Source organism: Streptomyces sp. NPDC015125 (genome assembly GCF_043080045.1).
Classification (GTDB): domain Bacteria; phylum Actinomycetota; class Actinomycetes; order Streptomycetales; family Streptomycetaceae; genus Streptomyces.
Genome location: NZ_JBIBVF010000004.1, coordinates 171,594 through 402,279, shown reverse-complemented (window position 1 = coordinate 402,279; position 230,686 = coordinate 171,594). Strand labels below are relative to the sequence as shown.

The following is a 230,686-nucleotide window of genomic DNA, read 5'->3' as shown; positions in this document are numbered from 1 at the left end:
AAGAGCCGGCCGTGGTTCGAGAGCGGTCTGGACAGCGCGGCCGAGGATCCCCTGCTGATCCAGCGGTTCGGGGAACTGGCGGTCCGGGTGCGGGCCGCCGAGTCACTGCTGGCCTCGGCGGCACGGGCGGTGGACAGCGCGGCGCAAGCGCTCACCGACGACTCGGCGGCGGAGGCGTCGATCGCGGTGGCCGCGGCGAAGGTGGTGGCCGCAGAGGCGGCGGTGGAGACCGGCAGTGCGCTGTTCGAGGTGGCCGGGACCCGGGCCGCCCTGGACGGGCTCAACCTTCACCGGCACTGGCGGGACGCGCGCACCCACACCCTGCACGACCCGGTCCGCTGGAAGGTCCAGCACATCGGCCGCTACGTCCTCAACGGCACCCGCCCGCCCCGGCACGGTCTGCTCTGACGCCCGACCCCGAGCCCGAGGCCGGCGCCGGAGGCCCGACGCCCGGCCCCGACCCGTCCCCGCCCCCGCACTCCGTCTTCCCCTCTTCCTCACCTCCCTCCTCTCCCTCCTCTCCCTCCTCTCCCTCCCCTTCCTCCCCCTTCCTCCCCTTTCCGCCCTCTTCCCCTCCTTCGGAGCTCACATGTCCTCCCTCACCTTCCACTGGTTCCTGCCCACCTACGGCGACAGCCGTCATGTCGTCGGCGGCGGCCATGGTCTGCCCACCGGGTCCGCCGGCGGGGAGCGGCCCGCCACCCTCGGCTACCTCACACAGATCGCCCGTGCCGCCGAGGACCTGGGTTTCGAAGGGGCTCTCACCCCCACCGGGGCCTGGTGCGAGGACGCCTGGCTCACCACGGCCATGCTGGCCCGCGAGACCGAACGGCTGAAGTTCCTGGTGGCGTTCCGGCCGGGCATCATCGCGCCGACGCTGGCCGCCCAGATGGCCGCCACCTTCCAGCGGCACTCCGGCGGACGGCTGCTGCTGAATGTGGTCACCGGTGGCGAGAGCCATGAGCAGCGCGCGTACGGAGACTTCCTGGAGAAGGACGACCGTTACGCCCGGACCGGTGAATTCCTGGACATCGTCAGGGAGTTGTGGGCCGGGAAGACGGTGGATTTCACCGGGGAGCAGCTGCGGGTGGCGGGCGCCCGGCTGGCCCGGGTGCCCGATCCGGTGCCTGCGGTGTACTTCGGCGGGTCCTCCCCGGCCGCCGGAGAGGTGGCCGCGCGCGCCGCCGACGTCTATCTGACCTGGGGCGAGCCGCCGGCCGAGGTCGAGCGGAAGATCGCCTGGGTCCGGGAGCTGGCCGGCCGCGCGGGGCGCCGGGTGCGGTTCGGCATCCGGCTGCATGTGATCACCCGGGACACCGCGGAGGCGGCCTGGGCCGAGGCGCAGCGGCTGCTGGACGGCTTCAGCCCGGAGGCGATACGTGCCGTGCAGGCGGGGCTGGCCCGCAGCGAGTCGGAGGGGCAGCGCCGGATGCTGGCGCTGCACGGCGGCCGCACCGACGGGCTGGAGATCGCGCCGAATCTGTGGGCCGGTATCGGGCTCGTACGGGGCGGGGCGGGCACCGCTCTGGTGGGCAGCCATGCGGAGGTCGCGGAGCGGATCGTGGAGTATCAGCGGCTGGGCATCGAGGAGTTCATCCTCTCCGGGCACCCTCATGTCGAGGAGGCGTACTGGTTCGGGGAGGGGGTGCTGCCGGTGCTGCGGGACGCCGGGCTGTGGCGGCATCCGGCCGCGCGGGACGAGGGCTCCACGGCCACCGCCCAGATCCCGTTCGCCGCCGGGGTGGGCCGCTGATCCCCGGGCCGGGCGGCCGGCTCGGCAGCACCCCCGCGGCACCCCACGACACCCCCGCCCCATCCTCCTCATCCGGCTGCGCCGTGCCGCCGCACATGATTCGCTGAGCTGATCCCCCCACAGCCAGGCACGTCGCCCGCAGCAGGAGGACCAGTGACCGGCACCTCGCCGCACGCGCCGCACCACCCGCCGTACGGACCGCCACCCCGGACCGCCGACGGACCGCCGCCCCGGAACGCGGACGCACCACCACCCCGGACCGCCGACGCACCGCCACCCCGGAACGCTGCCGGGACGGACAGCACACCGCACCGCCCCGGCCACCACCGGCACTCCCCGTACTACGAGGACCGCTCACCGGGGAGCGGGGTCCTGCCGCCGCGCGCCTGGTACCCGAGGTCGGATACCGCCCGCCTCTCGCTGCACGGCCGCTGGCGGTTCCGGCTCTCGGCGAGCGCCACCACCGAGGACGACTCGTTCGCCCGCTCTGACTTCGACGATGCGCACTGGCCGGAGCTTCGGGTGCCCGGCCACTGGGTGCTCCAGGGACGCTTCCCTTCCGAAGGCTCCTACGAGGGCAGCGGCACCGCGCAGCCGATCGGGGCACCCGTATACACCAACACCGCCTACCCCTTCCCGGTCGATCCGCCGCGGGTGCCGGACGAGAACCCGACGGGCGATCACCGGCAGGTCTTCGATCTGCCCGAGGGGTGGGGTGAGGGCCCCGCGGTCCTGCACTTCGCCGGGGTGGAGTCCTGCGCCCGGGTCTGGCTCAACGGCCAGGAACTGGGCCACTTCAAGGGCAGCCGGCTGCCGCATGAATTCGAGGTCGGGCCGCTGCTGCTGCCGCGCGGCAATGTGCTGGCGGTACGCGTCCACCAGTGGTCATCGGGCAGCTATCTGGAGGACCAGGACCAGTGGTGGCTGCCCGGCATCTTCCGGGACGTCTCGCTCCACCGCCGTCCCGAGGGATCGGTCGCCGACCACTTCGTCCACGCCGGGTTCGATCACGTCACGGGCCACGGCACCCTGCGGGTGGAGTCCGAGCCGGAAGGCCGGGTGACGGTCCCGGCGCTCGGCCTCGATCTGGCGACCGGACAGAGCGCGACGGTGCCGGTACGCGCCTGGACGGCCGAAACGCCGCACCTCTACGACGGGGAACTGGTGACCTCCGGTGAACGGATCCCGCTCCGCATCGGATTCCGTACGGTCCGCGTCGAGGACGGGCTGCTGAAGGTCAACGGACGCCGGATCCTGCTGCGCGGCGTCAACCGCCACGAGTTCCATCCGCGCTACGGACGGGCCGTCGGCCCCGAGACGATGCGCCGCGATCTGCTGCTGATGAAGCAGCACCACGTCAACGCGGTGCGCACCAGCCACTATCCGCCGCACCCCGCCTTCCTCGATCTGTGTGACGAGTTGGGCCTGTGGGTCGTCGAGGAGTGCGATCTGGAGACCCACGGGTTCGGCGGGCAGGGCTGGCGGGACAATCCGGTGGATGACGAGCGCTGGGAGCCGGCCTTGCTCGACCGGGCCCGGCGGATGGTCGAGCGGGACAAGAACCACCCCTCCCTCGTGCTGTGGTCGCTGGGAAACGAGTGCGGTACGGGGCGCGGGCTGTCCGCCATGGCCGCCTGGATGCGCGAGCGCGATCCGTCCCGGCCCCTGCACTACGAGGGCGACCCCAGCTGTGCCGACACCGATGTCTACTCCCGGATGTATGCCGACCACGCCGAGGTGGAGCGCATCGGGCGGCGCGCCGAGGCGCCGCTGTCCGATGCGGATCTGGACGCCCGGCGGCGTCAACTCCCCTTCCTCCTCTGTGAGTACGCACATGCCATGGGAAACGGACCGGGCGGGCTGAGCGAGTACCAACGGCTGTTCGAGCGCTATGAACGCTGCCAGGGCGGTTTCGTCTGGGAGTGGATCGACCACGGGCTGCGGCAGCAGACGCCCGCCGGTGAGGTGTTCCACGCCTATGGCGGAGACTTCGGCGAGGAGCTGCACGACGGGAACTTCGTCTGCGACGGCCTGGTCTTCCCCGACCGGACACCCTCTCCGGGGCTGCTGGAGTTCAAGAAGGTCGTCGAACCGGTACGGATCGAGGCCGGGACCGACGCGACCGGGACCGGGACCGGGACTGGGACTGGGACCGACGAGGACGGCACGGCGGGCGCGGTCCGGATCACCAATCTGTACGACTTCACCGGCCTGGGCCACCTCGGCTTCCACTGGGGCTACGAAGTGGACGGTGAGCTGCGCGGTCACGGCCGGCTCACGGTGCCGCCGTTGGGGCCCGGCGAGTCGGCCGTGGTGAAGCTGCCGGCGCCGCCGGACGACGAGGGCGGCGAGGGCGGCGAGGGCGGCGAGGGCGAGGCACTCTGGATGGTCCGGGCCGTGCTGGACGAGGACTGCGCATGGGCCTCCGCCGGGCACGAGATCGCCTGGGGTCAGCTGCCGGCCGCCCCGCGCCCCGCCGCCACTCCCCCGGCGGCCACCGCCGCGCCGCGCCGCGGTGAGGGCAATGTGATCGTCCTCGGCCCGGGGACCTTCGACGCGGGCACGGGGGAGCTGGCCTATCTGGACGGCGTCCGGATCGGCGGCCCCCGGCTGGATGTCTGGCGGGCGCCGACCGACAACGACGAGGCCGCGCCCTGGCAGCCGGGGCCGCGGCCGGCCACCGAGTGGCGGCGGATCGGCCTGCACCGGATGCGGCACCGCGTCGATGCCGTCGAGACCGGCCCGGACACCGTGGTGGTACGGACCCGGGTCGCCCCGGCCGGGTCGCCGCTGGCGCTGCGCGCGGTCTACCGCTGGACGGCACAACGGGACCTGCTGCGGCTGGAGTTGAGCGTCGATCCCGAGGGTGACTGGCCGGTTCCGTTGCCGCGGCTCGGGGTGCGGATGCGGGTGTGCGGCAGCCTGGGCCTGGCGGAGTGGTTCGGCGGCGGGCCGGGCGAAGGCTATCCGGACACCCGGGCGGCCGCGCGGGTCGGCCGCTGGTCGATGCCGGTGGATGCCCTGCAGACGCCGTATGTGCGGCCGCAGGAGAACGGTGCGCGGCCCGGTGTGCGCTGGGCGGAGCTGACCCGGTCGGACGGCTCTGGCCTGCGGATCGAGGGCGATCCGGACTTCTTCCTCACCGCCCGCCGATGGTCGGCCGAGGAGCTGGCCGCGGCCCGCCACACCACGGATCTGCGGCCCGGCGAGGACCTGTGGCTCCATCTCGACCATGCGCAGCACGGCATCGGCAGCCGGTCGTGCGGGCCGGGGGTGCTGCCGCAGCACCGGTTGGAGGTGGCGCCGGCACGGTTCTCGTTCGTGTTCTCGTCGCTGCACTGACGCCCGCGCCGACCGTGCACCGGCCCCGCACCGGCCCTGCGCCGGCCGCCGTGCCACGGCGGCCGGCGCGCCGTGCCGCACGTCGTCGCACACCCGGCGCACCCCTGCGGCCAGGGGCGTTGTCACCGGTCGGCGTTACGATCCGGGGTGAGGCGTGAGCACCCGCGCGTCCCGCAGCACCGAGAGGCTTTGCACCATGGTCAGCACGTCCCCGCCGCTCACCGACGCCCTCACCGCGGGGCCGCTCGTCCTCGACGGCGGGCTGTCCAATCAACTGGAGGCCGCCGGTCACGACCTCGGCGACGCGCTGTGGTCGGCCCGGCTGCTGGCCGAGGAGCCGGAGGCGGTGGTACAGGCGCATCTGGCGTACTACGAAGCCGGGGCGCAGGTCGCGATCACCTCCAGCTATCAGGCGACGTTCGAGGGGTTCGCGCGGCGCGGTATCGGCGAGGAGCGGGCCGCGGCGCTGCTCGGCCGGAGTGTGGAGCTGGCCCGTGAGGCGGCCGGGCGGGCGCTGTCCGGCGGGGTTGCCGGGCCGCTGTATGTGGCCGCGTCGGCGGGCCCGTACGGGGCGATGCTGGCGGACGGCTCCGAGTACCGCGGCCGGTACGGCCTGTCGGTGGACGAGCTGGAGCGTTTCCACCGGCCGCGTCTTGAGGTGCTGGCCGCGGCGCGGCCCGATGTGCTGGCGCTGGAGACGGTGCCCGATGCCGAGGAGGCCCGGGCGCTGCTGCGGGCGGTGCGCGGGCTGGGTGTGCCGGCCTATCTGTCGTACAGCGTCGCGGGGGACCGTACCCGGGCCGGACAGCCGCTGACGGAGGCGTTCGCGGTGGCCGCCGAGGCCGACGAGGTGATCGCGGTGGGGGTGAACTGCTGCGCGCCGGAGGATGCGGACCGGGCGGTACGGCTGGCGGCGCAGGTCACCGGCAAGCCGGTGGTGGTCTACCCCAACAGCGGGGAGAGCTGGGATGCCGGGGCGCGGGCCTGGTACGGCGAGGCGGCGTTCAGCGCGGACCGGGTCGCCGCTTGGGCCGCGGACGGCGCCCGGCTCATCGGCGGCTGCTGCCGGGTGGGTCCGGACGCCATCGCCGAGCTGGCGGCCGGACTCGGCCGCTGAAGGACGGCCGGCCCGGGAGCGGCAGCACGGGCCCGTGAGCGGCGGCCGGGGGCGGGCCCGGCCGCCCGTTCACGGCCCCGGATGCGGGCCGAAGGCGTTACACAGACGCAACCGACGCAGCGGCGACAGAGCCCCGGCCCGGTGGCAGGATGCAGCCACATCGCAGCACGCACGGCTTGGTTGATGTTCATCCTGCCCCTGGAGGGCCTGTGTCCGCTCGCTCCGCGTTGCCTGTCATAGCCGTTGCCGCGGCCGTCGCCGTTCTGGCGGGGTGCAGCAGCACCAAGTCCGACGGGAAGAAGGGGTCCGGCGGTCTGGAACTGGTCTCCTCCGGGACCTTGAAAACCTGCACCCACCTTCCCTACGCGCCGTTCCAGGTGAAGAAGGATGGCAAGGTCGTCGGGTTCGATGTGGATCTGGTGGACCTGGTCGCCAAGGATCTGGGCGTCAAACAGGAGATCGTCAACACCCCCTTCGAAGGCATCGAGACCGGCCAGGACTTCACCATCCGCAAATGCGATCTGGCCGCCGCCGGCATGACGATCACCTCCGCGCGGGACAAGGTCATGGATTTCTCCGATCCGTATTTCAATGCCACGCAGGCGCTGCTGACGAAGAAGGGCAAGCCCGTCAAGAAGGTCGAGGACCTCAAGGGCAAGAAGCTCGGTTACCAGAAGGCCACCACCGGCGGGATCTACGCCAAGAAGCACGGCAAGGGCGTCGAACTGGTGGAGTTCGAGGATCTGGGACTGCTGCTGACCGCCGTGAAGTCCGGCCAGGTCGATGCCGGCATCAATGACAACGGTGTGCTCTTCGACTATGTGAAGCAGAACCCGGACACCAAGGTCACCGCGGAATTCAATACCGGAGAGCACTACGGCATCGGTGTGCGCACCGGAAATGACGCACTGCGGAAGAAGATCAACGCGGCGATCAAGAAGGCGAAATCGGACGGGACGTACGACCGGATCTACAAGAAGTGGTTCGGCACCACCCCGCAGAGCTGAGGCCAGCCGTCATGTCTTTGTCGAAACGACAGCGCGCCCGGGTGATCCGCGGTGTGCAGTACGGCGTCCTGGTCCTCGCCGTGGTGGTCTTCGCGCTCATCGCCGACTGGCATCAGCTGCGGATGGCGTTCTTCGACGTAGAGGTCGCAAAGGCGCTGTTCCCGGACATCATCACCACGGCGCTGGTGAATACCGTCCTCTACACCCTGCTCGGCTTCGGGTTCGGTCTGGCGCTGGGGCTGGTGCTCGCCCTGATGCGCCTCTCCTCGGTGCCGCCCTACCGCTGGATCGCGGTCACCTATATCGAGTTCTTCCGCGGGATCCCCTGTCTGCTGGTGTTCATCGCGCTCGGCTTCGGTGTGCCGCTGGCCTTCGAGGTCGCGCTCGATATGAACGTCACGGTCATGCTGTCGCTCGGGCTGGTGGGCGCGGCGTATATGGCGGAGACCATCCGGGCCGGTATTCAGGCGGTGCCCAAGGGGCAGACGGAGGCGGCGCGTTCCCTGGGGATGTCGCACGGCCGGGCGATGGTCTCGATCGTCATTCCGCAGGCGTTCCGCATCGTGCTGCCACCGCTGACCAATGAATTGATCCTGCTGACCAAGGATTCGTCGCTGGTGTACCTGCTGGGGCTCTCCCTCACCCAGTTCGAGCTGGCCAACTTCGGGCGCGATGCGCTCAATGAGCACAAGAGCCTGACCCCCATCCTGATCGCCGGACTGCTCTATCTCGTGATCACCCTCCCGCTCGGCCAACTGGTCCGTCGGCTGGAGGCCCGTACGGCGAAGGCCAGGTGAGCGGCGTGACGACCGACCAGGCGGCACCGGAGACGGCAGACACACAGGCCATCGATGTACAGGGCCTGCGCAAGGCGTTCGGTGAGCTGGAGGTGCTGCGCGGGATCGACTTCTCGGTGGCGCGCGGTGAGGTGGTGTGCGTCATCGGGCCCTCGGGGTCCGGGAAGTCGACCTTGCTGCGCTGTGTGAATCTGCTGGAGGAGCCGAGCGCCGGTCGGGTCGTGGTGGCCGGCACCGAGGTGACCGACCCGGACGTGGACATCGACCGGGTCCGGCAGCGGATCGGGATGGTCTTCCAGGCCTTCAACCTCTTTCCGCATCTGACCGCGCTGGAGAATCTGACGATTGCCCAGCGGCGGGTGCTGCGCCGCGACCGCACCGAGGCGGAGCGGATCGCCCGCGCCAACCTCGAACGGGTCGGGCTCAGTGACAAGGCGGCTGCCTATCCGGCGCAGTTGTCCGGCGGGCAGCAACAGCGGGTGGCCATCGCCCGGGCGCTGTCCATGGACCCGGAGCTGATGCTCTTCGACGAGCCGACCTCGGCGCTGGACCCGGAGCTGGTCGGCGATGTGCTGGCGGTGATGCGGGGACTGGCTCAGGAGGGCATGACGATGCTCGTCGTCACCCATGAGATGAGCTTTGCGCGGGAGGTCGCCGACCGGGTGGTGTTCATGGACGGCGGGGTGATCGTCGAGCAGGGCACTCCCGAGCAGGTGGTGGGCACCCCTCGGCACGAGCGGACCAGGACGTTCCTGGCGCGGGTGCTGGATCCGGCCGCCGCCGAGGTCGGCGAGGTCACGGACACCGGCGCGGCGGGCAAGCGCATCGATCGCTGAGCGGCCGCGGGGCACCACGCTCGTCAACGTCAATGTCGATGTCAACGACTCCGGCGACGGTTCCCGCTCCGGTTCCCGCTCCGGTTCCGGCTCCGGGATGACGGACGGCCCTGATGTGTTCGACGATCAGGGCCGCCCCGTGGACAAGCGGTCCGCCCCATGGGCGACAGGGAGCCGATGACTGCGGTTGCGCTGCCCGTCCGGCTCAGGAAAGCGGCTTGGTGAGCTTCTTCGTGGCGGTGCTGTTGCCCGCCAGGCTGCAGCTGACGGTTTTGATGCCGATCTTGTAGCCGTCGAGCGTGGGGTACTGGATGAAGGTGCCCTCGGCGGTCCCGGCGGGCTGCCGGGCCGCCTTGCGCTCCAGCTCGTTGCGGCACAGCGAGGACGCCTTGGCCCTGATGTCGGCTTCGGTCGTCAGGCCGGCTGCGAGGCGGTGGGTGGTGACGACCTCCGCGTCGTGCGGGCCGTTGCAGGAGGCCTTGTCGTTGTTGCCGCCACCGCCTGGTAGGCGGTCGTAGCAGTCGCCGACCGTCAGCAGATAGAACGGGATCTTGCCGTCGTCGGGCGTCGGCGTACTGCTCTCGAAGTCGCTGTCGGTGGGCGTCCCGGCGGGGGTGGGGTCGTAGGAGGGCGTCGCGGACGCGCTCTCGGACGGTGTGGCGCTGATGCTCGGACCGGGCGGCTGGGCACGGTTGTTGCTGCCACCGCCGTCGCTGTTGTTGACCACGATGACGGTGATGACGGCGGCCAGCACGACCGCACCACCGCCGATGATCGCCGCGATGGTCTTGCCGTTGCCGCCGCCGCCGGGCGGGCCGGGCGGCTGCTGCCAACCGCCGGGGCCCCCGGGGCCGCCCGGGCCCGGAGGGCCGTAGCCGCCCGCGGGCGGGCCGAAGCCGCCGGGGGGCTGGTTGCCGCCCGCGGGCGGGCCGTAACCGCCCGGGCCGTAACCGCCCTGGCCCTGACCGCCCGGGCCGTAGCCACCGGCCGGTGGGCCGTAGCCGCCCGGGTTGCCGTGGGGCGGCTGATTCGGCTGGTTCGGCGGCGGAGGCGGAGGAAAGGTCATGGTGGAAAGGATCGCTTCTTCACTCGGGATTCAGGGACTCGGTGACCAACCTGGAACATTCGGCGTCTGAATTATCCGGCTCGTGGGCACCGTTGGCGACAGGCAGCAAGCCACCCTACGGCTCGGAGGTTTCTCGTGTTCACCGACCTGCCCCTGGACGAGCTGCACAGCTACCGCCCGCCGCGCCCCGAGCCGGCCGGTTTTGAGACCTTCTGGCAGCGCACCCTCGACGAAGCCCGTGCCCATGACCTCGATGCACGCTTCACCGAGGTCGATGCGGGGCTTGCGCTGCTGCGCACCCATGACGTGACGTTCTCCGGCTTCGGCGGGCACCGGATCCGCGGCTGGTTCCTCTTCCCGCGCGCCGCCGACGGGCCGCTGCCGTGCATCGTGCAGTACCTCGGTTACGGCGGCGGCCGGGGGATGGTGCACGACTGGCTGCTGTGGCCTTCCGCGGGGTACGCCACGTTCGTCATGGACACCCGTGGGCAGAGCGGCCCCAACCGGCCGGGTGACACCCCCGATCCGGTCGGCTCCGGCAATCCGGGCGTGCCCGGCAAGATGACCCAGGGGCTGCTCGATCCCGAGGACTACTACTACCGGCGGCTGTTCACCGACGCGGTACGGGCCGTGGAGGCGGCGAGGGGACACGAGGCGGTGGACACCGACCGGATCGTGGTCGCCGGCGGCAGCCAGGGGGGTGCCGCCGCCCTGGCGGCGGCGGGGCTGGTCCCCGGTCTGGCGGGCGCGTTGATCGATGTGCCGTTCCTGACCCATATCCGCCGGGCCGTCGAGATCACGGATAGCGGACCGTACGGCGAGCTCACCCGCTACTTCGCGGGTGCCCGCGGCCACATCGACACCGCACTGCACACCCTGGACCACTTCGACGGCCTGAACTTCGCGGTCCGGGCCACCGCCCCGGCGCTCTTCGGCACGGCACTGCGTGACGACGTGGTGCCGCCGTCCACCGGCTTCGCCGCGTACCACCACTACGCGGGCGAGAAGGAGCTGAAGGTGTGGCGGTTCAATGCCCACGAGGGAGGCGGCGGCGAGCAGCGGGCGGCCGAAATCGCCTTTGTGCGCAAGCTGTTCGGCTGAGGCGCCGGCGCGTCGGGCCCGGCCGGACGGGCGGGGCCGGGTGCCTTCGACGTGCTTGGGCAGCGCCGGGAGATCGAGCGCCAGGCACAGGTCACGGGCGCGCAGCGGCCGTCGTTCCTGCTGGACGCCGGGCAGGTCGCCGACTGGGCCCCCGGGTCAGTCGATGCCTTCGATGATGCGGAAGTCGCGCTCGACACCGTCGGAGAGAGCGACCAGCGCCTCCTGGTAGGCCTCACTCTCGTGTGCCGCGAGGGCCTGTTCAAAGCTGTCGAACTCGATCAGGACAGTGCGCTCGGCGATTCCAGCGTCGTGTGCGACGACCCGACCGCCACGGACGAGGAGCCGCCCGCCCCCGGCCTGGACGGCCGGACCGGCCAACTTGTTGTAGGCAGCCAGCTTCTCAGGGTCTGAAATGGTGCGGTAGGCACTGACCCAGTAGCCCTTGGCCACGGAACCTCCAGCGTCCGGAAGAGCACACCTGACTTCGAATTCACAATTCAGATCGATCGTACCCAACGACTGATCACCGGGGTGATTCAGGGCACGCGCCGGTCAGCCCCGGTTCGGGCCCGGCGGTCGCCGCTGACGAACTTGCGGTCAGCATCCTGAGCGCCTATCGGTTCAGCGCTGAGGATGCTGCAGTGAACGTCAAGGGGTCCAGCTCGAAATCGGTGACCTCGGATCGGCCGAGCGCCCGGCCCTCTCGCGCACCATCATCCGCAGCACATCATTGATTCGCCTGTCCAGGCCGTCGCGCTTCCAGACATCGAAGGAGTAGCGCACCGCACCGGTCGGCGGCAGGTCGTACGGCAAAAGCTCCCACTGGCAGCCGGTCCGGTTCCGGTACCGCAGCGCATTGAGGATCTCGCGCAACTCGTAACGCCCCTGATGGCCGCTGACCGACGGATGCTGCGCCTTCCACGCGGCGATCTACGGCTCGATCACCGTCCCCCCGGCATCGGTCAGGTCGGTCCTGTACGGCTTGCGCCCACCCACCACACCAGCCCGCCACGGCCAACCCCGCCGACGAGCCAAACCCACCAACCCCACACGTTCTGACCAACCCATAACGATTCAAGACTCGCTTATTGCCCTCTCAGATGGTCCCCAGCAGGTGCTCCAGCGCCAGCTGGTCCAGATGCTCGAAGGCCATCCCGCGGGCGGCCGCTGCCTCGACATCGAAGGTCTCGTAGGCGGTGCCGTCGGCGAGCAGCCCGGCGAGGCCGTCCTCGGCGGTGGGCCGGCCCAACTGGTCGAGGCGCGCGGCGTGCAGCGCGTCCTGGACGGCCGGGTCGGCCCGGAAGGCCGCGGCGCGCTCCCTGAGGATCAGATAGTTGCGCATACAGCCGGCCGCCGAGGTCCAGACGCCGTCCAGGTCCTCGGTGCGCGGCGGCTTGAAGTCGAAGTGCCGCGGCCCGTCGTATCCGGCCGTCTCCAGCAGGTCGACCAGCCAGAACGCGGACCTCAGATCGCCCGCGCCGAAGCGCAGGTCCTGGTCGTACTTGATCCCGCTCTGGCCGTTGAGGTCGATGTGGAAGAGCTTGCCCGCCCATAGCGCCTGGGCAATGCCGTGCGGGAAGTTCAGCCCGGCCATCTGCTCGTGCCCCACCTCGGGGTTGACGCCGTAGAGCTCCGGGCGCTCCAGCCGCTCGATGAAGGCGAGGGCGTGGCCGACGGTGGGCAGCAGGATGTCGCCGCGCGGCTCGTTGGGCTTGGGTTCGATGGCGAACCGCAGGTCGTAGCCCTGCTCGACGACGTACTGGCCGAGGAGATCGAACGCCTCCTTCATCCGGTCCAGGGCGGCCCGTACGTCCTTGGCCGCGCCGGACTCCGCGCCCTCCCTTCCGCCCCAGGCGACATAGGTGCGGGCGCCCAGCTCGGCGGCGAGGTCGATGTTGCGGAGCGTCTTGCGCAAGGCGTAGCGGCGGACGTCGCGGTCGTTGGCGGTGAAGGCGCCGTCCTTGAAGACGGGGTGGGTGAAGAGGTTGGTGGTGGCCATCGGCACGACCAGGCCGGTGGCGTCCAGCGCCTGCCGGAAGCGTTCGACGGCCGTCCGGCGCTCGATGTCCCCGGCGCCGAACGGGATCAGATCGTCGTCGTGGAAGGTGACGCCCCACGCGCCGAGGCCGGCGAGACGGTGGACCGATTCGACGGGGTCCAGGGCGCGGCGGGTGGCGTCCCCGAACGGGTCGCGGCCCTGCCAGCCGACGGTCCACAGGCCGAAACTGAACTTGTCCTCGGGCACGGGCTGGTGGCTCATCGCGGCTCCCGTCATTTCGTCAACGCACTTTACAAATTACGCCGCGGCCAAACTAATATGCGGCAGCACGCCGGGGAACCCCCTGGCCCCAGGCCGTGGAGCAGAGCCGCCGAGGGAGAGAGTGCACGATGGGCGCACAGTCAGCGGGACCGCTGGTCGTCGGGGTGGACAGCTCGACACAGTCCACCAAGGCGCTGGTCGTGGATGCGGCGACCGGTGCGGTCGTCGCCCGGGGCCAGGCGCCGCACACGGTCGGCGGCGGCGACGGCAAGGAGAGCGATCCCGCACAGTGGTGGCGGGCGCTGGGCGAGGCGCTGGCGCAGTGCGGCGACGCGGCGCGGCAGGCCTCGGCGGTGTCCGTCGGCGGACAGCAGCACGGGCTGGTCACCCTGGACGCGGCCGGTGCGCCGGTGCGTCCCGCCATGCTGTGGAACGACGTCCGGCCGGCGCCGCAGAGCGAGCGGCTGATCGCGGAGCTGGGCGGCGCGCGGGCCTGGGCCGAGCGGGTGGGGAGCGTGCCGGGGCCGGCGTTCACGGTGGCCAAGTGGGCCTGGCTGCGGGAGCAAGAGCCGGCCGCGGCCGCCGCCACCGCCGCGGTACGGCTGCCGCACGACTACCTCACCCAGCGCCTGACCGGCGAGGCCGTCACCGACCGCGGCGATGCGTCCGGGACGGGCTGGTGGGCGTCGTCCACCGAGTCCTACGACCCGGAGATCCTGGAACGTGCCGGGCTGTCCCCCGAGATGCTGCCGCGGGTGGCGCTCCCGGGCGAGGCCGCCGGGACGGTGCACGCCGATGATCTGCCGCTGCCCCACGGCGCATTGGTGGCCGCCGGGACCGGAGACAACATGGCGGCCGCGCTCGGGCTGGGACTGCGTCCCGGGCAGCCGGTGCTGAGCCTGGGCACCTCGGGGACGGTCTATGCGGTCTCCACGCACCGGCCCGCCGATCCGACCGGCACCGTGGCGGGCTTCGCCGATGCCCGCGGCGACTGGCTTCCGCTGGCCTGCACCCTGAACTGCACCCTCGCCGTGGACCGGGTGGCGGCGCTGCTGGGGCGCGACCGGGAGGCCGTGGAAGGGGGCGGCGAGGTGGTGATGCTGCCGTTCCTCGACGGTGAGCGCACCCCGAACCTGCCGGGCGCCTCGGGCCTGGTCCACGGGCTGCGGCACGACACCACTGCCGGTCAACTGCTCCAGGCGGCCTACGACGGCGCGGTGTTCGCGCTGCTGCAGGCCCTGGACCGGGTGACGGACGCGGATGCCGCGCCCGATACGCCGCTGCTGCTGATCGGCGGCGGGGCGAAGGGCAGGGCCTGGCGGGAGACCGTCCGCCGGATGTCGGGCCGCCCGGTGATGGTGCCCCAGGCGCAGGAGCTGGTGGCGCTCGGCGCGGCGGCGCAGGCCGCCGGGCTGCTGCTGGAGGAGGACCCGGCGGCGGTGGCCCGGCGTTGGGGGACGGCACGCGGCGCGGAGTACGAGGCGCAGCCGCGGGACGGCGCCGCCTGGGACCGTCTGGCGGCGACGCTCGCCGACGGCGAGGCGCTGCTGCGAGGGTGACCGCACCACCGCAGTCGTACGCCGGGAGGGACCGCGCTCCCGGACCGCGCTCCGCCCGCGCCCCCGGCCTCACCCCGACCTCACCCCGACCTCACCCCGAGGAGACCCCGTGACCGCGCCCGGCGGCGACACCCAGCACGGCATCCGGCGGCGCAATCTTGCCCGGGTGCTGCAGACCGTGGCCGCGCAGGGGCCGCTCTCTCGGCCGGCGGTCGCGGCGCGGATCGGACTGACCCGGGCGGGAGTGGCTCCCCTGGTCGACGAGCTGCTGCGGGCGGGCCTGCTGGTGGAGGCGGGGCGGGCGGCCACCGGCAGCCGGGGCCGGCCGGGCGGTGAACTGGTGGTCAGCGACCGCGGCCCGGCCGGGATCGGTGCCGAGATAGGCGTCGATCATCTGGCGGTGTGCGCGGTCGATCTGCGCGGGCGGGTCCGGGCCCGGGTGGCGGCCGATGCGGCGAACCGGCACAGCACTCCCGGGCCGGTGCTGCGGCGGCTGTCCGCACTGCTCTCGGAGGTGACCGACTCCATCGCCGCCGAGGGGCTGCGGCCGGCCGGGCTCACGGTGGCCGTACCCGGGCTGGTGGCCCGTGGTGCGACGACCGTGGTGCACGCCCCCAACCTCGGCTGGCGGGCCGCCGATCTCGCACCGGGGCTCGCCGGGGCGACGGCCCCGTGGGACGCCTGTCCGGCCCTCCCGCTCACCGTCGAGAACGAGGCCAACCTCGGTGCGCTGGCCGAACTGCGGCTGGGCGGGGGCGACGGACGGCCGGGTCCGCCCCCGGACTTCGTGCATGTGTCGGCGGAGATCGGTATCGGTGCCGCGGTCGTCGTGGACGGGCAACTGCTGCGGGGGGCACGGGGGTTCGCGGGCGAGTTGGGGCATGTGCCGGTGTATCCGGACGGCCCGGTGTGCGGCTGCGGCGGCCGGGGCTGTCTGGAGCAGTACGCCGGGGAGGAGGCCGTGCTGCGCGCGGGCGGATTTGTCCCCGGGCGGGCGGCGGCCGCTCATCCGGGACCGGGTGCCCGTATCGGCCTGCTGGCGCGCCGTGCCGCCGACGGGGACCCGGCCGTCGTGCGGGCGCTGCACGAGGCGGGGACGGCGCTCGGTATCGCGCTCGCCGGGGCGGTGAATCTGCTCGATCCACGGGCGGTGGTCCTCGGGGGCGCGCTGGCCGGGCTGGCGCCCTGGATCCTGCCGTCCCTGGAGCGGGAGTTGGCGCTGCGGACGGCCGTCGCGACGGATCCCGGGCGGGCCGGCGGGCCGTTGGTGACGGTGTCCCGCCTGGGCGCGGACGGACCGCTGCTGGGGGCGGCGCATGCGGCGCTGCAGGCCGTGCTGGACGATCCACTCCCCTCCTGCACCCCGGCACACCCTCCCCGGAATTGAACCCGCTAAACCTATCCATGGAACGAGAATTCCATGCCACCCCATCGAGCGATTGTGCCGATAAAAACAGCACCACTACCTTCGGTTCGGCGGGCTGCCGCGGAACTCCCGTGAAAGGGGGTTTCGGAGGCGGTCCGCATCGCGCCCTCCGAAGAGACAGGTGGCATTGTGACGATTGCCGACGAATCGCTGCCCGGCAGTGTGGAAGAAGCCCAGAATTCCAGTCTGAGCACCACCGCCGCGCGGAATCTGGCGACCACCACCAAGACCGCGCCGCAGATGCAGGGCATCACTTCCCGCTGGCTGCTGCGGCTGCTGCCCTGGGTGCAGGTGTCCGGTGGCACCTACCGGGTGAACCGCCGACTGACGTACACCCTCGGCGACGGGCGCATCGATTTCGATATCAGCGGCAGTGACGTCGCGATCATCCCCGACGAGCTGCGCGAGCTGCCGGCGCTGCGGGAATTCACCGATACCGAGGTACTGGCCGCGCTCGGCGAGCGGTTCACCCAGCAGGACTACGCACCCGGTGAACTGATCGCCGAGGCCGGTTCGCCGGGCGACCGGCTGGTGCTGATCGCCCACGGCCGGGTGGACCGTATCGGTACCGGCAAATACGGCGAAGAGGCGGTGCTCGAAGCGCTGGCCGGCGGCGATCACCTCGGTGACGCGCCGCTCACCGACCCCGAGGGGACCTGGGAGTTCAGCTACCGCGCGGTGACCCGGGTGACCGTGATGGCGCTGCCCCGGCAGGCCGTGGCGGAGATCGTCGACCGCTCCCCCGGGCTGCGCGACCATCTGGCGGAGGCCGGGCAGGGCGCCGCACAGCCGACGAACGCCACGGGGGAATCGGCGGTCTCCGTCGCCTCGGGGCACCACGGCGAGCCGTCCCTCCCCGGCACCTTCGTCGACTACGACCTGACGCCGCGGGAGTACGAACTCAGCGTCGCGCAGACGGTGTTGCGCGCCCACAGCCGGGTCGGCGACCTCTACAGCGACCCGATGAACCAGGTCGAGGAGCAGCTGAAGCTGACCGTCCAGGCGCTGCGCGAGCGCCAGGAACACGAGATGATCAACAACCCCGGCTTCGGTCTGCTGCACAACGCCGACCTCAAGCAGCGCATCCACACCCGCACCGGCCCGCCCACCCCCGACGACCTCGACGACCTGCTGGCGACGGTGTGGAAGGACCCGGGCTTCCTGCTCGCCCATCCCCTCACCATCGCCGCGATCGGGCGGGAGTGCAGTGCCCGCGGCCTGTATCCGACCGCGGTCGATTTCATGGGGCATTCGCTGCCGTCCTGGCGCGGGGTGCCGATTTTCCCGTGCAACAAGATTCCGGTGACGAAGGAACGGACGAGTTCGATCCTGCTGCTGCGCACCGGCGAGGAAAAGCAGGGAGTTGTGGGCCTGCACCAGACCGGAATTCCTGATGAATACGAGCCGAGCCTCTCGGTGCGTTATATGGGCCTCGACGACCGGGCCGTTCTCAAGTATCTGGTCAGTGCCTACTACTCGGCGGCCATTCTCGTGCCGGATGCGCTGGGTGTGCTCGACGACGTACAGATCGGACACTGACCGGCCCGCGGAAGGTCACGGCGCGCCCGAGAGCGGCCCGATCCCCGCCCGGCCGCGCCGGCCGTACGCACGCGCAAGTACCGCACACACGCCTCGCACGCCCAGGCGGCGCCCACACCCCCGCACCGCCCGCACCGACAAGAACAGGTGAGCTTTCTTCATGACCACATCGGTGGATCCGACGTCCGGCCCGCAGCAGTCCCCGGTCGAGCCGAGCCAGAGCCGATCCAGCCTGGACACCGCGGCCGCCCGCAAGCTGGCGACCACGACCAAGACCGTGCCGCAGATGCAGGGGATCTCCTCCCGCTGGCTGCTGCGCATCCTGCCCTGGACGCAGGTCTCCGGCGGTACGTACCGCGTCAACCGCCGCCTTACCCACACCCTCGGTGACGGCCGGGTGGAGTTCACCTCGACCGGCTCCGAAGTCCGGGTGATCCCGGCGGAGTTGCGGGAGCTGGCGCCGCTGCGCGGGTACACCGACGCCGCGACGCTTCAGGCGCTGGCGGACCGCTTCGTCCAGCGGGAGTTCGCGCCCGGTGAGGTGCTGGCCCGGACGGGCGCGCCCACGGACCGGGTCATCCTGATCGCCCACGGCAAGCTCGACCGCATCGGGGCCGGCAAATACGGCGACGAGACGGTCCTGGGCGTGCTGGCCGACGGTGACGCCCTGGGCGCCGCGGCGCTGCTGACCCCGGACGCGGAGTGGGAGCACTCCGTGCGGGCGGTGACCCGGGTGACCGCGCTGACCCTCTACCGCAGCGACCTCGAAGAGGTGCTGGACCGGTCGGAGTCGCTGCGCAGCCACCTGGAGGAGTTCCGCGAGGCGCTGGTCCCCGCGCAGAACAAGCACGGTGAGGCGGCCATCGAACTGACCGCGGGCCATGTCGGCGAACCGGCCCTGCCGGGCACCTTCGTCGACTACGACCTGGCACCGCGGGAGTACGAGCTCAGCGTGGCCCAGACGGTGCTGAAGGTGCACTCGCGGGTGGCCGATCTCTACAACGACCCGATGAACCAGCTGGACCAGCAGCTGCGGCTGACCGTGGAGGCGCTGCGCGAGCGCCAGGAACACGAGATGATCAACAACCCCGGCTTCGGCCTGCTGCACAACGCCGACCTCAAGCAGCGCATCCACACCCGCACCGGCCCGCCCACCCCCGACGACCTCGACGACCTGATCTCCCGGCGCCGTAAGACCCAGTTCCTGCTGGCGCATCCGCGCACCATCGCGGCGATCGGCCGGGAGTGGAACGCCCGGGGGATCTACCCCACCACGGCGGAGTGCGAGGGCACGGCCGTCCGCGCCTGGCGGGGCATCCCGCTGCTGCCCTGCAACAAGATCCCCATCACCCCGGACCAGACCAGCTCGATCCTGGCGCTGCGGGTGGGCGAGGAGAACCAGGGCGTGGTGGGGCTGCACCAGACCGGCATCCCGGACGAGTACCGGCCCGGGTTGTCGGTGCGCTTCATGGGGATCAATGACCAGGCCGTCATCAATTACCTGGTCAGCGCCTACTATTCGGCGGCGGTGCTGGTGCCGGACGCACTGGGCATCCTGGAGGACGTAGAGATCGGTCACTGACCGGCAGGACCTCGGTCCGGGTGCCACGCCCGCGTTCGGCCGTCAGGGCCGGGGGCGCGGCACCCGGGTGACGTCCGATCAGGTATCTCCCTCTCCTGACCTGCGCCGTTCCTGCCTTTGGTCGAGCCATTGGCAAAGCGGCCATTCCCTTGGCAGGGCGTGCCCTGTTGCGCATCATGAACGCACCGCAGGTGTGTGACATGTACGCGACCATGCCCCCACGGTCCCTGTCAGGAGTTCACATGGAGCCCGACCACCGCCGCCCGGACCGCCGTCGCCTGCTCACCGGTGCGGCCGCGCTCGCCGCATCCGCCGCACTCGTTCCCCTCACCGCGGCCGGGGCCGGTGCCGCCGCGCACCGGCCGGCTCCGGGCGGCGGCGCCTACCCTCCGCACAAGTGGGTTCCGGCCAGCCCGTCCAACTTCACCGCCGCCGACCGCCCGGCGCAGTACCCGGTCGAGAGGGTCGTGGTGCATGTGACCCAGGAGACCTACGCGGACACCCTCAAGCTGTTCCAGGACCCCCGGCACAAAGCGGCCGCGCACTATCTCGTACGGTCCGCCGACGGCAAGCTCGCCCAGTGCGTCAGGGAACGGGATGTCGCCTGGCACGCCGGGAACTGGGACTACAACACCCGCAGCATCGGCATCGAGCACGAGGGCTGGATCGACGACCCGACGTGGTTCACCGACCCGCTCTACGAGCAGTCCGCCCGGCTCACCGCCGCCATCTGTGACCGCTACCGGATCCCCAAGGACCGCGAGCACATCATCGGCCATGTCGAGGTGCCCGGCACCGACCACACCGACCCGGGTGAGTTCTGGGACTGGGCGCGCTATCTGATGCTGGTCAACGAAGCCTCCTGGCGGGGCGTCGGATGACGCGGGCGGGCCGTGGCACGCCCTCCGGGGTGTCCGGGTCGGCGCGGTGCGGCCCGCGGCGGCGACGCCGCCCGGCGACACGACGGCCGTTTTGCGGGTGTACGGATTGATGACATCTCCGGGTCATGGTGAACGCCTCCGGCACCCGGCACAGTTGACACGACGTCAGGGGGGATCGTGAAACGGCGATTCGGTCGAGTGCACGCGGTGCTGACGGTGCTGGTGGCGTGGGGGGTGCTGGCCGGCGGAGGGATGGCGGGCGGGGCACGGGCCACCGCCGCGGACAGCGCTCTCCGCCGCTCTTCCGTCCGGCCGGTGGCACCCGGTGTGGCCTACGGCGAATTCCGGATGACGGTGCCGCGCGGCATCGTGCACGGGCATCTGCTGACGGTCGACCTGGCCGATCCGCGGGTGTCGGTCGATCTGCTGTACCCGGGGGCGGTCGGCGCGCGGGCGCCGGTGTCCCTGCTGGCGGCCGATCGCGGCGCGGTGGGGGCCGTCAACGGCGACTTCTTCAATATCACCGAAACCCAGCATCCGGGCGTGGCGGCGACCGGCGCCTCGGTCGGCCCGGCGGTGGCCTCGGGGCGGCAGCTGAAGGGCGCGGTGCCCGACGGCCAGCGGTTCGGGCCGGTCATGCCGCCGGGCGCGACAACCGAGGACGTCATCGGCGTCGGCTACGACCACCGGGCCCGGCTGGACCGGCTCACGCTGCGCGGCGCGGTGCTGACCGCCGAGGGAGCGCTGCCGCTGCGCGGGCTCAACCAGTACGCCCTGCCGGTCGGCGGTATCGGCGCCTACACCCCGCAGTGGGGGACGGTGTCCCGGATGCGCGCCACCTGCGGCACGGACACCGACCGGGCGGCGCCGTGCAGCAGGGACACCACGGAGGTGACCGTCCGGCACGGCCGGGTGGCGGCGGTGGAGGACGTCCCGGGCAGCGGCGGGGTGCCCGGGGGCAGCGTGGTGCTGGTGGGCCGGGAGGAAGGGGCGCGGCAGCTGCGCGCTCTGGAGCTCGGTGAGCCGGTGCATCTCGTCTCCCGCCTCGTCGGCCGCGGGCCCGTCCCCCTGCGGTTCGCGGTGGGCGGTTTCCCGATCGTGCGGGACGACGAGCCGGTGGCCGGTCTGGACACCGTCGCGGTGGCGGTGCGTACGTCAGCGGGGACCGGGGACGGCGGGCGGCTGCTGTATCTCATGGCGCTGGACGGGGCCCCCGGCCAGACCGGCCTGACGGTGCGCGAACTGGCGGACCTGATGGTGGAGTTGGGGGCGCGGGACGCGATGGATCTGGACGGTGGCGGGTCGTCGACGCTGGTCACCGGCGACAGGTACGGGGCCACGGTCCGCAACCATCCGTCGGGCGGGGCGGAGCGGCCGGTGGCCAATGCGATCGGGGTGTTCTCCGCAAGGTGAGCGCCCGGGCAGCCGCCGGCGGCGCCCGGTCGCAGGCCGCCACCGTCACGGACGCACACTGCTCACCACGTCCGCGGCGCCGGAGAGCCCCTGGTGGATGTCCGGCGCGAGGCTGCTGTTCGCCAGGTAGAAGCCGAGCAGCGCGCACACCAGGGCGTGCGAGATCTTGAGCTTGCCGCTGCGCAGGAAGATCACGGTCAGGATCACCAGCAGCAGTACGACCGAGATGGAAATGGCCATGGGACGCACACCTCCTCAACCGCCGCCCGAACGGGCAGCAAGGGGTGGCCAGTTTGGCGTATTTCGGGGTATGTCAGGTTCTCCTCCGGGTGCTCCGATCAGGTGATCACTGCGGGTCACCGCGGAGTCCCGGGCGGGCGCTTGCGGGGCACGGCGGACAGGGGGCCGCCCCGGGACCGGAAAGCCCGCCGCGGGCCGGACGGAGCGGACGCGTCCACCACCGACCGGTCGCCGCCGACCGCCCCTCGCCTGCCACCGACCGGCCCGTACGGAATCAATCGCCCATATCACCGCAAGCGCGGGGTACCGGTCCGCCACCCCCGCGCCACCACGCCCCGTCGGCCACTGTGCCGTGGATCACATCACTCCCTGCAACGAAGTGTGGCGATCCCTCGTCTTAGCGGCCGACGATGCCGCCCCGCCCCCGCACCACCGCCCCTCCCCGCACCGCCGCCCTCCCCGCACCACAGACGGAAGCACCCGACATGAGCCAGCCCCCCTCCCGCCGCCGGCGGGCCTCCCGGTCGCAGCGGGTCGCACTCGCGCTGGTCCCGGTGATCGGAATGGGCGCGCTCACCGGGTGCGGGGGCAACGGCGAGGCGGGCCCTCAGGGCGATCCGGTGCAGGTGGCGCTGGGCGCGGCGAGCGGGGCCAGGACCGTGCAGGCCGGCGACCGTCTCCAGGTGACCGCGGAAGGCGGCATCCTGACCGAGGTGTCCGTCACCGACCCCATGGGGCGGCCGGTACCCGGCGGGCTCGGCCGCGGCGGGACCAGTTGGACGTCCAGGGCGAAAACCGCACCGGGCACCAAGTACTCCGTCGTCGCCAGGACCAGGGACGCACAGGGCGGTGTCGGTGCGGCCAAGGAGTCGCTGACCACCGCGAACGCGGCCAAGCTCAACACGCTGATGCTCGATCCCCGCTCGCCGGGCGCGGTGGCCGGCGCCGACCGGCCCCTCACGATCTTCTTCAACTTCCCGGTGGCCGACCGGGCCGCGGTCGAGCGGCGGCTCAGCGTCACCACCGACAGCCGGATGGCCGGGTCGTGGGACTGGGGACGGGACCGCGGCGGCGGCGACCGGGTGGACTGGCGGCCCGCGCGGCCCTGGAAGCCGGGTACCGAGGTCACGCTGCGGGCGGATCTCGACGGCGTGGACTCCGGGGGCGGCCGCTACTTCGCCCACGACTATGCCCTGAAGTTCACCATCGGCCGGAGTTGCACCGACTCGGACATGGGGCCGGTTTGTGGCAAGGTCCACATGAGTGACCCCGTAGAGGTCACCGCACCCTCCCTACGGGGGGAAGACAACAGGGCCATCGGGATCGGAGACTGGAATGACGGCTGATCCCCGTGGCAGAGAACCAGCGCCGCGCGGCGAGCAGCTGAACCCTTTCCAAGCCTAATGTGACGGAATGAGCACCGTGCAGGACCAGGATCAACTCACGGGGTGGCAGCGCTTCCGGCGCCGCGTCCCCAATGGCTTCGCCATCATCTTCAGCGTGTTGGGGCTCTTCTGTGCCCTGATGGCGCTGATCGGGCCCCTCCGACGTGGATTCCACCCGGTGATCTACTGGCTGGACACGCTCACCATCCCGGTGGTGCCGAACTTCGCCTACGCGGTGTTCCTCTTCCTGCTGGCCGCGGCGATGACCGCCCGCAAGCAGGTGGCACTGTGGTTCGTGGTGACCTACATGGTGCTGGTCACCCTCGCGGATGCGCTGTTCCTGGTCGAGAGGTACTGGGAGTACACCTTCTCCCTGGTGCTGTGCGCCGGTGCGCTGGTGCTCCTGCTCGTCTCGCACCGCGAGTTCTATGCGATCACCCGGCGCGGTGCGTTCCTGCGCGCGATCCTGGTGCTGATCGGCGGGCTCGCCGCGGCGGTGCTGATCGGCTGGGGACTGGTCTCGCTGGCCCCCGGCACCCTGGAGCCCGGCGCCGCCAACCGGCTGCTGTGGGCCGCCAACCGCGTCTGCGGCGGCCTGGTCGGCGGCCGGCTGATCGAGGGCCATCCGCCGCACTGGACCAGCGCCGTTCTCGGCCTGCTCGGGGCGCTGGCGCTGCTGAACGCCGCGGCCACCCTGTTCCGTTCGCAGCGCATGGAAGCCGCGCTGCACGGCGACGAAGAGGCCCGCATCCGGGCGCTGCTGGACCGCTACGGCAGCCAGGACTCGCTGGGCTACTTCGCCTCCCGCCGCGACAAGGCCGTGGTCTTCTCCCGCACCGGCAAGGCCGCCGTCACCTACCGCGTCGAGGCCGGTGTCTGTCTGGCCAGTGGTGACCCGGTCGGTGACCGGGAGGCGTGGACGCAGGCCATCGAGGCCTGGCTGGAGGTCGCCGGACGGTACGGCTGGCAGCCCGCCGTCATGGGTGCCAGCGAGAGCGGCGCCAAGGCGTTCGCCCGCAGCGGCCTCGGGGCGCTGCAGCTCGGCGACGAGGCGATCTTGCATGTGAAGGACTTCGACCTCGACGGCCGGGAGATGCGGGTGACCCGCCAGGCCGTCAACCGCGTCGAGCGGACCGGCGCGACCTTCCGCGTACGGCGCCACTCCGCGCTGACCGACGAGGAGATGCAGGAGGTCATCCACCGGGCGGATGCCTGGCGGGACACCGAGACCGAGCGCGGATTCTCGATGGCGCTGGACCGGCTGGGCGACCCGGAGGACGGGGACTGCCTGCTGGCCGAGGCGTTCGACGGCGACGGCAACATGATCGCGCTGCTGTCCTTCGTGCCGTGGGGCAAGGACGGCATTTCGCTGGACGTCATGCGCCGTGACCGCACCGCGCCCAACGGCGTCATGGAGTTCATGGTGGCCCGGCTGTGCGCGCAGGCCGGTGCCATGGGCGTGCGCCGGATCTCGCTGAACTTCGCGGTGTTCCGGTCCGCCTTCGAGGAGGGCGGCCGGATCGGCGCCGGACCGGTGCTGAAGTTCTGGCGCCGGCTGCTGCTGTTCTTCTCCAAGTGGTGGCAGCTGGAGGCCCTCTACCGTTCCAACGCGAAGTACAACCCGGAGTGGTATCCACGGTTCCTGTGCTACGCGGACGCCGGTGCGCTGGCCCGGATCGGTCTGGCCTCCGGTATCGCCGAGGGCTTCGTGGCCGTGCCGAGCCTGGGCAAGCTGTGGGGCAAGGGCCACAAGAAGCGTCTGCTGGCCCCGGCGAGCACCGCGGGCCTGCCGTCGCTGGACGAACTCGGCCTGGTGCAGACCGGACCGGCCACCGAGGAGGAGCTGCGCGAGCGGGAACTGGCCGCGCTGCCCGAGCAGGTGCGGGTGCGCCACCGGAAGCTGGAGCGGCTGCGGGAGGCCGGCACCGACCCGTACCCGGTGGGCGTGGAGCGTACGCACACCCTGGGCCAGGTCCGCGACGAGCACCCGGACCTGGCGCCCGGCGCGCGGACCGGCAAGACCGTCAGCATCGCCGGGCGGGTGCTGCTCACCCGCGACCACGGTGGCGTGCTCTTCGCGGTGCTGCGGGACTGGTCGGGCGATCTGCAGATCGCGCTGACGCGGGAGGGCAGCGGCAAGGAGCTGCTGGAACGCTTCGGTGCGGACATCGACCTCGGTGACCATGTCGAGGCCGAGGGCGAGGTCGGCACCAGCGACCGCGGTGAGCTGACGGTGTTCGTGACGCAGTGGCGGCTGACGGCCAAGTGCCTGCGACCGCTGCCGGACAAGCGGCGCGGGCTGTCCGACCCGGAGGCCAAGGTCCGCCAGCGGTATGTGGACCTGGTCGTCTCGCCGGATTCCCGGGACAACGTACGGGCGCGCAGCACGGCCGTACAGGCGCTGCGCCAGGGTCTGATCGAGCGCGGCTATCTCGAAGTCGAGACGCCGATGCTGCAGCAGATCCACGGCGGCGCCAACGCCCGCCCGTTCCAGACCCATATCAACGCCTACGACCTCGATCTGTATCTGCGGATCGCGCCGGAGCTGTATCTCAAGCGGCTGTGCGTGGGCGGTATGGAGAAGGTCTTCGAGATGGGGCGGACCTTCCGCAACGAGGGCATCTCCTACAAGCACAACCCCGAGTTCACGATGCTGGAGGCGTACCAGGCGTTCGCCGACTACGACGTGATGCTCGATCTGACCCGGGAGCTGATCCAGGGTGCGGCGATCGCCGCGTTCGGCAGCGCCACCGCCCGTAAGGCGGACAAGAGCGGCCGGCTGGTCGAGCACGACATCTCGGGGATCTGGCCGGTGAAGACCGTCTACGGCGCGATCTCCGAGGCGCTCGGCGAGGAGGTCGACGCGGACACCGGACCGGAGGCGCTGCGCCGGCTGTGCGCTGCCTCGTCGGTGCCGGTGAAGCCGGAGATGGGCCGGGGCGACATCGTGCTGGAGATGTACGAGCGGCTGGTCGAGGAGCGGACCGAGCTCCCCACGTTCTACAAGGACTTCCCCACCGATGTCTCGCCGCTGACGCGTCAGCACCGGCGGGACCCGCGGCTCGCCGAGCGCTGGGACCTGGTCGCGTTCGGCACCGAACTGGGCACCGCCTACTCGGAGCTGACCGACCCGGTGGAGCAGCGGCGGCGGCTCACCGCCCAGTCGCTGCTGGCGGCCGGCGGTGACCCGGAGGCGATGGAGCTGGACGAGGACTTCCTGCAGGCCCTGGAGTACGCGATGCCGCCGACCGGCGGTCTGGGCATCGGCGTGGACCGGCTGGTCATGTTCCTCACGGGGCTGTCGATCCGCGAGACGCTGCCGTTCCCGCTGGTGCGGCGCCGCTGACGGCACCGTCCGGCCCGCTCGCTGCGGGCGGGACGGCGAAGGCCATCCCCACCGTGCGGTGGGGATGGCCTTCGCCGTTCGTGAGTGCTCGCCACGGTTGGCGCCCGGGATTCCGGCGGGGCCGAAGGGGCTTGCCCGCCCGCGGGGTCAGCCCGTTACGCGGCCGGGCACCCGGCCGGGGTCGTTGCCGCCTGCTGGGAGTACTTCCACTCCGGGTCGAGCAGTTCGGTCTTGAGCTGCTTCGCCGCGGCCGGGCTCTCGACGATGTAGCCGAAGTCCTGCAGCCAGGCCGGGTAGAGGTTCTTGGAACCGATGTAGAACGCCGAGTCGTCCACGGACACCAGCTTGTGGTGCAGCGCGTACGGCTTGCCGTCGGCCCAGTTACCACTGGCGGAGCTGCGGAACGGGGCGAGCTGCAGGTTGCCGCACATCGCCCGCGACGCCTTCTCGCTGTCGCCGGTGAGCGCCACGAGCCGCTTGCGGAGGGTGTCACTGATCTCGTCCAGGGACTTGATCTGCGAGTAGCCCCCGCTGCCGACGGCTCCGCGGTTGGCGGGATCGCTGACGACGATGCGTACCTTCACCCCGGCGGCCAGCTTGCCCGCGAGGGTGTCGTAGGTCCGGATGTCGTAGCGCGGCAACGGCGGGCAGGTGCCGTTGAGGTCCTGCTGCGAGATCTCGACGTGGCTGCGCGCGCTCGCGATGAGGGAACGCAGCGCGTTCTCCTCGGGGTTGACCGTGTCGTAGTCGCGGTCGGCGTTGGTGTGGTCGTGCAGCCCCACGGTGCACTTGGTGTCCGGGGCCGTGGGCAGGTCCGGGTGGTACCCCGAGGAGGGATCGGATTCCTTGATGCCCACGCCGAGCCCGCCGACCGCGATGACCGGGACCTCACCGGTGGGCTCGGCGGGGGCGGAGCCCGCCTCCTCCTTCTCCAGCGACGGCATGCAGGAGGAACCGTTCGACGTGGCGAGCCAGACCTTGGCCGGGTCGGCGGAATTCCGGCAGGTCCAGTCCCAGAGGGTGTCGAGGTACTTCCCCGCGGAGCGCGCGGCCGGCCCGCTGAGCGCCATGTCCACATCCGACACCGGGTGGGTGGTGTCGAGGTAGTCGTCCTTCCAGCCGTTGATCCCGCCCGTGATGGCCGTCTTCCCGTCGACCACAAGGAGCTTGGAGTGGTTCCAGGACAGCGACGTCTTGGAGGTGGTCATCGAGGCGACGTTGAGCGTGACCTTGCCGGCCGCCGCGCCGAGCTTGTCGATCAGGTCGTCCCGGTAGCGGGACGGCACCACATTGAGGTGGTAGACCGGTGCGGCACCGACCAGGATGCGCACCCGCGGGGAGTGTCCCTCCTTGACGGACGCCTTGAGACCGGCGACGACGGCGTCCTCGAACCCGCCGTTGGGGAAGGGGGCCAGCGAGGAGATGTCCACGGTGTGCCGGGCCTCGGCGATGTTCCGGGTCATCTTGTCGAGCAGTCGCCGGGTGCCCACGCGGTCCTTGCAGCCGGCGTCACCCCAGCAGCCGGGTGTCTGCAGGAGCCAGCCGGAGGGGTTGTCCGCCGGGGCGTCCAGGCGGTTGCCGTCGGTGCGCTGCCAGACCGACCCCTCAAGGCCGGGCGAGGTTTCGCGCAGCGACCGCTCGATGGAGTCCAGATGGGGGGTGGGCGGTGTGTCCGCCGCGTATGCCGAAGACGTCGGCAATGCCGCACAGACGGTCGTCAGGGCGACGGACGCCGGTATGAGCCGGTGGAGCCGGTGGTGCCGGTGAGGAGCCAAGAGCTTGCCTTCTTAGGGTGACGAGGCGAGCCGGGCGCTGATCACATGCCGCCGATCGCATGCCCGGCTCCGGTTGTTACCAGACGGTACCGGGCTACCTCCGGTTCACTTCGCGCTGAAGACGATCTCCGCTACAACTGCGGCTGCCGCCGCGGCGCTTGTGGCTCCTCTGTTCGCACATGCCGCGAAGGTGCGGATTTTCAGAACCAGTTGACGGTGAGCGGGAAGGCTGCGGTGGCCGTGGCGCCGCGGGAGTCGGTGACGGTGGCGGTGATCGGAAAGGTACCGGTCTGCCAGGGTCTGCCGCCGATCCGGCCGCCGGGGGCGTCGGCGCCCAGGCCCAGCGGCAGGCCGGTGGCGCGGTAGGTGAGCGGGGGTGTGCCGCCGGTGGCGGTCAGTTGGACGGTGCAGTCCTGGAGGAAGCGGCAGGTCTGCGGGCCGGGGGCGGTGAGCTTCAGGTCACCGCCGGGCGGCTCGGTGCCGCCGGTGTCGAACACGCCGCTGACGGGGGCGGCGGTGGCGGCATTGCCCGCGTGCCCGGTGCCGTACATGTCCTCGACCGTCCGCAGCAGGCTGTAGTGGTTGTAGGCGCCGCCGACGCTGCCCGGTGCGACATGGGCTCCGTGGAACACGGTCGCGATCCGGTTGGAGCCGAGGTAGTTGTCCTCGTCCCAGGTCACCATCAGCAGGCTGTTGTGTTCCTTGGCCCACCGGGCGTAGGAGGCGAGGTTGTTCTTGAGCCAGGTGTCGCCGCTGCCGACGCCGCAGTCGTGCATGTCGTTGCACATGTCCGGGATGACGAAGGAGACGGTCGGCAGCCGGGTGAAGTCGTCCTGGGGGAACTGGGCGAAGGTCTTGCCGGTGTTCACGGGCACGTTCTTGAAGGCGAACCAGGGGTTGTGCTTCTGGGCGTAGCGGCCGTCGGCGCAGGTCGTGGAGCCCTCGTTCGGCAGGCCCTCGTTGTAGCTCGCAAAGGTCTTGCCGGCAGCGAGCAGCTCCTGGCCGAGGTTGGGCGCGGTCATCGACTGCGCGGTGTAGCAGCCGTCGCCGGTGATCCCCTGGGTGGCGCCGGAGAAGAGGTTGAAGTAGTTCGGCTGGCTGGGGTGGGTCAGCGCCTGCATACCGGTCAGGTCGGCGCCCTCCCGGGCGAGTTGGTTGAGGTAGGGCGCGGCGGCGTTGCCGATGATCTCGCCGTACTGCTTGTTCTCGAAGACGACGATCACGACATGGTCGTAGGCCGGCAGGGCGGCGGCCCGGATGCCGCTGCCGCTCGCATGGACCGTCGTACCGTCCGGCGTGGTGCGGGCGTCGGCGGTGGCGGCGGCAAACGTCAGGCCGAGCGCGCCGAGCACCGCCACGAGCGCCCTGCGCAGCTGGACCGCTGTGCGCTTCATCAGGTCTCCCTCCGTGCCGTAGATGCCGTGGTCGAGGTCGTGATCGAGGTCGAAGTCGTGATCGTGATCGTGATCGAGGTGGTGATCGTGATCGAGGTGGTGATCGAGGTCGAAGTCGTGGTCGTGGTCGTGGTCGTCAGTCTTCGCGGCGGGCCGCGTCCACGACGGCGATCCGCAGGAGGCGGGGTACGGGCAGGTCGCAGCGCCGGAAGGCCTCGGCAGTGGCGGTCCGGACCGCCGCGCGCCGGTCCGGGGGCACCAGCAGCAGCACACTGCGGCCCGGGCGGGCGCCGGGCCACCAGGCGGACCAGGCACCGGCGCGCAGGGCCTCGCCTACCGCAGTGGCGAGGCCGGTGGCCGGGGAGGAGGCGGGGGCAGGAGTGATGGGAGTGATTGGAGTGATGGAGGTGATGGGGGTGATGGGGGTGATGGGGGTGATGGGGGTGGCGTCGCCGGTACCCGCGGCGCCGTCGGTGGTGGGACGGGCCGTCAGAAGGAGCAGGCAGGCATCCGTAGCGCCGTCAGGGGCGCGCAGCGGCTGATGGGTGTGGCCGTCGGCCGCGAGGAGGTGGCCGGCCCGGGCGAAGAGGACGGCCCGGCGGAGCCCGTCATCGCCGGGCACGGCGGAGCCGAGGAGGCGCGCCAGTTGCGGGCGGGTCGGCGGGTCCCCGCCCCGGTCGGCGTGCACACCCGAGACGGCCAGTGCGACCGCGCACTCCAGCGGTTCGGCGACGGGCAGCCCCACGGCCTCGGGCAAGGGGGCGTTCAGCTGCAGATCGGCGCCGCCCCGGCCGCAACCGGCGGCGGCGAGGCTGCGCAGCACGGCGTACGGGCGGACGGCCCAGTCGGGGGCGCGGGCAGCCGGTCCGGTGAGGGGGAGTTCGGCGGTCTCCGCCGGGTGGTTGAGCGAGCCGCAGCGCAGCATCCCGTCGGCACGCGGGGCGACGGCCACATCCACGTAGTGGCCGGCCGCCGCGAACCAGTCGGATCCTGGCGTCGTGCCGGTACCCGGCGGGCCGGGCGGGACGGCGCCGGGGACGGAGACCCGGAAGGCGGACGCGGAGACCCGGACGGCGTACGGGGCCCGCCACACCGCGCCGGGCGGCCGGTGGTACGCCATCGAGAAGCTGTGGGAGAGCAGGCGCAGCAGCGGGTCCGCCGTGGTACGGCGGGCCAGGTCCACCGCGCTCACCCCAGCTCCTTGCGGGCGAGCAGCCGGTAGGCGTTGCCGCCGTCGGTGGCCCGGGCCACCACGGTGCGCAGGCCGTCGAGGGCGAGCGCGGCGGCGTAACAGGGCACTGCCATGGCCTGTACGGCGCTTCGGGCGGCCCGGCGGGCCGGGGTCGGGGGAACGGTGGACCAGGGGGCGTGCGGGTCGGGGGCGAGCCCGTTCGCGGCGAGGGCGACGGCGCCGAGGAAGTCGCCGTTGGGCTGGTGGGCCGCGCCGTGCTGCTCGGCGAGCACGGTGAACCCCCGTGCGGCCAGGGCCTGTTTGAGGTTTCCTGCGGGCATGAGGTGCTGGTGCTGGGGCTGGAACCAGGGCAGCCAGTAGCGGCCGAGCAGTTGGCCGACACGGGACTCGGGATCGGGGAGTTCGATCAGCAGATGGCCGCCGGGGGCCAGGACCTTGACGGCGGCGTCGAGTTCGGCGAACGGATCCCGGGTGTGTTCGAGGTAGTGGTGCATGCTCACCGTGTCGTAGCGGCCGGCGAGCCGGTCGGCGAGGTCGGGGAACTGGCCCTGGTAGGCGGTGTCGATCCAGCCCCGGCGTTCGGCCTCGTGGACCCCTTCGCCCATGTCCAGCCCGTCGAAGCGGGTGTCGGGCCATACGGCGCGGGCGGCGTTGCAGAAGTGGGCGGCAGCGGTTCCGACATCGAGCCAGGCCCTGGGGGTGGTGAAGGGCCGGAGCAGTTCGGCACGGTCGCGGTAGGTGCCGCTCATCCGGCCCAGGACCAGGGCGGCGCCGTCACCGCCGAGGCCTTCGTAGAAGTCGCGGTAGTAGAAGTCGAGTCCGTCCGGGGTGAGCCGGGGATTCTGGAAGATGTGGCCGCACTGGCGGCACTCTTCCAGGGTGAACCGGCCGGGCTTGCCCTGGAGCAGGTCGGGCGTGCGCAGCCGCACCGCGGGTCCGGGTGCCGAGCACCAGGGGCAGTCCGGGCGGCGGGGCTCGAAGAACCGGTCCGTGCCGCCGGCGAGCGCGCCGGCGTACGCGGCTCGGCGCCCGGCGTCGCCGACGGCGCCGGGCTCTTCGGCGGCCGGTGTGGCGAGGGTCCGCAGTGCGGTCGACAGGGCGCGCAGCGGACGCAGGGCGGTGGCGCGGGCGAGACCTGCGGGGCGCGGTCCCCGGACCGGGCCCAGGACGGCGGCGGGCTGCAGCCAGTACAGAGCGGCCGCCGCGGCACCCCAACGCGGCGCGGAGTGCAGGCACTTCACCAGCAGGGCGAGACCCGCGAGCTGGGCGGTGGACAGCAGGGCGGGCGGCAGACCACGGGCGCGGAGCTCCTCGGCGTGCCGCGCGGGGTCGGGGGGCGGGCCGGTCAGTCCGGGGGCGAGCGCCCAGCCGGTGGCATCGGGAGCGTACTCCTTGAGGGTGCGGACGAGGCGGAGCAGATCGGCCGCCGAACGCGGCGGGGCCGCGGCGTCGAGTCCGGCCCGCCGGTGGACGTCATCGGCCACCAGCAGGGCGTGGCCCGCGCCGTGCCCCGGGGCGCACCGGTCGGTGCGGTGGGAGGTGGGGTCGAGCAGCCGGAGCAGACCGAGGGCGCTCTCGGCATCCAGGCGCGCCGGAATCAGGTCCACGACGCACAGACCTTCGCGTACGGCGTGGTCGGCGGCGGCGCGCAGGGTCGCCGCGTCGGCCGTGACGCCGGGGGCGGTGATCAGGTGCCAGCCGGGCAGCGGCGGCCGCGGGGCGTCCTGGGCCGGGGCGGGATCGAGCACGGGCAGCGCGGCGAGCCTGCGGCGGGCGCGCACGGTGCCCGCCCCCAGAGCCGTCACGGCGGCGGCCGCCACCCATCGCGTGCGGCCTCCCGAACGGTGCGCTCGCGTCATCGGGCTCACGGTCCCTTCTCGGTTTCGGTCTCGGTCTCGGTCTCGGTGGGGGCGGTGCCGGGTCCGGGCGGGCCGGGGCGCCGGACGGCGGACGGTGGACGGGCCGGGGTGCGGGCCGGGGTGCGGGCCGGCGGAGGCGCCGGGGTGCCGGGCGCCGGATGCGCCGGGTGCGTGGCGCCGGATGTCCCGGGGGGCACGGCGTCGGCCGGCAGCTTCTCCAGACGGTCGGCCGCGGCTCGGGCGCCGCCCGCTTCGGCGAACGACGCCTGGATACGGCGGGCCGCACGGCGGTGGGCCGGGTTGTCCAAAACGGCGGCCAGCGCCTGGTGCAGCTCGTCCGCACGGGCCCGGCCGAACCGCACCCGCACCCCCGCCCCGGCCCCGGTCACCTGACCGGCGACGATCGGCTGATCGTCGCGGACGGGCGCCACCACCAGCGGCAGTCCGTACGCGAGCGCCTCGCACACGGTGTTGTGGCCGCCGTGGCACAGCACCGCGTCGAGGTGCGGCAGCAGGGCGAGCTGGGGGACGTACTCCTGGTGCACCACATGGTGCGGGACGGTCCCGGCGAGGTCCGCGGGGGCCGCCAGGATCAGTTGCACCCGGTCCGCGAGGGCGTCCGCGGCGCGCAGTACCGCGGGGTAGAAGCGGGCGCCCGCCTCCCGGTTGAGGGTGCCGAGGGAGACGAGCACCCGCGCGCGCCCGGGGTCCAGCCGGTGCCACGGGAAGTCTCCGGGGGACGGTCGGGCGCCGAAGGCGGGCCCGACGAAGGCGTAGTGGGACGGATACCGCCCTCTTTCGGGACGGGGCACCGCCTCCGTTCCGCCGGCGGCCGGTGCCTGCGGGCGGGCCCCGTCGCCGGCCGGTCCGCCGTCCCCGATGAGCGCGGGGGTGGAGAAGACCAGGACGAGGTGCGGGGAGAAGCGTGGGTCCCAGCCACCGGGTGCGCCGCATTCGGCGAGCAGTGCGGCGATGCGCTGTGCCACCCACTCCCCCACCTTGGGGACCCCGTCGAAGGGCCGGGTGAATTCGGCCGTCGTGGTCGCCGAAGTTGCCCAGGGCAGACCGTGGCGCCGCGCCACCAGCGGCCCGGCCAGGGCCTGTTGGTCGGCCACCAGCACGTCGGGCGCAAAGGCTTCGACGGCCGCGTGCACCCCGGGCAGCATCGCGCGGGCGAGGGGGAGGAGGACGTCCGCCCACAGGAAGCGCAGGGCCGCGATGCCCCGCAGATCGCGCCACCGCCCGTGCAGGACGTCGATGCCGTCGCCCCCGCTCCGGTCGCCCGCCGGATACAGGAGGCAGCCCGCGGGGAGCAGGGGCGCCAGGGCCGCGGCGGGTCCGGCCCAGGCGACCCGGTGGCCGCGCGCGGTGAGTTCGGCGGCGACGGCGATCGTGGGGTTGACGTGTCCGGCGAGCGGCGGCACGACGAACAGCACTCTCATCGGGCCACCATCCCGGCCCCGTCGCCGAGTCGTTCCAGGACGGCGGCGCAGAGCCGTTCGGTGGCTTCGTTGAGCACGGTGTGTCCCACGCCCGGGAGCACACACAGGTCGCAGTCCGGTGCGCCGGCCGCGAGTTCCCGGGCTCCGGGGAGGAGTTCGGAGTGCTCTCCGTAGACGGCGAGGGCCGGGCACCTCAGCCGGGCGAAGTCGCGGGAGGTGAAGGCGGCGCCCGCCGCGATGTCCTCGATCAGGGAGGTGCGGTTGAGCAGGGCGTCGGCACCGGCGGTCAGCCGGGACTCCTTGCGCCGCCCGAGCGCGGCCAGCTGCTCGGGCAGGCGGCGGTGTTCCAGGCCGAGGGCCGCGACGGAGAGGGTGTCGGTCATGTTCTCCACCCAGTCGCCGGTCAGTTGGGCATCGATCAGCACCAGCGAGGCGACCAGCTCGGGCCGGACGAGCGCGGTGTGCAGGGCGAGCACTCCGCCGTAGCTGTTGCCGACCAGATGGACCGGGCGGCGGTCGAGGCCGAGGGAGCCGAGCAGGGCGGCGAGGTCGGCGACCGCGGTGTCCCTGTCGTAGCCGCCGGGCGGGCGGTCGCTGCGGCCGTGTCCGCGCTGGTCGTAGAGGAGCACCGGGTGACCGGCGCGGGATACGGGGCCCGCCAGGGTGCAGTAGAAGCTCGACAGGTTGTCCATCACGAGACCGTGGAGGAAGACGACCGTGGGGCCGTCGCCGCGGCCCGGGAGCCGCTGGGTGTGCAGGCGCAGCCCGCCCGCGGGGGTCAGGGACACGGCTGCGCTCAGCCCGCGCAGGCCTGGTCGGCGGCGGTGGCCTTGTCGATGTGGACGGCGAGTTCGCCGACCGTCATGGCCAGGATCTGGTCGATGTCCTTCGCCGCGAGGAGGCCGAGGAGGTCCACCGAGCTGCCGTAGCGCTGCTGCAGCAGCTCGGCGAGGGCGACGAACTCGATGCTCTCCAGCGCCAGATCGTCGTTGAAGGTGGTCGCGGGGGTGACCTCGCCCACGACGAGCAGTTCGTCGCCGACGACGCTCACCAGCATGTCGGTGATCTCGGCCAGGATCGTCCCGGTGCGCTCGGGGAGCGGGTCAGCTGCCATGGGTGGCCTCCGTGGAAGTGGGGGTGTCGGTGCCCGTACGGGGCACGGGCGGCGGCCCGGTCCAGGCGACGACATGGTGCGCGGACAGGTCGTGGACGGAGTCGAGGTGGACGAGGTGGGGCCGGCCGTCCGGGGAGTCCACCCGCAGCGCGCCGCCCGGCGCGGATGTCACGGCCCAGTCCAGCGGCCGGCCGCCGAGGCCGCTGCCCGCCGCCTTCGCCGCGGCCTCCTTGGCGCACCACAGGGCGGTGAGCCAGTAGGCGCGGCCCGTCCCTCCGGTTGCCTCGCGGGCCTGCAGGCCGTCCGCCAGGCGGCGTTCGGCCGGGGTGAGGGCGATCTGTTCGAGGGCCCGCGGATCGTCGGTGACGGGCTCGATGTCGATGCCGACGGGGCCCGACCGGTGGGCGAGGGCGACCGCGACGTGGTCCTTGTACGCCAGCGAGAGGTGGAGGCCGGCGGCGAGCGGGCCCTCGGCCCTGGGGCGGCCGTGGGGGTCGTTGCCGACCGAGACCTCGGCAGGAAAGACGGGACCTGCTCCCGACTCCCACAGCAGCTCTCGGACCGCATCCTTGGCGGCGATCCGGCCCAGCAGCCAGCCCGCGCGGGCGCGCGGCGCGCACCGTTCGTAGCGGGCGCGTTCGGCGGCGCCCAGATAGCGGCGCATCACCAGCTCCTGCGAGGCGGGGTCGGTCCAGCGGCGCCGGGCCAGGCACCAGCCGCCCGGCCGGGGTTCGCCGATGCCGCACACCTCCGGGGTGAACTTCATCGGCCACACCCGTTCGTCGGCACCGAAGCGCCGGTACGTCCAGCCCTCCAGGTCCGCCCATACGCCGCCGTCGGCGCCGCGCAGCTCCACATCGCCGCGTACCGAGCCGGGACCCACCTCACGGATCCGGGCGGTGGCCGCCAGCAGCGCGCCCTCGGGGGGCGGGGGCCCGTAGAGCCGAACCCGGTCCAGGGTCGCGGGGAAGACCAGCCGGTCACCGGTGAGTTTCAGCTGCATCCAGTGGCCGAGGAGCTGGCCCGCGGCGTCCAGGAGGGCGCCGGGGGCGGGCAGTGCGCGCAGCGTTCCGCGGATGCCGTCGGCGGCGAGCGTGCTGACCTCGTGGACCCCGGCGAACGCCGGGCCGTGGAACATCCACCGGTCCCGGTAGAGGGCCTCGGCGCTGACGGGCGCCGGCCCGCAGGACGTCAGGGCCGGGGGGCCGGGGGGTGGCGGAGACGGGTGATGTGCCGCGAGATGGACGGTGACGGTGGCGTGGTCGCCCAGGCTCACCCGTACCCGGCCGCCGTCGGCCGGGGTCGCGATGACGGTGAGGTCGACGGGCGGGGCGACCGGCAGCCAGCGCAGGGCCCGGACGTCGGAGTAGCCGGTGACGGTGAGCCCGGGCCGCGCCTCTTGGGCCGCCTCGGCGGCCAGTTCCAGCAGCGTGGTCATGGGGACGACGGGGAAGCGGTCGGCGGGCTCCGGCCAGTCGTCGGGCTGGAGGTAGACGCAGTGGTCGCGGACGTACGGGAGGGTGCCGAGGGAGAGGTGGCGGACGGTGCGGCGGGGGCCCGGTGCGGGGGCCGGACCGGCGGTGCCGCCAGGGACCGGTACGGGGGACGCACCGGCGGTGCCGCCAGGGACCGGTACGGGGGACGCACCGGCGCTGCCGCCAGGGACCGGTACGGGGGACGGACCGGCGGTGCGGCCGACGACGGGTGCCGGGGCGGGCCGGGCGGCCGCGGCGGCGACCGTGCGGGTGGCGGCCCGGGTTTCGGCGAGGACGGCGTCCAGGGCCTGCCGGACGGGGTCCGCGACGGACGACCGGGGGTGCGGAAGCGGTCCGCCGCCCCCTCCCCCTTGGTCCGGCCGCGCTCCGCCGCCCCCTCGCCCTCCCCCTCCTTCGCCCGGCAGCCCTCCTTCGTCCGGCAGCGCTCCCCCGCCCCCTCCCCCTCCTCCCCCTTCGGGGGAGGGGGCGGGGGGTGGGTTCGGGGGTCGGGGAGGGCTCGCGGACGCGAAGAGCCGGCCCCCCGGCGCCGCCCCGCCCAGGCGGACCAGCGGCGAGCCGAGATCGAGCCGGACCGATGCTCCGGCCCCCTCCGGGCCCGTGGCGCGGTCGGCGGCCGGGGCGGCGCCGACGGGCGGAGCCAGCCGCTCCCAGCGCGGATCGAGCCCCTCGGCCCACAACGCGGCGGCAGTTTTCAGGAGTTGCGCCCTTCCCTCGCCGCGGGTGCCGGCTGCCGCCACGGCGAGATGGCCCTCCCCGTGGAGGGTGTCGCCGATGAAGCCGGTAAGACTGCCGGCGCCGATCTGGACGAAGGCGCGTACGCCCGTCTCGTACAGCCGCCTGGTCAGATGCTGGAAGCGGACCGGTTCCAGGAGGTGCCGCAGCACCAACGCACGGACCTCCGAAGGATCTTCGGGGAAGGGCGCGACGGTCGTCGCCGACCATACGGGGACGTGCGGGTCCCGCAGCGGCAGGGCGTCGAAGGCGGCGCCGACCTGGTCGAGGTAGGGCGCCCACATCGGCGTGTGGAAACCGGAGCGGAAGGGCATCTCCTGGGCCCGTACGCCCTGTGCGGCAAGTCTGCGGACGGCCTCGGCCAGCTGCTGCGGAGCGCCGCAGATCACCGACTGGTGCGGGCAGTTGTCGTGGCTGACCGCCACCCGCTCCAGACCTTCCAGTGCCGCGGCCGCCTGTGCGGCACCGCAGCCCAGGGCCGCATAGACCAGATCGGGCACGGCGAGGGAGCCGGGCCGCAGCGAGCCGAGGAAGGTGTCCACGGCCTGCGGCGGGTACATTCCGGCGACCACCATGGCCGTCCATTCCCCGAGGCTGTGGCCGGTCAGCAGATCAGGGACGACGCCCAGTTCGGCCAGGGCGCGGGCGAGCAGCCGGCCGACGGCGAGGGAGTCGACGGCCCGCTCGACCAGGCTGCTGCCTCCGGAGACCGCCGGGCGCGGCAGGGACATCCGGTCGGCGATGTCGTCCACAAGCGGCGGCGGCTCGGCTTCCAGTCCCGGAAAGACGAAAGCGAGCCGCGCTCCCGCCTCCCGGGCGTACGGTCCGAAGAAGGGGCTCGGGGTGAACCACACCTCACCGCGCCCCCGCCAGGGCAGTCCACGGGCGAGGATCTTGGCGGCCAGGGCGCGGCGCTGCGGGGTGGGGCCGAGGAGCGCGAGACGGCAAGGGCCGTCCTCCGCGGGGACGCCGGTGCCCGTGTCCCTCTCCCCCGCCCTCTCCCTTGCGCCCGCTCCCTCCCCTTCTCCCACCTTCCGTAATTTCTCCGCCAGTTCGGCGGGAGAGTGCGCGGCGAGCAGTACGGTGCGCTCCGGCTCCGCCGTCCGCAGCGGGGAGGTGCGGGGCACGGGCGGCTCGGCGGCGGGCCGGCAACCCGGGGCTTCCTCCAGGATGACGTGGGCGTTGATCCCGCCGAAGCCGAAGGCGTTGACCCCGGCCCGTAAGGGTGCCCGTCCGGCGTCCCAGGGTTCGGCCTCGGTGACCGGACGCATCCGGGTCCGTGCCAGGCCCTCGTGCGGCTCGTCCAGGTGCAGGGTCGGCGGCAGGGTGCGGTCGTGCACGGCGAGGGCGGCCTTGATCAGTCCGGCGATCCCGGCGGCCTGCATGGTGTGGCCGAGCATCGACTTCACCGAGCCCAGACCGACTGGCGGCCGGCCCGCGCCAGGAGGCCCGAACACCCTGGCCAGGGTGTCCAGTTCGGCGCCGTCCCCGACCGGGGTCCCGGTGCCGTGGGCCTCCAGCAGGCCGAGTGCGGTGGGGTGTTCCGGATCGAGGCCGGCGCTGCCCCAGGCCTGCTGCAGCGCCCTGGTCTGCCCCTCCGTCCGGGGGTTCATCAGGCTCGACGCGCGCCCGTCCCCCGCCACTCCCGCCCCGCGGATGACCGCGTAGACCCGGTCCCCGTCGCGTTCGGCGTCGGCCAGGCGTTTGAGGAGGACGACGCCGGTGCCTTCGGACAGCAGGGTGCCGTCGGCCCGGCGGTCGAAGGGGCGGATGCACTGGGTGGGGCTCAGGGCCCGCAGCTGGGTGAAGACGCTCCACAGGGTGGCGATATGGCAGTGGTGCACGGCTCCGGCGACCACGCTGTCGCAGCGCCCGGCGGCCAGCAGATCGACGGCCTGGGCCACGGCCAGCAGCGAGGAGGCGCAGGCCGCGTCGAGGGTGTAGGCGGGCCCGCGGAAGTCCAGCCGGTTGGCGGTCCGGGCAGCGGTGAAGCTGGGCACCAGGCCGATGGACGCCTCCGGCCGTTCGGGGCCCAGGCTCTCCTGGAAGGCGTCGCGCAGCGCAGAGATCTTCGGCTCCCCCAGTTCCGGGGCCAGTTCGCGCAGGGTGACGGCGAGCTGGTGGGCCGTTCGGACCCGCTGGTCGAGCCGGGCGGTGGCCACGCCCATGAAGCCGCCGCGGCCGAGTATGACCCCGATACGGGAGCGGTCGGCGGGCAGCCGCTCCGGGCCGCCGGCGTCGGCGATGGCGTCGGCGATGACGCGCAGCGCGAGCAGTTGGTCGGGTTCGGCTCCCGGGACGGTGGCAGGCATGATGCCGAAGCGGGTGGGGTCGAAGGCGGCGAGCTCGTCCAGGAAGCCGCCCCGCCGGCAGTAGAAACGGTCGCTGCGGGCGGGGCCCTCGGCGCCGTGCGGGTCGTAGTAGATCTCGGGGTCCCAGCGGCCGGGTGGCACCTCCGTGATGCAGTCCGTGCCGGCCAGCAGGTTACGCCGGTAGGTGGCGAGATCACCGGCACCGGGGAAGAGCGCCCCCATGCCGACGATCGCGGCGTCCGTGGGGCGGGGCCCGGTCCGCCGGGCACCGGTGTCACTCATCGCCCGCCGCCTCCCCGCCGGCGTCCGCCATCAGGACGACCTGGGGCGAGGCGCCGTGGGCCAGCTCGGCCAGCAAGGCGTCGGCCGCGGCACCGGGGTCCAGGAGCGGGATGCCCCGGCGGGCGTAGGCCCGCTCCAGCTCCGGGGTGACCATGCCGCCCCCGTCGGCCGCCCAGGGCCCCCAGTCGACGGCGAGGACGCGCCCGGCCGTACGGGCCGACCAGGCCCGGGCGAGGGTGTCCAGGGCGTCGTTGGCGGCGGCGTAGTCGGCCTGGCCGCGGTTGCCGAAGACCCCGGCGACGCTGCCGAAGAGGACCAGGAAGCCGGTGTCCTCGCCGGCGGCCTCCAGGAGATGGCGTGCGCCGTCGACCTTGGCGGCGAAGACCCGCGCGAAGGAGGCCGGGTCCTTGTCCCGCAGCAGCTTGTCCTCCAGGGTGCCTGCGCCGTGCACGATCCCGTCGAGCCGGCCGTGCCGGTCCCGGATGTCTTGCACCACGGCGCGGACGGCGGCGGCGTCGGTGACATCGGCCGCGTGGTAGCGCACGGAAGCGGCGAGCGGTTCCAGGGCGGCGAGGGTGCCGGTGACCTCGCGGCGGGCCAGGACGCGGGTGGCCGCCGCCTCGATCCGGGCCGGTCTGCGCAGCCCTTGGGCGAGGAGGGCGGCGCGCAGCGCGATGCGGTCGTGGGCATGCGCGAGCGCCGGGTCCTCGGGGGTCTCGTTCAGGGGCGTACGCCCGAGGAGTTCGAGGTGGCAGCCGTGCGCGCGGGCCAGGGCGTGCGCCGTACGGGCGGTGATGCCGCGCGCGCCGCCGGTCAGCAGCACCACGGAGCCCGCGTCGAGCACCGGCCGGCCGGTGGCGGGCGGGTCGTGCGGCAGTGGCGCGGGAACGGTGCGCAACGTGGTGCGGGTGCCGTTGGTGCGGCCGACGACGACCGGTTGGCCGGGGGCGCAGAGTTCGGCGAGGAGGTGGGCCGCGATGCGTTCGGGGCGGTCCTTCGGGTCGATGTCCACGGCGCGGATCAGGACGCCGGGGTATTCGAGGGCCGCCGTACGGGCAAAGCCGCGCAGCCCGGCGCCGGGCAGGGGATCGGGAGCGTCCTCGGTGGCGTCCTGGCCGAAGGTGCCGCCGGCCGCGGTGGCCAGCAGCAGCCACCGGGCTCCGCCGGTCAGGGCGGTGCGCAGCCCCGCGTACTGTCCGGGCAGTACCGCACCGCGGCCCGCCCGCAGGGCGCTGAGGTCCACCAGTCCTCCCACCCCGTCGGCGGTGACCTCGGCCAGCCGCTCGGCGGGCACGGTGCGGACCCGTGCGCCATGGCTCTCCAGAAGGGCGGTGAGGGCGAGCGCCACGCCCTGGCCGTCCTCCACCACGGCGAAGTCGCTGCCCGCCACCACCTCGGCGGGTGGCCGGCTCGCCGGCGGGCCGAGGGGCGCTGCCTGGACCAGGTAGCGGGTGGGGCGCTGCGGCACGGGGGCGCTGTCGGCTCCGGCCCCGGACCCGGCCCTGGCGGGCGGGTGCACGGTGGTGCGCCGGTGCACGGTGGTGCGCGGGTGCACGGTGGTGCGCGGGTGCACCGTGGCGGGCGGGTGCACCGTGGCGGGCGGCGGGAACTCGGACAACTCGGACAGAGGATCGGATAGCTCGGGCAGGGAAGCGGCCGGTGCGGAGCCGCCCCCGGTGAGGGCCGCTGCCGGACCGGCTCCTGCGAGGCCCGCTGCGGGACCGGCTCCTGCGAGGCCCGCAGCGGGACCGGCCCCTGCGAGGGCCGCTGCCGGCTCGGGCGAGGCGGGTGTCTCCGGTGCGGCCTCGCTGCGGGCAGCAGCGATCCAGTCGACGATGCCGCTGATGGTCTTGACCCGGGAGAGCTGCTCCACCGCCGGCTCCATGGCCCCGTCGGCGTCCTGCGGCAGTCCGATCCGGGCGGCCAGCGCACCGATGATCTCCACGCGCTTGATGGAGTCCACCGAGAGGTCGGCCTCCAGGTCGAGCCCCGCTTCGAGCATCTCGTGCGGATATCCGGTCCGGGTGTGAATGACCTCCCGTACGGCATCGAGGAGTTCGGCGGGGCTCAGAGGCCGTGCCGCGGTGCCGCGCGCCGGCCCGACGGCGGCTTCGACCGCCCCGAACCCGCCATCGGCCCCTGCGTCGGCCCCTGCGTCGACTTCGCCCCCCGCGCCGGCCCCGACGGATGCGGCGTACGACGGGGCGAACTGCTCGGGCACGGTCCTCGGCGGTGCGGCCGCAGCGGCCTCCCCTGCATCCCCCGCCCCCTCTGTATCCCCCAAATACCGCAGCACCACGTCCCGTTGGGCCGCGATGAGCTCTCGCGAGGCCCGCAGATACTCCAGCACCGCACCCTGCCGGGCAAGGCCACCGGCAAGACCACCGGCAACGTCACCGGCAAGGCCACCGGCAACGACACCGGATGCGGTGCCGCCCCCGGACGCCGCACCCTCGCCGGCCCGCCCCGGGTCCACACGTCGCGCGGGGCGCAGCCCGCCCGGCAGACAGGCGCCGTCGGCGGTGCGCACCAGATGCCCGTCGACCAGCCACCCCGGGCGGCGCGGTGCGACCGCGGGCAGCGTCTCGGTACGCCCGTGGAACAGGGCCTCCGGGGCGATCGGGACCCCGGCCGCCGCGAGCCGGGCCAGTACGTGCGGCAGCCGGGCCAGCCCCGGCTCGCCCGGGACGTCCAGCGCCACAGCCGTATGCGGCCGGCCGTCCAGGATGCGCCCGACGAGACCGGTGAGCACCCGGCCGGGCCCGGCCTCCACAAAGGTGCGCACCCCGGCGGCGTACATGTCCTCGATCTGCTCCACGAAACGCACGGGTGCGGCGACCTGGTCTGCCAGCGTGGCACGGACCGCGGACGCCGCACGGCCGTACGGGCGGGCGGTGGCGCCGGACCAGACCGGGAAGGCGGGCACGGCCACCTGCGCCGCGGACAGTTCGGCGGCGAGCACGTCGCGCGCTGCGGCGAGTCGCGGGCTGTGGAAGGCGCAGGCCACCGGCAGCCGGCGCGCCTCTACACCGGCCGCGCGCAGTGCCGCCACCGCCGATTCCACGGCATCCGTGGGCCCGGAAATCACGCTCTGTTCGGGCGCGTTGTGATTGGCGACGACGACCCCGGCCGGGTGGAGCAGCTCCCTGACGCGCTCCGGAGCGGCCACGACGGCGGCCATCGCGCCGGGGTCGTCCCCGGCGGCCCCGAGGATGGCCTCGCCGCGGCGGGCGCTGAGCCGCAGCAGTGTCCCGGTGTCATAGGCGTCCGCGGCCCACAGTGCGGTCAGCTCGCCGTAGGAGTGCCCCGCCGTGCAGTCGGGCCGCACGCCGAGCGTGGTGAGCAGCCGGTGCGCGGCGGCCGAGGCGAGACCGAGCGCCGGCTGGGCGACACGGGTGTCGGTGAGGGCGGCCTGCTGGGCGGCCCGCCGCTCGGGGGTGAAGGCGGTGGGCGGGAACATGGCCGCGACCCACTCCGGTTCGGCCTCGTCCAGGAGGCCGCGCAGGGCGGGGAAGGCGAGGAACAACTCCCTCAGCATTCCCGGGCGTTGACTTCCCTGGCCGGGGAAGAGGAAGGAGACCAGACCGGGGTCGGCGTCCCGGCGGCGCGGATACACCCCCTCGGCGGCGTCGAACCGGCGGGCGGCTGCCAGTTTGGCGGCAAGATCGTCGAGGTCGTCGGCCACCACGCAGACCTGGACCGGCCCGTGCGCCGCGGCGGTCTCGGCGGCCAGGTCGCGCAGCGGCCACGGCCGCCCGGCGGCGTCGTTGTCCGCCAGCCGCGCGGCGAGCCGCTCCATGGCCCGTACGGCGGCGGGGCGGTCGGCCCCCCGGAAGCAGAAGAGTTCGGCGGGCCAGTGCGTCAGGGCGTGGGCGGGCTCGGGCGCACCGTCGTAACCGGCCAGCACGGCGTGGTAGTTGGTGCCGCCGAAACCGAAGGCGCTCACCCCGGCGAAGCGCCGTCCCACGGGGACCGGCCAGGGCCGGGCGCTCCCGGTGTCGAAGCGGAACGGTCCGGTGTCCGCGGCCGGCCGGGTCAGATGCAGGGTCGGCGGCCGTACGCCCGTGTGCACGGCGCGGGCGGCCTTGATGAGCCCGGCCAGGCCGGCCGCGCATTTGGTGTGCCCGATCTGCGATTTGACCGAGCCCAGCGTGCAGCTGCCCGGGGCAGCTCCCGCGGCGTCGAACACGTCGGTCAGGACACCGAGTTCGGCGGTGTCGCCGACGACGGTACCGGTGCCGTGGGCTTCGAGGAGCCCGACCTCGGCGGGGCTGATCCCGGCGCGCCGGTAGGCGCGTTCGAGGGCCCGCCGCTGGCCTTCGGGCCGCGGTGCGGTCAGCCCGAGGGACCGCCCGTCGCTGGAGGTGCCGACGGCCTTGACGACCGCGTAGATCCGGTCGCCGTCGCGTTCGGCGTCGGCGAGCCGCTTGAGGACCAGCGCGCCGACACCCTCGCCGAGCGCAATGCCGTCGGCCGCCGCGTCGAAGGGGCGGCAGCGGCCGGTGGGCGACAGGGCGCGTACGGAGGCGAACATCAGGTAGTCGTTGATGCCGTTGTGCACATCGGCGCCGCCGCACAGTGCCATATCGCTGTCGTGGTCGCGCAGTTGGCGGCAGGCCAGGTCGAGTGCGGCGAGCGAGGAGGCGCAGGCGGCGTCCACGGTGCAGTTGGCGCCGCCCAGGTCGAGACGGCTCGCGATGCGTCCGGCGATGACATTGGCGAGGACGCCGGGGAAGGAGTCCTCGGTCAGTCGGGGCAGTTCGGCGTCGAGTTCGGGCGGCAGGGCCCCCAGGTAGGCCGGGTGGAGTGCGCGCAGGCCGTAGGCGCCCGCCAGTTCGGTGCCCGCTTCGGCGCCGAAGACGACGCTGGTGCGGGCCCGGTCGAAGTCACGCTCGGCGTATCCGGCGTCCGCCAGCGCCTTGGCGGCCGCTTCCAGGGCGAGCAGTTGCACCGGCTCGATGGCGGCGAGGGAGGCCGGGGGGATGCCGTGGGCGAGGGCGTCGAAGGGGATGGCGGGGAGAAAGCCGCCCCAGCGCGACGGGGTGCGTTCGCCCGCCCGCGCGGGGTCCGGATCGTGGTACGTACCGGTGTCCCAGCGCTCGGCGGGTACCTCGGTGACGGAGTCGACGCCGGAGACGATGTTGGACCAGAAGCGGGCGGCGTCGGCCGCGCCCGGATAGCAGCACGCCATGCCGACGATGGCGATGTCCAGCGGTTCCGCCGCCTGCCCCCGGTGTCCGTCCGGTTGCCCGTCGGGGGTCGTGAGCTGCTCCGCCCGGGCCGTGAGCTGCGCGGTGGCCCCCTCGGTCACGGCGGTGTGCAGCGCGGCGACGGTGGTGGTGGCGCTGCGGGCGGTGGCGGCCTGGCCCAGCATGTACAGGCCCTCCCGGCGCTGTTCCCGCTCCCCCACCGGCGCGGGCCGCCCGCCGTCCGTATGGCGCAGGCCCTTGCTCGCCAGGCGCAGCCGTCCGAGGTTGCGCCGCTCCAGTTCCTCCCACCGGGCGCGCGGGTCCGTGCCCTGCGCGGCGAGGCGCCGTCCGGCGGCCGTGAACTCCTCGGCGTAGGCCGTCTCGGCGCAGCGTGTGGCATGGCCCGGTGCGGTCCGCAGCAGGACGGTCCGGTCGCAGGCCAGGGCGGTGTCCTGGAAGCCGGGCAGGACGGCTCCGGTGGCCACGGCCTCCTGGGTGAAGAGGTAAGCGGTGCCCATCAGGACGCCGATACGGGCGCCGAGCCCGGCGAGCGGGGCCGCGGCGGCGGCTGCCATGGCGGCGGAGCGGGCGTCGTGGATGCCGCCCGCGAAGAGCAGGTCCAGGTCCTCGGCCGTCCCACCGTGCGTCCGGGCGTGGACGGTCAGCCGCTCGATCTGCTCCTCCCACAGCGGGAAGCTGGCCCGGGGGCCGATGTGGCCGCCGCACTCCTGCCCTTCGAAGACGAATCTCCGGGCGCCTTCGGCGAGGTAGCGCTCCAGCAGGCCGGGGGCCGGAACGTGGAGGTAGGTCCGGGTACCGGCCGCTTCGAGCGGCGCGGCCTGGGCGGGCCGGCCACCGGCGATGAGCGCGTATGCGGGGGCGAACTCGGCCACGGCGGCGAGCTGTTCGCGGCGGAGTTCGGGAGGTGCGAAGCCCAGCAGGCCGACGCCCCAGGGCCGCTCGCCCAGCCGCCCGGCGGTCTCGGCCAGCAGCCGGCGCACCTGCTCCCCGTCCATGACGGCGAGGGCGAGAAAGGGCAGTCCGCCCTCGGCGGCGACCGCGGCGGCGAAGGCGGACACATCGCTGACCCGGGTCATCGGCCCCTGGGCCACGGGGAGATGGCGGGCACCGGGTCGCGGCGCGAGCGGCCGGGTGCGCGCCGCCGCGACGAGGTGCTCGGTGAGGGCGGTCCGTACCGCCTGTACGACGCCGCCGGTGGTGCGGTGCCGGGCGGCGAGCCGGCCGGCGAACGCCCCGTCCTGGCCGATGGGGAGTAGTTGGGCCTGCAGGTCCCGGGCACCGAGGAGGGCGGCGATGCGGGCGGGGTCGGGATCCGTCGCGGTGGCCCCGGCACGGTCTCCTCCGGCGCCCGCGGCCGCCGCGGGGGCGGTGAGGTCCGGGCGGGTGAGGACCCGGTGGCCCGCGACGAGCGTGGTCTCGCTGCCGTCCATGGCCCGGATGGCGTCGGCGACCGCGCGGGGCAGCCGGGCCGCTCCCTCGGTGGTGAGCGCGAGCTGGGAGTCGAGCAGCACCCCGGCCGCTCCGCCGGCGACGGCCGCGGCGGCGGTGTGCGGGCCGATCCCCCCGGCGGCGAGCACGGGGACCGTCACGGCCGGGTCGGCCAGTACGCGGGCGAGCAGGACGCAGGTGGTGAGTTCGCCGACCCGGCCGCCCGACTCGTGACCCCGGGCGACGAGCGCGGTGGCACCGGCAGCACACGCCGCCACGGCCTCCTCGGGGGTGGTGATCTCGGCCCATACGCGGCACCGCCCGCCGCGTGCCCAGTCGTCCGGTCCGAGGGGCGCTTCGTCCGGACCGAGGGGCGCTTCGTCCGGACCGAGGGGCGCTTCGTCCGGACCGGAGACCGCGTCGTCCGGAGCGGGGGCCGTGCCCGGGCCGGCGGCGTACGCCCGCGGGTCCGCCGCGTACGCCCGCGGGTCGGCGAGCAGCACGGTGTCGGTCCCGTCGGGCAGATCGGCGGGCGTGAGCGGACACCCCACCGGTACCCGCACACCGTGGCGTAATCGGCCGAGCCGGGCGAGCGCGTCGCGCGCGGCAGCGGCGTCCCTGCCGAGGTCCAGCAGTCCGAGTGCGCCGGCGCGTTCGGCAGCCACGACGATCCGCTCGCCCGGCTCCTCGAAGGGCGAGAGCACGATGACGAGGTCACGGCCGGAGAGCGGGGTGCCGGACAGCGGGGTGCCGGAGTGGGGGGTGCCGGGGAGAGGGGGCCAGGGGGCCACGGGCGCTCCTTCTGCTGGGGGCGGACACGCTTACCACTGCCACCTGCGGTGACCAGCGGTCAGATGCGAAAGGCAGGCCCTGACCCGCTGATACCGCGTTGCATGGTGGAGCCACTCCCATGCACTGTCAACGCACGTGCATCAGGCGGTAGTTGATTCCGCCAAGGTCACCCAGGTGCCGTGTCACCTCCGCCACCACCCCGCCACCTGGGCGAACACACACTCGAAGACCGGTTCCCCACCTCTCAACTGGCTTGAAATACACCATGGTTGGCGCAGTGCACCAGCGGCTCGCCGCGCAGATAGCGGCCGGCCTCCGCAGCGGCGATCCGTGCGGCCTTGTGCGCGACTTCCTGGCTGCCGCCCGCGATGTGCGGGGTGAGCACCACGCCGGGGGCGGTCAGCAGCCGGGAGCCGGCGGGCAGCGGCTCCTCGGGGAAGACGTCGAAGCCGGCGCCGGAGAGCTGTCCGGAGTCCAGGGCATCGCAGACCGCGTCGTAGTCGAGGAGCGCTCCGCGGGCACAGTTGACCAGGATCGCGCCGCGGGGCATCGCGGCGATCTCCGTGCGCCCGATCATGCCCGTGGTCTCCTCGGTCACCCGGGCGTGCAGGGAGACGATGCGGGAACGGGTCAGCAGTGCGTCGAGCGAGACCTGTTCGGCGAGGCCGGACAGCGCCTCGGGGCGGACGTAGGGGTCGTGGACGAGGACCTGGGCACCTATGGCGGCGAGCACCTTGGCGACCCGGCTGCCGATGGCGCCGAAGCCGATCAGCCCGACGGTGGCGCCCTCGATCTCGATGCCGCAGTTGTCGTAGTCGTAGTAGTCGCCGCGCCAGACGCCGCGGCGCAGATCGGTGTGGGTGTCGCCGACGCCGCGGGCGGCGGCCAGCATCAGGGTGAGGGTGTGCTCCGCGGTGGCGGTGGCGTTCCGGCCGGGGGCGTAGCAGACCGCGACACCGTGCCGGGTGGCGGCTTCGATGTTGACGTTGACCGGGCCGCCGCGGCTGGTGCAGAACAGCTTCAGATCGGGACAGTGGGCGAGAATCCGCTCGGTGAGCGGGCCGTGCTCGGTGACACAGATCTCGACGCCTTGCAGAGCCTCGATCATTTCGTCCTCAGTGCCGGAGGCCTCGATGACCTCGGCGACCGGGCCGAAGGGGGTGTGCGGCCAGTCGAATTGGATCTCGCGCACATCCAGCGGCGTGTCCCCGGCGGCCTCGTGCACGGCCCGGGTGAACAGGCCCGGGCGGATGAAGTGGTTGCCGGCGGCGAGGACGGTGGTGCTCATGAGGGCTTCTCCTGAAGGGCGGGGGCGGCGGTGACGGTGCGGTGGCGGCGGTGCGGGGGCGGCGGTGCGGGGGCCGGACGACGGTCAGTGGTGGGAGGGGACCCGGTTCAGGGCCGGGGAGTTGAAGCTGAGCAGCGCGGTGCGCCCGTTCTCGATGCGGATCTCGGTGAGGGCGCCGTTGTGCAGCACGGGGAAGACCCGGCGGTAATCGGCGAGCGGGATGCCCAGCAGGTGGCAGAGCAGGACCCGGACGAGGGTGGAGTGCGCCACGACCAGGATCCGGCCGTCCGGCTGCTCGCGGGCGAGGTCGGCGAGGCAGTCGGCGGCGCGCTCGGCGGCGCGGCGCGGGTGCTCCCCGTCGGGCAGATGGTTCTCCACCGGGTCGGCGAGGAACGCGGCCAGCCGTTCCGGGAAGCGCCCGCGCATCTCGTCCCTGGTCAGGCCCTCGCCCTGGCCGAAGTCGAGCTCGTAGAGCCGCTCGTCGGTGTGTGCGGCCAGGCCGCAGGCGGCGGCCGCGGGCGCGGCGGTGAGGCGGGCCCGGGAGAGCGGGGAACTGTGGACGGCGGTGAGGCCGGCGGTGGCGGCCCAGGTGGCGAGGGCGGCGGCCTGTTCGCGGCCGTGGTCGGTGAGCGGCACATCGGTGCGGCCGGCGTAGCGGTTCTCCGCATGCCAGACGGTCTCGCCATGGCGTACGAGGACGAAGTCGGTCACGGTGCTGCCCTCCTGCGGGCGTGGTCGGCCACGGCGGGGTCGAGCCAGCCGCGGCGGGTGAGTGCGTCGATGAAGCGGAGGTGGACGGGGGTGTAGCGGGCGGTGCGGGCAGGTGCGGGCGCGAGCTCCCGGTCGATGCGGACCATGGCGGCGGCGGCTTCCTGGAGGCCGGCGCCGGAGGAGGTGGCGGCGAGGACGGCCATGCCGAGGGCGCCCTCGGCCTGCTGCGGCAGCCGTACGGGGCGGCCGAGGACATCGGCGCGCAACTGGCACCAGTAGGCGTTGCGGGCGCCGCCGCCGGTGAGGGTGAGCGGCCCGTCGACGGGCGCGCCGAGGTGGTCGAGGTAGTCGAAGCAGAGCCGTTCGAGGCAGGCGACACCGAGCAGATAGGCATGGAACTCGGCGGCACGGGTGGGGACGTGACCGAGGAGGAAGGGTTCGGCGTCCGGGGCGCGGAAGGGGAAGCGTTCGCCGCCGCCGGCGACCAGGGGGTAGGCGACCGCGTCCGGATTGTCCAGGGCCGCGGCCTGCGCGGTGAGCGCATCCAGGTCCGCATCGCGGAAGTGCCGGGAGATGACCCCGGCGCCGCTGCTGGAGGCGCCGCCCGGCAGCCAGCTGTCGCCCGGTCCCCGGTGGCAGTAGACGACGCCCGCCGGGTCACGGATCAGCTGCGGGCTGCTTCCCTTGAGGACGAGGGTGGTGCCGAGCACCGAGTTCCAGGCGCCCGGCGCAAGCGCCCCGGCGCCCAGCTGCGCGGCGCAGCCGTCGGTCATCCCGGCGACGATGGTGGTTCCTTCGGGGATGCCGGTGACCTCGGCGGCAGCAGCGCATACGGAGCCGAGCACACTGCCGGGGCGTACGACATCGGGCAACACGCCCTCGGGTACGCCCAGTTCCGCCATCACCCGGTGCGGCCAGCGCTCCTCGACGAGGTGGTAGCCGGTCTTGAGGGCATGACTGGCGTCGGCGGCGACCTGATGGCCCGCCAGCCGCCAGGTCACCAGGTCGACCTGGTGCAGCAGCCGGACGCCCGACCGGAGGGCGGGGGCGTCCTCCAGCAGGCGGACGAGTTTGGGCAGCGCCCAGGACGGCTGCATGCTGCGGTAGCCCAGCTCCTGCCAGACCGCCTCCCCGGCGGAGTTGACGGCCGCGGCCTGCGCGGCGGCGCGCCCGTCGTCGTACATCACCCCGGGGGTGAGCGGGGTGCCGTGGGCGTCGGCAAAGAGGATCGTGCCGGAGGTCCCGTCGATCGCCAGCCCGCGGATCCGCCGGGTGTCGACCTCCCCCATGGCCTCCCGGCACGCCGCGGCCAGGGCGCTCCACCACTCCTCGGGGTCCTGCTCGTGCCGGTTGCCGTCGCGCCGGCCGGTGAGCGGGCGGGCGGCGGTGGCGAGGAGGTGTCCGGTGCCGTCGACGGCGACGCAGCGCGCGCTCTGGGTACCCAGGTCGAGGCCGAGCCAGATGCCGTCGAGGGCAGGGGGAGGGCTGTTGCGGCACGGGTCAGTCACGGGAGCCTCCAGGGGTGACGGGGTGGCCGGTGGTTTCGGTCGGCCGGCCGGGGGCCTCGGCCCGGCGGCGGGGGCTCCCCCGCCAGACCGCGCCGCCCCGCCAGCCGGCCTCCCGGGCGCGCGCCCGCCAGCCGAGGAAGTCCTCGTACAGCGCGGCATAGAATTCCGCGCGCTCCGGCTCGGGCTGCCAACTGCGCTGCATCCGCACGTACTTGGCGGCGGCGCTGTGCATGCTGGTCTCGGCGCCGGTGCGGACCAGTCCGGTGAGGAAGGCGCCCTTGGCGCCGAGCTCGGTGTCGCCGGAGCGGGCGGTGGGCACCCCCGTGGCATCGGCGATCAGCGCGCACCAGGCGTCGCTGTTGGCGCCGCCGCCGCACAGCCGCAGCTCGCTGACGTCCGTACGGGCGGCGGCCAGCGAGTCCCGCAGGACCAGCGAGAGCCCGTCGAAGACGGCGCGGGCCAGATCGGCGGGGGTGTGTTCCAGGGACAGGCCCCAGAAGGTGCCGCGGGCGCCGGGGTCGAGGAAGGGGGCCCGCTCACCGGCCGGGGAGAGGTAGGGCAGGAACATCAGCCCGCGGGCGCCCGGCTCCGACTCGAAGGCCAGCTGCGCCAGCTCCGGCGGCCCCGGCAGCTGCAGCAGCCGGGCCGCCCAGCCGAGCACCTCGGCGCCGTTGAGCGTGGGGAAGGCACGCAGCACCCGCTCGCGGCCCCGGTAGGCGATGTGGATACCGGACGGTTCGCCGCCGGTGTCGATATCGGTACGGACGATCTCGGTGCACAGCGTGGTCCCCAGGATGCTGCAGGCCTGGCCGGGGTTGACGACGCCGACGCCACGGGCGGTGGCGGCGATGTCGTAGGGGGACATCACGACCGGGAGCCCGGCCGGCAGCCCCAGTTCGTCCGCCGCCGCGCCGGTGATCTCGGCGATCCGCTGCGACTCCCCGAGGACGGTGGGCAGCAGCCGCTCGTACTCCCCGAGGCCGAACAGCTCCAGGAGGTACGGGTCGTAGTCCCCGGTGGCGTGGTCGAGGAACGGGGCGGAGGCATCGGATTCATCGCTGGCGCGCACACCGGTGAAGCGCAGGAAGAGCCAGCCGGCGGCGGTGAGCGAGGTGGCGGAGCGGGCCAGCCGGTCCGGGTCGTGTGCGGCGAGCCAGCCGAAGAGGGCATTGGGCATTCCTGCGCAGGTCAGCGAGCCGTTGCGGCGGAAGGCCGCTTCCAGGACGCCGCCCTGCTGCCAGCCGGTGAGCAGGTCCCCGGCCCGGCCGTCGGACCACAGGAGGGCGGGTCCGGTGGGCCGGCCGCGGTCGTCGACGAGCCAGGCGCCGTCGCCCTGGGCGGTGAAGGACACCAGCCGGACCGGGTCGGACAGCCCGTCGAGGACCGTGCGGACGGTGTGGACGACGGCGTCCCAGACGGCGTCCATGTCCTGTTCCGCCCAGCCGGGGTGCGGGCGCAGCACCTCGGTGGCCCGGCGGGCGACGGCGATCTCGGTGCCCTGGTCGTCGAAGACCACGGACTTGATCACCGTGGTGCCGACATCGATGGTCAGTACGGACATCAGTGGGGTCCTCTCACGCCGGGGACGGGGCGGCGCCGGCCGCGGTGTCCTCCGGGGCATCGCCGCGCTCGGCGGCGGCGCCGCGCGCATCCGCCGTACCCGGCTCGTCCGGCAGCTTCAGGAAGTGGGCCAGCACACTGCTCACCGCGTACATCCCCGCGAAGATCCAGACCACCCCTTCGACGCCGAGCGGTCCGACGAAGACCGCGACGACGGCCGGGCCGACAAAGGTGCTGGCTCCCGCGCCCAGGTTGAGGGCGGCCAGCGCCTGCCCCTGGTGCTTCGGCTCCAAGGTGGGCACCAGCGCCGATAGCGGTACATAACCTGCCAGCGTAGCGCCGTAGAAGGCGGCGACCAGGAGGGCGAGCGGGAAGTCGGGGCCGGCCGCATCCGGGACGTAGAAGAGCAGCAGGGTGCTGAGCGTGCAGCCGGCACCGCCGAACCAGGCGATGGTGCGGCGCCAGCCGAACCGGTCGCCGACCACGCCGAACAGCAGGTTGGCGAAGATGTTGGTGGCGAACATGGCGCTGAGCAGATGCAGCCACTGGGTGAGGCTGAACCCGACCGTCCGGGTGAAGTGGATCGGCATGATCACGAAGAAGCCGAACTGCGAGGCAGTATTGATCACCCGGACCACCGAGCCGGCCCCGACCCTGGGGTTGCGCCACAGAATCGTGACGCTGCCGAGCAGAGTCGCCACCGGCCCCTCCCCCGCGCTGCCGGGCCGCCGGGCACCGTGGTCGTCACGGACCAGCAGCAGCGCGATCAGCCCGCCCGCGGCCACGAGTACCAGCGCGGCCCACAGCGTGGCGTAGGCGCCGATATGCGGAATGAGCCCGCCGGCGACCAGCGAGCCGAGCGTGGGCAGGCCACCGGTGAAGGCGAACCAGAACCACCCCATCGCCGTACCGAGCCGGGCGCGCGGCGTCACTCCGGCGACCCAGACGAGGAACCCGTAGGCGAACAGCGGATACCCCAGTCCGCGCAGCCCGTAGGCGAGCATCATCATCGGGTAGCTGGTCAGCGGAATGGCGGCGAGCAGGAAAAGCAACTGGAAGGCGCCCCAGATGCCCAGGCCGGTCCACATGACGCGGCGCGGCCCCCACAGCTCGGACAGCACCCCGGAGAGCCAGGCGGCGATACCGGCGGCGACTCCGTAGACGGTGAACAGCAGCGCCGCCCGGGATTCGGAGATGCCCTGGTCGAGGAGGTAGGGCGAGAGGTAGCCGGACTCGACCCCGTCTCCGATCATGAAGAGGAGGAGTCCGAGGTATCCCCAGGCGAGGGTCGGCGGAATACCCAGGCGTGTGATCAGCGAACGCGGAGGAGAGTTCGTCATCGAATCTCCCTTTCTGCGGCGGCGGGGCAGGAGGGGTGAACGCAGCGATGGAACCGCCGGGCGGAAACGGGCGTCAATGGCCGCCGGAATCTTCGCATCGGGGCCGCGACCTGCCATGTTGTGTCGTACCGGAACCGCATGTGGACGCCGCTGGCACCGCGCGCGCCATGTGAAGTCCGTGCGAACATAACGCGGCGAATTCACGTGGCACATGCCTGCGGCGGAGCCCGTGCGGCGCGGTCACGGCACCCCGCCGTACGGCCGCACGCGAACCGGAAGGGAGCGGAGCGATGGACCGGGTCGAGGCCCAGGAGGAACGGCGCCGCCGGATGCGGGACACCGTCATCGCCCGCGGTTTCGTCCGCACCGCGGACCTCGCCGAGCAGTTCGGCATCAGCCTGATGACCGCACACCGCGATCTGGACGCCCTGCAGGCGCAGGGCTGGCTGCGCAAGGTGCGCGGCGGCGCGACGGGGCTGCCGTCGGCGCAGTTCCACGGCAGTGTCGCGGAGCGGATGGCCACCATGGCGCAGACCAAGCAGCAGCTGGCACGGGCCGCCGCCACCCTGCTGGTCCCCGGGCAGTCGGTGCTGCTCGACGACAGCACGACCTGCCTGCTGCTGGCCCACCAGGTGGCCGAGCACACCCCGCTGACGGTGCTCACCAACTCCCTGCCCGCCATCACCACCCTCGCCAAGGAGCCCGGCATCTCACTGATCACGCTGGGCGGCGCGTACTTCCCGGCGTATGACGCCTTCATGGGCCCGCACACCGCGGAGGCCGTACGGGCCTACCGCGCCGATGTGCTGTTCATGTCCACCACGGCCGTCACCAACGGCCGCTGCTACCACACCTCACCGGAGACCGTGCAGGTCAAGCGCGCCATGATGGAAAGCGCCGGCCGCCGCGTCCTGGTAGCCGACCACACCAAGTTCACCAAGGGCGGCCTCTACGCGCTGGCCCCACTGACCGACTTCGACCTGCTGATCGTCGACGACGGACTCCCGACGGAGCAGGTACGGAACGTACGGGCGGCCGGCACCGAGGTGTTGGTGGTACCGGCCCGGGGCTAAGGGCTTGCAGAACAACAACATGCGCACTGATGTCGCCCTGACCTGGGGGCAAGACCCAGAAACCACAAGTCAATTCCCTGCAAGCCCCTCCCCGCAGCGCAGATGTGCCAGCACCAGCAGCGCCTGGCGTCCTGTGGGGCAGTCGCCTCCACCGCGTGCCCTGTGCACGATGCTGCGCGGCCAGCTCGCGGGTGAGGGAGCGCAGGGTCGAGGTGGACAGATCGATCCCCGATGGGCAGACAAGCACGCGGAGGCTCCTGGCTGAACAGCTGATCTCGACAATCACCCGTCTACCAGGAGCTTCTGCACATGGACACCGCCTCCGACTCAACTGCCGCCGCATCAGTCAGGTTGAGATCACTGCCCTTTCCGAGGCCAGGAGTGGGCTCGATCTGCTGATCAGCCGTCTGTGGCGGGCGAGGCGGGGCCATGCTCGGCCTACGTGGCTCCGCGGGACGCGGCAACCGCGAGGTCGTCGCGGGTCGAACGCCGCACCCTCGCCGATCGCAGCCCCAGGAACACCAGTAACCCGAAGGGCGACAGCAGGATCGTGAAGACGAGCAGGGGCCCCATCAGCAGGGCCGGGATCCTGAGCCGTCTGGCCTCCCGGTACATCCACTGCCCGATGAGGAGATCCCAGGCAATGACCTGCGACCAGATGGCTCCCGCGCCGTCCGCGAGCGCCGTCAGCTCGCGGAAGGTGCCGAGGTCCGGGCTGCTGACAGCGGTCCAGAGTTCGGGGAACACCGGGACGGCGAGCGCGAGATAGACGAGCAGCACGGGCACCACGGTCAGCGGCGACCGGGCGATGCGGGCGGTCGGGCCCCACGCGGGGGCGAAGATCATGAGCAGCCAGACGGGTGCGGCCAGCCAGAAGGAGAGCTCGAAGAGGAATCCGGTCATGACACGAGTTCCTTCGAGGCACTGACGTCTTCAGCAGTTGTCTCGCCCGTAAGGGGAGTCGGAACCCGCAGGGATCCATACGTCCCGAGAATGACGGCCACCAGGATCAGGCCGGCCGCCCCCAGCGTCACGCCGTCCGGCCCGATCAGCGGCTGACCCCGCAGCGCCTGCCAGAGGACCAGAGCGAAAGCGGCGGCGTACACGCCCGAGGCGAGCAGCACCAGGCGCAACCGTACCCGGCCGTCGGCAAGGCGGGCGAAGCGCGGTGCGAGGGCGGTCAGCGCCATGACCAGCAGCGGCAGGAGCTGCAGTGCATGCATGCCGACGAAGTGCGGGATCCGCAGATCTCCACCGGTCGTCGACCAGCCGGTCAGCGGCATGGAGGGACCGCCGTCCGGCACGCCCACGCTGTGCGCGCCGACCACCTTGGAGACGCCGCGCCGCTGCCCCGGCGCGGGCTGTGTCATCAGGAATCCGACGGCAGCCCCGGCCAGCGCCAGGACGATGCCCGAGCGCATCGCCCAGGCCGACGCACGGTCGGCGATGCGGGCGCGGAGCAACAGCACGGCAACGGCGAGCGTGCCGAGCCACAGGATGACGACCGTGACGGCCATCGCATTGAACAGCGCCTCGTCGAAGGGCGTTTCGTGGTTGAAGTGGCTGCGCTTCCCGCGCATCGCCTGCCCGGCGATGATCACCATCTCGACGAGGCCGGCCAGCGCGACGACCGTCCCCGCCCACCAGCCCACGCGTCGACCTCGGGGGAGAAGCGAAAGCATCCAGGCCAGGGAGAGGCAGTACGCCACGAAGGAGACCGAGAACTTGAACGGCTTGAACCAGATCGGCGCGCCCACCAGCACGCGGTCGTCGGCGACGAGCCCCACGGCCGATGCGACCGCCATCACCGCCATTGCCGCCGAGAACAGCACCAGCGGCCGATGCCACGACCGCCATGGAGCCGAAGGCCACCACGACGGCACAGAGCACGAAGACGGAAGTAACGAAGACATGGACAACCCCCTAATGGATAGCAGCACTATCTGCTATCTGATAGCCCAACTATCTATGATGGAGGCGAAGCCGGCAAGGGCGGGCGCGGTGAGCAGGGCGAAGGTCAAGGAGTGAACCGGCAGTGCGAATCGCAGAGTTGAGCCGAACAACCGGAGTGTCGGTGCCAACGATCAAGTACTACGTCCGTGAAGGGCTGTTGCCTCCGGGTGAGCTGACCAGTCCGAATCAAGCGACCTACGGCGAGGCTCACGAGCGCCGGCTGCGGCTCATCCGCGCCCTGCTCGATGTGGGCGGCATGAAGGTGGCCGAAATCGCGGACGTACTGACCGCCATCGACGATCCGGCGCGTCCGCTGCACAAAGTGCTCGGTGCCGCCGCGGACCGCCTCGGCAAGGCAAGCAGTGAGTACGACGACACCGAGTCGGCGGCCGCGCATGCCGTCGTCACCGACCTCATCTCCCGACGTGGCTGGCGGACGCACGAGTCGGACCCCGCCGTGGCCGACCTGTCCAAGGCCCTTGCCTCCATGGCCCGGTTGGGGCACGGGGCATTCGTCGAGGTACTCGACGACTACGCCGACGCCGCCGAGCAGGTCGCCGGAGCCGACCTCGTGTACGTGGACCGGCGGGTGTCGGTCGAGGACATGGTGGAGAGTGTGGTGATCGGAACCGTACTGGGTGAGGCGGTGTTCAGCGCGCTGCGCAGGCTGGCCCATGTGGACGCCTCGGCGAAGCTGTACGGCACGGATGGGCCGCCGGAGCAGAAGACGAGCTGACCCAACGCACGTTGGAAATGGCTCATTGCGGCAACGAAGACTCGTGTCGTGTACCCGTGTGGGTACACAGACTGGCGCGGGGCACCTCTGCGAGTGCCCCACCGATCACGACCGGATGTGATGACAGGCCCACACCTGTCCCACCACATCGCTCAAACCGGCCGACCGGCCACCGGAGATCACTTACGGGACAGCCTTTGGTACGGCAACTGCGGTTGAGGTGACGAGACCGCAGCGCCGGACAGCAGCTCAGCCGTCACCCTGGACACGGGCGTGGAGGTGCATGTCGTGCCGGCTGTCCAGTTGCCGATGCGCGCCGCGTCGGGCGCCCTCGAGTACGAAGCCGGTCTTGGTGGCCACCCGGCAGGAGGCCTCGTTGCCGACCGAGTGCGCCAGTTCGAGACGGTGGAAGCCGGCCTCGTCCAGCGCCCAGGCGGCCAAGGTGGTGAGGGCACGCCGGGCGAGACCGATGCCGCGGGCGTTTTCAAGAACAGCACATCCCTGCCGTGTAACGGCAGGATGGTTGGGCGGAAGCGGAGAGGGCCCCGGCGGGGATGGCGGGCGTCATCGCGAAGGTCATGAGCGGCGTCATCACCCACGACCCGGTAGCCCAGCGCGGGCCGCCCCGCCCCCTGTGCTCCGTGCTGACCGGCACGCTCCACAAGCCGACCGAAACGCTGCGCCCATCCTCGACTCCCCGTTCCAGCACGTCTCTTCCGGGCGCTGCGCCCCCTAAGGCCCCGCCCCTCCCCCAACGGCCCGGGTCGCGACGGTGTCGCGGCCCGGGCCGGGGAACCAACGTGTGCTGCGGCAGGTCAGCTGTTGAGGCTGGTGTGGTTCCACCAGGCCTGGCGGCCGACGGTGAAGTCGACCGTCGTGCCGATGGTGTCGATCTTGCCCTGGTACTGCTGGCCCTTCTTCAGCGGGCTCTCGATCAGCTTGTCGTGCGCGTCCTGGATCGAGTCGATGACCAGGGTCGGGACCTTCTTGAGCGTCGCCGGGTCGATGGGCTTCGCCGTGCTGATGGTGACGGCCTCGTCCCAGTTCGGGCGTTCCGCGAGCTGGTGGGCGAGGTGGATCTCGTCGCCTTCGCCGAAGATCAGGTAGGTGAGGTACTCGGGGTAGGGCAGCTGTCCGAGCTTGCGGAAGGAGAGGACGTCCTCCCTCTTGCACTCCACCGGGGTCTCGGTGGTCGTCAGCTGCTGGAAGTCGCGGCTGCCGTCCGGCTTCACGACGACCCGCTCCAGATGGACGCGGAACTCCTTGCCCTGCTGCAGCTCCGGCAGCTCGAAGTGGTGCGGACAGCGCAGGGAGTAGAAGACCCGCTCGTTCTCGTGCTGCGCCCGGTCCTTCAGGTACATGTCCCGCAGCTCACCGTTGTCCTTGAGGGTGAAGGTGAAGACCGCCTGGTAGTTGTGGCCGGACTGGGGGTTGTACAGCGCCAGGTGGTAGAAGAACAGCTTCTTCTTGCCCAGCAGCAGGAAGCGGTGGATGTGCTCGTGTCCGGCGTGGTCGGGGCCGGGGGTGGGGTTCATGTCGGGGTCTCGCCTTTCGTCGGGTGGGGGTTCGGTCGGGTGTGCCGCTGGCGCCGGGCCCAGAAGGGGCGGTCGGCCCAGCGGGTTTCCTGGGCGTGCACGGCCTGGTGGCCGTGCTGGTAGGCGGCGCGGGCCGTGGCGACCTTCGCCGCGTAGTCGGGCAGCGCCACCGGGTCGCCGTGCAGCCGGGCGTGGACCGCCTGGCCCGCGCTCAGCCCGGTGTAGAGGGCGGTGAGGATGCCCTGGGAGCTGAGCGGGTCGAAGGCGGCCGCCGCATCTCCGGCGGCCGTCCAGCCCTCGCCGTGCACCCGGTCCAGATGTGCGCTGTGCGCGGGGGCGCGGCGGGGTGGCTGCAGGACGGTGAGGCCGTGCGGGCGGACCCGGCGGGAGATGTGCCGGGTGGCCAGCAGGCGGTCGTGGAACCGCTCGGCGCCGCGCGCGGCGGCGGGCAGGTCGGGGTCGGTGAAGTAGGCGACCATCCGGTGCCGGGAGGGCAGCAGGGCGGTGTACCACCAGCCGTCCTGGTCGGACTCGACCAGCGAACGGCCGTCGGCGGTGGCCTGCGGGGCCGGGTCGAGGGTGAGGTGGAAGGCGGTGAGCCGGTCCCCGGTGCGCCGCCGGGCACCGGAGCGGACGGCGATCGCCGCACCCCGTCCGGTGGCGTCCACCACCCAGCGGCAGCGGACCGTCCGCTCCCGGCCGGCTGCGCGGTCGCGCAGGGCGAGCCGCCAGGTGCCGTCCGGCTGCCGGGAGGGGCACCGGACGCCGGTGTGCTCGGCGACCTCGGCACCCCCCGCGCGGGCGGCCTCGCGCAGCCGGCGGTCGAAGAGCGGCCGGTCGAGGTGCCAGCCGTGGCCGTACGGGTCGTCGATGGAGTCCACGGCGTGCAGTTCGGCCGAGCCCCAGGCGGACAGGTTGCCGTGGCAGGGCAGATGGCCGCTGCCGAGGACCGGCTCCTCGATGCCGAGGTCGGCCAGGAGCAGCCGTCCCACGGACACCAGTGCCTCACCGGCCTTGGGCGGGCCGGTGCCCGCGTCGGCCAGCAGGACGCTGCGCCCGGCCCGTACGAGGGCGAGCGCGGCTGCGCAGCCGGCCGGGCCGCCGCCCGCGACCACGACGTCATAGCCCGGTACGGGGCTCACTGGGCGCCGTGGAAGGGGTCGAGCTTCTCCAGATACCCGGCGGCGATCGCCTCCTCGTCCCGGCCGGTCGCCTCCTTGATCTCCTGGACCGCCTGGTCCACGAGCATGGACTCGACGGTCTCGGCCGGGATCTCCCCGGTCCAGGCACCGGCCGCGCCGGCTCGTTGGGGCACGCCCGCCTCGGGTACCTGGATATTGATGAGGTTGGCGTGGTCGGCGGCCGGCGGATAGCCGGGCTCGGACTCCACCTGGAGGTACCGGGGGAACTTCGCGTCGCCCACGGTGTATTCGTGCGGCTCGACGATGCCGAACGTGAACCAGTCGTCGATCATCTGCCGGCGCTGGATGTTGAAGTTGGTGCCCTTCAGACCGCGCAGCCACACCGCGCGGTTCTCGAAGGCCTTCTCCCTGGCACTGTCGTCGGAGCCGGTCGGCGGGGTGTTGACGGTGACGAAGTCCGACTGCTTGAGCACATGGTTGGGCATCTGGGCGGGCCAGAAGGTGGGCAGATAGGGGCTGTAGCGGGGGCCGAGGCCCGACTGCACCTGGTAGCCGGAGCGGCAGCTCGCCGTGTCGCACTGCCAGGGGGCGGCCATCCAGCGGGTGAGGTCGCCCGGCCCCTGCGCGAACAGCGGGCCGTTCTTGCCCAGGGCGTCCTGGAGGGTGAGGACATCGCCGTAGTCGCGTTCCGGGTTCTCCGGGCCGCGGTGCAGGATGCGGAACGGCTCGGAGTACATGGTCTTGTGCCGCATCGGCCAGGTGACCTCGCAGCCGGGGTGGAACGCGTCGGCGGCGCAGTTCTCCAGCGCGGCCCGGTCCAGCAGCTGCGGCTGGTCGGCGGGCGGCGCCTGGTCCACGTCCGGGAAGCCCTTGCGGGGCGGGCCGGAGGTGAAGTGGCCGTCGGCCCACAGGGCCAGCATCCGGTCCTGGGCGGCGGAGAGCGTGATGTGCTGCCGGACGGAGGTGGGCTTGCCGCCGGACATGGCGTCGCCGTAGAGCCATGGCCAGGGCAGCGGGGACGTGCCGTCCCGGTCGTAGTCGCGCATGTGGACGTAGACCTGGCGGCGGAGTTCCCGGCCGGCCTCGCCCGGGTCGGCGAGCCGCTTGCGCATGGCCGGGTCGAGGAAGTGGTTCGGGCCGGTCCAGCCGAACTGGGTGGCGAAGCCGTGGTTGACCCACTGCAGGTCGCAGAACCGCTGCAGGATCGGTTCGATGTGGTCGGGGTAGGACACCTGCTGCTCGGCGGGCAGGGTGTGCTCGGTGACGAACACGTCGTAGAGCAGGTCGTAGAGGGTGCGGACGGTCTTGACACCGGGCGCGTAGTGCGGCGGGGCGATCACGGCCCAGGCCGGGGTCGCGGTCTTCGTGGCGCCCCCGATGGTGACCTCCGCCGTGACCGGGCCGTCGGAGACGTCGTCGTACCAGGTGTCGTTGTTGGCGACGCCCGAGATCGGCTTTTCGGGGGTGGCGTAGGAGGCCGACGTGCCGGCACCGCCGACGACCAGCAGGCGTCCGTCGGTCTGGGTGGAGATCGAGCCCAGGGCGACCGCCCGGTTCATGATCTTTCCGGCGAAGGTGGCGGTCTCGTGATGGGAGGCGCGGACGGTCTGGCGGCCGGGGTCGATGACCAGCTTCTTGCGTTCCGCTCCCCTGACGTCGGCGTTGCGCCGGACCCGCTGGCTGTCCGGCAGTCCGGTGGCCTCGGGGATGTCGAGCGGGATGTGGAACTGGTACCAGGCGGCCTTCTTGTTGGCCAGGTGCACCGACCACTTGATCTCGGTGACGTCCTCATCGTCCAGCGTCAGCTCCCGGACGACCTCGCCCGCCTGGTTGTAGCCGTAGATCCGGAAGCGGGCGGCCTGCCGGATGATCTTCCCCGAGGCGTCCTTGTAGGAGCCGGGCGGCAGCGGCGGCTGGTCCGGTGATTCCGGGCCTACGAAGGGCTGTTTGTCGCTGTTGCCGACCCGGGCGATGCCTATGGCCGGGTGGATCTTCACCTGTGCGATCCGTGTATCCATCGAGGAGCCTTTCACTGGGCGGGTGTGGATGGCCCCCCAAGGCCTCAAACGTAGGATCGCCGTCGTTCGTACTGGGCCGTCGAGGCGTCACAATGGGTGCACGGATTCACCCTTTCGAGAGGCCGACACGCGGAGCCGCTTCCGGATTGCTCACGGACCGTGACGGTGGCCGCCGGGCAGGCAGGTAGTGCGCAGCCGCTCGAAGGCCGCGCCCGGTGGTGCCGGGGCACCGGACGCGGCACGGGGGTCCCCGCCCGCAGCCACGCGGCGCGGCCGGGGCCGGGGACGGGGCCGGGGCCGGGGACGGGGCCGGGGACGGTCAGACGAAGGCGCTTTCGCCGGTGATGGCCTTGCCCACGATGAGGGTGTTCATCTCGCGGGTGCCCTCGAAGGAGTAGATGGCCTCGGCGTCGGCGAAGAACCGGGCGACGTCGTAGTCCAGGACGATGCCGTTGCCGCCGAATATCTCCCGGCTCCAGGCCACGACCTCGCGCATCCGGGCGGTGACGAAGGCCTTGGCCAGGGAGGAGTGTTCGTCGCGGAAGATGCCGGCGTCCTGGAGGCGGGCCAGTTGGACCAGCATCCCCCAGGAGGCGGTGATGTTTCCGAGGCTCTTGACGAGGAGGTCCTGCACCAGTTGGAAGCGGGCGATCGGGCGGCCGAACTGCCGGCGCTCCTTGGCGTAGGCGAGCGCGAGCTCATAGGCGCCGATCATGACGCCGAGGGCCTGCCAGGCGACGCCGCTGCGGGTGGCGCGCAGGATCTCCGCGACATCGCGGAAGGAGTCGACCCGCTGGAGGCGGTTGGCCTCCGGGACGTGGACGTCGGTCAGGGTGAGGTCGGCGTTCTCGACGATACGGAAGGCGGTCTTGTTCTCGATCCTGGCGGCCGAGAAGCCGGGAGTGCCCCGCTCCACCACGAAGCCCTTGACCTTGTTGTCGGCCTCGTCGCGGGCCCAGACGATGACCAGGTCGGCGAAGGTGCCGTTGCCGATCCAGCGCTTGGCGCCGTTGAGGATCCAGTGGTCGCCGGCCCGCCGGGCGGTGGTGCGCATACCGCCCGCCACATCGGAGCCGCCGAGGGGCTCGGTCATGGCGAAGGCGCCGATCGCGTCGAGGGCGGCCATGGCCGGCAGCCAGCGGTCGCGCTGTTCCTGGTCGCCGCCGCGGTAGATGCTGTACATGGCCAGTCCGTTGTGGACGCCGAAGAAGGTCGCGGACGAGGCATCGGTGCGGGTGTACTCCATCGCGAGCATGCCGACCAGCAGGTTGCTCCCGGCGGGCAGCGGGTCGCCGTACCCCTCGTACGGGACGCCGGCCAGGCCCAGCCCGCGGAACCTGTCGATCAGTTCGCGAGGGAACTCCCCCTTGGCCCAGGCATCGTTGACCAGCGGCTTCACCTCGGTACGCATAAAGTCGCGGGCCTGGAGGAGGAGTTTGCGCTCGTCGTCGGGCAGCAGGTTCTCGTAGCCGTAGAAGTCGGCGGTGAGGCCCTCGGTCAGCGCGGTCTCGGGGTGGGTGGCGGTCGGGTCGGTGTCGGCGGGGGTGGCGGTCATGACCGGGTCTCCTCGTTCTGCTCGTGGGCGGTGGCGTTCTCCAGGGCGCCGAGGACCGCGAGCTGCTTGCGGTCGCGCTCCTGGCCGAGGTCGCGGTACGAGCGGGAGCCGTACGCGTCCTCCACGGCCCTGATGAGCCGCTCGGTCCGTTCGGGGCTGTGCTCGGGGCGGCCGAGGGAGTCCCACAGCTGCTGCATCGAGGGGCCGAGGTGCTCGGCCATGTGCCGGTAGCCACCGGGGCCGCCGCCCAGATGGGCGCCGAGGAAGGGGCCCACCGTCGACCAGCGCAGACCGAGCGAGTTCACCACGATCGCGTCGAGCTCGGACGGGCCGACCACGCCCTGTTCCACCAGGTGGATCGCCTCGCGGCTGAGCGCGTTCTGCAGGCGGTTGCCGACAAAGCCGGGTATCTCCTTGCGCTCCACCACCGGGACCCGGCCGACCGAGCGGTAGAACTCCACCGCCCGGGTGACCACGTCCTCGTGGGTGCGCCGGCCGGGCACCACCTCCACCAGCGGCACGAGGTGCGGCGGATTGAACGGATGGCCGATCAGGATGCGCCCGGCGTCGTCGAGCCCGTCGGTGAACGCGGTGGCGGGGATGGCCGAGGAGGAGCTCAACAGGACTGCGTGGGGCGGGGCTTCACGGACCAGTTGCGCGAAGAGCTCGCGCTTGACGGCGGTGTTCTCCGGGCCGTTCTCCTGGACCACATCGGCGTGCCGGACGGCCTCGGTGACATCGCCGGCCAGGTGAACCCGGTCGGCGAGGCCGGCCGTGTCCAGGCCCCGCCGGGCCAGCTGCGGGGCGGCCTCGGCCAGCGCCGCATCGACGGCTTCGGCGAGGTCGGGGCGCGGATCGGTGACCCGCACCTGCAGTCCGTGCGCGGCGAACAGGGCGGCCCAGGAGAGTCCGATGGTCCCGGCGCCGATCACGGCCACGGTGTCCGCGGTGGGGTGGGTGGTACTCATGGCAGATGTTTCCTTCGGTGTGCGGCTTCAGCGCGCGAGGTAGTCGTGCACCGGCTCGACCGGCGCCAGGGTGAGGTCGGTGAGGAGGTGGCTCGCCGAGACGATCTCGCGGACCGGGAGATCGGCCAGCGGGGCCAGCGCATGCGCCTGCAGCTGCAGCCGGGCGGGGCCGGTCCAGGCGCCCTTGACCACCACCTCGCTGATCTCGGTGCGGACCAACTGGGCCACCTGCGGCGTTCCGTCGTAGCCCGGGACCAGCTTGAGCATGAAGGTGGGCACGGTGATCTGTGCGGCCGCCTCATCGGGGTCCAGCTCGTGGTGCTTGTAGCCCATGGTGGCGGTCGCCACCCGGATCGTGCCGTAGTCGAGGACGCCGACGAGCGCGCCGTGGTCCACAGAGAGGGCGGGCGATCCAATGGTCTTGGGGTAGGCGCTGGCCTCGCGCCCGGAGACCGTGGCCGCGAAGTTGTCGAGGTACATGGCGTGCAGGTACTCGCCCCGCTCGCCTTCGTGGCGGACCGGGATGGCCTGGCCGGATTCGGTGTACGGCCCGTACCCGGTGACATCGCCCATCCGCATCACCTCGAAGCGGACCAGCGGCTCGTCGATCTCCAACGGCTCGGGTACCACCGCGCGCAGCGCGTCGTAGTCGGTGCGGTAGACGATGTTGAGGTACTCGCGGTGGGTGAAGCGGGGGATGACGGGTGGATAGGCCGGGTTGATCAGCGGGGTGGCATGGTGCCGGAGGACATCGCTCTGCTTCATGGGTACTCCTCCTACTTTCCCTGCCACACGGGGGCGCGGCGCTCGGCGAAGGCCGTCATGCCTTCCCGTACGTCGGCCGATGCGGCGAGGGCGGCCAGCTCGTCGCGCTGGGCGGCGAAGGCGGCCGGCTCGGGCACACCGTCGGCGGCGTGGGCGATCTTCTTCACGGCGGCGAGGGCGAGCGGGGCGTTCGCCGCGAGCCGTGCGGCCAGCTCCAGTGCGGTGGTGACCGCTTCACCGGCCGGTACGACCCGGTTGGCGATACCGAGCAGCCCGGCCCGCTCGCCGGAGACCGGCTCTCCGGTCAGCAGCAGTTCCATGGCCAGGTGGTAGGGAATCCGCTTCGGCAGCCGGATCGCCCCGCCGCCAGCCGCGATGAGGCCGCGCTTGACCTCCGGCAGACCGAACCGGGCATCGTCGGCGGCGACGATGAGGTCGCAGGCCAGGGCGAGTTCGAAGCCGCCGCCCATGGCCCAGCCCTCGACGGCGGCGATCAGCGGCTTGGCCGTCACGGTCTCGGTCAGTCCGCCGAAGCCACGGCCCGGGATCTCGGGCGATTCACCGGCCAGCGCGGCCTTGAGGTCCATTCCGGCGCTGAAGGTGCCCCCCGCGCCGGTGAGGACACCGGCCCGTAGTGCGGGGTCGCCCGCCAACTCATCAAGGGTACTGGCTAGTTGGGCCGCCACGGCGGCGTTGACCGCGTTCCGGGCACGGGGCCGGTCGAGGGTGATGAGGAGGGAGGTACCGATCCTCTCGGTGCGGACTTCGGGAAGGGGGTCCGCGGGACGGGTGGGGCCCTCGGGACGAGTGGGGTCCGCAGGACGGGTGAGGGCAGGGGCGGCGGTGAGGGGAGGGGTGGTGTCCGGTGTACTGGGCATGACCGGGGTCCTTCGGTGGTCGGGGTGTGGAGCGGGGCGAGCAGCGATGTGACGCTCCGTCAGCTCCGGTTCGCGGCGAGCTCGTCGAAGACCTCGTCGGTGTGCTGGCCGGGCAGCGGGGCGAGCCGCCGGACCGAGCCCGGTGTGGCGGAGTAGCGCACGGGGATGCCGACCGAACGGATCGGGCCCTCGCTCGGGTGCTCGACCAGGTCGAGGAGGTGGCCGTCGCGGACGTACGGGTCGTCGGCCGCGTGGTCCAGTTCCAGCACGGGCGCCATGGGGATGCTGTGCTTGGCACAGATCTCCTCCCACTCCTCGGTGGTCAGGCCCGGGGCGCAGCGGGCCACCAGTTCCATGAGCGGGTCGACATCGGCGTCCTCGATGGCCGGGCCCGCCACCCGGGGGTCCTCGGCGAGGTCGGGGCGGCCGGCGGCGGCGAAGAAGTCACGGAAGTTCTGCGGGGAGTACGGCACGATGCAGGCGAGCCCGTCGGCCGTGGGCACGGCCCGGTGGCCGCGCTTCATCGACAGCGGGAAGCCGGTGGAGCCCTCCGCAGGCTCGTAGACGTGGCCGGACAGATGCTCGACGAGATTGAAGGCGAGGAGGGTGTCCGTCATGGGGACTTCGATGTGCTGGCCGCGCCCTGCGCGGTCGCGGTGCACCAGCGCGGCGAGCACCGCGTAGACGATGGTCAGCGCGGCGACCTTGTCACCGATGATCGTCGGCAGGTAGACGGGCCGGCCCAGCGCACGGTGGGCCACGTCCACCAGCCCGGAGGACGCCTGCACCGTTTCGTCGTAGGCGGCGTGCCCGGCCCGGTCGGAGTCGCTGCGAAAGCCCTGGGCGTGGGCGTAGACCAGGCCGGGGTGGCGCTCGGCGAGGTCGGCGTAGGTCAGGCCGAGCCGGGCCAGGGCGCCCGGGCGCATATTGGTGATCAGCACGTCGGCCGTGCCGATGAGCGCCAGGGCGCGCTCGCGGTCGGCTTCCTCCTTGAGGTTCAGGGAGACGCTGCGCTTGTTGCGGTTGACGTTCAGGTTGAGCGGTGTCATCCCGGGCGTGGTCCGGTACCGGCCCGACCGTACGGTGTCCGACGGCGACTCGATCTTGATGACGTCGGCGCCGAGGTCCCCGAGGATCTGGGCGGCATAGGGACCCATCACCACCGTGGACAGATCGATCACCCGTACGCCGTCCAGCGGGCCGTTGGCGCTTTCGGTCGTGGCGTCCATTGTCGCTCCTGCGGAAGTAGCTGTACTGCGAATGTTTCTGCTTTCGACGTTAGGCGAGATACCGCAGGATGAGAACGATCAAGAAACGAAGAAGGGTATGACCACAGCGGTCATACCCTTCCCGTCGGGTTATGGTGCCCGCGGATCAGGCGAAGAGCTCCTGGGCGAAGATGTGCCGTGCCGCGGTGACGAGGTCTTCGAGGTCGCCGCCGGGTTCCGCCCGGTCCGTATGGAAGAGCAGGCCGGTGGCCAGCTCGGGCTGGAAGTCCACCACCGGCAGCACCTTCACATTGTCCAGCCGGTAAAGATGCATCGGGCTTTCCGGGGAAAGCATCGTCATCGAGAACGCAAGGCCGCCGGAAACCAGTTCCGAGGTCCCCGCATAATCGGAACTATTGATGCGAATTCTTTTCTTCAGCCCCGCGGAATTCAGCCGGGCATCGATTTCATCGAAATATGCGGGCATGGACTCGGGGGCGGTGGCCACATAGGGGAATTGCTTCAGCTCGTCCAGGGTGACCGAGTCCCGGCCCTCGAACCGGTCGGCGGGAACCGCGGCCCCGAGCCGCTCCCGCATGACCTCGATGATGCCGAGCGCGGGGTCCGCGACCGGCAGCCGGGCAAGTGCGAGAGCCAGCCGGCCGTCGCGGACCGCCTCGGCGAGGCTGGTGGAGCGGCCGGGCCAGCGCTTGAGTTCGTAGGTCTCCCCGCAGGCGTCCTCCAGCTCCCGGACCCGGGGTGCACCCCCGAGGGCATTCCGATGAGCAGGGTGGTGCGCTGCGGACGGACCGCCTCACGCAGCCGCCAGGGGATGGAGTTGACGCGTTCGAGCACCTCGCGCGCCATCGGCAGCAACGCGGCACCGGCGGGCGTCAGCTCGACGTGATGGGTGGTGCGGTCGAAGAGCGTCTGGTGCAGCTCACGTTCGAGATCCTTGATCCGCTGACTCAGAGGAGAGGCCGCCATATGCAGCTTGCGTGCCGCCTGGGAGAAATTCAACTCTTCGGCGACCGCCACGAAGTAGCGCAAGTGCAGCATGTCCACACGCCCAGATTACCCGGGGCAAGGTGCCGCACTTCGCGGACCGCGGCGGCCCCCGGAGCACCCCGGATCGGCCCGGAGCACCCCGGATCAGCCCGACGGAGCTCGTCAGGGCTCGTCAGGGCTCGTCAGGCGTCTGCGAGACCGAGCAGCGAGGGGTCGTCGGCCAGGTCACGGAAGGCCGCTCGCGGGTCCTTGAGCAGCTTGCGCTCGGTGAGGTCGAGCAGCCCGCAGACGGCGCTCACCTCGGCGGCCACCGTCCCGTCCGTCGTGCGGACGGTCTGCTCGATCCGGAAGGTCTTGCCCTCGCCCCAGACGAAGGCGCAGCTCACCTCGACCTCGTCACCGGCCCGTAGCTCGCGCCGATAGCGGATGGTGGTCTCGACGGTCACCGGGCCGACCCGCCGCTCCACCATCGTGCTCTGGCGGATGCCGCTCGCCTGCAGCAGCGACCAGCGGGCGTGCTCGGCGTACTGCAGATAGACGCTCTGGTTGAGATGGCCCTGGGTGTCCGTTTCGTAGCCGCGCACGGTGACCGGGACGGCGAACGGCACCGCCGCGTCCGTACCGGTTTCGGCATCGCTGCCGGTCTCCGCGTCGCTGCCGGTTTCGGTGTCCGCACCGGTCTCCGCGTCCGTACCGGTCTCCGCGTCCGTACCGGTCTCCGCGTCCGTACCGGTTTCCGTGTCCGACGCCCGTGCCGCTCCCACCACGATCTCTCCCATCCCCGTACCCGTACCTGCCGGTCCGCCGCGCGGGCGCACCCGGGCCTCATGGCCACCGGCTCCTCATCGTAGGCGCCGGGGTCCGGGGGATGCCGACCGCGTCGGGCACCGGCCGTCAGGGGCTGCCCGTCTTCAGCCTCAGGTTCCACTTGGCCAGCGGCTCCCCGACCGGCTGGAAGATGGTGACGGTGGCACCGCCGAAGTTGCCGCAGGTGGCGGCGCCGCCGCCGGAGTGCATGCCGATCGCCATCGGGGCGTTGGGCTGGGTGACGTACGAGCCGCCCGAATCGCCGGGCGCCGAGCAGGCGTTGGTGAACGAGAGGCCCTCGATGACCGTGTTGCCGTAGTCCACGGTCTGGTCGACCCGGGTGATCTCCCCGCAGTGCCAGCCGCTGCTCTGCCCGGAGCGGCAGATCGACATGCCCACCAGGCCCTCCTGGGAGCCGGTGACGGTGACCGGCGTACCGCCCTGGCCCGCCACGTACGAGCTGACGATCCAGCCCGGCTGGTCGACCCCCACCAGCCCGAAGTCGCCCTCGCGGTCGTTGACGCTGCGTCTGCCGCCCTCGTTGGAGGTCCCCATGCGGGTGCCGTCCTTGCCGTACGCGGCCTGGTCGGCGGTGAGGGTGCAGTGACCGGCGGTCAGAAATCCCTGGAAGCCGTCCGGACCGGTCACCGAGAAGCCGATCGAGCAGATGCCCTCGCTGCCGGGCATCCACCGCTCGCCGCCCACCACAGAGCCGCCCTGCTGACGTGGCCTCCGGTCCCCGCGTTCGACGGTGACGGGGATCTTCGCGCGCGCCCCGAGACCGCGGACGGCCTTCTCGAAGGCATCGGTACGGGCGGTACGCCTGGTGCGGTCGATACGGATCACGACGCCGTTGGCGCGCTCGTCCACGCCCCACCCGGTGACGCCCGGTACGCCCTTGTCGGCCTTCCGGCTGATCTGCCGCACCAGTGCGGTGAGCGCGGCGCGGCTGTGCGGCACCGTTTTGGGCACCGCCCCGGCGGCACGTACCCGCTGCGCATCGGCGGCGCCGGTGACCGCGACCACGAGCGAGCCGGTCGTCTTGTCGAACCACATCCCGGCGGGCGGTGCGGCGAGCGCCTGGCGCACGGTGGCCGCGGCGCGGTGTGCACCGGCCTCCTGTGCGAGCCGGGTGCGCACCTGCTGTGCCGTCAGCCCGAGGTCCCGGCGCATCGCATCGAGCATGGCGCGCGGCGAGGGCTGGGGCGACGGGTCGGGCCGCGGCACCGCATGCGCCGGGCCGAGCGGGCCGGTGGCCGCCATGACGGCGGCGACGGTCGCGCCCCAGAGAGCTGCCTTGCGAAAGCGGCGTTCCATCGGGGATCTCCTCGCGGTGTCGAGAGCACGTCGGATCCGATTCGTCGAGCCTGCTCGACACCGGGACGTGCGGCACGAGGGAGATCCCCGGCATCATGAGCGGGTGAGGTCCGACCCCGGCCGTCAAGTCCCCGCCTCCCGTGGCACGGTAGCGTTCCGGCAGCTACCTCAGGCCCTGCGGAAGGTGACCTACTCGGGCGCCCGCCATCCGGGAGCGCCGACACCTGAATGCCCGTCATACGCCCCGGTGAGGGCGGGGGATGCATCCGGTGGCAGCGCCCCTGGCGCCTTCCCCGACCTGGCCGGGGGCGCGAACTGCCAGCGATACGCCTATGCCGTGCTGCGCCACTTCGGCCTGCTGATACCGCCGTTGCGCTCGGCGGAGCTCTGGGCGGACGACCGCGCAACACGGCGGGCCGACCCTCCGCAACCGCTGGATCTGGTGCTGTTCGACTCCGGGCCGGCCGTCGGCCGGCCGACGGGGTACGGCGCACATGTGGGCGTGCACCTGGGGCCCGACCAGGTCCTGCATCTGTGCCGGGAGGTCGGCGAACCCGTCGTATGGCGCTATGCGGACTTCGCGGCACGACCGCGCTACGGGCGGTTCCTCGGCGCCAAGCGGGCGGTGAGCCCGACGGAGCGCTGAGCGCCCGGCGGATGCGGCGGGCGGGGCGCGTCTAGATGCGGCGGGGCGGAGGGCGCCGCACGCTCAGAAACCGCCGCCGAAGCCCCCGTCACCTCCGCCGCCGAAGCCGCCACCGTCGCCGAAGCCTCCGCCTCCGCCGTCACCGAAGCCTCCGCCGAAGTCGTCGGAGTTGAAGTCGGCTCCGGAGGAGTCGCCGCCCTCGGCGCCCGTGGGGCCGCCGAAGCCGGCGCCATAGGCGTCGGTCGACCACATCATGTTGCCGAGCAGCGTGCCCACCAGGAGGCCGGGCAGCAGGCCGCCGCCGAAGTAGCCACCCGCCCAGGGGCCGTAGGTCGGGCCCGCGTCCCAGTAGGGGCGGTCGCCGCTCGGGGTCCGGACCGTACGGGCCAGCGGCTCCCGGCCGTCGTCCAGGCGGCTCTTGTCCGCGGCGCAGACCGGCACGGTGCGCTCCGCACCGCCCGCGGGTGCCCAGGCGGCATCGGCGACGGACGGACCGTGGCGCGGATCGAAGAAGCAGGGCAGCCGGCGCTCGGGCAGCGGCCTGCCCTCGCGTCGCGCGGCGAGGGTGGCCAGCGAGAACCGGCCGTCCTCCAGGGCCTTGGTCACGGCCTGCACCTCGCCGGGGTGCCCGGCCGCCGCCATCGACGACTTGGCGTTCTCGTACGCGTCCAGCGCATGGCTGTAGTCCGCGCGCATCGCGTCGTCGGCACCGGGCTCACCGGGGTGGAAGTCGAGCCGGTCCAGCTCCTCGCCGAAGGCGGTGATGTCCTCGTCGACGACGACCCGCAGGTCCTCCAGCGCCGCCCGCTCCTCCTCGGCCCGCCGCCTGCGGTTGCGGCGGGCGATGGCGTACGCGCCGCCACCGCCCACGACCACCAGCGCACCGAGACCGATCGCGGTGCCGGTGTCGAAGCCGGTGCCGCCGGAGCCGCCCCAGGAGGCGGGTGCCTGGCCGTGCGCCGACGCGATCGCGGTGTCGACGAAGCTGTTCAGCCGGGCGTTGACGCTCGGGTAGTGGGAGCGCGTGACCGATCCGACGAGGTTCTGCACCGCACTGTGCGGCATCACCCGCGGGTCGGCACCGGCGTTGAAGCCGTTGCCGAGTTCGACGGCGTAGACGCCGCTGATGCCGGTCTTGGTGCGCAGATCCCTCAGCAGCGTGCTGGGCTGGTACTCGGCGGTGCGTGGCAGCACGGCGACGAAGACCGGCTTGTTCGCGTCCTTGATTTTCTTGGCCAGCGCATCCGCTTCGGCCGAGGAGAACTGACCCGAAGCACGGGGATCCACATAGACCGGGCCCTTCTTGAGGGCTGCCGCGGCCTCGTCGAGCCCGCCGGCGGCATGGGCTCCCGGTGCCAGTGCGGCGGCCACCACCAGCAGTGCGGCCATCAGCAGCAGAACCGGTCCGATCAGCGCACGACGCGTTGCGGTCTTCATGTGTTCGACGCTACCTGAACCGCACTTTCCAGACATCACCGGTGCAGGGGTCGATTCGGCCCGCACCGGGGGATTCTCCTCCGTCGACGGGCGGCTGTCGCGCCGGGGATGTCCATCCAGGTGATCGCTCCGCGCGTCGTTTTTGATGATCAAAGTGCCGGGGATGTTCCGGCTCGCCACTCCCCCGAGGAAACGAGGAGACGATGTGCAGGGCCACCTCGATGGCCACCAATCTGGCCGTCGCCGTCGCCGCCACCGCCGTCGGATGCATGCTGGTGATCTCGCTGACGCCGTCGCGCCCGGACGCCGGCAAGACCTGGCCCTCGGCCGGCCGTCCGTCGGCCGCCCTGTCCGGCCATGCGGGCTCGGCCGCGCGGGCCGCCACCTCCGCCCTCCACGCGACCGCGACCGGCGCCGGCCCCGAAGAATCCGAGGAGCCCGAGGACTTCGCCTCGCCGCCGACGGGGCGGATCGAGGTGACCGCACCGGGGCCCGGTGTCGACTACAAGGCGAACGGCAGCTTCACGGTGGCCTGGAAGAACAGCACGGGCGAGGAGGTGGACGTCTGGCTGCGCGCGGCGGCGGGCCACGGCCGGTCGCAGCGGGTCGCCCTGGTGGTGCCCCGGGCGGAAGCCGGACCGGCCGGTGAGGCGATCGTGACGCTGCCCAAGGTGCCGCCGGGCCCCCGCTACTTCCTGGAGGTGGCCACCCCCGGTGACGGCGCGGTCGGCGCCGTCAGCCGGACCTTCGCCATCACCGAGTGACCGGCCGCCGGCGGCCCGCAGGAGGTGGCCCAGGGGGAGACGCCCCCTACGGGGCGTCGAGGGCGACCAGCCCCGCCAGGGCCTCGCGGTGCCGTCCCGGCGACCCCAGGGCGAGCTCATCGCTCTTGGCCCGCTTGAGGAACAGATGGGCCGGGTGTTCCCAGGTCATACCGATGCCGCCGTGCAACTGGAGGCACTCCTGGGCGGCGCGCACCGCCACCGGCGCGCAGTACGCCTGGGCGACGGCCACCGCCACCGGAGCATCGTCGCTGCCGGTGGCCAGTGCGTCCGCGGCATTCCGGGCGGCGGCGCGGGCCGACGCCACCTCCAGCCAGAGCGCGGCCATCCGGTGCTTGAGCGCCTGGAACGAGCCGACGGGGCGGCCGAACTGGGTGCGCTCGGCCGTGTGGCGCACGGTTTCGGCCAGGCACCATTCGGCGACGCCCAGTTGTTCCGAGGCCAGCAGCCCGGCACCGGTGAGCAGGGCGCGTTCGACGGCGGTGCGGGCCCGGTCCCCGGTCGCCAGGAGCCGGCCGTGGGCACCCTCGAAGGTGAGGTGCCCCAGGGGACGGGTGAGGTCGAGCGGAGTGACGGGGTCGGTGCGGACGCCGTCCGCCGAGGCCTCGACGGCGTAGAGGGCCGGGCCGTCGGGACCCTCGGCCGGGACCAGGAGGAGTTCGGCGCCCGCGGCGTCGGCGACCGAGGTCACCCGGCCGGTCAGGGCACCGTCCGACGTGGCCCGTACGGCCGGTGTTGCCGGCCCGCCCGGAGCGGTGGGCAGCGGGACGGCGAGCACCCCGACGGTGCCGCCCCCGGCGAGCGCGGCGAGCGGCGCGGCGACGTCCTCCTGGCCGTGGCCACAGCCCAGCAGCGCGGTCACCGCGATGACCGCGCTGGTCAGATAGGGGACGGGCGCGACACAGCGGCCGATCTCCTCCAGCACCACGGCGGCCTCGCGGGCGCTCGCGCCCGCTCCGCCGAGCTTTTCGGGCACCAGCAGCCCCGCGGCGCCGATGTCCGTGGCGAGCGCCCGCCACAGGCCGGTGTCGTAGGCCGCCTTCGACTCCAGGCCGGCGAGCACGGTGGCCGGATCGCTGCGGTCGGCGAGCAGCGACCGTACGGCGGCGCGCAGCGCCTCCTCGTCCTCGGAGTACAGGAGGTCGGGGTCGGGGTCCGGGCCGGGGCCGGGGCCGGCTGCCGGGGTGCCGGTCAGGGGTGTCCCGTCGTTCATCGGGGGAGGTCCTTCCACGCGACGTCCTTGTCGGTGCGCGGCTCGGGCGGCAGCCCCAGCACACGTTCGGCGACGATGTTGAGCAGCACTTCCGAGGTGCCTCCTTCGATGGAGTTCCCCTTGGCACGCAGATAGCGGTAGCCGGCCTCGCGGCCGGTGAAGTCGACCCCGTCGGGGCGGCGCATCGTCCAGTCGTCGTAGGTCAGACCGTCCTCGGCGAGGAACTCCACCTCCCAGCCGCTGATCTCCTGGGCGAGCCGGGCGAAGGCCAGCTTCATACCGCTGCCCTCGGGGCCGGGCTGGCCCATGGAGAGCTGCTGGCGCAGCCGCTCGCCGGTCAGCCTGGCGACCTCGGCCTCCACCCACAGCGTCAGCAGCCGCTGGTGCAGATCGTGGGTGCGCAGTGCGGGCCGCGCGCGCCAGTCGGCGGCGGCCACGCCGATCATGCCGCCCTCGCGGGGGATGCGGGCGCCGCCGATGGCGACCCGCTCGTTCATCAGCGTGGTCTGGGCGACCTTCCAGCCCTCGCCGACCTCGCCGAGGCGGTGCGCGTCGGGGATCCGGACGCCGCTGAGGAAGACCTCGTTGAACTCGGCCTCGCCGGTGATCTGCCGCAGCGGACGCACCTCGACGCCGGGGTCGGTCATATCGCAGATGAAGTAGCTGATGCCGCGGTGCTTGGGCAGGCCGGGGTCGGTGCGGGCGATCAGGATCGCCCAGCGGGCCAGATGTGCGCTGGACGTCCAGACCTTCTGGCCGTCCACGATCCAGTCTCCCCCGCTCCCGGCCTCGCCCCCGTCTTCCCGGACCGCGCGGGTGGCCAGTGCCGCGAGGTCGGAGCCGGCGCCGGGCTCGCTGAACAGCTGGCACCACACCTCCTCGCCGGTCCACAGCGGGCGCAGCAGACGCTGCTTCTGCTCGTCGGTGCCGAAGCGCAGGATGGTGGGCGCGGCCATCCCGAGGCCGATGCCGATGCGGCCGGGGTCGTTGCCGGGGGCGCCGGCGGCCGCCAGCTCCGCGTCCACGACCGCCTGCAGGGAGCGTGGCGCGTCCAGCCCGCCGAGGCCCTCGGGGTAGTGGACCCAGGCCAGTCCCGCGTCGAAGCGGGCGCGCAGGAACTCCAGCCGGTCGGTGGCAGACCAGAGGTGCGGGCCCGCAGGGCCCTCGTCCAAGGGTGGTGGTGGGCGACGGGTGGGCGGGTGTGCGGCGAGCAGCTCGGCGGTGCGCCGGCGCAGGTCTTCGGCGTCGGTCATCGGGTCTCCTCGGCCGCGGGCAGGATGACGAGCCGGCCGGTGGACGTACCGTCGGCGACCCGCTGGACGGCTTCGGCGGCATCCTCCAGCGGGAACCTGCCGCCGATGAGCGGCTTGACGGCGCCCTGTGCGGCGAGCTTGGCCAGTTCTTCGTGGCAGGCGTCGACCGCGGCCGGGTCCTTGGTGTTGTAGAGGCCCCAGTGCAGGCCCAGGATCGCGTAGTTCTTCACCAGCGCGTGGTTGAGGGCCGGGGTAGGGATGGCGCCGCCGGCGAAGCCGACGACGATGATCCGGCCCTCGAAGGCGATGCACTTGACGGACTTGGCGTAGGCCTCACCGCCCACCGGGTCGTAGACCACATCCGCGCCGCGGCCGCCGGTGGCCTCCTTCACGGCGGCGATGATGTCGTCGTGGCGCCGGTCGAGGACGACGTCGCAGCCCAGCTCGCGGGCGGCACGGGCCTTGTCCTCGCCGCCCACGACACCGATGACCCGCGCGCCGGCGGCCTTGCCGAGCTGTACGGCGGCGCTGCCGACGCCCCCGGCGGCGGCGTGCACGAGCAGGGTCTCGCCCGCCTGGAGCCGGGCCCGGCGGTGCAGTCCGAACCAGCCGGTCTGGTAGCCGATGTGCAGTGCGGCGGCCTCGGCGTCGTCCAGCGCCTCGGGGGCCGGGCGTACCGTCTGCGCGTCGACGACGGCGAGTTCGGCGAAGCCGCCGTCGGGCAGCGGCGGCTGGGCCAGCACCCGCGCCCCGGTCTCACCGGCCGCCCCCTCCCCCGCGGCGAGCACCTCGCCGCAGATCTCCACGCCGGGAGTGAACGGCAGCGGCGGCCGGACCTGGTACTGCCCGCGGCACAGCAGGGCGTCGGGGAAGTTGACGTTGGCGGCCCGCACCCGCAGCAGCAGCTGACCCGGTCCCGGCTGCGGGTCCGGCACCTCCTCCAGCCGCATCACTTCACACGGCTCGCCGTTCGCGTGTACGCGCCATGCCTTCACCTGGTGCCTCCACTGACCTTGGATACGCGGGTGGGGCGGAGGGCGCACCGGCGCCCTCGCCAGCGACATACTAAGCGGTCGGTATCCCCTAGGGAACAGTCTCCGCCACATCGCGGCGACGCTTCCGGACACCCCCCGGCACCTCCCCCGTGCACCTCCCCCGGCGTGACGGCGTACATCGCGGCCCAGGGCTCGCCGTCCGAGGCAGCGGTGCGGCTACTCACCGCGGAGCGCGCCCCAGAAGCCGGGGCCCTCCGACCCGGAAGCCCGGCGGGCCCTCGTGGGCCACGCGACGGCCGGCAGAGCGCAAGCCCGGCGCGCGCCCGGGTTCCTGCACCTCACGCCTGATACCTCACGCCTGATACCTCATGCCTGATGCCTGATCCACGTCCCGAGCGTCCCCCGGTCCATTGCTGACGCATCGTCAACTCGACCGAACAGGGCGGCGGATGCGGCCCGAGCGGGAGGGCGGGGCGGTCCGCGCCCCCGCCCCGGCGCGCGAGGAAGCTCAGGTGCGCCCGGCCCGCTGCTGGGCGTCCCGCAGGGTCTCGGACGGGGTGGCCCATCGGGCCCGTATCACCGGGAATCCGGCCTTCTCGCATGCGTCGCAGACGAGTTCGTCGTCGTCGACGACATGGCGGACCTCGCGGCCGCGGGCGATCCGGCGCAGGATCTCCAGCTTGGTGTGCCGGGCCGGGCGCCGGTCGCTTTCGGGGCGCATCCACAACCGGCCCTCGGGCAGCCCGTACCGGGCGAGCCAGGCCAGCGTGTCGCGGCGGCAGCGCTCCGGGCGGCCGGTGAGGTAGACGACTTCGCAGTCCTCGGTGCTGCGCAGGGCCAGGGCCACCCCCTCGGCGAGCGGCGGGTCCTCGGTGGCGGCCGCGAAGAAGGCCTTCCAGTCGCGCGGGGCGCGCTGCAGCAGATGCTGCCGGTGGGTGGTGTCGGCGAGGGTGCCGTCCAGGTCGAAGACCGCCAGTGGGCGCGCCGTCATGCCGTTGCCGTCCTCTTTCGTCGCCGCCGTTCGCCGGCCGCCTCGGGCTGGGTGACCACGATCCGGCCGGATTCGATTCCCTGCGCGAGGGAGAGGCGATCGTACGCGACCTCGGCACAGGTCGCGGTGTCCATGCGCAGCCGGACGTCGGGGCAGGCGGCGGGACCGTCCGCGTAGCCGAGCCCGCCGCCCGCCCCGACATCCGGACCGTCGGAATGCAGGCCGTCGGAATGCAGGCCGTCGGCCCCCGCCCCCTCGCCCCCGAGGACGACATGGAACTCACCCTCGTCGAGGGCGATACCGACCACCTCGACGCCCTCCGTGAAGTGCCGGGCCAGTCGGGCGATCAGGGGCACCGCGAACCAGTGGGCCCGCACCGCGTCCGTCGGGCGCTTCTCGTCGAGGGCGGGGGCGCCCCAGTCGGCGAGGGCGGTGAGCGCGGACAGCAGCGCGCGGCCACGGGGGGTGAGCTCGTAGACGAAGGCGGCTCCGGGCGGGGCGAGCCGGCGGCGGGTGACCAGACCGTCCCGCTCCATGTCCTTGAGGCGGGAGGCGAGCATATCGGTGCTGACGCCCGGCAGATCGGCGTGCAGATCGGTGTAGCGCCGGGAGCCGCCCAGCAGCTCCCGGACGATCAGGAGCGTCCAGCGGTCGCCCACGGCGTCCAGGGCTCGGGCAACGGCGCAGTACTGGTCATAACTTCGGCGCGGCATGACACCCAGCATAGACAGAGGTTGGACTTTCCAAGTCCCAACTTGGTAAAACCAAGTACGGTGTAACGAGTGCCGCCGCGCCGCGCGGTGAGCGAGGGACCGGGAGGCCACCGCAATGCAGTTCAAGCAGTCCAGCAAGATGGCCGACGTCTGCTACGAGATCCGCGGGCCGGTGATCGAGCACGCGGACGCCTTGGAGGAGGCCGGCCACAGCGTGCTGCGGCTGAACACCGGCAATCCGGCGCTGTTCGGCTTCGAGTGCCCGGACGAGATCCTGCAGGACATGCTGCGCAACCTCTCCCGCGCGCACGGCTACACGGAGTCCCAGGGCATCCTCCCGGCCCGCCGCGCGGTGGCCCAGCGCTACCAGCAGAGCGGACTGCCGGATGTCGATGTGGACGACATCTACCTCGGCAACGGCGTCTCGGAACTCGTCTCGATGGCGGTGCAGGCGCTGCTCGACGACGGCGACGAGGTCCTCATCCCGGCCCCCGACTTCCCGCTGTGGACGGCGGTCACCACGCTCGCGGGCGGCAAGGCCGTGCACTACCTCTGCGACGAGTCGGCGGACTGGCTGCCGGACCTCGACGACCTCGCCTCGAAGATCACCGACCGGACCCGGGCCCTGGTCATCATCAACCCGAACAACCCGACCGGCGCGGTCTACCCCCGCGAGCTGCTGGAGGGCATGCTCGACCTCGCCCGGCGCCACGGGCTGATGGTCTTCGCCGACGAGATCTACGACCGGATCCTGTACGACGACGAGGTCCACCACCACGCCGCGGTGCTCGCCCCCGACCTGGTCTGCCTCACCTTCAGCGGGCTGTCCAAGTCCTACCGCGTGGCCGGATTCCGCTCCGGTTGGCTGGTGGTCTCCGGCCCCAAGCAGCACGCCGCCGACTACCTGGAGGGCCTGGGCACCCTCGCGTCCATGCGGCTGTGCCCGAATGCGCCCGCCCAGTACGCCATCCAGGCCGCGCTCGGCGGCCGCCAGACCATCGAGGACCTGGTACTGCCGGGCGGCCGGCTGCGCGAGCAGCGCGACCGGGCCTGGGAGCGGCTGAACGAGATCCCGGGCGTCTCCTGCGTCAAGCCCAAGGGCGCGCTCTACGCCTTCCCCCGCCTCGACCCCGCCGTCCACAAGATCCACGACGACGAGAAGTTCGTCCTCGACCTCCTCCTGCGGGAGAAGATCCAGGTCGTTCAGGGAACCGGTTTCAACTGGCCGCACCCGGACCACTTCCGCATCCTCACCCTCCCGCACGCCGATGACCTCGACGCCGCGATCAGCCGGATCGGGCGCTTCCTGGCGGGCTATCGCCAGTGACACCGGACGGCGGACGTGCCGGGCCGCCGTCACGGCAAAACACACCCCATCCGGCACTCACTCGAACGGCCGTACCCCCTTCCCGCCCCCCGTCCTCCGCCCGCCGGTCCGGTCACCGGCCGCCGCGGCGGGCCAGAAGGCCGTTCTGGCGCCGGGAGGGCGCCGCGGCTCCGTCCGGGGTCTCCCGGCCCGGACGGCCCGCTCGCCCCGTGGAAGCCCGTCCCGCCGACCACGGCGCGAACGCGCCCTTGAGTGCATCGCCCGCAGCGGATTAGGTGGAGGGCGGCAATCCTGCCGCCACCCCACGAGGGAAGGGGATTCCATGCCCGTACGACCTGCGGAAAAGGAAGCGGAGCTGGAAGCTCACCTGCGCGGAATATGCTTCAAGACGGGGCCGCCGCGCCGTATCGGCGTCGAGATCGAATGGCTGGTCCACGACGCGCGCAACCCCCGATGTCCCATCGAACCGGCCCGGCTGCAGAGCGCGGCAACGACATTGCGCGCCCTTCCCCTCAGCTCCCTGCTGACCTTCGAGCCCGGCGGCCAGCTGGAGCTCAGCTCACTCCCCGCCCGCACCCTCACCGAGTGCATCGAGGCGGTCACCGCCGATCTCGCACTGGTCCGCCCCGCCATGCTGGCCATGGGCCTGGGCATGGCCGGCCACGGTCACAATCCGTGGCACCGCCCGCAGCGGGTGCTGACCGAACCGCGCTACAACGCCATGGAGGCGTACTTCGACCGCTGGGGCTCCGCCGGGCGGTCCATGATGTGCGCCACCGCGTCCGTGCAGGTGTGTGTGGACGCCGGCTACGAGGAGCCGGGGCCGCTCGGGCACGGCCGGCGCTGGCTGCTGGCGCATCTGCTGGGCGCGGTGCTGGCCGCGGCCTTCGCCAATTCGCCGACCAGCGAGGGCTGCCCCACCGGCTACCGCACCACCCGCCAGGTCGTCTGGTCGCAGCTCGACCCGGGCCGTACGCTCGCGCCGCCGCAGGGGCCCGACCCGCGCACCGCCTGGGCGGCGTATGTCCTGGACGCTCCGGTGATGTGCATCCGCACCGAGGACGGGCCCTGGGACGCCCCGGAGGAGCTCACCTTCCGCGAGTGGATCCGTACCGGCGCGCCCAGACCGCCCACCCGGGAGGATCTGGACTACCACCTCACCACCCTCTTCCCGCCCGTACGGCCGCGCGGCCATCTGGAACTGCGGATGATCGACGCACAGTCGGGCGACGCCGGGTGGGTCGTACCGCTCGCCGTCACGGCCGCGCTGTTCGACGACCCGGAGGCCGCGGAGCGGGCATACCGCATCGTCAAACCCCTTGCGGAGACGGCGGGTTCCCGGCCGGCACCGCGCAATCCGCTGTGGCGGCGCGCCGCCCGCGGGGCATTGACCGACCCGGAACTGCACACCGCGGCGGTGGCCTGTTTCGCCGCCGCCCAGGAAGCCCTGCCACGGCTCGGAGCCTCCCCCGAGGTACTCGCGGCGGTCGCGGAGTTCACCGAACGCTATGTGACACCCGGCCGCTGCCCCGCGGACGATCATCTCGACGCCCTGTACGCCGCGGAGGGCGATCTCATCGTTGGGAAGGACAGCCAGTGACCCTTCGTTGGGAAGGACAGCCAGTGACCCTCGATCCCGAGCTCCTCCGCGAGCGCGCGGCCTCGGCGCTGCTCGCCGCCCGTGACCGCACCCGCCTGCTGACCACCTGTGTCGAGGATCCCGACCTCGTCGCGCAGCACTCCCCCCTGATGTCCCCGCTGGTGTGGGACCTGGCCCACATAGGCAACCAGGAGGAGCAGTGGCTGCTGCGCACCGTGGGCGGCGGGGACGCGCTGCGCCCGGACATCGACTCCGTCTACGACGCCTTCGAGCACCCCCGTGCCCGGCGCCCCTCGCTTCCGCTGCTCGCACCCGACGAGGCGCACGGCTATGTCGCCGAGGTCCGCGGCCGGGTGCTGGACATCCTGGAGCGCGCCGAGCTGCACGGCGGTCCGCTGCTCGACTCCGGCTTCGCCTTCGGCATGATCGCGCAGCATGAGCAGCAGCACGACGAGACCATGCTCATCACCCACCAGCTCCGCCGCGGCCCGGCCGTGCTCACCGCCCCGGAGCCGCCGCCCGCCTCCGACGACATCTTTCCCGCCGAAGTCCTCGTGCCCGGCGGGCCGTTCACCATGGGCACCTCCACCGAGCCCTGGGCGCTGGACAACGAGCGGCCCGCACACCCCCGGCTGGTGCCCTCCTTCCTGATCGACACCACCCCCGTCAGCAACGGCGCCTACCAGCGGTTCATCGAGGCCGGCGGCTACGAGGAGCCGCGCTGGTGGACCACGCAGGGCTGGGACCAGGTGCAGGAGCACACGCTGCGCGCACCGCTGTTCTGGAAGCGCGACGGCGGCCAGTGGCTGCGCCGGAGGTTCGGGGTGACCGAGCCGGTGCCACCGGACGAGCCGGTGCTGCATGTGAGCTGGTACGAGGCGGACGCCTATGCGCGCTGGGCCGGCCGGCGGCTGCCGACCGAGGCCGAGTGGGAGAAGGCCGCCCGGCACGATCCGGCGACCGGGCGGTCCAGGCGCCACCCCTGGGGCGACGAGGACCCCACTCCGGCGCACGCCAACCTCGGCCAGCGGCATCTGCGGCCCGCCCCCATCGGCAGCTACCCGGAGGGCCGCTCGCCGCTCGGCGTACGGCAGCTGATCGGCGATGTGTGGGAGTGGACGGCGAGCGACTTCCTGCCGTATCCGGGCTTTGCCGCCTTCCCCTACCGGGAGTACTCGGAGGTGTTCTTCGGCGACGAGTACAAGGTGCTGCGCGGCGGCTCGTTCGCCGTCGACCCGGTCGCCTGCCGGGGCACCTTCCGCAACTGGGACCTGCCCGTCCGGCGGCAGATCTTCTCCGGGTTCCGTACCGCCCGGGACGCCGACCCGGCGGCGGACGCATGACGGCCGGGGCCCGGCCGGCCCGGGAGGCCGATGTCTGATGTGCCGTCATCTTGCTTATCTGGGACCGGAGATACCCTTCGGCGAGATCATATTGACCCCTCCGCACAGCCTCTTGCGGCAGTCGTGGGAACCGCGCCGGCAGCGGCACGGGACGGTCAACGCCGACGGGTTCGGCGTCGGCTGGTACGCGCCGGGCGATCCGGTGCCCGCCCGCTACCGGCGGGCCGGACCGATCTGGGGCGACGATCTGCTGCCCGACCTGGGCCGGGTGGTGCGCACCGGCGCGCTGCTGGCCGCCGTGCGCGATGCCACCGTGGCCGGTGCGGACGCCGAGGCCGCGGCCGCGCCGTACACCGAGGGGCGCTATCTGTTCAGCCACAACGGCGCGGTGTCCGGCTGGCCGGACTCGCTCGCCCCGCTGGCGGCCGAGCTGCCGCCGGGAGAGCTGCTGCGGCTGCCGGCGCGCTGCGATGCGGCGTTTCTGTGGGCGCTGGTCCGGCATCGGCTGGCGAAGGGCGACGAGCTCGGTGAGGCGCTGGCCGGCACGGTGGCTGCGGTCGCCACGGCCGCGCCCGCCTCCCGCCTCAATCTGCTGCTGACCGACGGCACCGCCATCGCCGCCACCACCTGGGGCGACACGCTGTGCCACCTGGCCGTTCCCCAAGGCGGCACGGTGGTCGCCTCCGAACCGTACGACGATTCCCCCCACTGGACCGAGGTCCCGGACCGCACTCTGCTGCGCGCCACCGGGACCGATGTCCACCTCACCCCGCTCAAGGAGCCCGCTACGTGAGCCCGCTCAGCATCACCCGCACCCTCCCTGCCGACGCCACCGCGGCCGCACTGCGCGCCGATGTCACCCAGGGCCTGTCCCGTACCCCCAAACAGCTGCCGCCCAAGTGGTTCTACGACGCCCGCGGGAGCGAGCTGTTCGAGGACATCACCAAGCTGCCCGACTACTACCCGACCCGCGCCGAGCGGGAGATCCTGCTGACCCGTGCCGATCACATCGCCGCGGCCACCCGGGCCCGCACCCTGATCGAGCTGGGGTCGGGCTCCTCCGACAAGACCCGCCATCTCCTCGGCGCGCTGACCGGACTGCACTCCTATGTGCCCATCGACGTCAGCGAATCCGCGCTGGCCGTGGCGGGTGAGACGCTGCTCGCCGAACACCCCGGTCTCACCGTGCATGCGCTGGTCGCCGACTTCCAGCAGGGCATCGAACTCCCCGACACCCCCGGCCCGCGGCTGCTCGCCTTCCTCGGCGGCACCATCGGCAATCTGCTCCCCGAGGAGCGCTCCGCGTTCCTGCACTCCGTGCACGACATGCTCTCCCCGGGCGATGCCCTGCTGCTCGGCACCGACCTGGTCAAGGACGAGGCCACACTCGTCGCCGCCTACGACGACCCGCAGGGCGTGACGGCCGCGTTCAACAAGAACGTCCTGGAGGTCATCAACCGCGAACTGGGCGGCGACTTCGACCCGGCGGACTTCGACCATGTCGCCCTGTGGAACGCCGAGCGCGAGTGGATCGAGATGCGGCTACGGGCCCGTAAGGACCTGAGCGTCAAGATCCCCGGAGTGGACCTGGCGGTGAGCTTCACCGCGGGCGAGGAGCTGCGGACCGAGGTCTCGGCCAAATTCCGCCAGGAGGGCGTGCGGGCCGAACTCGCGGCTGCCGGGCTGACGTTGAGCAGCTGGTGGACGGACAGCGCGGACCGCTTCGCGCTGTCACTGTCCTTCCGCGTCTGATTTCCGCCCCTTCCCGGCCGGTGTGACCCTCCGGTCCGCCGGCCGGGTGCCGCCCGTACGCTCCCTGTGGTTCGATGCCCCGATCGCAGGTGCGCGCCGGGTCTGTTGCCGCGCACCCACGCAGACTCGACGGACAGGGGAAGCGGCATGGGGCTGGGACTGGATCGACGGGGTTTCCTCCGGGGCGCGGCCGGGCTGTCGGCCGCCGGGGTGCTGGCGGGCGTCGGCAGCGGGCAGTTCACGGCCGGCGCGGCCCAGCGCCGGGGGACCGCGGTGTCCGTACAGGACTGGATGTCGGCGCTCGGCGACGCCACCCCCGTCCAGCGGCTGACCATCCCCGGCACCCATGACTCGGGGGCCCGGGTGGGCGGCCCCTGGGTCGCCTGCCAGAACACCCCCGTCGACGCCCAGCTCACCAGCGGTATCCGCTTCCTGGACGTCCGCTGCCGGGCCATTGACAACGTCTTCGCCATTCATCACGGCGCCTTCTACCAGGAGTTGATGTTCGGTGATGTGCTCAACGCCTGCCGGGCGTTCCTGCAGGCGCATCCCTCCGAGACGGTGCTGATGCGGGTCAAGCAGGAGTACTCCGAGGTCAGCGCCGAGGAGTTCCGCCGGATCTTCGGCAGCTACCTGGACGACAAGGGCTACCGGTCGCTGTTCCGGCTGGACGCCGGTCTGCCGACGCTGGGCCAGGCCCGCGGCAAGGTGGTCCTGCTGGCGGACTCCGACGGTCTGGGCGGCGTCCGTTACGCCGATCCGCAGCTGTTCGACATCCAGGACGACTACATGGCGGAGCCGTTCGGGAAGTACCCGAAGATCGAGGCCCAGTTCCGCAAGGCCGTCACCCAGCCCGGCAAGCTCTTCGTCAATTACGTCAGCACCGCCGCCCTGCTTCCGCCCCGCTCCAACGCGGACCGTCTCAATCCGCAGGTCAAGCGACTGCTGGAGAGCCCGGAAGGGAGCGGCTGGACGAGCCTGGGGATCGTCCCGATGGACTTCCCGAACGAGACCGGCCTGGCGGAGACGCTGATCCGGCACCACCTCGCGGGGCAGGGGGTGCGGCTCGCGGCGTGAGCGGGAGCCGCAGGGCATGCGCGGAACGGCAGGTCACAGCGCACGCGCCGGACGGCAGCTCCCAGCGCACGCGCCGGACGGCGGGTCGCAGGACACGCGCCGGACGGCACGCCGCGGAGGGCCGGGGCCGTCCGACGGCGGCGCTCCGCGGGTCACCCGACCGGCCCAGCGGTCCGCGTTCCTGCGGCGCGGCCGTCCCGCTCGCCGCGCCCTGATCGCCGGGCCCCTCGGATGGCGGGTGTGCCGGGGTTCCGGTGCGGCTTTCTGTTCGTGATCTTCGTCGCCTGAGCGGAATGTTGCGCCAAGTGACCGAACCATGGCACGCGTCCTTGCATCAGACTGGGTGAAATGTCTGGTTCCGGTGTCACCCCAGCATCCGACGGGGTAACGCCGGCTGATGCGGCGAGGCGGCTGCTGGTGGAGACGAGCGAACGCGGGACCGAGCCGGCGGACAGCGCCGGCGGGGCGGACCGGAACGCCGGGGCACCGGCGACCGAGGACTGCCTCGGTCCCGGCGGCCCGGCCTGCACGGGCCGCGGCCGGCCCGGCGTCCCGCTGCGGGCGACCCTGGCGCTCGGGGTCCTGACCGTGGTCGTGGGCAGCACCGCGCTGGCCCTGGGCCCCCCGTCACGCGACCCGTTCCTCGCCCCCGGGGACACTGCCACCGGCTCCTACCTCGCGACCCGGGCCGACGGCGAACAGGCCGCCACTGCGGTGCTCGCCGGCCCCTACGAGGAGCGGCCGGGGCCGCCGGTGACGGCACGGTACGGCGAGGGGACGGCGGCCCCGCGGGCACCGGCCCCGCTGACGGCGTCCCGGCCCTTGCGGGCCTCCCCGGCGGCGCCCGCACCGGCGATCGGTGCGCTCTTCTCCCCCGGCGACGACGGCGCCCCGGTCCACCACTGCACGGCCAGCGTGGTGCATGCCCCCGGCGGAGACCTCATCGTCACCGCGGCGCACTGTGTGCACGACGACGGCTTCCGTACCCGGCTGGTGTTCGCACCCGGCCTGCACGACGGGATCGCGCCGTACGGCCTGTGGGTGCCCACCCGGATCCAAGTCGATCCGCGCTGGATCAGCGACCGGGACCCCGACCACGATGTGGCGTTCCTGCGGGTGCGCCGGGCGGGGCGGCCCGGCGGCCGGATCGAGGACGTCACCGGCGCCGAACGGATCCGGTTCGGCGCACCGGCCGGACGCCCGGCGCAGCTGACCGGCTACCCCGAGGACCAGGACACCCCGGTCAGCTGCCGGCACACGGCGGACGCCCAGGGCCCGGCCCAACTCCGGTTCAGCTGCCCGGGGTTCCCGAACGGGACGAGCGGCGGGCCGATGCTCACCGACCTCGACCCGGCCACCGGCACCGGGTCGCTGATCGGCGTGATAGGCGGTCTCGACGAGGGCGGTGACGACTTCGTCTCGTACAGCAGCCGGTTCGGCGCGGAGGTGGCCGCGCTCTACCGGCGGGCGACCACGGAGCCGGACCCCCGGGCCGCCCAGCCCGGATCCCGGGCCGCCGCGTCGGGCGTCATGCCCCGCGCGGCACCACGGTCGTGAGCACGGACGGCAGCGGATACCAGTCGGCGGTGGCGAAGCTGGCGTGCGCGGCGGCGAGTTGCCGGACCCGGGCCAGTGCCTGCGCCTCGGTCGGGTGGGTACCGTCGATGACCGGCGGCACATTGTGGGCGTCGGTCATGATGAGCAGGTAGTTGCGGGTGTCGTACCAGGAAGTGTCGATACTGCCGTTCAGATAGGTCGCGGCGTCCCCGTCGAAGACCACGAACCAGGGACGCAGCGCCGGGTCGGTGTAGCGCTCGCGGGGGTCGCCGGGAGCGGCTCCGTGCACCGCGGGGAACGCCGTCGACTGTGCCAGCTTCCCTTGCGCCGCAAGGTCCTTGAGGTGGCCGGCGTACTCGACGTCGGTCCACAGCTTGTCGAAGGGGTTCTTCTCCTCGACCGTGCCGGGTATCAGCTCGAACAGGAACTTGCCGGCCAGGTCGGCCCGGGAGGGCCAGCCGCCGGCCCGCACCGCCTCGTCGGCGGTGGCGTGATGGCCGGTGAGGTCCCCGGGGCCGTAGACCGCATCGCCCAGCTTCTGCCGTACCAGCGCATCGAACTCGGCGGGCCCGCGGCCGCCCTTGGCGTTGAAGCCGTCCTTCATCTCGACCTTGAGCAGGATCGGGCGGTGGCCGGGGTGGGCGTCGTGCCAGGCCTTCATATCGGCCAGGCAGCCGGCGAAGTCCTGATCGCGGTTCTTGGTGCGCAGTTCCGAGGCGTTCGCGGCGCCTTCGCAGTTGCTGTTGTTTCCGAGCGGGTTGCTGTGCGAGACGCGCCAGGACCGGCCCAGCCCGTTGGACCAGAGGTCGAGTTCGAGCAGTGCGGCGCCGGAGTCCAGGGCGTCCGCGAAGTAGTGGTACTTCTCCTTGTCATAAGCGTTGTGGACACCCACGGACGTGCTGGTGCCGTATGTCGTGGCGGCCGGCTCGGCGGCCGCCGGTCCGGTCACCGCGATCACCGCCGCCGCCGCGGCGGCCACCGTCCCCACACACCGCTTTCCGTTCATGTGCCCCGCTTCCCTCTAGGTCTTCGGCCATCGGCAGTGCCCCCGAACGCCGTCTCGACCGGCGCGTCACCCGGCCGACCGGGGAGCAGCGTACGGGAGTTCGACAGATGAGGGACCATAAGGGCCGCGACAGACAAGGAAACAGCAGATGACAGGAACCGCCGTGGAGGGCGCATGACCGACAGACACCCCACCGAACTCGCACCACGTACCGGAGTGCCGCTCGCCGCGGCCGTGCTCACCGGAACGGTCGCGCTCTACATCTCACTCGTCGCCTTCGGCAACATCACCGACTTCGACACCAACCGGGACTTCGTCCGCCATGTGCTGGCCATGGACACCACGTTCAAGGACCCGGACCTGCTGTGGCGGGCCCTCACCTCGCAGGGGCTGCAGGACGCCGCGTATCTGGCGATCATCGCCTGGGAGACGGTGACCGCGGTGGTGCTGCTCGCGGCCACCGCGCTGTGGTTCGTCGGCGCCCGGCGCGGCAGCATCGCCCGTGCCCGGCGGATGAGCACGTTCGGGCTGCTGATGATGGTGCTGCTGTTCGGGGTGGGCTTCCTCGCGATAGGCGGCGAGTGGTTCGCGATGTGGCAGTCCAAGCAGTGGAACGGGCTGGAGGCCGCGACCCGCAACCTCACGGTCGCCGGGATCGCGCTGGTGGTGGTCCAGCTGCCGGGTGCGGCCGGGAAGCAGGGAAGCGGGGAGTAGCGGGCACGGGGCCCACCACTCCCCGCCACGCCCTCTCACCCCCACCTCGGCCCCGGCGGGCCGGGAGATCCAGCCCGCCGGGACAAGGGCGCCGGGCCTCAGCCCGCGGCGTACACATCCTCGATGTAGCGGCCGGAGGCGGTCAGTTCGCGCAGCCAGGCCTCGGATTCCTGGGGCGAGGCGCCGGTGCTCGCTCCGTGCAGCTCACGGAAGGCGGCCCGTACGCCCGGTGCCATCCGGCTGCCGTCACCGCAGACGTACACCCGCGCACCGGCCTGCAGCAGCTCCCACACCTCGGCCGCCTCGGCGGCGATCCGGTGCTGGACGAAGCGGTGGCCCCGCTCGGGGCGTTCGCTGAAGACCGGGCGCATCGAGAGGACACCGGCGGCCTCGGCGGCGGCGAACTCCGCGGCGTGCAGGAAGTCCCCGTCCGGGTCGTCGCAGCCGAAGTAGAGCCGGGCGGGGGCCTTCTGGCCCGCGGCGAGGCGGTCGGCGACGGCGCCGCGGAACGGTGCGAGACCGGTGCCCGCCGCGACCAGGATGACGGGGGTGTCATCGGCCGCATCGAGGCGGAAGGCCTCACGGCAGGGCTGGACGCGGGCCAGGACGGTGTCGCCGGGCCGCAGGGAGTGCAGATGCGTCGAGCCGGTGCCGCCGGGCAGCAGCGAGACCATCAGATCGGCGTGCCGGGGGTCGGCCGCGGGTGAGGACGACAGGGAGTAGTGCCGGATGCGCAGGGGCGGCAGCAGCTCCAGGACCGTCGGCCAGGGCAGCGCGCCACGCAGCGCCGGGTGGGCCTCGATCAGGTCGATCAGGGTGCGCGGATCGTCCTCGGCGAGGTTTTCCAGGGCGTGGCGCTCGGGCGGGCAGGGGTTGAGCGCGGCGAGCTGCGCCACCTGCCCGGCGCTCGGCCGGACCCCCAGTTCGAGGTGGTGGGTGAGCAGTTCGCGCACCGTCAAGGGACGGTCGACGGGCAGGGTGTCGCGGCTCGGGCGGCGGCCGGAGTGCAGTGCGAGGACGGTGTCCGGGTCGGCGCCGAGGGCCCGGGCGGCCCGCTCGACGGCGGCCGGGGCGTTGGCCGGCAGCACGGCGAGGTGGTCGGCGGTGCGGTAGCCGACGCCGTCCGGCAGGGCGATCCGCAGGAAGCGCTTGGGCCGCGGCCAGCCCTGGGCGGTGAGGTCGTGGGCCTCGGTGACGGTCATCGGGACGAGGCCGTGGCGGGCGGCGAGCGCGTCCAGCGGGCCGCCGGTGATCTCGGTGACGGTGTAGCCGGTGTCCTCGGCGTCCGGTGCGCTCGCGCCGATGCTCGCCGGGTCGCCGTAGCGGGTCAGCAACCGGGTGCGCAGCGCCGCGGTGAACTCCTTGACGGTGCCGCCCAGGTCGCCAGAGGCGTCGGCCTCGGCCCGCGGCAGCAGCCGGTCGGCGCCGAGTGCGTCGAGGCGGTCGTCGATGAGGGTCGGTATGTGCTGGTAGGTGGCGGCCCAGTTGCGGTCGCCGACGCCGAGGACGGCGAACGGGAGACCTGAGGCGGCACCGTCCTGCGCGGTGTTCAGCCAGCTCACGAAGGCCGCGGCGTCGTCGGTGGGCCGGCCGTTGTAGGAGGCGGCGACGATGACGACCGGCCGGTCGGCGGGCAGCGCACCGGCGTACGCGTCCAGCGGCGCCACATCGGCGGCGAAGCCCAGACCGGTGGCCTCGTCGGCGAGCCGCTCGGCGAACTCCCGGCAGGTGCCGTAGTTGCTGCCGTGCAACAGCAGGAGGCCGGTGCCCTGGGGGACGCGGGTGGGCAGCCCGTCGTCGGTCGCGGTGTCGTCCGCGGTACCGGCGCCGCCGCCGGGGAGCACCGCCAGCGCGGCGCGGACCGCGGCCCGGTCGGCGGGCGTACGGGCGGCGAGCGTGAGGGTGAACCCCTCGGGCTTGAGGGTCAGCGTCTCCTTGATGCGCAGCCGGTAGTCGCCGTGGTCGATCAGGCGGTAGCGGTGCGCGAGGAGGGCGAGCAGCATGGTCGCCTCGTGGAGCGCGAACTGCCGCCCGATGCAGGCGCGTTCACCGGTCCCGAACGGCTTGTACGCGTGCGGCGAGCGGGCCGCCTCGGCCTGCGGGCTGAAGCGGGACGGGTCGAACAGCTCGGGGTTGTCGCCCCAGACGGGGTCGCGGTGCAGCATCGGCGTGAGCACCGTGACGAGCTCACCGGCCTTGACCGGGTGGCGGCCGCCGAGCAGCGTGTCCTCGCGGGCCTGCCGGGTGAAGGCGGCGGCGGTGGGCCACAGCCGCAGCGCCTCGTTGAGGACCTGGCGGGTGAACGGCAGCCGGCCGATGTCCTCGAACGAGGGGTCGGGGTCGCTCTCGTCGCCCCACAGCTCATCGGCCTCGCGCTGCACCATGCGCAGCGCGACCGGGTCCTTGAGCAGGTGGTAGAGGGCGAAGGAGAGCGCACCCGAGGTGGTCTCGTGGCCGGCGATCAGGAACGTGATGACCTGGTTGCGGATGTTGGCGAGGTCGAGGGCCGGCCCGTCGTCCCCCTGGCCCCCGGCGCCGAGCATCAGGCCGAGCAGGTCGTCGTCACCGGTCTGTCCGCTCTTCGTCCGGGCGGCGATGACCTCGTCGACGACCGACGCGAGGTAGTCGGCGTCGCGCTGGAAGGCCGCGTCCGCCGCGGAGTGGTCCGCATCGGGGTCGCGGGAGAACTTCGTCATGCTCCATTCGAGGCAGCGCACCATCGCCTCGACGAACGGATGCGCGCTGTCGCCGCGGGAGAACGACTCGAAGTCGAAGCCGAAACCGGCGAGCCCGATGGTGTCCAGCGTCATCCGGGTCATGTCCTCGGCGACCTGGACGGGCGTGCCGTCGGCCACCCGCCGGTCCCAGGCCGCCATGACCCGGCGGGCGACCTTGAGCATCGCCGGGTGGTAGGTGCGCATCGAGCCGAGCGCGAAGGCCGGCATCAGGACCTCATGTGCCTTGGCCCAGTTCGGCTCCTCGTTGTACGCGGTGAACAGACCGTCACCGGCGAACTCTCTGACGTTCTCCAGGACGACCGACACTCCCTTGGCGAAGCGGGACTCGTCGGCGACCTCCGTGACCAGGTCCAGCGAGGAGAGGAACAGCGTCTCGCGGTCGCCGAACTTGCGCTTGAAGACCGGGCCGTGGAGCCGGGCGAGGTCCATGGACTGCTGGATGGGCGTGTGGGTGAGCCCGGCCGTCGTGAGGTCGGCCACCGGAATGCCGTCATCGGCGGCGCGTTCGTCGCTGTGGAGCGCGATGGTGTCGGTCATGTCTCCAGCGTGCAGGCCCCCACGCGCAGGTCACGCCCGGACAACTGCATGATTGTGCAGTGGTTTCTCGCTGCTCGCTCTTGCGCACGGACCGGAGAAGGGGCAATGGACAACGGGACTGCCGACGGAACGCCGGACGCGGACACGGACAGGTACAGGGATAGGGACACGGACACGGACGGAGGGGACAAGCCGTCCTGTGAGAGCGGATATATCGACCCGGCCGGGCCGTACGCGGGCGGCCCGTGGCGCAACTACTTCCTGATTCTGCTGGACCGCATCCCCACGCCGATCGCGGTGTGCCGGGCCCACGGCGAGGTGCTGATCGCCAATCCGGCGATGGCCGAGCAGTGGGGCACGGCCCCGGGACAGCTGCGTGGCCGCAACCTGCTGGACCTGTTCGAGCCCCGGGCGATGGCCCAGATCGACCGGCTCACCGAGGCTCTGCGCCTGGGACGCCGTTCACGCTATCCGGTCGAGGTGCGCTGGCGCGCCGGGACGGACGGGACCGAGCGGGAAGGGGAACTGACCATCGACCCGGTAGGTGACCCCTCGGTGAACCCACCCGCCCTGCTGGCGCTGCTGCGGGTGCGCGAGAGCGCCCCGCAGCCGGCACCGCGCGGCGCGGCGAGCCCGGTGGAGGCCCGGATCCTGGCGATGGCCGCGGGCGGCACGACCACGGCGTCGATCGGTACGGCGCTGGGGCTGACGGTCGACGGGGTGAACTACCACCTCACCCGGCTGGCCCGTCGCTGGCGGGTACAGGGCCGTACCGCGCTGGTCGCCAGGGCGTATGTGCTGGGCGTGCTCGCCGCGGACAGCTGGCCCCCGGCCCCTGCCTGACCGGGCCGGAACACCTCCGCGAGCCCGGCGAGGCGGGCCCCGGCGACCTGGGTCCGGCGGCGGGGGACCAGCGGCATGGGCCCGGCACTCCGCCAGCACGCATGTGCGGATAACCTCCCTGGTGTGGAGGAGAACGCAGCCGTGCCGTTCGAGCGCGGAACGGACGGCCCGAAGGTCATCGTCGTCGGCATCGACGGCTCCGACTCGTCGTGGCATGCGGCCTCGTATGCGGCGGGACTGGCCAGGCGCCAGTCCTCGAAGCTCGTGCTCGTCTACGTCCAGCCGGTGCTGCCGGCCGGGGCCGCGATGGGCGCCCCGGTCGCGGATGCGACCGACGAGGTCGCCGAGGAGCTGATGGCCGAGATCCGCGAGGCGACCGAGCGGCTCCAGGGGATATACAGCCTGCGCTGGGAGTTCCACACCCTGCGCGGCGACCCGTACAACGGCATGGTGCAGATGGCCGACGAGCTCAAGGCCGACGCCGTGGTGGTCGGCGCCTCGGAGCAGGCCGGGCACCGCATCATGGGCTCGGTCGCGGTGCGCCTGGTCAAGGCCGGGCGCTGGCCGGTCACCGTCGTTCCCTGAGCCGTCGTCCCCTGAGCCCATCGTTCCCTGAGCCGCACGCCCCAGGGCCCGCCCCGGCACTCCACTGGTGGGGCGGGCCGCCCTGAGGCACGGTGGACAGTGGACGGGCGGAGCGCCGCCCCGGCGAGGGAGACCACCGTGACCGACCGCACGTATCGCGTGACCGAGATCGTCGGTACGTCCCAGCAGAGCGTGGACGCCGCGATCGAGAATGGCATCAAGCGCGCCTCGGAGACCCTGCGCAACCTCGACTGGTTCGAGATCAGCCAGGTCCGCGGGCATATCGTCGACGGCGAAATCGACCATTACCAGGTCGGCCTGAAGGTCGGATTCCGGCTTGAGGACGCCGATTGACGCCTCTCCCGTGTACGTCTCCCGGCGAGTCCCGGCAGTACTAGGGAGTCGCCTTCCCTACTGGCTCCCGAGGGTCCATGATGATCCGCCGTCGGACCACGACGGAGCGTACGGAGGGATGACGCATGGGGCTGCGCGCGGGACAGGGCGTATTGCGCCGTAAACCGATCGAACACATTGAAGAGGCGGAAGGCACCGCGAGCGAGCAGCTCACCCGGGCGCTCGGCCTGTGGCAGCTGACGGCCATCGGCGTCGGCGGCATCATCGGCGCGGGAATCTTCACGCTGGCCGGCACCGTCGCGAACGGGAAGGCGGGACCCGCGGTCCTGATCTCCTTCCTCATCGCGGGCATCGCGAGCGCCGCGGCCGCGTTCTCCTACGCGGAATTCGCCGGGCTGATCCCGAAGGCGGGCTCGGCTTACACCTACGGCTATGCGGTCCTCGGTGAGGTGGCCGGCTGGTTCATCGGCTGGGACCTGCTGTTGGAGTACACCGCGATCGTGGCGGTGGTGGCGATCGGCATCTCCGGCTACTTCGGCTTTCTGCTCGGCGAAATGGGCCTCGATCTGCCCGCCTGGATGCTGGGCGCGCCAGGAACGGGGCCGGGACACCGGGTGGACCTCTTCGCCGCGGTGCTCTGTCTCCTGATCGCCTATCTGCTGACCCTGGGCATCAAGAACGCGGCACGCTTCGAGACGATCGTGGTGGCCCTGAAGGTCCTGGTGGTCATCGTGGTCATCGTGGTCGGCTTCTTCCACATCAAGACCTCGAACTACACGCCGTTCTTCCCGTTCGGCGTGAGCGGCGCCTTCACGGGCGCGGCCACCGTCTTCTTCGCCGTCTTCGGCTATGACGCGATGAGCACGGCGGCCGAGGAGTCCAAGGACGCCCAGCGCCATATGCCCAAGGCGATCCTGTATTCGCTGGCCATCTCGATGGTGCTGTACGTCCTGGCCTGCCTGGTCCTGACGGGTATGCAGAACTACAAGGACATCGACCCGGAGAGCGGCTTCTCCTCGGCGTTCAAGTCGGTGGGCCTGAGCAGCCTGGCGGATGTCATCGCGGTCGGCGCGATCATCGGCATCCTGACCGTCATGTTCACCTTCATGCTCGGGGTGACCCGGGTGTGGTTCTCGATGAGCCGGGACGGACTGCTGCCGAAGTGGTTCGCCAAGACCAGCCCCAAGCACCATGTGCCGACCAGGGTGACCTGGATCGTCGGCTTCGCCTCCGCCGCCATCGCGGGCTTCCTCCCGATCGGCGAGGCCGCCGAGCTGACCAACATCGGCATCCTGCTCGCGTTCGCGGTGGTCTGCAGCGCGGTGATCGTGCTCCGCTACAAGCGTCCCGAGCTGCCGCGGACCTTCCGTACGCCGGGGATGCCGGTGGTCCCGGCGATCGGGGTGTGCTTCTCGATCTGGCTGATCACGTTCCTGGAGTGGCAGACCTGGGTGCGGTTCGTGGTCTGGTTCCTGATCGGCATGGTCATCTACTTCGCCTACTCCTACCGCCGCTCGAACCTGGCACGGGCGGAGCGGGCGAGCGCCGGCGGCGAGGGCGGCGGAAAGCGGCCGTGAGTCGCGGACACCGACCGCGACTCACGGGAACTGCGGGGGCCGGCGGACGATATCCCGCCGGCCCCCGCCTGCCCTCGGCATCAGAAGACGAACGGTCCCGGGGACTGCGGAGAAGTGGCGTTGCAGGTGGCCGTGACGCCGAAGACCACGACCTTCAGGGACGTGGCCGCCAGGCTGTCGCCCGCGGCGACCGTACCGGTGAGGGGGCCGGTGGAGACCTCGCTGCCGGCCGGGATCGCCGGGTTGGAGCTGCCGCTGAACTCCGTGGTCCCGGAGCCGTTCTTGGTGAGGGTCAGGGTGGAGCTGACCGAGTTGGCGCCGACATCTATCGGTGAGGTGATCGCCGACGTGGAAAGGCTGATGGTCGCGGCCGTCCCGTCCTGGGTCGCGGTGAGTGTCGCCGTCCCGGAGCCGAAGTTTCCGCAGTCGAACGAAATGGTGGCGGTGTCGGGGGTGACTGCCGTGGCGGCCGGCGCCATCGCGAGCGTGCCCGCGGCGGCGACGGCAACGACGAGTGCCGTACCGAATCCGAACGTGCCTGATCCGAGGTGTCTCATGGGGGTACCGCCTTCTTGAGGGGGGTGCAGGCCCATGGCGCCGGCCGTCCGGGGGGGGACGCGCGGGAACGGCCGGCGGCCACGCGGGGGCCCGCGGTCGGACCCCCGTGCCGACCACCGTCCAGATCTGACGGATGGTCAGCGACCTGAATCGCTGACCATTGAGGCACGCACCCCTGAAGAGAGCAAGGCAGCCACCTCATGATTTTTGACGTGTCTACACCAAAACGAGCCATGGCCTGCACCCGGCCGGCCCGGCATCGCAACACCGGGCCCGGAACGAGCGGTACAGCGAGTCGACACCCGCTGTCGAGGCCGTTTCGGGGCCGCCGGCGGGCCGCACCCGGCGCGGGGTGCGGCCCTCGGCTGTCATCACCGCCCGGGGAAACGGCTCCGAGTCGGCGGAGGACCTGCCTGAACTCATCGGTCTCGATCAGACCGGTGAGCACCCGGGTCGAGATCCTGATGAAGAGGTGGGCCGCAAGCGATCAGTCGGACGGCCGGCCGCCGTACGGCACGGTGATCAGCTCCATGGCGTGGCCGGCCGGGTCCATGAAGTACACGCCGCAGCCGCCGTCATTGTGGTTGATCACGCCGGGATGCTGCCGCTGCGGGTCGGCGTAGTGCTCGATGCCGCGCTGCGTGATCCGCGCGTATGCCGCATCGAACTCCTCCTGGGAGACCAGGAAGGCGTAGTGCTGCGGTGTGATGCTTTCCGCGGGGACCGTGGCGAAGTCCAGCGTGACGCCGTTGCTCAGGCCGACGGCGATGAAGGGGCCCCACTCGGCGGTGATCTCAAGGTCCAGCAGGTCCACGAAGAACTCGGCGGACTCCCGGTGGTTCCGGGCGTGGATGATCGTGTGGTTCAACTCAACGGACAAGGAATGCCTCCAGGGGCATCTCCCGGACACCTCCATGCCTCACCCGGCCGGTGACCGACACGCGATGTCGCCGCGCATCCTAGCCGTTGGCCGAGTTCCGCACCATGCGGCCTTGCACCAGCACTCGGCACGAGAGCAGCCGCCGTCACGAAACTGCTCTCGCCACCCGATAGGGCAAGCGCACGGACACATACCGCTGCGCGGGCACCATCATGGCCACCGCACTCCTCATCCCGCTTGGATCACAATCCGTCGGACCACTCCAACGGTGCGGCCAGGCGGACGAAGGTCTTCGGTATGCGGCTCCAGGTCGCGGCCTGCGCCCGGTCGGCGGAACTGCCGACATCCAGGTTCTCGTCGGGCTGGACGGTGTTCAGGAAGGTCAGGAACTCGTCGTCGGTGCCATCGGCGAGGAAGGCTGCCTTGAGCGCCGCAAGGACGTCCGGATCCGCTGTGCGGAAGTGGGTACGGAGCAGGCCGAGTTCAGCCGGGTCCCCGACCATCGCCGGGGCCAGGGAAGCGGCATCGACCGTGGCCATCTCCGGCTCGCCGTAGTAGTCGCCGGCGTCGAGCTCGACCGGGCACCAAGCCGAGACGTGGACGATGCGGTCGATCAGGTCCGGCCGTGCATTGGCCGCAGCCGTGGCCGTCATGCCGCCGCGACCGTGGGAGACAAGGATCGCGGGGCCGTTCCGCTTGGCCCGTTCCAGGATGCCGATCAAGTGCGCGGCGTTGTCGGCGAGCGTCACCCCCTTGATCGAGCCGGGCGCGGTGGCGAGCCCTTCGAGATCCTGCGGGGCCTGATAGGCACGCGGGTAGGACGCCTCGAATCCGTGGCCGGGCAGGTCGACGGCGACCGAACGGTGTCCGAGGAGGCCGAGTTCGGCCTGGAGCGGCGCGAAGGAGAAGGAGTTCGCGAAGGCTCCGTGAACCAGTACGAAGGTCGGTTGCAGCTGTCTGCTCACTACTACTCACTTTTCTGGCCGCCGCGGCGCCGGCGGCACGCGTGGCGCCGGTCCAGGCGCCACGAGCCACCTTGTGGCCGAGGAACGGACCGTCGACCTGCGGCCCACCGTCCCGCCGCGGGGACGTCTTCGTGCGTGGCAAGCGCCACGCTCTCCAGCGCGGAATCTTGAGGGCAGCGTGCGAATGGTTGCGCGGGAACGCCGGGGCATGCAGCAGCAGGCGCTGGGCCAGAGACCTCCTCCGACCCGAACACCTCCCCTGCGTTTGCCCGCGCCGAGCCGGCGTGCCGGATGGCTGCCGATCGTGCTGCCGCCTCTCACCGAAGAGGCGGCGAGGGCGTGTCCGCGGCCCGGTGCGGTCGTTGGCCACCGCGCCGGTGGTGGGCGGGTATGGCGTACGTCAGGAGCGTGGAGCAGTGGCCCGTTGGATCGTGATCAACCTCCCGTCCTGGTTGCTGCTGGCAGGGCTCATCGTCGTCATCGGCGGCGGGACAGCAGCCGTCCAGGCGTTTGTCCGGCACCGCTTCCCTCGCCTCAAGCAGGGCGGGCACAACGATGTCGCACAGTTCGTGTACCCCGTTGTCGCCGTGGTCTACGGGTTCCTCATCGGCTTCCTCGTCCTCGCGCTCTGGGGACAGGTGAACGTGGCAGACCAGACGACGCGGACCGAGGGCGCCGTGGCGGTGCACTTGGCCAGGGGCCGCAATTCGTTCGGCAAGGCCGAGAGCGCACGGATCCGGCAGAGCCTCATGGAGTACGGACGCGCGGCGGCGGCCGAGTGGCCTCGCGCCGCAATCGGCCACACCACGCCCGAGGCCGAGAACGCGCTGAATCACCTGCAGAGCACGTACGAGAACATCAAGCCCCACAGCGATACCCAACGGGCCTTGCTCACCAGCTCGCTCGCTTCCCTGCGGGAATTGACTCTTGCACGAACGGAACGGCTGGTTGAGGCACGCGCCAACGTCGGCCCACCCCTGTCCTTGTGGATGGTGGTCTTCCTGACGAGTGCACTGGTCCTCGGATTCTCCGTCATCTTCGACGCCGGACAGGCCAAGATGCACTACGGGATGGTCGGGGCGGTGAGCGTCCTCGTCGCCGCCAACCTGTTCCTCGTCACAGAACTCTCCTATCCCTTCCTCGGCGAGTTCTCCACGTCACCGGAGCCATTGCGCGTGCTGATCGAGATCCTGTCGCCGCCTCGGTAGACCGGGCCGGATGAGGCTGACGGCCAAGCGGCTACCGAGGACGAATCGCCTCTCGTGGCCCCTCGAACCTCGTTGTGGATGCTCTTGACCGGTGTGCTCTTGCCGGTACCGGACTCGGCAGAGCGGCTGACGACGGCACGGCATGGCCGCAGTTCGCTGATTGCCCGTCAGGCACGATCGCGATCACGTGCTCGCGGGATCGGAAGCCGTAGGCGCCCCCGCCGGCCCGTCTCCCCCACCGGAATCATCGCCCCGCCGACTCCCCCGGTTCCACCGAATGTCAGGGTCTTGAACCACTCGTGCGCGGCATCCCGCCCATCCGGTCCCGCCGCGGCCCCCCGCCGCCGGTGATCGCCGCCGCGCGGTGCGCGCCAGGGGTGTCTTGCGGATCAGGCCGGCGACGCCGCATGAGCGTGATGTGAGCCGATCGTGAGCGACGCGGCCGAACCTTGTCATGTGCCGGTCCCGGCGGCAATCCGTTTCTGCTGCATGGCCGGCGGCACTCCGTTCCCGGAGGGATCGGAGCTGGTGTACGCCGCGCTCGCAACGGGCTCCGCCTTCCCCGGACGGCCTCGCCCGGAGTCGCGAACGGAATCGCAGGACGCAATCCGCACTTCAGGTGGAAGGCAAGGGAAGCAAGAATGAGCAGCAGAATACGCAGCCGGCGGGCGAAGGTGGCCGCGGTGGGATCAGTGACCGTCATGGCGGCGCTGTGCCTGACCATCACGCCGGCGCAGGCAGACAATCCTGGCCGTGGCGGCAGCATCATGCCGGATTCCGATGCCGATCTCGGCCGGGTCGACGGGCGCCCCTTCGACGATCCCGCGAGGCTCAACGAGTTCCTCGCTGGTTGCGGTCAGTGGTGCACCGTCACGCCCACCGCATGGCTCGGGGACCCGAGGGAGGGTACCCCTGCGATGCAGGGGAAGCCTCAGGAAAACTGCACCACCGAGGTCAGTGACTTCAACTTCGCGAGGGCCGAGACCACCGGCGAAACGGCCATCATCGGCTTGTCGCTTGGCGCGAACCCCGTTTCGGTGCTGCCGAAGATCGAGAAGAACTGGTTCACGTCGAACACGGAGACCACCAGCAACACGGGCCATCTAAAGCCCGGCGAAATCGGTTGGATTGACGAGATTCCCGTCACCCGGAAGGCGAAGGGGAATTGGAAGCTGGAAGGCAGCTCAGATTTCAATATCAACCAGTGGAACCAATTTGGGCCACGTGAATTCACTGACGTCGAGACGGACATCACCTACAAGGTCATCAGGGTTTCTTCCCGGCCCATGACTCCGGACGAGAAGAAGACCAAGTGCGGCAACAGCAGCCCGTCCTAGATCAGTTGACGCGCGGAGTTTGGTGACCGCCGAAACGTCGTGAGCGACCCGAAACGGGGCGAGGGCCTTCTGGCCCGGTGCGGATTGCGAGATCTGCAACCGGTGACCAGGAGGCCCTCTCTGCCTCTCCGCCTCTCCGCAATCCAAGGGTTGTCCCGATGAGGGCCTGAACTGGGCGGTTCCGGTGGACTCCACGATCGTGCGCGTTCACCAGCTCGCGGCCGGGGCCCGCAAAACCGGGGCCCCGGCCGACGTACCGGACGACCACGCCATCGGACGGTCCCGCGGCGGACGAGCCACAAAGACCCCTCTCACGGCCGACGGCCACTGCCGGCCGATGGCCTTCGTCCCGGCTGTCGGACAGGCCTGCGATGCACCCGCGCTCACAGACAGTTCAGCGGCGCCCGGCCGGGAGGGTGGCCAGGGCTGAGGAGATCGTTTCGGCGTAGATCTTGGCGCCGGCCGGGCCGGGGTGGACGCCGTCGTCGGCGAGCAGGTCGTCCTGACCGGTGATGGCCTTGTTCCAGTCGGCGACGGCGACGTCGTGGTGGCGCGCCGCGACGCTCTTGATGGCCTGGTTCACCGAGTCCTGCCATGGAGCGGGTGCATGGCAGGTGACCAGGGCGATCCGTTTGCCGGGGCCGATGGCGTCGATGGCGGCCTGGAGGTCGGCCTCCCCGCCGGTGCCGTTGCTGCCGAGGTCGATGATCACCGTGTCGCCCAATGCGCCTCGCTGCTTGAGGGCGAAGACCTCCTTGGCGGCGACGGACAGCTGACGGCTGACCTTGGCGTCGATTTGGATGCCGGGGAACTTCGATTGCAGGGCGGGCGCGGCGGCGACCATGACCGAGTCGCCGATCGCGGAGACTTTCCCGGCAGGCACCTCGGGCCGGGTCGGAGGAGCGGAATGTTTCGGCGTCCGCTCGGGAGGCGCCGAGGGCCGGGTGGGTGGAGCGGAGTTCAGCGACCGCTGCCCGGCCTCGATCTGGGCGGAGGGACTGCCGGCTCCCTCGGGCGTCGTCGCCAGCCCGCAGCTCGCGACCAGGACGACCGCCGTGGCGCAGCCGACGGCGGCCCTGGCCCATAGCGGGGTTCCCGTCGTGCGGGTCGCCTCCGAGCTGAGGGCGAGGCGCAGGTTGCGGGCGGTCGCACGAAAGCCGGAACGCCGGATGGGCTGTTCCAGCCAGCGGTACGAGAGCGCGGCCAGGCCGACGGAGGCGACGGCGGCGGTGATCGCGTTCAGTGGCGCGTCGGCGGGAGTCATGCGGTCGGGAGTGGCTATCGAGATGAGCGGGAGGTGCCACAGGTAGATGCCGTAGCTGCGCTTGCCGATCCACCGCAGCGGAGGCGTGCCGAGCAGGGTTGCCAGCGGTCCGAGGGGTCGTGCGGAGGCGAGCACCACGGCGCCGGTCGCGAGGGCGGCGAGGGCGAAGCCGCCGGGGTACAGGCTGTCGTCTTTCTCGGAGAGGGTGTACGCGAGCACGCCGAGTACGGCCAGCCCCGCGGCTCCGGCGATGTCCGCAGGGCGCACGGTCCGCATCGGCCGGGTCCGGTCCGGCAGGAGACCGGTGGAGGGGCGCAGCAGGGCGAGGGCGGCGCCGGTCAGCATGGGGAAGATATGGGTGTCGGTGCCGAAGTAGACGCGGGAGGGATCCACACCGGGCTCGTACAGCAGGGCCATCGCGGTCATCGAGGCGACGGCGGAGGCGAGCACCAGGGCCGCCCGTATGCTCCGCCGGGGCACGAAGCACAGCAGGGCGAGCAGCACCGGCGGCCAGAGCAGGTAGAACTGCTCCTCGACACTGAGCGTCCACAGATGCTGGAAGAGCGGCGGCGGTCCGAAGCTCGCGAAGTACGAGGCGTCGGTGGCTATTTGCCACCAGTTGTTGGTGAACGTGGCGCCGGAGAGCAGGCTGTCGGCGGCCGAGGCCAGCCGGTTCGGGCGGAAGACGGTGGCAGCGGCCGTCGCCGTCAGCAGGACGGCAGCCAGCGCAGGCAGCAGGCGGCGAGCCCGGCGCAGCCAGAAGCCACGCAGGTCGATGCGGCCGCGACGCCGCCGCTCGGCGAGCAGCAGATCGGTGATCAGATAGCCGCTGAGGCCGAAGAAGACGTCGACACCGAGGAAGCCGCCGGGCAGCCAGTCGGGGTTGACGTGGTAGATCACGACGGCGGTCACGGCCAGGGCGCGCAGTCCGTCGAGGCCTGGTGCGTAGGGGCGCAGTACGGGCGGGGCGTCCGACGGTTGGAGTGAGGGGAGCCGGAGGGTCAGTGTCTGCGGGGAGTCGGTCATGGGTCCGCTCACTTCTCCTTCGCGGGCGGGGCGGTGTCGTCGCGTACGGCCTGCCACAGGGCGTCCGCTGCGGGGTGCTTGGCAGAGACCCGGTTGGGGTCCTGCGGGTAGGGGCCGACGGGCAGCGTCCGGAAGTCGATGTCCGAGGGCTTCAGTCCGGACAGGCTGCGCGCAAGACCAAGCAGGTCCCGTGCCGAGTCGAGCCCCTTGTCGGTGGTGATCGCGCTGGTCGCGGCATCGGCGGCCTTGTAGAGCTTCACCGGGTCGGTGAGGAGGGCGGAACTTCTCAGCTCCCCGACGAGCGCGGCCATGAACTTTTGCTGCAGTTCGATCCGGCCGAGGTCGCTGCCGTCGCCGTAGCCGTGCCGAGTGCGGACCAGCCCCAGTGCCTGCTCGCCGTTCAGATGGTGGGTGCCGGCCTCCAGATCCAGGTGGCTGGACTTGTCGTGGATGGCTTTGCCGGTGGTGATCTTCACGCCGCCGATCGCGGTCACCAGCTTTTTGAAGCCGGTGAAGTCGACGTCGATGACGTGGTCGATACGTACCTTGCTGAGCTGCTCGACCGTTTTCACCGCACAGGGCAGTCCGCCCGCCTCATAGGCGGTGTTGAACATCGTCGGACGTGCGGCCTGCGAGGTGCCACCGCCCGGTAGCGGGCAGGCGGGCCGGTCCACCATGGTGTCGCGCGGGATGCTGACGACCACGGCCTTCGTACGACCTTCGGCAAGGTGCACGAGCATCGCGGTGTCGGAGCGGGCGCCGCCCCCGTCCCGGCCGTATTCCTGGTTCTTCCCGGTCCGTGAATCGGAGCCGAGGAGCAGGATGTTGAGGGCCCCGGCGACCGTATGGGCCGGGCGGTCGGCGCCGAGCGTGGCGTCCACGTCGGTCGAGGCGTGATTGCCGTCGAGCTTGGCAAAGAGCAGGCAGCCGGCGACGCCGACCGCGGTGAGACCGGCGGTCGTCGTCCATGCTGCGATGCGCATGCCGCGGCGGGGAACCCTGGGCCGCTGTCTGGCCCGTATGCAGGAAAGGTCCATGGGGAGAGCACTCTTATGAGTCGGATGCACGCGTGATTCGCGAGGACTCCGCCATGGTGGACGCGGAAGATCTTTGACCCGCTGCGATGGGATCTCTCCCTCCGCTCGGCTCGGTATCCGCCGTGTATCAGTCGTGTATCGGCAGCCGAAGCGCCGCCGCCGCGCCGCCGTCCGGCACATTGCTGAAGGTCAGGACGGCGTCGATGACGTGGGCCTGCCCCAGTGCGATGGTCAGGCCGAGACCGTGACCGCGGCCGCGCTCCCGGGCACCGGTGCGGAATCGCTGCGGCCCGTCCGTCAACAGGGCTTCGGGAAAACCAGGACCGTGGTCGCGCACGGTGACCACGGCTCCGTCGACCGTCACCGTGACCGGTGGCCGCCCGTGACGATGCGCGTTGACCACCAGATTGGCCACGATACGGTCCAGCCGCCGCGGGTCCGTCTCGACCCTGGCATCACCCACGACCAGCACCTCGGCAGCCAGCCCGGCGCGCCGTACACACTCCTCGACCAACTCCCCGAGCGGGCAGGACACAAGATCAGCCCGCTCGGCACCGGCATCCAGCCGGGAGATCTCCAGCAGGTCCTCCACCAGCGTGCGCAGCACCTGCACCCGGTCCCGCACATAGCCGGCTGCCTGCCCCGGTGGCAGCAGTTCGGCGGAGGTGACCAGGCCCGTCAGCGGGGTGCGCAGTTCGTGCGCGACATCGGCGGTGAACCGTTGCTCGCTGCACAGCCGTTGCTGCAATGACGCTGCCATGGAGTCGACGGCGGCGGAGATCTCGGCGATCTCGTCCTCTGAGCGCCGAGCCGCGTGGATACGGGCGTCCAGGTCACCGCTCGCGATCCGCCGGGCCGTGGCGGCGGCATACCGCAGTCGACGCCCCAGTCGGTTCGCGCTGAGCGCCCCCACCGGCACGACGACGGCGACGACCAGCAACCCGGCCAGGGCCATACTGGTGTCGAGTGCCGCGAGGTTGCGCATGTCCCCGCTCATGCCGATGTGCACGGACAGCACCCGGCCACCGACCTGCCGCGCAGCCCACATGCCCGGCCCGTTCGGCCCGTCACCGGAGTCGGTACCCTGGCGGCCGCGGCGCGCCAACTCCCGCAGCCCATGGGGCACTTGACGCGAATCGAGGTGCGCGCCGGCCATCGGCTTCCCGGTCTGGGAGTAGACGCTCACCGCCACGTTCAGCCGCTGTTGTGCGGCTTCGCGGGCCTGGTCGAAATACCGGGCATATGTGGCCTGATGGACCAGCGCTCCGATCGACACAGCCACCGCACAGGCCGAGGCCGCCACCAGCGCCGCGATCTTCCAGCGCAGGGATTGCCAACGCAGGTGCATGGTCAGCGCCGCAGCTTGTAGCCGAAGCCGCGGACCGTCTCGATCCGCTCGGCGCCGATCTTCGTACGCAGCCGCTGCACATGCATGTCGACCACGCGCCTGTCGCCCTCCCACGCGTAGTCCCATACCGTGCGCAACAACATCCGCCGCTCCAGCACGATCCCGGGGTTCGCGGCGAATTCGAGCAGCAGCCGCAGTTCAGTGGGGGTCAATGCGACGGGTTGCCCTGCGCGCCGCACTTCCATGGACCGGGGATCGATTTCCACGTCGCCGAAGGCGAGAACGCCGTCAGGCTGCGCGGGCTGCGGCTGCTCGGCGGCCGCTGCCTGCGGTCGAAAGCTCGCCCGACGCAGCAAGGAGCGGATCCGTGCGACGAGCACCGCACTGTCGACGGGCTTGGTGACATAGTCGTCGGCCCCCGCCTCCAGTCCCGACACCACGGTCAAGGAGTCGCCGCGGGCGGACATCATCAAGATCGGGACCAGACTCAGCTCGCGGATGCGGCGGCACAGCCCGATGCCGTCCAGCTCCGGCAGCATCACATCAAGCAGCAGCAGGTCAGGCTGCTTCTCACGGAACAGATCCAAGCCGGTGAAGCCGTCCCCGGCGACGGAAACGGTGTAGCCGTAGCGTTCGAGGGCCATCCGGACCGTGTTGCGGATCACCTCGTCGTCCTCGACGAGGAGCAGATGGGTCACGGGGTCCTCACAGGGGGTGGGGAATCAAGCCGAACGGGCGCCAGCTGCTCGCCGTTCCAGCGGTATCGAGTGGTCTTGTGGGAGTCTCCGCTCTCCTCGACGACAAGATCGCGGCCGACGGTTCCGACCCGGACCTTTTCTCCGCTGTAATCCAGCACGCTCCGGACGGAATCCCCCGAGGCCACATAGCCCGTCAGCGTGGTGTACCCGTTGAACTCGAAGTTCAGGAGGAGGACCGTGCGGCCACCGCCGATCAGGTCGGGGTAGGCGGGCGGGTGCAGCCGGCAGTCCGGCTTACGGCAGTGCTGTGCCCAGTAGCGGAGCGCATGGGGGAGGTCGGGGTCCGCCGCGAGCAATTGCGCAGGCGAGACGTGCTTCAGCCCGCCCGGGGGAACGGTGAAGTGCGGCACGGGTGGACTGGTGGCATCCAGATAATCATTCGGCTTGCCGGACCGGGGCAGGGGCGTATAGCTGGGCCACAGCGGCGAAGGAATCGCCCGTACGGACACGGAGGGGGCCGGACCGGCGTCCCGCAAACCCGCCGAGGAGGTACAGCCCGCCAGCAGAGTGCCCGTGGCGGCCGCGCCGAGCAGCGTACGTGTGTACCTGCCTGGTCGGCGCGGGGCACCTGCGAAGGGCCTCATGTTCCACCCTTGGGGAATAGACAACAGCGCCGCCGAGTCTAGTAAGCCGTCTCCCCTTTGTCGGCTGGGGGTGTCAAGCACTGTGAATGCCCACAATCCCGACTCCATCCCTCCCCCGCCGCCGATATCGGGCGGTTTGTCTTCGCGGACCGCGCCCGAACACCGCGTGGTGGATGCCGCAGTCGTGTGCCGGCGCCCTCTCGCCCCCGGCGTCACTCCGAACCCGACCCGACCCGACCCCGACCCGACCCCGATCTGCCCCCGCCCCTGCCGTCACCACCGGCCGGCAAGTAGCCGCCCCTCAAGCCCCCCGATCCCTACCAACTGCCTCCGCACGCCGACCACCTCATCGACGGACTCGGTGGGGCCGCCCCGGACCGTGTGGCGGGTCGGGGCCGAAGGTAGCGGGCCGTGAACTGGCCTTCACCATGGGCACGGAGCCGACCGGCAGGGGCACCGGCGACCATGCCGCACCGCCGCCGACGGGCACGTGCTCATCCGCGCAGCAGCAGCCCGGTCGCCAACGCTGAGATCACCACGGCGGAGAGCAGGGAGGTGGCGACCCGTCCCCGTGGGCCGGTGAGCGCCCTGCCCAGTACGGTCCCGCCGGCGGCCAGGCACAGTTGCCAGCTCGCGGAGGCCAGGGTCACCGCCGCCACGAAGGCGGCGGGGCCGGCAACGCCGGTGCCGGGGGTGCCCGCACCCCCGGCGAGCACCAGCGCCGAGAAGTACAGGACCGCCCAGGGGTTGATCAACGTCAGCCCCAGGAAGGCGAGATAGGCCCGGGCGGGGCGTTGCAGGACGTCCCGTTCCGGGCCGTTGGGCGTATCGCGGTTCCGCAGTGCCCGTACGGCGGTCCGTACCGCCATACCGAGCAGGAGGACGGCGGCGAGCGAGCGCAGCGGGCCCGCGACCGGTGCGACGGCACGGGAGAGGGCGGCGCCGCCGGCCACCGCGGCCAGCGCGTAGAGGCCGTCGGCGGTCGCCACGCCGAGCGCCGCCGAGGCGCCGACCCGAAAGGAGGTCCGGGCGGTCACGCTCACCAGCAGCACGGCCAGCGCACCGACGGGAACGGCGAGGGCGTAGCCCGCCCACAGTCCCGGCAGAAAGGCGTCAGTCAGGATCTCGGTCATGCCGTCCAGCGTCGGGCGCGGCAACCGTACGGGTCCATCGAAAGTTTTCGCAGGCAATCGTGTGGCACCTCCACACGGTTGCCCTACGCTGCACGCATGATCGATCCCAGGCTCCAGACCCTGCGCGTCCTGCACACCCAGGGCACCGTCACCGCGACCGCCGCGGCGCTGCATCTGACGCCGTCGACGGTCTCCCAGCAACTGCGTCAGCTCTCGGCCCGGCTCGGGCTGGAGCTCCTGGAGCCCACGGGCCGCAAGGTGCGCCTGACACCGGCGGCGTTGGCGCTGGTCGAGCACGCCGATGCGCTGTTCCTGCGCTGGGAGGAGGCCCGCGCGGATCTCGCGGGATACGCGGACGGCGTGGCCGGGCGGCTACGGATCACGGGGGTGGCGACGGCGATCACGGGCGTGATCGCGCCGGCGGCGGCGCGGCTGCGCGAGGAACTGCCGCGGCTGGCCGTGGAGATCGGGGAGGATCCGGACGAGAACCGGTGCGAACTGCTGCTGGCCGGGCGGGCGGATATCGCCGTGGTGATTGTGGCGGAGGGGGCGCCGTCACCGGACGATGCGCGCTTCCTGCAGCACCCGGTGCTGCAGGAACCGCAGGATCTGCTGGTGCCTGCCGGGCACCGGTTCGCCGGGCAGGTGGCACAGGGGGTGACGCTGGCGGAGGCGGGCGGGGAGAGCTGGATCCGCGCCGGGGATCCGGCCGATCAGCATCGACTGCTGCTGACCGCCTGCGCCACCGCGGGCTTCACCCCGCGGGTGCGCCATCACGCCGTCGACTGGAGCGCGGTCGCGGCGCTGGTCGCGCACGGCTTCGGGATCTGTCTGGTGCCGCGGCTGGCGCCGGTGCCGGAGCGGTACCCGGTCGTCAGGGTGCCGCTGCGCGGGGAACCCCTCCCCGTACGGCGGTTCGTGGCAGCCGTCCGTCGCGGCAGCGAGCGGCAGCCTCCGATCGCCCGCGGGCTGGCGGCGCTGCGCGCGGCCGCGGACGAACGGGAGGCGAAGGGGGTGTGAGAAAAGGCGGGTGCGCAGGTCAGTCCTGCAGGGCCTGCCAGAACTCGTCGAAGGACATCTTGCCGTCGCCGTCGGTGTCCTTGGCCCGGATGACGGCCTCGGCGATCGGGCCGGTGACGAACGGGTCGCCCATCACGGCCATCGCGTGCTTGAACTCATCCGGCGTGACCTGGCCGTCGCCGTCCGCGTCGAACCGGTCGAACGCCGCCCTGGCCTTCTCGATGTCTGCCATGAGAGGTGCCCCCTTCGTGGTGCTGCGCAGTGCTGCGCGGTGTTGTTGCCTGGTGATCTGACCTGCGTACATTAGCGGACCGTCAAGAGGCGTCCGGCCGCGCCCTCCGCCGTGCCAGATAAGGGGCGGTACGGCTCTTCGGCGCCGCTGCGACCTCGGCCGGGGTTCCGGCCGCCACGATCCGGCCGCCGTCCGCACCGCCGCCGGGGCCGAGGTCGATGACATGGTCGGCGCCCGCGACCACCCCCATGTCGTGCTCGACGACCACGACGGTGTGCCCGGCGTCGACCAGGCCGTGCAGCTGGCGCAGCAGCACCTCGGTGTCGGCGGGGTGCAGTCCGGTGGTGGGCTCGTCGAGGAGGTAGAGGGTGTGGCCGCGGCGGGTCCGCTGGAGTTCGGTGGCGAGTTTGATGCGCTGGGCTTCGCCGCCGGACAGCTCGGTCGCGGGCTGGCCGAGCCGTAGATAGCCGAGGCCCACATCCTGGAGGGTGCGCAGGCTGCGGGCCGCCGCGGGGAGATCGGCCAGGAAATCGGCGGCGGCGTCGACGGTCATCGCCAGGACGTCGGCGATGGTCCGGTCCCGGTAGGTGATCTCCAGGGTTTCGGGGCGGTAGCGGGCGCCGTGGCAGGCCGTGCAGGGCGCGTACGTACCGGGCAGGAAGAGGAGTTCGACGGCGACGAAGCCCTCGCCCTGGCAGGTCTCGCAGCGGCCACTGGCGACGTTGAAGGAGAACCGTCCGGCCGTGTACCCGCGGGCGCGGGCCTCGTCGGTGGCGGCGAAGACCTTGCGTACCGCGTCGAAGAGCCCGGTGTAGGTGGCGAGGTTGGAGCGCGGGGTCCGGCCGATCGGCTTCTGGTCGACGCGGACCAGCCGGTCGATCGCCTCCAGGCCCTCGGCGGCGGTGAGCCGGGCACGGGCCATCGGTCCGGCGGCGTCGCCGTCGGCGGCGTCCGGCTGCTCCTCGCCCGCGCCGAGGTGGTCCCGTACGGCGTCCGCGAGCACCCGGGTGACCAGCGTCGATTTACCCGATCCCGAGACGCCGGTGACGGCCGTGAAGACGCCGAGCGGAAAGGCCGCGTCCAGGCCGCGCAGATTGTGCAGGGTGACGCCGCGCAGCGTGAGGGTGCCCGAGGGGCTGCGCACCGCGCGTGCGGCGAGTGGTGCGGGCTCGAAGAGGAACCGGCGGGTGGCGGAGGCGGGGGCGTTGGCGAGTGCGGCGACGGGGCCGCTGTGCAGGACCTGTCCGCCGTGTTCCCCGGCATGCGGACCGACGTCCACGATCCAGTCGGCGCAGCGCACCACGTCCATGTCGTGCTCGACGACGAACAGCGAGTTACCCGCTTCCTTGAGCCGCCTCAGGACCGTCAGCAGGGACTCGGTGTCGGCGGGGTGCAGGCCGGCGGACGGCTCGTCCAGGACGTAGACGACGCCGAAGAGGCCGGAGCGCAGCTGGGTGGCCAGCCGCAACCGCTGGAGTTCGCCGGCCGACAGGGTGGGCGCCGGCCGGTCCATGCTCAGGTACCCCAGGCCGAGTTCGGTGAGGACGTCGATGCGGGCCACCAGGTCGCGGGCCAGTACCGGTGCCACCTCGTCGTCGGTCCGCCCGGCGGTGGGCCGCAGCAGCTTTGCGAGGGCGTTCAGCGGGCGGCCCGCGAGGGTGGCGATGTCGTGGCCCTCGAAGGTGACGGCCAGCGCCTCGGGGCGCAGCCGCCGCCCGTGGCACACCGGGCAGGGCTCGGCGACCATGAATCCCTGGACGCGCCTGCGCAGGGTCTCGCTCTTGGAGTCGGAGAAGGTGTGCAGCACATAGCGCTTGGCGCTCATGTACTGGCCCTTGTAGGGGCGTTGGATCCGGCCCACGTCGCGGACCGGGTGCACGGTGACGACGGGCTGTTCGTCGGTGAACAGGATCCAGTCCCGGTCGGCCTGGGCCAGCTCACGCCAGGGCCGGTCGATGTCGTACCCGAGGGCGTCGAGGATGTCACGGAGGTTCTTGCCCTGCCAGGCCCCGGGCCAGGCGGCGATGGCGCCCTCGCCGAGGGTGCGCGAGGGATCGGGGACGAGGGAGTCCTCGGTGACGCGGTGGACGGTGCCCAGACCGTGGCACTCCGGGCAGGCGCCGGCCGCGGTGTTGGGCGAGAAGGCGTCGGAGTCGAGCCGCTCCGTCACCCCCTGTGGGTAGTCGCCGGCCCGGGAGAAGAGCATGCGCAGGGTGTTGGAGAGGGTGGTGACGGTGCCGACCGAGGAGCGGGAGGTGGGCGCCGAGCGGCGCTGTTCCAGGGCGACGGCGGGCGGCAGTCCGGTGATGTCCTCGACCTTGGGCGCGCCGACCTGGTGGATCAGGCGCCGGGCGTAGGGGGCCACCGACTCGAAGTAGCGGCGTTGGGCCTCGGCGTAGAGGGTGCCGAAGGCGAGGGAGGACTTACCGGATCCGGACACCCCGGTGAACGCGACCAGCGCGTCCCTCGGGATGTCCACATCGACGGAGCGGAGATTGTGCTCACGGGCGCCGCGCACCCGTACGTACGAGTCGGCCATGACCCCATGATCGGGCACGAGCCCCGGTGGTCGGGCACCGTCCTCGGTGGTCGGGCGTCGCGTCCTCCGTGGTCGGGCGCGGTCCTGCGTAGTCCCGCACGATCAGTCATGGTCGGGCGGGGCGGGCTCGGTCGGTCGTGGTCGGCGCGGTCAGTCGGCCGCCGTGGCGGCATGGATCCGCTTGCGCGCCTCCTCCCAGGGCAGCGGGGTGGCGACGACCGCGCGCAGCGCCCGGACCTGGCGGGGCGGGAGCCCGGCCGCGAGCACGCCGATGGCGTGGCCGTCCCGGCCGTAGAGCGCAAGGGCACGGCGCTCCGCCCGGTCCAGGACGGTGGTCTCGACCCGGTCGGCGCCCGTGGTCAGCCCGTACGCCTGGATCTTGACGGCGTACTGGTCGGACCAGAAGTACGGCACGGGGGCGAACGGGCGGCGCTCCGGGGCGGGGGCGGCGTCCTCGGTCCCGGCGGGGGCGGGCGCCTCCGCGGCGAGTTCGGCCAGGAGGTTGCGGGCGGCGGCCATGCCCTGTTCGGTGGCGTTCATCCGGTGCTCGAAGCGCAGCGGGCGGCCGTGGACCGGATGGTCCCAGCGGGCCACGTCGCCCGCCGCGTAGATGCCGGGGGCGGCGGCGCAGTAGGCATCGCAGCGCAGCCCGTCGGTGGTGTCCAGGGCCGGGTCGTCCAGCCACTCGACGGCGGGCCGGGAGCCGATCGCCAGCAGCACGAGATCGGCCGGCAGCCGGCTGCCTCCCCCTCCCCCGGCGGCTACGCCCCCGCTGCCGGGGGGACCCCCACCGGCCAGTCGTACGGCGGTGACCTGCGGGCCGTACGTACCGCCCGGGTCCGCGGGCGCCGTCTCGAAGCCGTCCACCGCTCCGGTGAGCAGCCGGACGCCGCGGGCGCGGTGCTCCTCGGCGAGCAGCGCGCCGACCTCGGTGCCGACGGCGGCGGCCATAGGCGTCGCCGCGACTCCGACGAGGGTGACCTCGTGCCCCAACTCCCGTGCCACCGCGGCGGCTTCACAGCCCAGTACGCCGTTTCCGACGATCACCAGGCGCCGGCCGCCTCCCGCTCCCGCTCCCGCTCCCCCTCCCCCACTGGCTACGCCCCCATTGCCGGGGGGACCCCCACTGGCCACGCCCCCACTGGCGGGGGTACCCCCGCTGGGTGCCAACCGGTCCCGCAGGGCCAGCGCGTCGTCGAGGGTGCGCAGGGTGTGCACTCCGGCGATGCGGTCGGCGCCGGGCAGGGTACGGGCCGTGACGCCGGTCGCGATGATCACGCCGGCGCAGCCGAGCTGCTCGCCCCCGTCGAGGGTGAGGGTGCGGCCGGCCACGTCGAGCCCGGTGGCGCGGGTGCCGAGCCTCAAGTCGAGTTCGAGCGGGGCGAGCTGGTCCGCGGTGCGCAGCAGCAGCTTCTCCGGCTCCCAGGCGCCGTGCAGCAGCTGCTTGGACAACGGCGGCCGGTCGTACGGGAGATGGGGCTCGTCGCCGATGAGGGTGAGCGGGCCGCGCCAGCCGAAGCGGCGCAGTGCCTCGGCCGCGGCGAGACCGGCCGCCGAGGCACCGACGACGGCGATCGGCAGGCCGGTCATGCGTCCACCACCTCGATCACGGCGGCCGGGCAGATGGCCGCCGCCTCACGGACCGCTTCGTGCTGCCCGGCGGGCGGTTGGGCGTCGAGCAGCACCACCACGCCGTCCTCGTCGCGCTGGTCGAAGACCTCGGGGGCGATCAGCACGCACTGGCCGGCGGCGCAGCACTTGTCGGCATCAAGGGTGATCTTCACGTCAGTGGGCTCCGTTGCTGTGAGTGGGCATGGGGAAAACGGCCGGGACGTCCCAGGAGTGCCCGGCGGCGGGCGGTACGCCTCTCCCCCTCGTCAGCCCGTCGGCCGCGACTACGCTGCCCGGATGGCGCACTCACCCGGCTCCGGCCTCTTCCCCGCAGGGCTGCCCGTGGTCCGGCAGATGGGCCGGACCGCCTCCGGGCGGGCCTGGCTCGACCGGCTGCCCGGGATCGTCCGGGGGATCGAGGAACGCTGGGAACTGCGGCTCGGCGCCCCGTTCCACGGCGGCAGCTGCTCCTGGGTGGCGCCGGCCGAGCAGCCCGGCGGCGGGTCCGCCGTACTCAAGGTGACCTGGCCGCACCGCGAGGCCGACGGCGAGGCCCCCGCGCTGCGCGCCTGGGACGGCAGCGGCGCCGTACGGCTGCTGCGCCGGTCCCGCGAAGAGGGCGCGCTCCTGATCGAACGGTGCCGCCCCGGCATCCCGCTCGGGGAATCCGCGCTCCCCTCGGCCGAGCGGCTCGACCTCGCCGCGGGGCTGCTGCGCGAGCTGTGGGCCGCGCCCCCACCGCCCGACGGCGAACTGGAGCGGGTGGACCTGGTGTGCGCCGAGTGGGCCGACATCCTCCAGGAGCGGATGCTGCGGCTGCGGCCGGGCTATGACCCGGGGCTGGTGGCGCTCGGCGCCGATCTGCTGCGCACCCTGCCGGCGACGGCCGCCCGGGAGGTCGTGGTGCACGGGGACTTCAACCCGGGCAATGTGCTGGCGGCGGAGCGCCGGCCGTGGCTGGCCATCGATCCGAAGCCGATGGTCGGTGACCCGGCGTACGACCCGTGGCCGCTGCTGACGCAGCTCGACGTTCCTTTCGCGCTCCCGGACCCACGGCGTGCGCTCCGCATGCGGTACGCGCAGGTGGCCGACGTGCTCGGCGAGGATCCCGGGCGCTTGCTCGCCTGGTCGGTGGCGCGCGCCGTGGAGAGCGCCCTGTGGAGCGCCGATCACGACGATGTACCAGGCGGGGCCGAGGAATTGGCGGAGGCTCAGCTGCTGGCCGGGCTCGCCGGATTGTGATCTTCGAGGGAGTGCGGGAGCGACGGGGCATCATGGAGGTCGGTCGCCCCCGGAGGGCCGTCAGCCGGGGGACGAGCCGGCAAGGCTGTACGGCCCGCCGACCCGGCGGATCTCTTCCAGCGGGTACGGCGTCTGCCTGCTCTCCTTCTGAAGCTTGCGGTAGAAGTCCGCCATCACCGCGGCGAGCGGCGCATGCCGGGCGATGACCGCCGCGACCGGGCCCGGGATTCCCGAAGGAGGCTCGCCGGCGGCGCATGCGCGCACCCATGCGTCACGGTCGTCCTTTGCATACCCGTACAGAGCGGTGACCAGCCAGTGCACCAGGTGCGTGACGGTGTAGCAACGGTCATAGGTCCGATGCCGGTCGAAGAAGCCGGCCTCGTCCCGCGACAGCTCGAACCGGGAGGAGACCGCGAGGCCGTAGTCCGTGAAGAAGAGGCGACGGCCGTCGGTCAGGATGTTCTCGAAGTGGGCGTCGAAGTGCAGGAGTCCGCGCGCGTTCATGAACGAGGTGCCGGCTTCCAGCTCCCTCTCCACCATGACGCACGCCCGGCCGGCCGCCTCGTCACCCGCTTCGAGCTGAACGCCCATCCAGTCGTGCAGGTTCTGCGGGAGGTACTCCAGGAACAGCGCGAGCGTCGCCGAGGACCCCTGAAGCGCCTCGATACGGTTACGCACCTCCGCTCCCCCGCCCCAGTAGGCGACGGCCCGTTCCACGTCCGCCCGTTCCACGTCCGCCCGTTCCTCGGGAAGCGGCGTCGCCGTGCCCGGCAACACCCGCCAGTGATACATCAGGGGGAAGCCCTCGTACTCCCCCGCCAGCACCCAGTTCGTCGTCATGGTGTGCACGGCCAGCTCCCGCCAGGCCCCGAAGCCCGGGCTGCCGATGCCGTACTGGAAGAAGGGCGGCAATCCGAACACATTTGCCGTGGACCGGACGTTTTCCGGCAGTCGCTCCCGGTCGGTGAGGGGCACCTGCTTCACGAAGACCGGAGTTCCGGATACGTCCAGCAGCACCGACTTCCCACCGATACCGGAGCCGAGCGGTGCGGCCGCTTCCACGAGCTCGCGCAGTCCGCGATCACTGCACAGGGCCAGGGAGGTGGACACGCCACTGTGGGCGGCCAGACGAGCACCGCGGGACAGGTCGGGGAACTTCACCATCGCCTCCATGGCCTCCATCGGTTCAGGGTGTCCTGCCCGCACAGCTCGCCCACTGCGGCCGCATCGGAGCTCTCCGGCACGGGCAAGAGTTGACGCACACCGTCCGGGTCGCGGGGCGCGGGCCCGGGCCCGGGCCCGCGCCCCGGCCCTCAGGCGACCTCGATGCCGTACTCCTGCACCAGCGCTTCCAGGCCCCCGGGGAAGCCCTTGCCACCGATCACGAAGTCCCAGTCGCCACCCGCCCGTTGGCGGAACGAGCCGAGGACCAGCGCCGTCTCACCCCGGCGCCCGTCCGACACCTCCAGCCGGCCCAGCTCCTGCCCCGACGCGTCCAGCAAGCGGATCCGGGCGTCGGTGAAGCCGGAGAGATCGGCGTCGGGGTTGACCTGGGGGTCGATCGCCGCGACCAGGACCAGCCGGTCGGCGGCCGGCGGCAGCGCCTCGAACCGCACCTGCATCGCGGCCCGGTCGGGGGCGAAGCCGGGCAGCATCCGGACCGAACCATCAGGGCTGCGGGGGTTGTTGTAGAAGACGAAGTGATCGTCGCTGAGCACGCCGGACCCCTTGCACACCAGGGCACAGACATCGAGGGCGACCTCGCCGGACCAGTTCATACCGAGGATGTTGTGGTCCGCCGCCTCGTCGGCGGCGGAGGAGTCGGACGGGGCGACGGCGCCGAGCCGTCCGCGCAGCCCGTAACGGCCGAGCAGATCGACGAGTTCGGATCCGGCGATAAGGCTGAGCGGTTTGCCGTTGGCGAAGGTGTGGGCGCCGGGCCCGAACCGGGAGGTGGTCACCAGCACCCCCTTGTTGGCGCCTTCGGACTGGACGGTGCCGTACAGGTCGCGGACGGCCGTCGGCGGGACGGTGTTGCGGTAGCGCTTGACCTGCACAATGATCTTGCCGCCGCGGATCGGGTCGGGGTCCAGCGCATCCACGTCGACCCCGCCGTCGCCGGACCGCTGCGTGGTCACGGCCTGCATGCCCATGGCGCGGAACAGCTCGGCGATCAGGTTCTCGAAAGCGATCGGATCCATCTCGTACAGATCCGGTTCGCTCTCCGTGCCGTGCGAGACGACCCCGCCGCCCACATCCCCCGGCAGGCGCACCGGGCGTACCGCGGTCCGCTGGTCGGGACGGGCGGCGAGCTGCCCGCGCAGCCCTTCGGTCAGACACTCCACCGCACCGACCTGTTCGAGGTGGAAGGTGTCAAAGGCGCTGCGGGGCGCCATGACGGTCGCGAGATACACCTGGGCCGGGCGGCCGGTCACCGGGTCCACATCGTCCACGAAACCGTTCAGCGCCACCGAGTCCAGCGTGCCGTGGCCGTCGGCCGCGAAGAGGTCGCGCAGCACCAGCAGCACGCTCTGGGCCAGCACGTCGCGGTAGAGCGCCCGGCGCTGCGCGGCCGGCCGGGCGGTCTCCTTCTCCTGGTCGGCGCCGGGCAGATAGCGGACGGACTTGGTCTCCGGGACGATGTCGTAGCCCGGGAGCTCCCAGTCCAGGACGAGCTGACGGGCCGTCGGGTCGTATGCCGCCGCGATCTGCCGGGGAAAGCCCTCCGGCCAGGCCGTGGAGGAGTACAGCGCGGCGGAGAAGTACTCGACGGCCGCGTCCGCGTCACCGCCGCGCAGGCCCGAGAACAACTCCTCTATGCCGGAGTTGTGCTGCCGGACCTCGGCCAGGGCGCCCGCGGCCCACTGGTCGTACTGCTGCCGGTAGGAGGCGAGTTGGGCCTGCCGGCGGCTCTCCGCGGCCTGCGCCGTGTACCAGTCCTGCTCGTAGCGGGCGCGGGCCTCTTCCTGGGCACGGTCACGGCGGGCGCCGAGGTGCCAGCCGCCCGTCGGCGCGTGATAGCGGGCCGGGTCGGGCATCGGTACCGGCGTGGCGAGGGCGCCGGGCGCGAACTCCTCGATCCGCTCGGGGCGCAGCAGCGCGGCGGCGGAGAAGGCCGGAGCGCGGCAGCCGTCGGCGAGCAGGCCGGTCAGTGCGGCGACGCGGGCGTCCAGTTCCTCGGTCCGCCGACGGGCGTCGGCCTCACGTTGCTGCCGGTAGGCCGTCTGCCGCTCACGGTGCATCCGCGCCATGGCGCGTTCGGCGTCCCGTGCCTGCCGTTCCTGGTCGCGCTGCTGCTGTGCTCGCGCGCGGCGCTGGGCTTCCTGCTGACGCTGCTGCTGTCGCTGCGCCTCGGCCCAGACGGCCATTAATCCATGGGAACGGCGGCTCATATCGCTGTGTGTCCTCCCCCCGGGGCGGGCTGCCCCCGGAACCCTGTGGAAGCGGTTCACCTGCGTTGTTGGGTGAGACTTTAGCGGGGGAGCGAGCGGCTGGTCACGGTCGGGTACGAAGATTCCGCCCCCTTCGCACGGTGCCCGCCGACGCCGTCTCCGGAACCACTCCGGGCGTCGCCCGGCCGCTGTTGCGGGCGGGCAGCACCGTCATGGGGACTGCCTTTCCTGCGGATGACCAGCGCATCGGCATCCACCCTTCCGGTCCTCGCGGTACGGGTCGATTTCCTCCGGAGTAATACGGCAGCCACCGGGCGGGGGCGCCAGTTGCTGCGCAGCGAACCAGGACCTCGGCACGGCCTCGCCGTTGGCCAATTCCAAGTCCGATCACCGCATGACGAGATCGCTTTAGACTCGACGGACACCGTGCCGGTTCACAGCTAAAAGGAGATGGAATGACACAGCCTCCCCTGACACAGCCTCCCTTCGCCGCCCTGTCCACCGCGATTGCGGGGCTCGGGACCGCACTGGGCTTCCTCGCAGTCCAGCTGCGTGCAGACGGTTACGAGCAGTACGTCGAGTCGGTGGCCACCGCCAGCGTCGTGATGTGGACCACCGCCTGCCTGACGGTCGTGACGTGGGTTCGCCACCGCCAGATGAACTCGAACTGAGCTCCCCACACACCGACGGGCGCCGGGGCATCAGCCCCGGCGCCCGTTGCGCGCGGTGCCCCCGATCGTCACACAGGAATTGCCGACGTTGCAGTGCCGACGTTCCATGAACACTTCTCAGTAGAGTCCGGCCATGGCATACACCTTCCAGGTAACTGTTGACTCGGCCGACCCGCACTCCCTCGCCGACTGGTGGGCCGATGCTCTCGGCTGGGAAGTGGAGCCGAGCGACGAGACGTTCATCCGCCGGATGATCGCCGAGGGCCAGGCGAGCGAGGAGGACACCACCACCCACCACGGCACCCTCGTGTGGAAGGCCGGCGCCGGGATCCGCCATCCGGAGGGCCTGGACCGGGCGCCGCGCATCCTCTTTCAGCTCGTGACGGAGCCCAAGGTGGTCAAGAACCGCGTCCACCTGGACGTGCGCACGGGTCCCGACGATCCCCACGCCGTGGTCGAGCGGCTGATTGCCAAGGGGGCCACGCTCCTGCACCACGGCAAGCACGGTCCCTTTGCGTGGACCACACTCGCCGACCCGGAGAACAACGAACTCTGCGTATCGCCATGACGCAAGGGCGGGCGGGCCGGACGCTCAGACCGCGCCGTCGTGCTCCGCCCAGTACGGGTCCCGCAGCTGCCTCTTGAAGAGTTTTCCCGACTCGTCACGCGGCAGCAGCTCCTCGAAGACCACGGCCCGGGGGACCTTGTACCCGGCGAGCCGCTCGGCGACATGGGCGCGTACCTCCTCGGCGCTGAGCAGCACCCCGGGCTCGGTCTGCAGATGGGCGGCGAGGATTTCGCCGAACTCCTCATCGGGGATACCGAAGACCGCCACGTCACGGACCCCGTCGAGGGCGAGCAGGCAGCCTTCGATCTCCGCGGGGTAGATGTTGACGCCGCCCGAGATGACCATGTCGTTCCGGCGGTCGCTGAGGAAGAGATAGCCGTCCGCGTCGAGATGGCCGATGTCGCCGATGGTGACGTAGCCGGGCAGGCCCGGCGCTTCCATGGCGGCGCGCCGGCCGGGGTCGCCGAGGTAGCTGAACCGGGGCCAGCCGTCGCCGGGTTTCAGGTAGATGTCACCGGTGGCTCCGGCCGGCAGCGGCTTCTTGTCGGGGCCGACGACCGCCACCCCGCAGGTTCCGGTGGCGCGTCCGACGGTGCCGGGGTGGGCCAGCCACTCCGCGCTGTCGCACCATGTCACGGCGCCGGTCTCGCTGCCGCCGTAGTACTCCCGCAGTACCGGCCCCAGCCAGTCGATCATGGCGTGTTTGATATGCGGCGGACAGGGCGCCGCGGCATGGACGACGGAGGTGAGCGAGGACAGGTCGTAGCGCTCGCGTACGTCCTTCGGCAGCCGCAGCAACCGTACGAACATGGTGGGCACGACCTGCACCTGCTCGATGCGGTGGTGGGCGATCAGCCGCAGGAACTCCTCGGCGTCGAAGCGCGGCATGAGGGTGATGTCCAGGCCGGCCGCGAGGGCGAGGACGGCGTGCTGGCTGGGAGAGGCGTGGTAGAGCGGGGCGGGGATGAGCGTACGTCCGCCGGGGGCGACGGCGAAGTACTCCAGGAATAACCGCACCCCTTCTTCGAGCTGGTGGGGAGCGACGGGTTCGCGCAGAACTCCCTTGGGAAGCCCGGTGGTTCCCGAGCTGTAGATCACGGTGGGCGGGCGTTCCCCGGCGGCCTGGTCCAGCGGAGCGAAACCTTCCAGCCACCGGTCGAGCAGCGGGTGCTCTCCGGTGGCGGGAGGTACGGCGATCCGGCAGGCGGCCGCGACACCGGCGGGAACGGCGGCCTCGACGATCCGTACACCGTCGGGGAGCACGGCGGTCACCGCGTCCAGCATGTCGCTGTGCACAAAGACGACCTTGCTGCCGCTGTCGGTGAGCACATGCCGCAGGTCGTCATGCCGGAAATGCCAGTTGACGGGTACCGCCGAGGCGCCCAGCAGGGCGGCCCCGGCGGTGATCTCCAGATGGGCGGGCTCGTTGCGCATCACGACGGCGATCCGGTCGCCGGGCTCAACTCCCGCCGCCCGCAGTCCGGTGGCGATCCGCGCCGCACGGTCGAGGAAGGACGGATAGTCGCGTTCATGACCCGCGCAGCGGATGGCCGGGGCGCCGGCGGCGGGCGGGACGACGGCTTCCATGGTGCCTCCAGTAAGTGCGACCGGAAGGCCCATTGAACCGACAAGTCCGGTGGTTATCCAGAGCACCCCCGCCAGGCCGGCACTCCCCCGGGCCATCGGCGGCGTCTCTTTCGGCCGCTCTCCCCCGACGCCCCACTTAGATCCGAGGTCTTGTGCCGCTCCGGCCTCCACCTTCCCCAACTTCCGTCCATTTTCGGATAGATGCTCCGATGTTTGTCGCGTCCGGGGTCTTCCGGTCAGGGTTCGAGGGCTGCACCATGCGGGATGGCACAGGAGGCACGTACGTGACCAACTGACCCGAGGAGCGAGCGATGCACAGCCGCACAAGACCGTTCCGGCTGCTGGGGCTCATGGGGGTGCTGGGCGCCCTGCTGCTGGCCGCAGGCAGCCCCGTGGCCGCCGCCAAGCCCCCGCCGCGGCCCGCCGCCGGCCCCGGATCCAACCACGCGACCGACGATCCCTTCACCTCGTCGCGCACCTCGTGGTGGCGTCAGGACCGCTTCGGGATGTTCATCCACTTCGGCGCGTACTCCCACCTGGAGGGTGAGTACACCCGGCCCGACGGCACGGTGTGCCGCAACGCGGAGTGGATCAAGCGCGAGTGCCGGATCCCGGACGACGTGTACGAGGAGCAGGCCGCCGCCTTCAACCCGTCCGCCTTCGACGCCAAGGCGATCGTCCGGGCGGCCAAGGACGCCGGCCAACGCTATATCGTCATCACGGCCAAGCACCACGACGGCTATGCGATGTGGCCGACGCGGCAGAACACCTGGAATCTGCGCGACCACTCCTCCTTCGACCCGCACCGCGACATCCTCGCCGAGCTGAAGAAGGCCGCCGACGCCGCCGGAATCAAACTCGGCTTCTACTACTCGATCTGGGACTGGCACGACCCGGACTTCGCCGACCCGGCGACCTTCCCGCGCTACAAGGAGCGGATGTACGGCCAGCTCAAGGAGCTGATCGACAGCTACGACCCGGCGCTTTTGTGGTTCGACGGCGAATGGGACGCGGACGACCCCACCAACCGCTGGTCGCGTCAGGACGGTGCCGACCTCCAGGCGTATCTGCACGGACTGGACCCCCGTCTGATCATCAACAACCGCGTCGGCAAGCGCGAGGTGGTCGACGGGGACTTCGGCACGCCGGAGCAGGAGATTCCGGCGGAGCCCGTCGACGGGCAGCTGTGGGAGAGCTGTATGACGCTCAACGACCACTGGGGCTTCGCCAGGTACGACACCCACTGGAAGCCGGCGGCGACGGTGGTGCGCAACCTGCTGGAAGTGGCGAGCCGCGGCGGCAACTATCTGCTCAACGTGGGCCCCGACAAGTTCGGGCGCATTCCGCAGCCGTCCGTCGACCGGCTGCGCGAGACCGGTCGGTGGCTGGGGGCGTACGGCCAGGGCGATGCGGTCCACGGGGCCGGCCACACCGGGCTGGTGGCGGCCCCGTCCTGGGGCACGGTCTCCCGGCGGGGCGACTCGCTGTACGCCTCGGTCACCTCCTGGCCGGCCGCCGGCGCGGCCCTCCACCTCACCGCCAAGGGGCGGTTCGAGATCACCGCGGCCCGGGTGCTGGGCAGTTCTCAGCAGGTGAAGGTCGCCCGGGCCGGTGACGGCTTCGACCTCACCCCGTCCGGCACCGCCACCGGTCCCCTTCCGACCGTCATCCGGCTCACGATCACACCGCCGCCCGCGGCACCCGCCGGCACCGGCAACGGCCTGACGGCGCAGAGCTGGGCGAACGGCTCCTTCACCGGCCCGCCCGCGGTGACCACCGTCGACCCGACGGTGAACAAGGCCTACCGCTTCGACGGATCACCGGACCCGGCGATCCCCGCCGATCGCTTCAGCACCCGCTGGACCGGCAGCATTCAGCCGCGCTTCGACGAGACGTACACCTTCACCACCGTCTCCGACGACACCGTACGGCTGTGGATCGACGGCAAACCGGTGATCGAGAGCACCACCCCGCACGGCCCGAAGGCCGACAAGGGGACCGTCACCCTGCGGGCCGGTCACCGGCACAGCATCCGGATCGACTACACGGAGCAGACCGGTGAGGCCTATATGAAGCTGCTGTGGTCCAGCCCGAGTCAGCCCCAGCAGATCGTGCCGCAACGGCAGCTCTACGACGACTGACCACGGTGCTAGCGGCTGACCCCGGCCGTACCGGCCGACCACGGCGCTAGCGGCTGACCACGGCCGTACCGGCCGACCCGGCGTCACGGGCTGCCCGGGCCCTCCGTGCCGTGCCGACCGGCGGGTCGGCCTGTACGGCCGTGAGGGAGGGAAAGGTTGCGCCCCCGATTGGGCCGTTCGGGTCGGTTCGGGCTCCCGGGGATATCCGGGTTCGCTCCTGCGGTGGAGCCGCCGGTCGACGCCGACGAGCTCACCCGGCTGCTGTGTCTTGCTCGGGCGCCGGCCCTGACCCCGGAGGAGGAGGCCCACGGGTCAGGGCCGGTGCCCGAGCGATGGGTGATTCAGTCGATGCCGCGGAAGATGTTCGGCTCGGCGGGATCGTCATCGCAGCCGGCGAGGCGCACCGGGGCGCAGCGGTCCCAGACTTCCAGATTGCGGACTTCCTTGATCCGACCGGGCCGCTCGCCCTGCTTCAAACGGGGCTGCTTGTGTTGAGCCTTGTGCAATGCCACCACGCACTCCTTCTTCTGAGGTACTGGTCCGACGCGGTGGCGCCTTTTTCACAAACCGGGAGGTCAGCCAAGGTTTGTGGCGTTCCCGCGACGGGCCAATGGTGTTGGCGTCTCCCAGAAAGGTCGTCCGTCGCCCCTCAGAGTAACGAGGCCGCACTCCGCGCGCTCGGCGTTTCCCGGCGGCAAAGACACGTCATCGGAAAATGCGGATACGGCCCCGCTGAACGAGGGGAAAACGGGCGGATTATGTGACGCACATCACTCACTCCAATGGCCCTCAGGTTGCTGCATTCGCCCCGATCCCTACGCTGAAGAGTGAGCGACGGATCCGGCTCCCGTCGCCGCGCGCCATGCTGCGGGGCACCGGGTGGCAGTGCTACCCATGGGCGGGTGGCATGGTTCTCGGATTCCGGTTACTGGCTCGGGCGGCTGGTCTTCCAGCGCATGCTGGCCGTGCTCTACGTGGTCGCGTTCCTCGCGGCGGCCCGGCAGTTCCGGGCGCTCATCGGCGCGCGGGGCATGCTGCCGGTGCCCGCATTCGTGGCACGGGTGCCGTTCCGCGCGGCGCCCTCGGTCTTTCACCGGCACTATTCGGACCGGTTCTTCGCCCTCTGGTCATGGGGCGGCGTGCTGCTGGCCGCGGCCGTGGCGGCGGGGGCGGCGGACGCCGTGCCGCTGTGGGCGTCGATGGTGCTGTGGGCCGTGCTGTGGGCGATGTATCTGTCCATCGTGAACGTCGGGCAGACCTGGTACGGCTTCGGCTGGGAATCGCTGCTGCTGGAGGCCGGCTCGCTCGCGGTGTTCCTCGGGAACGGGGAGATCGCTCCCCCGGTGACCGTGATGTGGCTGCTGCGCTGGCTGCTGTTCCGGGTGGAGTTCGGAGCCGGGCTGATCAAGATGCGCGGCGACCGCTGCTGGCGGGATCTGACCTGCCTGTACTACCACCACGAGACGCAGCCGATGCCCGGCCCGTTGAGCTGGTTCTTCCACCATCTGCCGGCACCCCTCCACCGGGTGGAGGTGGCAGCCAACCATGTCGCCCAACTCGCCGTTCCCGTCCTGCTGTTCACTCCGCAGCCGCTCGCGGGATGGGCCGCGGTCGCGATGGTCGTCACCCAGCTGTGGCTGGTGCTGTCCGGCAACTTCGCCTGGCTGAACTGGGTGACCATCGCGCTCGCCCTGTCGGCCGCCGCCCCGCTGTGGGGCGGGCCGTCCACGCCGCTGCCCGCGCCTCCGGTGTGGTTCGAGGTCCTGGTCCTCATCGCCACGGCCGGGGTCCTCGTACTCAGCTATCGGCCGGCGCGCAATCTGCTGGCCCGGCAGCAGATGATGAACACGTCCTACGAGTCGCTGCATCTGGTCAATTCGTACGGGGCCTTCGGCAGTATTACGCGAGTGCGCCGGGAAATCGTTGTGGAGGGGACCGCGGACGCGGTGACCGGGCCGGAGACGACATGGCTCCCCTATGAATTCCGTGGCAAGCCGGGCGAGGTACGGCGGCTGCCGCGCCAATTCGCGCCGTATCACCTCCGGCTGGATTGGCTGATGTGGTTCGCCGCGCTGTCACCGGCCTATGCGCGGTCGTGGTTCGTACCGTTCGTCGCGCGGCTCCTGGAGAACGACCGGGACACGCTGCGGCTGTTGCACAGCAATCCGTTCCCGGATCTGCCGCCCGCCCGGATCAGGGCCCGGGTCTTCCGTTACCGCTTCACGACCTGGCGGGAATTGCGGGAGACCCGGGCGTGGTGGCATCGCACCGAGGAGCGGGAGTTTCTGGCGCCGATTGCGCGGTCAGCTCTGCACGGAAGGCGATGACCATATCGCGGGCGTGGCGCAGTCCGATGCGGGTGAAGTCCCCTTCCAGGGCGGCGAGTTCGGCCAGGGTCTCGTCCCGGTCGCGGCCGAGGCGGGCGCGGGACTTGGCCAGGCCGAGACGGGAGAGCGCCACCCCGCGGGGCTCCTGCATCTCGCGGAACTCCCGCAGCGAGAGGGTGTACGTCTCGCGCGCCGACTCGTAACGGCCCGCCCGGTAGAACACATTGGCGCGCATCTTGTGGTTGTACGCGAGCGCGCTGGCCAGGTCCATGGTGCGGCAGATGGCCTCCGCTTCGGACAGCAGCGTCAGCGCCCGCTCCGTCTCGCCCTGGACGGACAGGACATCGGCGACGCCGCGCAGCGACCAGGCGCGCCCACGGAAGTCATCGGCCTCGGCGGCGATGCGGGCGGATTCCTCGAACAGCTCCAGGGCCTTGTCGTAGCCGCCGGTGTTGCGGTGCATCTGGGCTATGCCGGACATCGCCCAGACCATGTGCCGGGCCTCGCCGTGCGCCCGGCCCTGTGCGAGCAGCTGCTCGTGGAGTTCGGCGACCGCGGCGTAGTCGCCCTGTATGCGGCCGGTCTCGGCGAGGCCGGCGAGCGAGTAGCCGTGGGCGAGGCGGTCGCCGCTGCCGTCGGCCAGCGTCACGGCATGGGTGAGCAGCCGGCGGGCGAGCGGCAGGGTGCCGCACTGGCGGGCCAGGGTGCCGCCGCTCCACAGCGCCCAGGCCATGGCACCCCGGTCACCGGCACCACGGGCGCTGCGGTAGCTCTCCCGCCAGGCGTCGCCCGCCTGCGTCACCCGGCCGAGCCGCCGGTTCGCCTCGGCGACCGCGAGCGCGGCCCGGGACCGCTCCAGCGCCGTGCCGGCCTCGGCATGCGCGCGGCTCGCCGTCTCCAGCACCTCCTCGTAAGAGGAGTTCACGCCCAGTGCCGTGCCCAACTCGCCCTGATATTCCGGGGCGAACGCCTTGCCGTACATAAATACCCGTGGCCTCTCGATCATTTTTGTGCCTTGATCAACAAACTACGAGCAGTGGGGGGTCCGGCGAATCAGTCCGCGTATGGGTTGTGTTGTACGACTCGAGTGCTACGGGCGGGGGCCATGGTCATCATGGGGATGTAGGGGGATCTCAGGGTCACCCCCGGCGGGCCGGGGTACCGCCATGGCGTTGCACCTCGTGCCACTCGGGTGGCGTCACTTGCCGGAGCGGGCGAGGACGGGCCACCCTGCTGCCACGACCCCCCGATCACGGACCACCGACCACCGACCACCGAACCACCCGATCACGGACCACCGACCGCCGAGCACCGAGGTGTGGCATGAGCGCAGCGCGTACGGGAACGCAGGCCGGGACAGGGATCAACCGCATCAACCGCAGGAGGTTCCTCGGCGTCGCGGCGGGGCTGGCCGCGGCCGGCGGGGCAGGCGGGGCGGGTCTGCTGACGATGGGGGGTCCGGCGCCCGGGCACGCCACCCGGCAGACCGCCGGGCACCACCGGCGCCGCATCCGGCCGCTCTTCCTGGGGACGTACACCTCGGCCGAGGGCGGCGGGGCCGGTGTCGGACTCGGTACGTACGACACCGTGACCGGCCGGATCACCGGCACCGGTGTCGTCAACGGGGTCGCCGACCCCTCCTACCTCGCCCTGGCACCGTCCGGCCGCACCCTCTACGCCGTCGACGAGCAGGAGCGGGGCGGGGTGACCGCGATGGCGCTGGCACCGGACGGACCGCCCACGGTGCTGGGTACCCGGTCCACCGGCGGCGCCGGCCCCTGTCATCTGTCGGTGCACCCGAGCGGCCGCTGGCTGCTCAGCGCCAACTACCTCTCCGGCAGCGTCGCCGTACATCCGGTCGACCGCGCCACCGGTGCCCTGGGCGAGCGCACGGAGCTGGTCACCCACTCCTGGCCGGCGCCCGGCCCCGGCCAGGACGGTCCGCATGCCCACCAGATCATCACCGCCCCGGACGGCCGGCATGTGCTCGCCGTCGATCTCGGCAACGACACCGTCTACACCTACCGGCTGGACGAGTCGGCCGGAGAACTCACCCAGGTGTCGTATGCATCGCTGCGGCCCGGCGCCGGCCCCCGGCATCTGACGTTCCACCCGTCGGGCGCCTTCGCCTATCTGGCGAACGAGGTCGACAACACGGTCGTGGTCTGCCGCTACCACCGGGGAACCGGGCGGCTGACCCCCGGTGCGCCACAGTCCACGGGGACCGGCCCGGGCACCAGCTATCCGGCGCAGATCCTGGTCACCAGGGGCGGCGACTTCGCCTTTCTCGCCAATCGCGGTCACAACAGCCTCACCCGCTATGCCGTGGAGGCGGCCGGGGCGCGGCTGCGGCTGCTGGACACCGTGCCGGTGGGCGGGGACTTCCCCCGGCAGATCGCCTTTTCGCCGGATCAGCGCTGGCTGTTCGCGGCGAACCAGAAGTCGGGGTCGGTGACGGTGTTCTCGGTGGACGCCCGGACCGGGTCGCTGCATCGCACCGGCGCGCCGTTTGCGGCTCCGGTCCCGGTATGCGTCCTGCCGCTGTGAGGGCGGATCACGGCCCCCCGCGACACCCCGGGTGCTGACACACCCCAGGTGCTGCAATACCGCGGATGCCGAAACACCGCGGCAACAGTCCTGCACGGTTGGCCGATTAGCGTCGGCTTCCATGAGCACGGGAACGGTACGGGACGACGGCACGACGAAGACCGGGGCGCCGACGGGGCCGGGCGGTCTGCGGCAGGGGCTCCAACGCCGCCATATGCAGTTGATCGCGCTGGGCGGGGTGATCGGGGCCGGGCTGTTCGTCGGCAGCGGGGTGGTCGTGCGGTCCACCGGTCCGGCCGCCGTGCTGTCCTTCCTCGCGGCCGGCGTGCTCACCGTGCTGATCATGCGGATGCTGGCCGAGATGACCGTCGCCCGCCCGGCACTGGGGTCCTTCTACGCCCATGTCCGCGAGGCTCTGGGGCTGCGTGCGGGCTTCACGGTCGGCTGGCTGTACTGGTACTTCTTTGTGATCGTGGTGGCCGTGGAGGCGGTGGCCGGCGGCCGGATCGTCCAGCTGTGGCTTCCCGGGGCTCCGCTGTGGGCGGTCAGCCTGGTGCTGATGACGCTGCTGACCGCGACGAATATGGTCTCGGCGCGCTCCTACGGCGAGTTCGAGTACTGGTTCTCGTCGGTGAAGATCCTGGCCATCGTGGTGTTTCTCCTGCTCGGCGCCCTGTTCGTACTGGGGCTGTGGCCGGACGCCCCCGGCGGGCTGGGCAATCTGACCGCGCACGGCGGGTTCGCGCCCGAGGGCGTCGGCGCGGTGCTCGCTGCCGTCGTGCCCTGCATCGGATTCTTCACCGGCGCGGAGATCGTCACCATCGCGGCCGCCGAGTCGGTCGAACCGGAGCGGGCGGTGGCGGGGGCGATCCGGTCGATCGTGCTGCGGGTGGTGGCCTTCTACGTGCTGTCGGTCTTCCTGGTCGTCGCGGTGGTGCCCTGGACGTCGAAGGCGATCGAGGTGAGTCCGTACGCGGCGGTGCTGGACCGTCTGGCGGTGCCCGCGGCGGGCACGGTGATGAACGCCCTGGTGCTGATCGCCGTGCTGTCCTGCCTGAACTCCGCGCTCTATACGTCCTCCCGGATGCTGTTCGCGCTCACCCGGCACGGGGATGCGCCCCGTGGATTCACCAAGGTCAGCGAAAGCGGGGTACCACGCCGCGCGCTGCTGGCCGGGACTTCGGCCGGCTATCTTTCGGTGATCGCGGCCTGGATCTCACCCGATGTCGTCTTCGAGTTCCTGATCAACTCCTATGGCGCGATTGCCCTGTTCGTCTATCTGGCGATCGCGGTCGCGCAGGTCCGGTTGCGGCGGAAGCTGGAGCGCACGGAACCGGAGCGGCTGACGCTGAAGATGTGGCTCTTCCCCTGGCTGAGCTGGGTGACCATTGCGCTGATGGCGCTGGTGACCGGGGCGATGGCGTTCTTGCCGGACAGCCGCTCGCAGTTCTGGCTGAGTCTGCTGACGGTGGCCGTGGTGCTGGCCGGGTACGAGCTGCGCCGCAGGAAGGGGCCGGACGGTGCGCCGCAGCCGGAGGACTGCCGTCCCGCGGCTCGGCGGTGATCCGCCCGCCGGGGGGGGGGAGGCGGGCCGGCCGGCCGCGCGGTGCCGCCGCTGAGAAGAAGCGGCGGGCACCGCGTCGGCCCGGCGCGAGTCCCGGTCACTGCTGGGAAGCGGCCCCGCCCCAGCTCTGGGTAATGGCGAGCTTGGCATTGCTCTGCTGGGTCTCGGTCGGGAAGCTCGGCGTGCCGGAGACCTTCGGCAGCTTCGCCGCCGCGGTCTTGTCGAGCTTTCCGGCCTTCTTCATGGCGTCCATCAGAGCCGGGCGGGCGAACCCCTTGAGTCTGAGGTTCTGGCCCTCGGGACTGTAGAGGAACTCCTGCCACAGGCGGGCGGCCGCGGGGTGCGGCGCATCCTTGTTGATGGCCTGCGAGTAGTACTGGGAGAACTTGCCGTCCGAGGGGACCGTGACCGTCCAGTCGAGGCCCTTGGACTTGAACACGTCGGTGTACCCGGCGTTGAGGTAGTCCCAGTCGATGCTGATCGGCGTCCGGCCCTTCTCGATGGTGGCCGAGGTGGATTTGACCGGCGCGAGAATGCCGTTTTTCTTCAGTTTGGTGAAGAAGTCTATGCCGGGCTGGATGTCGTCGAAGGAGCCGCCGTGGGCGAGGGCTGCCGCGTACACGGCGCCGAAGGCCGAACCCGACGTGGTAGGGCTGCCGTTGAGCGCGACCTTCCCCTTGTACTGCGACTGGAGCAGATCCTTGAAGCTGGTCGGGCAGGTCTGCACCCGCTTGGCATCGCAGCCGAAGGAGATATAGCCGCCGTAGTCGTTTGCCCAGCGGCCGATCGAGTCCCGCTGGACATCGGGGATGTCGGCGAAACCGGCGACCATGTACGGCGCGAGCAGCCCGTCCTGGGCGGCGCTCTGCGCGAAGGAGCTGCCGAGGTCGAGGACGTCGGGCGCGTTGTCCTGGCCCTTGCGCGAGGTGACCGCTTTGATCTCGTCCTGACTGGCGCCCTTCGGGTTCTCGACCTCGACCTTGATGCCGTACTTCTTTGTGAAGCCGTCGATCAGGCCGCCGTAGTTGGCCCAGTCGCGGGGCAGCGCGATCGCATGCAGCGTGCCTTCCTTCTTGGCCGCCTCGGCCAGGGCGTCGATGCCGCCGACGGCCTCGGCCGTGGTCGCGGTGGCCGCGTTCTTTCCGTCCGCGGTGTTCGCGTCGGAGCCCGCGCCACATGCGCTGAGGGCGAGTGCGGCGGGGATGGCGAGGACGCCGGTGAGGACGACTGTCCTCGGCAGGGACACGGTCACGGTCTCTCCAGGGGTGCGCACAGAGGGTTGAGGGGGATTCATGCGGGGCCACACAGGGGATGTACGTGGGGGGTGAGCACCTGCCCGACCGCTTGTCTGACAAGTCGGGCCTCAGTAGGCCCAACTATGGTGTCCGGCAGGTAAACATTGGTAAAAGTAGTGACTCCGATTCGCTCGTAATCGCAGCTCGCGGGGGTCACCACGGCACCTCGTACGGGCCGGCCGCGCTGCACACCCTGCGCACAACTGCGCGGGTCTCAGGAAGCGGGGCGGCGCGCCGAGAGGCGATCGCCGACGAGCTGAAGCGAGCCGATCCACCAGACACTCCCTATTCGGCCAGGTACTGCCGCAGCAGATCGCGCAGATCGGTCTCGAACGCGGCGTACCGGCGGCGAAGCCGGTCGCCGGGCCAGGCCTTGGGCAGGAGTTCGGCGGGGAGCAGGGGGTCGGAGAGGAGATGGCGGAGTGCGGCCGCGGCGATGGTGAAGCGATCGGCGGGGGCGTCGGCGCGCTCCAGTGCGGAGGCCAGGGCGCGGGCGCGGCGCGCCCATCCGGTCAGGTCCCAGAGCCGGGCGGCGAGCGCGGCCGGGTCGCCGTCCGGGGCGCCGGTGAGCCAGGTGCACTGCTCGGTGACGACGGCGGGCCGGGGCCGGTCGAGGTTGGCGGGGCGCAGCCAGCTGCCCTCGCGGAGCTCGGCCAGCCGCAGCGCCGCCATGGCCTGGCGCAGCGCGGTACGTTCGGCCGGCGGCCGGCCTTCCGCCGTGGCGACCACGGCGATCTCCCAGTCCCCGCTCCAGGTGCGGGTCCGCGGTGAGCGGCTCTCGTCCTGCCGGGCCTGGCGCGCCAGGAGGCGGGTGGTGAGGGTGTAGGAGCCGTCGTCCTGCCGCAGGTCGTCGGCGGCCACCATGCGGGAGAGCGCGACCCGGACGGTGCCCTCGGCGATGCCGAACAACTCGCCCACCCGTACCAGGGCGCGCGCGGGCAGTCGTGGCGGGTGGTGGCCGAGGAGAGTGCTCAGCACGATCGAGCGTGCGGTGAGCGGCCGCAGCGCGAGGGCGGCGGCCTCGGTGTCGTCAAAGGCGCCGGTGCCGTGAGGGGTGCCGGTGTCGTCGTTCATATGTGCAGGAAACTCTAAGGGGTGTCTCCCCGATCTCCATGAGCCCGCGAGGCCTGGCACCGCAGGCCGGGCCGCGGAAGTCGGGGAGACACCCGCTGGCGACACCGATCGGCAGGACGTCCTTCGGCAGGACAGCGCAGCACAGCGGCGCATTACAGCCTTCCCACGACTGTTCAGGTTCTGTAACGTCAAGGTATGACCGTCACTCATGAAGTCGTGAATCAGGCTCCGCCGCTGACCGGGTTCAGCACGGCGGACGAGCCGGCCCTGAGGGAGGCGCTGGTCCGGGACGGCGCCGAGTGGGGCACCCGGGAAGTGGCCGAGCTCGGCGCGCTGGCCGGTTCCCCGGCGGTGCAGGACCAGGCCCGCTGGGCGGAGGAGCAGCCGCCCCGGCTGCACACCCACGACCGCTTCGGACACCGCATCGACGAGGTCGCCTTCCACCCCGCCTGGCATCAGCTGATGACCGTTGCGGTGGAGCACGGTCTGCACGCCGCGCCCTGGGCCGACGACCGCCCCGGGGCGCATCTGGTGCGGGCCGCGAAGTTCTATGTCTGGTCGCAGGCCGAGGCGGGGCACGGCTGCCCGGTCTCGATGACGTACGCCGCCGTCCCCGCGCTGCGTGCCGCACCGGACCTCGCCGCACGGTACGAGCCGCTGCTCGCCGCCCGCAGCTACGACTTCGGGCTGCGGGCGCCGCTGACCAAGTCGGGCCTGATCGCGGGCATGTCGATGACGGAGAAGCAGGGCGGCTCCGACGTACGGGCCAACGCCACCCGCGCCGTCCCGGCCGGCGACGGCACCTACCGCCTCACCGGCCACAAATGGTTCACCTCGGCGCCGATGAGCGATGTCTTTCTGGCGCTGGCGCAGACCGAGGAGGGCCTGGGCTGCTTCCTGGTGCCGAGGGTGCTGCCGGACGGCGCGCTCAACGGCATGCGGCTGATGCGGCTCAAGGACAAGCTGGGCAACCGCTCCAATGCGTCCTCCGAGATCGAGTACGACGAGGCGGTGGCCTGGCCGGTCGGTGAACCGGGCCGCGGGGTGCGGACCATCGTCGAGATGGTGAACATGACCCGGCTGGACTGTGTGCTGGGGTCGGCCGCCGGAATGCGGGCGGGGCTGCGGCAGGCACTGCACCACACCGCGCACCGGCAGGCCTTCGGACGGGAGCTGGACCGGCAGCCGCTGATGCGCTCGGTGCTCGCCGACCTGGCGGTCGAGTCGGAGGCGGCGACCGTGCTGGGGATGCGGCTGGCGACGGCGGTGGACCGTTCGCAGGCCGGGGACGCCGGCGAGACGGCGCTGCGCCGGCTGGCGCTGGCGGCCGGGAAGTACTGGGTGTGCAAGCGGGGCAGCACCCATGCGGCGGAGGCGCTGGAGTGCCTGGGCGGCAACGGCTATGTCGAGGATTCCGGCATGCCACGGCTCTACCGGGAGGCGCCACTGCTGTCCATCTGGGAGGGCTCGGGGAATGTCGCCGCGCTCGATGTGCTGCGGGCACTGGGCAAGGAGCCGGCCGCGCTGGATGCGTTCTTCGCGGAGGTGGAGACCGCGGCCGGCGCGGACCGTCGGCTGGACGCGGCGGTGGCCGGGGTCCGCAAGATGCTCGGCGGGCTCGCCGATCCGGAGCGGGCGCAGCTGATGGCGCGGTCGCTGGCGGAGCGGATGGCGCTGGTACTGCAGGGTTCGCTGCTGGTGCGGTACAGCCACCCGGCGGTGGCCGATGCGTTCTGCGCCTCGCGGCTCGACGGGGAGTGGGGCAATGCCTTCGGCACCCTGCCGGGCGGCGCCGATCTGGCCTCGATCCTGGAGCGCGCCCGGCCGGGGACACCCGATGCGGCCGCGGCCGGGAGCGGGGCCTGATGTCCGTACGGGTGGAGCGCGCCGGGCCGGTGACGACGGTGGTGCTGTCCCGGCCGGCGTCGCGCAATGCCGTGGACGGCGCGACGGCCGCCCAACTCGCCTCCGTCTTCCGGGAGTTCGACGAGGATGAAGGCGCCCGGGTCGCGGTGCTGTGGGGCGAGGGCGGGACGTTCTGCTCCGGTGCCGACCTCAAGGCGATCGGCACCGAGCGCGGCAACCGTGTGGCTCCGGACGGGGACGGGCCGATGGGGCCGACCCGGATGCGGCTCGGCAAGCCGGTGATCGCGGCGGTCGCCGGCCATGCGGTGGCCGGCGGCCTGGAGCTGGCGCTGTGGTGCGATCTCCGGGTGGCGGAGGAGGACGCCGTCTTCGGGGTGTTCTGCCGGCGCTGGGGAGTGCCGCTGATCGATGGCGGCACGGTGCGGCTGCCACGGCTGATCGGCGCGAGCCGGGCGAGGGACCTGGTGCTGACCGGGCGCCCGGTCCCGGCCGCCGAGGCGCTGGACATCGGTCTCGTCCATCGTGTGGTGCCGGTCGGGACGGCCCGCGCCGAGGCGGAGCTGCTGGCGGCGGAGATCGCCCGCTTCCCGCAGGCGTGTCTGCGCAGCGACCGCGCCTCCCTGCTGGACCAGGAGGGCCGGGACGAACAGTCGGCGATGGCCGCGGAACTCCGCTACGGCCGGGCGGTGCTGGCCGAGTCGATGGAGGGCGCGGCGCGATTCGCCGCGGGAGCGGGGCGGCACGGGGCACCGGACGGGAGCCCGGAGAGGCCGGACAGGAGCCCGGAGACGCCGGACGGGAGTCAGGGCGCGGCCGGCCCGCCCTAGGAGAGTCGTGAAGATGTTGGGTTCCGGCCCGCCGGGTGAGCGGCGGGGCCGGACTCGTTCGTGTGGTGCGGGGGGGACGGGGCCGGGACCCCCGGTGGTCGCGTCCGACCCCTCACTGCCGGGTGGTGTTCCAGGCCGCCGTCGCCGTTCTTGCCGCGTCGGCAGCCTGGGAGATGCGCTTGCTGCTCCCTCGGACGTGGCGGCTGAATTCGATGTGCAGGAAAGGGACTCCGGCGGCAGCCGCGGCGCGCCCCTGCATATTGGTGCGGCCCTCCAGGGGACAGTCACGGGCCCAGGCGCGGCAGGCGTCGATGCCCCGGTCTTCCAGGGCGTCGGCCACTGCGCGGCCGGCGGCGCCGCCGTGGTCTCCGGCGCCGGTCGAGGTGACCGCGTCGAAGCCGGGTACGGAATCGTCGGCGAACCCGTGCACCTGGATGCCCGGAAGGCGTCGTTTCAGCAGGGCGTCGCAGACGGCGTGGAAGACCGTGTCCCGGCGGTGCGCGACGTCGGCCGCGATGCCCCGGCCGGCTGCGCGGTGGGCACCCGCCAGGACCAGGACCCCGCCGGGCGCTCCGCGCAGTATGGCGACGCCGAGATCCTCGCTGTGTGCGTCGGCGACCGGATGCGGGACCTGCACCGACCATCGCGAGGGGGCGCTCAGGTCGACATAGACGCGCCCCCAGCCGCGGGTGGCGGTGCCGGTGTGCGCGGTGTCGGCGAACTCGGCGTACCGGCGGCCGGTGGCCCGGTCGGTCAGGGTGCGGATGCGGAAGCCGACGTCGGCGAGGCGCTGTCCGGCCTGTGCGCGATGGCCGTCGAGGAACAGACCGACTCCGTCCGCCACCGCCCGCTGCTGTTGCCCGGTGGGTGCGCGGTAGCCGCGGCGCGGTTCCATCCCGGAGGTGAAATCGGCGATGTGCTGCTTCAGGTCAAGGGTGCTCCGCGTGGTGGGGGCCGGATGGTCAGGCTTCTCGTGAGGTTGCCCGCTGCATGCCGTGATGATCACCATGCTGAGTACGATCATGGCTCTGACCAGCAACGTTCTCGGAAATTTCATCTTTGAGGGGAAAGTGTCGGCCATAACTGCATGACAATACTTGAGTGCTTATAACCCTTCGTGCGGGCTACGCCGCTCGCACCACTGCGCTGGCATTGCTCGCGGTGTGCGCCGCGGGATGTGCCGGTCCTGGAGAGAGCAATCCGCCCAGGGCGGAAGGACGTTCGTTCACGGTGGCCGCGGCGGGAGACATCCTGATTCACCCGCAGCTGACGGAGCAGGCGAAACGAGACGCCGAGAGAACGGGCCGTGGGGTCAAGGGCCTTGACTTCAACCCGATCATGGCCGGAATCAAACCGGTCATCAGCAAGGCGGACTTGGGCATCTGCCACTTCGAGCCCGTCGTGGGCAAGCCGGGAGGCCCCTTCCGGTCCTACCCGGACTTTCTCGTCCCCCCACAGATCACCACCGCGATCAAGAAAGTCGGCTACGACACCTGCTCAACCGCCTCGAACCACACCCTCGACCACGGTGCGGCAGGGGTGCGACAGACCTTGGACACCATGGACAAGGCCGGTCTGCGGCACACCGGTTCGGCCCGCAGCGGGGCGGAGGCGGGCAAGCCGCTCATCATGGATGTCAAGGGCGTCCACGTCGCACAGATCTCCTTTGCCTACGGCTTCAACGGCCGCAAAGCGCCGAAGGACAAGCCCTGGTTGGTCAACCGGACCAGCATCGAGCAGATCGCAGCAGCGGAGCGGGCCGCCCGCAAGGCCGGGGCCGATGTGGTGATCCTCAGCATCCACTGGGGCCAGGAGCACCGGCCCGACCCGAGCACCCCGCAGCTGACCCTGGGCAGGGAGATCGCCGAGAAGACCGGCATCAACCTGGTGATCGGCCATCACGCGCATGTCGTGCAGCCGATGGAGAAGGTGCACGGCACCTGGATCGCGTATGGACTCGGCAACCAGCTTGCCCGCCACGAGACGCCGACCGGCCTGTCGGAGGAAGGCGTGATCGGCTGGTTCAAGTTCACCGAGCGGGGCGGTGACTGGGACGTCCGGGCCCGTTATGTGCCGACGCTCGTCGACATCCCGCCGGAGGAGAAGGATCCCGTCGCCGGCGGGAGCGGCGCGGCGGGCGGGCAACAACGCGACAACCGGTTGGTGGACGTGGCCGGCGCGCTGCGTGGCCACAAGAAGCTCACCGCGCAGCAACGGGCCCGCTACCTGCTCGCCTTCGAGCGGACCCGCGGCACGATGCTGAACCGCGGCGCCGCCGAAAGCGCTCTCAAGCCGCTGAAGGACATCCCCGGCTGATTCGCCGTCACGCTCCACCACCGCCGTACCACCGGACGATCTCAGCCGTCTGGATCTCAGGAAGGGCTGCCCCACGTGCCCCCGCACCCCCCACGCACCACCGGCTCACTCCAGGAGGGGAGTTCCCCGTCGGCAGCTCCGCCGACGAAGCTGCGGCATACGGCTCGGCGCAGAGCCGATATGTCACTGCTCGGCGGCGTACGCCCGCCCATTGCCGTCCTGTCGGCCCTGCTGCTCGCCCTGGCCGCCGTCACCGCCCTCGGCCTCGGCAGGGTCGGTCACGACAGGATTCCCGAGGCGGTGCTCACGTCTCAGCAGCAATTCGCCGAGGACGGCGCCATCGCCATGCGTGCCTCGGTGGACGAGAGCGTCACCGACCTCCATCGCGCGGCAGGACTCTTCAGTTCGGGTACCCCGGTCCCGGCCGATGACGTGCTGGACAAGGTCGGCAGCGTCTACCAGAAGTGGCGCGGCACGGCCGTCATGGAGATCGGGTCGGGCAAGCTCCTCGCCGCACGCGGCGAGAACCTGCCACTGGCGACGATCGACCGCGGAAAGCTGTCCGAGAAGGGCGGGCTCGGCCCGCGCATGGTCCGCCTGGCGAACGGTGAGACCCGCCTGCTCTCCTTCGCACTGCTCTCCTGGGACGGCCGGCCGCAGCAGCTCCTCGTCGCATCCCGCAGCCTTCGTGCCCCCGGCATCAGCCTCGGCCAGTTCCGGACCATCGCCGTGCTGGACCCGACCGGCGCGATTCTCAGCCGCGGTGGCAGCCGCGAGTCCGAGCAGGACCTCGACGACCCGCAGCGGAAGGCGGCCAAGCGGGCGGACGGCCAGCTGAGGGCGTTCGCGAGGACGGCTGCCGAGAAGGCCCGTCAGCACCCGCTCCAGGCCAGGGAACCAGGTTCCGGGGGCTTTCCGGGGGTGAGCGGGAGCCTCACCGGCGGGGTGTCCAACGGCGAGCGCGCCGCAGCCGGTTATGCCACCCTCGCACCCGCCCAGCCCGGCGAGAGCACCGGCGCCGGCAGCCTCGGTCTGACGGTCGTCACGATGGTCGACGTGGCCGAGGCCCCCTCCCGGGGCGCCGACCCGCTCTTCGGTATCGCCGCGGCCGGCACGCTGCTCGTCATCGGCGCGGCTGTCGTGGCCCTGCTTCTCGGCCTCGTGCAGCGCCCGCTGCTCCGGCTCTTCCTGGAGAGCCGCCGACTCACCCGGGGCGAGCTGCAGCGGCCGGTGAGCGTGCCCGCGTACGGAGAGGCGGCCCGGGTCGGCCACGCACTGGAACGTCTGCGGCGCCAGCTCCTCGGCGCACCGCAGGGGACGGGCGGCCCGGCCACCCCGCGCCCGCTGCGCCGTCTGCGCCGGATCGGCGTCCGAGGCCTGACGGCCGCGTGCGCGGTACTCCTGCTCGCCTGGTCCGCCCCCCTGGCGCTGTCCCTGAACCACACCGACTCGAAGGCCGTCATTCCACAGCAGATTGTCAACGACCAGCGCGAGCGCACCGACACCCTGGCCGACCGGGTCCGGCGCGCCCTCGACGAAGGCCGGACCGACCTCGTCTCGGTGGCCTCCCTGATCGGCGACCGCACCTCGCCGGACCAGCTGACCACGGTCCTGGAGCGCACCCTTCAGGAGCACCCGCGTTACGCGTCGCTGTACCTCCTCGGTGCCGACGGAAAGGTACTGGCCCGGGCCGGCGGCACTCCGCATCATCCGGCGGGCAAGGGCCCGGGCACCCGAGCCGTCACCGTGCTCGACGAGGGGGGCAAGGAGCCGGTCGTGGCCGGCTATGCCGGGGTGCCGGGCCGGAAGGGTGTCACCGTGGCCGGTGAGTTCCGGGTCGACTTCTTCAATTCGCTGCTCAAGCGGCCCGGCCTCGGCGAGGTCCGGGTGGTCGACGACAAGCGCCGGACACTCGGTGGCAACACCGGCTACCGCGCCTTCGAGAAGCTGCCCTCCCAGCGGCTCGACACCCTCGTGCAGGGGACGGGCGCCAGGGCCGGTGCGAGCCTGCGGCCCGGCGCGCTCCTCGACCGCGACGGCAGCGGCGTCCAGATCGCGGCGGCGGCCCCGTTCAACGGCGGCGGCGTGGCGAAGTCGCTGAACTGGACCGTGGTCAGCTGGAAGCCGGCGGAAGGGCTTGCCATCCCCGAGTACACCGTGCAGAACCACACCGTGCTGGCCGGGCTGCTCGGCCTCACTGCTGCCGCCGCCTGTCTCGGCTGGCTGCACATCGTGGTGACGCGCCCGCTGCGCACCCTGGCCGCGCAGGCCGAGGCGCTCGCCGACGGGGACCGTCGCACGGTGCTCTACCCACGCCATCACGACGAGGTCGGCGCCGTCGTCCGCAGCCTGGAGCTGATCCGGCAGCAGCTCCAGGAGCAGCGCAAGCGGGACAGCGCCCCTCTGGCCGGAAGGAACTGACGGACCGTGCTCTTCCTCTACACCGTTCTCGTCGTGTGCTGTGCGATCCTGCTGATCGCCGGAATCATCGAGCAGCGACGGCACTTCAGCAATCTGGAGCACATCCCCACCCGGGTGCTCGTCAACGGCATCCGCGGCAAGAGCTCCATCACCCGGCTGTGCGCGGGTGCGCTGCGGGGTGGCGGCCTGACCACCGTGGCCAAGACGACCGGTACCGCGGCCCGGTTCATCCATCCGGACGCCACCGAGGAGCCGGTCTACCGCAAGTTCGGCATCGCCAACGTGGTCGAGCAGATCGGCATCGTCCGGCGGGCCGCCGCGTACCACCCGGACGCCCTGGTGATCGAGTGCATGGCCGTCATGCCGGCACTGCAGGAGATCAACCAGTCCAAGCTGATCCGGTCCACCATCGGTGTCCTGTGCAATGTCCGCGAGGACCATCTGGCCGAGATGGGGCCCACCCTCGACGATGTCGCCCGCTCGTTGTCCCGGTCCATGCCGGAGGGCGGTATCTGTGTGACCGCCGAGCAGGACCGGTTCCCCATTCTCCAGGAGGAGGCGAGCGCCCGCGACTGCCGGCTGCTCTACGCCGACCCCGGGACCGTGACCGACGAGGAGTTGCGCGGCTTCAGCTGGTTCACCTTCAAGGAGAACGTGGCCATCGCGCTGGCCGTCGCGGAACTGCTCGGTGTGGACCGGGAGATCGCGCTGCAGGGCATGTACGACGCTCCCCCGGACCCGGGGGTCCTCTCCGTCGAGCGGCACCGCACGCCCGACGGCAAGCGACTGCGGTTCGCGAATGTCTTCGCCGCGAACGACCCCGAGTCGACGCTGATGAACATCCGTCAGCTGCTCGACCTGGGCGCGATCCACCGCCCCCTGAACGTCGTGATCAACTGCCGCCCCGACCGGGTCGAGCGCAACGGCCAGATGGGCGAGATCATCCCGGAGCTCGAACCCGACAAGGTCTTCGTGATCGGGCATCCGGCCAAGAGCGCGATCGATGCGATCCCCGCCGCGTGGCGCTCCCGTGCGGTGGACCTCGGCGGCGACCGCCGCAGCCCCGAGGAGTTCATGGCTCGGATAGCGAACCACCTCGGTCCGGATTCGTCGCTGGTCGCCATCGGCAACATCCACGGCCAGGGCGAGCACCTGCTGGAGCAGCTGGCCGAACTTTCCGCGGACGACGGGCCCGACGGCGTTCCGCAGCACACCCAGGACGGCCCGGCGGATTCCGCGGAACGCCCCGCGCCCCCTGCCGACCGGTCCACGGGCCACCCACCGGCCCACGAGTCCGGCCCTCACCAACCGTTCGTACCGCAGCAGCACCCGTACACCGATGCGTGGCAGAGCTCAGGAGACCACCCTTGATCCCCGCCGTCCTCACGCCCGAGATCGCCGCTATCGGCATCGCCCTCGGGCTCATGTTCTCGCTCGTCTGCTATCTGACGACCAACCTCTCACCAGGCGGCATGATCACCCCCGGCTGGCTTGCGCTGACGCTGGTGGAGGACCTCCAGCGCGCCGCGATGGTCGTGGGCGTGACGGTCCTCACCTACCTCGCCACGCTGTTGGTGCAGCGGGTCGCGATCCTCTACGGCAAGCGGCTGTTCGCGGCCGTCGTGCTGATCGGTGTCGTGATCAACGGCACGCTGATGATCGTGCTGCAACTGGAGTTCCCGCTGATGTACACGAATCAGACCCTCGGGTTCATCGTCCCCGGTCTGATCGCCTACCAGCTGGTCCGCCAGCCGAAGGGACCGACCCTGCTGGCCACCGGCTCGGTGACGCTCATGGCCTATGTCGTGCTGGCCGCCGGAATTCTGCTCGGCGTCATGCCGTCCGCCTGACCGAACGATTCGGAGCCGATCCCATGAGCGCCAAGACCCAGCGCGGCCGTCGCCGCGTGCTGCACGCCGTCATCGTGACCGCCCTGCTCGCCGGCAGTGCGTACCTCACCGTGGCACTTCGCAAGGAGGAGCAGACCCCGACACCTGCCATACCGGCGGTCACCGATGAAGCCGGCCTCACGTCGTCGCTCACCAGAGGGCTCTCCGGAGACCTGACCTGGGAGCGGCTCCGCAGTCCGGCCCGCTCCGTGCTGCGCGGCAAGCAGGGCGAGGTGTTCGCCACCTTCACCGACGGGGCCCGCACCGCCACCCTCACCGGCCGGAGCCGCACCTTCACCGAGCCCGCGGCCACCACGTCCCGGATCGTCACCGACAACTGGGTCCGGATGATGCCGGAACCCTGGCGGAAGGGCGCCGAGAAGGAGAAGTGGTTCAAGGACTGGTTCAAGGACAACTTCGGCAGCGAGAAGGACGATCTCTTCGCGATGGCCTTCCAATACGTCGCCCAGGCCCCGGCGAAACAGAACGCCGCAGGGGTCAGCTACGCGGGCGACGCGAACTACGGGCCGATCGATGCGCACGGCGGGTCCGGCGCCGGCCGGCGGCTTGAGGAGTCCGACTTCTACGACTACCTGGGCATCCCGTACACCTTCGGGGACGGCACCTCGATGCAGCCCGAGAAGGCGCGGGCGCGGTCCATGGACTGCTCCGGCTTCATCCGGGCGGTGCTGGGCTATCGCGCCGGCTACCCCCTGAGGGCCGACGACAGAAAGGGCGACGGCCTGCCCCGTACGGCCAACGGGATGGCCCGCTCCGGACTCGGCGCAGCGGTCGTGCCGCTGACCGGCTCCGCGCCGGCCTTTGCCAGGCCGGCCTCGATCGATGTGCTCCAGCCCGGCGACCTGGTGTTCTTCAAGCTGGAGGCCCGGACCGAGGAGCGTCTCGACCACGTGGGGATGTACCTGGGCAACGACTCCGACGGGCACCAGGTCTTCATTTCGAGCCGGCAGGAGGTCAACGGCCCGACCATCGGAGACAAGGGCGGTACGTCGCGGCTGGACGGAAACGGCTACTACGCCAGGGCGTTGCGCAGCGCCACGCGCCTGTAACGGAAGCAGACGAGACCGGCGTCCGTGAGCGGGGCTGATCGCTTACGGTTCTCCGCGTACCGTCGACTCCCCCGCCCGCCCCGAGGAGCGCACCCCATGAGCGAGCTGAACTACCCGGAGGAGGGCGGCACTCGGCGCACCCCTCTGCCGCCCGGCTACCACCACCTCCACGAGGAGCTGCCGATCGGCCGGGGCCCGGCGGTGCTGGCCGCGGCGGGCGAGGCGATCACCACCTTCCGGATGCATCGCGCGGCCGGCACCGGCATCCGGTCCGACGCCCCGCGGGCCGCGCCGGGGGTGGGCGTCGAGGTCTCGCTGGGCATCGGCCCGCTCCGGCTGCGGGCGCCGTGCACCGTGGTGTGGACGGTCACCGAGGAGGACCGGATCGGCTTCGGATACGGGGCGAGGAAGGGACATCCCGAGAGCGGCGAGGAGGCGTTCGTCGCCGAGCTGCGCAACGACGGCTCGGTGTGGTTCACCGTGACCGCCTTCAGCCGGCCCGCCCGGGCGGTCACCCGGCTCGCCGGCCCGCTGGTGCCCGTGTTCCAGCGCCAGTACGTCCGCCACCTGGGCCGCACGCTCCGTCGCTTGGCGAACCCGTAATTTTGCCCGTCACGCGATGTTGCCCGCCTCGCCGGGCGTGAGGCCCTGCGGGCGGGTGGCGGAAGAAGTGGCGGAAGAAAGGGTGGGCGGGCCGGGCGGCAGCGCGGCTGTCTCCGGCGCGCTCTCATCGCGTGCTCCGGCGCTCCGCTCACCGCCTGATGGCCCCTGGAATACGCTTTGTTACCGACGCGTAGCGGTGCGGCTCACGATCGCCATACGTCCACCTCTACTTCATCGTTTCGTCACCACCACCTCTGCCGACCGTGAAAGAAACCAGGCATGTGTGAAGATGAAATGATCCCGCCGCAGGCGGACCTGACCGAGCAGGAGTGGCTGCGGACCGGCTCGGCGACGACGGCCGGGGGGCCGCCGGTGCGTACGACGGGACGCGTTCCGCAGTGGGTGAACCGGCGGACCCTGCTGGGCGGCGCGATGGCCGGTGCGGCGCTCACGGTGCTGCCGTCGCCGGCCCAGTCGCCCGCGTCCGCGGCGCCCCGCCGCCAGCCCCCGGGAGCCTTTCCGTTCCCCGAACACCCCAACGGGAAGGGCGAGTTCGCCGTTCTGGTCACCGGTGACGCGGGAACGGGGGACGAGGCGCAGTATGCGGTGGCGTCCGCCGCGCGGGATGTCTGCGCGGCCGAGGGCATCGCCCTTGCCGTGGGGCTCGGCGACAACATTTACGAGAACGGCCCGGAATCCGCTCACGACTCGGAGTTCCAGGACAAGTTCGAGAAGCCGAACAGTGGCATCGATGTGCCCTGGCTGATGGTGCTGGGCAATCACGACTGCTCCGGGCTGATCCCCGGCAGCGGCGGCGACCCGTCGCGCGGTGACCGCGAGGTCGCCTACGCCACCACCTCGCGGCGCTGGTACATGCCCGCCCGCTACTACAGCGTGCCGCTGCCGGCCGCCGATCCGCTGGTGGAGTTCTTCGCGATCGACACCATTCCCTGGTCGTCGTATGTCGCCCAGCTCGACCCGTACTACCGGTGGGACGGGCCGTACATGCGCGAGCAGCAAAGCTGGCTGGAGGGTGCGCTGCGCGCCTCGCGGGCCCGCTGGAAGGTGGTGATCGGACACCACCCGTACCTCAACAACGGCAAGCACGGCAGCGCCGGTTCCTACGACGGTTTCGAGATCGGCAACTACACCAGCGGTGTCCACCTGAAGGACATGTACGAGAAGGTGGTGTGCGGACGGGCCGATCTGATTCTTTCCGGTCACGACCACACGCTGCAGATCCTGGAGCCGACGGCCCGTACGGGCGGCACCCGGCAGGTGGTGTGCGGCGCGTCGGCCAAGGCGGAGGACGGCACGGCGCACTTCCAGAATCCGGCGGCCTGGCAGAACTTCTCCGACCACGGATTCATGGTGCTGAAGGTGTCCGGCGCACGGCTGACCATCGATGCGTACACGGTTGATGTGGCGACGCGGAAGGCCACACTGCGGCACCGCGCCCGCCAGACCCGGCCGGTCGCGGCGGTGCCGGCACACGCCTGAGAGCGGGGGCCGTCCCGGCGTGACCCGGGCCCGGGACGGCTCACCGTGCGGGACAGGGCGGTGCGGTGCGGTGCGGGCCTACCACGTGAACGTGGCCGCGGCACCGGCGGGCAGAGCGTAAGTGATGTGCCGGCCGCCCCAGTTGACGACCGTCCGCCGGGTTCTCCCGGTGTCGTTGTAGGCGATCAGCGCCCTGGACCCGTCGGGGTTGCGCCAGGCGACGTTGGGGACGGTGGCCGAGGCGGTGGAGCCGATGCGGCGGGCGCCGGGCTTCACGAACTTGGTGAGGTGGCCCATGGTGTAGTACTCGACGGTGTAGTCGACCGTCCCGTGCCGTCGTCCCTCGCCGCGGTGCACGGTGACCAGTCCGGTGCAGTTGCCGCAACCCCCGTGGTGCGGGCCGCCGTTCCGGTCCACGGCGAGCGACCACTTGACCCAGCTGCGGCCCCAGTTGCGGGTGTAGTCGATGAGGTTGTGCATGTCCTCCCGCTGCTGGTTGCCGATCCACCGCCCGCCGGAGTGCTCGGTGTCGTAGGACCGCAGGCCGGGGTAGCGGCGGTGGATCCGGGTCTGCTGGGTGACGTCGCCGCGGTAGCCGTGCCAGGCGATGCCGCCGAAGTTGGGGTGGTGACGGATGGCCGGGTCGTCGACGGTGGCCCGGGCGAACGCGTCGTAGCGGTCCCAGTTCCAGTCCAGCGCCAGAACCTTGGTGGACAGTCCGGCCTGCCGCAGGGCGGGGAGCAGGTCGTGCTTGGTGAAGTAGGCGAGCCCGGAGGCGTTCCACCGCATGGACGGATAGCCCGAGCAGCAGGTGGGCTCGTTCTGCACGGAGACATAGTCGACCGGCACCCCGCGGTCCCGGTACGCCTGGAGGTACTTCACGAAGTACCGGGCGTAGGTGGCGTAATACCTCGACCGGAGCCGCCCCTGTTCCAGCTTTTCGTTGTCCTTCATCCAGGCGGGTGCGCTCCAGGGCGAGGCCATCACCTTCACGGCCGGGTTGAGCCTGCGGGCCCGGGCGGTCAGCGGCAGCACCCCGGCGAGGTCGTGGGCGACGGAGAAGTTCGCCAGACCCGGGTCGGTCCGCCCGGCGGGCAGGTCGTCATAGGTGTAGCCGAAGCGGGCGAGGTCGGAGGTGCCCATGGGGTTGCGGACGAAGCCGAGACCGATGCCCTCGACGGGGTCGAAGAGCCGTTTCAGTGTGGCGTCGCGGGTGGACTTGCGCAGTGTGCCGCTGCTCCACAGCAGCCAGGCGGCGGTGTCGGTGAAGGATGCGCCGCCGCCCTCGAACCGCTGGTAGGTCATCGAGTCGTCGACGGTGATGCCGCGGGCGCCGCCCGGGGTGAAAGGGAGCGGGGCCTGCTTCTGCAGTCCCTTGACGACCTGCCGCCCGCCGGGGTCGGACGTGGTGGTGAGGTAGATCTGCATCCGCTCCGGGGCGGTGGGGTACGGGGCGGCCGCCCACACCGGTACGAGGAAGGCCGCGGCCGCCCCGGCCGCGCCGGTCAGGGCCCGCCGGACTGTTCGGGATCTCATGGTGGGGGCGCCTTTCGCCGCTGAGGGCGGGCCGACCCGCCCGCCGGATGTCCACCGGCGGTCCGGTGAGGTCACGGCCCTGCCGATGCTGCCGCCGGAGTGGTCGCGGCCGGCGGTCCGGCCCGTCGGCACCGTGTCGGCACATCCGCCCGTCCGCTCGTCGGCCCGTCGGCTCGTCGGCTCGTCGGCCCGGCCTTGAACGTACCGCGACAAGGGGCCTGCCCGACGGCGGAGTTACCGGGACGTAACACCCGCCCCCGTCCGCCTTCGGCGCGCACCCGCTCCGGCCGACGGCAGACGGCAGACGGCAGACGGCAGACGGCAGACGGCAGACGGCGCCGAACGGTGCCGGCACCCTGGTCCCGTCGGCGCGCGCACCTTCCCCCCTCTTCCGTACCCCGGACGGCATCCGGAGCACCGGACGTGCGGGCCTCCCGGCCCGCGCCTAGGGTGAGCGCATGGCCGCGTTCCGGTGGATATCGGCCCCGGTCAACGGCCCGCGACCGTGGGCACGAGGCAGGCTCGGCCCGGCGCCGCCGGCTCCTGCCGCGATGCGCCGATGCCGAGGACGCGTGCGGGTGGAGGTTCTGCGCCACCCGGCCCCCAGGCGTGGCACGCCATGACCGACGTCCCCCCGCACCCGTTCGACGAGGACTACGACCCCCGGGCAGGCCGGGACTGGCGCCTCGTCGAGGAGGACGCGCCCGGGGTGTCGCACCATGAGCCGATCGGACTGCGCGAACGGCTCTCGCTCAACCGGATGGGCACCTTCGACTGGGATCTGGGCCGCGGCTTCATGAATCTGGACCCCGGTGCCATGGACGTCTTCGATCTGCGCCCGGACGAATACGACGGCGCGCCGGCGTCCCTGGTCACGCGGGTGCCACCGGCGGAGGGCCGCCGACTGGACGAGGCACTCTCCCAGGCCCTGCTGGACGGTCACTCGTCCTACGGCGCCTACTTCCGGGTCCAGTGCCGCGACGGCACCCAGCGCTGGACACACTCCCAGGGCCGGATTCTGCACACCGCTGACGGAGTGCCGTACCGGATCATCGGCATCGTCCGGGAGGCGACCAGCGAACTGGCGGACTCCGCGCTGCTGCGCTCGCTCCAGCAGGAGCGGCAGCGGCAGACGGTGATGGTGCAGCAGACCACCGCCGCGCTGGCCCGTGCGCTGTCGGTCAAGGACGTGACCCGGGTACTCACCGGAACCGGCGGCGCCCGGCGGTTCGGCGCGGACGGGCTGGTCCTCGGCCTGGTGGCGAACGACCGGTTCGAGGTCATCGCCACCGCCGGGCTGGAGGGCGAGGTACCCGACGACATGTTGACCTCGCGGCTCGACGACACCCTGCCGCTGGCAGACGTGGCGCGCTCGCGGCGCCCCATCTTCCTCGGCACCCGCGGTGAACTGATCGCCCGCTTCCCGCGGCTGCGCCCGTACACCGGGGTGATGCCGGCGGGCAGCGCGGCGTTTTTGCCGCTGATCGCGCAGGACACCGTCATCGGGGCACTGGGGCTGTTCAACGCCGAGCCCGCCGTGCAGTCACCGGAGGCCAGGAACCTGGCGCTGGCGCTGGCCGGGGTCGTCGCGCAGTCGGTGCAGCGGGCGACCCTCTTCGACCAGGAGCGGGAGTTCGCGACCGGGCTGCAGGCGACGATGCTGCCGCGCCGGCTTCCGCCCATCGAGGGCGGCGCGGTCACCGTCCGCTACCACCCGGCGAGCGTCGGGCGGGACATCGGCGGCGACTGGTACGACGTGATCGCACTGCCCCAGGGGCGGACCGGGGTGGTGGTGGGCGACGTACAGGGCCATGACACCCATGCGGCCGCCGTGATGGGCCAGCTGCGCATCGCCTTGCGGGCCTACGCCAGCGAGGGGCACTCACCGGAGACCGTGCTGGTACGGGCCTCCCGTTTTCTGGCGGAGCTGGACACCGAGCGGTTCGCGACCTGCACCTACATCCAGGCCGATATGGAATCCGGGGCGCTGCACCTCGCCCGGGCCGGCCATCTCGGCCCGCTGATCAGCAACAGCTCCCGGCACATCGACTGGCCCGAGGTCCGTGGTGGGCTGCCGCTCGGTCTGGCCACCGTCTTCGGGCACGACCACTTCCCGGAGACCCAGCTGTTCCTGGAGCCAGGGTCGACGCTGCTGCTGTGCACCGATGGCCTGGTCGAACAGCCCGGCCAGGACATCTCCTGTGGCATCGACGCGCTGTCCGCGGCGGTCCGCACCGGGCCCACGGATCTGGAGGCGCTCGCCGACCGGCTCTCGGACCAGCTGTGGGCCGACCCCGGCTCGGAGGACGATATGGCCCTGCTGCTCCTGCACCGGCTGCCCGGTACCGGGGCCGTCACCACCCCGCGGCTGCGGCTGCACGTCCATCAGGCCGACCCGTCGGGCGCCGCGGAGGTCCGCTCCGCGCTGCGCCGCACGCTGGACCAGTGGCGGGCGGGCACCGTCATGCACAACATCGAGGTTGCCGCCTCCGAGCTGATCGCCAATGCGCTGACACACACCGAGAGCGGCGCCCTGGTCTCCATGGAGCTGCTGCCGGGCACCCCGCGCCGGATCCGGCTGGAGGTCGAGGACCGTTCCAGCCGGTGGCCGCGGCGGCGCAGCCCCGGCGAAACCGCCACCTCCGGCCGCGGACTGATGCTGGTCGAGGCGCTCGCGGACGAATGGGGCGCCGAACCGCGCGGCGCGGGCAAGGCGCTGTGGTGTGAGTTCGCGGTACCGGACGGGCAGGAGGCGGCGTGGTGAACGTCCGGCCCGCCCAAGAATGGTGACGACGCGCCAACAGAGCTGCTGGGCACGGGGAATGGGCTTCCGGTGCCGACGCCCGGCAGTGGCCGAGCCGACCAACCTGGCCGTTGGCCGACTCGACCTGACCGGAACGTACACCCTCACGTCCATGAGGCAAACCGCTCCGGCGCATGCGCCCTCCGGGGGCGACTGTTTTCGGCGCCTGGCTCAGTTTTCCGGCCCTGGCTCAGGCCACCGGCTCAGGTCACCGGCTCGGCTTTCCGGCGCCGGCTCAGTCCTCCGGCCCGTACCACAGCGTCGTCATATTGCAGAACTCCTTGATGCCGTGCCCGGAGAGCTCCCGCCCGTAGCCGGAGCGCTTGGCCCCTCCGAAGGGGAGGCCCGGGTGGGAGGCGGTCATCCCGTTGAAGAAGACGCCGCCGGCCTGGATATCGCGGGCGAGGCGCTGCTGTTCCTCGGGGTCCCGGGTCCAGGCGTTGGAACTGAGCCCGAACGGGGTGTCGTTGGCGAGGCGCACCGCCTCGTCGAGGTCGGCGACCCGGTAGAGCGTGGCGACCGGGCCGAACGCCTCCTCGTGGTGGATACGCATCCCCTCGGTGATGCCGGACAGCACCGTCGGCTCGTAGAACCAGCCCGCGCTCTGCTCGGGCGGTCGCCGGCCGCCGCACAGTGCGGTGGCGCCCTGGTGGACCGCGTCGTCGACGAGCTCCTCCAGGTCGGAGCGCCCCTGTTCACTGGAGAGCGGCCCGACATCGGTGTCCTCGTCCATCGGGTCGCCGACGGTCAGCGCGGCCATGCGGGCGGCGAACCGCTCGGCGAAGGCATCGTAGATGTCCTGGTGCACCAGGAACCGTTTGGCCGCGATACACGACTGTCCGTTGTTCTGGACGCGTGCGGTGACCGCGACGCGGACCGCCTTGTCGAGGTCGGCGGAGGGCAGAACGAGGAACGGGTCGCTGCCGCCGAGTTCGAGAACGGTCTTCTTGACCTCGTCACCGGCGATGGACGCCACCGCGCGGCCGGCCGGCTCGCTGCCGGTCAGCGTGGCGGCGACCACCCTCGGGTCGCGCAGGATGTCCTCGACCGCGCCGGACCCGATCAGCAGGGTCTGGAAACAGCCCTCGGGGAATCCGGCGCGGCGGAAGAGCTCCTCCAGGTAGAGCGCGGTCTGCGGCACGTTCGAGGCGTGCTTGAGCAGCCCGGTGTTGCCCGCCATCAGGGCGGGCGCGGCGAACCGTACGACCTGCCAGAGCGGGAAGTTCCAGGGCATCACCGCGAGGACGGGGCCGAGGGGGCGGTAGCGCACCACGGCACGGATCGCGCCGGAGTCGCTCACATCGGCCGGATCGGGGTGCTCGTCGGCGAGCAGTGCCTCGGCGTGGTGGGCGTACCAGCGCATGGTCTTGGCGCACTTCGCCGCCTCCGCGCGCGCCTGGGCCAGTGGTTTGCCCATTTCGGTGGTCATGGTGCGGGCGACGCCGTCCTGGTCGGCATCGAGCAGGTCGGCAGCCGCGAGCATCCGCTCCCTGCGGTAGCCGAAGCCGGTGGTGCGGTGCTCCTGGAAGGCCTGGTCCGCCCGGACCAGGTGATCTTCGATCTCACCCCCGTTGAGGGCGTCGAAGGTCTTCAGGGTCTCGCCGGTGGCCGGGTTGACCGTGGCGATGGCCATGATCAGCACCTCCTTGGTGGGTGCGGGAGCGGGATACCCCCGGTGGAGAGGGCGACGGGTCCGGGCGGCTCTCCTAGGAGAGCGGCGACGGCTCCGGGGACGGCTCCGGGACCGGATCGGGCTCGGGCCCGGGCGGACGGGGTATCGGCGACGGTTCCGGCGGAATGGGATCCGGCTGCCCGGGCGGGCTCGGTGGGCCGGGAAGCGGGTCCGGGACGGGCGGCGGGCCTCCCGGATCCGGGGGCGTGGGCTGCGGATCGCGGTCGAGCGTGCGCGCACTGCGCGGATGCGGTTGCCGCTGCACTGTGGGCCTCCAGACTGAGACGGCTAGTGGCACATGAGCCCCCGTACCCGAGTTTCGCCCGTCCATGGCCCCGGCGCACGGCGGATTGCCGCGGACGGGTTGCGCACGGCCGGGGGGCGGCGTATGTGACCTGATCGGGCGGCGCCGGGCGGGCCGGTCGCGCTCTAGATTGCGGTCATGCCCATGATGCGTACAAGGACGACGCGCCTGGTGACATCCGGGAGCATGGCCGCGGCGGGGCGCATGGTCCGGGCGGCCCGGATGGTCCGGACGGCTCGGATGGTCCGGACGGTGCGGACGGCGCGGACGGTGCGGACGGTGCGGACGGTGCGGGCCACGGTCCGAAGCCGGGCCGCGGGGCCGCTGTCAGCGGTCACTCTGGCGCTGCTTGCGCTCGCCGCGCCCACGCCGGCGGCCTCCGCACCCGCCCCGGCGGCCTCCGCGTCCGGCGCCGCTCCCGTCCAGCACATCCCCCTTCCCGTCCTCATGGCCGACACCGGCGGCGGCGACCAGCTGATCACCGCCCGTGCGCCCACGACGCGCGCCACCACCGGGACCGTGCGGTGGTGGCAACGGCACAACGGCCGCTGGCGGCAGGCGGGGTGGGCGCCGGCCCGTTTCGGGGCCGGCGGACTGGCCGAGGGCAGTACCCGGGTGCAGGGCACCTCGACCACCCCGACCGGGCTGTACGACCTGCCGTTCGCCTTCGGCACCGCCCCGCCGCCGCCCGGCACCGCCCTGCCGTACCGCCGGGCCGGCGCGGACGCCTGGTGGTGCGAGGACAGCGCCTCCGCCTCCTACAACCGCTGGGTGGCGCCGCTGCCGCCGGACTGCGCGGCGGGTGAGTCCGAACGGCTGGCGGACTATCCCACGCAGTACGCCCGGGCCCTGGTCATCGGCTTCAACTATCACCGCCCGGTGCACGGCCGCGGCGCCGGGATCTTCCTCCATGTCAACGGGAAGGGCGCCACGGCAGGCTGTGTCTCCGTACCGGCCGGGGCGATGGCACGGATCCTGTCCTGGGTCCGGCCGTCCGCGCGCCCGCACATCGCTGTTGGCACGGCGTACGGGCCGACCGCCGTCACCCGTTACTGACGGCGTGTGCGGTGAGCGGGAGGCCCGTCATTGCCCGCCGCGGTACGCCGCACGGGTCCGATCTCGGTGCTGTCCGCTGTGCGGTGGAGCGTACGCATGCCGGGATCCACGGGTTCCGCCGCCTGAGGATCCGCCGGGAGCGACGTGCCGACGTCCATGAAGCCCTCCTTGAGGTCGCCTGCTGCGTGATCACCTACCGACGTGCCGGCGCGATCGACCGGCTTTCTCGAACTTCGGCGGGCATGCGGTACGGCGTCAACGGTGCCGACGGCAGCTCGGAGGCGCGGCGCTCCCGTTCGAACCGCTCCGGTACGACGGTGGTGGGGCTCAGGCGGATTCGAGGATCGGGCGGATCTCGATCGTCTCCGGGGTGGGCAGGGCCTTGGCCAGTTCGACGGCCTCCGCACGGTCGGCCACCTCCAGCACGAACCAGCCGCCGAGGGTCTCCTCACCGGTGTGCGCGGGCCCGTCGGTCACTGACGACGTCCCGTCACTCGTCTTGCGCACGGTCGCCGGGCTGTTGTGCTCGGTTTCCAGGGCGTCGCCGCCGACCAGCTTTCCGGCCGCCGCAAGGGTGCCGATCCAGGTCTGGTAATCCGCGCGGTAGGTGTCCCGGTCGGCCTCGATCCGGCGGCGTGACTCATCCGTCTCAAAGATCACGAGTGCGAATTTCACGAATGTTCCTCTCCGGCCGCCGTGCGGGCGGCCGTTGTCGACGTTGGCGGGTGTGAGGGAGCCGTTGGCGGGTGTGAGGGAGCCGTTGGTCAGGCGGCGTCGCCCACAGGGGCGACGCGAGCCAGCGCACCGATCTCCAGAGCTGCCCACAAGGCGCCGTCGGGACCTGGGGTGATGCCGTGCGGCTCGGAGCCGGGAGTGGGCAGGTCGTGCACGGTGATGGTGCCGTCGGGAGTGATCGAGCCGACGCGGTTGCCGCCCCACTCGGTGAACCACGCAGTGCCGTCGTCGGCGACGGTGATGGCGTGGGGCCGGGCTGCGCGGTCGGGCAGCGGAAACTCGGTGACCTGCCCGTCGGGGGTGATCCGCCCGATCTGACCGGCGGAGATCTCGACGAACCACAGAGCCCCGTCGCGCCCCGCGGTGATGCCTACCGGAGCGGCGTCCTTGGTCGGCAGTGAGTGGAGGGCCACTGCGCCGTCCATGCCGATCCGCCCGACGGCGTTCGCCTGGTTGAGCGTGAACCACATCGCGCCGTCGGCGCCGGCGGTGATCGCGGAGGGGAACGCGCCCGTGACGGGGAGCGGGAACTCGGTGACCCGGCCGTCGAGGGTGATGCGGCCGATGCGGTCCGCGGTGGTCTCGGTGAACCACAGGGCACCGTCCGGCCCTGGTGCGATACCGAAGGGCCCGCAGCCGGGGGTGGGTATCGCGAAGTTGTCGACGACGCCGCCGGTGGTGATCCGCCCGATCCGGTGTGCCTGGTATTGGGTGAACCACAGGGCGTCGTCGGGGCCGTGGACGATGACGGTCGGCCCGCACGCGGGGTCGAGCTGGTGGCTCGTCGGTTGTCCGCCGGGGACCAGCCGACCTATGCGGCCGCTATGGACCAGGGTGAACCACAGTGCGCCGTCCGGCCCGGTGGTGATGGCGTACGGGCCGGCTTCGCCGTCCGTCACCACGTGCTCGTCGATGGACACCTGGGTCACAGGGGTTTCTCCAGATCGTGCTCGGCGGCGATGCGTGCGATGTCCGCGGGAGTTCCGGCCATGATGGTGCGGGCGTGTTCGGTGACCAGGTCGGTGGGCCAGTCCCACCATGCTGCGCGGAGCAGTCGCTCGACGTCGTCGTCGGTGAACCGCTGCCGAATCGGCCTGGCCGGGTTGCCACCGACGATGGTGTAGGGAGGGACGTCGGCGACGACCAAGGCGCCGGCCGCGATGATGGCGCCGTCGCCGATGTGCACACCCGGCATGACGGTCGCCTGGTGGCCGAACCAGACGTCATTGCCGATGACCGTGTCCCCGCGGCTGGGCATGGCCGTGACGATGTCCAGGGTTTCCTCGGCCCAGCGGCCGCCGAACATGGTGAACGGGAAGGTGGACACACCCGCCGTCGGATGCTCCGCGCCGGCCATCAGGAAGCGGGTTCCCGTGGCGATCGCGCTGTACCTGCCGATGATCAGGCGTTCCGGCCCGTAGGCGTACAGCACGTTGCGGTGCTCGAACTCCGTCGCGCCGCCGGGGTCGTCGTAGTAGGTGTACTCGCCAACGACGATCTTCGGTGAGGCGACCAGCGGTTTGAGGAACACCACCCGGTCGTGGGCGGGCAGCGGGTGAACGGTGGTCGGATCAGGTGCCAAGGTGAGTTCCTTTGTGCGGTGCGGTCCGCGGCGGCGGACCGTACGGAGCGGAGAAGGGCGGGCAGGCACGGCTGACGCCGTTCCCAGCCGGGTGCCGGTGGGCCAGTGGGACCCAGGGCCGAGTCTCGTTTAGGCTGTTCGGCTGGAACAACGCCGATTTCCGCAAGGCAGCCATAAGCGGGAGTGATAAATGGGGGAGCCGTGGAACTGCGGGACATCGAGATCTTCCTGACGCTCGCCGAGGAACTGCACTTCGGCCGGACCGCGGAGCGGCTGCATCTCTCCCAGGCACGCGTCAGCCAGTCCATCAGCCGACAGGAACGCCGCCTGGACGGCGCCTTGTTCGACCGCAGCACCCGCACCGTGACACTGACGCCCCTGGGGCAGCGGCTGCGCGACGATCTCCACCCCGGCTACGGGTTGATCCGCAAAGCCCTGACCCATGCGGCGGAGACCGCCCGCGGTTGCTCCGGGACCGTGCGGCTGGGGGCGATGGGCGCACTCCCTTCCGAATTGGCCTGGCTGGTCGAGGAGTTCTGCGCCCGCCACCCCCAGTGCAGTGTGGAGTTCGTGGAGTACCACTTCAGCGATCCGCTCGCCCGGATACGGGCCGGCGAGGTAGCGGCGCAACTGATGTGGCTCCCGGTGCCTGAACCCGGACTCCGGCTCGGGCCTGTGGTGCTGACGGAGGGCCGGGTCCTGGCTGTGGCCACGGGCTCCGATTTGGCGTCACGGGCTCGCGTGTCGATCGAGGATCTGGCCGGTCGGACGGTTCCGGACCCCGGCACGCGTACTCCCGAGGAGTGGTACCGGGCGATGTGCCCGGAACGGACGCCGGGCGGGCGCCTGGTCCACCGCGGCCCGCAGGCGAGGACCTTCCACGAGGTCCTGGCCCTGGTCGCCGCCGGGCGCGTGGTCTGCCCGCTCAACGGCCATGTCCCCCGCTACTACACCTACCCCGGAGTGGTCCTGGTCCCGATCGATGACGCGCCACTCACCGAATGGGCGCTCGTCCTGCCCGAGTCCGCCCCGGCGCCGCACGTACGGGCGTTCATAGAGACCGCCCGCGCACTCGGGGCGCGCGAGATGGACGGGGGCGGAGCCCGTGAAGAGCGACCAGGACGAGCCGCAGCCGGTCGTGGTCCACGCTCCTCGGCGCCCGACAACTGAGCCCGACGGGAAGAAGCCGGCCCCACCGCACGGTGTGAGCTCCTCTAAGGCTGCGGGTCCTGTGCGTCGTAGCGGGCGAAGGCGCGGCGGCCGAGGCCCAGGCCGGTCACCACCAGGACACAGGCCAGGCCGCCGCCGATCACCGCGGTGGCCGGGGAGGTCAGATCGGCCATGGAGCCGGCGAGGAAGTCGCCCAGCCGTGGCCCGCCGGCGACCACGACGATGAAGACGCCCTGGAGCCGGCCGCGCATCGCGTCCGGCGTCGCGGCCTGCAGCATGGTGCTGCGGAACACCATCGAGACGGTGTCCGCACACCCGGCCACGGCCAGGAAGAACAGGCCGAGCCACAGCTGCCGGGAGAGGCCGAAGGCGCCGATGGCCGCGCCCCAGGCGGCCACCGCGATCAAGATGGCCAGGCCGTGCCGGCGGATCCCGCCGAGCCAGCCGGAGAACAGCCCGCCCAGTACGGCGCCCACCGCGGGCGCGGCCACCAGGAGGCCGACGGTCTTGGCGTCCCCGGCGAACCAGAGCACCGCGACCGCGGGAAACAGTGCGCGCGGCTGGGCGAGCACCATCGCGGCCAGGTCCGTGAAGAACGTCATCCGCAGATTCGGCCGGGTGGCGAGAAAGCGCAGGCCGTCCAGTACGGAAGCCCGGCGCCGTGGCCCCTCCCCCTGGTCGGGCCGCATGGACGGCAGCCGCCACATCGCGTACAGCGAGCCGCTGAAGGCCGCCACATCGATCAGATAGGCGGCCTGGTAACCCCACAGGCCGACGATGACCCCGCCCAGCATCGGCCCGCCCATCAGACCGAGGTTGCTGGTCAGGGAGTTGAGGGCGTTGGCGGCCGGCAGCTGTTCGGTGGGCAGCAGCCGCGGGATCATCGACGAGCGGGCCGGCGCGTTCATCGCAAAGCAGACGGCCTGGAAGGCGACGACGGTGTAGAGCAGCCAGACCCGGTGGTATCCGGCCAGGGCGGCGGTGGCCAGCGTCAGGGACATCGCGGTGGCGCCCGCGGCGCTGTAGAGGCCCAGTTTGCGGCGGTCGACGGTATCGGCGATGGCACCGCCGTACAGCCCGAAGACGACCAGCGGGACCAGTGAGCACAGGCCCACCAGGCCGACCGCGAAGGTGGAGTGGGTGAGGGTGTAGACCTGCAGGGAGACCGCGAGCGCGGTCATCTGCTGGCCCATCCAGGAGATGGTGTTGCCGCACCACAGGCGGCGGTAGTCCGGGGAGAGGCGCAGCGGGGTCAGATCGGCGAATATCCGGGAGCGCGGGGATATTTCGCTCTTCCCGGGGGTCGTTGTAGGGGCCACGCGGCGCAGTAAAGCACGCGGCACGGACGCGGCGGACGGCAGGGCGGAAGCGGCGCTCGGGCCGATCGCCCCTTACCCGCCCGGTGTTCGGCGCGCTCGATACGGCCGTAGCGGGCTCGTACGGCCGTATCGAGCTCGTACGTGGCGGGCTCGTACGGCCGTAGCGGGCGCGTCCGCCTCCCGTCGGCCCGGTCAGCCGTCCGGAAGGCCGTACACCCTGCGGGCGTTGTCCGCGGCGATCATCGCGCCGACCCGCCGGGCGTCCTCGTCGGACCACGCCCCGGAGGCCGTCCAGTCGGCAAGGACGGTCGCCAGCGCGGTCCGGAACAGTGCGCTGCCGACGACATACAGCTCCGGCAGGCCGTAGGCATCGGTGGAGAAGAGCAGTTTGCCGAAGGGCGCGAGCTCCAGGAATTCGGCGAGCACGGCCGCGGCGCGCGGGCCGGTGTGAGTGAGCGTCAGCCCGATGTCGGCGTAGACGTGCGGGAACGCGGCTGCCAGGTAGGCGGCTTGGCGGTGGTATGGGTAGCAGTGCAGCAGCACGAGGTCCGTGCCGGTGTCGGCGGTGGCCCGGACCAGGTCGGTCAGCAGCGCCGGGTCGGCGTGGTCGAGCCGTAGGTCGGGGTCGCCGAAGCCGGTGTGGAGCTGGAGGGGGCGGCCGGTGGCCACGGCCAACTGGACGAGATGGCGCAGCAGGACCGGGTCGGTGAGCCGGGGCGCGCCCGCGGCCAGCCACGAGCGGGCGGCGGTGTGCACCGCGCCGGGGTCGGGCGGCACGGGAGCCAGGGCGAGACCGTGGCGGTAGGCGGCGACGGTCTTGAAGGCGACGGCGGTGCGCGCGGCGTCCCGGACCGCGCGGGCGAGGGTGTCGGTGAACTCTTCTGCGTCGCGGGCGCCGACCGCGGTCCGCTCGGCCAGCGTCTCCAGCCGTACGACCTCGAATCCGGTGCCGCCACCGTCCCCGGCGGTCTCGGCCGGGCCCGTCAGGTCGCCGGGCAGCCCGGTGTCCAGGAGGTAGGCGCCGATGCCGGTGGCACGCAGCAGACGGCGGCGGGTCTCGTCCGGGCCCAGTTCGCGGCGGCGGGCGAGGTAGCGGTCGGGTGGGCAGTGCGCCGGCAGGTCGAGCAGCGGCGGGCACCAGCGGCGTACGGCGAAGCCGGCCTGGGTGTCGAAGAAGGTGGTGCCCGCAGCGGGCGGCCGGTCCGATTCGGTGAGGTACGCGGCGAACGTCCCGGGGTCGAGTGCGTGCCGGAGCACCCCGTGGCAGTGGTGGTCGACCAGCGGCGGCAGGCCGTCGCCGGGGCCGTGGATGGGGACGGAGCCGGGGACGGGGCCGGGGACGCTTCCCACGGCGTCCGCGGGCATCACCAGCGCCAGCGGGTGGCGGCGGCGATCTCGTCGTCCTCGCTCTCGGCGAAGTGGGCCTCCTCCGCGCGCCGGACGGCGAGCACCGCGCCGTGCAGCACCTCGCCCATCGCCTCGTACAGCGGGGCCGACTTCTCCAGCCGGTCGGCCGCCTCGGTGAGGGTGGCCGGCAACCGGACGATGCCCCGCCGGGCGCGCTCGCGGACGCCGAGCACGCCCGGGTCACCGGTCTGCGGTTCCGGCAGCCGGTCCCCGGCCTCGATGCCGTGGAGCCCGGCGGCGATGACCGCACCGACCGCGAGGTACGGGTTGGCGGCGGCGTCGAAAGTCTTGATCTCGGCGTGGCCGCCGTCCGGGTCGTCGGGGGCGCCGGTGATCAGGCGCAGCGCCGCCTCCCGGTTCTCCACGCCCCAGCACTGGTAGACGCCGGCCCACTGGGAGGGCTGCAGCCGCAGGTAGCTGGCGGGTGAGGGGCAGCCGACGGCGAGGAGGGCGGGCAGGGCGCCGAGGATGCCGCCGAGGAAGGCCGCCGCGTCCGGGGCCAGGCCCCAGGGGGCGTCGGGGCTGCGGTGCAGGCTGGTGCCGTCGCGGTACAGGCCGAGGTGGAGGTGGCAGCCGTTGCCGACCTGTCCGGCGACGACCGACGGGGCGAAAGAGGCGCGCAGTCCGTGCCGGACGGAGACGGCGCGGATGGTCTCGCGGACCAGCACCACATCGTCGGCGGCGCGGACCGGATCGCCGGGGGCGGTGGTGACCTCGAACTGGCCGGGGGCGTACTCGGGGTGGAGCTGGAGGACGTCGATGCCCTGGACGCTCAGCGCCTCGGTGACATCGCGGAGGTAGTCGGAGAGTTCGACCACCCGGGTCATGCCGTAGGCGGGGCCCGCGCAGGGGTAGTCGAGCGGTTCGTCCGCCCCGGTGGCGTCCTGGTGCCCCGCGGGGGCGCGGGTGACCACCCACTCGGTTTCGAAGCCCATCCGCAGCTCCAGGCCGGCGGTGGCCGCGCGCTCCGTCATCCGCCGGGCGAACTGCCGCTGGCAGGCGGGGTGCGGCAGCCCGAGCTGGTCGTAGCGGTCCGCCGGCGCCCAGGCCCAGCCGGGCTGTGCGGCGAGCGCGGTGACCCGGTCCAGGTCGGGGAAGAGCCGCAGGTCACCGTCGGGTCCGCCGAGGTGCTCGGAGACGGTGATGGCGTCGTCGGAGGTGAACACGTCGAAGACGGGCGACATCCCGACTCCGCGCTCCGCCGCGGCCGCGAGCCGTTCGGCCGGCACGGTCTTCACGCGGGCGATTCCCGCATTGTCCACCCAGGTCAGCGCCACGTTCCGGACGCCTTCCGCGGAGAGACGTGCCGCCAACTGGCGGGCTTCCTGGCGCTGTTGTGCAGCCCGCGTTCCCATAGAGCCGTCCTCACTGACCGTGCCGATGCCTCGGCGCCCGTTCCCGCTGTGTGCCCTTCCCGGTACGGGGCGACGCCTTCCCGGTCAGGAGCAGTTGAACTCGCACCATACGCACTTTCCGCTGCCGCGCGGTTCCACACCCCAGACATCGGCCAGGCGGTCCACGAGCAGCAGACCGCGGCCGGAGACACCGGCCTCACCCGGCTCGCGGCGCCGCGGCAGACTGCTGGAGTGGTCCTCGACCTCCAGCCGCAGCAGCCGCCCGACGCTGTGCGGCATACGGATGTTGACCACGGCCTCGCCGTCGGTGTGCAGCAGCGCATTGGTGATCAGCTCGTCGGCGACCAGCTCGATCTCCTCGGCGCGCTCCGCCGCGCCCCAGGCGCGTACCGCGGCCCGGATCATGTGCCGGGCGGCGGACAGGCCTTCGGGGTCGGCGGGCGCGATGTGCTGGCGGAACCGCCCGACGATGTCGTGCTCGGGGGCGCCGAGGCGGCGCAGCAGGAGCAGCGCCATATCGTCCTCGCCGGTCCGCTCGTCCGCGGACTCGCAGAGCCGGTCGGCGAGTTGCTGGACGTCCTGGGGGCCCTGGCGGACCTCGCGGGCCAGGTGGCGCATCCCGTCGTCGATGTCGGTGCCGGGCTGTTCGACGATGCCGTCGGTGCACAGCAGCAGGGTGTCGCCGGGGGCGAGCAGGATGGTGGTGACCGGGTAGTCGAGCCGCCGGAATTCGGAGGCGATACCGAGCGGCAGCCCGCCGGCCACCGGCAGTCTGCGGCAGATGCCCTCGGCGTGCCGCAGCAGCGGGTCGATATGGCCGGCCCGGACGATCCGGGCCGCGCCGGTGCTCAGATCCGCGTCGACGTAGGTGCAGGTCGCGAAGCGGTCGGTGTCGAGCTCGTTGAGGAAGGCGGAGGCGCGGGCCATGACGGTGGCCGGGGCGTGCCCTTCGGAGGCGTAGGCGCGCAGCACGATCCGCAGCTGGCCCATGAGCGCCGCGGCCTGGGTGTCGTGCCCCTGGACGTCGCCGATGACGGCGGCGACCCGGCCGTCGGGCAGCGGAATCACGTCGTACCAGTCGCCGCCGATGTCCCCGCCCATCCGGGCGGAGCGGTAGCGGACGGCGATCTGCGCACCGGCGACGCCGGGGATCCGGCGCGGCAGCATGGCCTGCTGGAGGCCGGCGGCGAGATCGTGTTCCTGGTCGTAGAGCATGGCGCGGGCCAGGCTCTGCGCGATGCTGCTGCCGAGCGCCACCAGCACGTTGCGCTCCTGGTCGCGGAAGTCGCTCTCGCGCTCGAAGAAGAGGCCGATCACACCGATCGGGCGGCCCTGTGCGATCAGCGGCAGGTAGGCCGCGGAGTGGACGTTGAGCGGCTCGACGGCCGGCCACAGTCGTGGGTAGTTGCGCTGGAATTCCGCGCGGCTGCCCACATAACGCGGAGTGAGGGTGCGGACCACTTCACTCATCGGGAATTCGTCCCCCACCCGGGTGTATTCGAGATCGGGTACAAAACTGCCCGCCTTGCCCTCGGAGACCAGCCGGATGCGCCCCGCTTCGACCAGCCCGAGGATCACGTTCTCCGCACCCAGCCGGCTCAGCCCCTGTTCGTCGGCGAGTACGGCGATCACTTCGCCGACCGTTCTGGCGTGTGCCAGGGCGGCGGTGGTGCGCTCGACGACGCTGGTGTGCCGGCGGCGCTCCTCGTCGACGGCGAGCCGCTCCGCCGCGTGGGTGTATTCGTGGCTGGCGTCGCGGACCACGCCGATGATGCGGCGGGGCCTGCCGGTGCCATCCCGGCGGATGCTGCCCTGGCTGTGGGTCCAGCGCAGCTCGCCGTCGCGCAGCCGGACCCGGAAGTACGCGCCGTAGGAGTCGCTGCCGTCCTTGAGCGCTCGCGCGACCAGGGCGTCCAGGCGGGCCGCCTCATGGGCCGGGACGCGGCAGCCGAGCGTGGCCGGACGGTCGTCGTACTCCTCCGGCAGCATGTCGAACACCTCGAGGGCGGGCGGGTCCATGTGCATCAGCCCGCTGTCGAGGTCCCAGTCGAAGCCGCCCATGCCGTTGAGGGCCAGGGTCAGGTCCGGGTGGGCGGGCCAGTCGTCCGGCACCGACACGGTGGGCCGCTTCGCTCCCCGGTCAGCCATGTCGTCACTTTGCCACATTCACCCGGATTGCGGCGGTCCGGCCTCTTCGCCCGCCCCCGCTTCGGCAGCACCGGCCATCGAACTGACTCCAACGTCAGCAATCCCGCAACACCCTCGCTCGAACCCCACCAGAATCGGAATACTCGCGACTTCACTCCCGTCCATCCGTTGCGATGTTCTCAACGCGCTGTTACGGTCCCGGACCATGAAGGACACCCCCGGAACCCGGGTCACCGACGACGCCGGAGAGGTCACGGACCGCGTCCGTCAGGTGATCGGCCGGCTCGGCTGCAGCCACCGCGAATTCGCCCGCCGGATCGTGATGGACCCGTCGAAACTGTCCAGGTCACTGGGGGGCACCCGGCGATTCACCCTGGCCGAGATCGTCCGTATCGCCGACATCGGCGAGGTCGGCACGGGCTGGCTGCTCGGCGCCCCCGAGCGGCCCTCGGCACCGCCGGACCGCGCGCCGGCGGCCGTCCCCGAGGGCGGCCGGCCGCTGCAGATCGTGCGGGAAACCGTCCGGCTGATCGCCGAACACGGCTTCCACGGCGTCCGGGTCGCCGATATCGCGGCCGCCTGCGGTACCAGCCCGGCGGCGGTGCACTACCACTTCCCCGGCCGCGACGAACTGCTGGAAGCGGCCGTGCGCTGGTGCATGGACGAGGACACCGAACGCCGCGCCGCGGGCCTGGCCGCGGCCCCCGACGCCCGCGGCGAGCTGCTGCATCTGATCGCGCTGCAGACGCCGCGCACCGAGCAGCAGCGCCGGCAGTGGCTGGTCTGGCTCGATCTGTGGGCCCAGGCCGCCCGCTCCACCGCCGTGGGGCGGCTGCACGAGCACTACTACCGGCAGTGGCGCACCACCGTCGCGGATGTCGTGCGCCGCGGCGTCGGCCAGGGCGTCTTCCGCGCCGTCGATCCGGAGTTCGCCGCACTGCGGCTGACCGCCCTGATCGACGGCCTGGCCACCCAGGTGCTCGCCACCGCGCCGGACAGCACCGGCCCCGACACGATGCACTCCGCGCTGCTCGCCTTCGTCGACAGCGAGCTCACCGCCACTCCCGCCGGCTGAGACCGCCGCTCCCCCGCCGCTCACCGGACCGAACCCCGAGGCACGACACCCCACCGAAGGGAACCCCCGTGAACAACGAGGTCATCATCACCTGCGCGCTCACCGGCGCCGGCGACACCGTCCGCCGCTCCCCGCACGTCCCCGTGACGCCCGAGCAGATCGCCGCGTCGGCCGTCGAGGCGGCATCCGCGGGCGCCGCGGTGGTGCACATCCACGTACGCGACCCCGAGACCGGCGCCCCGTCGCGCGACCCGCGGCTGTACGCCGAGGTCGTCGAGCGGATCAAGGAGACCGATACCGATGTCGTCATCAACCTCACCGCGGGGATGGGCGGCGACCTGGTGATCGATCCCGACCGGCCGCTCCGGCAGCTGCCCGGTACGGACCTGGTGAGCGGCCTGGAGCGACTGCCGCACGTCGAGGAACTGCGGCCCGACATCTGCACCCTGGACTGCGGCTCCCTCAACTTCGGCGACGGGTCCAACCTCTATGTCTCCACCCCCGACATGCTGCGGGCGGGCGCCCGGCGCATCCAGGAGCTGGGGGTACGGCCCGAGTTGGAGATCTTCGACACCGGTCAGCTGTGGTTCGCCAAGCAGCTGCTGGCCGAGGGGCTGCTGGACGACCCGACGGTCTTCCAGCTGTGCATGGGCATCCCGTGGGGCGCGCCGGCCGACCCGGGCGTCCTGCAGTCGATGGTGAACCTGCTGCCCGAGGGCGCCCAGTGGGCGAGCTTCGCGCTCGGCCGCATGCAGCTGCCGTGGGTCGCCCAGTCGATCCTCCTCGGCGGCCATGTGCGGGTCGGCCTGGAGGACAACCTCTACCTCGGCAAGGGCGTCAAGGCCACCAACGGCCAGCTCGTCGAACGCGCCGTCCGGATCACCGAGTTGCTCGGGGCCACGGTCGCCACCCCCGACCGGGCACGTGCCCGCCTGGGCCTCAAGCCGCGCGCCTGAGCCCCCCTCGCCCTCATCTCTCTCTCCCCTCACCTCCCTCCCTTCCCTCGTCTCTCACCTCCCTCCCTTCCCTCCCCTCCCTCCTCTCCACCAGGAGTCGCCTCCCCATGCCCGAAACCACGCCCGCCCCCTGTGCCCCCGAGGACGTACGCCGTATCGCCTGTATCGGCGCCGGAGTGATCGGCGGCGGCTGGGTCGCCCACTTCCTCGCCCGCGGCTACGACGTCACCGCCTGGGACCCGGCCGACGACGCCGAGGACAAGCTCCGCCGTCTGGTCGCCGCCGCCTGGCCCGCGCTGGAACAGCTAGGCCTGGCCGACGGCGCCTCGCCGGACCGGCTGACGCTGGCTCCCACGCTCGCCGAGGCGGTCGCCGACGCCGACTTCGTCCAGGAAAGCGCCCCCGAGAAGCTGGAGCTGAAGCGCTCCCTGCTCGCCGAGCTCGCCGCCGCGACCCGTCCCGGTGTGGTCATCGCCTCCTCCACCTCCGGCTACCCGATGACCGATATGCAGACGGCGGCCGAGGACGCCGGACGTCTGGTCGTCGGCCACCCCTTCAACCCGCCGTACCTCATCCCGCTGGTCGAGGTCGTCGGCGGCGAGCGGACCGACCGCGAGGCCGTCAACCGTGCCTCGCGCTTCTACGACCTGGCGGGCAAGTCCGTGATCACCATGGACCGCGAGCTGCCCGGCTTCATCGCCAACCGCCTCCAGGAGGCCCTCTGGCGCGAGGCGCTGCACATGGTCGCGAACGGCGAGGCCTCGGTCGAGGACATCGACGCCTCGATCACCGAGGGCCCGGGGCTGCGCTGGGCGTTCATGGGCCCCTGTCTGACCTTCGCGCTGGCCGGTGGCGAGGGCGGGATGGCCCATATGCTCGACCACTTCGGCCCGTCCCTGAAGTCGCCGTGGACCCGGCTGGCGGCGCCCGAACTGGACCGCGAGCTGCGCGACGCCATGGTCGACGGGTGCGCGGACGCGGCGGGCGACCGTACGTACGCGGACCTGGTCGCCGAACGCGACCAGGGCGTCATCGACGTCCTGCGTGCCACGGGCCGGCTGGGGAGCACCCGCCGATGACCGGCAACACGGCGGGCGCCCTCCCGCTCTTCCACCAGACCGTCCGGGACGACTGGATCGACTACAACGGCCACCTCAGCGAGGCCTACTACGTCCTGATCTTCGGCTTCGCCACCGATGCCCTGATGGACGCGGCCGGCCTCGATGCGGCCTACCGGGGCCGCACCGGCTGCTCCCTGTACACGGTCGAGGCCCATGTCCGCTATCTCCACGAGGTAGCCCGCGGCAGCGAACTCACCGTCCGCACAACCGTGTTGGGCGTCGACGGGAGGAAACTGCGCCTCCTCCACGAGATGTTCGCCGGTGCGCCGTCCGGCTCCGCGGTGGCCACCGAGGAGCTGTTCGCCCTGCACGTCGACCAGGCCGCCGGGAGCGCGGCACCCCTGCCCGACGCGAGCCGGGAGTACTTCGCGGGGATCCTGGCTCCGGCGCCCCCGTGGGCGGGCCACGGGATCCGCCCGGTGCAGCCGCACCGGTAGGGACTCGCAGGCACGGCCGGAGCAACGGTGGCCCCGGCCGTGCCGCCGCCACGTACCTCCGCCGGGTACCGCCGCCACGTGCCTTTGCCGGCCGGGCCCGCCGCGGCGTTCCGGTGCCATCCTGGAAGGAACGAGGATCTTCACCACTCACCGAGGGGAAGCCACCATGACCGCCACCAAGGGCCATCGCATCGAGGTCGGGCAGGGCACCGACCACGTCCGCGTCACGATCGCCGGCCGGCTGCTGGCCGACAGCCGCCGCCCGCTCCTCCTCCAGGAGACCGGCTACCCCGTGCGCTACTACCTCCCGGCCGAGGACGTCCGCACCGATCTGCTGACGCCGTCCGAGACGCACACCGTCTGCCCCTTCAAGGGCACCGCCTCCTACTGGTCGCTTCCCGACGGGCCGGAGGACATCGTGTGGGCCTACCCGGAACCGCGTTCGGCGGTGGCGCAGATCAAAGATCACTTCTGCTTCTACGAGGTCGACTCGGACTGAGCCGGGTGCGGGAGCGGGCCCCCTCCCGCGCCGCGGGGTCCCCGCACGGCGCACAATCGAAGGGTGAACGACGCGGAGCGACCCCACGACGAGCCCGGCACCTCCCGCGAATCCGGCACCTCTCGCGACCCCGGCGCGCCTCCGCCACACGAGGGCGGCGACCCGGCCTGCTGGCTGGACCAGGTGTGCGAGGCCTGCGGCCGGATCCGCGAACGGCCCCGCAGCGCGGTCTGCGAACACTGCGGGGCCGGGACGGGCGGGACGACGACGGGGGCAGCGCCGAGCGGGGCGGGCTCAGCCGCCACCGGCCGGCGAGCGCCCCGCCGGGATCGCGACGAGGAGGGCCGGGCCCGCAACGCCCGCCCGCGCGACGGTCTCGGCCGGCCGCTGCCGTACGGGTCCCCGGGCGTGGCACGGCAGCCGGAGGGGGTGTCCCGTACGCCCGAGCACTCGCTGGCCGAGGCGCAGCGGCTGCTCGACGACGGGATGCCGTTCCACGCCCATGAGGTACTGGAGGACGCCTGGAAGGCGGCTCCGGAGGCGGAGCGGGAGCTGTGGCGGGGACTCGCCCAGCTGGCGGTGGGGCTCACCCATGCGGCGCGTGGCAATGCCGTGGGCGGGACGGCACTGCTCGACCGGGGTACGGCGGCCATCGCGCCGTTTGCGGACACCGCCCCCTACGGGATCGATATCGCGGGGCTGATGTCGTGGGCGGGAGAGCTGACCGGACGTCTGACCTGCACCGGCGCCGTACCGGCGGCACAGACCGCGCCCCGGCTGCGGGCCGCCGGGCAGGACACCGGGAACCACCCCACCGGCAACGGGACCGGCGACGGCCCCGGCGCGGGCGGCTGACGCCGGGCTCCGCCGGGACGAGCGGAGCCGCCACCTCACTGTCGTACGCCACGGGCCACCGGCGTACGCCACGGGCCACCGGACACGGCAATCGGCCACCGCCACCGGCCACCGGCCACCGGCCACCGGCCACCGGCCAGGGCAATCGCCCACCGGCCACGGCCCGAGGGCCTACGCCGCGCCTCCCCCCTGCCGTCGGCGCCCGCGCGCCTGGCGCCACCGGCCGAGCAGCGCGCCCAGCCCGATGGCCGCGACGCCGGCGCCGCCCGCGCCCAGGACGAGGGTGGAGCGCGTGGGCGGACCGCCGCGTGCCCCGGCCCCGGTGATCTCGGCGGCCACCGGGCGGAGCGGCGCGCCACCGTCGTCGGGGGTGCGCACGGCGTGCAGGGTGCCCACCGGCTGGGCCTTTCCGGCGGTGTCGAAGCCCCAGTCCAACAGCGAACCGGCCTCCTTGTAGACGGCGTTGTTCTCGTTCGACTGCGGGTTCAGCACGGTGACCAGCAGGGTGCGGCCGTTCCGCCGGGCGGCGGCGATCAGGGTGTTGCCGGCCTTGCTGGTGTAGCCGTTCTTGACCCCGATGATGCCGGGGTAGCGGGACAGTCCGTGCGAGCCCACCAGCAGGCGGTTGGTGTTCTCGATCAGGGTGCCGCCGCTGCCGGGGAACGCGGCGCGGGCGGTGGCGCAGTAGCGGGCGAAGTCGTCGTTGACGAGTCCGGCGCGGGCGAAGACGGTCAGGTCGTACGCCGAGGACACCTGGCCGGGCGCGTCATAGCCGTCCGGGGACTTGACGGTGGTGTCACGCGCGCCGAGTTTGCCGGCGGTCTCCTGCATCTCCTGGGCAGTGGCCCGCCAGCCGCCGTTCATCGCGGCCAGCACGTGCACCGCATCGTTGCCGGAGCGCAGGAAGACCCCGCGCCACAGGTCGGCGACGGTGTAGCGGCGGCCCTCCTTGACGCCGACGACGCTGCTGCCGGACCCGATGCCCGCCAGGTCCCCCGAGCTGACCCGGCGTACGGTGCCGGACGGGAACTTCGGCAGGACGGTGACCGCGAACAGCGTCTTGAGGGTGCTGGCCGGGGGGAGCTTGCGGTGGGGGTTCTTCGCGGCCAGCACGCTGCCGGTGTCCGCGTCGGCCACCATCCAGGACAGGGCGGACAGACCGCCGGGCAGCCTCGGTGTGCCGGGGGCGGCGACGGCCTGCACCCCGGCATCGGCCGCGGCGGGCTGACGCGCCGTCGAGCCGTGGGCCGCAGCCGGTATGGACGTCAGCGATACTCCGGCGACGGCGATCAGCGTCATCGCCGCTGCCTTCTGGGACACCCGCGCGTCAATTGCCATGCCGTCACGCTAAGAAGCGGTACCGCGGCCCGCAGCACAGTTGAGCCAGACGGACCACGCGGTGTGCCGTGCACCCGGCGTGTCGCAACTGCAACGACTGCAAAGAAGGACCCGCCCGGTGCGACGGGGGATGCACACCGGGCGGGTCTCAGAGACCTTTCTACCTCATGAGCGAACGGTTACGCCTCAAAAACGTGTTCGTTCGCCGTTCAGAAGGCGACGGGGAGCGAAATCAGGCCACGTGACCGCAGGGCCCGACGATGCCGCACATCGCCACGTGGGACGTCCAGACGCAGCCCCGGGAAGCGGTCGAGGAGCGCTTCCAGCGCGATGGCTGCCTCCATACGGGCCAGTGGCGCACCGAGGCAGTAGTGGATGCCGTGCCCCAGTGCGAGGTGCCCCGAGAGGTCGCGGCCGCGGTCGAAAGTGTCCGGATCCGCAAAGCGGGCCGGGTCGCGGTTCGCGGACGCTATCGAGAGCAGCACGCTCTCCCCGGCCGCGATCCGTACGCCACCGATCTCCAGGTCCTCCTTGGGGAAGCGGCGGATCGACAGTGGGCCGGGTCCGTCGTAGCGGAGGAACTCCTCCACCGCGGCGGGCAGTTCGGCCGGATTGTGCTGCAACTGGCGGAGCTGGTCGGGGTGGTCGAGCAGGGTGAGCACGGCATTGCCGATGAGGTGGACGGTGTTCTCGTATCCGGCGAAGAGGATGAGGAAGGCGAGCGAGGTCAGTTCGTCCTCGCTGAGCCGCTCGCCGCCCGGCCCGTCGCCCTCACCGCCGGCCTGGTCGTCGCGTACCGCGATCAGGTCCGAGAACAGATCGTCGCTCGGCTCCGCACGCTTGGCCGCGATCAGGCCGGTGAAGAACTCCAGCATCGCCCCGATCGCCTCCTTCATCAGCTCCGGCCGGCTCGGATCCGGTGTGAAGAGAGCGTTCGACCAGGCCAGGAAGTCGCGGCGGTCGCGAAGCGGGATGCCGAGCAGATCGTAGATCACAGTGATCGGCAGCGGACCCGCGTAGTCGGTCATCAGATCTGCCCGGCCGCGCTCCGCCATCGCGTCCAGCAACTCGTCGGCAACCTGCCGTACGGGCGCCCGCAGCGCCTCGACCCGGCCCGGGGTGAAGGCCTTGACCACCAGGCGGCGGATCCGTGTGTGGTCCGGTGGATCCATGTTCAGCAGATTGGCGTCCAGCGCGGGCGGCAGGGAGAAGCCGCGGTATCCGCCGGGCGCGGCATGCTTCTTGTCCAGGGAGAGCCGCGGGTCGGCGAGGGCCCGACGGACGTCGTCGTAGCGGGTGACGAGCCAGGCGGGGTGCCCGTCGGCGCCGGTGATCCGGTGCACCGGCCCGGCCTCGCGCAGCGCGGCGTAGGCGGCGTACGGGTCGCCGTCGAGGAGCGGCGTCACGTCGATGGGGGCGTCGGATCCGGTATCGGCGGTGTTCGGCATGATCCCGACCTTAGGCCCTTACGGCCCTGCCCCCTCCGGCGGACCGTGGGACCGCCCGCCCAAGTCCCCTCCCTCGCACGCCTTCTGACGGCAGCGGCACCGCCCCCCGGACCGGTGCCGCCTGAGTGGTTCGGGTGGCCCGGACCCCCGTACCGGGCCACCCCGTCTGTGTGGTGCTTCCTCAGCCGCGCAACACCGAGCTCCGCTGCCGCAGCTCGGTGAGCACGGTCTCGATCAACGGTGAGTGGTAGACGTCCGCGACCAGCGCCAAGTGCTCGTACTCCGCGGCGAGTTCGGCCGGTTCCGTGCCGCTGGAGACCACCACGCTGTCGGCGCCGTGGGCGGGAACATGGCCCACCGCGCGGTTCTCCAGACCACGGCGGAGTGCGGCGGCCTCCGCGACGGCCGCCAGCTGCCGGTCGTCAAGGGCGACCGCGCGGGCCCGTTCACGGGCGATATCGAGGGCGTCGGACTCCACATGGCGGCGGATACCGCGCTGTACGTCCCGGATCTCGGCCATCTGGCGGTTGGCCCGCCACTCCAGATCCGCGAACGGCCACCGTACGGCCCACGCCGAGGCCCCCATGGTGACCTCCGGGGACCGGGCGGTGACGGTCCGCCAGAGCGGGGAGAGCCGGCGCAGCCGGCGCCAGGCGGCGACCCGGGGGCCGGCCGCCGGCAGCGCGAATCCGGCGAGGACCATGAGCGCCGCGACCGAGGCGCTGAGCGGGGCCACCCCGTTGGAGAGCCACAGCGCCGGGTGGCCCGTCCAGGACAGGACAAAGCCGATGACCTTGCAGCCGCAGTAGCCCAGGCCGAGCCAGCAGCCCGCGGCCAGCAACCGCAGACCGCGGGCCAGATACGTGGTGCCGAGCCGGGCGGCGAGCCGCGGGCACAGGGTCCCCAGGGCCGCCGAGCTCAGGCCGAAGATGGCCAGATACAGCACCAGGAAGAGCATGACTCCGGGCGAGTCGGTGTAGGCGGTACTGAAGTCGCGGGGGTGCTCGACGGCGTCCGGCCTGCCGACCGCGAACCCGGTGATCGCCACCGCCCACAGTGCGGCCACGGCCCCGACGGCGGCGCGCGCTCTGGTCCGCGCCCGGGCCCGCGCGGCCGCGCCCTCGCCCGCCGTCCAGCGCAGCAGCAGTACCAACGCGCCCGCCGCGAACACCACGACGGAGGAGTAGAGGAAGACCATGGCGAGGTTGGCCACGCCGGCCAGCCGGTCGAAGGCGCGGTAGACGCTCGGCGCGGAGAAGAGGAAGACCGTGGCCACACCACCGGTCATCACACAGGCCAGCCCCAGATCGGCATTGCTGCGGTCGCGGAACCAGGCCCGGGACTTGTACCCGACGATCGCCCAGGCCGCCACGCCGAAGGACAGATAGATGACATCAAACACGCGGACCCCCGTCCCCCGTCGCGCCCGCGCCGACACCGTCGGAGCCCGCACCGCCGGACGGCGTTTCCTCCCGCCTGAGGTGCTGCAGCGCGGGCCCGAGCGCCGCCGCCAGCGCGGCCGCCTGCCCCTCCAGGGGGAGTTCACGCTCGCCCGCGGACGGTGCCACCCGTTCCATCAGCAGCGTGCCGAGCACTTCGGTCTCCCGCTCGGCGAGGTTGTCATAGCCGTGGTGCCGCGCGAAGCCCATGGTCAGCCCCATGCGCCGCATGGCGGTGGCCACATCGACCGAGGGCGTCCACAGCTTCAGCGCGTCCTCGGTGACCGCCGGATCCTGGCCGTGCCCCAGCAGCAGATGACTCAGTTCGTGCAGCACGATGTGGGCCTGGTGCCAGGGCGAGGTCTTGAGCTCGTAGAAGACCCAGTAGCCGTCGTCGGTGACGGCTGTCATCCCCGAGACCACCCCGCCCAGGCTCATCGGCACCAGATGGACGGGCCGCGCCACCCGTGCGGCGACGATGTCGCACATCCCCCGTAGGTCGGTTGTGGCGGGCAGCGCCAGCTCCTTGATGAGCCGCTTGCACCGCCTGCGTATCTGCCCCACTCGCATGCTCGTCCCGTCCTCGTGTCCGGCCCGCTGCCAGGAAGCGAAAATCCGGCCGCGCTCAGCGGTCCCCGTCGGATCACTCACCGCGCCGGTCACCGCCTTGTTCCGGCGGATCGGCCGGCAGGTTCATCTGCTGCCGGAACTGGGAGATGATCGTCGTCAGACTGTCCTGCACCTCCGGCGGCAGCCCCACGGAGCGCAGCGCGATGGCGCGCACCCGCTGGTCCCGCATGGCGGCGAGGAAACGGACCTCTTCCTCCACCCGCGTGGCCTGCGGCTGCGAGAGGTCCCCCAGCAGATAACCGACCGGTACGGCAAAGAACTTGGACAGCGCGCGCAGCAGTTCCGGGCTCGGGTTCGTACGCCTGCCGTTGCGCAGCATCGACAGATACTGCTCGGTGACCTTGACCCCGCCGTACTCCTCGTCCCCGGCGCTGATCTCCTCGGCCACGAAGGCGTTGGTGTACGGGGCCCCCGGTGGATGCATATTCGCGAAGAGGTGGCTCAGCCGCTCCGCGAGCGTGCTGCCCGCCTCGTCGGACCGGCCGTCGTCCCCCGTGCCCATGCCCACCGTCCCCCCTCGATCGGCCCCAACGAACAGTTAAGGCGCCACCATCGCCGCTCTCATCCTGGCACGGGGGGTACGCGGCGCACCAGTCCACTTACGGACAGTAGGGGCCGTTCCGGCTTAACCGGGAGTTGAGCTGGATTTGAGCTTCGCCGCCGGCCGGGGCCGGCCGGACCGCCCGGCTACCCGCGGCGGTGGTGCGCGCCCGGGGTGTATCCGTAGGCACGGCGGAAGACATCGATGAAGGCACTGGTGGAGGACCACCCGCAGCGGCGGGCGACGGCGGTGACGGATGTGCCGTCGGCCAGCATCTTCAGGGCGTGGTACAGGCGCAGTTGGGTGCGCCACTGGGGGAAGGTCATCCCGAGTTCGGAGCGGAAGAGGCGGCTGAGGGTGCGTTCCCCGGTATGCGTGCGGGCGCCGAGCTCGGCAAGGGTGCGGGGGTCGGCGGGGTTGTCGTGCAGGAGGGCGCAGGCGGCGGCCAACCGCGGATCGGCGGGCGACGGCAGCTGTACGGGCTGCTGCGGCGAGGCGCGGAGCTGATCGAGGAGAACGGCGCGCAGGCGGCGGCGCTCCGGGCCGCTCTCGGTGGGGTCGCGGGTGTAGGCGAGGATCAGCTCGCGCAGGAGGGGGCTGACGGCCAGCACGGTGGGCGCGTCCAGGCGCAGGGGGTTGTCGCCGACGGGCAGGCCGAGGGTGTGCAGGTCGAGGTGCCCGTAGGCGCGATGGGCGTGGACGGTTCCGGCAGGGACCCAGATGGCGCGGGTGCCGGGGGCGAACCAGGTGCCGGCGTCGGTGGTCACGGCCAGGACGCCGGAACCCGCGTAGACGATCTGGTGGTTGTCATGGCGGTGGGCGTCAATGCGTTCACCGGCCGCCAGCGCCAGCGTGTGGGTCGGCGCGGCAGGCGTGTGGCGGATATTCGACATACGTTGGCACTTTATCGGAAGCGGGACAGCCCGTGCGACGGTGACGATCGGAGGGTGTCAACCAACCCCCAGCTCCCAGTTCGGCCCACCACCTCCCTCAAACTGCTGTCCTTGAGCCACGCCTGTGTGGACATCTATCAGGGCGCCGTGGCCGCGCTCGTGCCGTTCTTCCTCTCCGAGCGGGCCTACTCCTACGCCGCGGCGTCCGGCATCGTCCTGGCCGCCTCCCTGCTCTCCTCGGTGGCACAGCCGCTGTTCGGCGCACTGACCGACAGATGGGCGATGCCCTGGCTGCTGCCCGTGAGCGCCCTGACCGGGGGCGTCGGCGTCGCGCTCAGCGGCCTCAGCGGTTCCTACGCACTGACCCTGGCCGTCGTCGCCGTCGCCGGGATCGGGGTGGCGGCCTACCACCCCGAGTCCGCCCGTATCGCCCGGATCGCGAGCCGCGGCAGCCACACCGCGATGGGTCTGTTCTCCCTCGGCGGCAACATCGGCTTCGCGACCGCGCCGCTGATGGTCTCCGCGGTCATCGCCACCGGCGGTCTGCACGCCTCCCCGCTGCTGGTCGTCCCGGCCCTGGCCGGCGCCGCCCTGTGCGTGGCCGCGCTGCGGACCGTCCCCCTCCCCGCCACGGCCGCAACCACCGCCGCCGTCGGCGGCCGTCCGGCGGGCAGGGACGACTGGCCGGCCTTCCTCCAGATGTCCGGCGCCGTCGTGTGCCGCTCGATCGTCTTCGTCGGCCTGAGCTCCTTCCTCTCCCTGTACGCACGCCAGCGCACCGAAGGAGGGGAATTCGCGGGCACCGCAGCGCTGTTCGTGCTCTACCTCGGCGGCGCGATCGGCACCGTCGCCGGAGGCCGGCTCGCCACCCGCTACGGCCGTATCACGGTGGTCCGCTGGTCCTACGCCCTGACCGTCCCCGCCGTCGCCGGCGTCGTCCTGGTCCCCGGCCCGCTCCTGTACCTGTTCATCGCCCTGACCTCGGCCGGCCTGTACGTGCCCTTCTCCCTGCACGTCACCCTCGGCCAGGACTACCTCCCGCGGCGCGTCGGGACCGCCGGCGGCGTCACCCTGGGCCTGACCGTCAGCGTCGGCGGCCTCGCCAGCCCGCTCATCGGCGCCGCCGCCGACGCCGCCTCCCTGCAGACCGCACTCACCCCGCTCATCGCCCTGCCCGCCCTGGGGTGGCTGCTGCTGCGCACCCTGCACGAACCCGAGATGCCGGAAAACGTGTCGGCCACCGCCCCCGCCCCACAGGGCAACACCACGTCCGTTTCCCGTTCTTGAGCCGGACTCTCCGCGCCCGGGCCACGAGAACGGCAGAGGCCGACGGCCGCCGGGGCCGAAAGCGCCGGCGGCCGCTCCCGAGTAGCAGCGGAACCAGCGCCTCCAGGCCATCCCGGTTCCGGCCCCGGCGTCCACCACGACCGGCGGACCGCTGCCCGGCAGCAAGCCGACGGCGTGCGCGAACAGTTCGACCGGGTAGCGGGGCCCGGTCCGGTCGCAGTTGTCGGCGAGGCCATTGAACTCGGCTTCGTAAGGGGGCACTTGGCTCACGCTCCCCGGACGGTTCGGGGGCGTATCCGGGACATCGCACCACCTCCGGTGATCAGGTCGAGCAGGAAGGCCCAGGCGGTGGGAAGGCGGCGAGCACCCCCGTGTCGCATCGGACCTCCCCCGGCCGAGATCGAAGGCGTTCCTTGCGTCTTCCCGACTGAACGTTCACGCACCCTCGGTGAGCCTGCGCACGGCCGCCTCGGCGTCCCGGTCATCGGGCAGGTAGCACAGCAAGTGATGACCGGGCTCGTCGACGGCTGCCAACTTCACGTATCGCAGGCGTAGTTCGCCTGCCGTGGGATGCCTGAAGTGCCGCACCGCGGGACGGTAGATCGCCGTCTCCCGCCCGCCGTACCAGCGGGCCGCGTCCGCGTCCTGGGTGATCTCGGCGACGATCTCGGCGTACCGCCGGTCCGCGGGGTGGCGGGCCGCGTTCGCGCGGAACTGCCCCAGCAGATAGCGCGCCTCGAACTCCCAGTTGACGATCAGGGTACGAGCGGGAGCCCAACGGAACACCAGCCACGGCAGATTGCGCCGCTTGGGCGGCAGCCGCGCGGGGTCGGTCAGCAGCGCTGCGTAACCGGCGTTCCAGGCCAGCAGGTCCCAGTGCGGATCGATGACCGCGGCCGGGTTCGGCGAGACCGACTCCACCAGCGACAACAAGTTGCGTGAGACCCAGCCCGGCGGCTCCCCGGCCGGTGCCGCGTCCTCGATGAACGACAGGACGTGCGCGGTCTCCGCCTCATCCAGCCGCAGGGCCCGCGCCACCGACCGCAGCACCTGCTCGGAGGTGCGCACCCGCCCCTGTTCCAGCCACGCGTACCAGGAGCTGCTGATTCCGGCCAGTTCGGCCACCTCGCCGCGGCGCAGCCCCGGGGTGCGGCGCCGCGGCGCCACCGGCAGGCCCAGGTCCGTCGGGGAGAGCCGCTCCCGGCGCGAGCGCAGGAACGCGCCGAGCTCCCGCCGCAGTGCCTGCCCCGTGCCGCCCTCGCCGGACGGCCGCTCCACCCCGCCCACCATGCGCCCCCTCCCCCTCTCCGTGAAGCCACGATGCTCACACAGCGTCCCACGGCAGGGTGTGAGCGATCGTCACCGCTTGGGACGACCATCCGGACGGCCAGAGTGGTGATCTTGAGGGGACCCGGCACCGCCCGGGCGCAGAAAGGAGCCGGCTTCCCGTGTCCACCGCTCGAACCGTTCCACCCCCCAACTCCACATCGCTGTCTCCCCGTTCACTCCGGCTGCTGCGTTCGGCCGGATTCGTCAGCAACTTCGACCGCTTCTGCATCACACCCATGCTGGTGCTCATCGCCGGCCGACTCGGGGCCGACATGGCCACGGTGGTGCTCACGGCCAGCGTCTACTTCCTGTGCTACGGCCTGATGCAGCCGGTGTGGGGGCTGGCCGGTGACCGGCTGGGCCGGGTGCGGGTGATGCGGCTCTCGTTGACGGCGGGCACGCTCTCCTCGCTGCTGTCCGCCCTCGCCCCCGATATCACCTTCCTGATCGTGGCCCGCGCCCTCGCCGGGGCCTGCTTCGCCGCCTGTGTACCGGCCGCGCTGAGCTACATCGGTGACGTCGTGCCCGCCGAGGTCCGCCAGCGCCCGCTCAGCGACCTGATGACCGCCTTCTCCCTGGGGACCGCGCTGGGCACCGTGGTGGCCGGGGCGCTGGCGCACTACGCCGGCTGGCGCACGGTGTTCCTGCTGCCGGGCCTGGTCGCGGCCTACCTCGCCCGGGCGCTGCGGCGTCTGGCCGAGCCGGCGCGGGAGCCCGCCGGTTCCGTGCTGGCGCCCTTCCGTATCGTGCTGGGCTCGCGGTGGATGTGGTACGTCATGGCGCTCGCCTTGGCCGAAGGGGCCGTACTGCTGGGCTTCTTGACGTACCTGGCGCCCGCGCTGCAGGCCCGGGGCGTGCCGACCGCCGTGGCCGGGGCGGTGTCCGCGCTGTACGGCGCGGGGGCCATGGGTTTCGCGCAGGTGGTCAAGAGGCTGGTGGGACGGTGGAGCCCGGCGGTGCTGCTATTGGCCGGCGGGGCGGCGGCTGCCGCGGCCTACGCCGCGGCGGCGATGAGCCGGTCCCTCCCGGCACTGGCGGCCACCGCACTGCTGCTGGGCGGCAGTTGGTCGTTCATGCACACCACCTTGCAGTCGTGGGCGATCGCACTCGCCCCGACGGCCAGGGCCACCGGCGTGGCGATGTTCGGGGTCAGCCTCTACGGCGGCAGCGCCCTGGCCAGCAGCCTGACGGCCACCACGGCGGCCGACCACAGGTATGGGCAGCTCTTCCTGATCGCCATGCTGTTGACGGTTCCGCTGACCTTCGCGGCGGTGGTGGGACGCGGTCGGTACCGATGACCGGAGAACGCCGTGCCGACAGACGCTGCGGCGTGCGGCGTTTGGCATACGGCGTGCGGGGGGCGGGATGCTGCTGGGTGCCGGACCGGCCCCCAGGCGAGCCGCTCGGCCGACATCATCATTACCGGTGTGAGAAGTCGTGAGAGGGGCCCGAAAAACGATCAAGGGCCCTGCTCCACTCTCGTGAAACAAGGCCCTGACCTGCGACAATGGAGAGAACTCCAGTCGGGACGACAGGATTTGAACCTGCGACCCCTTGACCCCCAGTCAAGTGCGCTACCAAGCTGCGCCACGTCCCGGTGCCCGTTTCGGCCGGGAATCCCCGGCCTGACCGCGCACGAGAACAATACCGCATGTCAGAGGGTGGGTGCTGCCATATTCCTGCTTCGACGCGGGCACGACCGGCGGGAGAGAGCGGGTACGACCGGCAGGAGAGATGAGTACCCGTACTCATGCGGCCCTGTCACCGTGCGGCCACGCTACGCGCATGACTACTCCATCGATTCAGCGGCCGACGACCACGGCCTTCTTCGTGCAGGCCGCGATCTCCTTCGGGCTGTCGCTGGCGGCGCTGGTGATCGGGATCATCAAACTGCCGGTGGGACCCTGGGAGCGCGGCTTCCTCGCCATCGGCCTGGTCTTCGTCGTGTCCTCGGCGTTCACCCTGGCCAAGTGCATCCGCGACCGCCAGGAGGTCGAGGAGGTGACGAACCGGGTGGACAAGGCCCGGATCGACAAGATCCTCATTGAGCAGGACGTCTTCAAGCCGGGGCAGGTCTGATCTCGGCCCCCAGGGGGCGCCTCCCCACCCTCCGACGGAGGCACCCCCTCGGGCCGTGACGCCCCAGGTCCGCGGCCCGACGCCGGACCTCAAGCACGCTCGACCGCTCGACCTCAAGCAGGCTTGAGGTTGGCGGCTCTGCCGTACGACGCACCTGATGGCCCGACCAGCGGCGGACGAGGCGGCAGCGTCCAGCGCAGCTCATCGCGCCGTTGACCTCACGGTGTGCCGGCATCGGTACGCCGGCTTCGCCGAGGCGGCAGAACGGCACCCGGACCGGGTGGTGAATGTCGGCATCCGGGAGCAGGTGCCGATCGGCGGGGGCGGCGAGGGGCGCGCCGCCGTGCGCGGAGCCCGGCGGCAGCTCAGACGTGTTTGTCGAGCCAGGCCACCAGGTCGTCCTGGACCTCGTCGCGGTTGGTCTCGTTGAGGATCTCGTGGCGGGCGTCCGGATAGGCCCGCCAGGTCAGATCGCGGGTGCCCGGATAGCGGAAGTCCTCCAGGAGTTCATGGATCAGGGTCATCCGCTGATGGCAGGGGTCCTGGTCGCCGACGGCGATGTGGACGGGCAGTCCGCGCGGGATGCGGGCGAGGTGTGCCGGGTCGTTGATCTTGCGGATGGCGCGTACCCAGTCGGCGGCGAGACCGGCGCAGAACGGGAAGCCGCAGTCCTCGTCGGCCACATAGGCGTCCACCTCGGCGGCGTCGCGGGAGAGCCATTCATAGCCGGTGCGGTGCGGGAAGGCGTCGTTGAAGAAGCTGAAGGTGCGCGGGATGAAGGAGGAGAGCGCGCCGCGGCCGTGCCGGGCGATCTCCTGGTCCAGTTCGGCGACGGCGCCGTCGATGTCCAGGCCGGGCAGGGTGCGGAAGGCGCCGGTGAGGAGCAGTCCGGCGAGGTCGGCGCCGTACTCCTGGGCGTAGTCGCGGGCCAGCATCGCACCCATGCTGTGACCGAGCAGTACCAGCGGGATGCCGGGGTGGGCGGCGGCCGCATGGTCGCCGATGCCCTTGAGGTCGCTGACGATGGCCCGCCAGGCGTCCTCGCCGACCACCCCACGGCCGCCGGTGGAGGCGGCGGTGGCGCCGTGGCCACGGTGGTCGGAGGCGAGGACGGCATAGCCGCGGCCGGTCAGGAAGCGCGCGAAGCGGTCGTAGCGCCGGCCGTGCTCCGCGGCGCCGTGGGCGATCTGGACCAGGGCGCGCGGGTGACCGGACTCCGGGAGCCAGGTGTACGTGGCGATACGGGCGCCGTCCGGGGCCTGGTGGAAGTCCTGCTGCATGGCCTGCATGGCGTCGTCTCCTGACTGCCGGGGCGGTGGCTGACGAGTCGTCGGTGCCCACTCTTCCGCGTGAGGCGGCGGGGCGCCATGGGGCGCGCGTGGCGCGGTTGCCCCGGTCCCCGGGCGGCGTGACACGATCAGCCGGTTCTTTGATGACGCTGTGCTGCAACCCCCCTTCGCTGGAGGAACGTTGGACACCACGGATCGTTTCGAGGACCCTTTCGCGGACCCTTGCGAGAACTCCCCCCTTCGCCCCTCGCCGCCGTCCCGCCGCAGGTTTCTGCAGGGCACCGCCTCGGCCGCCGCGGCGGCGGGCCTGGCCGGCGTCACGTCTCCCGGCGCATGGGCGCAGGACGCCGGTGCGCGCGGCGCCGCCCTGTCCTTCACTGCCGCCACCAACGGCGCCGCCTCGCTCTCCCCGGCCGGGGACCGGCTGGTCGCCGAGGTCCAGAACGTCCTGTGGTCGCTGCCACGGGCCGGCGGCGACGCGGTGGCGCTGACCCCGCCCGACCTGGAGCCCACCCGTCCGGTGTACTCGCCCGACGGCCGGCGGATCGCCGTCTGCGCCTACCGGGGCGGCACCTTCCAGCTGTGGACGCTCGCCGCCGACGGCTCCGGTCTCCAGCAGCTGACCGACGGCCCCTGGGACGACCGCGGCCCCGCCTGGTCACCCGACGGCACCCGGATCGCCTTCGCTTCGGAGCGGGGCGGGGATGCGGTGGCCGGCAGCCCGTACCGGATCTGGGTGCTGGAGGTGAAGACCCGGCGGCTGACGCGGGTGACCGGGCTGCCCGGTCAGGAAGGCCCCCATCAGGACGCCGCCTGGGAGGACTTCGACCCCTGCTGGTCGCCGGACGGCGCGCGGATCGTGTTCGTACGGGGGCGGGTGGCGGGCGCGGCGCTGGTCTCCCGTACCGTCGCCTCCGTGCCGGCCGACGGGCGGGGCACGGTGCGCACCGAGCACACCGAGATGGCGGCCGCACAGGTGATGGTGCCGGCGCTGTCCCCCACGGGGCGGCTCGCCTATCTGCGGACCACGGACTATCCGGGCCCCACCTGCGCGCTGGTGGTGGACGGTGCGCGGGTCGCGGTCGACGGCGATGTGGAGCCGGTGCCACCGCGCTGGGTCTCGCGGGACGAGCTGCTGCTGACGGTCGGCGGACAGTTCCGGATCGTCCGGGCCGATGCCCCGCAGCGGGCCGAGACCATCCCGTTCACCGCACGGCTGCCACTGGACCGCCCCCGCTACCGCGTCAAGGACTACGGCTTCGAGCGGACGGCGGCCGGTCCGGTGCGCGGAGTGCACCTTCCCGCACTCTCGCCCGACGGCCGCAAGGTCGCCTTCGCCGCCCTCAACGGTCTGTGGATCGCGCCCACTTCGGGTGGCGGCGCCCCGCGCAGGATCGTCCGGGCCGATGCCACCCGCTACGTCCTGGCGCCGAGCTGGTCCCGGGACGGGCGGGCGCTGCTCTATGCCGACGACCGGGACGGGCTGTTCGCCGTGCGCCGCCGCGATATCGCCTCCGGCGAGGAGACGGTGCTGGCCGCCGGCGGCCGGGTGCAGCCCGCGCTGTCGCCGGACGGCGGACGGCTGGCCGCACTGGACATGTCGGGGAACCTGGTCGTACGGACGCTGTCCGACGGCCAGGAGAAGGTACTGGCCGCACCGATGGGAGCCGGCGGGCTGCCCGGCCGCCCCAGCTGGTCACCGGACGGGCGCTACCTGGCGTACTGCGACCGTACCCGCCTCAACCGCCGCTTCCGCGAGGGCTACAACGTCATCCGGATCGTCGACACCGAGACCGGAAAGGACCGGCTGCACCCGGTCGCCGAGCATGTTTCGATCACCGACCGCTACGACTCCGGGCCGGTGTGGTCGCCCGACGGGCGCTGGCTGGCCGTGATCGTCGAGTCCGCGCTGTGGGTGCTGCCGGTGCGCCCCGACGGCACGCCGGACGGTGCGCCGCGGCAGCTGACGGAGGAGAGCGCCGACCACCCGTCGTGGTCCGGGGACTCCGGCACGCTCCTGTATCTCTCGGCCGGGAAGCTGCGGCTGATCGCGGTGTCCGGCGGCGCGGCGCGGACCGTCCCGCTGCCCCTCCGGCACCGGCCCGCGCGCGCCCGGGACACCGTGGTGCACGCGGGCCGGTTCTGGGACGGCACCGGCGACGAGGTGCGGGAGGATGTCGATGTGGTGGTGCGGGACGGGCGGATCACCGCAGTGGAGGCGCACCGCCCGGCCCGGCCCGGCGCCGCCCGCCGGGTGGACGCCTCCGGGCAGACGGTGCTGCCCGGACTCTGGGACGCCCACACGCACCCCTGGCAGACGACCTACGGCGGGCGGCAGACCGCGCTGCAGCTCGCCTACGGCATCACCACCGCGGTCTCGTGCGGGGGCTTCTCCTATGAACAGGCCCGCATCCGGGAGGCCGTGGCGGCCGGAGCGCTCGCCGGCCCCCGCCTGCTGACCTGTGGCGAACTGCTGGACGGCAGCCGGGTCGCGTACAGCATGGGGCGGGCGCACCGCACCCGTGCGGGGCTGCGCCGCTCACTGGCGCGCGGCGCAGCCCTGGACTGGGACTTCGTCAAGACCTATGTACGGGCGCCGGGCTGGGTGATGGAGGAGGCCGCGCGCTTCGCCCACCAGCAGCTCGGGGTCCGGTCCGGGAGTCATCTGCTCTCCCCGGGGGTCCAGCTCGGCCAGGACCTGACGACACATCTGCAGGCCACTCAACGGCTGGAGTTCGGCCATGCCGTCAGCAGCTCCAGGCACGCCTACCAGGATGTCGAGGAGGTCTACACCGGCACCGGCTTCCACCTCCTCGCCACTCCGTTCTCGGCGGCCGCGCTGCTCGGTGACGATCCGGCGCTGGCCGACGATGTGCGGGTCGCCCGGCTGATGCCGCCCTGGGACACCGCGCTCGTACGGGAGAACGCCGGGCATCGCCCCACCCCGGCACAGCTGGCCGACATCGACACCGAGGTCGGCGTCTACCGGCGGGTGCTGGCGGGCGGGGGGCTGGTCGCGCTGGGTACGGACCAGCCCCTGGTACCGGTGGGGCTGGGCCTGCATCTGTGTCTGCGGGCGCTGCACCGCGGCGGCCTCAGCGTGAGCCGGACGCTGCGCACGGCGACCGCGCTGCCCGCCCGGGTGTTCGGCGCGGAACGGGACCTGGGGACGCTGGAGGTCGGCAAGCTCGGCGATATGACGCTGGTGGACGGCGATCCGTTCCGGGACTTCGCTTCGCTGGTGCGGACCTCGGCGGTCCTGCGCGGCGGACGGCTGTTCGCGCAGCGGGAGTTGACCGATTCCTTCCCGGCGCCCGCCACCCGTGCGCTGCGATCGGCCGGCACCGACTGGCTGGAGGTGGGCCGGCAGCAGCGTCGTGAGTCCTGCTGCGACGTCTCACACTGATGCGCGGCACCCCGCCGCGGCGGGGTGGGAGGCGTGGGGTGGCGCGGTTCCGGGAACCTCCGGAGCCGCGCCACGGACGCCTCCGATGCGGGGGTGGTGCGCATCTGCTTCGCGCTTCAACTCTTCTCTTAAATGCACCCAGTTGATGTTTTATGCGCCCCGCAGTAGGTATGCCAACGGGTATTGCACGGGGTAAGCGAAAGATCACTTTCCGGAACGTTCGCTGCGACGGCACCGCCGGTGCCGTCCGAGGCGTAATGCGACCAGCACGGGGGAGATCGCGAAGGAGGGGCTCGTCTTGCATCGCTACTTCACGGACCAGCGGCATGAGGCACTCCGGCACCAGGTGCGGGAGTTCGCCGAGAGGGAGGTCCGCCCCCGGGTGGCGGAAATGGAGGCGAACCGTTCCGTTTGCCATGACCTGTCGCGCCTGATCGCGCGGCAGGGCTGGATAGGCGCGACCGTGCACCGCGCCTACGGCGGGATGGGGGCCGGCCATGTCGCCAAGACCCTGATCATCGAGGAGCTCTCCCGGGTGAGCGCCGCGATGGGCGCCATGGTGCAGGCGTCACAGCTGGGCGTCGCGAAGATCGTCCACTTCGGCAGCGAGGAGCAGAAGAAGACCTGGCTGCCGGCCATAGCCTCCGGCGACTGCCTGCCGACCATCGCGGTCACCGAACCGCAGTCCGGCGGCCATGTGCTGGGCATGGCCACCACCGCCGTCCGCGACGGCGACGACTACGTCCTCAACGGCCGGAAGATCTACGTCGGCAACAGCCATGTCGGCGATCTCCACGGCGTGGTGGCCCGCACCGGCGAGGGCTCCAAGGGCCTGTCGGCGTTTCTCGTCGAGTCCGACAGCCCAGGCTTCCGGGTCGGCCCGCAGCAGCCCGCAATGGGGCTGCACGGCTTCAGCTTCGGCGAGCTGTTCTTCGACAACTGCCGGATTCCGGCGGCGAATCTGCTGGGCCGGGAGGGCGACGGACTGTCGGTCGCCTACTCCTCCAGCGTGCTGTACGGACGGCCGAATCTGACCGCCGTGTCACTGGGCATCCATCAGGCGGTGCTGGAGGAGACCACGGCGTTCTGCGCCGAGCGGCAGCGCTACGGCAAACCACTGGCGGACCTCGGCAACATCAAGCTCAAGCTCGGCCGGATCCAGTCCCGGCTGCTGCTGTCCCGGCTGTCCGCGTACCACGCGGTGCACCTGCTGGACCAGGGGCTGCCGTGCGATGCGGAGCTGATGAACGCCAAGCTGGTCAATGTGGAGTCGGCGCTGGAGTCGGCGCGCGATGCGATGGACATCCATGCCGCCTGCGGGCTGTTCACCGACCGGCCGGTGGAACGTTTCCTGCGGGACGCCCACCACATCTTCGCGCCGGCCGGCACCTCCGACATCCAGTTGCTGCGCCTGGGCGAGCTGGCCCTGGGACGGGCGCGGGGCGAGTGGTCCAGCCGGCTCGCGGATCTGCTGCGGCTGGAGCCCTCGGAGTGGCCGGAGGAGGGCGATACCCCGGCGGGCGCACCGGCCCCCGCCGTGCGGGGCGAGGACACCACGGCCACGGTGCCGGGCCAGCGCACCGGGCCGGTGTCCGGGCGCTCGTGGTGCGCCCGGCCGAGCTGAGCGGCGGGCTCCCTCACGGGGTGCGCGGTCACCGGCAGCCGGCCGATGCCGCGGCCCCGGGCCGGGCGGCCGGCTCAAGGGCCGTCCGCGCCGGTCACCGGGGCCGGGTTCAGGATCGGGGAGGCCACCTCGGGGGGCCTCCCCGGGTATCCACCTCGGGACCCCCGGGGATCCACCTCGGGGATCCACCTCGGGGGGCCTCCTCGGGGGGCCTCCTCGGGGGGCCTCCTCAGACGTCGCTCTGCTGCTTCTCCATACGGTGGATCTGCTCCACGAGTTCGGCGGCCATCGACTTGATGGTCTCCAGCCCCTCCCGGCCCCAGGGGCGCGGTTCGAGGTCCACGACGCAGACGGTGCCCAGCGCCATCCCCGTACGGTCGATCAGCGGCGCACCGAGGTAGGAGCGGATGCCGATCTCGTCCACGACAGGGTTGCCGGCGAACCGGGGGTAGTCGCAGACGTCCTCCAGCACCAGGGCCTTCCGGCGGACGATGACATGCGGGCAGTACCCGTGGTCACGGTCCATCACCCGGCCCGGCTGGGCGCTGGCGGGCGCCGGCCCGAGCTCGACGGCCCGGTCCTGCGCGGGTGTGTAGAGGCCGGCGAAGTACTGCCGTCGCTCATCGATGAAGTTGACCATCGAGTACGGCGCCCGGGTGGTCCGGGCAAGTTTGCGGGCGAACTCGTCGAAGGCGGGCAGCGGGGACTCCCCGATCCCCAGGGCGCGCAGCCGGGCGACCCGCGCCGGGGCCTCGTCGTCCTGCGGGGTGAGCAGCAGATGGCGCGTCGGATCGTAGGAGAGGTACGGAACGCGGGAGGCGGGGTGGTTCACGGCAGCTCCGGGGTCGCGGCGAGGGCGGGGGTGAGCAGATGCTGGACGAGCGAGACCAGGACGTGGGTGGCCGAGCTGCACCGCCGGGCGTCGCAGAGCACGACGGGGATGTGGGGAGAGATGTCCATGGCGGTGCGGACCTCGTCCGGGTCGTAGTGGTAGGAACCGTCGAACTCGTTGACGGCGACGATGAATTGGATTCCGCGCCGTTCGAAGAAGTCGACGGCCGCGAAGCACTGGTCCAGGCGCCGGGTGTCGGCGAGGATGACCGCGCCGAGCGCGCCGTTGGACAGCTCGTCCCACATGAACCAGAAGCGCTGCTGCCCCGGCGTCCCGAAGAGGTAGAGGATGTGCGCGGGGCTGAGCGTGATCCGGCCGAAGTCCATGGCGACGGTGGTGGTGTCCTTGTTCTCGACACCTGCCAGATCGTCCGTGCCCACGCTGATCTGGGTGAGGAGCTCTTCCGTGCTCAGTGGCTCGATCTCGCTCACCGCGCCGACAAAGGTCGTCTTGCCGACCCCGAAGCCCCCCGCGACCAGGATTTTGAGCGCGGTGGGGAAGAGGTCGGTCGAGGGGTCCCCCTGGGTGTGGGGGTCACAGTCGTTTGCGAAGTCCATTCAGCACCGCCTCCAGCAGGGCTCGGTCGGTACGGGACGCGGGCCCTGCCGAAACGGCTGCGGGGGCCCGCGCGGTGAGCGCCCCGCAGTCGACGAGGTCGGCGAGGAGCACTTTGGTGACCACGGCGGGCAGCCGTATGTGGGCGGCGATCTCCGCGACGGAGACCGGCCCGCCGCACAGCCCCAGTACCTGGGCGTAGTCGGGGCCCTGGCAGGAGACGGGCCGTCGGCCGGTGGCCATCACCATGGTCAGCAGGTCGAAGTGCGCCGTCGGACGGGTCCGGCCGTTGCTGACGGTGTACGGGCGGACCAGCCGGCCCGCCGCGTCGTCATACCACGGCTCCCCGCCCTGCCGCCGTCGGCGACGCACGGTCATGGTCAACGACCGCCCGCGGGCGTCTGGTGGCGCGCGGGGGTGGACAGATAGGGCCGGACGCTCTTGACCAGCATCGACATCTCGTAGCCCAGCACCGCCACATCGGCTTCGCGGCCGGCGAGCACGGCCAGGCACGCGCCCGATCCGGCGGTGGAGACGAACAGGAAGGCGGACTCCAGCTCGACGACCACCTGCAGCACGTCGTCGCCGTCCCCGAAGCGCACACCGGCGCTGCGGGCGAGGGAGTAGAGGCCGGAGGACAGGGCGGCCATGTGGTCGGCGCTGTCCGGGTCGAAGCCATGGGCGGCCTTCACCAGGCCGTCCGAGGACAGCAGCAGTGCGCTCCGGGCATGCGGCACCCGCTGTACGAGCCCGGTCAGCAGCCAGGACAGATCGGTGTGCTGGCCTCCCTGCAGCTGCGAATGCGCCTGCGCACGCACATCACTCACCATGGTTGCGGTCGTCTCCTCGGGGGCGGGCCATCGTGGCATCGTGGTCACGGTCGTAGAGCAGGTCGTTGCCGACCGGGCTGCTGGTGTCGCCGCCCTGGGCCGGGGTCGTGCCGTTACCGCCGGCGGTGTCGCCGGCGTAGGTGTCGTCGGCGAGGCTGAAGCCGCGCCGGAAGGCGGCCATCAGGCCGGGGTCGTGCTCGGGCTCGGGCCCCGTACGAGGGGTCGCGGACGGCAGGATCGGGTCGCCGCGCAGCTCGGGGACGAGGTGCGTCTGCTTGCGCCGCCGGGGCAGCCGCGGGCGGGCACTGTTGTCCACCGCCGGCGGCGCGGGCGGGAGCACGACCGGGCCGGGGTCGGCCGGGCGGTCGGCGGGAGCGGCGTCAGGGGTGTGCGGCTCGGGCAGCCGCGCGTCGGGCAGGTGGACGTCGGGAGTGTGGGCACCCGTGGCGCGGACCAGCCGGCGACGAGCGGCGCCGGAGTCGGGATCCGAGTGGGGATCGGTGTCCGCGGGGAGGAGGCTCGGGGCCGGCACCGGGGCCGGCCGGTCGCCGTATCCGCGCGGTGCCATGTCGAGCGCGTCGGGGGCGGGAGCGGGGCTGGGGATGGCCACGGTCCGGCGGCCGGGGCTCAGACCGGGGTCCTGGCGCTCGGGACGCTCCACGGGGTCGTGATGCCGGGGGCGTTCGTGACGCCCATGGGTCCCGTCGGGGTCGTCGACGAAGCCGCCGCCGTAGTCCCCGTCGTGCTCGCGCGCCGGGTCGGTGTCCGGCGATCCGGCGCGCGGCCCCTCCGCTCCGTCCGCGTCCCCGTCGGCCGACTCCTCGCCGAGCAGTTCCTGGGGCACGATCAGCACGGCCTGCACGCCGCCGTAGATATTGCTCTGCAGCCGCACCACGATGCCGTGGCGCCGGGCGAGCGAGGAGACCACGAACAGTCCGATCCGGCCGTCGCTCAACAGCGCGGCGACATCGATATGTTCGGGGTCGGCCAGCAGGGCGTTCATCCGCGACTGCTCGTCCGCCGACATGCCCAGGCCGCGGTCCTCGACCTCGACCGCGAGACCCGCGGTGACGAGCTGGGCGCGCAGCAGGACGGGGGTCTGCGGGGCGGAGTAGATCGAAGCGTTCTCGACGAGTTCGGCGAGCAGGTGGATGACGTCGGCGACGGCGTGTCCGCGCAGGGTGCCCTCGATCGGCGGCACCAGCTTGATCCTCGGGTACTGCTCGACCTCGGCGATCGAGGAGCGCAGCACCTCGGTCATGGACACCGGGCGGCTCCACTGGCGGCGCGAGATGGCGCCGCCGAGCACCGCGAGGTTCTCGGCGTGCCGGCGGATCCGGGTGGCCAGGTGGTCGACGTGGAACAGGCCCTTGAGCAGGTCCGGGTCCTCGACCTGGTTCTCCAGCTCGTCCAGCAGCTCGATCTCACGGTGCACCAGGGACTGCAGACGGCGGGCGAGGTTCACGAACACCTCGACCTTCTGCTCGCTGCCGCTGGCGTTGCTGCGGGCGATGGCGACCGCGTCGATGACGGCGGACTCGGCGGCCCGGCCCGCGGCGGCCACCTCGTGGGCGAGCAGGTCGAGCGTGTCACCGGTGGGCACGATGCCCTGTTCGGGCTCGCGGCGCTGGATCCATTCGCCCTGCCGTACGCGGTCCAGCAGGTCGTACAGGTCGGACTGGCTGCGGGCGCAGACCTGGCGCAGCCGGGCGTAGCGGGTGACGGTGGCCCGGGCCTCGGCGTTGGCGGCGGCGCTCGCGGTGAGCACGATGACACAGACCAGAGCGAGACCGCCGCACAGCACCACCCACTCGCGGCCGGTGAGCCGGGCGCCGCCTGTTTGCACCACAAAGGCGGCGGCGGCCGTGCAGACGACGGCGACGAGGAGGCAGGGGACGGCGGCGAGCCGGACCAGACGGGCCCGTATCGCCGAGTCGGCAGCGGATTCGGGGAACGAGGCCCGGCCGTGTCGTCCGCCCTCACGCTCCCGCCGCCGGGCGGAGACGGGGACGGAGGCGGGGACGGGGGCAACCCCCGGGGAACCCTGGGGCCCCGGGGATCTGTGAGCCTCCTGGAACGTCTGATTCCCCTGGGGGAATGCGGTAGGCATCGGCGCCCTCCGGATCGGCCGTGGCAGTTCGCGGAGCACGCACGCTAGTTGTTGCACGGGTGGGGTCCGGGTCCACTTCGGGGTTTCGCTACCCCTCGCCACCTCCTTGAGTGGGCGCCTTGCGTACGCCAGTACGACGCAATCCGAACTACCGTTCATAGAGGGTCAGTTGGAGAACAGGTTGAAGCGGGCACCGCCGGGGGGGCGCTTCAGGCCACGGCCGCCCTCGATCCGGAGCGGGCCGACCTCATCGTGGTGCCCGGCGCTTCGGGCCGCGGCGGGGAGCCGGGAGAGGTGCCCGACGCGCACACCGGCGAGCGGACACCGGACGACTCCCTCCCCGCGGTGCCGGGCCGCACTCTGCGGACGGGCCTGCCGGGCCTGCCTCCGCTCGCGCAGGCCGCCACGGACCGGCCAGGGGTGACGGTCGGCGCGGTGTGCGGCGGCTCGCCCGTCCTGACCGTGGCGGGGCTCCTGCGGCACCTCCCGGACCGGCCGGCTGCCCGCCTCCAGGGTCACCGGCCGTCGCCGTACCACTGACCAATGGAAGACCACGCACCGTGACAGAGCTCTTCCTTGCGCTGCACGTCCTGGCCGCCGTCATCACCGTGGGGACCTGTAGCCGCGGCGCCACCGCAACCGGATGCCAGGACGTCCACCGCACGCCGGTCAGCAGGGCCACCGGTGCGTACGGAGCCACGCTCCCGGAGCCACGCTCCGAGGGCGTCGCCCCGCTGCCGCCTCAGCGATCCGCGACGAGATCCACGTCGGTGGGGGAAACCGCCGGCGGCCAGGTCGGCCAGCCGTGGGCGGGGGGCACGGAAATCGCCCGCCACCACGGGTAGACGGCCGGGGGGTCGGCGGGCTCGAACGGCTCTCCCGGCCGGGGGTGGGCGCTGGTGACCCCGGCCTTCCGGGCCGCGGTCAGGGTCCACTCGGCGGGCTCCGCCCATGGGTGCGGTGCAAGGTTGAACGTGCCCCAGTGGATCGGCACCAGCACACCGCGGGGCTCTCGGCCCTGCAGGTCCAGGTGGGCCTGCACCCCCTGCTCGGGGTGCATGTGGATGTCCGGCCAGAAGTCGCTGTACGCGCCGATCTGCATCATCGTCGCATCGAACGGGCCGTACGCCGCGCCGATCTCCGCGAAGCCGGAGAAGTAGCCGGTGTCGCCGCTGTGGTAGATCCGGTGGTCGGGACCTGCGACCACCCAGGAGGCCCACAGGGTGTGCTGCGGGCCGCGCAGACCGCGTCCGCAGAAGTGCTGTGCGGGGGTGGCGGTGAGGGTCAGCCCGCCGACGCGGGTGGACTCGTGCCAGTCGAGCTCGGTGATCCGCTCCGCGGGCACGCCCCAGAATTCCAGGTCGGCACCGACGCCGAGCGGGACGACGAAGGCCGCGCCGGTGCCGGTCAGGCCCTGGATCGTCGGCATGTCGAGGTGGTCGTAGTGGTCGTGGGAGATCACCACGACATCGACCGGCTCCAGCTCGTCCAGCGCGATGGGGACCGGGTGCATCCGCTTGGGCCCCGCCCAGGTGAACGGGGAGCAGCGCTCGCCCCAGACCGGGTCGAAGAGCACCCGCTGACCATCTATTTCGGCCAGTACGCTCGAATGACCCATCCAGGTGAGCCGCAGCCCGGAGGCGGGCGGCTCCGTCCCGTCCGCGGCGGTCGGACGGTACACCGGAATCGGGCCGACCGGCGCCCGGCGCAGCCGCCCCTCCCGGCTCAGCTGGGTACGCACCATCGGCAGCGCGGAGCCGTGGAGCAGCTGCCTGGTCTCCACCGGATTGCGGAACTGGCCGTCCACGAACTGGGGCGACCTGCGCAGCCTGGCCAGCCGCTCCCCGGTGGGCACGGCGCCGAAAGCTGCCGGCCGCAGCGCGGAGAGTCGGGTGCGACGGGGTCTGGAACCGGTCACGGCACCTCCATGGTCGGGGTAGTCGCGAAGTGAACGGGCCGCGCGAGCGGCGGGTTCCGGTACGCCGCGCCACACGGCGCCGCCGTACGGTTTCCGCACCACGACACCCGGACTCTCCACACCATCACCCGCAGACAGCAACGGCGCGACCGGCCGTGACATTCCGGAGTAAGGGGGTGACCTTTCCGGGACGCCGCCGCAGAGGCCGGCCGGCCCGGCAACTCGGACGCGTCCATGGGAGCGGGGCCGGGACCGGGGACGGGCAGCCCGGTGGACGACCGGGCACCGGTCAAGACGGCCGACGGGCACCCGGCGGGCCGGGCCTGCGGGCGGGCAGCAGCAGCCGGAGCGCGAACGCAGCCGGTCCCCGGCGGCCCCTCACACCCCTTTCACGCCCCCTTCGACGACCTCGGGCGGACCGGGGAGCCCGGGGCGGCGGGGCAGAAAGACCGTGCGCAGGACGATGCGCGGGGCGACCAGGCGGGTGGGCGGCGCGGTGAGGCAGAAGACGTCCCGGAAAGCCGCCCCGACGACGGGATCGATGGCGGCACGGGCGCCGAGCCGGTCGAGGTACCACGTGGTCAGCCGCTCCCCGAGACCCGCCTTGGTGTCGGCGGGGCTCGCGTACGGGCGGTCCGATCCGACCGCGGCGAGCCAGGCGGGTTCCACGGCGCGGGCCACTGCCCGCTGCGCCTCGGCGGTGATCCCGGGGCGCAGACCGCCGCCGTCGGCGAACGTGGTGCGTACGGCCAGCGCGCCGAGTGCGGCGACCGACATGCCCTGGCCGTACACGGGGTTGAAGGTGCAGCCGGCATCCCCGAGGACGAGAAATCCCTCGGGGAGGGCACCGGGCCGCTCGTAGTGCCGGCGGCGGTTGCAGGTATCGCGGAAGCCGTGCACCGGCGAGAGCGGCTCGGCCCGGTCGAGCAGTTCATGGACGTAGGGGTCGCCGATGGTGGCGGTGAAAGCGGTGAACTCCGCCGCGTCCGTCGGCGGGTGGTGCCCGCGCACACCGGACAGCGTCAGCAGCCAGTTGCCGTCCTCGACCGGCACATACGCGGCGCCGCGCGGGCACTCCGGCCAGCCGGGCACGTTCACGCCCGCGTCCGGCGCGCTGGCCGGGTCCTTGGGGCGGTACATCCGGGTGGCGTAGGCCAGCCCCGCGTCCACGGTCTCTTCCTGCGGCGCGGCCCGGCCCAGTCCGGCGTACCACTGGGGCGTGCGGGAACCGCGGCCCGAGGCGTCCACCACGAGCGCGGCCGGCAGCTCCCGCTCGGACCGTTCGCCCGGCCCACCGTCCCGTGACCGGACACGTACCCCGGTCACCCGGCCGGCGTCCCCGGTGAGCCCGACGGCCTCGGTCGCCTCCAGGACGTCCACCCGGGTGGCCGAGCCCGCCGCGGCCCGCAGCGCCCGCTCCCGGACCACCGTGTCCAGCACCGGACGGGTGACGCTCAGCGTGAGATGCCGGCGCTCGTCGAAGCGGCGCTGCCAGCCCGTGGGGGTACGGGTGAGCAGATCGCGCGGCAGATACAGGCTGCGCGCGCCCGCCTCGCTGAGCGCGGTGACCGTCCCGGGCAGCAACTCCTCCAGTGCGCGCCGGCCACCGCTGAGGAGAATGTGCAGATGGCGGGCCTGCGGGACGCCCTTGCGGAAAGCCCGCCCCGCCGGGTAGCGGTCGCGCTCGACGACGGTGATCGCGTCGACCTGTCCGACCAGGGCGGTGACGGCCAGCATCCCGGCCAGCCCGCCGCCGATCACGATCGCGGTGCGCCCGCCATGGGAGTGCTCTGCCGTATCCGCCATGTCCGCCATGCCCGCCTCGCTCCCCCCGCCGGCCCGTCCGGCCGCCGACGATCCGCTCGTCACGGTCCCCCGGATCCGCTCTTCCTACCGGGAGCCGTACGCCGTGCCCGGTTTCCGCTCGCCGTCCACGCCGTCCAGGCCATCCTCGACGTCCACGGCACCTGATCACTGACGGCCTCAGGCTTCAGTGCCCCGGCCATCCATGTCAACGCCCCATTCCGCCAACCGGTTCGAGGGACATCCCTGCCATGCCGCGGGCCGCGCTCCCCCGCCCGTTCTCACCGGCCACTGATCACCGGCGCGGCTTCTTGCGGCCCCTTTCCTCCCTCGTGTCACCGGAGTCCCTGACATCCCGTGATGAGCCGAGTGTGCGTCTAGACTCCCGGCAGCGGACGCACGTCGTCCGCAAACGGTTCCACCAGCAAGGGATTCGTCTCACCAGCAAGGGATTCAGGGACGCTTGTGACATTCCAGCAGGTTTCTGAGCCGTATGACGCCTACGACGTACTCGTCGTCGGCGGGTCGGGCGTGGACACCATCGTGTCGGTCGCCGCGCTGCCCGTACCGCTCGCCGACTCCTATGCGGTCCCCCCTCTTCACGAAGGGGCGGGACACACCGGCACCGGCGTCGCGCTCGGCTGCGCGGCGCTCGGGCTCACCACGGGATTCGTGGATTTCCTGGGCGACGACCATCCGGGCAGTCTGGTCCGTGAGCGGCTGGCCGGTACCGGCGTCGACTTCCGGCCGCTCCTCTCGCCGCACGGCACCCGGCGTGCGGTCAACCTCGTGGCCTCCGACGGCCGTCGGATGTCGTTCTACGACGGCCGTGACCCGCTCGATCTGCGGATGCCGCCCGAGCACTACCTCCCCCCGCTGCGGCGCGCCCGGCACGTCCATCTGTCGGTCATGCACTTCGCCCGCTTCCTCTACGACGACATCGAAGCGCTGGGCCTTCCCGTCTCCACGGATCTGCACGACTGGGACGGGCTGACGGACCATCACCGGGAGTTCGCACTCCGCTCGGACCTGGTCTTTCTCAGTACGGCGGGGGCGGGGGAACGGATCGGCTCCGTCATGCGGGAGATCCTGCACGAGGGACGTGCCGAGGCAGTGATCGCGACGGCCGGGGCGGGCGGTGCCTATCTCCTCACCACCGACGACCGCACCCCACGTCTGGTCCCGCCCGCGGTCCCGCCCGGCCCCGTTGTGGACAGCAATGGCGCGGGCGACGCCTTCACCTGCGGGTTCCTCTACGGCCGGCTGGCGGGCCGGGACCTCGACGAGTGCGCGCGCCTGGGCGCGGTCGCGGGGGCGTACGCCTGCACCTCGCCGGGCACCCACACCCGCCTCGCCGGACCGGAGGACCTGCGCTCGGCCCTCGCCGCGACGGCGCCGGCCACCCCGACCGCACCGCCCGGCGACGGGCAGCGGCTTGCGGGTCCACCGGAGGCCCGGGTCTCCCCCGCGGGCGCGTAACGCTCCGGCCGGGCCCGCGGGCCCGGCCGGTCAGCCCTTGCGGCCCACCCCGCCATAGAAAATGGTGTTGTTGAGCTCCTGCGCGCCGGGCACCGGGCCGTCCGGCCGCCACAGCGGCACCCGTACCACTCCCGGCTCCAGCAGGGCGAACGGCCCGAAGAGCGGTGCGATCCCGGTCTTCGACCGCAGGTTGAGGGAGGCGGTGGCGCTCTTGTAGACGTTCACGACACCGTCGCGCGCCCGCTCGTCCGTGCGGCCCGCCTCATAGGCCTCATAGGGCTCACCGGTCGCATGCGACAGGACGAGGTGGCTGCCCGCGGGGAGCGCCTCGGCAAGGGTGGCGATGAGGCCGGCCGGGTCCTCGTCGTCCCGTATGAAGTGGAGTACGGCGACCAGCAGCAGCGCCACCGGCCGGTCGAAGTCGATCAGTTCCCGGACGGTGGGGTGGTCGAGCAGCGCCTTGGGGTCGCGGACGTCGCCGAGCACGAATCCGGTGCGTTCGGCATTGGTCAGCCGGGCCCCGGCGTGGGTGGCGACGATCGGGTCGTTGTCGACGTACACGACGCGGGTGTCGGGAGCGGTCTCCCGGGCCACCTCATGGGTGTTGGGGGAGGTGGGGATGCCGGTGCCGATATCGATGATCTGGCGGATGCCGCCGGCGACCAGCTCGCGCACCGCCCGCCGCATGAAGGCCCGGTTGGCGCGGGCGCTGAGCCGGACCTGGGGGTGGACCTCGATGACGCGCTCCGCGGCCACCCGGTCGACCTCGTAGTTGTCCCAGCCGCCGAGGTAGTAGTCGTACATCCGGGCCGGATGCGGGCGACTGGTGTCGATCTCCTCGGCCGGGAAGCCCGAGGGCTCCGGCCCCTGGACGTACGGTCCGATCTCATGGACCGTGCCGCCCGGCGGCTCCTGGGGTATATCCTGCCCGCTCATGCCGTCCTCCGCTCGGTGCGCCGGCCCGGCGCCGCCGAGAGCAGGAAGTCGGCGTGGCCGGCCTTCGCGCCCTCGATGAAGCTCACCATTTCGTGGTGGGTGTAGATCAGCGCCGGGCCGTCCGGGTCGGTCGACTGGCGCAGCGCGATCCGGCCGTCGCCCAGCCGCATGGCCTCGACGCACTCGCCGCCGTTTCCCCCGCTCCACGGCTTGTGCCAGCCCTCAGTGCCCAGTTCCTTGGCGGGCATGCCGTTGTAGATGCGTATGCGATCCATGGTTCAGATCTCCTTGCGAAAGCCACCCAGAATGGCCTCGGTGGTGTGTGCCGGCGCGGCCTGCGCACACATCCGGTCCAGGGCCTCCAGGAACTGCGAGACGTCGTTGCGCTGGTCGAAGTACACGGCTCCGACGAGGCTTTCCGCGTAGGCGATGTCCGGGAGCTCCGGAATCGGGAAGCGGAAAATGTGGAAGGGGCCGTACATGGCGGGGTGCGGGCCCGCGGCGAAGGGCATGACCTGCAGTCGGACGTTCGGCAGTGCGGTGGCCTCCATCAGCCGGGCCACCTGGTCGCGCATCACCTGGGCCCCGCCGATCGGCCGCCGCAGCACGGTCTCGTCCATGACCACCCACAGCATCGGTGCGTTGTCACGGGTCAGGAGCGACTGCCGCTCCATGCGCAGCGCAACGATCCGGTCGATGTCCGCCGCGGAGGCGTGCGGCATTCCGGCCCGGAGGACGGCGGCGGCGTAGTCCTCGGTCTGCAACAGCCCGGGGACGTAGTGCGGTTGATAGGCCCGGATGAGGTTGGCTTCGCTCTCCAGGCTGACGTATGCGCTGAACCACTCGGGAAGGACGTCCCGGAACCGGTGCCACCAGCCGGGCTTGTTGGCCTCACGCGCAAGGGAGAGAAAGCCCTCGATCTCGTCCTCGTCGGTGACGCCGTAGGTCGCCAACAGCTTCTCGACGTAGGGGAGCTTGAGGCCGACCTCGGCCTTTTCCATGCGCCGTATCGTGGCGTGGGTCACATCGAGGGCCGCGGCGGCCCGCTCGAAGGAGAGCCCCGCCTTCTCGCGCAGGTCCTGCAGTCGCTTGCCGAGCACCACCCGCAGGACGGTCGGTGCACCTGCCGACCGTGGGTCCGCCACGTCCGATCGCCTCCAACTGACTTCAGTGTTCAGCAGTGTGTCATGCCGTCAACAGCACGAACAGACTGCACCTTACGATTCTGCAAATTGCAGAGTGATCCTTGCCATCGGTGACCGGCATCGCACATAGTTGCGGTGTGGCTTCCTCCAACAACGCTCCCTCGTTAGGGCGCTGTGGCGGCTTTGTCGCCCAGTACCCGCAGGACGCGTTCCACTTGCCGGCGCGACGCACGTCCGTTCCCGAGGCGCGCAGACGCGTCAGTGCGCTGCTGCACGAGTGGGGCGCGGCTCAACACGTCCGCGATGATGTGGAGTTGGTGGTTTCCGAACTGTTCACCAACGCGGTGCGGCACACCGACAGCGAGAAGGTGGGCTGCGAACTCGCCCTCTCCGGGGCGCATATACGCATAGAGATCACGGACCAGGGCGGCCCGGAGGATTCGGCGCCGCACGTCCAGCCCGGCAGCGTGGACAAGGAGTGCGGACGAGGGCTGTTCCTCGTCGGCGCACTGTCCGACAGCTGGGGGTCACGGCCCGCCGACAGCGGTCGGGGCCGGGTCGTCTGGGCGGATCTGCCGTACTCCCCCCTCGCATACTGAGGCCCCGCTCCGCATCGGCGGAAACGGGGCCTCCGTCATGCCGTGGTCCGTTGCCGACCCCGGCCGGCCTCGGCGGGTGTCCCCCTAGAGCGGCAGCAGGTCGGGCCGCTTGGGCTCGACGTGATCGCCGGAGGACTCGCCACGCAGCCGGCGCCCGATCCACGGGACGAGGTGCTCCCGCGCCCAGTGGATATTGTCCCGCCGCGCCTCGGCAGCCGAGCGCTCCGCCTCCGGCGGCCACGGCTGGTCCGGGTCGGCCGGCACCCGCAGTCCGAGCACCTGCCCCGCACGTAGCGCCACCCGGGTGTGCCCGTCGGCGGACAGATGCAGCCGGTCGCTGTCCCAGGCCCGCCGGTCCTGCACCGACTTCAGCGACCACAGGTCCAGCACCGGGCAGTCGTGCCGGTCCGCGATGGCCCGGACATGCGCCGTGTACGTGGCGATCTTGCCGCGCAGGTGCTTGAGGACGGGGATGCCGCGGGTGTCGAAGCCGGTGCACAGCAGGACCGTGCCGACCTCCTGCCGCAGATCGGCGACCGCCGCCTCATACCGCTCGGCGACCGTGTCCGGATCCGAACCCGGCCGCAGGATGTCATTGCCGCCGGCACAGAACGTCACCAGGGCGGGGGCGAGCTCCTTCGCCCGGGGCACCTGCTCCTCGACGATCTGGTCCAGGAGTCGCCCCCTGACCGCGAGGTTCGCATAGCGGAAGTCCCCCTCGGCCTGCTGGTCCGAGAGAAGGACCGCCAGCCGGTCCGCCCAACCGATGTACGCCCCGTCAGGGCCGGGATCCCCGACCCCCTCTGTAAAGCTGTCCCCGACGGCTGCGTACGACCCGATGGCGCCATGGGCGCCGTTGCTGAAGTACTTCGAATCGTCTGCCACGTCAGGACATACTTCACCTCAAGAAGTGACTTACGCCACCGTAACCAGGGGTTGACGAGGGGTGATTAATGCCACCAGGTCAAATTCTTGTCAAGTTGGAATAAAGATCGGCCACGCCCTGCTCCCCCGCACATCGCGCGGCGCGTCCATGTCGGCCTGATTGCCTATTGCAGCAATGTCGTATCGTCGGAAGTGCCCGCCTCGCCGATGAGCGGCGTCGGCGAACGAACCCGAGGAGCGCGCGTGACGCAGCAGACGCCGCAGGTCCCACAGGCCCAGCCCGAGCTCACGGAGGTCCGCAACTTCCGCGATGTGGGCGGTCTGCCGACCGTGGACGGGCGTCGCGTACGGGAGGGGAGGCTGTTCCGCAGCGGGCACCTCGCCCACGCGACCGAGACGGACGCGGCGTTTCTGGCCGGCCTCGGGCTGCACACCATCTTCGACTTCCGCAACGCCTCGGACATCAAGGTGGAAGGCCCCGACGTCACGCTGCCCGGCGTGCGCAATGTGAACATCCCGCTCACCGACCCGGCCGACGGCGCGGAATTCTGGGCGATGGTGCGCGACGGTGAGCTGGACCAGCTGCGTTCCGTGCTCGGCGACGGCAAGGCCGCGGCCCGTATGGCCAAGACTTACCGCCACATCATCACCACCCGTACCGAGGACCACAGCAGGGTGCTCAATGCGCTTGCCGAGGACAGCGTCCCGGCGCTGATGCACTGTGCGGCCGGCAAGGACCGCGCGGGCCTGTCCGTTGCCGTGACCCTGCTCGCGGTCGGCGTGGAGCGGGACGCCATCGAGGCGGACTACCTCAAGTCCAACGATCCCCACCGGCGCTACAAGATCCGTCGCTCCGACAACTCCGCGGTGGGGATGTCGCAGGAGGTCATGGAGCTGCTCGCGCCGCTGTTCGGGGCGCACACCGACTACCTCGCGGCCGCCTACGACGCCATTGAGCAGACCTGGGGCTCGGCGGAGAAGTACCTCACCGACGGCCTGAAGCTGGCGCCCGCCACCCGCGAACGGCTGTGTGACCGGCTGCTGACGGACTGACGGCCGCCACGCGCACTCAGGGCTCCGTGCCCCACCCCGCGCGGGCACGGAGCCGAGACCGAAGCGCACCGCTCCCCCACCGGCGTGGTCAGCGGTTGGCGACCGCCTGTTTGACCAGCGTCCGGCCGAAGTCCCACAGGAGTCCGCTGCCACCATGGGCGTCGTCCATGACAGCGGTGAACGCCTCGACGAAACGGTCCACTTCCCGTTCGCCGATGATCAGCGGCGGGATCAGCTTGATGACTTCGAGATGGTCGCCGGAGACCTGGGTCAGGATGCGGTGCCGCTGCAGCAGCGGCACCACCACCATCTGCGCGAAGAGCCCCTTGCGGGCCGCCTGCAGCATCGTCCAGCGGCTGCGCAGACCGAGCGAGGTGGGGCGGCCGAACTCGATGCCGATCATCAGGCCGCGGCCCCGTACGTCGTGCAGCAGCTCGTACTTGCCGACGAGCGCGGCGAGCCGGGAGCGCAGCAGCTCGCCGGTGCGCCGGGCGCCCGCGACGATCTCCTCGTCCTCCATCACCGAGAGCACCGCCAGACCGGCCGCCATCGCCTGGGCGTTGGCGCCGAAGCTGGCGGAGTGCACCAGCACCCGGTCCATGGACGAGTAGACCTTCTTGAAGATCCAGTCCTTGCCGAGGGTCGCGCCGACGGGGACGTAGCCGCCGGACAGCGCCTTCGCCACACACACCAGGTCCGGCTCGACTCCGTCCTCGTGCTGGTAGGCGAAGAAGTCGCCGGTGCGGCCGAGGCCGGTCTGCACCTCGTCGGCGATCAGCAGGGCCTTGTGCCGGTGCAGCAATTCCTGTGCGGCGCGCAGGAACCCGGGTGGGGTCGGGTGGACGCCCTTGCCCTGGATCGGTTCGACCACGAACCCCGCCACATCCCCGCGCTTCAGCTCCCGCGCCAGTGCGTCCAGATCACCCATCGCGAGGGCGGTGTCCGGCAGCAGCGGGGCGAAGCCGTCCCGGAAGCCGTCCTCGCCGTTGACGGAGAGCGAGCCGGTGGTCAGGCCGTGGAAGGCGTGGGTGCAGTAGAGGATGCGCGGTCTGCCGGTGGCGTAGCGGGCGAACTTCAGGGCGGTCTCGACGGCTTCGGTGCCGCTGTTGCCGAAGAAGACCCGGTCCAGGTGGGGCGCACAGGACAGCAGTCTCTCGGCGAGCAGGCCGGGCAGCGGCTGGCAGTCGAAGCGGGTGAGATCGGGCAGCTGGGCGTCCAGAACGTCGTGCAGCGCCTTGCGGACGACGGGGTGGTGCCGGCCCAGCCCCATCACCCCGAACCCCGCGAGCATGTCCAGGTAGTCCTGGCCGTCGGCGTCCCAGAAGTAGGCGCCCTCGGCCCGCTCGTAGACCTTGTCGAAGCCGATGGTGTGCAGCATGCGCGGGAGCTGGTGGTTGAGGTGGCGGGCGTGCAGTGCGTAGCGTTCGCCACCGCGCTCGGCGAGCAGTTCCGTCAGATCGAATCCGGTCACGAGAGGCTCTCCTTACGGGCCGGCGCGGCGCTGGTCCGGCCGGCGGTCTCGGCGGGGGTCAGGCCGACGCCGGCCGGCCCGGCCCCGGCCGCTGCGCGGTGTACGGGAACGGGCCGGACCGGAGCGCCGGTGAGCCGTGGTGCCGCGGGCTCACCACGGACCGACGGTCACCCGCGGTTGCCCGCGACGGTCTCCCGGGCCGCCCGGAGGGACTCCTTCAGCGACCCCATGGTGGCGAGGACGGCGGTCGGCTCGTAGCCGCAGTGCGCCATGCAGTTGGCGCAGCGCGGGTCCTTGCCGCGGCCGTACTTTTCCCAGTCGGTCTCCTCGATGAGCTCCCGGTAGGTCGGGACGTACCCGTCGCTCATGAGGTAGCAGGGGCGCTGCCAGCCGAACAGCGAGTAGTTGGGGATCGCCCACGCCGTACACGGGAAGTCCGCCTTCCCCTCCAGGAAGTCCAGGAAGAGCGGGCTGTGGTTGAGCCGCCAGCGGCGCCGGTTGCCGCCGGCGAACGCCTTCTTGAACAGCTCACGGGTCTGCTCCACACCGAGGAAGTGCTCCTGGTCGGGGGCCTTCTCGTAGGCGTAGGCGGGCGACAGCATCATTTCGTCGACCTGCAGATCGTCATTGAGGAAGTTGAGGACCTCGATGATGGTCTGCGGGGTGTCGGTGTTGAAGAAGGTGGAGTTGGTGGTGACCCGGAAACCGCGCCGCTTGGCCTCCTTGATGGCCGCCACGGCCTCGTCGAACACGCCTTCCTTCGCGACGGATTCATCGTGCCGCTCGCGCATGCCGTCGATGTGCACGGCGAAGGCGAAATACCGCGAGGGCGTGAAGTTTTCCATCTTCTTGCGCAGCAACATCGCGTTGGTGCACAGGAAGACATACTTCCGCTTGGCCACCAACTGCCGCACGATCTCGTCGATCTGCGGGTGCATCAAGGGCTCGCCACCGGCAATGGAAACCATCGGGGCGCCGGACTCCAGCACCGCACCGACTGCCTGCGCCACCGGCATACGCTGTTTGAGCACGCCCGCCGGATGCTGGATCTTCCCGCAGCCCTCGCATTTCAGGTTGCACGCAAAGAGCGGTTCCAGCTCAACGATGAGCGGGAACTTCTCACGCCGGCGGATCATCTTCTGTTCAAAAAGATAGGTCCCGACCCGGATGGACTGACGGAGCGGCATGGCCATCTGGCTCACCTCCAGGGGAGCAGCAAAGAACGGTGCCATTCGTAGAAAACAGGAAGTACGGAGCGCAGCACTCGGAAGGCTGATATTCCACCGCGCACCGTGCCGATGCGTACGAGTTCATGTTCTGGAGCGTCCACGACCACCCGGACGGCCGCAACCGGACGGACGCCGGCGCGCCGGGCCACACGGAGCGTCGCGGCGGATTCCATGTCCACCGCGACCGCACCGGCGGCATGCAGCTCGGCCCGCTCCGCACCGCGTACGACGTGGTCACAGCCGCGCAGCAGCCCGGTGTGCACGGTCAGCCCCCGCTGCCGCAGGGCCCGTAGCAGCGGGCCGTTGTCGTGACAGAGCGTTTCCGACGCGTCCGCATGGTGGTCGCGGGTGGCTTCGGCGACGACCACGTCCCCGGGGCGCATCCCGGGAGCGAGGCCGGCGCAGAAACCGCTGGCGACGACGGGGGAACGTTCGGTGACCGCGCCCGCACTCAGTGCCCGGGTGAGGGCGCGTTCGGCCGCCTGGGGGCCCATGCCGGTACGGAGCGTGACCAGCTGCGGACCGTCCCCGCGCGCCGCTCCCCCGCGGACCCCGCCGCGCAGCGCGAACCGCTCGATGCCGAGCGCACAGGCGACCAGCAGGGGCGGGTCCGCGTCCGTCGGGGGCCGGGGCATCAGGCCCCCACCGGTACGGCGGCCGGTCCCCCGTTGACGTAGCGGCCCAGGGCGGTCAGCGGGAAGACCTGGCGGTAGAGGTGATAGTTGATGGAGAAGTCCCAGGGGAAGCCCGTACCGGTGAAGTAGGGCTCGTCCCAGGACCCGTCCTCGCGCTGGGTCACGGTCAGCCAGCGCACTCCGCGCCGTACCGCCTCGCTGCCCCGCTCACCGGCCGCGAGCAGCGCCATCAGCGCCCAGGCGGTCTGTGAGGCGGTCGAGGCGCCGCGCCCGGCCCACCGCTCCTTGTCCTGGTAGGAGCGCTGGTCCTCGCCCCAGCCGCCGTCGTCGTTCTGCACCTGCTCCAGCCAGCGCACCGCCCGGCGCACCGCGGGGTGCGAGGCGGGGATGCCGGCCGCGGCGAGCGCGGGGAGCACCGAGCCGGTGCCGTAGAGGTAGTTGGTGCCCCAACGGCCGAACCAGGCTCCGCTGGGCTCCTGTTCGGCCAGCAGCCAGGCGATACCGCGCCGGGTGCGCGGGTCGTGGGTACGGCCGACGTCGGCGAGCATCTCGACGACATGGGCGGTGACATCGGCCGACGGCGGGTCGATGACCTCGCCGAAGTCGCAGAACGGCAGCCGGTTGGGGAACGGGCTGGTGTTGTCGACGTCGAAGGCGGCCCAGCCCCCGCCCTTGGACTGCATCTCGAAGTTCCAGCGCACCGCGCGGTCCACCGCGGCCTCGACCCGCTGTGGATCGGGGTGCGCGACCCGGCGCAGCGCGAGCACCACCTCGGCGGTGTCGTCGATGTCCGGGTAGTTGTCGTTCTCGAACTCGAACGCCCAGCCACCGGAAGGGAGTTGAGGCCGCTTCACGCTCCAGTCGCCGGGCCGGCGGATCTGCTCGGCGAGCATCCAGTCGACGGCCTTGACCAGCTGCGGGTGACCGGCGGGCAGTCCGGCGTCGGCGAGCGCGATGGTGGCCAGGCAGGTGTCCCAGACCGGGGACTGGCAGGCCTCGATCATCCGGGCGCCATCCTCGCGCCATACGACGAAGCGGTCGAGGGAGGCCAGGCCGGTGCGCAGCACGGGGTGGTCGAGGTCGTAGCCGAGGAGGTGCAGGGCGATGACGGAGTAGACGGCGGGGGGCTGGATGCCGCCCCAGCAGCCGTCGTTCTCCTGTCGCTCGATGATCCAGCGGGCGGCGGAGCGCATCGCGGCGCCGCGCAGCTTGCGGAAGGCGACCTTGTGGTAGAGGTGCAGCGCCTTGTCCAGGCGCTGGAAGAGCCCGTCCCAACTGGTGGCGGGGGCGAGCGGCCGTGGCGGATTGGGCCGGCGCGGGTCGGTGTGCAGCTCGTCGAGGGCGAACGGCGCCGGGCGCACCGGGCGCTTTGCCGAGACGATCGTCAGCGGCACGATGGTCTGCCGCGCCCAGCATCCGAAGTCATAGATGTTGAGCGGGAACCACTTGGGGAAGTAGAGGAGTTCCGGGGGGAGTTCGGGCAGGTCGTCCCACTTCCACCAGCCGAAGAGGGCCAGCCAGATGCGGGTGAAGACCCGCGCCGCGGCGATGCCGCCCTGTTCGCGGACCCATGCGGAGGCCTTGGCCAGGTGCGCGGCGTCCGGGTCGTCCCCGGCGAGGCGCAGGGCGACATAGGCCTCGACGGTGGCGGAGAGGTCGCCGGGCCCGCCGTAGAAGGTGGCCCAGGTGCCGTCCGCGCGCTGCTCGCCGCGGATGTGGCGGGCCGCGGCCTCGGTGAGCTTCGGGTCCTGGATGCCCAGGAATTGACGGAGCAGCAGGTCTTCGGCGTCCATCGTGACGTTGGTCTCGAGGTCGCCCTTCCACCATCCGGCGGGGTCCTGCACGGAGAGCAGATAGTCCGTGGCGCGGGCGGTCGCGCGCCGGGCGGCGTCCGCCGTGTCCTGCGCCGCGGCGGTGCGCGTGGGTGGAGCGGTTCCGGCTGTCTCAGCGGTGGCATCGCTGGCCGAGGGGGCCCGGGGCGGTAGCGCCCCGGTGCTTCCGTCGGTCGTCGCTGTCATGGCTTCCCCTTCTGCAGTGAACTGTGAAAAGCGTGCTCAGGGATTCCGTCGGCCGGCGCCCGGCTGGCGCCGGCCGGCGACTGCGATCTATTCGGCGTCGATCGTGCTCATCTCTCCCGTACAACGACGAAGTCCGCGAGTGCGACGAGCTGTGCGCGGACCTTTTCCGGCATCTCGATCTCGTTCAGGGCGGCAATGGCGGTGGCGTGCTGGCGGCGGGCCTCCTGGGAGGTCCACTCGCGGCCGCCGGCCTCCTCGATGAGGGCCGCGCGGGAGGCGAACTCCTCCTCGGTGAAGTCGGCGATCTCGGTCTCGCTCTTCTTCGCGTCGGCCGCCAGGATCCGGGCGAGACGCTCGGCGGCCGGGCCTTCGGCGGCCAGCGCGGCGACGACCGGCAGCGACTTCTTGCGCTGGCGCAGGTCGCTCCAGGGCCGCTTGCCGGTGGCGTCCGGGTCGCCCCAGATGCCGAGCAGATCGTCGACGGCCTGGAAGGCGAGGCCGAGGTGGTAGCCGTACCGCTCCAGGGTGTCCGCGGTGCGGTCGTCGGCGCCGCCGAGGACCGCGCCGATGGAGACGGCGCAGGCCAGCAGCGCGCCGGTCTTGTTGCCCTCCATCTCCAGGCACTCCTCGACGGTGACCCGCTCGCGGTGCTCGTAGGAGATGTCCTGGGCCTGACCGTCGATCAGTTTGCGGGAGGCCTGGGTGAGCCGGCGGGTGGCGCGGCCGGCGTCGACCGTGCCGAGCTCCAGCAGGATTTCGTTGGCGAGGGCGAACAGCGCGTCACCGACGAGGATGGCCTGCGCGGGGCCGTGCACCTTCCAGACGGTGTCGCGGTGCCTGCGCTGCTCGTCGCCGTCCATGAGGTCGTCGTGCAGCAGCGAGAAGTTGTGCACCAGCTCGACGGCGACCGCGCCGGGGATCCCGACCTCGGGGGCCGCGCCGGCGGCCTCGGCCGACAGCAGGGCGAGCGCGGGCCGTACGGCCTTGCCGCTGTCGCCCGTGGTGGGGCGGCCCTCGGCGTCGATCCATCCGAAGTGGTAGGCGGCGACGGTGTCCATGGGAGGAGCGAGCCGGTCCACGGCGGCACGCAGCACGGGAGTGGCGAGTGTCCGCCCGCGCTCCAGCAGCGCGGTGACGCTCTCGGTGTCGATAGCTGGGGAAGCCGGATTCACGGTTTCTCCTCTGTTTCCGATGCTCGTGCTCGTGCGAGCGCTCGTACTCGTAGTCATGCCGCCTCCTGAGGCAACTGGCCCTGGGGGAAGCCGAGTTCGGTGAGTGCCTCGCGAGCGGCGGCAGTGCCGCTGCGAACAGCGCTTTCCATGGTCGCGGGCCACCCGGTGGCGGTCCACGCACCGGCCAGGAACAGGCCGGGGGCTTGGGTGCGGGCGGCGGGGCGGAGCCTGCCGACGCCCGGGGCGGGCGCAAAGGTCGCGGTGCGCTCGCGGGTGACGAAGAAGTCGTGGATCCTGGCGCCGCGGGCGGCGGGCAGCAGGCGTTCCAGCTCGGGCAGATAGCGGGCGCGGAGCTTGGCGACCGGCTGGTCGATCTCCTCCTGGGCCGCGGACTGCGAGACCGCCAGATACTGGCTGCGCTCCTGGCCGGGAAGGCGCGTCAGCCCCGAGGCGCCGGTGCGGTCGAAGACCCACTGGACCGGGGAGCCGACCGCGGCGAAGAAGGGGCGGCGCAGCACCTTGCGGTCGTAGACGACATGGAGGTTGAGGATGGGGGCCGTGCCGATGTCCAGCAGCCGGTCCTTGCCGTCCAGCGCCGCATCGGGCAGCAGGGTATGGGCCTCGCGCTGCGGTACGGCGAGGACGACGGTGTCCGCGGTCAGCTGCTCGCTGTCGTGCGGCCCCTGCTCCACCGTGACCCGCCAGCCGTCGTCGCGGCGCGCGAGGGCCCCGGCGCGGGTGCGCAGGGCGATGCGTACGCCGGCCTTCTCCAGGGCCGTGCGGGCAAGGTCGTCGTGGACGTCACCGAGCGGGACACGGGACCAGCCGATGTCGGCGGCGCCGGGGGCGGACAGCAGTCCGGTCTTGAAGACCTTGGCGGCCAGGCCCGTCGAGGCGTCATCGGCACGGGCGTTGAGGGTCGCGATGCCGACCAGGTCCCACAGCGCCTCGACGGCGCGGGCGGACTGGCCGTGGCGGCGCAGCCAGCTGCCGAAGTCCAGCCGGTCCAGGGCGGGGTCGGCCGGGTCGAGGCCCTTGAGCGCGAGGGTGGCGCGGACGACCCCGGCGCGTTCGGCGGGCGAGAGATGCGGGTAGAGGGCCAGGCTCCGGGCGAGGTGCAGCGGTACGGGCAGCGCCGTGCGGCGCAGCCGGCCGAGCCGCATCCGGTCGGCATCGAGGACGGGTACGTCCATCCGGTCCTGGAGGGGCACCAGGTGCGCGGCGCCGAGCCGCTCCAGCAGCCGGCTGTAGGCGGTGCAGCAGCGCAGGAAGACATGCTGGCCGTTGTCGACGGTCAGCTCTCCGACGCCGGACTCGCGGCGGAAGGAGAAGACCAGTCCGCCGAGACGGGGCCGGCCCTCGACCAGGGTGACCCGCAGCCCCGCGTCGGCCAGCGCAAGCGCCGCCGTGGTGCCCGCGAGTCCGCCGCCGATCACCACCGCCGCCGCGCCTTCGGGACGGCCGGGCGGCAGGTCGCGCCGCCGGCCGGGCCGCATGGCTCCCGATGTCATGTGTTCTCCCCCCGTACTGCTGTGAGGGACGCAGCCGGCCCGGGGAGGGTTGCCCGCCGCACTGACGCGGGATCACCGCTGTCGTTCGCCGCCCGGCGCATCATCCCCGCCTCCGCACGGACTCCCGGCGGCCGATCGCCCGCGCGTCGAGCCCGGAGAGCCCGCGCACCGCGACGAAGGCCTTCTCCCGGCCGGGCAGGGAGACCCGGCCGCGCAGCACCGCCTCGGGGTCGGCGGCGATCCGGGTCAGCAGCCGGTGGTAGATGCCGGCCATCGCGGCCACACATGCGCCGCTGCGCCGGTCGAGCATCGGCAGCAGCCGGAATCCCTCGGCGAACAGCGCACGGGCACGTTGCACCTCGAAGTGCACCAGGCCGGTGAAGTCGGAGCCGGGCGGCGGCACGGGACGCTCGAAGCCCGCCGCGCAGCCGAACTTGGCGAGGTCTTCGGCGGGGAGGTACGTACGGCCGTTCCCGGCGTCCTCGCGAACATCCCGGAGAATGTTGGTGAGTTGCAGGGCCAGACCGAGGGTATCGGCGTACTCGAAAGCGCGCTCGGCGTCCGGCGCGCCCGGTACGGTGCCGAACACCCCCAGCGAGAGCCGGCCGATGGCGCCGGCGACACAGCGGCAGTAATCCCGCAGCTCGTCCCAGGTCTCGTAGGTCTCGCCGCGCACATCCATCAGCACGCCGTCGATCAGCTCGTCGAGACCGTCCAGCGGCAGCGGGAAGCGGCGGGCGGCGTCGGACAGCGCGACGGCCACCGGGTCGGTGTCGTCCTCGTCGATCCGGCCGTCCTTGATGCGCGCCAGCAGGGCCCGGGTGTCCTCCAGCCGCCCTTGCTTGGCGGCGGGTTCCAGGGTGCCGTCGCCGATGTCGTCGACCCGGCGGGAGAAGGCGTAGAGCGCCGACATGGCCTGCCGCTTGTCGGCCGGCAGCAGCCGGATGCCGTAGGCGAAGTTCCGTGCCTGCTGCCCGGTGACGGCCTCGCAGTAGCGGTACGCAGCGAGCACCGGCGCGGACGCGTGTGCAGTTGCCTCCACGGTCCGACTCACCCCTCTCTTCGCAATGTCGCCCCTACCTCGCGCAGCAGGCTGAGCTTGGTCGGCTTGGGCGGTCCAGGGAGGACGTCGTAATCGGCGGCCGCGACCGCCTGGAGTGCAGCGCGTCCGCCGGCCACGAAACCGGCCAGCAGCAGCTTGAGTCTGCCGTGGACGCTACCCACCAGCGGGGTGCCTTCACGCAGCAGCTCACGGGCGCGTTCGGCCTCGTAAGCGATCAGCGCGCGCACCGATGCGCCCCCCCTCGGCGCGGCCAGATCGGCCTCGTCGACACCGAACCGCTTCATGTCCTCGGCCGGCAGATAGATACGGTCGCGCCCCAGATCCTCGGCCACGTCCTGGAGGTGTTCGACGATCTGGAGGGCGGTGCAGACCGCATCGGAGTGGCGGATGCGTGCGGGGCTCGCGGTGCCGGTGAGGGCGAGCACGAGGCGGCCGACGGGGTTGGCGGACAGCTCGCAGTAGGCGGCCAGGTCGCCGTAGGTGCCGTATCGGCTCACCCGCTGGTCCTGCCGGTTGGCCTCGATGAGATCGAGGAAAGGCGCCGGGGTCAGCGCACAGCGGCGGACGGTCGGGCCGAGGCGGCGCAACAGCGGATGACCGGGGCCGGGGGCGCGGTCGCTGAACACGCGGTGCAGGTCCGCTTCGAGGGCGTCCAGCAGCGCGGGCCGGTCGTCGTGCTGTGCGCGGTCGAGCCCGAGGAGTACGGCATCGCCGCCGCCGGGTGCGAGATCGCCGTCACCGATGTCGTCGACGAGCCGGGCGAAGCCGTAGACGGCCATCAGATCGGTCCGCCAGGCACGGGGCAGAAAGAACGGCGCGACGGGGAAGTTCTCGTGTGCGGCCTGTTCGAGCACGGTGCGCGTCTGCTCCCGTCCGTCACCTGCCGCCCCCCTTCGGAGGAAGGCGCGACGCGCCTGCTCGTTGTCTCGGCTCACCGGAGACTGCCCGGCGCATTTCGGTGCCGGAGCGAACCAGTAGCCATTGCCGTCACGTCTCCCGTTCTACACCGCCAAGCCAAAACATCCCATTTCGGACACGCCGCAGTCGGCGCCGCGCCCTGATCGAGCCCGCATCACCCACTTGGGCGAGCATTGCCCGACATATCCCACTTGTGCCGTTCGGCACCCGTACAGCTTACGCCGTACATCTCGCCCGCGTCCGAGGGGGTACCGAAGCCCGAGGCAACAATCCCTCTAACGTCCATTACGCCCGAACTATTCCAGGTGTCACCGGAGTTGACCGTTTCGTCACGCTCGAAGGCCCCCGCGAGGCGGACTCACGGAGGCCTTCGGGTGCGGGACGGGCTATTTGCCCGTTTCCTTTTCGTACGCCTTGATCACTTCGTCCGTGGGGCCGTCCATCAGCAGCTCGCCGCGCTCCAGCCACAGGGTCCGGTCGCAGGTGTCGCGGATGGACTTGTTGTTGTGGCTGACCAGGAAGACCGTGCCGGCTTCCTTGCGCAGTTCGCGGATGCGGGCCTCGGAGCGCTTCTGGAAACTGCGGTCGCCGGTGGCCAGCGCCTCGTCGATCATCAGCACATCGTGGTCCTTGGCCGCGGCGATGGAGAACCGCAGCCGGGCCGCCATACCGGAGGAGTAGGTGCGCATCGGCAGCGAGATGAAGTCGCCCTTCTCGTTGATGCCGGAGAAGTCGACGATGCCGTCGTAGCGCTCGCGGACCTGCTCGCGGCTCATGCCCATGGCCAGGCCGCCGAGGACGACGTTCTTCTCGCCGGTCAGGTCGTTCATCAGGGCCGCGTTCACGCCCAGCAGCGAGGGCTGGCCGTGGGTGTAAACCTTGCCGCGCTCCGCGGGCAGCAGGCCGGCGACCGCCTTGAGCAGCGTCGACTTGCCCGAGCCGTTGGAGCCGATCAGGCCGATCGACTCGCCGCGGTAGGCGGTGAAGGAGACACCCTTGACCGCGTGCACCTCGCGCACGCCGGAGGAGGGCTTGCGGCGGACGATCCGGTTCAGCGCCGCGGTGGCACTGCCCTTGCCCGCGCCGGTGCCGTAGACGCGGTAGACGATGTGCAGATCGTCCGCGATCACGGTCGGGATCCGCGCCTCGGCGGCCTCGGTCGGCTCGATGCCGTTCTTCTGTTCAGCCACGTCCGTACCGCTCCTCAGCCTTCCAGAAGTACACAAAGCCGACCACGCCCATCAGCAGCGCCCAGCCGCCGGCGAACGCCCACACATGCGGGGGCAGCTTCGCGGCGGTGAAGCTGTCGATCAGCGCGAAGCGCATCAGGTCGATGTAGACGGCGGCCGGGTTGGCGTTGAGCAGCACTTCCACGAAGCCGGGGACGTGCTTGCCCTTCAGGATCAGGTCGATGCTGAACATCACGCCGGACGCGTACATCCACGTCCGCATGATGAAGGGCATCAGCTGCGCCAGGTCCGGGGTCTTCGCTCCCATCCGCGCCATGACCATCGCCAGGCCGGTGTTGAAGACGAACTGGAGCGTCAGCGCCGGGAAGGCCAGCAGCCACGACCAGGTCGGGACCTGCCCGAAGCCGAGCAGGATGATCACCAGCACGCCCATGGAGAACAGCAGCTGCTGCAGTTGCATCAGGCAGAACGAGATCGGCAGGCAGGCCCGCGGGAAGTGCAGCGCCCGCACCAGACCGAGGTTGCCGGAGATCGCCCTCGTACCGGCCATCACCGAGCTCTGGGTGAAGGTGAAGATGAAGACGCCGGTCACCAGGAACGGGACGAAGTCGGGGACGCCCCTGCTCGTGCCGATCAGCACACCGAAGATCAAGTAGTACACGAGCGCGTTCAGCAGCGGCGTCGCCACCTGCCAGACCTGGCCCAGCTTGGCCTGGCTGTACTGCGCCGTCAGCTTGGCGCTGGCGAACGCGGAGATGAAATGCCGCCGGTCCCACAGCTGCCGGACGTACTCCGGCAGCGAGGGACGCGCCCCGCTCTGCGAGAGCCCGTACTTCTGGGCCCGCTGGGCAGGCGTGAGTCCCTCATCGGAAGATGGCGGGGCACTCATGGCGACCGCACCGTCGTGCGTGGTCTCGCTCACAGTTGACACTTTCGTCCTCAAGGTGCGCTGCCGGGGCCACGCCCCGGTTCGCGCCTGATGCTCTCAGATACGAGCTTGTCAGATGACGGGAGGGCGGCCCAGTCGGGTCAGTCGCCAAACGGTAGCCCACTTCATGGGGCGCCTGGGACCGCACGGGGTCGCCCAGCCCTCCTTGAAGCCGCCCAGCCACGCCCGCAGCGCCGGTCGCGACGGCCGGCGGGCGAGGGTGAGCAGAAACCAGACACCGAGATAGACCGGAACCAGCGGGGCGGGGAGATTGCGCCGGGCCAGCCACACCCGGTTACGGGCCACCATCCGGTGGTAGACCGCATGCCGGGCCGGCGCCGTCGTCGGATGGAAGAGCACCATGTCCGCCCGGTAGTCGATCTGCCAGCCGGCGTTCAGTGCCCGCCAGGCCAGATCGGTCTCCTCATGGGCGTAGAAGAAGTCGTCGGGCAGCCCGCCGACCTCCTCGAACACCTGCGTACGGACCGCGTTGGCACCGCCGAGGAAGGTGGTGACCCGCGACGAGCGCAGGGGGTCCGCGGCCCGCAGCCGAGGCACATGGCGGCGCTGGGTCTCCCCCGTGTCCGGGTCGGCGATCCGGAAGCTGATGATCCCCAGCCCGGGGTCGGCTGCGAAGGCCTCCCGGCACAGCTCCGCGGTGTCCTCCCTGGCCAGCAGCCCGTCGTCGTCCAGGAAGAGCAGGACGTCGACCTCGCTGCCGCCGGGTCCGAACGCCTCGATGCCGACATTGCGGCCGGCCGGGATGCCGACGTTCTCCGGCAGCTCGACGGTCCGTACGCCCTCGGGGAGCTCGGGCAGCGGCGAACCGTTGCCGACGACCGCGATCTCGATCGGGTCGCCCTCCTGCTTGGCGACCGAGTCCAGCAGCGCGCGCAGCTCCTCGGGGCGGTTGCCCATGGTCAGGACAACCGCACCGAGCCGCATGCTCCTACCCACATCGGCTCCCGTCACTTGAGCCTGCTGGAGGCGAGGATGGACACGAGGTGCAACAGGGTCTGCAGGAGCGCGATGCCCGCCAGCACGGCGACGCCGAGCCGCGAGAAGAACAGATCGCCCCTGACCGTGTCCAGGACCGCCAGGACCAGGATCAGCAGGGAGGCCTCGACCCCGAGGACCAGGCGGTGGAACTTCAGCGCCGCGGCCGCCTTGCGGGCCAGCGCCATACCGGACGAGCGCGGCTCGGACGCCGTCTCCTTGACCGGCGGCAGACCGCCCTGGTGACGGGCGACACCGACGAGGTCGGTCTCGGCCTTGATCAGGATGGCGCCGAGAGCGGCGAGGGTGCCGAGGAAGGCCCACAGCCAGTCGATCCGCCCGGAGCCCCACAGATCGGCGGCGCGCAGGCCGAAGCCGACGAGCACCGCGGCGTCGCACAGGTAGGCGCCGACCCGGTCCAGGTACACCCCGCCCAGGGAGAACTGCTTCTTCCAGCGGGCGACCTCGCCGTCGACACAGTCGAGCAGCAGGTAGAGCTGGACCATCAGGACGCCGAGCAGGGCCCCCGGGATCCCCGGCACCAACAGGGCGGGGGCGGCGAGGACGCCGGCCACGGTCATCACGTAGGTCAGCTGGTTGGGAGTGATCCGCGTGTTCACCAGGTGGCGGTCGATGCGCAGCGAGAGCTCGCGCATGTAGAGCCGGCCGGCCCAGTGCTCGCCGCTCCGCCGGTCCTTCACCCCCGGTGGGTGAACGACCGGCCGGAGCTCAGCTACCGATGGCTTGTGCATAGTCGGCGTAGGCGTCCCTGATCTGGTCGGTGGACAGGTCGAGGTGCTCCAGGATGGTGTAGCGCCCGGGGCGGGTCTTGGGTGCGTACTCGACGGCCTCGACGAATTCCTCGTCCGTGAAGCCGATCTCACCCGGCGTGACCGGCAGGCCGTGCCGGCGCAGCACCTCGACCATCAGGTCACGGGTCTCCTGGTCCCCGCGCAGATGCGTGGCGAAGGCCGCGGCGAGGCCGCACTGCTCGCCGTGGCTCGCGGCGCGCTTGGGGTAGAGGATGTCGAGCGCGTGGTTGATCTCGTGGCAGGCGCCGGACGCCGGACGGCTGTCACCGGCCACCGACATCGAGATGCCGGTCAGGACCAGGCCCTCGGCCAGCACCTGGAGGAACTTGTCGTCCCCGACACCGCCGGGGTGGCGCAGCACGGCCTCGCCGGCCTGGCGTGCCATGGCGGCGGCCAGTCCGTCGATCGCCTCGCCGGTCTCGCGGTGCGAGAGCTCCCAGTCCGCGACCGCGGAGATGTTGGAGATCGCGTCACCGATGCCGGAGCGGACGAACCGGACCGGGGCCTCACGGATGATGTCGAGGTCGATCACCACGGCGATCGGGTTCGGCACACCGTAGGAGCCGCGGCCCGCGTCGTTGTCGAGGGTGGCGACCGGCGAGCACAGGCCGTCGTGCGACAGGTTCGTCGCCACGGCGACCAGCGGCAGGCCGATACGCGCCGCGGCGAACTTGGCGCAGTCGATGATCTTGCCGCCGCCGAGGCCCACGACCGCGTCGTAGTGCCCCTTCTTCATGGCGTCGGCGAGCTTGATCGCTTCGTCCAGGGTGCCGCCGCCGACCTCGTACCACTCTGCGCCGGGCAGTGCCGGCGACAGCCGCTCGCGCAGCCGCGCGCCCGAGCCGCCGCTGATCGCGATGGCGAGCTTGCCCGACGCGGAGATGCGCTGATCGGCCAGCAGACCCGCCAGGTCGTCCAGGGCGCCGGCGTTGATGTCAACGACGACCGGGGACGGAATGAGGCGGGTCAGTACTGGCATGCGATGTCACGGCCCTTCGCCAGGTCGTCATGGTTGTCGATCTCGACCCACTTGACGTCGCCGATCGGGGCCACGTCCACCGTGAAGCCGCGGTTGACGAGCTCCTGGTAGCCGTCCTCGTAGTAGAGGTCGGGGTCCCGCTCGAAGGTGGTCTTCAGGGCGTCGGCCAGCTCCTCGGCGGCCGAGCCCTCGATGAGGGTGACGCCGATGTACTCACCGGTCGCCTCGGCCGGGTCCATCAGCTTGGTGATCTTCTGGACGCCCTTGGCGGGGTCCACGATGACCTTCATCTCCTCGTCGGCGAGCTGCTTGACGGTGTCCAGCGCGAGGATGATCTTCTGGCCGTTGCCGCGGGCGGCGAGCAGGGTCTTCTCGACGGAGACCGGGTGCACGGTGTCGCCGTTGGCGAGGATCACATCGTGCTTGATGGCGTCACGGCCGCACCACAGGGAGTAGGCGTTGTTCCACTCCTCGGCCTTGTCGTTGTCGATGAGGGTGAGCTTGAGGCCGTACTTCTGCTCCAGGGCCTCCTTGCGCTCGTAGACGGCTTCCTTGCGGTAGCCGACGATGATCGCGACCTCGGTCAGGCCGATCTCGGCGAAGTTGCCGAGGGTCAGGTCGAGGATGGTGGTGTCCCCATCGACCGGCACCAGAGCCTTGGGCAGGGTGTCGGTGTAGGGGCGCAGACGCCGTCCGGCGCCGGCAGCCAGCACGAGGCCGATCATGCGGGTTCTCCTTCATCGTGTACGGCGGGTGCTTGGGAGGACACCCAGAAACGGATGCTCTCGATGAGCACCAGCAGCGCCAGGACCCCGGCAAGGGCCGTCAGCGCGATTGTGAAACCTGAGGGGGACAGAGCGGCGGCGAGAACAGTGATCACGAGGATCCGTCCCTCATGTCCGCCGGTCGCCCGGACGAGCCACCGCGGGGGGGCTCCGGTGCCACCGCGGATGCGGTAGACCGTGTCGTAGTGATGGTAGGCGACCGCCGCGACCAGCCCGAACGCCGCGGGCAGCGCTCCGGGGACGTCCGCACGGGCGGCCAGGACCAGGATCGTGACGTATTCGCCGACCCGGAAGAAGGGCGGCACGAGCCAGTCGAGGGCGCCCTTGAGCGGCCGTGCCACGGCGGCACCGGCCAGCAGCGCGGAGCAGACGGCGACGCCGACGGTGAGCCAGGACATCGGGTCGCCCTCGAAGATCACCCAGACCAGCAGCACGGCGGCTGAGAGAAACGCCATGACCGGCGCCAGGAAGGAACCGGTGCGACCGCGGCCGTGGCCACGGCCGGCGATCAGCTCGGCGAGCGGCCCGGAGTCGGCGAGATCGGCCAGCGCCTGGGCGGCGCGGTCGGTACGGCGGGCCCGGCGGGTGAGCGAGCGCAGCACCCGGCCCGCCGTGGTGTAGCAGGCGGCCAGCGCACAGCCGATGAGCAGGGCGTAGAAGACGATGCGCGGGGTGGTGAGCGCGGTGAGCACCGCGATCATGGCCCAGCGCTCACCGATCGGCAGCACGATCATGCGCCGCACCCAGACCGTCCAGCCGACGCTGTCGAGCTTGTCGGAGAGCGCGGCGGTGGGGCTGGTGTTGGCGGCGGCGTCGTGGTTCGCCTCGTTGAAGGAGAAGTCGACGACATGGCGGCAGGTCTGCAGCACCATCGCGCCCAGCGCCAGCGCCCATACGTCGTCCCCGCCGCGCGCCGCGCCCAGGGCCAGGCCCGCGTAGTACGCGTACTCCTTGGCCCGGTCGAAGGTGGCATCGAGCCAGGCGCCCATCGTCGAGTACTGCAGGGAGTAGCGGGCGAGCTGCCCGTCGGCGCAGTCCAGGACGAAGGAGAACAGCAGCAGGAAGCCGGCGGCGACGAAGCCGCCGCGGGTTCCGGTGGCCGCGCAGCCGGCCGCGATCAGCGCGGTGAGCAGGGACGCGGTGGTGACCTGGTTGGGGGTCAGCCCGCGGCGCGCGCACCAGCGGGCGAGGTAGCGGGAGTACGGGCTGATGCAGTACGTGGTGAAGAACCCGTCGCGGGACTTCACGGCGGTGCGCAGCCGTACGGCCTCGTCGTCGACGGCGGCGACGGCCTCCCGGGCGTCCCCGCGCTGTGCCGGGGTGAGCGCGACGGTGGCGACCAGGCTGCCCAGCTCGACGCGGTGCAGTCCGGTCACCTCGCGGTCGAGGGAGTCGGTCAGGGTGTCGGTGAGGACGTCCGTGAGGTGGGCGGTGCCGGCGCCGACCGGGATCCTGCCGACCGCACGGGTCAGCGCGGCGCGTGCCTCGGGCTGCGCGGTGAACGCGCCCGGCACCGCCGCGGCGGGGAAGCGGGGATCGGTCAGCGCGAGCCGCAGGGCATGCAGATGGCCGACGAAGCGGGGATCGACGACGGCGACCCGCTCCTGGGCGGGCACCGCGGCGAGCAGCTCGGCAACGGATGCGGCATCGTCCGCAATACGGACGTCAAAGCCCAGCGTGCGCAGGTCGGCTTCGAGCGGCGACCCGGCGACCGGCGGACCGGTGAGGATGGCGGTCGACAGTCGAACTCACTCCTTGGATGCTGACAAGGCAGCACGGACGGTTCGTGATCGATCCGCATTCGATACGAACTACCCGGGCAGCGGGCGTGGCACACCTGGCGCCCGGAGGGCTGGGGTGGCACGTCGGCAGAGGCTATCGGATCGCCGGATGCGGCCGTTCACCGCGCATTCACCGCACGATCGAGTGACCGACGGCTGCGCCTGCCGCGATCATCATGGTGGATCAGGTGGTCCATGAACAACTGGCCTGCGGACCTGGCGTCCCCTCCGGTGCCGGTTATGAGCGGGCTGGTCACGGGGCGGGCGGGTTGTTCCGGGGCAGGTGTGGCGAGAGCCATCCCAGGTCCGGGGCGGTCGCCGTCCGGCGCCGCCGTCACCGGGACGCGCGGCGCGGTCCGAATCGAGGGCGCAGGGCGCGGCAGCGGGTGTGGACCATCTCACGGCCGGGCGCACGGCAGGAGCGGCGCGCTGGCATGTGGCGCCGCGCACCCGCTCTGCCGGTGATGCGGACCCGGCTAGGGCAGACTTGGCGTCGAAGACCGACGACAAGGATGGGCATGCCGATCACACCTGCCAACGGACAGACCGCCGGGGACCCGGCGGTGAGCACACCGGGCGGCGCCGCCGAACCGATCATGCTGGAGCTGGTCGACGAGGACGGTACGACGATCGGCACCGCGGAGAAGCTCGCGGCCCACCAGGCTCCCGGGCAGTTGCACCGGGCGTTCTCCGTCTTCCTCTTCGACGAGAAGGGACGGCTGCTGCTGCAGCGCCGGGCGCTGGGGAAGTACCACTCCCCCGGTGTGTGGTCCAACACCTGCTGCGGCCACCCGTATCCCGGTGAGGCACCGTTCGTGGCCGCGGCCCGGCGGACCTCGGAGGAGCTGGGCCTGGCGCCCGCCCTGCTGGCGGAGGCGGGCACCGTGCGTTACAACCACCCCGACCCGGCCTCCGGCCTCGTCGAGCAGGAGTACAACCACCTGTTCGTCGGGCTGGTGCGGGCCGAGCCGGCACCCGACCCCGAGGAGATCGGCGAGATCGCCTTCGTGACGCCGGAGGAGCTGGCCGAGCGGCATGCCGAGGCACCGTTCTCCGCCTGGTTCATGACCGTGCTGGACGCGGCGCGTCCGGCGGTGCGCGAGCTCACCGGAGGGTCGGCGGGCTGGTAGCCAGCGGGGTGAGCGGCAGCTCGGCCCAGATGGCCTTGCCGCCGTTCCTCGTGTTCTCGACGTCGCACTTGCCGCCCGCCTCCGCGGTGAGCGTCTTGACGAGCCACAGGCCGCGGCCGCCGACGTCACCCTGTTCCGCCTCCAGTGCCTTGGGGCGGTAGGGGTGGCTGTCCTCGACCGCGACCCGTAGCCAGTTCGCCCCGATCGTGACCTGGACGGCGATCTGGGGCGAGAGCAGGGCGGCATGCCGGACGGCGTTGGTGACGAGTTCGGAGACGATGAGCAACAGGCCGTCCATGATCTCGGCGGCTACGGGAACACGCTGTTCGTCGAGCAGATCCCGGACCGCGTGGCGTGCCTGCGGCACCGAAGACTCCAGTGCCGGGGCGGTGAACCGCCAGACACCTTCGTACGCGAGCGGGGAGGTCAGCTCTTCGGGGGGCTCTGCGGGGGGTCCGGAAGGCATCCTCACAGGAAGAGTGTTGAGAATGCGTTGGTCCGGACCGGCCAGCTGAACACAAGTCAGCGGTTATCGACGCCTTATGGCCGATTGCGAATGAGGCGATCGACCCGGCGACCGATCCTGTTCTCTTTGTGGGTTGTTCGCGGACTTAGAGGTGACCCCCGTACGACCCTCGCCCCCGCAACGACGCCTCGGAGCGCACAGCGCAGCAGGCCCGGTGCCTGGGCACCGGGCCTGCTGCGCTGTTTCAGTAGCGGGGACAGGATTTGAACCTGCGACCTCTGGGTTATGAGCCCAGCGAGCTACCGAGCTGCTCCACCCCGCGTCGGTGAACACCACACTACGGGTCGGCCGCCCCAGGGCCAAATCGATAATCACCACGGGTGCCGCGGGCCCGCCGGTCCCGGTGCGCGCTCTGCACCGGGGCGGTGCTCCGGCAGCGTTCCCACCGCGCCCGGGCGACGCCCTTGCCGCCTCCGGGCGATGCCCCGCCGCGTCCTCAGACCGCCCGGTCGGTGACCCGTCCGCCGTCGACCTCGATACGGCGGGTGGTGTGCACCGCTTCGAGCATCCGGCGGTCGTGCGTGACCAGCAGCAGGGTGCCGGGGTACGAGGCGAGCGCGGACTCCAGCTGTTCGATGGCCGGCAGATCGAGATGGTTGGTCGGCTCGTCCAGGACGAGGAGATTGACCCCGCGGCCCTGGAGGAGGGCCAGCGCGGCGCGGGTCCGCTCCCCTGGTGACAGGGTGCGCGCCGGGCGCAGCACATGCGCCGCCTTCAGCCCGAACTTCGCCAGCAGAGTGCGGACCTCGGCGGGCGGAAGGTCGGGGACACAGGCCCGGAAGGCATCCATCAGCGGCTGGTCGCCCAGCGCCTGGTCGCCCGAGCCGTGTGCGCCGAAGAGCCGGCCGCGCGCCTGGTCGACCTCGCCGACCACCACGCCGGGGCCCAGGGCGGCGTGCCCGGTGTCCAGCGGGAGCCGGCCGAGCAGGGCGGCGAGCAGGGTCGACTTACCGGAGCCGTTGGGGCCGGTGATGGCGACCCGGTCCGCCCAGTCGATCTGCAGGTCCACCGGGCCGAAGCGGAAGTCGCCGCGCCGCAGGCCGGCGCCGCGCAGGGTGGCCACGACCGCGCCGGCCCGGGGCGCGGCGGCGATCTCCATCCGCAGTTCCCACTCCTTGCGCGGTTCCTCGACGACATCGAGCCGCTCGATCAGGCGCTGGGTCTGCTTGGCCTTGGCGGCCTGCTTCTCGGTGGCCTCCACCCGGGCCTTGCGGCCGATCTTGTCGTTGTCGGGGGCCTTGCGGCGGGCGTTCTTGACGCCCTTCTCCATCCAGTTGCGCTGGGTGTGTGCCCGGGTCTCCAGGGCGGCCTTGGTGTCGGCGTAGTCCTCGTACTGCTCCCGGGCATGACGCCGGGCCCGTTCGCGCTCCTCCAGGTAGGAGGTGTAGCCGCCGCCGTAGGTGTTGACCTGCTGCTGGGCGAGGTCGAGTTCGACGACGCGGGTGACCGTGCGGGTCAGGAACTCGCGGTCGTGGCTGACCAGGACGGTGCCCGCGCGCAGCCCCGTGACGAAGGACTCCAGGCGGTGCAGGCCGTCCAGGTCGAGGTCGTTGGTGGGCTCGTCCAGCAGGAAGATGTCGTAGCGGGAGAGCAGCAGGGAGGCGAGCGAGGCACGGGCGGCCTGGCCGCCGGAGAGCGTCGTCATCGGCTGGTCGAGGCCGATGGACAGGCCGAGCTGCCCGGCGGTGTCCTCGGCGCGCTCGTCCAGATCGGCCGCGCCCAGTGCGAGCCAGCGCTCCAGCGCCGTGGCATAGGCGTCGTCCGCACCGGGCCGCTCGTCGACCAGCGCCTGGGTGGCGGTGTCCAGGGCGAGCTGGGCGTCGGCCACGCCCGTACGGCGGGCGAAGAAGGCGCGTACGGTCTCTCCCTGGCGGCGGTCGGGCTCCTGGGGGAGGTGGCCGACCGTGGCGGTGGGCGGGCTGAGCGAGAGCGTGCCGTCCTCCGGGGTGTCCAGGCCGGCCAGCAGGCGCAGCAGCGTGGACTTGCCCGCGCCGTTGGCGCCGACGAGGCCGACCACATCGCCGGGGGCGACGACCAGATCGAGGCCGGAGAACAGGACGCGCTCGCCGTGGCCGGCGGCGAGGTCTTTGGCGACAAGAGTTGCTGACATCAGGCCGCCGATCGTATCCGGCCCGGTTCGTCGCGGTCGCTCTAATATCCGGAGCATGGAACCCGGCCTGAAGACGCATGTCAGCGACGGCACAGCGACCGTCACCATCAGCAATACCGGCAAGCGGAACGCGATGACCGTGCAGATGTGGCGGGACCTGCCGCCGCTGCTGGAGCGGCTGGCGGCCGACCGCTCCGTCCGGTCGCTGGTGCTGACCGGCGAGGGCACGACGTTCTGCGCGGGCGCCGACATCGGGTCGCTGCGGGATCCGGCGGGTGAGTCGCAGGGTCTGGCGGCGGCGGCCGAGGAGGCGCTGGCGGCGTTCCCCGGGCCGACGCTGGCGGCGATACGCGGCTATTGCGTGGGGGGCGGCACCCAGTTGGCGGCCGCCTGCGATCTGCGGTTCGCGGAGGAGGGCGCACTGTTCGGGGTGACGCCGGCCAAGCTGGCGGTCGCCTATCCGGCGACCGCCACCCGGCGGCTGGTCCGGCTGGCCGGGCTGTCCACCGCCAAGTACCTGTTGTTCTCGGGCGAGTTGATCGACTGCACACGGGCGCTGCGGACGGGCCTGGTGGACGAGGTGCTGCCCGAGGGCGCGCTGGACAAGCGGGTGGCGGAGTTCTCGGCCGTCCTGGCGAGCCGGTCGCTGCTGACACAGACCGCGGCGAAGGAGCTGGCCGACGGGACGTGGGATGTGCCGCCGGCCGAGGCCGAGGAGCGCGGCGCCCACTGGGCCGCGCAGGCGCGGGCGAGCGGCGACACCGCGGAGGGTGCCGCCGCCTTCCTGGAGCGCAGGGCGCCGCGCTTCACCTGGCCGACGGACTGACGCCGGGGCGGGCCTTACGCGGACCGGACCTCAGGTGGGCCGGGCTCAGGCGGGCCCGGCCGGGTCAGGCCCCGGCCCGCCCTCGTGGGGCGGCTGCTCACGCCTCCCCGGCCAGCAGGAACCGGCTGCGCTCCCGCAGCATCGCGGTGATCTCGGCCGGGGCCTTGTCCGGGGAGCCCGCGTCGTAGGGCGGCTGCGGGTCGTATTCGATGCCGAGCTGGATCGCCTGGGCCGCGGCGTCCCCGGCGATCCGGCCGGCCAGCGTCAGCCCCATGTCGATGCCGGACGAGACGCCGGCCGCCGTGACGTACTTGCCGTCGATGACCACCCGCTCCGCGGTCGGCTCGGCCCCCAGCGCCGGGAGCTGGTCCAGCGCGAGCCAGTGGGAGGTCGCCCGGCGTCCCTTGAGGAGGCCCGCGGCAGCCAGGATCAGCGAGCCGGTGCACACCGAGGTGGTCCAGGTGGTGCCGGCGTCCACGGCGCGGATCCACTCGTGCACCGGGCCGTCCGCCATCTGCGCCCGCTGCCCCGGGCCGCCGGGCACCACGAGGATGTCCGGTGCGGTGACCTCGCCCAGCGCGGCGTCGGCGACCAGGCCGAGCGAACCGAGCTCATTGCGGTACGGGCCGGTGCGTTCGCCGACGAACACCGCCTGGGCCCCCGGCAGCCGGCCGAGGGTTTCGTAGGGGCCGACGGCGTCCAGTGTGGTGAAGCCGTCGAAGAGAAGGATCGCAAGCTGCATGGCGTCTCCTGTCGGTAGATCGGTTGAGGTGGTGGCGGCCGGTGGAGCCGTGTGGCCGGTATGGGGTCAGGGAACGGCGACGGGTGGTCCGGCGGTCCGGAAGCGGCGGCGGTATTCGGCCGGAGAGGCGCCCAGGACGCGGAGGAAGGCGCGGCGCATCGCCTCGGGGGTGCCATAGCCGCAGCACCGCGCGACCTGCTCGATACCGTCGACGGAGTCCTCCAGCTGCCGTCGGGCGGCCTCCAGCCGGACCCGGTCGACATAGCGTCCCGGCGTCATGCCCACCTCGTCGCGGAAGGCACGGGCGAAGTGCCGCGGGGAGAGGCTCGCGCGCTCCGCGAGGGCGTCGACGGAGAGGTCCCCCGCCGGGTTCTCGGTGATCCACTGCTGGACGTCGCGCAGCGGTCTGCGCTGTGCGGTCTGCGCGGCGAGCTGGGCGCTGAACTGGGTCTGGTTGCCGGGCCGCCGCAGGAACACGACCAGATGGCGGGCGACGGTCAGCGCGACGTCCCGGCCGAGGTCCTCCTCCACCAGGGCCAGCGCGAGGTCGATACCGGCCGTCACGCCTGCAGAGGTGGCCAGATCGCCGTCCCGTACGTAGATCGGCTCGGGTTCGACCCGCACCGCGGGGAACCGTTCGGCGAGGGTGTCGCAGAGCATCCAGTGGGTCGTCGCGCGGCGGCCGTCCAGCAGCCCGGCCTCGGCCAGCAGCAGCGCTCCACTGCACACCGAGACCTTCCGCCGGGCGCGGTGGGCGTTGCCGCGCAGCCAGTCGATCAGCCGGGGATCGGGGGTGCGGGTGCCCTGGCCGCCGGGCACCAGCAGCGTGTGCGGCGCCCCGGTGGCGGCGAGGGTGGTGTCGGGGACCAGGGTCAGCCCGCTGGTGGTGCGGACCGGGGCACCGTCAAGACTGGCGGTGCGGATCCGGTAGACGCCCGGGACTCCCTGGGCCGCTCCGTGAAAGACCTCGACCGGTCCGGAGACGTCGAGAGCCTGCACACCGTCGAAGAGAACGACGAGTACCTCGCGCTGTTCCATGTCCTCCATCCTGGGCAGCGGCGGCGAGGGCGGCAACGACGGATTTCCCACCCTTTCTGCCATCGCACGGGCCGGGAGCCGCTTCGGCCCTCCTCCGGTGCCCTGCACTCCCCTCCATACCGACGGGTCGGTAACCTGCCCGTATGACCTCTTCCAGCGCACTGCCCGAGCAGGCCGGCCGTACCTGCCACAACGTCGTCAACCCGTTCCACTCCACGCACTACTTCGCGCCGGAGCTCGCCGCGGAGATGGCCAAGGCCGGCGTCGAGAACCGCAGCGCCGCCTACTTCGCCTGTCGCGGAGCGGCCATGGGTGCGGTAGGCCCCGGCGCCATCACGGCCACCTTCTACAACTTCAAGCACGACCTCATCGCCGAGCACGTCCCGGACGTCTGGACGGTCACCACGCCGGCGGCCGTGCTGGACGCCCGGCTGCGCGCCGTGGACGCCACGCTGCGCCGGCTTCTGGGCCCGGAGGCCGTCGGGTCGCCGGAGATGGCCGAGGCCGCTCATCTGGCGCTGCGCGCCGTCGAGGCCTGCACCCGCCAGGCCCGGCCGCTGTACGCCGCGCACGCCGACCTGCCGGTGCCGGACGCCCCGCACCTGGCCTACTGGCACGCCGCGACGCTGCTGCGCGAACACCGCGGCGACGGCCACCTGCTGGCGCTGCTCGACGCCGAACTGGACGGGCTGGAAGCGCTGGTCACCCACACCGCCAGCGGCCGCGGGATGAGCTACCAGGGCGTCATGGCGACCCGCGGCTGGGCGGAGGAGGACTGGGCGGCGGCGCAGGAGCGGCTGCGGGCCCGTGGCCTGCTGGACGCCGAGGGCGAGTTGACCGAGGCCGGCATCCGGCTGCGCAAGGACCTGGAGCGTACGACGGACCGGCTGGACCGGGCGCCGTACGAGCACCTCGGCGCCGACGGCGTGGCCCGGCTCACCGAGCTGGCAACCGGCTTCACCACCGCCGCCATGAACGCCGGCGCGTTCCCCGCCGCGCTGTTCGGCAAGTAAGGCCCCCGCTCGGCGCGTGAGCCTCCGTGGCGCGGGAAGGCCCTCGGTCCCGGGCGGGATGCGTCTGCTCCCGCCCGGAGCCGGGCGCCGCGGCGTCCCGGCCGGCCCCGGGGCCAACGCGGGACTTCCCGGACACCCCGTGACGGCTGGGCGGTGCGACAGTCCGGCCCGTCAACCGGCACAATGCAGGCTCATGCAAGCGCTGGAAGGCGGGTCAGGATCAACGTGACGGCATCCACTGAGCCCATCGGGACCCTCGGGTCCATCGAAGCGAGGATCGCCGGGGAGCTCGGCGTCAAGGAGCGGCAGGTGAAGGCCGCTGTCGAACTGCTCGACGGTGGCTCGACGGTCCCGTTCATCGCGCGCTACCGCAAGGAAGCCACCGAGACGCTCGACGATGCGCAGCTGCGCTCGCTGGAGGAGCGGCTGCGCTATCTGCGGGAGCTGGAGGAGCGGCGGACCGCGATCCTGGAGTCCGTACGGTCCCAGGGCAAGCTCGACGCCGCCCTGGAGGCGCAGATCCGCGGCGCCGAGTCCAAGGCGCGGCTGGAGGACATCTACCTCCCGTTCAAGCCCAAGCGGCGTACCAAGGCGCAGATCGCGCGGGAGGCGGGCCTGGAGCCGCTCGCCGACGGGCTGCTCGCCGACCCTTCGGTGGAGCCGTCCGCGGCCGCCGCGGCGTTCGTGGACGACGCCAAGGGCGTAGCCGATCCGGCCGCCGCCCTGGAGGGCGCGCGGGCCATCCTGACCGAGCGGTTCGGGGAGGACGCGGACCTGATCGGCGAGCTGCGCGAGCGGATGTGGTCGCGCGGGCGGGTCGCGGCGAAGGTGCGCGAGGGCAAGGAGGAGGCGGGCGCGAAGTTCGCCGACTACTTCGACTTCGCCGAACCGTTCACCGAACTCCCCTCCCACCGGGTGCTGGCGATGTTCCGCGGCGAGAAGGAGGAGGTCCTCGATCTCGCCCTGGAGCCAGAGGACCCGTCGGCGGCCACCGAGGGCCCGAGCTCCTACGAACGGTCCATCGCCCACCGCTTCGGCATCACCGACCGGGGCCGGCCCGGCGACAAGTGGCTGCAGGACACCGTCCGCTGGGCCTGGCGCACCCGGGTGCAGGTGCACCTCGGGATCGATCTGCGGCTGCGGCTGCGGCAGGCAGCCGAGGACGAGGCGGTGCGGGTCTTCGCCTCGAACCTGCGCGATCTGCTGCTGGCGGCGCCCGCCGGTACGCGGGCCACGATGGGCCTGGACCCCGGTTTCCGCACCGGTGTGAAGGTCGCCGTGGTGGACGCGACCGGCAAGGTGGCCGCCACGGAGACCATCTACCCCCATGTACCGCAGCAGAAGTGGGACGCCTCGCTGGCCACGCTGGCGAAGCTGGCCCGCGAGCACGACGTCGAACTGATCGCGATCGGCAACGGCACCGCCTCCCGCGAGACCGACAAGCTGGCGGCCGATCTGATCGCCGCGCAGCCGGAGCTGAAGCTGACGAAGGTGATGGTCTCCGAGGCCGGCGCCTCGGTGTACTCCGCCTCCGCGTTCGCCTCGCAGGAGCTGCCCGAGCTGGACGTCTCGCTGCGCGGCGCGGTGTCCATCGCCCGCCGTCTGCAGGACCCGCTGGCCGAGCTGGTCAAGATCGACCCGAAGTCGATCGGCGTCGGGCAGTACCAGCACGACCTGTCCGAGGTGAAGCTGTCGCGCTCGCTGGACGCGGTGGTCGAGGACTGTGTGAACGGCGTCGGCGTGGACGTCAACACCGCCTCCGCACCGCTGCTTTCCAGGGTGTCGGGCATCGGCTCCGGGCTCGCGGAGAACATCGTGGCGCACCGGGACGGCAACGGCCCGTTCCGCTCCCGCAAGGCCCTCAAGGACGTGGCGCGGCTCGGCCCCAAGGCGTACGAGCAGTGCGCGGGCTTCCTGCGGATCCGGGGCGGCGACGACCCGCTGGACGCTTCCAGCGTGCACCCGGAGGCGTACCCGGTGGTGCGCCGGATGGTGAAGTCGGCGGCCACCGAGGTCGGTTCGCTGATCGGCAACGCCACGGTGCTGCGCACGCTGAAGGCCGCGGACTTCGTCGACGACTCCTTCGGCCTGCCGACGGTGAGCGACATCCTGCTGGAGCTGGAGAAGCCGGGCCGCGACCCGCGTCCGGTCTTCAAGACGGCGACCTTCAAGGAGGGCGTGGAGAAGATCGGCGATCTGCAGCCGGGGATGCTCCTGGAGGGCGTGGTGACCAATGTCGCCGCCTTCGGGGCGTTCGTGGACGTGGGCGTCCATCAGGACGGTCTGGTGCATGTCTCGGCGATGTCCAAGACCTTCGTCAAGGACCCGCGGGACGTGGTGAAGCCGGGCGACATCGTGCGGGTCAAGGTGCTCGATGTCGACATTCCACGGAAGCGGATCTCGCTGACGCTGCGGCTGGACGACGAGCACGGCAAGGGCGCTGCGGCGACCGGCGGCGGCGAGCGCCGTGGCGGCTCGGGCGGCTCCGGCGGCTCGGGCGGCTCCGGCGGCTCGGGCGGCTCGGGCAGCTCCGGCGGCGGCCGGGGACCGCGTGAGGGCGGCCGGAGCGGTGCACCGCGGCAGCGGCAGGGCGGCGGCGGGCAGCGGCAGGGCGGCGGCGGGCAGCGCGGCGGTGACCGCCGGGGCAGCCGCGACGCCGGGCCGGCCAACGACGCGATGGCGGATGCCCTGCGGCGGGCCGGGCTCCTGGGCACGGAGCGCGGCGGCCGCTGACGGACCACGGCAGCCAACCAGCGGCAGCGGGCCGGGAGCTCGCTGCCGCTGGAACGACCGTGTTGAGGAGTTATGCGGACGGCCTGCTGGGCTTCGGCTCGTCCTTGGATTCGACTCGTCCGACCGGCTGGGGGCCGGTGGCCGGCGCCTCGCGTGCGGTCTGCCAGGTGTGGTCGCCGGGGTGGAGCTCGGTGCGGAGGTAGGCGGCGGTGAGCCGCCCGACGGCGGCGACTCGCTCGGGGCTCTCGTCCGTGGTCTCGGCGGCGTCGTATCCGGGGATCCCGCCGAGTGCGTGCCCCGCGCCGAACAGGGTGAGCAGGGACTTGGGGCCGGGGCTCAGGGTGTAGGGGTCGGCGTGCCAGTCCGGCCCCATGTCCGTGAAGTGCCGGGAGTCGTCCTCGTCGCCGGCGACGACCAGCGCGGGCGTGGTCATCGTGGAGAAGTCGATGGTCCGCAGGACGGGCAGCGCGTCCGCCATGGGCCCGTTGAGGACGTCGCCCCTACCGGGCGCGGCCAGCAGCACACCCGCCTTGATCCGGGGCTCGATGAGGCTCACTTCCTCCCCGTTGTCGGGGTCGGTGACCCGGGCACCGAGCAAGAGGCTGGAGGTGAAGCCACCGAAGGAGTGTCCGGCAACGGCGACCTTGGTGTGGTCGATCCGCCCGGCGAGTAGCGGCACGGCCTTTTCGATCACGTCGAGCCGGTCGAGGAGGTGTGTCATGTCCTCGGCCCGCGAGCGCCAGAAGAAGGGTGCGCCGGGGGCGTCGGCGACCAGGTGGCTCAGGGTCCTGGAGGTGAGGTGGGTGGGCTGGACGACGGCGAACCCGTGCGCCGCCCAGAAGTTGGCGAGCGGCGCGTAGCCGTTCAGCGAGGAGAGGTTGTTCGAGGGGCCCTGGCCGTGCGAGAGCAGGATGACGGGAAGTCCCGTTCCGCTCGCGGGTGCCGAGACGCGTACCTGCAGGTCCACGGGACGTCCGGGTACGGACAGCACCACCGGTCCGAAGGACAGGACCGGGACGGGCGCGCCCAAGACGCCGGCGGTGGCGGTGTCAGCGGAGGCGTTCACGATGTGTGGGTTCCCCTTCTGTGGGCCCGGTCCTTCGCCCGCCGGTCTGGTGAGACGGGCGGCGACGGCCAAGGCGGTGAAGAGCGCCCCGCGTCAGCTAAGCTGAAACGGAACACTGCTCCATTTAATATCCGGAGCAGCGATCCGTTTTGTCAAGCGGTGTCGAAGGAGAACGTGATGCCCACCGATGGCCCCGTCGGGGAGCCGCCGGCCCGAAGCAAGCGGGCCGACGCCCAGCGCAACCGGCAGACGGTACTCACCGCGGCCGCCGAGGTGTTCGTCACCTCCGGCGTCGACGCGCCGATCCGGCAGATCGCGGCCGGGGCGGGCGTCGGGATGGCCACGATCTACCGCCACTTCCCGACCCGGGCGGATCTCGTCACCGCGGTATACCGCCACCAGATCGAGGCTTGCGCCGAAGCCGGCCCGAACCTGCTGGCCGGTGCCGACTCCCCGCTCGACGCACTGCGCCAGTGGATCGACCTCTTCGTCGATTTCCTGGTCACCAAGCACGGACTCGCCGACGCCCTGCAGTCCGACAGCGACCGCTTCGCCGCGCTGCACACCTATTTCCTCGACCGCCTGCTGCCCGTCTGCGCCCACCTGCTCGACGCCGCGGTCGACGCCGGCGACATCAGGCCCGGCACGCAGCCCTACGAGCTGATGCGCGGCATCGGCAACCTCTGCGTCGGACGCGACAGCGACCCCCGCTATGACCCCCGCCGTTTGATCGAACTGCTCCTCCGGGGACTCCAGCGACCTTGACCGGCCTGACGACGGCGTTCACCGACGGCGACGTTCACCGACGCGACGGCGTTCACCGACCCGACGGCGGGCGGCGGTGTCCCGCGGTTCAGGGCGCCCCCGCATAGCCACGAATGTGCTCCAGTTCCGCTGCCACATCCGTGAGCGTGGCGCAGTCCGGAACCGGCAGCAGATCAGGGCCCGGCAGACGGTCGGCGGGCCGGCGGCGCGGGTCCTCCAGGGCGTCGGCCATCGCCGACAGCGCCAGGCACAGCCGCTCGGCCTCGGCCACGCTCGGGCGGCGGGCGCCGTGGTCCAGGCGGACCGCACAGGCGGTCGCGGCGTCCACGATGCGTTCGGCGGCGGTGACGACGGTCAGCCAGTCGGGGTTGCGGTCGCGGGCGGCGAGGAGCTCCGCCGCGGCGGTCTCCGCTGCCGCCCTGGCCTCCCCCAGCGACCGGTAGGCGGCACGGCGCAGCGCCAGCCGCCGGGTGGGGTCCGCGTCCGGTGCCGACTCCAGGACGTGCCGGAGGAACTCCTCGGTGCTGTGCAGCGCCGAGGTGACGCGGTGGCCGACCCGGCGGCGCGGGTCGGCGAGCCGTGGCAGATGCCCGACGACGAGCACGATGCCGCAGGCGATGGAGGTGTCGACGACCCGCTCGGCGGCGGCTTCCTGAGAACCGCTGGCGTAGACGAACGACAGCACCATGAGCGTGATCGCCACGGTCTGGAGCGCGAAGTGGCGCGTGGCGAACGGCAGTAGCGCGCCACCCGCACCCGCCACCAGCGCGGGCCACCACGAACCGGTCAGCACCAGGCCCGCCCCGGCGAAGACCAGCACGCCGGCGACGGTCCCGGCGAAGCGGTTGACCGTACGGGAGAAGAGCGGGCCGAGGTCGGGTTTGACGAGGAAGGTGGTGGTCGCCGGGAGCCAGTACCAGTGCTCCGGACGCAGCAGCAGGGCCACGGCGGCGCTCGCGGCGATGCAGACGGCGACCCGCAGGCCGTAATCCCGCCCGGCGGGCCCGAACAGACTGCGCCCGCGCCGTGTCCGCCCGCCGGCGGCAGCCACCGCCGCACGGGCCACGGTGCCCGGCACGGTCAGCCACAAGCGACGGCCGGAGGGGGCCGGTGCCGGCGGCTCCGGTGCCGGGGGCAGCGGCTCCTGACGGGCGAACGCGACCGCGGCGTCCAGCAACGCCTGGTCGAAGGCGCCGCGTGCGGCCGTGCTGGTCTCCGGGGCGGACAACCTGCCCGGGGACCGCCCGGTGCGCAAGGCCTCGGCGAACTGCCGCGGACCCTGTGCCACGCGGGACGGCAGCGGCCGGGCCTCCCACAGCAGCGCCACGCTGGCCTCGCACAGCGCGGTCGCCGCGGCGAACCGCTCGGCGAGCAGGAGTTCTTCCGTACGGGCGGAACGGCGCAGCAGGCTGCTGGTGAGCCGGCGCAGCCGCAGGGCCTCGTCGGCGCGGTCCAGCGCGGCGGTGAGCCGGCGCCGGGCGGGCTCGGCACCGGCCCCACCGGCCGCGCCCAGGGCATCGGCGAGCGCGTCGAAGACCGTGGCGACCGCCGCCCGCTCTCCGCTGAGCGCACCGCCCGCGGGACGGGGCGAGCGCAGTACGAGCCGCAGCAGGAGCAGCCACAGGCAGCCGGCGAGGACGAAGAGGGCCTTCGCCCAGGGCGCCCCGGGCAGCGGCATCCCGGCACCCAGGACGGTGGTGGCCAGCATCTGCATGCCGGCGTTGGAGCGCACCGGCCCGGCGATGCTGCCCGCGCCGGAGACAAAGCCGACGGCGAACAGCGCCGGAACGATCCACCAGCCCGCGCCGGTCGTCTGCAGCGAGGCGCCGATCAGCATGCCGAACGCCGAGGCGAGGGCGGGCAGACCGATATGGACGATGCCGGTGCGCCGGGTGCCGGGGCGGTCGTTGACCCCCGCCAGCATGGAACCGAGACCGCTCAGTACGCCGGGTGCCGGGTGGCCGGTGGCGATGCCCGCGCCCAGCAGCGGTCCCGCGCACAGCGCACCGCGGGCGACGGCCGCCCAGGGCACGGGCAGCCGCTGCCAGTGGAAGGGGTGGGCCAGCCAGGCGGGCACGGCGCGCTGGGCGCGGAGCATGAGCCTCCTCAGACGACGGCGTACGGACGGCAAAACAGGATCCGAGGGGCGACATCGGCCAACGGTGCTGCTACCAGCCTAAGGTCCGGGATTGTCCGGACCACTGCCGCGGGGTTACCGCAAGATCACGAACGCACGGCGGGGAGGCGGCTTACCCCCGTAAGCACCTGCCCTCCACCCGGCCAGACGCTCACCGCACCACGCACCCCACACGTGCTGCCTTCGCACGTCCTGCCTTTGCACGTCCTGCCTTTTCCCGGGCGCGCGCTGTGTCCCGTCCTGCCCGCCCCACCCTCGTCAGCCTCCTCCCCGCCCGCTACCGTCCCGCCATGGCGATCAACACAGGTGACATGGACGTAGCGGTGATCGGCGGCGGCGTGATCGGGCTGACGTCCGCGATCGCGCTGGCGGAGGACGGGCACCGGGTGCGGGTGGTCAGCCGGGACGCCGTGGACGGTACGACGTCGGCGGTGGCCGGCGGGCTGTGCTGGCCGTACCGCATCCGGCCCTACGAGCGGGCGGTGCAGTGGTCCGTGCGGTCCTTCCATGCGCTCACCGCGCTCGCACAGCGGCCGGAGGAGACGGGCGCCCGGATGGTGACGGGCACCATGACGGACACGACGCACGGCGGCGGGGACGACGCACGGCAGTGCCCGGGCGACCGCCCCGACGACGATCTGGCCGCCTGGTACGACGCGGTGCCCGGGTTGCGGCGGGCGAGCGCCGAGGAGCTCCCCGAGGGACATGCGGCCGGGTGGCGGGCCCGTACTCCCCTGGTGGACATGCCGGCCCATCTCCGCTACCTGGAGCGGCGGTTGACGGCCGCGGGCGGCACCGTGGAACGGCATGAGGTCACCTCGCCTGCGGAGGCCGGCCGGACCGCCGACGTGGTGGTGAACTGCTCGGGGCTGGGCGCGCGTGAACTCGTACCCGATCCGGACGTCCATCCGGTCCAGGGACAGCTGGTGATCGTGGACAACCCCGGTATCGAGGAGTGGTACGTGTCCGCCGACGCGGGTTCGGCGGAGACGACGTATGTGCTGCCGCAGCCGTACGGCGTGGTGCTGGGCGGGACGGCGCGGGAGAACGTGTGGTCGCGGGAGCCCGATCCGGCGGTGGCGGAGG

Annotated in this window: 183 protein-coding genes, 2 tRNA genes and 6 pseudogenes (2 of these 191 only partly in view); 76 read left to right on the top strand and 115 right to left on the bottom strand. The window is 72.0% G+C overall.

Annotated elements, in window-relative coordinates; translation table 11 throughout:
* From ACF088_RS13880 to ACF088_RS13850, 7 genes are all read left to right on the top strand, one after another.
* A protein-coding gene (locus ACF088_RS13880) for an SfnB family sulfur acquisition oxidoreductase (RefSeq protein ID WP_392375919.1) crosses the window boundary here: on the top strand, positions 1-408 show its 3' end. It extends 798 nt beyond the left edge of the window; 408 of the gene's 1,206 nt are visible here — the last part of the coding sequence; the start codon falls outside the window, past its left edge; its stop codon occupies positions 406-408.
* 181 nt (positions 409-589) lie between these two features.
* Entirely contained in the window at positions 590-1,753 is a 1,164-nt protein-coding gene (locus ACF088_RS13875; protein WP_392375918.1) for an LLM class flavin-dependent oxidoreductase, read from the top strand.
* A gap of 153 nt (positions 1,754-1,906) precedes the next feature.
* Positions 1,907-5,095, top strand: a complete 3,189-nt coding sequence (locus ACF088_RS13870) for a glycoside hydrolase family 2 TIM barrel-domain containing protein (RefSeq protein ID WP_392375916.1) — start codon at positions 1,907-1,909, stop codon at positions 5,093-5,095.
* A gap of 196 nt (positions 5,096-5,291) precedes the next feature.
* Positions 5,292-6,212 carry a homocysteine S-methyltransferase gene (gene mmuM / locus ACF088_RS13865; RefSeq protein ID WP_392375915.1) on the top strand — a complete coding sequence of 307 codons (921 nt, stop codon included), beginning with the start codon at positions 5,292-5,294 and terminating at the stop codon, positions 6,210-6,212.
* 209 nt (positions 6,213-6,421) lie between these two features.
* Positions 6,422-7,219 (top strand): basic amino acid ABC transporter substrate-binding protein, encoded by a 798-nt coding sequence (locus ACF088_RS13860; RefSeq protein ID WP_392375914.1) that lies wholly within the window; start codon positions 6,422-6,424, stop codon positions 7,217-7,219.
* 11 nt (positions 7,220-7,230) lie between these two features.
* Complete coding sequence (locus ACF088_RS13855) at positions 7,231-8,016, top strand: amino acid ABC transporter permease (protein WP_093491212.1); 786 nt, start codon at positions 7,231-7,233, stop codon at positions 8,014-8,016.
* Entirely contained in the window at positions 8,013-8,852 is an 840-nt protein-coding gene (locus tag ACF088_RS13850; RefSeq protein ID WP_392375913.1) for an amino acid ABC transporter ATP-binding protein, read from the top strand. The genes ACF088_RS13855 and ACF088_RS13850 overlap by 4 nt, the downstream gene beginning before the upstream one ends.
* Positions 8,853-9,057: 205 nt before the next feature.
* On the opposite strand, the gene ACF088_RS13845 is transcribed toward ACF088_RS13850, so the two are convergent.
* A complete protein-coding gene (locus ACF088_RS13845; protein WP_392375912.1) occupies positions 9,058-9,918 on the bottom strand; it encodes a hypothetical protein in 861 nt (286 codons plus the stop codon).
* A 135-nt stretch (positions 9,919-10,053) separates the two neighbouring features.
* Between ACF088_RS13845 and ACF088_RS13840 the strand changes: the two genes are divergently transcribed.
* A complete protein-coding gene (locus ACF088_RS13840) occupies positions 10,054-11,019 on the top strand; it encodes an acetylxylan esterase (RefSeq protein ID WP_392375911.1) in 966 nt (321 codons plus the stop codon).
* Between the two features lie 156 nt (positions 11,020-11,175).
* Here ACF088_RS13840 and ACF088_RS13835 read toward each other — a convergent pair whose 3' ends face one another.
* The 3 genes from ACF088_RS13835 to xylA form a co-directional block, all read right to left on the bottom strand.
* Positions 11,176-11,469, bottom strand: coding sequence for a DUF1330 domain-containing protein (locus ACF088_RS13835; RefSeq protein ID WP_392375909.1), 294 nt, complete (start codon positions 11,467-11,469; stop codon positions 11,176-11,178).
* A gap of 198 nt (positions 11,470-11,667) precedes the next feature.
* The gene (locus ACF088_RS13830) at positions 11,668-11,949 is read right to left on the bottom strand and encodes a transposase (protein ID WP_392376025.1); all 282 of its coding nucleotides are present in this window, start codon (positions 11,947-11,949) and stop codon (positions 11,668-11,670) included.
* Positions 11,950-12,115: 166 nt separating this feature from the next.
* Positions 12,116-13,279 carry a xylose isomerase gene (gene xylA, locus ACF088_RS13825; RefSeq protein WP_392375908.1) on the bottom strand — a complete coding sequence of 388 codons (1,164 nt, stop codon included), beginning with the start codon at positions 13,277-13,279 and terminating at the stop codon, positions 12,116-12,118.
* Between the two features lie 128 nt (positions 13,280-13,407).
* Between xylA and xylB the strand changes: the two genes are divergently transcribed.
* From xylB to ACF088_RS13795, 6 genes are all read left to right on the top strand, one after another.
* Positions 13,408-14,838 (top strand): xylulokinase, encoded by a 1,431-nt coding sequence (xylB, locus tag ACF088_RS13820; protein WP_392375907.1) that lies wholly within the window; start codon positions 13,408-13,410, stop codon positions 14,836-14,838.
* Between the two features lie 109 nt (positions 14,839-14,947).
* Positions 14,948-16,225 (top strand): ROK family protein, encoded by a 1,278-nt coding sequence (locus ACF088_RS13815; RefSeq protein WP_392375906.1) that lies wholly within the window; start codon positions 14,948-14,950, stop codon positions 16,223-16,225.
* 165 nt (positions 16,226-16,390) lie between these two features.
* The gene (locus tag ACF088_RS13810; protein WP_392376024.1) at positions 16,391-17,803 is read left to right on the top strand and encodes a family 2B encapsulin nanocompartment shell protein; all 1,413 of its coding nucleotides are present in this window, start codon (positions 16,391-16,393) and stop codon (positions 17,801-17,803) included.
* A 160-nt stretch (positions 17,804-17,963) separates the two neighbouring features.
* The gene (locus ACF088_RS13805) at positions 17,964-19,385 is read left to right on the top strand and encodes a family 2B encapsulin nanocompartment shell protein (RefSeq protein WP_392375904.1); all 1,422 of its coding nucleotides are present in this window, start codon (positions 17,964-17,966) and stop codon (positions 19,383-19,385) included.
* 242 nt (positions 19,386-19,627) lie between these two features.
* A complete protein-coding gene (locus tag ACF088_RS13800; protein WP_392375903.1) occupies positions 19,628-20,266 on the top strand; it encodes an N-acetylmuramoyl-L-alanine amidase in 639 nt (212 codons plus the stop codon).
* Positions 20,267-20,464: 198 nt separating this feature from the next.
* Entirely contained in the window at positions 20,465-21,679 is a 1,215-nt protein-coding gene (locus ACF088_RS13795; RefSeq protein WP_392376023.1) for a phosphodiester glycosidase family protein, read from the top strand.
* Positions 21,680-21,724: 45 nt separating this feature from the next.
* Here ACF088_RS13795 and ACF088_RS13790 read toward each other — a convergent pair whose 3' ends face one another.
* A complete protein-coding gene (locus tag ACF088_RS13790; RefSeq protein WP_030088015.1) occupies positions 21,725-21,919 on the bottom strand; it encodes a hypothetical protein in 195 nt (64 codons plus the stop codon).
* 485 nt (positions 21,920-22,404) lie between these two features.
* Here ACF088_RS13790 and ACF088_RS13785 point away from each other — a divergent pair, with 485 nt between their 5' ends.
* Together ACF088_RS13785 and lysX are read left to right on the top strand one after the other, a co-directional pair.
* Complete coding sequence (locus ACF088_RS13785) at positions 22,405-23,265, top strand: Ig-like domain-containing protein (protein WP_392375901.1); 861 nt, start codon at positions 22,405-22,407, stop codon at positions 23,263-23,265.
* 67 nt (positions 23,266-23,332) lie between these two features.
* The gene (gene lysX / locus ACF088_RS13780; protein WP_392375900.1) at positions 23,333-26,650 is read left to right on the top strand and encodes a bifunctional lysylphosphatidylglycerol synthetase/lysine--tRNA ligase LysX; all 3,318 of its coding nucleotides are present in this window, start codon (positions 23,333-23,335) and stop codon (positions 26,648-26,650) included.
* 155 nt (positions 26,651-26,805) lie between these two features.
* Here the strand turns inward: lysX and ACF088_RS13775 are convergent, their stop codons facing one another.
* From ACF088_RS13775 to ACF088_RS13710, 14 genes are all read right to left on the bottom strand, one after another.
* The gene (locus tag ACF088_RS13775) at positions 26,806-28,425 is read right to left on the bottom strand and encodes a phospholipase (protein ID WP_392375898.1); all 1,620 of its coding nucleotides are present in this window, start codon (positions 28,423-28,425) and stop codon (positions 26,806-26,808) included.
* A 200-nt stretch (positions 28,426-28,625) separates the two neighbouring features.
* Positions 28,626-29,819, bottom strand: coding sequence for an alkaline phosphatase family protein (locus ACF088_RS13770; RefSeq protein WP_392375896.1), 1,194 nt, complete (start codon positions 29,817-29,819; stop codon positions 28,626-28,628).
* 136 nt (positions 29,820-29,955) lie between these two features.
* The gene (locus tag ACF088_RS13765; protein WP_392375894.1) at positions 29,956-31,011 is read right to left on the bottom strand and encodes a galactokinase; all 1,056 of its coding nucleotides are present in this window, start codon (positions 31,009-31,011) and stop codon (positions 29,956-29,958) included.
* Positions 31,008-32,870 (bottom strand): class I SAM-dependent methyltransferase, encoded by a 1,863-nt coding sequence (locus ACF088_RS13760; protein WP_392375893.1) that lies wholly within the window; start codon positions 32,868-32,870, stop codon positions 31,008-31,010. Before ACF088_RS13760 ends, ACF088_RS13765 begins: the two co-directional genes overlap by 4 nt.
* 5 nt (positions 32,871-32,875) lie before the next feature.
* Complete coding sequence (locus ACF088_RS13755; RefSeq protein WP_392375892.1) at positions 32,876-34,312, bottom strand: glycosyltransferase; 1,437 nt, start codon at positions 34,310-34,312, stop codon at positions 32,876-32,878.
* Positions 34,309-35,100: an alpha/beta fold hydrolase gene (locus ACF088_RS13750; RefSeq protein ID WP_392375890.1), complete on the bottom strand. Its 792-nt coding sequence runs from the start codon at positions 35,098-35,100 to the stop codon at positions 34,309-34,311. The genes ACF088_RS13755 and ACF088_RS13750 overlap by 4 nt, the downstream gene beginning before the upstream one ends.
* 8 nt (positions 35,101-35,108) lie before the next feature.
* Positions 35,109-35,426: a phosphopantetheine-binding protein gene (locus ACF088_RS13745; RefSeq protein WP_392375889.1), complete on the bottom strand. Its 318-nt coding sequence runs from the start codon at positions 35,424-35,426 to the stop codon at positions 35,109-35,111.
* Positions 35,416-40,248 carry a beta-ketoacyl synthase N-terminal-like domain-containing protein gene (locus ACF088_RS13740; protein WP_392375888.1) on the bottom strand — a complete coding sequence of 1,611 codons (4,833 nt, stop codon included), beginning with the start codon at positions 40,246-40,248 and terminating at the stop codon, positions 35,416-35,418. The genes ACF088_RS13745 and ACF088_RS13740 overlap by 11 nt, the downstream gene beginning before the upstream one ends.
* Positions 40,241-47,593 carry an SDR family NAD(P)-dependent oxidoreductase gene (locus ACF088_RS13735; protein ID WP_392376022.1) on the bottom strand — a complete coding sequence of 2,451 codons (7,353 nt, stop codon included), beginning with the start codon at positions 47,591-47,593 and terminating at the stop codon, positions 40,241-40,243. Before ACF088_RS13735 ends, ACF088_RS13740 begins: the two co-directional genes overlap by 8 nt.
* A gap of 329 nt (positions 47,594-47,922) precedes the next feature.
* The gene (locus ACF088_RS13730) at positions 47,923-48,966 is read right to left on the bottom strand and encodes a 2-hydroxyacid dehydrogenase (protein WP_392375886.1); all 1,044 of its coding nucleotides are present in this window, start codon (positions 48,964-48,966) and stop codon (positions 47,923-47,925) included.
* Positions 48,967-49,050: 84 nt separating this feature from the next.
* Positions 49,051-49,677 (bottom strand): histidine phosphatase family protein, encoded by a 627-nt coding sequence (locus tag ACF088_RS13725; protein WP_392375885.1) that lies wholly within the window; start codon positions 49,675-49,677, stop codon positions 49,051-49,053.
* Positions 49,674-51,185, bottom strand: coding sequence for an FGGY-family carbohydrate kinase (locus ACF088_RS13720; protein WP_392375884.1), 1,512 nt, complete (start codon positions 51,183-51,185; stop codon positions 49,674-49,676). The genes ACF088_RS13725 and ACF088_RS13720 overlap by 4 nt, the downstream gene beginning before the upstream one ends.
* Entirely contained in the window at positions 51,178-52,746 is a 1,569-nt protein-coding gene (locus tag ACF088_RS13715; protein ID WP_392375882.1) for an FGGY family carbohydrate kinase, read from the bottom strand. The genes ACF088_RS13720 and ACF088_RS13715 overlap by 8 nt, the downstream gene beginning before the upstream one ends.
* Before the next feature lie 13 nt (positions 52,747-52,759).
* A complete protein-coding gene (locus tag ACF088_RS13710) occupies positions 52,760-54,085 on the bottom strand; it encodes an MFS transporter (protein WP_392375880.1) in 1,326 nt (441 codons plus the stop codon).
* 290 nt (positions 54,086-54,375) lie between these two features.
* Here ACF088_RS13710 and ACF088_RS13705 point away from each other — a divergent pair, with 290 nt between their 5' ends.
* Positions 54,376-55,158, top strand: coding sequence for a DeoR/GlpR family DNA-binding transcription regulator (locus tag ACF088_RS13705; protein WP_392375879.1), 783 nt, complete (start codon positions 54,376-54,378; stop codon positions 55,156-55,158).
* 78 nt (positions 55,159-55,236) lie between these two features.
* Here ACF088_RS13705 and ACF088_RS13700 read toward each other — a convergent pair.
* The 3 genes and pseudogenes from ACF088_RS13700 to ACF088_RS13690 form a co-directional block, all read right to left on the bottom strand.
* A pseudogene (locus tag ACF088_RS13700) lies at positions 55,237-55,405 on the bottom strand (IS5/IS1182 family transposase); the annotation flags it as partial.
* Between the two features lie 191 nt (positions 55,406-55,596).
* Positions 55,597-56,061 carry an ABA4-like family protein gene (locus ACF088_RS13695; protein WP_392375878.1) on the bottom strand — a complete coding sequence of 155 codons (465 nt, stop codon included), beginning with the start codon at positions 56,059-56,061 and terminating at the stop codon, positions 55,597-55,599.
* Positions 56,058-56,972 (bottom strand): hypothetical protein, encoded by a 915-nt coding sequence (locus ACF088_RS13690; RefSeq protein ID WP_392376021.1) that lies wholly within the window; start codon positions 56,970-56,972, stop codon positions 56,058-56,060. Before ACF088_RS13690 ends, ACF088_RS13695 begins: the two co-directional genes overlap by 4 nt.
* 221 nt (positions 56,973-57,193) lie before the next feature.
* Between ACF088_RS13690 and ACF088_RS13685 the strand changes: the two genes are divergently transcribed.
* Positions 57,194-57,847: a MerR family transcriptional regulator gene (locus tag ACF088_RS13685; protein ID WP_392375877.1), complete on the top strand. Its 654-nt coding sequence runs from the start codon at positions 57,194-57,196 to the stop codon at positions 57,845-57,847.
* 249 nt (positions 57,848-58,096) lie between these two features.
* Here ACF088_RS13685 and ACF088_RS13680 read toward each other — a convergent pair.
* The 13 genes and pseudogenes from ACF088_RS13680 to ACF088_RS13620 all read right to left on the bottom strand — a co-directional run.
* Positions 58,097-58,339: pseudogene (locus tag ACF088_RS13680) on the bottom strand (GNAT family N-acetyltransferase); the annotation flags it as partial.
* 323 nt (positions 58,340-58,662) lie between these two features.
* Complete coding sequence (locus ACF088_RS13675) at positions 58,663-59,382, bottom strand: hypothetical protein (RefSeq protein WP_392375876.1); 720 nt, start codon at positions 59,380-59,382, stop codon at positions 58,663-58,665.
* A complete protein-coding gene (locus ACF088_RS13670; protein ID WP_392375875.1) occupies positions 59,379-60,524 on the bottom strand; it encodes an NAD(P)/FAD-dependent oxidoreductase in 1,146 nt (381 codons plus the stop codon). Before ACF088_RS13670 ends, ACF088_RS13675 begins: the two co-directional genes overlap by 4 nt.
* Positions 60,521-62,542: a LodA/GoxA family CTQ-dependent oxidase gene (locus ACF088_RS13665; protein WP_392375873.1), complete on the bottom strand. Its 2,022-nt coding sequence runs from the start codon at positions 62,540-62,542 to the stop codon at positions 60,521-60,523. Before ACF088_RS13665 ends, ACF088_RS13670 begins: the two co-directional genes overlap by 4 nt.
* 319 nt (positions 62,543-62,861) lie before the next feature.
* Complete coding sequence (locus ACF088_RS13660) at positions 62,862-64,097, bottom strand: acyl-CoA dehydrogenase family protein (RefSeq protein ID WP_392375872.1); 1,236 nt, start codon at positions 64,095-64,097, stop codon at positions 62,862-62,864.
* Positions 64,094-65,065: a 3-hydroxyacyl-CoA dehydrogenase NAD-binding domain-containing protein gene (locus tag ACF088_RS13655; protein WP_392375870.1), complete on the bottom strand. Its 972-nt coding sequence runs from the start codon at positions 65,063-65,065 to the stop codon at positions 64,094-64,096. The genes ACF088_RS13660 and ACF088_RS13655 overlap by 4 nt, the downstream gene beginning before the upstream one ends.
* Before the next feature lie 27 nt (positions 65,066-65,092).
* Positions 65,093-65,830, bottom strand: coding sequence for an acetoacetate decarboxylase (locus ACF088_RS13650; RefSeq protein ID WP_392375869.1), 738 nt, complete (start codon positions 65,828-65,830; stop codon positions 65,093-65,095).
* Between the two features lie 11 nt (positions 65,831-65,841).
* On the bottom strand, positions 65,842-66,708 hold the full coding sequence (locus ACF088_RS13645; protein ID WP_392375868.1) for a crotonase/enoyl-CoA hydratase family protein: 867 nt from the start codon (positions 66,706-66,708) through the stop codon (positions 65,842-65,844).
* Between the two features lie 59 nt (positions 66,709-66,767).
* Positions 66,768-67,937 carry a CaiB/BaiF CoA transferase family protein gene (locus ACF088_RS13640; RefSeq protein WP_392375866.1) on the bottom strand — a complete coding sequence of 390 codons (1,170 nt, stop codon included), beginning with the start codon at positions 67,935-67,937 and terminating at the stop codon, positions 66,768-66,770.
* 145 nt (positions 67,938-68,082) lie between these two features.
* Positions 68,083-68,553, bottom strand: coding sequence for a LysR substrate-binding domain-containing protein (locus ACF088_RS13635; protein ID WP_392376020.1), 471 nt, complete (start codon positions 68,551-68,553; stop codon positions 68,083-68,085).
* Positions 68,439-68,975, bottom strand: a complete 537-nt coding sequence (locus ACF088_RS13630) for a LysR family transcriptional regulator (protein ID WP_392376019.1) — start codon at positions 68,973-68,975, stop codon at positions 68,439-68,441. Before ACF088_RS13630 ends, ACF088_RS13635 begins: the two co-directional genes overlap by 115 nt.
* A gap of 131 nt (positions 68,976-69,106) precedes the next feature.
* Positions 69,107-69,532, bottom strand: a complete 426-nt coding sequence (locus ACF088_RS13625) for an acyl-CoA thioesterase (RefSeq protein WP_392376018.1) — start codon at positions 69,530-69,532, stop codon at positions 69,107-69,109.
* A gap of 286 nt (positions 69,533-69,818) precedes the next feature.
* Entirely contained in the window at positions 69,819-71,048 is a 1,230-nt protein-coding gene (locus ACF088_RS13620) for a S1 family peptidase (protein WP_392375864.1), read from the bottom strand.
* 103 nt (positions 71,049-71,151) lie between these two features.
* Here ACF088_RS13620 and ACF088_RS13615 point away from each other — a divergent pair, with 103 nt between their 5' ends.
* Positions 71,152-71,694, top strand: a complete 543-nt coding sequence (locus ACF088_RS13615) for a cell wall hydrolase (RefSeq protein WP_392375862.1) — start codon at positions 71,152-71,154, stop codon at positions 71,692-71,694.
* A gap of 63 nt (positions 71,695-71,757) precedes the next feature.
* Here the strand turns inward: ACF088_RS13615 and ACF088_RS13610 are convergent, their stop codons facing one another.
* Positions 71,758-73,131: a hypothetical protein gene (locus ACF088_RS13610; RefSeq protein ID WP_392375861.1), complete on the bottom strand. Its 1,374-nt coding sequence runs from the start codon at positions 73,129-73,131 to the stop codon at positions 71,758-71,760.
* A 203-nt stretch (positions 73,132-73,334) separates the two neighbouring features.
* On the opposite strand from ACF088_RS13610, the gene ACF088_RS13605 reads away from it, so the two are divergent.
* Positions 73,335-73,895 carry a hypothetical protein gene (locus ACF088_RS13605; RefSeq protein ID WP_392375860.1) on the top strand — a complete coding sequence of 187 codons (561 nt, stop codon included), beginning with the start codon at positions 73,335-73,337 and terminating at the stop codon, positions 73,893-73,895.
* 46 nt (positions 73,896-73,941) lie between these two features.
* On the opposite strand, the gene ACF088_RS13600 is transcribed toward ACF088_RS13605, so the two are convergent.
* The 5 genes from ACF088_RS13600 to ACF088_RS13580 form a co-directional block, all read right to left on the bottom strand.
* The gene (locus ACF088_RS13600; protein ID WP_392375859.1) at positions 73,942-75,126 is read right to left on the bottom strand and encodes an acyl-CoA dehydrogenase family protein; all 1,185 of its coding nucleotides are present in this window, start codon (positions 75,124-75,126) and stop codon (positions 73,942-73,944) included.
* Positions 75,123-76,379 carry an acyl-CoA dehydrogenase family protein gene (locus ACF088_RS13595; RefSeq protein WP_392375858.1) on the bottom strand — a complete coding sequence of 419 codons (1,257 nt, stop codon included), beginning with the start codon at positions 76,377-76,379 and terminating at the stop codon, positions 75,123-75,125. Before ACF088_RS13595 ends, ACF088_RS13600 begins: the two co-directional genes overlap by 4 nt.
* Positions 76,376-77,374 carry an NADPH:quinone oxidoreductase family protein gene (locus ACF088_RS13590; RefSeq protein ID WP_392375857.1) on the bottom strand — a complete coding sequence of 333 codons (999 nt, stop codon included), beginning with the start codon at positions 77,372-77,374 and terminating at the stop codon, positions 76,376-76,378. Before ACF088_RS13590 ends, ACF088_RS13595 begins: the two co-directional genes overlap by 4 nt.
* Positions 77,375-77,882: 508 nt before the next feature.
* Positions 77,883-78,365, bottom strand: a complete 483-nt coding sequence (locus ACF088_RS13585; RefSeq protein ID WP_392375856.1) for a hypothetical protein — start codon at positions 78,363-78,365, stop codon at positions 77,883-77,885.
* The gene (locus ACF088_RS13580; protein ID WP_392375854.1) at positions 78,362-79,078 is read right to left on the bottom strand and encodes a winged helix-turn-helix transcriptional regulator; all 717 of its coding nucleotides are present in this window, start codon (positions 79,076-79,078) and stop codon (positions 78,362-78,364) included. The genes ACF088_RS13585 and ACF088_RS13580 overlap by 4 nt, the downstream gene beginning before the upstream one ends.
* A gap of 115 nt (positions 79,079-79,193) precedes the next feature.
* Between ACF088_RS13580 and ACF088_RS13575 the strand changes: the two genes are divergently transcribed.
* From ACF088_RS13575 to ACF088_RS13545, 7 genes are all read left to right on the top strand, one after another.
* Positions 79,194-80,405, top strand: coding sequence for a pyridoxal phosphate-dependent aminotransferase (locus ACF088_RS13575; protein ID WP_392375853.1), 1,212 nt, complete (start codon positions 79,194-79,196; stop codon positions 80,403-80,405).
* Positions 80,406-80,727: 322 nt separating this feature from the next.
* The gene (egtA, locus tag ACF088_RS13570) at positions 80,728-82,005 is read left to right on the top strand and encodes an ergothioneine biosynthesis glutamate--cysteine ligase EgtA (protein WP_392375852.1); all 1,278 of its coding nucleotides are present in this window, start codon (positions 80,728-80,730) and stop codon (positions 82,003-82,005) included.
* A gap of 23 nt (positions 82,006-82,028) precedes the next feature.
* Positions 82,029-83,348 carry an ergothioneine biosynthesis protein EgtB gene (egtB, locus tag ACF088_RS13565; protein WP_392375851.1) on the top strand — a complete coding sequence of 440 codons (1,320 nt, stop codon included), beginning with the start codon at positions 82,029-82,031 and terminating at the stop codon, positions 83,346-83,348.
* Between the two features lie 37 nt (positions 83,349-83,385).
* Positions 83,386-84,141, top strand: a complete 756-nt coding sequence (gene egtC / locus ACF088_RS13560; protein ID WP_392375850.1) for an ergothioneine biosynthesis protein EgtC — start codon at positions 83,386-83,388, stop codon at positions 84,139-84,141.
* Entirely contained in the window at positions 84,138-85,100 is a 963-nt protein-coding gene (gene egtD / locus ACF088_RS13555; protein ID WP_392375849.1) for an L-histidine N(alpha)-methyltransferase, read from the top strand. The genes egtC and egtD overlap by 4 nt, the downstream gene beginning before the upstream one ends.
* A 147-nt stretch (positions 85,101-85,247) precedes the next feature.
* Positions 85,248-86,177 (top strand): phosphatidylinositol-specific phospholipase C domain-containing protein, encoded by a 930-nt coding sequence (locus tag ACF088_RS13550; RefSeq protein WP_392375848.1) that lies wholly within the window; start codon positions 85,248-85,250, stop codon positions 86,175-86,177.
* A gap of 417 nt (positions 86,178-86,594) precedes the next feature.
* On the top strand, positions 86,595-87,734 hold the full coding sequence (locus ACF088_RS13545; protein ID WP_392375847.1) for a trypsin-like serine peptidase: 1,140 nt from the start codon (positions 86,595-86,597) through the stop codon (positions 87,732-87,734).
* On the opposite strand, the gene ACF088_RS13540 is transcribed toward ACF088_RS13545, so the two are convergent.
* Positions 87,706-88,740 carry a phosphatidylinositol-specific phospholipase C domain-containing protein gene (locus ACF088_RS13540; protein WP_392375846.1) on the bottom strand — a complete coding sequence of 345 codons (1,035 nt, stop codon included), beginning with the start codon at positions 88,738-88,740 and terminating at the stop codon, positions 87,706-87,708. The two genes, ACF088_RS13545 and ACF088_RS13540, sit on opposite strands and share 29 nt — an antisense overlap.
* 174 nt (positions 88,741-88,914) lie before the next feature.
* On the opposite strand from ACF088_RS13540, the gene ACF088_RS13535 reads away from it, so the two are divergent.
* A complete protein-coding gene (locus ACF088_RS13535; protein ID WP_392375845.1) occupies positions 88,915-89,454 on the top strand; it encodes a DUF2165 domain-containing protein in 540 nt (179 codons plus the stop codon).
* A 98-nt stretch (positions 89,455-89,552) separates the two neighbouring features.
* Here the strand turns inward: ACF088_RS13535 and ACF088_RS13530 are convergent, their stop codons facing one another.
* Positions 89,553-92,729 (bottom strand): bifunctional cytochrome P450/NADPH--P450 reductase, encoded by a 3,177-nt coding sequence (locus ACF088_RS13530; protein ID WP_392375844.1) that lies wholly within the window; start codon positions 92,727-92,729, stop codon positions 89,553-89,555.
* A 105-nt stretch (positions 92,730-92,834) separates the two neighbouring features.
* Here ACF088_RS13530 and ACF088_RS13525 point away from each other — a divergent pair, with 105 nt between their 5' ends.
* The 4 genes from ACF088_RS13525 (at position 92,835) to ACF088_RS13510 (ending at position 96,088) form a co-directional block, all read left to right on the top strand.
* The gene (locus ACF088_RS13525; RefSeq protein WP_392375843.1) at positions 92,835-93,572 is read left to right on the top strand and encodes a PAS domain-containing protein; all 738 of its coding nucleotides are present in this window, start codon (positions 92,835-92,837) and stop codon (positions 93,570-93,572) included.
* A 123-nt stretch (positions 93,573-93,695) separates the two neighbouring features.
* Positions 93,696-94,157, top strand: a complete 462-nt coding sequence (locus ACF088_RS13520) for a universal stress protein (RefSeq protein ID WP_392375842.1) — start codon at positions 93,696-93,698, stop codon at positions 94,155-94,157.
* A gap of 138 nt (positions 94,158-94,295) precedes the next feature.
* Positions 94,296-94,511, top strand: coding sequence for a dodecin (locus tag ACF088_RS13515; RefSeq protein WP_392375841.1), 216 nt, complete (start codon positions 94,296-94,298; stop codon positions 94,509-94,511).
* Positions 94,512-94,636: 125 nt separating this feature from the next.
* On the top strand, positions 94,637-96,088 hold the full coding sequence (locus tag ACF088_RS13510) for an amino acid permease (protein WP_392375840.1): 1,452 nt from the start codon (positions 94,637-94,639) through the stop codon (positions 96,086-96,088).
* 80 nt (positions 96,089-96,168) lie between these two features.
* Here ACF088_RS13510 and ACF088_RS13505 read toward each other — a convergent pair whose 3' ends face one another.
* The 3 genes and pseudogenes from ACF088_RS13505 to ACF088_RS13495 all read right to left on the bottom strand — a co-directional run.
* Positions 96,169-96,645, bottom strand: coding sequence for a hypothetical protein (locus ACF088_RS13505; RefSeq protein WP_392375839.1), 477 nt, complete (start codon positions 96,643-96,645; stop codon positions 96,169-96,171).
* Between the two features lie 488 nt (positions 96,646-97,133).
* Positions 97,134-97,526 carry a VOC family protein gene (locus tag ACF088_RS13500; RefSeq protein ID WP_392375838.1) on the bottom strand — a complete coding sequence of 131 codons (393 nt, stop codon included), beginning with the start codon at positions 97,524-97,526 and terminating at the stop codon, positions 97,134-97,136.
* A 272-nt stretch (positions 97,527-97,798) separates the two neighbouring features.
* Positions 97,799-98,491, bottom strand: a pseudogene (locus ACF088_RS13495) (alpha/beta fold hydrolase); the annotation flags it as partial.
* Positions 98,492-98,907: 416 nt separating this feature from the next.
* On the opposite strand from ACF088_RS13495, the gene ACF088_RS13490 reads away from it, so the two are divergent.
* Positions 98,908-99,699 carry a DUF4239 domain-containing protein gene (locus ACF088_RS13490; protein ID WP_392375837.1) on the top strand — a complete coding sequence of 264 codons (792 nt, stop codon included), beginning with the start codon at positions 98,908-98,910 and terminating at the stop codon, positions 99,697-99,699.
* Between the two features lie 641 nt (positions 99,700-100,340).
* Positions 100,341-101,036 (top strand): hypothetical protein, encoded by a 696-nt coding sequence (locus ACF088_RS13485; RefSeq protein ID WP_392375836.1) that lies wholly within the window; start codon positions 100,341-100,343, stop codon positions 101,034-101,036.
* Positions 101,037-101,430: 394 nt separating this feature from the next.
* Here ACF088_RS13485 and ACF088_RS13480 read toward each other — a convergent pair whose 3' ends face one another.
* The 6 genes from ACF088_RS13480 to ACF088_RS13455 form a co-directional block, all read right to left on the bottom strand.
* A complete protein-coding gene (locus ACF088_RS13480; protein ID WP_392375835.1) occupies positions 101,431-103,326 on the bottom strand; it encodes an acyltransferase family protein in 1,896 nt (631 codons plus the stop codon).
* Positions 103,327-103,334: 8 nt separating this feature from the next.
* On the bottom strand, positions 103,335-104,309 hold the full coding sequence (locus ACF088_RS13475; RefSeq protein WP_392375834.1) for an LCP family protein: 975 nt from the start codon (positions 104,307-104,309) through the stop codon (positions 103,335-103,337).
* A gap of 181 nt (positions 104,310-104,490) precedes the next feature.
* Positions 104,491-105,711 (bottom strand): ATP-binding protein, encoded by a 1,221-nt coding sequence (locus ACF088_RS13470; protein ID WP_392375833.1) that lies wholly within the window; start codon positions 105,709-105,711, stop codon positions 104,491-104,493.
* 2 nt (positions 105,712-105,713) lie between these two features.
* Positions 105,714-106,355, bottom strand: a complete 642-nt coding sequence (gene cseB, locus ACF088_RS13465) for a two-component system response regulator CseB (protein WP_392376017.1) — start codon at positions 106,353-106,355, stop codon at positions 105,714-105,716.
* A 50-nt stretch (positions 106,356-106,405) separates the two neighbouring features.
* Positions 106,406-107,053, bottom strand: a complete 648-nt coding sequence (locus tag ACF088_RS13460; RefSeq protein WP_392375832.1) for a hypothetical protein — start codon at positions 107,051-107,053, stop codon at positions 106,406-106,408.
* 494 nt (positions 107,054-107,547) lie between these two features.
* Entirely contained in the window at positions 107,548-108,186 is a 639-nt protein-coding gene (locus ACF088_RS13455; protein WP_392375831.1) for a LysE family transporter, read from the bottom strand.
* 96 nt (positions 108,187-108,282) lie between these two features.
* On the opposite strand from ACF088_RS13455, the gene ACF088_RS13450 reads away from it, so the two are divergent.
* Positions 108,283-109,206: a LysR family transcriptional regulator gene (locus ACF088_RS13450; protein WP_392375829.1), complete on the top strand. Its 924-nt coding sequence runs from the start codon at positions 108,283-108,285 to the stop codon at positions 109,204-109,206.
* 19 nt (positions 109,207-109,225) lie between these two features.
* On the opposite strand, the gene ACF088_RS13445 is transcribed toward ACF088_RS13450, so the two are convergent.
* The 4 genes from ACF088_RS13445 to ACF088_RS13430 form a co-directional block, all read right to left on the bottom strand.
* Positions 109,226-109,438 carry an EF-hand domain-containing protein gene (locus ACF088_RS13445; protein WP_392375828.1) on the bottom strand — a complete coding sequence of 71 codons (213 nt, stop codon included), beginning with the start codon at positions 109,436-109,438 and terminating at the stop codon, positions 109,226-109,228.
* Positions 109,439-109,520: 82 nt separating this feature from the next.
* The gene (gene uvrA, locus ACF088_RS13440; RefSeq protein ID WP_392375827.1) at positions 109,521-111,977 is read right to left on the bottom strand and encodes an excinuclease ABC subunit UvrA; all 2,457 of its coding nucleotides are present in this window, start codon (positions 111,975-111,977) and stop codon (positions 109,521-109,523) included.
* 150 nt (positions 111,978-112,127) lie between these two features.
* Complete coding sequence (locus ACF088_RS13435; RefSeq protein ID WP_392375826.1) at positions 112,128-113,567, bottom strand: NAD(P)/FAD-dependent oxidoreductase; 1,440 nt, start codon at positions 113,565-113,567, stop codon at positions 112,128-112,130.
* A complete protein-coding gene (locus ACF088_RS13430; RefSeq protein ID WP_392375825.1) occupies positions 113,564-113,761 on the bottom strand; it encodes a ferredoxin in 198 nt (65 codons plus the stop codon). Before ACF088_RS13430 ends, ACF088_RS13435 begins: the two co-directional genes overlap by 4 nt.
* Positions 113,762-113,885: 124 nt before the next feature.
* Here ACF088_RS13430 and ACF088_RS13425 point away from each other — a divergent pair, with 124 nt between their 5' ends.
* On the top strand, positions 113,886-114,830 hold the full coding sequence (locus ACF088_RS13425) for an aminoglycoside phosphotransferase family protein (protein WP_392375824.1): 945 nt from the start codon (positions 113,886-113,888) through the stop codon (positions 114,828-114,830).
* Positions 114,831-114,890: 60 nt separating this feature from the next.
* Here ACF088_RS13425 and ACF088_RS13420 read toward each other — a convergent pair whose 3' ends face one another.
* A complete protein-coding gene (locus tag ACF088_RS13420) occupies positions 114,891-116,012 on the bottom strand; it encodes a protein kinase family protein (protein ID WP_392375823.1) in 1,122 nt (373 codons plus the stop codon).
* A 131-nt stretch (positions 116,013-116,143) separates the two neighbouring features.
* Positions 116,144-118,222 (bottom strand): restriction endonuclease, encoded by a 2,079-nt coding sequence (locus ACF088_RS13415; RefSeq protein WP_392375822.1) that lies wholly within the window; start codon positions 118,220-118,222, stop codon positions 116,144-116,146.
* A gap of 455 nt (positions 118,223-118,677) precedes the next feature.
* Between ACF088_RS13415 and ACF088_RS13410 the strand changes: the two genes are divergently transcribed.
* Together ACF088_RS13410 and ACF088_RS13405 are read left to right on the top strand one after the other, a co-directional pair.
* Positions 118,678-118,893: an SCO3870 family protein gene (locus tag ACF088_RS13410; protein WP_392375821.1), complete on the top strand. Its 216-nt coding sequence runs from the start codon at positions 118,678-118,680 to the stop codon at positions 118,891-118,893.
* A 133-nt stretch (positions 118,894-119,026) separates the two neighbouring features.
* Entirely contained in the window at positions 119,027-119,461 is a 435-nt protein-coding gene (locus ACF088_RS13405; RefSeq protein ID WP_392375820.1) for a VOC family protein, read from the top strand.
* A 24-nt stretch (positions 119,462-119,485) separates the two neighbouring features.
* On the opposite strand, the gene ACF088_RS13400 is transcribed toward ACF088_RS13405, so the two are convergent.
* A complete protein-coding gene (locus ACF088_RS13400; protein WP_392375819.1) occupies positions 119,486-121,048 on the bottom strand; it encodes an AMP-binding protein in 1,563 nt (520 codons plus the stop codon).
* Between the two features lie 311 nt (positions 121,049-121,359).
* Between ACF088_RS13400 and ACF088_RS13395 the strand changes: the two genes are divergently transcribed.
* Positions 121,360-123,189 carry an alpha-L-fucosidase gene (locus ACF088_RS13395; RefSeq protein WP_392375818.1) on the top strand — a complete coding sequence of 610 codons (1,830 nt, stop codon included), beginning with the start codon at positions 121,360-121,362 and terminating at the stop codon, positions 123,187-123,189.
* A 341-nt stretch (positions 123,190-123,530) separates the two neighbouring features.
* Here ACF088_RS13395 and ACF088_RS13390 read toward each other — a convergent pair whose 3' ends face one another.
* A complete protein-coding gene (locus ACF088_RS13390; protein WP_158686011.1) occupies positions 123,531-123,701 on the bottom strand; it encodes a hypothetical protein in 171 nt (56 codons plus the stop codon).
* Between the two features lie 390 nt (positions 123,702-124,091).
* On the opposite strand from ACF088_RS13390, the gene ACF088_RS13385 reads away from it, so the two are divergent.
* On the top strand, positions 124,092-125,516 hold the full coding sequence (locus ACF088_RS13385; RefSeq protein ID WP_392375817.1) for a lipase maturation factor family protein: 1,425 nt from the start codon (positions 124,092-124,094) through the stop codon (positions 125,514-125,516).
* On the opposite strand, the gene ACF088_RS13380 is transcribed toward ACF088_RS13385, so the two are convergent.
* Positions 125,410-126,498, bottom strand: a complete 1,089-nt coding sequence (locus ACF088_RS13380; RefSeq protein WP_392376016.1) for a tetratricopeptide repeat protein — start codon at positions 126,496-126,498, stop codon at positions 125,410-125,412. The genes ACF088_RS13385 and ACF088_RS13380 overlap by 107 nt on opposite strands.
* A 341-nt stretch (positions 126,499-126,839) precedes the next feature.
* Here ACF088_RS13380 and ACF088_RS13375 point away from each other — a divergent pair, with 341 nt between their 5' ends.
* Complete coding sequence (locus ACF088_RS13375; RefSeq protein ID WP_392375816.1) at positions 126,840-128,063, top strand: lactonase family protein; 1,224 nt, start codon at positions 126,840-126,842, stop codon at positions 128,061-128,063.
* 121 nt (positions 128,064-128,184) lie between these two features.
* Positions 128,185-129,627 carry an amino acid permease gene (locus tag ACF088_RS13370; RefSeq protein ID WP_392375815.1) on the top strand — a complete coding sequence of 481 codons (1,443 nt, stop codon included), beginning with the start codon at positions 128,185-128,187 and terminating at the stop codon, positions 129,625-129,627.
* Between the two features lie 97 nt (positions 129,628-129,724).
* On the opposite strand, the gene ACF088_RS13365 is transcribed toward ACF088_RS13370, so the two are convergent.
* Positions 129,725-130,879, bottom strand: a complete 1,155-nt coding sequence (locus tag ACF088_RS13365; protein ID WP_392375814.1) for an ABC transporter substrate-binding protein — start codon at positions 130,877-130,879, stop codon at positions 129,725-129,727.
* Between the two features lie 328 nt (positions 130,880-131,207).
* A complete protein-coding gene (locus ACF088_RS13360; RefSeq protein WP_392375813.1) occupies positions 131,208-131,996 on the bottom strand; it encodes a PaaX family transcriptional regulator C-terminal domain-containing protein in 789 nt (262 codons plus the stop codon).
* A gap of 195 nt (positions 131,997-132,191) precedes the next feature.
* Here ACF088_RS13360 and ACF088_RS13355 point away from each other — a divergent pair, with 195 nt between their 5' ends.
* Both ACF088_RS13355 and ACF088_RS13350 read left to right on the top strand, forming a co-directional pair.
* Positions 132,192-133,862, top strand: a complete 1,671-nt coding sequence (locus tag ACF088_RS13355) for an acyl-CoA dehydrogenase family protein (protein WP_392375812.1) — start codon at positions 132,192-132,194, stop codon at positions 133,860-133,862.
* Complete coding sequence (locus tag ACF088_RS13350; protein WP_392375811.1) at positions 133,862-134,689, top strand: crotonase/enoyl-CoA hydratase family protein; 828 nt, start codon at positions 133,862-133,864, stop codon at positions 134,687-134,689. Before ACF088_RS13355 ends, ACF088_RS13350 begins: the two co-directional genes overlap by 1 nt.
* Positions 134,690-134,801: 112 nt before the next feature.
* Here ACF088_RS13350 and ACF088_RS13345 read toward each other — a convergent pair whose 3' ends face one another.
* Positions 134,802-135,713, bottom strand: a complete 912-nt coding sequence (locus tag ACF088_RS13345; RefSeq protein ID WP_392375810.1) for a hypothetical protein — start codon at positions 135,711-135,713, stop codon at positions 134,802-134,804.
* A gap of 206 nt (positions 135,714-135,919) precedes the next feature.
* Here ACF088_RS13345 and ACF088_RS13340 point away from each other — a divergent pair, with 206 nt between their 5' ends.
* The 7 genes and pseudogenes from ACF088_RS13340 (at position 135,920) to ACF088_RS13310 (ending at position 144,488) form a co-directional block, all read left to right on the top strand.
* On the top strand, positions 135,920-137,005 hold the full coding sequence (locus tag ACF088_RS13340; protein WP_392375809.1) for a CapA family protein: 1,086 nt from the start codon (positions 135,920-135,922) through the stop codon (positions 137,003-137,005).
* A 180-nt stretch (positions 137,006-137,185) separates the two neighbouring features.
* Positions 137,186-139,426 (top strand): HAMP domain-containing protein, encoded by a 2,241-nt coding sequence (locus ACF088_RS13335; protein WP_392375808.1) that lies wholly within the window; start codon positions 137,186-137,188, stop codon positions 139,424-139,426.
* A 6-nt stretch (positions 139,427-139,432) separates the two neighbouring features.
* Positions 139,433-140,612: pseudogene (gene pgsB / locus ACF088_RS13330) on the top strand (poly-gamma-glutamate synthase PgsB); the annotation flags it as partial.
* A gap of 181 nt (positions 140,613-140,793) precedes the next feature.
* The gene (locus ACF088_RS13325; protein WP_392375807.1) at positions 140,794-141,276 is read left to right on the top strand and encodes a poly-gamma-glutamate biosynthesis protein PgsC/CapC; all 483 of its coding nucleotides are present in this window, start codon (positions 140,794-140,796) and stop codon (positions 141,274-141,276) included.
* Positions 141,277-141,299: 23 nt separating this feature from the next.
* Complete coding sequence (locus ACF088_RS13320) at positions 141,300-142,385, top strand: C40 family peptidase (RefSeq protein WP_392375806.1); 1,086 nt, start codon at positions 141,300-141,302, stop codon at positions 142,383-142,385.
* Between the two features lie 96 nt (positions 142,386-142,481).
* Positions 142,482-142,988: a DUF1990 family protein gene (locus tag ACF088_RS13315; RefSeq protein WP_392375805.1), complete on the top strand. Its 507-nt coding sequence runs from the start codon at positions 142,482-142,484 to the stop codon at positions 142,986-142,988.
* 279 nt (positions 142,989-143,267) lie between these two features.
* Positions 143,268-144,488 carry a metallophosphoesterase gene (locus ACF088_RS13310; protein ID WP_392375804.1) on the top strand — a complete coding sequence of 407 codons (1,221 nt, stop codon included), beginning with the start codon at positions 143,268-143,270 and terminating at the stop codon, positions 144,486-144,488.
* Positions 144,489-144,569: 81 nt separating this feature from the next.
* On the opposite strand, the pseudogene ACF088_RS13305 reads toward ACF088_RS13310, so the two are convergent.
* Positions 144,570-146,024, bottom strand: a pseudogene (locus ACF088_RS13305) (glycoside hydrolase family 30 beta sandwich domain-containing protein); the annotation flags it as partial.
* A gap of 619 nt (positions 146,025-146,643) precedes the next feature.
* Between ACF088_RS13305 and ACF088_RS13300 the strand changes: the two are divergent.
* Positions 146,644-148,788 (top strand): SpoIIE family protein phosphatase, encoded by a 2,145-nt coding sequence (locus tag ACF088_RS13300; protein WP_392375803.1) that lies wholly within the window; start codon positions 146,644-146,646, stop codon positions 148,786-148,788.
* A 274-nt stretch (positions 148,789-149,062) separates the two neighbouring features.
* Here the strand turns inward: ACF088_RS13300 and ACF088_RS13295 are convergent, their stop codons facing one another.
* Positions 149,063-150,460, bottom strand: a complete 1,398-nt coding sequence (locus ACF088_RS13295) for an NADP-dependent succinic semialdehyde dehydrogenase (RefSeq protein ID WP_392375802.1) — start codon at positions 150,458-150,460, stop codon at positions 149,063-149,065.
* Between the two features lie 631 nt (positions 150,461-151,091).
* Here ACF088_RS13295 and ACF088_RS13290 point away from each other — a divergent pair.
* Together ACF088_RS13290 and ACF088_RS13285 are read left to right on the top strand one after the other, a co-directional pair.
* Positions 151,092-151,859 carry a L,D-transpeptidase gene (locus ACF088_RS13290; protein ID WP_392376015.1) on the top strand — a complete coding sequence of 256 codons (768 nt, stop codon included), beginning with the start codon at positions 151,092-151,094 and terminating at the stop codon, positions 151,857-151,859.
* Between the two features lie 23 nt (positions 151,860-151,882).
* A pseudogene (locus ACF088_RS13285) lies at positions 151,883-152,065 on the top strand (IS5/IS1182 family transposase); the annotation flags it as partial.
* Between the two features lie 121 nt (positions 152,066-152,186).
* Here ACF088_RS13285 and ACF088_RS13280 read toward each other — a convergent pair.
* From ACF088_RS13280 to ACF088_RS13270, 3 genes are all read right to left on the bottom strand, one after another.
* Positions 152,187-152,534: a YciI family protein gene (locus tag ACF088_RS13280; RefSeq protein WP_392375801.1), complete on the bottom strand. Its 348-nt coding sequence runs from the start codon at positions 152,532-152,534 to the stop codon at positions 152,187-152,189.
* 89 nt (positions 152,535-152,623) lie between these two features.
* Entirely contained in the window at positions 152,624-153,514 is an 891-nt protein-coding gene (locus tag ACF088_RS13275; protein ID WP_392376014.1) for a virginiamycin B lyase, read from the bottom strand.
* Positions 153,515-153,519: 5 nt separating this feature from the next.
* Positions 153,520-154,176 carry a CatB-related O-acetyltransferase gene (locus tag ACF088_RS13270; RefSeq protein ID WP_392375800.1) on the bottom strand — a complete coding sequence of 219 codons (657 nt, stop codon included), beginning with the start codon at positions 154,174-154,176 and terminating at the stop codon, positions 153,520-153,522.
* Positions 154,177-154,377: 201 nt separating this feature from the next.
* Between ACF088_RS13270 and ACF088_RS13265 the strand changes: the two genes are divergently transcribed.
* Complete coding sequence (locus ACF088_RS13265) at positions 154,378-155,346, top strand: LysR family transcriptional regulator (protein ID WP_392375799.1); 969 nt, start codon at positions 154,378-154,380, stop codon at positions 155,344-155,346.
* Between the two features lie 44 nt (positions 155,347-155,390).
* Here ACF088_RS13265 and ACF088_RS13260 read toward each other — a convergent pair whose 3' ends face one another.
* The 4 genes from ACF088_RS13260 to ACF088_RS13245 form a co-directional block, all read right to left on the bottom strand.
* Entirely contained in the window at positions 155,391-156,665 is a 1,275-nt protein-coding gene (locus tag ACF088_RS13260; RefSeq protein WP_392375798.1) for an MFS transporter, read from the bottom strand.
* A gap of 192 nt (positions 156,666-156,857) precedes the next feature.
* Entirely contained in the window at positions 156,858-158,030 is a 1,173-nt protein-coding gene (locus ACF088_RS13255; RefSeq protein ID WP_392375797.1) for an amidohydrolase family protein, read from the bottom strand.
* Positions 158,030-159,427 carry a glutamine synthetase gene (locus tag ACF088_RS13250; protein WP_392375796.1) on the bottom strand — a complete coding sequence of 466 codons (1,398 nt, stop codon included), beginning with the start codon at positions 159,425-159,427 and terminating at the stop codon, positions 158,030-158,032. The genes ACF088_RS13255 and ACF088_RS13250 overlap by 1 nt, the downstream gene beginning before the upstream one ends.
* 84 nt (positions 159,428-159,511) lie before the next feature.
* Positions 159,512-161,575 carry a SpoIIE family protein phosphatase gene (locus tag ACF088_RS13245; RefSeq protein WP_392375795.1) on the bottom strand — a complete coding sequence of 688 codons (2,064 nt, stop codon included), beginning with the start codon at positions 161,573-161,575 and terminating at the stop codon, positions 159,512-159,514.
* Between the two features lie 205 nt (positions 161,576-161,780).
* Here ACF088_RS13245 and ACF088_RS13240 point away from each other — a divergent pair, with 205 nt between their 5' ends.
* From ACF088_RS13240 to ACF088_RS13215, 6 genes are all read left to right on the top strand, one after another.
* Positions 161,781-162,650: a TetR family transcriptional regulator C-terminal domain-containing protein gene (locus tag ACF088_RS13240; RefSeq protein WP_392375794.1), complete on the top strand. Its 870-nt coding sequence runs from the start codon at positions 161,781-161,783 to the stop codon at positions 162,648-162,650.
* Positions 162,651-162,718: 68 nt separating this feature from the next.
* Positions 162,719-163,606: a 3-keto-5-aminohexanoate cleavage protein gene (locus ACF088_RS13235; protein ID WP_392375793.1), complete on the top strand. Its 888-nt coding sequence runs from the start codon at positions 162,719-162,721 to the stop codon at positions 163,604-163,606.
* 107 nt (positions 163,607-163,713) lie between these two features.
* The gene (locus ACF088_RS13230) at positions 163,714-164,685 is read left to right on the top strand and encodes a 3-hydroxyacyl-CoA dehydrogenase NAD-binding domain-containing protein (protein WP_392375792.1); all 972 of its coding nucleotides are present in this window, start codon (positions 163,714-163,716) and stop codon (positions 164,683-164,685) included.
* On the top strand, positions 164,682-165,164 hold the full coding sequence (locus ACF088_RS13225; protein ID WP_392375791.1) for a thioesterase family protein: 483 nt from the start codon (positions 164,682-164,684) through the stop codon (positions 165,162-165,164). The genes ACF088_RS13230 and ACF088_RS13225 overlap by 4 nt, the downstream gene beginning before the upstream one ends.
* Positions 165,165-165,330: 166 nt before the next feature.
* Positions 165,331-165,663, top strand: coding sequence for a DUF427 domain-containing protein (locus ACF088_RS13220; RefSeq protein WP_392375789.1), 333 nt, complete (start codon positions 165,331-165,333; stop codon positions 165,661-165,663).
* A 204-nt stretch (positions 165,664-165,867) separates the two neighbouring features.
* Positions 165,868-166,518, top strand: coding sequence for a DUF309 domain-containing protein (locus ACF088_RS13215; RefSeq protein ID WP_392376013.1), 651 nt, complete (start codon positions 165,868-165,870; stop codon positions 166,516-166,518).
* Positions 166,519-166,689: 171 nt separating this feature from the next.
* Here the strand turns inward: ACF088_RS13215 and ACF088_RS13210 are convergent, their stop codons facing one another.
* The 6 genes from ACF088_RS13210 to ACF088_RS13185 all read right to left on the bottom strand — a co-directional run bounded on the left by ACF088_RS13210 (position 166,690) and on the right by ACF088_RS13185 (position 172,807).
* Positions 166,690-167,856 (bottom strand): D-alanyl-D-alanine carboxypeptidase family protein, encoded by a 1,167-nt coding sequence (locus tag ACF088_RS13210; protein WP_392375788.1) that lies wholly within the window; start codon positions 167,854-167,856, stop codon positions 166,690-166,692.
* 209 nt (positions 167,857-168,065) lie between these two features.
* Positions 168,066-169,304 carry a cytochrome P450 gene (locus ACF088_RS13205; protein ID WP_392375787.1) on the bottom strand — a complete coding sequence of 413 codons (1,239 nt, stop codon included), beginning with the start codon at positions 169,302-169,304 and terminating at the stop codon, positions 168,066-168,068.
* Positions 169,305-169,485: 181 nt separating this feature from the next.
* The gene (locus ACF088_RS13200; protein WP_392375786.1) at positions 169,486-170,706 is read right to left on the bottom strand and encodes an MAB_1171c family putative transporter; all 1,221 of its coding nucleotides are present in this window, start codon (positions 170,704-170,706) and stop codon (positions 169,486-169,488) included.
* Entirely contained in the window at positions 170,699-171,307 is a 609-nt protein-coding gene (locus tag ACF088_RS13195; RefSeq protein ID WP_392376012.1) for a hypothetical protein, read from the bottom strand. The genes ACF088_RS13200 and ACF088_RS13195 overlap by 8 nt, the downstream gene beginning before the upstream one ends.
* Before the next feature lie 79 nt (positions 171,308-171,386).
* Positions 171,387-171,875: a helix-turn-helix domain-containing protein gene (locus tag ACF088_RS13190; RefSeq protein WP_392375785.1), complete on the bottom strand. Its 489-nt coding sequence runs from the start codon at positions 171,873-171,875 to the stop codon at positions 171,387-171,389.
* Positions 171,876-172,060: 185 nt separating this feature from the next.
* Positions 172,061-172,807 carry an AraC family transcriptional regulator gene (locus tag ACF088_RS13185; RefSeq protein ID WP_392375784.1) on the bottom strand — a complete coding sequence of 249 codons (747 nt, stop codon included), beginning with the start codon at positions 172,805-172,807 and terminating at the stop codon, positions 172,061-172,063.
* Between the two features lie 54 nt (positions 172,808-172,861).
* On the opposite strand from ACF088_RS13185, the gene ACF088_RS13180 reads away from it, so the two are divergent.
* A complete protein-coding gene (locus tag ACF088_RS13180; RefSeq protein ID WP_392375783.1) occupies positions 172,862-174,094 on the top strand; it encodes an MFS transporter in 1,233 nt (410 codons plus the stop codon).
* 435 nt (positions 174,095-174,529) lie between these two features.
* On the opposite strand, the gene ACF088_RS13175 is transcribed toward ACF088_RS13180, so the two are convergent.
* A complete protein-coding gene (locus tag ACF088_RS13175) occupies positions 174,530-175,384 on the bottom strand; it encodes a helix-turn-helix transcriptional regulator (protein WP_392375782.1) in 855 nt (284 codons plus the stop codon).
* A gap of 158 nt (positions 175,385-175,542) precedes the next feature.
* On the opposite strand from ACF088_RS13175, the gene ACF088_RS13170 reads away from it, so the two are divergent.
* On the top strand, positions 175,543-176,721 hold the full coding sequence (locus ACF088_RS13170; RefSeq protein ID WP_392375781.1) for an MFS transporter: 1,179 nt from the start codon (positions 175,543-175,545) through the stop codon (positions 176,719-176,721).
* A 225-nt stretch (positions 176,722-176,946) separates the two neighbouring features.
* Here the strand turns inward: ACF088_RS13170 and ACF088_RS13165 are convergent.
* A tRNA-Pro gene (locus ACF088_RS13165) sits at positions 176,947-177,020 on the bottom strand.
* 188 nt (positions 177,021-177,208) lie between these two features.
* Between ACF088_RS13165 and ACF088_RS13160 the strand changes: the two genes are divergently transcribed.
* Positions 177,209-177,502 (top strand): YiaA/YiaB family inner membrane protein, encoded by a 294-nt coding sequence (locus ACF088_RS13160; RefSeq protein WP_030078864.1) that lies wholly within the window; start codon positions 177,209-177,211, stop codon positions 177,500-177,502.
* A gap of 365 nt (positions 177,503-177,867) precedes the next feature.
* Here the strand turns inward: ACF088_RS13160 and ACF088_RS13155 are convergent, their stop codons facing one another.
* A complete protein-coding gene (locus tag ACF088_RS13155) occupies positions 177,868-178,791 on the bottom strand; it encodes an alpha/beta fold hydrolase (RefSeq protein ID WP_392375780.1) in 924 nt (307 codons plus the stop codon).
* A gap of 181 nt (positions 178,792-178,972) precedes the next feature.
* On the opposite strand from ACF088_RS13155, the gene ACF088_RS13150 reads away from it, so the two are divergent.
* Together ACF088_RS13150 and ACF088_RS13145 are read left to right on the top strand one after the other, a co-directional pair.
* Positions 178,973-182,197 carry an amidohydrolase family protein gene (locus ACF088_RS13150; RefSeq protein WP_392375779.1) on the top strand — a complete coding sequence of 1,075 codons (3,225 nt, stop codon included), beginning with the start codon at positions 178,973-178,975 and terminating at the stop codon, positions 182,195-182,197.
* A 298-nt stretch (positions 182,198-182,495) separates the two neighbouring features.
* Positions 182,496-183,821 carry an acyl-CoA dehydrogenase family protein gene (locus tag ACF088_RS13145; RefSeq protein ID WP_392375778.1) on the top strand — a complete coding sequence of 442 codons (1,326 nt, stop codon included), beginning with the start codon at positions 182,496-182,498 and terminating at the stop codon, positions 183,819-183,821.
* 229 nt (positions 183,822-184,050) lie between these two features.
* Here the strand turns inward: ACF088_RS13145 and ACF088_RS13140 are convergent, their stop codons facing one another.
* Genes ACF088_RS13140 through ACF088_RS13120 form a run of 5 tightly spaced genes read right to left on the bottom strand, consistent with a single transcriptional unit; the run spans position 184,051 to position 188,208 of the window.
* Entirely contained in the window at positions 184,051-184,653 is a 603-nt protein-coding gene (locus tag ACF088_RS13140; RefSeq protein WP_392375777.1) for a GAF domain-containing protein, read from the bottom strand.
* On the bottom strand, positions 184,650-185,270 hold the full coding sequence (locus ACF088_RS13135; RefSeq protein WP_392375776.1) for an ATP/GTP-binding protein: 621 nt from the start codon (positions 185,268-185,270) through the stop codon (positions 184,650-184,652). The genes ACF088_RS13140 and ACF088_RS13135 overlap by 4 nt, the downstream gene beginning before the upstream one ends.
* Positions 185,248-185,646 (bottom strand): DUF742 domain-containing protein, encoded by a 399-nt coding sequence (locus ACF088_RS13130; RefSeq protein ID WP_088801078.1) that lies wholly within the window; start codon positions 185,644-185,646, stop codon positions 185,248-185,250. The genes ACF088_RS13135 and ACF088_RS13130 overlap by 23 nt, the downstream gene beginning before the upstream one ends.
* A gap of 2 nt (positions 185,647-185,648) precedes the next feature.
* Positions 185,649-186,098: a roadblock/LC7 domain-containing protein gene (locus tag ACF088_RS13125; protein WP_392375775.1), complete on the bottom strand. Its 450-nt coding sequence runs from the start codon at positions 186,096-186,098 to the stop codon at positions 185,649-185,651.
* On the bottom strand, positions 186,088-188,208 hold the full coding sequence (locus ACF088_RS13120; RefSeq protein ID WP_392375773.1) for an ATP-binding protein: 2,121 nt from the start codon (positions 188,206-188,208) through the stop codon (positions 186,088-186,090). Before ACF088_RS13120 ends, ACF088_RS13125 begins: the two co-directional genes overlap by 11 nt.
* 294 nt (positions 188,209-188,502) lie before the next feature.
* Between ACF088_RS13120 and ACF088_RS13115 the strand changes: the two genes are divergently transcribed.
* The gene (locus ACF088_RS13115) at positions 188,503-188,748 is read left to right on the top strand and encodes a hypothetical protein (RefSeq protein WP_392375771.1); all 246 of its coding nucleotides are present in this window, start codon (positions 188,503-188,505) and stop codon (positions 188,746-188,748) included.
* A gap of 202 nt (positions 188,749-188,950) precedes the next feature.
* Here ACF088_RS13115 and ACF088_RS13110 read toward each other — a convergent pair whose 3' ends face one another.
* Positions 188,951-190,126: an MBL fold metallo-hydrolase gene (locus tag ACF088_RS13110; RefSeq protein WP_392375769.1), complete on the bottom strand. Its 1,176-nt coding sequence runs from the start codon at positions 190,124-190,126 to the stop codon at positions 188,951-188,953.
* A gap of 378 nt (positions 190,127-190,504) precedes the next feature.
* Entirely contained in the window at positions 190,505-191,932 is a 1,428-nt protein-coding gene (locus tag ACF088_RS13105; protein WP_392376011.1) for an NAD(P)/FAD-dependent oxidoreductase, read from the bottom strand.
* 462 nt (positions 191,933-192,394) lie between these two features.
* Here ACF088_RS13105 and ACF088_RS13100 point away from each other — a divergent pair, with 462 nt between their 5' ends.
* On the top strand, positions 192,395-193,408 hold the full coding sequence (locus tag ACF088_RS13100; RefSeq protein ID WP_392375768.1) for a carbohydrate kinase family protein: 1,014 nt from the start codon (positions 192,395-192,397) through the stop codon (positions 193,406-193,408).
* Positions 193,409-193,438: 30 nt separating this feature from the next.
* On the opposite strand, the gene ACF088_RS13095 is transcribed toward ACF088_RS13100, so the two are convergent.
* From ACF088_RS13095 to ACF088_RS13085, 3 genes are read right to left on the bottom strand one after another with little or no spacing between them, the layout of a single operon-like run.
* On the bottom strand, positions 193,439-194,344 hold the full coding sequence (locus tag ACF088_RS13095) for an SAM-dependent methyltransferase (protein WP_392375767.1): 906 nt from the start codon (positions 194,342-194,344) through the stop codon (positions 193,439-193,441).
* Complete coding sequence (locus ACF088_RS13090; RefSeq protein WP_088801073.1) at positions 194,341-194,619, bottom strand: DUF397 domain-containing protein; 279 nt, start codon at positions 194,617-194,619, stop codon at positions 194,341-194,343. Before ACF088_RS13090 ends, ACF088_RS13095 begins: the two co-directional genes overlap by 4 nt.
* A 3-nt stretch (positions 194,620-194,622) precedes the next feature.
* Complete coding sequence (locus tag ACF088_RS13085; RefSeq protein ID WP_392375766.1) at positions 194,623-195,489, bottom strand: helix-turn-helix domain-containing protein; 867 nt, start codon at positions 195,487-195,489, stop codon at positions 194,623-194,625.
* A 137-nt stretch (positions 195,490-195,626) separates the two neighbouring features.
* On the opposite strand from ACF088_RS13085, the gene ACF088_RS13080 reads away from it, so the two are divergent.
* Positions 195,627-196,088 carry an ATP-binding protein gene (locus tag ACF088_RS13080; RefSeq protein WP_392375765.1) on the top strand — a complete coding sequence of 154 codons (462 nt, stop codon included), beginning with the start codon at positions 195,627-195,629 and terminating at the stop codon, positions 196,086-196,088.
* Between the two features lie 84 nt (positions 196,089-196,172).
* Here ACF088_RS13080 and ACF088_RS13075 read toward each other — a convergent pair whose 3' ends face one another.
* The gene (locus ACF088_RS13075; protein WP_392375764.1) at positions 196,173-196,973 is read right to left on the bottom strand and encodes an SGNH/GDSL hydrolase family protein; all 801 of its coding nucleotides are present in this window, start codon (positions 196,971-196,973) and stop codon (positions 196,173-196,175) included.
* A 243-nt stretch (positions 196,974-197,216) separates the two neighbouring features.
* Here ACF088_RS13075 and ACF088_RS13070 point away from each other — a divergent pair, with 243 nt between their 5' ends.
* Positions 197,217-198,026 (top strand): tyrosine-protein phosphatase, encoded by an 810-nt coding sequence (locus tag ACF088_RS13070; protein WP_392375763.1) that lies wholly within the window; start codon positions 197,217-197,219, stop codon positions 198,024-198,026.
* An 88-nt stretch (positions 198,027-198,114) separates the two neighbouring features.
* Here ACF088_RS13070 and ACF088_RS13065 read toward each other — a convergent pair whose 3' ends face one another.
* From ACF088_RS13065 to ACF088_RS12995, 15 genes are all read right to left on the bottom strand, one after another.
* Positions 198,115-199,497, bottom strand: coding sequence for an aspartate aminotransferase family protein (locus ACF088_RS13065; protein WP_392375762.1), 1,383 nt, complete (start codon positions 199,495-199,497; stop codon positions 198,115-198,117).
* 167 nt (positions 199,498-199,664) lie between these two features.
* The gene (hpnH, locus tag ACF088_RS13060) at positions 199,665-200,690 is read right to left on the bottom strand and encodes an adenosyl-hopene transferase HpnH (protein WP_392375761.1); all 1,026 of its coding nucleotides are present in this window, start codon (positions 200,688-200,690) and stop codon (positions 199,665-199,667) included.
* A 5-nt stretch (positions 200,691-200,695) separates the two neighbouring features.
* Entirely contained in the window at positions 200,696-201,361 is a 666-nt protein-coding gene (locus tag ACF088_RS13055) for a 1-hydroxy-2-methyl-2-butenyl 4-diphosphate reductase (protein ID WP_392375760.1), read from the bottom strand.
* Positions 201,361-203,379, bottom strand: a complete 2,019-nt coding sequence (shc, locus tag ACF088_RS13050; RefSeq protein ID WP_392375759.1) for a squalene--hopene cyclase — start codon at positions 203,377-203,379, stop codon at positions 201,361-201,363. The genes ACF088_RS13055 and shc overlap by 1 nt, the downstream gene beginning before the upstream one ends.
* A gap of 107 nt (positions 203,380-203,486) precedes the next feature.
* Positions 203,487-204,608, bottom strand: a complete 1,122-nt coding sequence (locus ACF088_RS13045) for a polyprenyl synthetase family protein (protein WP_392375758.1) — start codon at positions 204,606-204,608, stop codon at positions 203,487-203,489.
* Complete coding sequence (gene hpnE, locus ACF088_RS13040) at positions 204,605-206,062, bottom strand: hydroxysqualene dehydroxylase HpnE (protein ID WP_392375757.1); 1,458 nt, start codon at positions 206,060-206,062, stop codon at positions 204,605-204,607. Before hpnE ends, ACF088_RS13045 begins: the two co-directional genes overlap by 4 nt.
* 100 nt (positions 206,063-206,162) lie before the next feature.
* The gene (gene hpnD, locus ACF088_RS13035; protein WP_392375756.1) at positions 206,163-207,116 is read right to left on the bottom strand and encodes a presqualene diphosphate synthase HpnD; all 954 of its coding nucleotides are present in this window, start codon (positions 207,114-207,116) and stop codon (positions 206,163-206,165) included.
* On the bottom strand, positions 207,113-207,979 hold the full coding sequence (hpnC, locus tag ACF088_RS13030) for a squalene synthase HpnC (RefSeq protein WP_392376010.1): 867 nt from the start codon (positions 207,977-207,979) through the stop codon (positions 207,113-207,115). Before hpnC ends, hpnD begins: the two co-directional genes overlap by 4 nt.
* A gap of 450 nt (positions 207,980-208,429) precedes the next feature.
* Positions 208,430-209,233: an ABC transporter ATP-binding protein gene (locus ACF088_RS13025; protein ID WP_392375755.1), complete on the bottom strand. Its 804-nt coding sequence runs from the start codon at positions 209,231-209,233 to the stop codon at positions 208,430-208,432.
* Positions 209,226-210,155: an ABC transporter permease gene (locus ACF088_RS13020; RefSeq protein WP_392375754.1), complete on the bottom strand. Its 930-nt coding sequence runs from the start codon at positions 210,153-210,155 to the stop codon at positions 209,226-209,228. Before ACF088_RS13020 ends, ACF088_RS13025 begins: the two co-directional genes overlap by 8 nt.
* A gap of 78 nt (positions 210,156-210,233) precedes the next feature.
* Complete coding sequence (locus ACF088_RS13015; protein ID WP_392376008.1) at positions 210,234-211,106, bottom strand: glycosyltransferase family 2 protein; 873 nt, start codon at positions 211,104-211,106, stop codon at positions 210,234-210,236.
* Positions 211,107-211,129: 23 nt separating this feature from the next.
* Positions 211,130-211,909: a CDP-alcohol phosphatidyltransferase family protein gene (locus tag ACF088_RS13010; RefSeq protein WP_381645296.1), complete on the bottom strand. Its 780-nt coding sequence runs from the start codon at positions 211,907-211,909 to the stop codon at positions 211,130-211,132.
* Entirely contained in the window at positions 211,887-212,948 is a 1,062-nt protein-coding gene (locus tag ACF088_RS13005; RefSeq protein WP_392375752.1) for an iron-containing alcohol dehydrogenase family protein, read from the bottom strand. Before ACF088_RS13005 ends, ACF088_RS13010 begins: the two co-directional genes overlap by 23 nt.
* Positions 212,936-213,673, bottom strand: coding sequence for a sugar phosphate nucleotidyltransferase (locus ACF088_RS13000; protein WP_392375751.1), 738 nt, complete (start codon positions 213,671-213,673; stop codon positions 212,936-212,938). The genes ACF088_RS13005 and ACF088_RS13000 overlap by 13 nt, the downstream gene beginning before the upstream one ends.
* Positions 213,670-215,475: a DUF5941 domain-containing protein gene (locus ACF088_RS12995; protein ID WP_392376007.1), complete on the bottom strand. Its 1,806-nt coding sequence runs from the start codon at positions 215,473-215,475 to the stop codon at positions 213,670-213,672. Before ACF088_RS12995 ends, ACF088_RS13000 begins: the two co-directional genes overlap by 4 nt.
* A gap of 557 nt (positions 215,476-216,032) precedes the next feature.
* Here ACF088_RS12995 and idi point away from each other — a divergent pair.
* Positions 216,033-216,644 carry an isopentenyl-diphosphate Delta-isomerase gene (gene idi / locus ACF088_RS12990; RefSeq protein ID WP_350255682.1) on the top strand — a complete coding sequence of 204 codons (612 nt, stop codon included), beginning with the start codon at positions 216,033-216,035 and terminating at the stop codon, positions 216,642-216,644.
* Here the strand turns inward: idi and ACF088_RS12985 are convergent.
* The 3 genes from ACF088_RS12985 to ACF088_RS12975 form a co-directional block, all read right to left on the bottom strand.
* Entirely contained in the window at positions 216,619-217,110 is a 492-nt protein-coding gene (locus ACF088_RS12985; RefSeq protein ID WP_392375750.1) for an ATP-binding protein, read from the bottom strand. The two genes, idi and ACF088_RS12985, sit on opposite strands and share 26 nt — an antisense overlap.
* A gap of 248 nt (positions 217,111-217,358) precedes the next feature.
* A tRNA-Met gene (locus ACF088_RS12980) sits at positions 217,359-217,432 on the bottom strand.
* Positions 217,433-217,606: 174 nt separating this feature from the next.
* Positions 217,607-219,280, bottom strand: coding sequence for an ABC-F family ATP-binding cassette domain-containing protein (locus tag ACF088_RS12975; RefSeq protein WP_392375749.1), 1,674 nt, complete (start codon positions 219,278-219,280; stop codon positions 217,607-217,609).
* A 55-nt stretch (positions 219,281-219,335) separates the two neighbouring features.
* On the opposite strand from ACF088_RS12975, the gene ACF088_RS12970 reads away from it, so the two are divergent.
* Positions 219,336-220,106, top strand: a complete 771-nt coding sequence (locus ACF088_RS12970) for an enoyl-CoA hydratase/isomerase family protein (protein WP_392375748.1) — start codon at positions 219,336-219,338, stop codon at positions 220,104-220,106.
* 97 nt (positions 220,107-220,203) lie between these two features.
* Here the strand turns inward: ACF088_RS12970 and ACF088_RS12965 are convergent, their stop codons facing one another.
* Positions 220,204-220,848, bottom strand: coding sequence for a DJ-1/PfpI family protein (locus ACF088_RS12965; protein WP_392375747.1), 645 nt, complete (start codon positions 220,846-220,848; stop codon positions 220,204-220,206).
* A gap of 66 nt (positions 220,849-220,914) precedes the next feature.
* Positions 220,915-221,886: a GlxA family transcriptional regulator gene (locus ACF088_RS12960; protein WP_392375746.1), complete on the bottom strand. Its 972-nt coding sequence runs from the start codon at positions 221,884-221,886 to the stop codon at positions 220,915-220,917.
* Between the two features lie 143 nt (positions 221,887-222,029).
* Between ACF088_RS12960 and ACF088_RS12955 the strand changes: the two genes are divergently transcribed.
* Positions 222,030-222,899 (top strand): hypothetical protein, encoded by an 870-nt coding sequence (locus tag ACF088_RS12955; RefSeq protein ID WP_392375745.1) that lies wholly within the window; start codon positions 222,030-222,032, stop codon positions 222,897-222,899.
* Between the two features lie 225 nt (positions 222,900-223,124).
* Positions 223,125-225,632 carry a Tex family protein gene (locus ACF088_RS12950; RefSeq protein WP_392375744.1) on the top strand — a complete coding sequence of 836 codons (2,508 nt, stop codon included), beginning with the start codon at positions 223,125-223,127 and terminating at the stop codon, positions 225,630-225,632.
* Positions 225,633-225,702: 70 nt separating this feature from the next.
* On the opposite strand, the gene ACF088_RS12945 is transcribed toward ACF088_RS12950, so the two are convergent.
* Entirely contained in the window at positions 225,703-226,698 is a 996-nt protein-coding gene (locus tag ACF088_RS12945) for an alpha/beta hydrolase family protein (protein WP_392375743.1), read from the bottom strand.
* 177 nt (positions 226,699-226,875) lie between these two features.
* On the opposite strand from ACF088_RS12945, the gene ACF088_RS12940 reads away from it, so the two are divergent.
* On the top strand, positions 226,876-227,463 hold the full coding sequence (locus ACF088_RS12940) for a TetR/AcrR family transcriptional regulator (protein ID WP_392375742.1): 588 nt from the start codon (positions 226,876-226,878) through the stop codon (positions 227,461-227,463).
* Positions 227,464-227,551: 88 nt separating this feature from the next.
* Here the strand turns inward: ACF088_RS12940 and ACF088_RS12935 are convergent, their stop codons facing one another.
* On the bottom strand, positions 227,552-229,561 hold the full coding sequence (locus ACF088_RS12935) for an FUSC family protein (RefSeq protein WP_392375741.1): 2,010 nt from the start codon (positions 229,559-229,561) through the stop codon (positions 227,552-227,554).
* A 329-nt stretch (positions 229,562-229,890) separates the two neighbouring features.
* Between ACF088_RS12935 and ACF088_RS12930 the strand changes: the two genes are divergently transcribed.
* Positions 229,891-230,686, top strand: partial view of an FAD-dependent oxidoreductase gene (locus tag ACF088_RS12930; RefSeq protein ID WP_392375740.1) — the 5' portion only. Its footprint extends 248 nt past the window's final position; 796 of the gene's 1,044 nt are visible here — the first part of the coding sequence; its start codon is at positions 229,891-229,893; its stop codon lies off the right edge, out of view.

Excerpts from the sequence above, each read along its gene's own strand:
- ACF088_RS13370 (WP_392375815.1), top strand. The coding sequence starts at position 128,185 with ATGAGCACGGGAACGGTACGGGACGACGGCACGACGAAGACCGGGGCG.
- ACF088_RS13460 (WP_392375832.1), bottom strand. The coding sequence starts at position 107,053 with ATGAGGCCCTTCGCAGGTGCCCCGCGCCGACCAGGCAGGTACACACGT.
- ACF088_RS13310 (WP_392375804.1), top strand. The coding sequence starts at position 143,268 with ATGTGTGAAGATGAAATGATCCCGCCGCAGGCGGACCTGACCGAGCAG.
- ACF088_RS13230 (WP_392375792.1), top strand. The coding sequence starts at position 163,714 with ATGCCCGAAACCACGCCCGCCCCCTGTGCCCCCGAGGACGTACGCCGT.
- ACF088_RS13450 (WP_392375829.1), top strand. The coding sequence starts at position 108,283 with ATGATCGATCCCAGGCTCCAGACCCTGCGCGTCCTGCACACCCAGGGC.
- ACF088_RS13640 (WP_392375866.1), bottom strand. The coding sequence starts at position 67,937 with ATGGACGCCACGACCGAAAGCGCCAACGGCCCGCTGGACGGCGTACGG.
- ACF088_RS13475 (WP_392375834.1), bottom strand. The coding sequence starts at position 104,309 with ATGCGCATCGCAGCATGGACGACGACCGCCGGTCTCACCGCGGTCGGC.
- ACF088_RS13770 (WP_392375896.1), bottom strand. The coding sequence starts at position 29,819 with ATGAAGCGCACAGCGGTCCAGCTGCGCAGGGCGCTCGTGGCGGTGCTC.
- ACF088_RS12985 (WP_392375750.1), bottom strand. The coding sequence starts at position 217,110 with ATGCCTTCCGGACCCCCCGCAGAGCCCCCCGAAGAGCTGACCTCCCCG.
- ACF088_RS13410 (WP_392375821.1), top strand. The coding sequence starts at position 118,678 with ATGACACAGCCTCCCCTGACACAGCCTCCCTTCGCCGCCCTGTCCACC.
- ACF088_RS13160 (WP_030078864.1), top strand. The coding sequence starts at position 177,209 with ATGACTACTCCATCGATTCAGCGGCCGACGACCACGGCCTTCTTCGTG.
- ACF088_RS13295 (WP_392375802.1), bottom strand. The coding sequence starts at position 150,460 with ATGGCCATCGCCACGGTCAACCCGGCCACCGGCGAGACCCTGAAGACC.
- ACF088_RS13875 (WP_392375918.1), top strand. The coding sequence starts at position 590 with ATGTCCTCCCTCACCTTCCACTGGTTCCTGCCCACCTACGGCGACAGC.
- ACF088_RS13605 (WP_392375860.1), top strand. The coding sequence starts at position 73,335 with ATGTGCAGGGCCACCTCGATGGCCACCAATCTGGCCGTCGCCGTCGCC.
- ACF088_RS13350 (WP_392375811.1), top strand. The coding sequence starts at position 133,862 with ATGTCCGTACGGGTGGAGCGCGCCGGGCCGGTGACGACGGTGGTGCTG.
- ACF088_RS13225 (WP_392375791.1), top strand. The coding sequence starts at position 164,682 with ATGACCGGCAACACGGCGGGCGCCCTCCCGCTCTTCCACCAGACCGTC.
- ACF088_RS13220 (WP_392375789.1), top strand. The coding sequence starts at position 165,331 with ATGACCGCCACCAAGGGCCATCGCATCGAGGTCGGGCAGGGCACCGAC.
- ACF088_RS13600 (WP_392375859.1), bottom strand. The coding sequence starts at position 75,126 with ATGAACGACGGGACACCCCTGACCGGCACCCCGGCAGCCGGCCCCGGC.
- ACF088_RS13650 (WP_392375869.1), bottom strand. The coding sequence starts at position 65,830 with ATGAAGCAGAGCGATGTCCTCCGGCACCATGCCACCCCGCTGATCAAC.
- ACF088_RS13120 (WP_392375773.1), bottom strand. The coding sequence starts at position 188,208 with ATGCCTACCGCATTCCCCCAGGGGAATCAGACGTTCCAGGAGGCTCAC.
- ACF088_RS13425 (WP_392375824.1), top strand. The coding sequence starts at position 113,886 with ATGGCGCACTCACCCGGCTCCGGCCTCTTCCCCGCAGGGCTGCCCGTG.
- ACF088_RS13045 (WP_392375758.1), bottom strand. The coding sequence starts at position 204,608 with ATGACTACGAGTACGAGCGCTCGCACGAGCACGAGCATCGGAAACAGA.
- ACF088_RS13525 (WP_392375843.1), top strand. The coding sequence starts at position 92,835 with ATGGACAACGGGACTGCCGACGGAACGCCGGACGCGGACACGGACAGG.
- egtA (WP_392375852.1), top strand. The coding sequence starts at position 80,728 with ATGCCCGTACGACCTGCGGAAAAGGAAGCGGAGCTGGAAGCTCACCTG.
- hpnH (WP_392375761.1), bottom strand. The coding sequence starts at position 200,690 with ATGGCCATGCCGCTCCGTCAGTCCATCCGGGTCGGGACCTATCTTTTT.
- ACF088_RS13535 (WP_392375845.1), top strand. The coding sequence starts at position 88,915 with ATGACCGACAGACACCCCACCGAACTCGCACCACGTACCGGAGTGCCG.
- ACF088_RS13845 (WP_392375912.1), bottom strand. The coding sequence starts at position 9,918 with ATGACCTTTCCTCCGCCTCCGCCGCCGAACCAGCCGAATCAGCCGCCC.
- ACF088_RS13715 (WP_392375882.1), bottom strand. The coding sequence starts at position 52,746 with ATGTCCGTACTGACCATCGATGTCGGCACCACGGTGATCAAGTCCGTG.
- ACF088_RS13010 (WP_381645296.1), bottom strand. The coding sequence starts at position 211,909 with ATGCACAAGCCATCGGTAGCTGAGCTCCGGCCGGTCGTTCACCCACCG.
- ACF088_RS13380 (WP_392376016.1), bottom strand. The coding sequence starts at position 126,498 with ATGTACGGCAAGGCGTTCGCCCCGGAATATCAGGGCGAGTTGGGCACG.
- ACF088_RS13355 (WP_392375812.1), top strand. The coding sequence starts at position 132,192 with ATGACCGTCACTCATGAAGTCGTGAATCAGGCTCCGCCGCTGACCGGG.
- ACF088_RS13620 (WP_392375864.1), bottom strand. The coding sequence starts at position 71,048 with ATGGAACGCCGCTTTCGCAAGGCAGCTCTCTGGGGCGCGACCGTCGCC.
- hpnE (WP_392375757.1), bottom strand. The coding sequence starts at position 206,062 with ATGACATCGGGAGCCATGCGGCCCGGCCGGCGGCGCGACCTGCCGCCC.
- ACF088_RS12965 (WP_392375747.1), bottom strand. The coding sequence starts at position 220,848 with ATGCAGCTTGCGATCCTTCTCTTCGACGGCTTCACCACACTGGACGCC.
- ACF088_RS13630 (WP_392376019.1), bottom strand. The coding sequence starts at position 68,975 with ATGCTGCACTTGCGCTACTTCGTGGCGGTCGCCGAAGAGTTGAATTTC.
- ACF088_RS13210 (WP_392375788.1), bottom strand. The coding sequence starts at position 167,856 with ATGGCAATTGACGCGCGGGTGTCCCAGAAGGCAGCGGCGATGACGCTG.
- ACF088_RS13240 (WP_392375794.1), top strand. The coding sequence starts at position 161,781 with ATGAAGGACACCCCCGGAACCCGGGTCACCGACGACGCCGGAGAGGTC.
- ACF088_RS13595 (WP_392375858.1), bottom strand. The coding sequence starts at position 76,379 with ATGACCGACGCCGAAGACCTGCGCCGGCGCACCGCCGAGCTGCTCGCC.
- xylA (WP_392375908.1), bottom strand. The coding sequence starts at position 13,279 with ATGAGCCACCAGCCCGTGCCCGAGGACAAGTTCAGTTTCGGCCTGTGG.
- ACF088_RS13435 (WP_392375826.1), bottom strand. The coding sequence starts at position 113,567 with ATGACCGGCCTGCCGATCGCCGTCGTCGGTGCCTCGGCGGCCGGTCTC.
- ACF088_RS13760 (WP_392375893.1), bottom strand. The coding sequence starts at position 32,870 with ATGACGCGAGCGCACCGTTCGGGAGGCCGCACGCGATGGGTGGCGGCC.
- ACF088_RS13175 (WP_392375782.1), bottom strand. The coding sequence starts at position 175,384 with ATGGTGGGCGGGGTGGAGCGGCCGTCCGGCGAGGGCGGCACGGGGCAG.
- ACF088_RS12975 (WP_392375749.1), bottom strand. The coding sequence starts at position 219,280 with ATGTCAGCAACTCTTGTCGCCAAAGACCTCGCCGCCGGCCACGGCGAG.
- ACF088_RS13745 (WP_392375889.1), bottom strand. The coding sequence starts at position 35,426 with ATGGCAGCTGACCCGCTCCCCGAGCGCACCGGGACGATCCTGGCCGAG.
- ACF088_RS12960 (WP_392375746.1), bottom strand. The coding sequence starts at position 221,886 with ATGGAACAGCGCGAGGTACTCGTCGTTCTCTTCGACGGTGTGCAGGCT.
- ACF088_RS13185 (WP_392375784.1), bottom strand. The coding sequence starts at position 172,807 with ATGTCGAATATCCGCCACACGCCTGCCGCGCCGACCCACACGCTGGCG.
- ACF088_RS13580 (WP_392375854.1), bottom strand. The coding sequence starts at position 79,078 with ATGCCGCGCCGAAGTTATGACCAGTACTGCGCCGTTGCCCGAGCCCTG.
- cseB (WP_392376017.1), bottom strand. The coding sequence starts at position 106,355 with ATGGCCCTCGAACGCTACGGCTACACCGTTTCCGTCGCCGGGGACGGC.
- ACF088_RS13855 (WP_093491212.1), top strand. The coding sequence starts at position 7,231 with ATGTCTTTGTCGAAACGACAGCGCGCCCGGGTGATCCGCGGTGTGCAG.
- ACF088_RS13790 (WP_030088015.1), bottom strand. The coding sequence starts at position 21,919 with ATGGCCATTTCCATCTCGGTCGTACTGCTGCTGGTGATCCTGACCGTG.
- ACF088_RS13415 (WP_392375822.1), bottom strand. The coding sequence starts at position 118,222 with ATGAGCCGCCGTTCCCATGGATTAATGGCCGTCTGGGCCGAGGCGCAG.
- ACF088_RS13130 (WP_088801078.1), bottom strand. The coding sequence starts at position 185,646 with ATGACCGTGCGTCGCCGACGGCGGCAGGGCGGGGAGCCGTGGTATGAC.
- ACF088_RS13710 (WP_392375880.1), bottom strand. The coding sequence starts at position 54,085 with ATGACGAACTCTCCTCCGCGTTCGCTGATCACACGCCTGGGTATTCCG.
- ACF088_RS13055 (WP_392375760.1), bottom strand. The coding sequence starts at position 201,361 with ATGCCCCGGCCCCCGACGGACGCGGACCCGCCCCTGCTGGTCGCCTGT.
- ACF088_RS13690 (WP_392376021.1), bottom strand. The coding sequence starts at position 56,972 with ATGGCGGTGATGGCGGTCGCATCGGCCGTGGGGCTCGTCGCCGACGAC.
- ACF088_RS13090 (WP_088801073.1), bottom strand. The coding sequence starts at position 194,619 with ATGGATCGCATACGCATCTACAACGGCATGCCCGCCAAGGAACTGGGC.
- ACF088_RS12955 (WP_392375745.1), top strand. The coding sequence starts at position 222,030 with ATGACCTCTTCCAGCGCACTGCCCGAGCAGGCCGGCCGTACCTGCCAC.
- ACF088_RS13585 (WP_392375856.1), bottom strand. The coding sequence starts at position 78,365 with ATGACGGCGCGCCCACTGGCGGTCTTCGACCTGGACGGCACCCTCGCC.
- ACF088_RS13805 (WP_392375904.1), top strand. The coding sequence starts at position 17,964 with ATGACCACATCGGTGGATCCGACGTCCGGCCCGCAGCAGTCCCCGGTC.
- ACF088_RS13420 (WP_392375823.1), bottom strand. The coding sequence starts at position 116,012 with ATGGAGGCCATGGAGGCGATGGTGAAGTTCCCCGACCTGTCCCGCGGT.
- ACF088_RS13205 (WP_392375787.1), bottom strand. The coding sequence starts at position 169,304 with ATGCCGAACACCGCCGATACCGGATCCGACGCCCCCATCGACGTGACG.
- ACF088_RS13530 (WP_392375844.1), bottom strand. The coding sequence starts at position 92,729 with ATGACCGACACCATCGCGCTCCACAGCGACGAACGCGCCGCCGATGAC.
- ACF088_RS13315 (WP_392375805.1), top strand. The coding sequence starts at position 142,482 with ATGAGCGAGCTGAACTACCCGGAGGAGGGCGGCACTCGGCGCACCCCT.
- ACF088_RS13550 (WP_392375848.1), top strand. The coding sequence starts at position 85,248 with ATGGGGCTGGGACTGGATCGACGGGGTTTCCTCCGGGGCGCGGCCGGG.
- ACF088_RS12940 (WP_392375742.1), top strand. The coding sequence starts at position 226,876 with ATGCCCACCGATGGCCCCGTCGGGGAGCCGCCGGCCCGAAGCAAGCGG.
- ACF088_RS13505 (WP_392375839.1), bottom strand. The coding sequence starts at position 96,645 with ATGAGACACCTCGGATCAGGCACGTTCGGATTCGGTACGGCACTCGTC.
- ACF088_RS13155 (WP_392375780.1), bottom strand. The coding sequence starts at position 178,791 with ATGCAGGCCATGCAGCAGGACTTCCACCAGGCCCCGGACGGCGCCCGT.
- ACF088_RS13665 (WP_392375873.1), bottom strand. The coding sequence starts at position 62,542 with ATGGATACACGGATCGCACAGGTGAAGATCCACCCGGCCATAGGCATC.
- ACF088_RS12935 (WP_392375741.1), bottom strand. The coding sequence starts at position 229,561 with ATGCTCCGCGCCCAGCGCGCCGTGCCCGCCTGGCTGGCCCACCCCTTC.
- ACF088_RS13255 (WP_392375797.1), bottom strand. The coding sequence starts at position 158,030 with ATGCCCGCGGACGCCGTGGGAAGCGTCCCCGGCCCCGTCCCCGGCTCC.
- ACF088_RS13005 (WP_392375752.1), bottom strand. The coding sequence starts at position 212,948 with ATGCCAGTACTGACCCGCCTCATTCCGTCCCCGGTCGTCGTTGACATC.
- mmuM (WP_392375915.1), top strand. The coding sequence starts at position 5,292 with ATGGTCAGCACGTCCCCGCCGCTCACCGACGCCCTCACCGCGGGGCCG.
- ACF088_RS13610 (WP_392375861.1), bottom strand. The coding sequence starts at position 73,131 with ATGAAGACCGCAACGCGTCGTGCGCTGATCGGACCGGTTCTGCTGCTG.
- shc (WP_392375759.1), bottom strand. The coding sequence starts at position 203,379 with ATGACAGCGACGACCGACGGAAGCACCGGGGCGCTACCGCCCCGGGCC.
- ACF088_RS12970 (WP_392375748.1), top strand. The coding sequence starts at position 219,336 with ATGGAACCCGGCCTGAAGACGCATGTCAGCGACGGCACAGCGACCGTC.
- idi (WP_350255682.1), top strand. The coding sequence starts at position 216,033 with ATGCCGATCACACCTGCCAACGGACAGACCGCCGGGGACCCGGCGGTG.
- ACF088_RS13095 (WP_392375767.1), bottom strand. The coding sequence starts at position 194,344 with ATGAGCGGGCAGGATATACCCCAGGAGCCGCCGGGCGGCACGGTCCAT.
- ACF088_RS13575 (WP_392375853.1), top strand. The coding sequence starts at position 79,194 with ATGCAGTTCAAGCAGTCCAGCAAGATGGCCGACGTCTGCTACGAGATC.
- ACF088_RS13250 (WP_392375796.1), bottom strand. The coding sequence starts at position 159,427 with ATGGGAACGCGGGCTGCACAACAGCGCCAGGAAGCCCGCCAGTTGGCG.
- ACF088_RS13660 (WP_392375872.1), bottom strand. The coding sequence starts at position 64,097 with ATGACCGCCACCCCCGCCGACACCGACCCGACCGCCACCCACCCCGAG.
- ACF088_RS13655 (WP_392375870.1), bottom strand. The coding sequence starts at position 65,065 with ATGAGTACCACCCACCCCACCGCGGACACCGTGGCCGTGATCGGCGCC.
- egtC (WP_392375850.1), top strand. The coding sequence starts at position 83,386 with ATGTGCCGTCATCTTGCTTATCTGGGACCGGAGATACCCTTCGGCGAG.
- ACF088_RS13360 (WP_392375813.1), bottom strand. The coding sequence starts at position 131,996 with ATGAACGACGACACCGGCACCCCTCACGGCACCGGCGCCTTTGACGAC.
- ACF088_RS13400 (WP_392375819.1), bottom strand. The coding sequence starts at position 121,048 with ATGGAAGCCGTCGTCCCGCCCGCCGCCGGCGCCCCGGCCATCCGCTGC.
- ACF088_RS13645 (WP_392375868.1), bottom strand. The coding sequence starts at position 66,708 with ATGCCCAGTACACCGGACACCACCCCTCCCCTCACCGCCGCCCCTGCC.
- ACF088_RS13015 (WP_392376008.1), bottom strand. The coding sequence starts at position 211,106 with ATGCGGCTCGGTGCGGTTGTCCTGACCATGGGCAACCGCCCCGAGGAG.
- ACF088_RS13785 (WP_392375901.1), top strand. The coding sequence starts at position 22,405 with ATGAGCCAGCCCCCCTCCCGCCGCCGGCGGGCCTCCCGGTCGCAGCGG.
- ACF088_RS13540 (WP_392375846.1), bottom strand. The coding sequence starts at position 88,740 with ATGAACGGAAAGCGGTGTGTGGGGACGGTGGCCGCCGCGGCGGCGGCG.
- ACF088_RS13405 (WP_392375820.1), top strand. The coding sequence starts at position 119,027 with ATGGCATACACCTTCCAGGTAACTGTTGACTCGGCCGACCCGCACTCC.
- ACF088_RS13445 (WP_392375828.1), bottom strand. The coding sequence starts at position 109,438 with ATGGCAGACATCGAGAAGGCCAGGGCGGCGTTCGACCGGTTCGACGCG.
- ACF088_RS13375 (WP_392375816.1), top strand. The coding sequence starts at position 126,840 with ATGAGCGCAGCGCGTACGGGAACGCAGGCCGGGACAGGGATCAACCGC.
- ACF088_RS13135 (WP_392375776.1), bottom strand. The coding sequence starts at position 185,270 with ATGGACTTCGCAAACGACTGTGACCCCCACACCCAGGGGGACCCCTCG.
- ACF088_RS13480 (WP_392375835.1), bottom strand. The coding sequence starts at position 103,326 with ATGACCGACTCCCCGCAGACACTGACCCTCCGGCTCCCCTCACTCCAA.
- ACF088_RS13695 (WP_392375878.1), bottom strand. The coding sequence starts at position 56,061 with ATGACCGGATTCCTCTTCGAGCTCTCCTTCTGGCTGGCCGCACCCGTC.
- ACF088_RS13335 (WP_392375808.1), top strand. The coding sequence starts at position 137,186 with ATGTCACTGCTCGGCGGCGTACGCCCGCCCATTGCCGTCCTGTCGGCC.
- ACF088_RS13000 (WP_392375751.1), bottom strand. The coding sequence starts at position 213,673 with ATGATCGGCCTCGTGCTGGCTGCCGGCGCCGGACGGCGTCTGCGCCCC.
- ACF088_RS13455 (WP_392375831.1), bottom strand. The coding sequence starts at position 108,186 with ATGACCGAGATCCTGACTGACGCCTTTCTGCCGGGACTGTGGGCGGGC.
- ACF088_RS13485 (WP_392375836.1), top strand. The coding sequence starts at position 100,341 with ATGAGCAGCAGAATACGCAGCCGGCGGGCGAAGGTGGCCGCGGTGGGA.
- uvrA (WP_392375827.1), bottom strand. The coding sequence starts at position 111,977 with ATGGCCGACTCGTACGTACGGGTGCGCGGCGCCCGTGAGCACAATCTC.
- ACF088_RS13345 (WP_392375810.1), bottom strand. The coding sequence starts at position 135,713 with ATGATCGTACTCAGCATGGTGATCATCACGGCATGCAGCGGGCAACCT.
- ACF088_RS13245 (WP_392375795.1), bottom strand. The coding sequence starts at position 161,575 with ATGGCTGACCGGGGAGCGAAGCGGCCCACCGTGTCGGTGCCGGACGAC.
- ACF088_RS13800 (WP_392375903.1), top strand. The coding sequence starts at position 19,628 with ATGGAGCCCGACCACCGCCGCCCGGACCGCCGTCGCCTGCTCACCGGT.
- ACF088_RS13395 (WP_392375818.1), top strand. The coding sequence starts at position 121,360 with ATGCACAGCCGCACAAGACCGTTCCGGCTGCTGGGGCTCATGGGGGTG.
- ACF088_RS13510 (WP_392375840.1), top strand. The coding sequence starts at position 94,637 with ATGGGGCTGCGCGCGGGACAGGGCGTATTGCGCCGTAAACCGATCGAA.
- ACF088_RS13755 (WP_392375892.1), bottom strand. The coding sequence starts at position 34,312 with ATGAGAGTGCTGTTCGTCGTGCCGCCGCTCGCCGGACACGTCAACCCC.
- ACF088_RS13675 (WP_392375876.1), bottom strand. The coding sequence starts at position 59,382 with ATGAACCCCACCCCCGGCCCCGACCACGCCGGACACGAGCACATCCAC.
- ACF088_RS13125 (WP_392375775.1), bottom strand. The coding sequence starts at position 186,098 with ATGGTGAGTGATGTGCGTGCGCAGGCGCATTCGCAGCTGCAGGGAGGC.
- xylB (WP_392375907.1), top strand. The coding sequence starts at position 13,408 with ATGGGCGCACAGTCAGCGGGACCGCTGGTCGTCGGGGTGGACAGCTCG.
- ACF088_RS13105 (WP_392376011.1), bottom strand. The coding sequence starts at position 191,932 with ATGGCGGATACGGCAGAGCACTCCCATGGCGGGCGCACCGCGATCGTG.
- ACF088_RS13705 (WP_392375879.1), top strand. The coding sequence starts at position 54,376 with ATGGACCGGGTCGAGGCCCAGGAGGAACGGCGCCGCCGGATGCGGGAC.
- ACF088_RS13300 (WP_392375803.1), top strand. The coding sequence starts at position 146,644 with ATGACCGACGTCCCCCCGCACCCGTTCGACGAGGACTACGACCCCCGG.
- ACF088_RS13320 (WP_392375806.1), top strand. The coding sequence starts at position 141,300 with ATGAGCGCCAAGACCCAGCGCGGCCGTCGCCGCGTGCTGCACGCCGTC.
- ACF088_RS13190 (WP_392375785.1), bottom strand. The coding sequence starts at position 171,875 with ATGGGCACGGGGGACGACGGCCGGTCCGACGAGGCGGGCAGCACGCTC.
- ACF088_RS13470 (WP_392375833.1), bottom strand. The coding sequence starts at position 105,711 with ATGCACCTGCGTTGGCAATCCCTGCGCTGGAAGATCGCGGCGCTGGTG.
- lysX (WP_392375900.1), top strand. The coding sequence starts at position 23,333 with ATGAGCACCGTGCAGGACCAGGATCAACTCACGGGGTGGCAGCGCTTC.
- ACF088_RS13740 (WP_392375888.1), bottom strand. The coding sequence starts at position 40,248 with ATGAGTGACACCGGTGCCCGGCGGACCGGGCCCCGCCCCACGGACGCC.
- ACF088_RS13730 (WP_392375886.1), bottom strand. The coding sequence starts at position 48,966 with ATGAGCACCACCGTCCTCGCCGCCGGCAACCACTTCATCCGCCCGGGC.